This window comes from Lactobacillus sp. B4005 (assembly GCF_026536045.1).
GTDB classification, from domain to species: Bacteria; Bacillota; Bacilli; order Lactobacillales; family Lactobacillaceae; genus Lactobacillus; species Lactobacillus panisapium.
On record NZ_JAFNOZ010000003.1, the window covers coordinates 1 to 182055 of the forward strand.

Here is a 182055-nt window from a genome sequence, read left to right on the forward strand (position 1 = left end):
GAAGACGGCGAAGACCATGATTATTATTCAGGCCAATAAGACGCGGAAGGGCGAATTTGTGGTTTTGAAAGATCGTATTGATAAAATTATGTTGCAGTTATTGAAGAAACACGGTAAGTAGTGAAAATATAATTGGTTGTACCTTGTTTTTTAGTTAATTGCATGCTAAAATTTTGTTGTGCCGCCATAGGGAAAGAACTCATTTTCTCCGGTAGCGAAAATGTAAATTTCTATATGTGGTCAGTAATGGCGGCACAAACACTGTGTGAGCTTAGTTCCGATTGTTGGTGGGACTAGGCTTTTTGTATTTTCTTTGCATTTATGTACTTTAAAATAGTAGTATGTATTTAAATAGGAGTATATAAAGGAGATCAATATGACAAGAGCTGAATTAAAAGCTGAAGCTAAAAGTCAGCTGCATGGTAATTGGGTCTGGGCAGCTTGCGTTAGCCTAGTGCTTGTAATAATAAATGCTATTTTATTTGGGCCAAGTATTAATACTACACTTAAAACAGTGAATGATATGAATGAGGTAATGGGAAGTAGCCACCCAGAATCAGTGTTTAATCCGGGAATTTGGGCTGGAAGACTACTTGGCAATAGCGGAACTGGATTTCTTAGCGGTTTCTTTATGCTGAGTATGGTTATTACCTTTTTAGCTTTTACTGAAGGTCGCAAGTTTAATTTTTGGCGCTCTATTTTTTCGGTTTTTACTGATAATCGGTTTATTCCGGAACTAATTAATTATCTTTTAAGCAATATTTTTCAATTTTTGTGGTCATTACTGTTAGTCATTCCCGGCCTCATTAAGTCTTATTCTTATGCAATGACGCCTTATATTGTTAGTGATCTGGTTGATAGTGGTCATGAAGTTCATGCAACTACCGGTATTACAGAAAGTAGGCGGCTGATGAACGGACACAAGTGGGAATTATTTGTACTTGATCTCAGTTTCGTTGGGTGGATAATTCTTGCATGGCTTACTCTAGGAATCGGCTTTATTTGGCTTATTCCGTATGAACAGACGACCAAAGCAAACTTCTACCGTAATCTGGCCGGTGATCAATTTAGACAATAATTTAATAAATAAACAAAATAAAGGACAGGCTCATTAATCAGCCTGTCCTTTTTAGTTTGTTTAAATGTTTAGCTAAAATTTGTTTAAATCATCAATATTAAACAATTTTCCGGTATATTCGGAGCTTATGTCATCAGTATCTTTTAGCGCTTCTTTAATTTGGTTGGAATTTAAATGATCAATAAGATAAGCCTTTAAAGCAGTATTGGTTAGGTCATCTAAATCAGTTCTAGTTAGTTGGAGATACTTTTCTGCCAGTTTTTCTACTTTTTCATTCAGTTCGATTTTTTTCCTGCTCATTTTCCCACCTTCCGATAACCGCTTCTATTATAACATTTTCACGTATCAGGGCGGCCAGAAAGGAATAAATTTATATTTCAAATAAAAAAATTGCTGGTAGTGGATAATTGGAGTAGTATTTTATTCCAAATACTGTATAAAGTAAGGGCTTGAACAATGTTAAATATACTTACAAAGTCTGTTTTGCGAATTAGGCAATGGCCTTTTTTGCGTGCAGCGCAAAGAACCTTAGTGATGCTAATGCCAATTGCTGTTATTGGTGCTTTTTTCAATCTGCTAAATGATTTGGTCTTTTCTCCAGATGGCCTGATTTATAACATTTTTAGTCTTGATAAAATCATGTCTGATCATATTTGGTATGCGGGTTCATTTGTTTGTCGTGGCATGATTGAAATAACGTTTGGGGTATTTGGCGTTTATGCCAGCTATTTTATGGCGCGCTATACCGCTAGAATCTACCATAAAGATTCAACAATGTCAGGAATGACTTCCGTTTTAATTATGCTCTTTTGCTCATATGCCTCTAACAGCGGCCACAGCAATCAAGTATCATTCACAATCAGCCTGTTACAAATTAATGCTGTTTTTAGTGCATTAATTGTTGGTTTTTGTGTTGGACAGGTGTTTCATTTACTAGGAAAAAATTATGTGCCAGTAGAAAATGAAAGCACAAAGTGGATTCAGCATCGTGCTTGGGACGCAGTGTTGCCCTTTTTTGTTTCACTCGCTTTGGGAGTGGTGCTCGGGATTATTATTTATGAATTACAAATCAAACTACTCAATTCTGCTAGTTTTAATGAATTGGTCAGCCGGCTGCAAACCACGAACAACCTGTTAGAAGTCTTATTCTTATCATTAATAGTAACTTTTCTAAACTGGTTGGGGATCGGCTACCCCTTACATGCTTTTGCCGGCACGGTAAATAATGCTTACACCGCTGAAAATCTGACATATGCGTTTCAGCACGGTAGTTCGTGGAATGTGCCCTACAAGTACTTAGGTAGCTCGTTAATTAAGGCTTACGGTACGATGGGCGGCGCGAGTGTCATTTTAGCGGTGATTGTTTTACTGTTACTGCGGCACGGAAACAAGGAAATCGGCGCAATTGCACGGCTTAATTTAATCCCAGCAGCTTTTGGGTCAAGTTTAGGCTTTGCGGCTGGCCTACCAATTATTCTTAATCCTGTTTTTATTTTACCAAGTATTTTAATTCCATTAATTAACATGACTTTAGCCGCAGGTGCAATCACATTGCGCATTATTCCTGTTTGCGTATATCCTATTTTAAAGGGAACTCCGGGACTATTGATTTCATTTTTTGGCACTAACGGCAACTGGACGGCTCTTTTGTTTGTGATGGTGCTTTTCGCCCTGGATTTATGCTTAATGTGGCCGTTTATCAGGATAAATGAAAGAGTAGAATTAAAACTGAGGTTGAGTAAAGGGGGCAGCAGCAATGCGTTTGCACAAAAATCCTAATTTAAAATGGTTGATTTTGTTAATTACACTCATGGTTGTCCTCGCCATCCCCAGTTATTTTTGGATGAAAAGGGATAATAAAGCCCGAGCCGAACGCAGCCGCTCACTGCTTTCACCGGTAATCATGGTGCCGGGATCGAGTGCAACGACCGAGCGCTTTAATGATTTGATTGACCAACTGAATAAAACAACCATGAATCAGCATAGTGTGCTCAAAGTTACTGTTTCACGTGAAGCAAAACTGTCATACAGTGGTTCAATTGGGAAAAATGATTTAGAACCGATCATCATTATTGGTTTTGCTAATAATAAGGATGGTTATGCCAATATCAAGAAACAAGCCTATTGGTTAGATATTGCGTTTGACTCATTAATGCAAAATTATAAGTTTAATAATTTTAAGGCCTTCGGTCATTCAAACGGTGGGTTGATTTGGACATATTGGCTGGAGCATTATTATGCACAGTATGCAAGTGACACAAAAATGAAGCGGCTAATGACATTGGGGACGCCGTATAATTTTACTGAGAGCAATATCAAGAATCGCACACAAATGTTAGCTGATTTTATTAAAAAGCGTTCCGCTTTGCCTAAAAACCTTAAGGTGTATTCGTTATCTGGTGGCAAAAGCTACGAATCAGACGGCATTGTACCAGAAACAAGCGTTGCTGCGGGTAAGTTTATTTTTCAAAATCAGGTAAAGTCTTATACAGCGATGACCGTAACCGGCGAGAAAGCTGACCACTCGGATTTACCGCAAAATAAGCAGGTTATCCAGGCAATTCGGGAATACTTACTGAGAAAACCAGATCGACCAGTTAAGCCGGGAAAACAACTGAAACCAAGAAGAAAGGATCGTAATACATGAAATATCAAGAGCAGCCGACTAAAATCGAAGTTATTGGTGGCAGGGTCAACAATTTAAAAAATATCAATGTGGCCATTCCATTGCACCGATTTGTGGCAATATCAGGTTTAAGTGGTTCGGGTAAATCCAGTTTAGCAATGGGTATTCTGTATTCTGAAGGTGCCCGGCGCTACCTTGATTCGCTGGCGGCTTACACTAAAAGGCGAATAAGTCAGGTCGGGCGGGCACAAGTCGATGAGGTAAAGCACATCCCTTCGGCGCTAGCCTTGCGCCAACGGCCGAGTATTCCGGGCGTCCGGTCAACCGTTGGCACGGTAACAGAAGTTTTCAATGTTTTACGGCTAATTTTTTCCCGGTTAGGTTCGCCAGTTTGTCCCAATGGTCACCGGATGGCGCCAACAATCAAGATTGCTGAAGCGATGGATTTAACTGGTGAGGCAATGGGGCGCCTTACTTGCCCAACTTGTGGCGAACAATTCTATGCTTTTAGTGCAGAAGATTTTGCCTTTAATTCCGATGGCGCATGTAAAAAATGCCAAGGTTTAGGAACAGTAGAACAAATTGATGATAGTAAGATTATTGCTAACGAAGAATTAACTCTAGAAAATGGTGCCGTGGCGACCTGGCAGATTCCGGGGCGCAATTGGATGTGGCGAATTGCCCGTGAACTTGGTGTCCGGACAGACGTACCGTACAAAGACTTGACTAAAGCAGAAAAGGAAATTGTTTTACACGGCAAGGAACGTAAGGTGCCGGTGGATTTGCCTACTTCAACGGGCCGAGTTTATCATCTCGATGCCTTATATGAAAATGCCTATAATGCTGTGGCCAATTCACGCAAAACTACGAAATCAGAGCGTGGACTGGAACGGATTAATTCTTTTTACCGTTTTAAAACCTGTCCGCGCTGTCATGGGCACCGGATTGACCCAAGTCGCTGGAGTCAATTGGTAGCTGGAAAAAATATTGTTGAAGCAGAACAACTTACGCTCGGTGAACTTGATGATTATATGAAAGAAATCGCGGCCTGGCTACCAGATGATATGCAAGCTTTAGCGCAAAATCTGACGGGTGAATTGCTGCATCAGGTTAAGCCCCTACTAAAATTAGGGTTAGATTACTTGAGCTTAGCTCGTCAGGCTAATAGTCTTTCAACTGGTGAATTGCAGCGAATTCAATTGGGGCGCACCTTGCGGACAGAAACTACAGGAGTACTTTATGTGCTGGATGAACCATCTGTGGGACTGCACCCAGATAATGTTGCTGGGCTAATTGAGGTTTTTCACGAACTGGTCAATCAAGGTAATTCATTAGTCGTCGTTGATCATGAAACTTCAATTATAAGTGCTGCTGACTGGATTGTTGAAATTGGTCCGGGTTCAGGTTCGCAGGGTGGCCAGATAATTGCTGAAGGTTCGCCAAAAGAAATTGCGCAGAAGCCAGAATCCCTAATTGGTCCGTATTTAAAAGGAACAGCTCCGCTCTATGTGCGACCACAGGTGGATGTAAAGAAGCTTTTTAGTGAAGGCACAATTAAGTTTACTGTCAAAGGCCGCTTTAATTTACAAAATGTTCACACGCAAATTCCGGTTGGGCGGTTGACTGCAGTTACGGGTTTTTCTGGAGCAGGCAAAACAACGTTAATTCTTGATTCGCTCATTCCCGCATTAAAGGCGCAAGAAAAACAGGTAGATGGTCCAAGCTGGGTAAAAGATTTGACTAGCGGTGGAATCAAAAACGTTATTAGCGTTGATTCCTCGCCGGTTGGCAAAAATCAGCGTTCTACGGTTGCTACTTATACTGATATTATGGATAATTTGCGCAAATTATTTGCCCGCCAGCCGTTAGCTCAAAAGCTAAAGTATAAGGCAGCGCATTTTTCCTACAATAATAAAGAAGGTGCGTGTCCGGCATGTGGTGGTACCGGAGCAATTTCACTTGATATTCAGTATTTGCCCGATATGGTTGAGACTTGTTCGGTTTGTGGTGGCCACCGGTTTAACCAAGACGTCTTGCGTGTAAAATGGCATGGACTGAGTATTGCAGACGTGCTTGATTATTCGGTTGACGATGCTTTGAAAGAACAGTTATTTAGGGATGAGCCTAAGATTGAAAAAACAATTACTACTTTGCATGATATGGGGCTAGGATACCTGCATTTAGGTGAATCAACACCTGCGTTGTCAGGCGGAGAAGCACAGCGGCTAAAATTGACTAGTCATCTCCACCGGCGGCAAAAAGGCAGTCTTTTTGTCTTTGATGAGCCAACAGTTGGTCTTCATCCACACGATGTTGGGACCTTGCTAGCTGTTTTTCAAAAATTACTGAAGCAGAAGGCAACGATTATTACGATTACTCATGATCTGGATATTATGGCTAATAGTGATTATATGATTGACATGGGTCCACGTGGTGGATTGCAGGGAGGAAAAATTGTTGCATGTGGGCAGCCTGTGGATATATCGCACAAAAAGGATAGTTTAACCGCCAAATATTTGGCTGAACACATGAATTTATATCAAAAATAGCATAATTATTAAACCTTGATAACAACAATAAAGTTGATTTATCAAGGTTTTTTAGTTAAAAAGGGAAAAATTCACAAGTTAAGCAAAAAAATGTGGAAAAGTAAGCAAAAAGGGTTGCATTCTGTGGATAACCTGCTACAATATTATATGTAAGCAGTTAGCAGTCGACAATGCCGAGTGCTAATTACAAAATTTAAACCTATTAAAGGGGTGTATATGTATGGCATATTTTGATAACGAATTTGACAATCTATTTAACGAATTAAATAATTCTTTCTTTAACAATGATGATAATGGCTCGATCCCAGTTCACTATTCGAGCATGAATATTTCTCCACAAGGCATGAACCAGAACGGTCAAATGCCTGGTCAACCAAAAAAGGAAAAACCAATTGGTGTTGACTTAGTTGAGCAAGCTAAAAACAATAAATACGATCCTGTAATTGGTCGTGATGAACAAATCCAAGAAGTAATTGAAATTTTAAGCAGACGTAAAAAGAATAATCCGGTTTTAGTCGGACCTGCAGGTGTTGGTAAAACCGCGATTGTTGAGGGCTTAGCACAAAAAATTGCTTCAGGTGATGTTCCTGACAAGATGAAAGATAAGCATATTATTGCAATTAACATTAATGATATGGTTGCGGGTTCTAGCCTTCGTGGTAGTTTCGAAGAGCGCCTGAAGAAGGTAATTGACGAAGCTAAAAAGAATCCAAACATCATCTTATTCATTGATGAAATTCATAACATTGTTGGTGCAGGTTCAACTGATTCTGAAAATAATAGTGGCGATGCTGCTAACATTTTGAAACCAGCTCTGGCTAGTGGTGACTTGAACTTAATCGGTGCAACGACAACAGGAGAATACCGTAGAATTGAAAATGATGCTGCTTTGGCACGTCGTTTCCAACCAGTACAGGTTCCAGAGCCATCTGCTGATGTAACGGTTAAAATTTTAGAGGGTCTGAAGAAAAAGTATGAAGACTATCACCACGTTAAATACAGTGACAGTGCTTTACGCTTAGCCGTTGAATTATCACAACGCTACATTCAGGGCCGCTATTTGCCAGATAAGGCAATTGACTTAATGGACGAAGCTGGTGCTAAGAAGGGTCTTGACACTATTCCTAGTGATGAAGCATCAATTAAAAAGAGAATTGCTAGTCTTGAAAAGGAAAAAGAAGAGGCCGCTAAAAATGAGGACTACAACAAAGCTAGTGATTTGAAGAAGAAGATTGAGGAGTTACGTGAAAAAGCTGATCACGTTGATGATGCTGCAACTCCACGCGTAACCGACCAAGACATCTATGCTTTAATTGAAGCAAAAACTAAGATTCCAATGAGCGAACTTCATGCCAGTGAGGGACAAAAGAACCTTGATTTAGCTGCTAAATTAAAGAAGGCCGTTATTGACCAGGATAATGCAATTGACGTGATTACTGATGCAATTGCCCGTAAGCAAGTATTTAAGGATAACAATCGTCCAACTGGGTCATTCCTACTGACTGGTCCAACTGGTGTTGGTAAAACTGAGCTGGCTAAACAATTGGCAATTCAATTGTTCGGCGGTGAAAATCACCTAATTAGACTTGATATGTCCGAATACCAAGACCAAATGGCAGTTAATAAACTGATTGGCTCAGCACCTGGCTATGTTGGCTACGGTGAAGGTGGACAATTAACTGAAAAAGTACGGCATCAACCATATAGCTTGATTTTGTTTGACGAAATTGAAAAAGCTAATCCACAAGTCTTTAACGCATTATTACAAATTATGGATGATGGTCGCTTAACCGATGCCCAAGGTAGAACTGTTTCATTTAAAGATACAATATTGATCATGACTTCAAATGCTGGGTATTCTGATAACTTACTCAAGGATGGCAAGGTCGACCATGATAAAATGATCAAAGCCTTAGAAGCCTACTTTAGACCAGAGTTTTTGAACCGGCTTGATGCAATCGTACCGTTCAATTCACTGACCGAAGAAGATATGACTAAGATCATCGATATTTACTTAAAGAAGATGTCACATGTCTTAGCTAAGAGGGATGTGAAAGTAGAAATTTCCCCTGAAGCAAAAGCTTATTTGGCAGAAAAAGGCTACGATAAGAAGTTTGGTGCACGGCCACTACGTCGGGTAGTTGAGCAAGATCTGGAAACTCCAATTGCAAAATTGCTAATGAAGGAGCCTGACACCAAAGAAGTTAAGTTTACTGCAGATGACCAGCATGTTTACTTAAATGGTGATGCAGTTTTAACTATTACACCAAAAGCTGATAAGACCGATAAAACTAAATCTGAAACTAAAGAAAATAAGGACTAATTGAAAATTAGGCTAATTGCTAAACACTAATTGAAGACTAGTTTCCGCTACTTCGCGGGAGCTAGTCTTTTTTTGTCTAAATTTGAAGTAGTAAGTTTTTTCCTGCCCAATGGTTACTTGCCTTTTATCCTAGTATTGAACTACTGACTGAACTATTTGTTTCACGTGTGACACTCAAGCAGAGTTAACTATTTTTTGCCAAAAAGATATTTTGGTAATTTGTGCAATAAAGGATTGACATCATTAAATTTATGGTCTAAATTAGTTAACAATTAACTATTAATTAAAAAGCTAATAATTTATTATTAGTTTATGTAACATAAGGAGTAATAAAGGGTGGATTGTTATGAAACAACGAGTAGAAGATCTTGATTGGAAAAATTTAGGCTTCGTTTATCGCGATTTACCATATCGCTATGAAGCTAAATATAAAGACGGCGAATGGCAAGAAGGAAAGTTGGTTGAGGATTCAACCATTACCCTTTCCGAAGGGGCAGAAGTACTGCACTATGGCCAAGAGATTTTTGAAGGTTTGAAAGCCTACCGGCGTGAGGACGGTAAAATCAACTTGTTTCGCCCAGATCAAAACGCTCATCGTTTTACTTTGTCAGCTCAGCGCTTGGCAATGCCACCATTTCCTGAAGACTGGTTTGTAGAGGCAGTAAAGCAAGTGGTGCATGCGAATGAAGAATTTGTGCCACCATATGATAGTGGCGCAACTCTTTATTTACGTCCATTCATGGTTGGTACCTCAAATGTTTTGGGTGTTCAAGCTGCCGATGAATACATTTTTCGCATTTTTGCCGTTCCGGTAGGGGCTTATATCAAGGGCTTGAACCCAGCCGACTATATTGTCAGCGATTATGACCGTGCTGCCTATGCGGGAACTGGTCAAGCTAAAACCTCAGGTAACTATGCCAGCAGTTTATTGCCATCAGTTGAGGCGCATAAGAATGGCTATGCCGATTGTTTGTACCTTGATCCACGTGAACATAAATATGTTGATGAGTTTGGTGGCGCCAACTTTTATGGCATTACCCAAGAAGGCCAATTTGTTACTCCTAAGTCAAAATCGATTTTAATTTCAATTACCAAACGGTCCTTGTTAGAGCTTGCTAAGGAGCAGGGATTAAATCCGGTTGAGCGCCAAATCACCTTAGAAGAAGCTTTTAAGATGAAAGAAGCTGGTGCAATGGGTACCGCCGCTGTTATTTCGCCGGTGGGCTCCATTACCTATAATGGTAAAAAGCATGTTATTTACAGTGAAACAGAAACCGGTCCGGTGACAACTAAATTGTACAATGAATTAGTTGATATTCAATACGGTAAAAAGAAGGGCCCAGAGGGTTGGGTACAAACACTGGATTAATATTACTAGCAGGCTATGGTAAATCAACTACATCTCCTAATTATATTTACAATAGCCGCAAAAAAGCTGACAAAAATTTGCCAGCTTTTTAAGTGGAAGAATAACCAATTTTTACGGACCATCAACTAATAATCTGAGATTAAAGTTGCATTTGCGTAAAATTTGTTATATCTTCAAAGTAGTTATATTTGATAAAAGGGGCACTAGTTAGTCGCCTTTTTTATTTTGCTCTTTTTTCCGATTATAAAGAGCTTTACCCGCTTTAACATCTTCCCAAGTGCCAATCTTGGTATCTTCCGAATAATATCCGTCTAAGACGCCGATTTGCTGAAAAACGGTTTGCTTGTAAGCAACCTTGGCATTATATTCGGTAATATCAACATCAGCCAAAGATTTGTGCAGAGCAGTTAACGGATCCATATCCTTGCCGCCAGAAGTAAAGAGGGTACCGTGAGAATTAAGGATAAAACCGTTGCGTAACGCCTTTTTGCCTAGTTTTTTGATTTCACCGGCGACATATTGGGCTAATTCTTCCGTACACATGGGATGCCACGTAAGGGTTCTAATTTCTTGTAATTTTTGTGTTGCCTCAGTGACATTCGGCATATTTAAACCGCTTGTTCCCCAAAACATGCACTGATCAGCATGGGAGTGAAAAACACACTTAATCTCGGGATTGGTATCATAGATGGCTTCGTGCATATTTATTTCACGTGTAACATTACCGTTGCCAGAAATAACTTTGCGCGTGTGCGGTTCAATGACTAAAATCTGGTCGGCCGTTAGGTAACCCATGTATGCTTCTGACATCATAGTTGGCGTCATCACATAATAGTTTTTGCCGGTTTCGTCCTGCACTTTAATACTGATATTTCCACCAACAATATTGGTATCGCGCCGTTCCATTACCTCACGAACGACCTTGGCCAAATCCTCGCGTTCATATTCAAATGGTATTCTGCCTGCTGGATATTGCATCAAATTCTTCCTTTCTAATTATCTTTTGTTGTAGTGACTCTGTTTTTTTTTAGAAAAAAGAATACCACTTCCTTTCTTATCGATTAGCATCCCTAAACCAATTACGAAAATGTTTAACCAATATTGATGGGAAAGAATTGCCAAAAAGAATAAGCTAAAGGCTAAAAAGGATAAGCAGGTCCAAAAAAATTTGCTTTTTACCATTTTTACACCATTACTTTAATTTGCTATATTTCAATGCCGGAATCGGGTTCTTTTTAAATGACCGGTAAAGGAGCCAGAAAAGTGCCAGAAGGGCAATTAAACCAACAATCGCCCAGATGTTACCACGACCTACCCAAGCCATTAAAAATCTTAATTCCGGTGCTTCGATTGAGCTCCAAGAAACTTGGGCACCTGCTGGAACTTTAATTGAAGTACTTGATTTCGCTAACTTAGTAAAAATATCAGCAAAATAGGATGCGCCGTACAAAAAGATTGGTTCGTAAATAATGCCTAGAACCATCATTCGTAAGAGATTGCCACCAGTCAGTAGTAAGCCGCCAACGCCAATACAATAATTAATTACACCTGCAATTGGTAAAATCTTGTTACCTGGCAAAATAGCCGCATAAATAATTGAAATTGGGATCATTAGCACCATGGTTACCCATAATTCGGTACTCTGCCCTAAGATTGGCCAATCTAATCCAATAACGAATGTTCTTCCTTTAACGTGTTTTTTCATAAAATTACTCATAGTAGTTCCAAATGGTGTTAGAGCATCCATAAAGAACTTGGCCATTACTGGGAAAATCGCCATAACAGCTCCGACGGTGACTGCAAGATTAAGGGCATCGCCGATACTGTAGCGTCCAGCTAGTGCCAACACTAGGCCAATAATGGCTCCCATTGTTACTGGTTCACTAAAGACACCAATCTTACGTTTTAACGATGTTGCATCCCATTCACGGTTAAAAATGGGGATGTAGTCCATCAATTTGTTAATCGGGGACATAATAATTGCTGTAAATGCCTCAATGTGGGTTACGGTAACACCTTCATACCCAAGCATATTGGCAATTTCTTTACTCCACATATCGCCCAATTTTAAGCAGATAACAACTTGGATGGCCCCACAGATAAAGCCCCAGATTAAACTGCCAGAAATTTGGTAAACCATGTAAGCTGTCAGTGCGATACCCCAAACATTCCACATGTCGGCGTTCATTGTATTAGTCATTTTGGTAAAAATCATGACTAAATTAACCACGATTTCTACGACGAAAAACAAAAAAGCTAGGGTCCAACTCCAAGTAATTGCAGCTGCACCAGTCCAACCAAAGTCAACTGCCGGTAAATTGATGCCAGTATATTTAGCCAGAGCCTTTGCAGCAGGACTAACGGTTTCAGTCAACTGGTTGATCGCCATTGACATGCCAATAAATCCGGTTCCTAAATAGAGTCCGGAAAGGATAGCTTTAGAGGGTTTCATTCCAAAAATTAGCCCTAAGATCATAATTAAAATCGGAATTAAAACCTGGGCACCAACGCTCAATATCCCTTGGACTATTCCATTCCAATCCATTAAATTCACCTCCAATGATGAAATGCTATTCCGCCTGCTTGACGATATCAGCTACTTTTTGATTGGCATTGTCCTGATCCATGCCAGTTAGCCAGGGTAAACCGACCATGCCCACAACGTGATTAGCATCAAGAACTTCTTGCAGTTCACCATCTGCGGGGGCAATGCCCACATAGATAATGACATTATCATCATTCTCAATTGTGGTTTTTGCTTCACCGATTGGCTCAGGAGTGGCTTTTGCCAGGTGATCCAACCCTTGTTCTGCTAAGAAATCATTAATCTTATTAGCGACTTGCGGGCTGGTTGCTACTCCCGTACCACAACAAACTAAAATTGTTTTCATTTTGATAACCCCCTAAATTTCGCTTCAACGAGCTGAAGCATATTTTGTGAATCCTTTGTTTTTTGAAACTGTTCAACAAAGTTCTGATCTTGAAAAGCTGCAATAATTTTGGCCAGCAATTCAGGCTGTTTTTCGCCATTTTTAAGACCTAAAAACAAAAAGTTCTGGGCAGATATGTCAGAGCCGTCACCCATTTGCTTAAGTTTTAAGGAACTAATAGTGCGAGCAAGATAAATAAATGGTCGCTTAACGTATTGCGGGTCAACATGTGGCAGTGCTAAGGCAATATCAGTAAATTTTAAACCGGTAGGGTATGCTAACTCTCTTTTTTCTAAATTAGCAATATAGCCTAGATTGGCAAAATCTTGACTGATAACTCTAGTTCCGACTAAGTCAAATAGCTGTTCTTCAGTATCAACCGCAATATTTAAGTCAATTAAATCTTGGTAAAACAAAAATTTCTCCTCCTTTCACTTTTGAATACGTTTTCAATATAATACGCTAGTTGAACATTGTCAACCTAAATTTAACAAACTTTAACATAGATAAACTTTAAATGTTGAACAATGTTTGATATACTTCTGGTGTGATGGTAAAATTGAATAAAAGAAGTGATTTTTTTGAGTTTACAAGAAAAAAGATTAACAGCCATAAACAATCTTTTACGTAAAACCGGCTTTATGACAACGGTTGATATTGCGAAGAACTTACAAGTTTCTTCCATGACTATCAGACGTGATTTAAAGAGATTGGAAGAATCGGGGGATATTACCCGAATTTATGGCGGCGCAAAAAGCAACTACCAAGCAGAATCAACTACTAATGAAAAGTTGCAAAAAAATATTGATGAAAAAAAGGAAATTGCGAAGTTGCTAGCGAAGCAAATTGCTAACAATTCAACAATTTATTTGGGTGCAGGAACAACTCTGTTGCAGGCAGTACCATTATTGGTTACGAAAAATCTAACTTTTGTAACCAATAGTTTAGTAGCCTTTAATGAAATCAATAAAAGTGATTGCCGCTTATTTTTAACGGGTGGCGAGTTGCACCGTAATACTGAAGAATTTCTCGGTGAAAAAGCTGAGAATATTTTTGACGGCTTAAATTTTGATTACGCAATTTGTTCAACTAATGGTATTAATGGCAATAGCGTTACTACAAGTACAATTCCTGAAGGCAATATTCAAAATATTGCAATGGAACATGCCGAAAAGTCTTTGATTGTTGCCGATCATACTAAATTAAATCATTCAGATATCATCACATTTCAAAAGCTTGATCAATTCGATTTTCTAGTGACTGATAGCAAAATTAGTAAAGAAGAGATCAAGAAATATTCGCAATATACTAAAGTTATTTTCTAGTTACATCAGAATAGGAAGAGAAATGGATATCACAGTTACAATTAATCCGTCCGTTGATCGTCTGTACCAACTTGATCATTTAGAAATAGGTGAGTTAAATCGGGTGCAGTTGGTGAAGAAAATGGTTGGTGGCAAGGGCATTAATGCTGCTCGTGTGGCAGCATGCCTTGGCGCCGAAACTATCGCCACCGGTTTTTTGGCTGGTCCAAATGGCCAATATATTTTAGATCAGGCCAAGAATGACCGTTATACCTGCAAGTTCATCGCTACTAAAGGCAATACCCGTAATTGTTACACGATTATTCAAAATAATGGTGAAAAAACCGAAATTAATGAACAAGGCGATCGACTTGCACTAAGTAGCATGGATAATTTGCTTGCATCTTTATCCTCGCTAATTGTCAAGCACAACGTGACAGCTATTTCTCTGAATGGTAGTGTTCCACCAACTAATATGCAGCATATTTATTCTAAAATCATTACCAGTATTCGCAGGCTTGCACCACAAGTAAAAATCGTGCTGGATACGTCTGGCCAGGCATTGACTGAGGTGCTACAAAGTACCGCTTTGCCGGATTTTATTAAACCCAATGAGCAAGAAGCAGCTGAACTACTAGCAGCACCAGTAACGCGTGATTGTCAGAAATTGAAGCGAGAAATAAGGGCTAGCAGTCTTAATAAAATCGCTAATATCATCATTTCGCTGGGTGATCGGGGTGCTTTGGTTAAACATCATGATGACTTTTACCGAGTCAATTTTAAGCCTGTGGAAGTAGCTAATACCGAAGGATCAGGGGATTCCGTTGTTGGCGGATTATTATACGCGCTTGATCGGAAATATGACTTTAAGCAAGCGATTAGCTTAGCAATTGCGGCGGGTACAGCCAATGCAATGGAAACAAAAACTGGATTTGTTAAGCGCGAACAAGTTCTTGCGATAATGAACACAATTGCCATAACGAAATTGGATAATTAGAGAATAAAAATATTTTTAGGAAGCGCTTTCCAAATATTTAAAAATATGCTAGGATAAAAACATAATTAGTTAGGATCGTAACAGCTTAGAAACTGGCGAAACCGAAGAAGTATACAAATTTGTATGCTTTTTCGGTTTTTTTTATGCAAAAAGGAGTGTTCAAATGACGCAAAGACAATATTCAAAATCATTAGTCGATGAATTGCAGACTAATTCATTAAGCCAGGTAATTAATGGTGTGCAAGAAATCGTTAAAGTCGTGCCAGGGCAAAGGGTAAAGCCACGATTAGATATTCTTGATCCTCATGTCAAGCAGATTATCAAACAAAAAATGAGTGAAGGTGTTGGCAGCAAGCCATTTTCGTTAAATTTTGACCGTAATCGTCCAGAAAACATCACTTATGACATAACGACAAGTGAGGTGCTGGAAAAAGAAAGTCTAATTGAGATAAATAATGACCATTATATTGATACTTTTATTTATCAGCCAGTAAATATTATCGCTAAAAATCCTGTTTTGATTTACTTACATGGTGGAGCATATATGACAGGAAAAGTTGAAGAGTTTGGTAAGCAAATGAAATATATTGCTGAACAGGCCCAGACAACAGTGGTTTTCCCGCACTATAGATTAGCTCCAGAAAATCCTTATCCAGCAGCAATTGAAGATGTACTCGGCATTATTAACTGGGTAAAGGAAAATCACGCTGAGCTTGGTTCTACAAATCCGAAGATGGTGTTAGCGGGCGATAGTGCCGGAAGTGGACTGATTAATTCATGCATTGTCATACTGAAAAATAGCTCAATTATTTCCCGGGTAATAGAACGAATATTAGTAAAAAATAAAGCGGTTAAACTTTAACATTGGCAAAAGTTTGACCGCTTTTTGTGGTCCACTAATAGTTTGTATTTCAGTGAGAACATTATTTTTGCTTAATCAGTTTTAAATTAGCAATTAACAGTTCTTGAAAGCTGGTATCAGCCGAAATTGATTTGTCAGAAAACCAACCAGTTCCGACATTAATAATATCTCCAATTAACAGATCACGCCCGCATCGACTAGCTAGTAATTGTGATTGAGCATCATCAAATTCGGTGGCTAATAATTGATTTAATAGTTTTTTCAACTGCTGAAACGCGGCGGTTACTTCAGGATAAGCTGAAGTTCGTGGCATTTTTAGCACAAATTGCGTTAATAAAAAATGCTGTAAAGCAACCTGACGAAATTCCACAGCAAAGGAAATTATTCCGCTAATTCCATTTTGACCAAATATTTGCTCCTGTAAATGGGAGGTCATTTTTTTAATGGCCCAAGCCACTATGCTGTAGCCTAAGGCCCTCTGATTGGCAAAGTAACTATATAGTGCTTGAGACTTTGTTCCTAATTTGCGAGCAACCGCTGCAAAACTAGGTTCCTCTCCACTTTCAATTAAATTAACGCTGGCTTGAATAATATTTTGTTTAGATAAAATTTGTCGAGGCATTTAAATACTCCTAAATTTGCATTTTACTATCTGTAAGATATAATTACATATTGTAAATAAAAAGACATTAGTTAGCAACTTTAAAGAAGGTTAGAACATGAGACTTGGATTGTTAGGGGCAATAGGCTTAATCATTGGTACTTTTGTTATTCTATTTGGTGGCGGTGGAGCTGCAATTTATCTTGGAATTTTAACAGGGCTTTTTGGGTTAAAGGCAGCTGCAGCTTCTGCTACATCGTTAGTAACAGCTTTGCCCTCACTAATTATTGGTGCTTGGAGCTATTATCGTCAAGGGAAAATTAATACCAAGATTGGTAATCGAATGTTGGTAGCCGCAATTCCGGCAGTAGTAGTTGGTGCAGTTTTGTCAAAATATATTCCAGCAAACGTATATAAAGGATTAATCGGAGTTGTTTTAGCCGTATTAGGGTGTGGAATGCTCTTGCAAAAGAAAACGCAAAAGCTGGATTCAAAACCGACTGGTCAAATATATGCAAAATTGGAAGCAGCGCTATATGGTATTTTAGGAGGCTTAATGGTTGGAATTGCTGGAATGAGTGGCGGGGCAGTCATCATTGCTGGGCTATTTTTGCTGGGACTGCAGGACTTTCAAGCCACTGCAACTTCAACTTATGTGTTGGTTTTTATGACAGCAACCGGAGCATTGTTTCATATTGCTGGCGGTCAAGTTGACTGGACTGCAGGATTGCCTTTAATGATTGGTGCACTATTAGGTGCTATCATTGCGCCTCAATTGGCTAAAATCTTAGTGAATACCAAAATTACTAAATATATGAAACCGACAATTGGTGTTTTTTTAATATTACTTGGAATTAAATCTCTAATTTAATATGACCGACAGGCTTACTAAGTTGAAATTAGGAATTTGCCACTTCTGCTCTGAATCGAGATTAGTAAAAAGATTATGAATAATTGTTTTAGAATTCAGAAGAAAAATAAATAGTATAATGATTTTAATAAGAGGGTGAATAAATATGAAAAAATTAGTTAGAGATAAAATACCTGAATTTGCTAAAGATGCTAATTACCGTCATCTTACACAAAGTGAAATTGAACCAGCTCTAAAGAAAAAATTGATTGAAGAAACTGGAGAAGTTGTCAACGCAACAAGTGAGACTAATTTGATTGAAGAGCTAGGTGATGTTTATGAAGTTTTAAGGGCCTATTTGGAGTTTAAGGGTGTTAGCCAAGAGGAGTTTCTAAAAATAGTTGGTCAAAAACGAGCTGAAAAGGGTGGCTTTACTAAATTTATTGAAATGGAAACTAAAAACTAAGTGTGATAGTTTGCGTATTTACAATGCTAATTTGAAGTTGCTCGATAATTAAGTCACAATCTATCTCCCTATTTCCTAGGAAATAAATTTCTAATCCATACTTAACTTGTAATAACTAATAGTAATTGAAAAGCCTTAATAATAAGTATTTTTAATTTTTACTATTTTGATAAATAATAGCAGTATAAGATTAGTAACTTTAAGACTTAGGAAAGAAGCAGTAATGAATAATATTAGAGACCACTATTTTGAGGGTGAAAGAATTCTTTTTGGCTTGAGTAGCAGTGAAATAGAAAATGTTACTTTTGGTCATGGCGAATCGCCGCTTAAAGAAGCAAAAGGGATTAAACTAAAGAATTCCGTTTTTAAATGGAAATATCCTTTATGGTACGATGATGATATTAGGGTTGAAAACACGGTTTTTGAAACGATGGCTCGCAGTGGTATTTGGTATACCAAAAATATCTCAATTTATAATTCAGCTATGCAAGCCCCTAAATTGTTTCGGCGGTCTGAAAAAATTCTCCTTGACCGTGTGCACTTTGCCAATGCTGAAGAAACGATGTGGACGTGCCGAAAAATTAAAGTCACTAATAGTCAAATTAATGGGGACTATTTCGGCAAAGACAGCAGTGACATTTATTTAGATAATGTTAGTGTAGTAGGCAATTACGTTTTTGATGGTGCCAAAAACATTGAGGTTCACAATTCGACTTTTATTTCTAAGGATGCTTTTTGGAATTGTGAAAACGTAACGGTCTATGATTCAACTATTGATGGTGAATATCTAGCCTGGAATAGTAAAAACGTTAAATTTATTAACTGTAAAATTCAAAGCAGTCAGGGACTAAATTATATCGACAATTTAGTATTGACGAATGTAAGTCTGACTCATACTGATTTAGCCTTTGAATATGTTTCTAACCTTGATGCGGATATTGTGACTAAAATCGATAGTGTAAAAAACCCAATTTCTGGTAAAATAACTGCGCCATGCATAGGTAAATTGATTATGGATCCGGCCAAAATAAATCCTGCGAAGACTAAAATAAACTGTGCTAAGATTGATGTAAAAGTAGCTCGTTCAGATCAAAATCAGAAACCAAAGGAATGAATATGCAAACAAATTACGATTTTACTAATGCACCGGACAGAAGCAAGACAGATTCTATTAAGTGGGATGTTGAGCCAGGTGAACTACCAATGTCTTTGGCTGACATGGATTTTCAAACCGCTCCGGAAATTATTGCAGCGATGAAGGAAAAAATTAACTTAAAAGCATTTGGCTATGAATGGCCTGGTGCTGCTTATTTCAATGCCGTTGCAGATTGGTATGACAAAGAGCACAGCCATCGCCCTGATCCTGATTGGATGATTTTTACAACTGGCGTTGTGCCCGCTATTTCTTCAATTGTACGTCGTGTTAGCCACCTTGGCGATAATATCTTAGTACAAGAACCGGTTTATAATGTCTTTTACAATTCGATTGAAAACAATGGTCGTCACGTTCTAGCAAGTGATTTGCATTTTACTGGTGAAAATTATCAGATTGATTGGCAGGACCTTGAGCAAAAGCTGGCATTACCATTAACAACGCTAATGATTTTTTGTAATCCGCATAATCCAATTGGCAAGGTCTGGACAAAGCAAGAAGTTCAAAAAATAGCAGATTTATGTCTTAAGCATCACGTGGTTCTTTTGTCAGATGAAATCCATGGCGATCTAGTCAGAACTGGCAAAGATTATACACCAGCGTTTGCTGTTAATGGTGTTTCACGTGAAAACATTATTTCGTTAGTTTCTCCTAGTAAAACTTTTAACGTTGCGGCACTTCATGCAGCGACTGCGATTATCCCTAATGATAATTTACGTGAAATTGTTAATCGGGGTCTTAATAGCGATGAATTGGCTGAGCCAAATTTACTTGCAATTCCAGGTACTATTGCCGCCTATACTGAGGGGCAGAGCTGGCGCCAAGCTTTAATTGCTCAGCTTAACGATAATTTCACCTATGCCACTAATTTTATTGCCAAAAATCTACCTGTGCTTAAGGTAATTACGGGAGATGCCACGTATTTAATGTGGCTTGATGTTCAACAAGTTAGTCATAATTCAGCAGAATTAGCGCAGTTCTTACGCCAGGAAACTGGATTAATTGTTTCACCAGGGAATATTTATCGTGGTAATGGCGCTGACTTTTTGCGGATTAACTTGGCTTGTCCACTAGAAATGGTTCAAGACGGTTTGCAGCGCTTAAGTGATGGCATAAAGAAATATCAAAGTAATAAAAAATCCAGCAGATAATGTTAATCTACTAATTAAACTGCTCTAACGAAGTACTTATAATTAAGTTAAGCCCCATAATTAATTATGGGGCTTTTGCAGGACTAGAAAGTTTTTTGCAAAAAAATACATGACTCTGGTAAATTACCGGAATCATGTTTCACTTTTTAGCTTCTAATCTACTATTGAGCCGTTATAAGTGCCTTTGTTTGATTTTAAAAAAGTAGAGGTGCTTTTAAATTCTCAGTCGTAATGACCGATTTCCTTAATTTTTATTTTTTTGAAAATGTTGAGCTAATTGCAGTGCTGTTGCAACATAATCTAAAATGGTAGTGACGGTCACTAAGACTTTTTTACCGCTAAATGATCCTTTGAGAAGCAGCGGTACTTGCGCACCCATGGCAATGAATAACACGATTATCAACAAGCTTGCGGGTGAGAAGGGACTACCATTGTTAGTAAACTTATTTAGCAGATTTTGGATTGTTTTAACAGTTTGCGGCGGTAGTTTCATTTTGTCTGCTAAAATTTTTAAGAAATTTTGGTTTTTAAAAACGGGGATTAACTGGGCACTGGCTTCATGAGAGAGTTGCTTTAATTGCACTTGAACCTTTTTGCTGTGGCCCGCACAGTATTGTAATAAGTTCTGCACTTGTTCCAATCCAGCCTGAGTCCAAGAATAATTTTTGGTGTGCAATTCCTGCCATATTTTTGGCATATGACTGGTTGTTTGGCCAATTTGTTTTAATATTTGCTGTGTTGGTTTGGCGCGTAATAAAGTTTGTGACCAATTAACGAAGTATTTTTCAATGTGCATAAAATACACCTCCTGTTACCTCATTATAGCAAGGGCATAATAGAGATTGGTTTGATACGCTCAGAAAAATTGTGGCGGTACATTTAATTTTTTAACATCTTATTTATAATTAATTAGCTTTTTTAAGAGTGAATAAAAAAGTGTTAAAACAAAAAGTCACAGCAGTTATAAGAACTACTATGACTGAGATAAACGTTGTTACACAAGGGATACGTTTTAGTTATGTGTAATCGTTATTAAATTATTTTTTGCCAATCATCTTATTGTGTAAAGTATTTGCCTGTGAGTTTGTCTGTGCGATACCAACAAAATTCAAACCAAATCTTTTTGAAACACGGTTTAGTGTTCCATAAGTTGAATTAATAGCCAAAGTTTGGTTACTGTCAGCTCCTTGGACAATAACGTATAAATCACTGCCTTTAAGGTCATTATTGATGTTTAGGTGGTCAATAAAAGTTTTTAAATAGCCCGACATATTTGACCAATAAACAGGAGTTCCGATAACGATAACATCGGCACCTTTTAATTGGTTCCATACTTTAGGGAAGTCGCCATCTCCTTGGCCAATTTGGGGAATGTGGTAATCGACTAAATTAATTTGTTTGTATGAGCTGCTTCCAAATAGTTTTTTGGCAAGATTGGCCGTATTACCATCTTTATTTTGGCTAGCGTTAATAAATACCCGTCTGGCACCTTGATTAGTATGGCGCGGCTTAACAAATTTCTTTTTTGCTTTGGATTTGGCCGTAACAGAACTAGAATCAGAATTTAAGCGTGTTGTGATTACGGCTGTTCCTGCGACTAGGCCAATGATTGCTAAAAAAATTGCCAGTTTTTTCAGCAGATTAAACTTCTTATTCATTTTTTTACCTCCTAATAGTGTCAAATTGTTTTACGTGAAACATTCTATTCACGTTTTTAATTAATAAATTGTTTTTGAATATCAACAAAGTTCATGTTGGCAACAGAGGCAAAACGGGCGATAACATCAGTTACTGGCTTAATGGCATCTGTTGGATCAGTCCCTTGGATAAAAACAGAAATTTTTTTATCGGCTAAAGTATTAAAATCTTTGCTTTGACCGATTCTTTCAATGAATGTTTTTAGATAGCCGCTCATATAGTGCCAATAGGCTGGGGTACCGAGAATAATCCAATCAGCTTGTTGTAATTTTGCAAAAACCTCGTCAAATTGGTCGTCAGAATAGCTTTGATTAATTTGGTAGATTTTATAATCCACAAGATTGATTTGCTGGTATTTTCGGCCATTTAAATAATTTTGCCCCATGCGACTAGTAGTTCCTGAACGGTTTTGACTAGCGTTAATAAAGACGATGTTAATTTTAATTACTTCCCTTCCAAAATAAGAGTAATTAACTTATTGGTTAACGACTAATAAAGATTTAATTGCTTCACGTTGATCCATTGCTTCATAGGCTTCTTGGATTTGTGCCAATTTAAAACTCTTGGTAAAAACTCTACCGGGATGAATTTTACCGCTTAAAACCGCATCAAGCAGAATATCGCGGTCGTAAGTAGTAACGGGGGCAATACCACCACGCAAACCAATATTTTTCCAGAATAAAGCGGTTGTATCAATTGCTGGATTCTGAGGCACACCGACACGACCAACAATTGCGCCCGGACGACCAACTTGCAGTGCAGTTTGAATTGACTGTTTTGTACCAACGCATTCTAAAACCGAATCGGCGCCATTACCGTTAGTTAGCTCTAATACCCGCTTGACAGCCTCGTCACCACGCTCTGGCACAATATCAGTTGCACCAAATTCAACAGCTAATTTTTGCCGATCTTGGTGCCTACTCATAGCAATGATTCGTTTTGCACCACGTAGTTTAGCTGCGATTACACCGCATAAGCCAACTGCACCATCACCGAAAACGACTGATGTGTCGCCAGTTTTTACTTCTGCGCTAGCAGCTGCATGGTAGCCAGTGGCCATAACATCTGCTAATGCTAAAAAGTCATTTAGCTGCTCAGCAGTATAATCAGAAGGCTTGCCGGGGATTTTTACTAGGGCCCAATTAGCATTGTGAAACTTGAGGTATTCCCCTTGGTAACCACCGTTAATTTCGTTTCCCTGATTAAAACAATTACCATCAAACCCTGCTAAGCATGCGGCACAATGTCCACACCCGTGCGTAAAAGGGGCGATAACAAAATCGCCGGGTTTAACTTGAGTTACTTCAGCACCAACTTGCTCAACAATACCAATTGCTTCGTGTCCGGTAGTCGAATTTGCCTTGCGCTGCGATATGCCACGGAACCACCACAAGTCTGAGCCGCAGACACAAGAGCGGACGATTTTGATAATTGCATCATTTTCTGATTTTAATTCTGGCATGGGGTAGTCTTTTAATTCTACTTTGCCTGGTTTGATAAATGTTCCTGCTTTCACTTTGATTTTCTCCTTAATATACTGGCCGATCTTCACCTTGGGTTGCTGGGTCAGCAATGCCAATACTATCGTTAACGTAGAGATTTGGATCCCGAATTATTTTTAAAATAGCGTCTGCAATGCTTTGCCGAGAACCCGAAACACCTACATACGGTTCATCATGAGTAGTAATGGTATATTTGATTTCATTTCGATCATTGAGCCATGGCAAACGCAGGGTAGTATACTGCAGGCCGGACTCGGCAAGCAGCTTATCCGAATTAATTGCAGTTTGCAAACCGGGCAATGTGTATTCGTGATTCCACCGACCAAATTCGCCGCTAACTTCATTGTAAATGCCCAAAATATTAGTAAATATTACACGTGAAACATGGTTATTTTTCATGGCACTAATTACATTTTTAGTAATGACATTGCCCGCGGTATGATCAACTACTGCTACAAAAACCATATCTTGGCCGCTGACGGCATCATTTACTTCGTTAGCATTAGTTAAGTCAACTTCCATTACTTTTACCTTAGGTTTTAAATTTGCCAGTCTTTGGGCGTTGCGCAAGCTAACTGTCAAATTGATATCTTGGAATTCTGGCTCAGTTAAAAGCCGATTTTCAACTAAACGTGCTATTTGACCGTTTGCTGCTAAAATTAATAATTTCATTGAAAGCACCTCTTTTTCTAATTAATACAAAGTATATTGCCTTCGAGCAACTCTAAGTCAAATTTTTTTTGCTAGTTTATTAGTTGATAGAAAGTGTTAATATTAAAGACAAAGTAGTTATTTTTAGTAAGTTAATTATGATTGGTAAATAGTGGCAGGAGAACATGATGAAAAAATACCAAATTAAGGATGTAAGTGATTTGCTCGGAGTTAGTACTTACACTTTGCGCTATTATGAGAAAATTGGTTTACTCAACTTTGTAAAGCGAAATAAAAGTGGTGTTCGTGAATTTGAAGCCAGCGACTTAATTACTATCAATACCATTATTTGCCTGAAACAAACCGGTATGCCACTAAAAGAAATCAAAAAATACCTAAAGCTAGTTGGAGAGGGTATTGATACGGCTGAGCAGCGAAAAGCAATGTTTCTGCAGCAACGACAAAAGGTAACGGAAGAGATCGCTGCTTTAAAAAAGTCAATGAAAATAATCGATCGCAAAATTAATTTTTATGATGAAGCAATTAAAGAGCAGAGCTTAGATGTTTGCCGCGATGACCGCAAAAAATGGTTAGAAGGAATTTTGGCTGGAAAAGAAAAAGTGCAATAACTCATCGATAAGGTAAGTTTGCACTTGATAAAGACAATCTTTAATAAATAAAAACGACCCAAATTAACTGTGTCAATTACGTACATTTAATTTGAGTCGTTTTTTATTAATAATTATTTGGACGTGAAGGCCAGAGCATTAATATCACAAACCAGATCTGGCCGATAAACGGCAGGATATTAATTAAAATCCACCAACCCGAGCGGTTAGTATCATGTAAACGCCGAATGCTTAGTGATAAAGTGGCAAGCCAAACAATAAAACTAATAACTAGTGAACCTGTCTTAGCGCTCCAGTCACCCCAAGTATAAATATCTTCAATGGAATGACCTAAAATTGTTTGCACAATCCAGGTTAAAACAAATCCTAGAATTATGTTAATAATTACGGGAATCCAATATTCACCCAAACTTGCAACCCCAGAAAAGTTGAAAATATTTTTCCAAAATTTCTTATACGTATTAATCATAGGTATAGCCTCCTTGACTACAGTATTATCAACACCATCATAAAACGAAAAATTTAATACATCAAAGAATATGATTTGTTAAATATTGTAAGCATATATTTTGTTTTGCGTATGCAAACGCTGTAAATTGAAGGTGGATTTTTAAGAAGGGAGATCATAGTATGGATAATAATTTATCAAACCCGTTAACTCGTTACCGCAATGAAGAATTTTCAGAGCAATCACAAGACTACCCTGGACTTCAAAGCAAGATGGATCCTAAACCTGATGGTGATATGGCTGATTATGAAGGTCATGAATTACTAATTGGGCGCCACGCTCTAGTAACTGGCGGCGATTCTGGAATTGGTCGTGCGGTAGCAATTGGTTTTGCTAAAGAAGGCGCTGATGTTGCTATTTCATTCTTGCCAGATGAGGAAGAAGATGCCAAAGAAGTTGCCGAGTTGATCGAAAAGGCCGGTCGCAAGGCAGTTTTGCTTCCAGCAGATTTACGTAAACGCGGTGAAGCTGAACGTGTTGTTAATGATGCTGTAAAAGAATTTGGCAGCTTGGAATTATTGGTTATGAATGCTGCCATCCAGCAACACTCTGACAGTTTAGAAGAACTGTCACTTGATAGCGTCCATGATACTTTTGAAGTTAATATTATTTCGATGTTTGAAATGACAAAGGCTGCAGTTCCACATATGAAACCAGGTAGTGTCATTTTAACTTCTACTTCAGTTCAAGGATTCCGGCCAACGCCAATTTTATTGGATTATGCTTCAACTAAGGCAGCGATTGCTAACTTTTCAATTAACCTTGCACAAGAACTTGCTTCAAAGGGAATTCGGGTTAACAGTGTTGCTCCTGGTCCTATTTGGACACCATTACAAGTTTGTGGTGGTCAGCCAAAATCTGGTGTACCTAGCTTTGGTCATGAAGAGCCACTCGATAGAGCAGGTCAACCTGATGAATTAGCTCCTATTTATATCTTCTTAGCATCCAATTTGGCTAGTTATGTTACTGGTCAAGTATATGGTGCAACTGGTGGACAAGGAATTAATTTGTAAAAGATATTATTACTAAAAAACGCTTCTACTTGTAATGCAGGCAGAAGCGTTTTTGCATGTCTAATTTTTACAATTTTCCAGTTTAATGATAAAAACGATTAATTATTAAAATAAAGCAATCAAGATCTTATCTATATTTAAGCAAAATTCTATAGTATAATTAACTTATCTTAAACCTTATTTTATTACTATAATTGAAAGATTTTTTAAAATGAAAATAGTTTTTAGCCAAATTCAGCAATTATCGCAAAAAAATGCAGAAATAATTGCTACTAAATGGCATTATGATGGTGAATATTCCTTTTATGATATGGAAAATGACCAGGAAGATTACGATGAAATTATTACGCCTGCATTGCGAAAAGACCATTACTTTGAAGTTTTGGCAGATGATGGCCAGTTGACAGCCTTCTTTTGTTTAGATCCGATTGAAGATAAGAATGATCAGGTTGAAGTTGGACTAGGAATGGCGCCGGAGTTAACGGGACATGGCCTTGGTATAAAGTTAATGCAAATGATTGAAGACTATGTGAAGCAAATTGGCAAGTACCATAAAATTATTTTATCGGTTGCTGAATTCAATAAGCGGGCGCAAAAAGTTTACCAACGAGCAGGCTATCGCATTACTGGGTCAGAAGACGAGGCTTCTAATGGCGGTATTTATCGCTTTATTTTAATGGCAAAAGAAATAAAGAAATAAGAATATTTTGAAAGAATTACAATAATGGATCAGCAATGGCAAAAAATGTATGAAGCCGCTAGCCAAGTGCAGAGGTTTCATCAAATTGGCGAACATATGGAAGCTGGCGGGGTAGCTGCAGCTGTTTTAAGTGAGTCAGGAAAAATTTATACAGGAGTTTGCGTTGATACGGCATGTGGTCTTGGAGTATGTGCTGAACGAAATGCTCTTTTTAACATGATTACGCAGGGCGAAACGAGGGTGTCACGTGTCTTAGCCCTAATGTCAAATGGCAAAAATGGTGCGCCATGCGGAGCATGCCGTGAATTTATCGTCCAGTTGATGGAAAAAGATTACCAGAATGTTGAAGTAATGATGGATTATCGGCATGATAAGGTAGTAAAAATGAGCGAATTGACGCCAGAATGGTGGTTATAATGAAACAAGAAGTAAAAGAATTTTGGCGTGATTTTTGTCAAAAGCATAATTGGGATGAGAGTACCAAGTTTGATGCTTGGTCATTTGGTACAGACAAAAACGGTTTAGCTGATAAAGTCAACCGTGGCATCAAAACAGCGACTACCTCGGCTTATGAATTTTATGAAGATAAGCCATTGCCTCAAGTGGGGGAATTGAGTGTTATTCTTGATGAGGCTGGTAAACCAGTTTGCGTGGTTCGTGAAAAAGTTGTGGAGATTGTCCCCTACAATCAGATTTCCGCTGAACATGCTTATCATGAAGGCGATGGTACCTACAAAAATTGGCGACAAATTCACGATGATTTTTTCAAGAAAGAATATGAAAGTAAAAAACGCGCTTTTTATCCGCAAGCGCCAATGGTTTGTGAGGTTTTTGAAAAAGTTGAATAAGCTTTGGAATGAAATAAAATTAAAAGGTGGGTGAAAACTGTTGCTAACAGATTAGTGCCGTTGATACAGTATTTTGCTAATAACTCAGAACTTGAGGACTGAATTTTGCCTAAACCTTATTTTATTTAATACTGCTTTTTATCCACTGTTAATTAGATTGTAGGTAATCTAATTAGCAGTGTTTTTCTTTATTAAAAAGTAGGTGCTTAGTATGGAACGGAAAAATTAGCTAAACCAATTTTTAATAAGGACACTCAGGAGTTAAGACTTTAACTCTAACCTACTATCCGTTAACCAAATCCACGGTTAATATTTCCCAGGAAATATTAACTCAAGTTAAAATGACTAATTATTTTAATATTATTAGTGTTAATAAAGCTAAAACAATCAGAAAACTAAAGTTGACAAATAAAAAGCCAGTAACTGTTTTCCAGTCATGTACTTGTGCTTGTTTCAATGCCAGTAAATTAGCAAATGAGGCAATGGGCGTGCCCAGTCCTCCAACATTTACGCCAAAAAAGATAGCGGCAATGTTTGTTGAGAAGTTGGCGATCAATAAAGTTGCGGGCACATTACTGATTACTTGACTTAACATGATCCCGGTCCAGTAAGTAATTTGTGTTCCCTGGTGTAAAAAGTGGGTAATTAGTTTAATAATTATTACTTGACGACTAAGTATTCCAACAATTAGGAAAAAACCAATAAAAGTTAGTAAAGTTCCGTAATCAATTTGTCCGATAGTAGAGCGGTCCACAAGAAAAATAATGACAAAAATAGCAATTGTCGAGATTGTTAGTTGGATGAAGTGTAATACTCCAGCGAATGCAAGAGCAAGTAGAATAATTGCTGCTGTTAGCTGAATAGGTTGTAAAGCATGCTTAGTCTGGGCTAACTTAGGCAAGGATGTTTTGGGAATGGTCATTGTTGCTACAACTAATAACAATAGACTAATAAGGGCTAGTGGCAATGATAGTTTGAAAAAATTGCTGAGAGTCAAGTGATAGTGATTATATAGATACAGGTTTTGGGGATTGCCAAAAGGTGTTAATGCACTGCCTAGGTTAGCAGAAATTGTGATTAAGCTTAACGGTAAAATAAACGGACCACGTATTTGGCGATGAATAGCCAAAAAAAGTGGCACCAAACTGAGAATAGCAACATCATTAGTTAAAAACATCGCTAAAAAGCTGGCTAATAAAACTAACAATTGTGTAACTTGGCGATGAGTATTGGCTAAGTCAATGATTTTCTGGCTGAGATAATCTAAAACATTAATTTTGATTAGATATTGGGTAACCAGCATTAAACTAAAAAGCGAGAAAATAGTTTCCCAGTTAATATCTGCTGTTTTTGGAAGAGCATGACAAGCAATACTAGTACAAATTAATATTAGCATAGTTAGCCATAATATCTTTTGTTCCTTAAAAAATTTGGTCATTGTACTCACTTTTAACTTTCACCTCTGCTTTTTCAGTTGGCTTGGTCACTAAATTTATTGCTCATGCTGGCGCATAGTTTTAAGTTCTAGATTATTTCTTTCTTGCCTATCTGTAAAAAAAGAGTATAGCAGAAAAAGTATGTGAGGCAAACAGATTTTCCCTTCAAACTTAAATTTATTGCTATAATAAAAATAGAAAATTAGAGTTAAAAAAGTAGGAGAAGAAAATGACAAAACCGATTATTGGAATTGCTGGCTCGGAAATGATTGATACTGAGGGCCTTTTTCTCGGGTATCGCCGTAGCTATATTAATGAAGATTACGTTGATTCAGTAGTTCAAAATGGTGGTGTGCCATATGTTATTCCGTTTACTGGCAATGATGATGTAGTTAAAGCACAAATGGAACATGTTCAAGGGTTGATTTTATCTGGTGGGCACGATGTCGATCCGCATCTATACGGTGAAGAACTCAAGCCTAATATTGGTGAAATTTGGCCCGCTCGTGATCATTTTGATATGCTTCTTTTAAAGTTGGCCGAAGAAATGGGTAAGCCAGTGTTGGGAATCTGTCGGGGTGCGCAAATTATTAATGTTGCTCATGGTGGCAGCCTGTATCAAGATGTGGCTTACCGCAAAGAACAGACGCTTAAGCATGATCAACAACATACGCCAGATTTGCCAACGCATGGAATGAAAGTAAAAGAGGGAAGTGTACTTGCTCAAACATTAGGCAAGACAGAATTTATGGTAAACTCTTTCCATCATCAGCTAATTAATAAGGTCGCACCAGACTTGATTGAAGTTGCTCATGCAAGTGATGGTGTTATTGAGGGCTTGGAAAACAAGGCTGGCAATGTTTTGGCTGTTCAATGGCATCCAGAAATGCTTCACAAAAATCCAGATACTAAATTCCAAAATAATTTGTTTAAGTTCGTTATTGAGAATGCAAAGTAAAAGAAGATAATTATGAACACAAATGAGAAGGCAAATGACAAGTTAGGCTTTTGGTCGATTGTACTTTTAGCAATTAACTCAATTATTGGTTCCGGTATTTTTTTAACTCCCGGAAGTGTTGTTACTCAGGCAGGCAGCAAGTCTTTGATTGTTTACTTAATTGCAGCAATTTTTGCGGCGATTTTGGCCGTTTCATTTTCGGCTGCGGCCAAATATGTGACTAAGTCTGGTGCTTCGTATGCGTACACAAAGGCTGCTTTTGGTGAAAATGTCGGCTTTTATGTCGGTATTTTGCGCTATTTTTCTGCTAGTGTTGCTTGGGGAGTAATGGCAGTAGGTGTGATTAAGTCAACGATTTCCATCTTCGGTGGCAATCCAGACAGCGTATTAAATGTAACCATTGGCTTTTTGGTTTTAATGTTAATAATCTCAGTGATTAACTTATTTGGTCAAAAATTTGTCAAGATGGTAATGAACCTCGCGACAGCAGGAAAGCTATTTGCGTTAGTACTAATTATTGTTGCTGGCGTAGTACTTTTGATTACGACGGGGGCGTCACACAACTTAACAATGGTTGACCAAATCACGCAAAATGGCCACAGAATTGTTCCGACACTGACAACCACAGGTTTCGTGATGGCTGTTGTTTCTGCTTTTTACGCTTTTACCGGTTTTGAATCGGTGGCTTCTGGGTCTGATGATATGCAGGAGCCAGAAAAGAACCTGCCTAAGGCTATTCCGCTGGCAATTTTTATTATTGCTGCAATTTATATTGGGGTAGTGGCTGTTGCTTTGATGCTAAATCCGAAAGCATTGATGACGACTAAACAGGTAGTAGCAATCAGTGCAATTTTTAATAATGAAATCTTGCGCGATGTGATCTTGGTGGGAGCATTAGTATCAATGCTGGGCATCAATGTGGCCTCAAGCTTTAATGCACCCCGGATTTTAGAAGCGATGGCGCGTGAAAATCAGTTGCCTTCTTCACTCACGAAAAGAACCAAAAGAAACTTTCCTGTTAGAACCTTCTTTATTTCTGAGGCTTTAGCAATCTTAGTTCCACTCGCTTTTCAATATAACATGGTAAATTTGATTACACTGAGTGCAATGGTGCGGTTTCTAGGCTTTATGATTGTGCCCCTAGCGGTCATTTGTTTTTACTTTGGTAAGAACAAGGAACCAATTTTACCAGCGCCAAAGAACATTTGGACAGACATCATCGTACCGCTTTTATCGATTGCTTTAGTCATTTTTCTATTAGTGAAGTACAATTGGCAAGCACAGTTTGGCATTATTGAAAATGGCAAAGTCGTTGGTGTCAATTGGTATGCGATATTCATGATGGTGTTTGGCTTTATCATTTTGCCATTATTGATGTTTTGGTTTTCACGGTGGCAAAAAAATAAGCAGTAATTATTTGGGTAAAAAACAAACCGTCAATTAAAGTTAAATCTTTAACTCACGGTTTTTATGTTCATAATTATAGTAAATGTGTAACTAAAAATGACATTCTAACAAGAATGTCGTTTTTTGCTTTATTTATGCTGCTTTTTAATTTGGAAGTAGTGCACAATACTGTAGCAGAACAAAATTGCCATTCCAATTCCAGCCATTGTCATGTCTGAACGTGGAGTACCTGAACCCAAAGTGGCACCAAGCCAGTTAATGATAGTTGGTGAAACAGCACAGCCAATGTTTACTAATACTAGGGTAATTGTTGTAGCAAAGTTAACGGAATTTTTCGGGGCTGCTTCATCCAGCCAGTTAAAAATATAAGGAACTGATAGGCCAAAGCCAGCACCTAAGACAATAACGGCTACAAATAACATTGGCAAGTTGACAGCATATGCAATTGCAAGCAAGCCGGCAACTTGTAAAAACAAACCGATCGGTAGAATCAAATCATGCAGTTTCTTTTTCAAAAAGCCGTAGCACATGCCTACAGGAATGCCAATAAGTGTAACTACACTTGAAACGAAAGCGATTTGGCTAACATTTGCAATTTTCTGGCTTGTTGCCAATTGCGGTAGTTTGAAAGACATTGGCATAAAGAAAACATACATAAAGAACATAACGATGGCGATTTCAATCACGCTGGCATTAATTTTGTTTTCTTCCCGGTTAGCTGATTGGTCAGTACTATCAGTTTGTTGTTGATCAGGTAATTTAACCACAAAGCCGAACAACAGTAGAATAGGCAAAGCTGCTAGGTAAATAGCGAAGGTTGCGTGCCAGCCATTAACTGCTAATATGCCAACACAAAATGAAAAAATAGCTGCTCCTACACTACCCATTGAATTTTGGAAGCCCAGCATTGTTGATAGTTCATCGCCCGCATAGAATTTGGATAATAAGCTAACTGCAAGGGAATTAAATAGACCAATTCCTGCACCCAGTAAGAAACGTGATACCAAAATTAGGGTATAACCAGTGGCATACATCGGATAAGTTCCGGCTAGAAGTGCAATAATAAGACCCGTAATTACGGTTGTTTTGGTACCCAATAATTTGATTAAAAATGGGCTTAATACTAAGCCAACAACTATTCCAATATTTGGAATAGTACTTAAAGTTTCAACGGCTGCACGTGAGACATCTGGGAATGATGAGTACATTAATGGCAATACCGATGAAATTTGTGGCGCTATCATCAATAATAAAGAAATTGATAATAAGGCAACTTTGAACAATCCAGATTTTGGATTAATTTTTTTCATACTAGCTCCTCATTTCTTCAGCTATAAATCGTTTTCGTTAATATTATACTTGCTTTTTCTATTTGAAATAACGCTTTCAGTCGCCTGAATCTGGCGCTGAGGAACCTTTGCGAATTTGCATACTGGTCTGCCCATAATTAGCGACCATCGCCCGATTCAATGATCTGACGCCACTAAAGCCGTTATTCATGGCAACGGCTGTTAGCGTGTGAGAAGTACCGCATAATTCTTGATAGGCACGTTGAGCACGATAATTTCTAATATATTTACCCAAAGTAATGCCCATGTTTTGCCGAAAAATTCGTTGTAAATATTGTCGTGCTAAATGGCAACTATCTGCAATATCCTGCAATGAAAATGGTTCTTGATAATGATCCTGAATGAAATCTAATGCTCGCCTTAAGTGCCCAGTAATTAATAGATTGCTTGATAGCTGACTATTATTGTCGCGAGTCCGTAAAAAATACTTAAGTAAAATTTCTAACACCTGATAGCTCAGAATTATTAGTTCCAAGTTTTGGAATTCGCTGTCATTAGCTAACTCTGTCTCGGTAATGCGGCTAAGTAGAGCTTGTAAGTGGTGATATTGAGCGATTTGTTCCACTGATAGTTCGGCGAGTGGTTTAAGGTCAATCATATATTGATCCATTTCAGGAAATACTTGTAAAACCAGTGAATAAGGAAAAAGCATGGTAAGCATCAAGTCCGAGCAAGAGGATGTACTGCTTCGGACGCTGTGAACAACTTGGGAATTTATCACTAAGATCTCGCCTGGATGTGTATGATGATCGACACCGTTAATAATAAAGTGAGCAATTTGACCACGCATGGTAAAACTGAGTTCAATACTTTGGTGCCAATGCGGTGCCACGTCTGACTCATTGTTTTGCTGGTGAATTTCAATGTATAGCGGTAGTTTATCTAACTGGACCAGTTCGTGTTTATCGGGCACTAGAAACTCCTCCTTTAGTCAAAAAAATGATTGAACTACCTTGTTAGTTCAACCATTATTTTACAACGAGATGAAATTCTAATTTAAATACTTGCGGAAAAAGTTTAATTCATCTAAGTTACATTTTTTAGCTAGCTCGTCTCTTTGATTCACATGGAAAACATGCTCGCGGCGGTGCTCAGCATCACCGTAAAAGTGAATTTCATGGAAGATGCCCTTAGCATGTAAGTAACCCGAAAGCATATAGGCATTGTCGCGTAAAAAGTCATCCGTACAAGTCATTAGGTAAATTGGTGGCAAGTCTTTTGTTAAAAATTGTTCAACGTTTAGCTGCTCATGTTCAGTTAAGCGAATTTCTGGCCGAAAATATGCTTCTGGTGCTCCTGCGATTGAATTGATTTCCGTTAAGAAATAAGCACCACAATTAAGTGCAGCCGCTTTAATCGTTAGTTGTGGTAACGCATAACCAAAGTATTTGCGGTAATTGCCATTGGTATAAATTGCTAAAATTTGTTCTCCCATTTGACCGCCAGCACTATCGCCGACGATGAAGACGTTATCAAGGTCAAACTGGTATTTTTGGGCATTAGCAGTGTTTGCTACCCAATGAAAAACGCGATTAACATCATCAAGTTCACCTGGATAAACAACATCAGGAGCTAATCGATAATTCGCATTTACAACGGCAAAACCCTCTTTAGCCAGTGCCATACAGTAAAATTGATATGTTTCTTTGGTGCCATAAACCCAGCCGCCCCCGTGAATATTGACGATGACAGGTAATTTAGCCTCGGTGCGCTTACTTGGTAAATAAACATCTAATATCTGATATTTGGGATCCTTGCCATAAGGAATATTATCGAAACGCTCCACTTCGGGAATGTGGGTTGGCAAGCCTGCGTCACGCTTGTCATCACCCTCCTTAAATTCTTTACGCATATCATTGACTAATTTTTGATAATCTGGTTCTGCCATATCTAGCACTCCTTTTATATGTAATCGCTTTACTAAAAACATTGTACTTCATCAAAAAGAAAAAGAAAGTCCAGAAAAGCACCTCAAACTGGCAGATAAGGCCTTTTTAATATTAATGTTAGTAAAAAAAGCCTACCAAATCTGGCAGACTTTTGTTCATTGCTTTAAAAAGCTTTTATCCTTTTTTAGCTAACCATTCTTTTACTAAGGCACGATATTTAGTTAGTGTAATCGCGCTCTTGGCTTCTTTATTTGTAGCATTGTAGGCATCAACATAGCCATAGTCAGGGCTTTGCGTCATGTGGGCCATTCCCATTACCCGATGATTTTTGTTAACGACATTAGTATAATGTCTGGCGGTTTTGTAACCATTTGTTCCTAGAACTGCGTGTGTGTATTTCTTATTGTTCCAATTGGGTGCAAATTGATAGCGAGCAAGACTCGGCGTTTTCTTAACATCCCACTTCCAGTTTGCTTTTTCACCCAGCCACATAGTAACTGGATTACCACCAGCAGCAAGATTTTCTAGGTTACCAGCATAATGATAGTATTGAGGATGTGCGAGTCCGCCACGCTTTTGGTAGTCACTATCAATCATTGAGATTGCGGTTGAAATAAGAGAAATCTTTAGCCGCTTCTCACCAAGCTTAGCCCTTTTTTGGTTAAGACTAGTCAAGTTGGGAAGGGATGCAGCAATATTAGCCACACTAGTTGCATCATCAGGACTACCTAATTTGACAGTTGTAGTAAACCAAGAAGGAGCCGCTGTAGCGCCAAGCTTACCTGTTCTAAGCAACTTAGCTGCTTTTTTGGCCTCATTTTTCTGCGCAGATGTCAGTGATTTCTTTTTGGCAATAAAATTCATGAAATTAGCTGCGTTTTTACTCGGCGACATAGCAGAAATGTTGGCAGTTGTGCCCGCTGCTTGGACTTTAGGTGCGCTTGCCAGACTTCCACAACTAAGCAAAACATTATTATATAAATACAAAATTGCGAATTTAAGGGCAAGCTTGCTTAATATTTATTATTTGAAATAAAGGCTTGATATGCCGCATTTTCTGAGGTCTGCTCAACTTGAAAAAGACTGAAGTCCGGCAAGTCCTGGTGAAATAAACTTTCGTCAGCATTGATATTATGTGTGACTGTAGCGTTACCGATGAGCTCAATCCAATAATGATCTTCTTGCTGGTGCACTCTAGTTTGAACGAAGCCGCCTGGATTGGAAACGGTGAGTAAGTGATTAAAAACTTTTTCCTGCTGGTGCGTTAGTGCAAATACCAAACTGGCGGCCGACATTCCCGTGCCACAAGCATTAGTAAAACCAACCCCACGTTCAAAAGTACGGACAAAGAGGTGCCGTGAATCAATCACTTGGGCAAAGCTGACATTCACGCCATCGGGAAAATATGGATTCGGTTGATTGAGCTTGGTGCCGAGTTTTTCTAATAAGGAACTGGCTAAAACTTCCGCAGAAACAATGCTGATTAAATGCGGGTTGGGGACAGCCACAGCAGTAAACTTTAGGCCCGGGGCAAAAGCGGGCACTTCTTGATTAATGAGCTGACTGCAATTCAACTGGTCAAAAGATAGATCCTGCTTGGCAAAGCTGACGGGGCTGATTTCAACACTAATCGCTTTGACGTTCTCTGCCCAGTCGGGTTCAACACTCACCTTGAGATCCGCTTGTTGGGTCTCAACTTTAAACGAATTTTGGTGATATTTTTCGGCTAAATAGCGCCCAACGGTCCTAAGACCATTACCGCACATGGAAGCAATTGACCCATCTGCGTTAATAACCTGCATTTTTCCAAGAACATTTTGGTGGCTTGATGAACTGACTACCAAAAGACCATCTGCTCCACCCAATAGGCCCGTTTTGGAATTGGTCAATTGCTTTGCCAGACGAACTAATTCTGCTTGTGAAAGTGTCTGCTTTAACTGTGTTTGATCGAGTAAGAAAAAAGTGTTCTGCGAACCATGAACTTTTTGCATGTAAACCATTTGTTTGAACTCCCTTGAAAATTATTTGAAAAATTGGTGGTAAATCTGGGTAACGGCGGCAGCCGCATCCTCTTTTTTAGTTCCCAGCATTATTGAAATACGGGAAGCCCCCTGATTAATCATATGAATTGCAACGTGCCTTTGGGCCAGTGGGGTAGTGATGTTTTGCATGGCACCGATTTTGTTACGCATGCCTTCGCCGACAACCATGATGATGGCATAATCATCAATCCATTCTAATTGATCAGGCTGGAGAACTCGCTTAATTTCGGCGCACATTTGTTGGCGCAGTTTTTCAGTAAACTGGCGTTTGTCAAAAATAACGGTTAAATCGTCAATTCCAGATGGCATATGCTCATATGAGATATTAAACTGGTAAAATATTTTTAGTAGTTTTAACGTAAAACCAGTTTCTTTATTAAGTAAATATCGATGTAAGTATAAAGCGGCAAAGTGATTGGAGCTTGCGACACCGGTAATAATATTTTTGGGATGAAAATTCTTTTCGGGAACAATTAGCGTACCCGGAAGCTCAGGGTGGTTAGTATTTTTCACGTTGATATATACCTGACCTTGAATCGCTGGAATTAGTGCCTCATCATGAAAAACCGAAAACCCGGCATAAGATAATTCCCGTAATTCTCGGTAGGTCATGATTTTGATTGGGTGCGGTTTGGTCACAATTCTTGGATCAGCAGCATAAATGGCATTAACATCAGTAAAATTCTCGTACAAGTCGGCCGCAGTTCCGCGGGCCCAAATTGCGCCGGTGATATCTGAACCACCCCGTGAAAAGGTCGCAATGCTGCCAGTTGGGGTAACACCGTAAAATCCCGGAACAACAAGAATTTCAGGTATGTCGCGCCAGCGAGAGAGATTTTGGTAGGTTTCTTCCAGAACTTGAGCATCATTAGCGACATTGCTGACTAAAAAGCCGGCTTCTTGGGGATCGAGAAAGCGCGCCGGAAAATGTTTTTGTTGTAAAAGAAGGGCTAGCAGCTGAGCGTTGAGCTTTTCACCGTGGGCTTTAAATGCAGCCATGAGAAAATCATTGTCTGGATACGAAATTGTGGGTAAGTCGCACAATTCCTGGTGTAAAGGTGCAATTGTGTCCGGATTTAAATCAAAAAATTGTGCAATTTCGCTATATCTAGCCCAAATTTGTTGAACGATTGCGGCACAGTCTTGGTGCTTGATCGTTTTTTTAGCATAATCAATTAATAAGTCAGTCACCTTGGTATCCTGCTCAAATCTTTTTCCAGGTGCTGAAGTAACAATTACTTTTCTGGTTGGATCAGCATTTATAATATTAAGCACTTTTTGAAACTGTTCTCCGTTTGCCAGAGAACTACCACCAAATTTAACAACTTTCATTCTCGATCACCTGCTTGATTAAATTATTTTAAGTTTGATAGTAACGCATTTTAACATTTTAATTTTAATCTGCAACCGAAAAGGCGATTTAGTGCGTGTTTAAATTAGGCAAGTGAATTATTTATGAAAAAATGTTGACATCGGCTATGATTAATAATAAGATTTTTATTAATCGAAGAGGTCGCGACCAACAAGAGTAGCTGGTGGAGTTTCTGCAAAAACTAAGAAACCAGTGAAAGGGGCGGTTGCCGAAGCGTTAATTATTGCGGTAATTAATTGGCTGGGACGTAATTTAAGAGATTACGGACTGTCGCAAGTTAATAATTTGCGGAGCGCTCGTCAAAATTGAACCAGATAATAATTAATTTTAATTTTTTGAAGGACTCTTTTGTATGCTAAGCGCACACAAAAGAGTCCTTTTTTATTCAAGAAAACGGAGGGTTACCAGATGCCAGCAGATGATTATTACGAGACTAATGATCAAGGACACTTAACGATCGGTGGAGTTGATGCACTAGATTTAGCCCGTGAATACGGCACGCCGCTTGTAGTTTACGATGTTACTCAAATTCGGCAACAGTTTCGGGCTTTGCAGCAAGCCTTTACCAAACAGCACATCGATTATGCAATCAGTTACGCTAGCAAAGCTTTTGCTACCATTGCGATGTATCAGGTGGTCAATCAAGAACACGGCCATATCGATGTCGTTTCAGGCGGTGAATTGTTTACCGCCCTTAAAGCTGGCTTTCCAAGTAGCAAAATCAGTTTTCACGGGAATAACAAAACTAAGGCAGAACTTTTAATGGCGGTGCAAAATCATGTTGGCGTAATTATTCTGGATAACTTTCATGAAATTAAACTTCTTGAGGAAGTTCTTGCTGATACTAAAAGTCATATTCAGGTCATGTTAAGAATTACCCCCGGCGTTACGGCACATACTCATGAATATGATCAGACCGGTCAAGAAGACAGTAAGTTTGGCTTTGACGTCAAATCTGGGCAAGCCGAGCAGGCTTTTTTACAAGTACAGGCTAGTGAACAGATGACTTTAATTGGTCTTCATGCACATATTGGTTCACAGATTTTAGAAACGACCGGCTTTAAGCTTGAAGTTAAAAAACTAATGCAACTTGTCCGTGAATGGGCCAAAAAATATGATTATCAGCCCCAAATCTTAAATCTTGGAGGCGGCTTTGGTATTCGTTATACCGCCCAAGACCAAGTGTTGGATTTAGGAACTTTTGTTGAACAGATTGTGACAACTCTTCGCCAGTTAGCTGAAGAATATCAACTGAAAGTTCCAGCTGTTTGGGTTGAACCTGGTCGCTCAATCGTCGGTAGCGCGGGCTACAGTTTGTATACGATTGGCGCACGTAAAGATGTTCCCGGATTAATGCCCTATGTAGCAGTAGATGGCGGTATGGGTGACAATATTAGGCCGGCTCTTTACCAAGCTGATTATGAAGCACTTCTTGCCCGTGATCCCGCTGCTCAACCTAGCGAAACAGTCCACTTGGCTGGGCGCTATTGTGAATCAGGGGACTTGTTAATCAAAAAACTGCCGCTGCCAGCGACCAAAGCAGGTGATGTAATTGCAATGCTAGCAACTGGTGCTTATGGTTACAGCATGGCATCGAACTATAACCGGGTGCCTCGGCCAGCTGTTGTGTTTGCAGAAAATGGTCACGCACAAGAAGTTGTTACACGTGAAACCAATGAAGATTTAGTCAGTCATGATCGTTTTTATCAAGAATAGTGAGGAATTCAAATGAAGAATATGTCAGCGACAGAAATAATTGATTTTATTGCCAATGCACCCAAGAAAACGCCAGTTAAGGTTTATGTAAAAGGTGACCTGGCAAAATTAGACTGGCCAGTAGAAGTAAGACCCTTTGTAAATGATCATGTTGGGGTGGTTTTCGGTGACTGGGCGGATTTAGTGCCGTTTTTAAGAACCAATGCGGCTAAGATCAATGATTATCAAGTAGAAAATTGTAGCCGCAATTCGGCCGTTCCCTTATTGGATTTAAAAAATGTTTCGGCCCGGATCGAACCTGGTGCGTTGATTCGCCAACAAGTAAGTATTGGTGCTAATGCGGTAATTATGATGGGAGCAGTAATCAATATTGGAGCGGAAATCGGTGAAAATGCCATGATCGACATGAATGCTGTCCTTGGTGGGCGCGCAATTATTGGTGCCAATACTCATGTTGGTGCGGGAGCGGTTATTGCTGGCGTGGTTGAACCGGCTTCTGCTAAACCGGTTAGAATCGGCCAAAACGTTTTAGTTGGCGCCAATGCCGTTGTCCTAGAAGGAGTTCAAGTTGGTGATAACGCAGTTATTGCTGCTGGAGCAGTTGTTACTGCTGATGTGCCAGCAAATGCGGTGGTAGCCGGTGTCCCAGCTAAAATTATTAAGCAGCGGGATGAAAAAACCACAAGTAAGACCAAGATTGAACAAGATTTAAGAAAGCTGTAAGCCAATGCTAACAAATGAGCAATTAATCCAAATCCGCCGTGATTTACATCAAATACCGGAATTAGCCCTAGAAGAAAAACAAACGCAAAAGTACTTGTTACAGGTTATCCACCAATTTCGGCAAGACTATTTGGAATGCAAAACTGTGCCTGAACTGCCAACTGCTATTTTAGTCAGAGTCAAGGGAAGCAATCCCACTAAAACCATTGGCTATCGTGCTGACATTGACGGCTTACCGGTAACAGAAAAAACGGGGTTGCCTTTTTCTTCAAAACATGATGGTCAAATGCATGCCTGTGGTCATGACATCCATATGACCGTGGCCTTGGGTGTTCTTAACTATTTTAGTGAGCACCAGCCAAAAGATAATTTGCTGTTCTTTTTTCAACCAGCAGAAGAGAGCAAAAATGGGGGCAAACTTGCTTACGAGCAAGGGGTCTTCACTGGTGAGTGGCGTCCTGATGAATTTTTTGCACTTCATGTTACACCTGACTTGCCTACTGGAACAATTGGCTGCCGCAATGGCACTTTATTTGCCGGAGCAGCAGAAGTTAACATCGATTTATACGGGCAAGATGGGCATGCAGCTTATCCTCAGCGGGCAAATGACATGGTTGTGGCTGCGGCAGCTCTAATTGAGCAAGTGCAAACCGTTATTTCCCGCAGCATTGATCCAATTGCCGGTGGGGTAATCACGATTGGCAAGATCCAGGCGGGGACGATTAGAAACGCAATCGCTGGACATGCACGTTTAGAAGGAACAATTCGCGGATTAACGCAAACGATGATTGAACGCATTGAACAACGTTTACGCGAAGTAACTGCCGGTATAGGTCAAAGTTTTCAAGCAAAAGTTAAATTGGAGATTAATCAGGGTGGCTATTGGCCAGTTGAAAATGATCCGGAGATAACTGCTCAGTTGATTACCTATTTAAAAAACGATTCTGCTGTTAATTATCAAGAAACGGAGCCAGCAATGACGGGAGAAGATTTCGGCTATTTACTTGCTAAAATTCCAGGCAGCATGTTTTGGCTAGGCGTGCAGGATGATTCACAGCTTCATTCGGCAACTTTTAGTCCGCAAGAAGAAGCTATTAAAGTCGGAATTGATGCAATTGTCGGTTTCTTTAAGCAGCACATGTAACTCTATTGAAAGGAAGAACAAGATGACGGATTTTACGCAAGCAGACTTAATGACAGCAATCATTACACCATTTAATGAACAAGGTGAGGTTGATTATCCTGGCTTAGAAGAATTAACCGAGCATTTGCTTAAAACGGGCAGCCGGGGATTTGTCATTGGCGGCACAACTGGTGAGACAGCCACAATGACCCATGATGAAAAAATTCAGCTTTACACCAAATTTGCACAGATAGTTAATAACCGTGTGCCAGTCATCGCTGGCACGGGTAGCAATAACACGGCACAAACCGCGGAATTTACTGCAGAGGTCAGTCAAATTCCTGGAATTGATTTAGCTTTAGTGGTTGCACCTTATTACAACAAGCCTAATCAGCGTGGCATTAAGGCCCATTTTGAGGCTGTAGCCAAAAAAGCGCAAATTCCGCTAATGATTTATAACATTCCCGGCAGAACAGGAATTACGATTGCAAAAGAAACAATTGTGGAATTAGCACAAAATCCGCAAATTGCCGGTGTCAAGCAATGCACGGAACTGGAAGATTTAGAGTATATTATCGAGCACACTGCAGATGACTTTTTGGTTTATACGGGTGAGGATGTGCAGGCTTTAGCTGCCAAGACGCTTGGAGCACATGGCGTAATTTCAGTTGCCTCCCACATTTACGGCCAAGTTATGCGGCAAATGTATGATGAATTAGCTCGGGGCAATATTGCTCGCGCCGGTAAGCTGCAACGACAATTAGTGCCTAAAATGCAGGCTTTATTTATGTATCCGTCACCGTCACCGGTAAAAGCGGTCTTGAATGCACAAGGATTAGCTGCCGGGGGATGCCGGTTGCCAATCGTTACTTTAAATAAGGAAGAAAAACAGCAGTTAGCCCGTCATCTTGGCTTAAATGAAACGGCTTTGTTTAACCGCTTGCCTAAAGAATTAGGAGTGAATTAATCATGAAAAAAATTTTACTTGCTGGTGCAACAGGTTCAATGGGAAAAAAGGTTGCCCACTTAATTGCGCAACTACCTGACTGTGAATTAGTTGGCGTTTTGGCACCAGATGCAACGACTAGTGGTGAAGTGAGTGCTTCGGTAGCTCGCTTTACGCAACTAGCAGATATTAATCTTAGTGCGGATGTTTGGATTGACTTTACTACTCCAAGTGCCGTTTACGCTAATACGAAGTTTGCCTTAGAGCATCATATGCACCCAATCATTGGTACTAGCGGATTAAGTGATGAACAAATAAAACAATTACAAGAAATTGCGCGTAAACAAAAAATGGGTGGAATTATTGTTCCTAACTTTGGACTATCGGCCGTTTTATTAATGAAATTTGCTCAAGAAGCAGCCCAGTATTTTCCGGATGCAGAAGTTATTGAGATGCATCATGCCGATAAACTTGACGCACCATCCGGTACGGCAAGTGCCACTGCTAAATTAATTGCCCAAAGCCGCAAAAAACAGCCCCAAGCTGATAGCTGCGATGATAATCCAGCACGTGGTGCCAATTGTGCTGGCGTTCCCGTTCATGCGGTTCGCTTACCGGGCTATGTTGCTCATGAACAAGTTTTATTTGGTGGACCAGGCGAAGCCCTGACCATTAGGCAAGATTCTTTTGACCGCTCCTCGTTCATGCAAGGAGTAAAAGTAGCATTAGCTAAAATCATGGATCTGGATGAATTAATTGTTGGTTTAGACAAAATCTTATAAAGAAAAGGAGTAATTAAAATGCCTCATTTAGCTGCTGATTTAACTGCAATAACTGCCACGCCCTTGGCCGAAATACCACCTTCAGGGATTCGTGCGTTTGCCCAAAAAGTTGATGATATTCCGGGTTTAATTAAATTAACTTTAGGAGAACCAGATTTAAATACACCTGAACATGTTAAACAAGCAGCTGTTCAAAGCATTTTAGATAATGATTCCCATTATTCGGCCCAAAAGGGTACTCCAAAATTGCGTCGAGCAATAAGCGCCTATTTAAAACGCAAACAAAATTTGTCTTATGATCCCGAAACTGAAGTCATTGTTACGGTTGGTGCGACAGAAGCGATTGCTTGCGCGATGCTAGCGTTGTTTCAGCCAGGGGATGAAATTATTGTGCCGACCCCATCTTATGCCTTATATTTTCCGCTAATTCAATTTACTAAAGCAAAATTGGTGCCAATTAATACCGCTAAAACCAATTTTGTTCTGACACCGGAAGCCTTGAAAGACACATTACGGCAGTATCCTCATGCCAAGGCAATTTTGCTCAATTATCCGACCAATCCTACCGGTCGCGAATGTTCTAGCAGTGTTTTGGCTCAGCTGGCCCCGATTATTGCAGAAAATCACTTATATGTAATTTCTGATGAGATTTATGGTGAACTGACTTATGGCATTAAGCATACTTCCATTGCCCGTTATTTGCCCGACCGTACCCTCTTAATTAATGGCCTATCTAAGTCGCATGCGATGACAGGCTATCGCATCGGCTATATTGCGGGTCCGGCTAATTTGATCAGTCCAATTGCTAAAATGCATGCTTTTTTAGTGACAGCTCCGTCTAATCCGGCCCAGGCAGCGGCTGCAGAAGCGTTAGAACATGGCGATGATGACCCAGCACAGGCGCGACCAATTTATCAAAAAAGGCGTGACTACCTGGTTAAAGCACTTAATGATTTGGGCTTAAAGACGATGACCAGCGAGGGGGCATTTTATGTTTTTACCCAAATTCCAGCTGAATACGGGACAGACGATGAAAAATTTGCACTTGACTTAGCGCGGCAAGCTAAAGTCGGCGGTACCCCCGGCAGTGCATTTGGTCCCGGAGGAGAGGGACATGTTCGCTTTTCTTATGCTGCTAGTGATGCAGACTTACATGAAGCCGTAAACAGAATTAAGAATTTTTTAGTAACAAAGGATGATAACAAATGAGAGAATACGTCGTTGCAATACTAGGAGCAACCGGTGCGGTTGGTCAGCGTTTAATTAGTGAGCTTGAACAGGCGAATATTCCGGTTAAACAAGTTAAACTACTAGCTTCAAAGCGTTCCGCCGGAAAAAAATTGCAGTTCAAGGGACGTGAAATCACCGTTGAAGAGGCTACGCCTGAATCATTTACCGGGGTTGATTTGGTTTTATCTTCGGCCGGTGGCGCAGTTTCTCAAAAATTATTGCCAGAAGCGGTTAAGCGCGGTGCGGTTTGCGTCGATAATACAAGTGCATTCAGGATGGACGATGACGTACCACTAATTATTCCTGGAGTAAACGATGAGCAATTAGCCCATCATCATGGCATCATTGCCAATCCCAATTGTTCAACTATTCAAATGGTAGCTGCATTGTATCCTATTTTTCAGCGTTTTGGCTTAAGCCAGATAATTGTTTCAACTTATCAGGCGGTGTCCGGTGCTGGAAAAGCTGCTTGGGATGAAATGCTGCAGCAGGCTCAAGACTTATTGAATGGGCAACAGCCCCAAGCCCAAATTTTGCCAACCGGGGCTGATCGCAAGCACTATCCTTTGGCCTTTAATTTGCTACCCCAGATTGATGTCTTTGAAAATGACGGCTACACTCACGAAGAATGGAAAATGATTCATGAAACTAAGAAAATTTTGTTTAATGACCAGGACTCCAGTCAAATTAAAGTTACCGCAACTTGTGTCAGGGTTCCGGTTGAAATTGGTCATGGTGAAACTGTCTACTTTGTTGTGAAAGATCATGCTGCAAGCGTTAAGGCAATTCAGCAAATAATTGCGCAAACAGCGGGCTTAGTTTTACAAGATGACCCGTCAAAGCAGCTTTATCCGCAGCCACTACAAGCAGCAGGCAAGCGTGAAACCTTTGTGGGCCGAATCCGTGCCGATGAAGAAAACGCCGGAGCGTTCCACATGTGGGTAGTGGCCGATAACTTGTTACGTGGTGCTGCCAGCAACACGGTGGAAATTGCTGAGTGCTTGGTGCGCGATAATTTGGTTTAAATTAGTTCGCTTTGTAAGATTAGTTTTTAAGCAATGTTCGCTTTTTAAATAAAAATTATGATATTTTAACTATATAAAGCTAAAATATTTATATATATCAAACATTTATTTAAAATAATGCAGATTTTATTCGAATTTATCTTGACATATATTTAAAAAATAGCTAATCTAAAAACAAAGCGGAGGTAATATATGAATCGAAAGTCAGCGGTCTGGTTGATAATTCCAGCGTTTTTGGGAGTTTTAGTGTTTACATTTTTTCCACTTATTGAAATCGCGATTCCAACTTTTCAAAGTTCTAATGGTTTCTTTGCTCTATATACACAATTTCTTAAAAGCTCTTATAACTGGGAAGTTATTGGGCGTACTTTTTTAATTGCAATTATTACAGTTGTGGTTGTTTTAATTTTGGGATTACCAATTTCTCTCTGGATAGGCAGACAGAAGACGACCGCGAGACAGGTGTTAAGTCTGTTGATTTTATTCCCAATGTTAACGAATGCTGTGGTAAGAAATTTTGCGTGGATTATCATTTTGGGTCATGATGGCATTATTAATAAGTTTTTATTAGCGCTACACCTAATTAACGTGCCACTTGATATTCTTTACACTAATTCCGCTATTATTATCGGTTCTGTTTATTTGTTTTTACCAATCATGATTAATTCGTTAGTGGGTAGTATTTCGGAATTAAATGTAGAAATCGAGGAAGCAGCCGCAATCCTCGGCTCCAATCCTTGGCATACATTGTTTAAAGTTGTTATTCCTCAGCTAACCACGGGTATCCTAACCGGATGCATTCTTGTTTTTGCTGGTTCCATGACAGCTTATACTACACCGCAGATTCTTGGTGGAAATCGGCATCTTGTGATGTCTACTTTGATTTATCAGCAGGCTATGACCTTAGGAAATTGGCAAAACGCAAGCGTGATTGCTCTGATTCTGATTCTCATTTCTGCTCTTTCAATGTGGATTATGCGACGAATGAGCCACTACTTAGATCGGAGGCCTGATAATGCTTGATCGTAAAAATAAGACATTAACGACAATCTCGATTATTATTTTGGCATTAATCATGTTGCCTTTAATTTTAGTCGTGATTACTTCTTTTAATAATGAAAGATCAATTTCATTACCTATAAAAGGTTTTACATTTTCTTGGTACAGTAACATTTTTCAGGAACCAGATTTCATTACCGGTTTTGAAACAAGTCTGATTGTTGCCCTAATTGCCAGCTTTTTAGCACTTATCATCGGTATTCCTGCGGTTTACTCTTTAACTCATTACAATATTCACCATGCTGCTTGGTTTCAGTCATTTTTCCTGAGTCCTACTTTGATTCCAGAAATAGTAATTGGGTTTGCACTTTATCAAGCAGTTGTCATTACTCTAAGGGTACCAATCTTTATCAGTTTAATTATTGGTCATTTCTTGCTTTGTTTACCTTATGTTATCCGTTTAATCACTGCTAGCATGTTGCTAATGGACAACCATATTGAAGAAGCAGGATGGATATGCGGCTGTTCACCAAAAAAAGGATTCTTTCTAATTGTTTTGCCGAACATTAAAGCCAGCATTATTGCAGCTTTTATGATGTGTTTTATCAACTCGTTCAATAATATCCCTATTTCCTTGTTCATGAACGGACCATCTCTAACCATGTTGCCACCAGCAATTTTAAACTACTTGCAAAACAACTATGATCCAACCGTATCTGCAATCTCCGTATTATTAATGATTTTTACCGCACTTATGATGTTTTTAGTTGAAAAAGTAATTGGCATTAAGAATATTACTAAATAGAGGTTATTATAGTGGCAGATTTAGAAGTTAAAAATTTAGCAAAATCATATGACGGTAAGACTAAAGTCTTAAAAGACATTTCTTTTTCAATCAAAAATGGGGAACTTGTTTCAATACTTGGTCCTTCAGGATGCGGGAAAACCACTACGCTGAGAATCATAGCTGGCTTAATTCCAGAAACCTCGGGACAGGTTTTGGTCAACAGTAAGGATATTACTAAAGTGCCAGTATACAAGAGAAACTTCGGCATGGTTTTTCAAAGTTACGCATTATTTCCACACTTAAACGTTTTTGAAAATGTTGCCTTTGGGTTGAAAATGCGCAAGATGGCCCAAAGTAAGATTAAAGAAAAAGTTGTTGCCATGCTAGATATGACCGGCTTAAGTGATCTGGCAACTAAGTTTCCGGCACAGCTCTCCGGCGGTCAGCAACAGCGAGTTTCTTTAGCAAGAGCTTTAGTTATTAACCCAGAATTATTGTTGATGGATGAACCACTTAGCAACCTCGATGCAAAATTGAGATTGAAGATGCGGGAAGAAATTTCTCGTCTCCAAAAGAAAATGAAAATGACTGTGCTGTTTGTGACGCATGATCAGCAAGAATGCTTTGCCATTTCTGACAAAGTTCTAGTCATGAAACACGGCCGTATTGACCAATTTGATACGCCACAAACCATTTTCCACCATCCGCGTACAGAATATGTTGCTCGCTTTATCGGATATGATAATTTCATACCGGTCACTCCAGATAGTTGTCAAGATAAATATCATATTAAAGTTGGTGAGACGGTTTTAGCTACTAAAGAGCCTAATTCAAACGCTAAAGTTTTAACCATTCGCCCTGAAAATATTGCCTTAAATTCGGAAACTGCTGGCGAAAATACTTTTACCGGCAAGATTATTAACCGTGAATACCTGGGTCAAAGCTTTAAGTACACCGTTCACTCCAAACTTGGCGAATTTCAAGTTGAGGAGGCGCGTCAAAAGATGCGTAGTTCAGGAGATGAAGTTACCTTAACTCTTCCGGCTAAACATCTTCATCCGTTGTTAAAATAGTCAATTTATTTCAGAAAGGTCTAATTATGAAATTTAAAAAAGTGTGTTTACTGGCTGCTGGCCTGGTTGCTGCTGGAACAGCGATTGCTACTTCCGGTTGTTCTTCAAAATCAAGTGATGCCAAACTGGTTGTTTCTACCTTTGGTCTGTCAACCAAACAAATGCGTTCGGATGTTCTTAATCCTTTTGCTAAGCAAAATAACGTTAAAATTACCACCCAGTTCGGGGATAGCTCAACCAGACTGACACAAATTGAGCATAATCCTAATTCTGCAGTTGATGTTATTGATTTAGCTCAAAACAATGCGGTTACGGGTGCTAAAAAGAAACTGTTCAAGAAACTGGATTTTTCCAAAATTAAAAACTTTAAGTATTTATCAAGTGACCAGCAAAAATTAGCCAAGGATACTAATACCGTTCCTTATACGCTTAACAGTTTAGGTATTATTTACAATCCGAAAAAAGTGCACATCAAGGATTGGAATGACCTGTGGTCTAGTAATTTAAAAGGCAAGATTGCTATTCCTGACTTCACTACTACGTTTGGACCAGCGATGCTTTATATTGCGGGAGATCATGCCAAAGTTGCCGTGCCTAGTGATAATGGTAAAGCTGCTTTTAAAGCAATTAAAGATCTGAAACCAAATGTCGTAAAGACATATTCACAAAGTTCAGACCTGAGTAATATGTTTAAAACCGGTGAAATTAGTGCTGCCGTTGTTGGCGATTATGCAGTCGGCATGCTGCAAGCCACTGATGCAAGCTTGAAATACATTGTTCCAGTCTCGGGGACGTACGCTAATTATGATAACATGGGTATTTTGAAGAACAGTAAGAATGCAAATGCAGCGTACAAGTTTATCGATTTCCGTTTAGGCAAAGCGATTCAAAAGAAGGTTGCTAGTGCTTCTTCTCTGAACAATGCACCGGTTAATTCACAGGTTAAGCTAACGCCGGCTGAAGCAGCTAACAAAACGTATGGCGATATTGCTAAACGTGCAAAAACAATTGACTTTTATTATGTAAACAATCATATGTCCGCTTGGATCAGTCAATGGAACAAAATTATGAATCAGTAATTTAAAAAAAGATAATAAAAAGAGTTGAGGTGAACCCTAAAATTAGGACAGTTTAATAAATCCTTGCTGATGAGGACTAACGCCGGATATTCAATCGGGGTTAGTCCGTTCAGTGTGTTTTTGCTTCTTTTAGTATGTAGTAATTAATATATCTTCTGATTGCTTCTTCAAGTGCGCTTAAATTCTTGAAGATCTTTTCAAAGTCATAGAGCATTTTCCGCTTTAAGATGCTAAAGCAGCCTTCCATTAACCCACCATCCAGCGAGCCGCCCTTGCGCTGTTATAGCGTAAACGCCCTAAGTTCTTCGGTCCTCCGTTTAGAAATTTATTTTTTTAATAAGTGAGGGCTAGCGTCCGCAACACGAGCGTGGGTTATGACCGTACAAGTAGTTATTTTGTAATCTTGCAGGCGAAAGAATACGATTGGTTGCAGATTTTGACAGATACAAGCTATTTTTTGGGTATTACAACAGCGGTTTCGCTAAAGATGTGTCAGGCAGTGTTGGAAGTATGTCAGTATTGTTCAAAACATAATATTCAAGTTGTGAACGATTTTAACTATCACGGAAAAATGGGGTCACCAAAATAGGCAAAAAGCAACAATGGTAAAACTAATGCCGTATGTTGATATTTGTCTTGCACATGATGAAAATTTTGAAGCCGTTTTAGGAATTAAAGCATTTGATAATGACACGACCCGCGGCATTGAGCAAACGGATGCATTCATTAAAGGAATAAAAGAAATTTCGGCTAAATATCCTAAGTGCCAAACGGTTGCCAGCATTTTGCGCAACATTCATTCAGTAAAAGACTCAGAATGGATAGCCATCATGATTGATCATGGGTAGGTTTTTGAAGCTCCGGTTTATCAGATGCATGTCTGGGAAGGCGTAGCTGCAGGCTTGGCTCATGGTCTTTTGCACGAATTTTCGAAAAAAGAAATGCTTGATTATGCATTAGCTGCTAGTGTTCTTAAGCTGACGATTGGCGACGACTTTAACTTAGTCACTGATGCCGAAATTCGGGCAGTAATATGTAAGCAAAGCAGTAAGCTGGTAATACGATAGAAATTCATATAGTAAAAAGCGTCACAACAAGAGTTATTATGCCTTGTTGAGGCGCTTTTTGTTTGAAAATGATTATAGTGCTCTAGAGTTTAGCCCTAAATTTAAATATTTTATTACTCAACCATTGTTTAATTAAATTCTTGTACTGAGTTAGTGTAATTGCTCCATCTTCGCCTTGATTGTGGCATTAAATGCATCAACAATCCCGTAAGGAGTTTGCGTCATATGGGCCATAACCATTACTCGATGTTCTTTATTTACTAAAGTTAGTATAATGATGACCAGCAGTTCTATATCCGTTTGAGCCTAAAACAGCCTGTGTATATGCTGGATCTTGCCAGTTAGGTGAAAATTCATAAGGAACTAAACTAGGATTTTTCTTTACGTTCCATTGCCAGTCTTCCTGTTCAGTCATCCAGTTGCTAATTGCTTCTGAACCTGCAGAAAGGTTCTCGAGGTTTTGACGATAACCATAAAATTTTGGATGATTTAAAAAGCCTTGTTTTTGATAGTCCGCATCAATCATTGAGATCGCTGTTGAAATCGGTGATATCTTTAGACTTCTTACACCTGCAGTAGTTCGTTCTTTGTTAACACGTTCAAGACTTTGAAGTGAAGCTTGAATATTTGCACTGCTAGTAGCATCATTTTTACCACCTAGATTAATATAAGTATTAAACCATGAAGGGGCTACTTTTTGTACTTGGTCATCTATTATACCTGTTCTGAGTAAATTGGCTGCTTTTTGAGCTTCTTGTCTTTGGGCGGAAGTTAATGAAGGATTATTTGCAATAAAGTCCATTAAGCTAGCAGCATTTTTTGAAGGATCATTCTTATTTGATTTTTAATAATTATTTGGCTGAATTAGGAATGCATCATACAGATGAATATACTTGTTTTTACCAACACGATAGTATTTTTGGCCATTAATCTTTTTAATGGAAGTGTAAGACAAGCGCTTTCTCTTTTTGTAAACTTTTTTGGTTCTTTTACCGCTATGATTATAGATATATATAACCCGGTAAAATTATTTCATTTTTAGCTGCAAAAGCAATTTGCGTACCCGTAATTGATTCTACTCCCACTGACATTAAGGCTATGGTAAGCATCGAGATAAGAACTTTCTTTTTCATTTTTTCATTTTTTCCTTTAAAAATAAAAAGAGACTGGAGGAAAACTATTTTTATAGACCATTAAAAAACTTTGAGCAGACAAGTTCAACGTTTTTTGGCACTATATTAAATCCTATTGATAGATTATTTTGGTTTATTTATACTATTGACAGGACTTTTTTTATTTATAACATTATAAATTAATAAAATTTACTTTTCTAGCCACTCATTAACCAGATTCTTGTACTGAGCAACAGAAATTGCGCCATCTTCTCCTTGACTAGTAGCGTTGTATGAACCGTAATTGAATTCTATATCTATTATACGAGCTAACCCCATTACACGATATGTTTTATCCACCAAGTTAGTATAGTGACCAGCTGTCTTATAACCGTTTAAACCTAAAATTGCATCATCATAGTCCTTATCTCTCCAGTTAGGTGAAAATTCGAAAGGCGCTAAACTAGGATTTTTATTTACATTCCACAGCCAATCATTTTTCTCAGTCATCCACATTCCAACTGGTTCTCCGCTACCAAGTGACAGGTTTTCTCTATTAAAACGATAACCATAATGTAGTGGATGATCAAATTCAAACTTTTTTTGGTAATCAGCATCGATCATTGAAATAGCTGTTGAAGTTGGTGAAACCTTTAATTCATTAATACCTACAGCAGCCCGTTCCTTGTTAACACGTTCAAGACTAATGAGTGTTGCTTTGATATTTAAAGCGTTCGTAGAGTCTGATTTGTCACCTAAACTAACGCATTCATCAAACCAGGATGGTTTTCCCCATGACTTGTCTCCTGTTGGTGTGTGATCAACTATTTCTCCTGTTCTAAGTAAATTGGCAGCTTTCTGAGCCTCTTCTCTTGTGCAGAAGTTAGCGAAGTATCACTGGAAATAAAGTCCATTAGGCTGGCAGCATTTTTTGTTGTATCATATTTGCTAGCGTTTTGATTTGGCTTTTTATGTTCAGCCTGATTAATACGAAAAACACTGTTCGACTTAATGTACTTATTTTTGCCAATGCGATAAAATTCTTGTTTTTTAATGCTTTTGATAGAAGTATATGTTAGCTCTTGTTTTTTTCTAAAAACTTTTTTAGTTACTCTTCCTTTATGATCATATATATGTATGTTTCCAGGCAAAAAGATATTATTTTTGACGGCAGAAACCGTTTGCGTATTTGTAAATAAACCCATTCCTAGTAAAGATAAGGAATTGATAGATATTGAGATTAAAGCTTTCCATTTCATTTTTTTCTTTCCTAAACTTAATAACATTATTTTTAACTTAATTTTATCAAATAAGCATAGGAGGGTAAAAAAATATTTTTAATAAAGTTAATGAAGATCTTGAAGCAGTTTTAGGAATTAATGTTTTTGATAATGATTTAACCCGTGACATTTAGTAAATGAACATATTTTTTTAATAGAAAAATCAGCAGGCATAATGACAGATCATGGACGGATTTTTTAAGCTCCGGTTTACCAATGTATGTATATAAAGGAAAGGTTATGGGAAATGAACTTGTTGAAGATATATTTCACGAGCATCCATATGTATTTTTTAAAAAATGTTTGATTATGCTTTGGTTGCCAGAGCTCTAAAGTTAACAATTGGAGGAAACTTTAACTTAGCAATCGCTCTTGAGATAAGAGCCATAATGGTTGAATAAAGCGGTAATCAATTACAGCGATAGTAATTTTACTTAAAAATTAACATATGACTAAAGTGTTCTAAGGCTTTGTCCCTCACTATTATACGGCCTAAAATTAGTGACTGAATAATTGATTGTTGAAATATTACTGTATTCAAAAATTTTTTCGTTGCTCAAGACGGCACGATTGAAGATTTTCATCATTGGCGTTCCATTGGGTCATAGAAGAATTTTTACCTCCCTTTTATTTGCAGTTATTGGCATATAGTTCTTAATATAATGTGATATTTTTAGCCCCCTTGTTTTCAACATAATGCTGAATTGAACCTTCAATGTTGTCTTGCGATAAGTCTGGAAATAGAGCTAAAGGCATGATAGAGCGTTTCAATTGTTCGATTTTGTAGTTGACGATTCTGACCCTTTCAAAATACCAAACCTTGCTTTCAGGACTAATCTGAAAAATTTGTTGGTCAGTATGTGTTGCTCATCGTTTTTCAAATTTTAGCATTTTAGAATTTAGTCGTTTATATAGCGTTTTAGTTATAGAATTGAAAATGAGAGGGTTAACTATTGCTTTCTCATTAATAAAGATACCAGATCCTTGAACAGCGGAAACGATCCCCATGTCTACTAAGTCTGCAATTGCTTTTTGAATTGTAAATCTTGACACTTGGTATATCTTTGCAAGCTGTTGTTGGTAAGGCAACTTGTTAGAAATGTATTGCCCTTGGTATATTTTGCTCAATAAATCCTGTGTGATGAATTCCGTCTTTTTCGCTTTTTAAGCCTCGGAAAGTATGAGTTTTTCGAAATTATATGCGTTACAAAACAAATTTTGTCATTAGGTAATGTAAAAAGTGATTCTGAAAAATAATTAGAACACTTTATTATGTTAAGTTGATTTGAGGCGTAACGAATGTTCCATCTGGTATTCTGCTTTGGGACCACTCATGAGGACAGTATACGATCAGAAACTCTTTTGCCATTTCTTTATCAAAAGTTACCCCGATACCGCTGCGCTTGATTGGATAAAAGTATCCTTTTTTAACTTCAGGAATTCTGCCAAATAACTTTTTAGTGTTCTTTGGGACGGGCACATTTTCTTAAATAGCTGCATTATGACGGTGAATATTCAAATGAGTGTTGACTGCAATCCCAATAGGAGTATGTCTGGTGGGATATGCCAAGTCATATGAATACCAAAGATTTCACAAAAGTGTGCAAGCTTAAGGGCAGGAGTTATTCCTCCAATCTGAGAAACGTGTGCGCGCAGAAAATCAATCTGGCGATTTTGAACCAGCTCCTTCCATTCCATTGCGTTATTAAATAATTCACCTATCGCCAGTGGTGTGACCGATTGATTTCGGAGCTATCTCAGCAATTCATTTTGATTAGGGGATAATATGTTGTCTTCTAAGAAGTATGGATCATATTTTTCTGCTTTTTTAGCAAAACGTAGTGCTTGATTAGGAGCTAGTCTTTCGTGAACATCATGAATTAACTGAAATTTTGAGTCATACTTTTGCTTTACTGCTTTAAACATTTTCAACGTTACTGTCATGTACTTCTCAGGGTCAAAATAAGATTCTGGGATTGAATCTTTGGTGGTGCGTGGGCCTTTCAAAAGCATGAATACGGTCAATTGCCACAAACTTACACTTATTCTACGGCATTTCAGGGCTATCCATTTCATGAAACGTAGGATCATACCCGTGACCTGTTCAGCGCTGGGAAACCCGATCCTAATTCTTTTCATGCTTGTGGTAATGATGGACTGCCCCGGCATGGTTTGTACAGCTGGCACTTGTCGGATCCCATCGCTTTTTCCAACCGGTTAAAAGTAACTTTTCAGGATATTGGCAATGATGATATTGGCTTATATGAGCGCTCAGATGACATTTCGACGGTTGCCTATTGGTATCAAACTGAGCCCCACAGCCCATTTCGGTCATTTTTAGCAAGAGCAGACAGACTGCCAAGATAAAGCACTGGTATAATAGAGCCCCGATTCTATGAATACGGTTTGATAGTTGTGTCAAAGATTTAAGATCTTAATTTAGTCATAATAAAAGCCTCGAAGTTGTTCTAACTTCGGGGCTTTATTATTTTTTCAATGAATTGCTAGGCTAGTATCTGGTAACAATCTTTGGCAACTTAGTGTGAAATCAATTAAATATCACATTCAAAAATTAAAGAGCCAATAATCTGTAAGAGTATCTCCTACAAATTATTGGCTCTGCGTCTTCGCGTCTGGCTCTTTAATAACTGTAATAATTCCATGTTTTATATTAATTAGATTTTCGTGTCTACACTTGGGACAGAATAGTGGGAACCTTAATAGCTCTGTATCTTCACGTACCTTAATTCGGGTCTTGCTATTGCAAGTAGGACATAATACCCATGATTGTTTTTCCATTAATAACTTACCTTTTTCATTAATTTATCTCACAGGAATACAAAATTCGCATAAGTGTGCTGAAACTTTTGAAGAAGCATACCGCTCAATTATTGGTTTAGTGTTATCTACCGGTAAATCACTCGTTAAATTTTGAATATTTTCCCAAAAATGTGATACTCCCTCAACGGTATGAGCAACTTCAAAGATCGCGTAACGTCCGTCAGGAATCTTACGAGTAGGTAAATCAATCTTTTTTTCGCCATCGGTGATAATAATACCTACATCATATCTTTGCTTTTCTGGTGGCGTTTGGATTGGATCATCCATTGCTATCCCAAGTATGGTGCTATCGTCTGTGAGTAAGTTATGCTCTTTTAAGTGCGCTTTGAAATCGTCCATTAATTGATTATTTCCCGGGCCATAAGCACCCGTTCTACGCATATATGCGATTTCAATATCCTTAAATTCTTCAATACCGCTAAATTTTTCTTTCATCAATGCTTTGAACCTCCTACATCAAAATATCTTATCAAGCTTTGACAAAACCAATCGTAAGGGCAATTAAAATGATTTTCAAGAAAAATTTTAAAATATATTATTATTTGGTTATTGTTATGACAATCAAAGATCTGCTAGATCTTGGCTCAACCAGTTATCTTTTAAGATTTAATTATTAGCTAAAACAAAAAAATCCCAGTGCTGCTACCTAATCGCACTGAGATATTATTATTTTAACGGAAATAGTTATTTTATGCTATAACAAATTACTTATCTGGATAAATTAGCAACTATTTATCACCGTTCATAATGGTGTTTTTAACGATAACATAATCAACAAGCTTAATTGAACTGAGCGTTTTACCACCAGCATAAGAGATAGAAGATTGCAAGTCTTCCTGCATTTCGGTCAAGGTATCAGCAATTGGTCCCCGATATGGTACAAGCATTTGTTTACCTTCAACGTTGCGGTAGGCTCCCTTTTGAACTTCGGATGCGGAGCCCCAATATTGTTTGTAGGTTTTACCGTCAATTTTGATAACGTTACCTGGGGATTCTTTGTGACCGGCTAACATTGACCCAATCATAACCATTGTTGCACCAAAGCGAACAGATTTTGCTATATCGCCGTTATAACGGATACCGCCATCAGCGATTAGTGGCTTACTGGCAACTTTACTACACATTCTAAGAGCAGCTAGCTGCCAGCCACCAGTACCAAAACCGGTTTTAAGTTTGGTAATACATGCACGTCCAGGACCAACTCCAACTTTGGTAGCATCAGCACCAGCGTTTTCTAGTTCACGAACAGCTTCTGGCGTGGCAATGTTTCCCGCAGTTAAGAAAGTATCCGGTAATTTTTCTTTAATGTATTTAATCATGTCGATGACATAGGCAGAGTGGCCGTGTGCGACATCAATCGTAATATATTCAGGAACGATTTTTTCAGCTGCTAATTGATCAATGAAGCTATATTCGTCCTCTTTAATACCGACAGAAATTGAAGCAAAAAGGCCTTTTTCATGCATCATTTTGATGAAATCCAGTCGCTTTTCTGGGTGAAAGCGGTGCATTACATAGTAATAGTCGTTTTCCGCAAGCCAAATAGCCAACTCGTCATTAATCACGCTCTCCATGTTTGCTGGAACAACCGGAATTTTAAATGTTCGGCTTCCAAACTTAACACTGGTATCCGCATCATGACGGCTTTTGATAATTCCTTTGTTAGGAACAAGTTGAATATCATCGTAATCAAAGGCTTCTACACTAAAATAATTACTCATAAGTAAATCGGCTCCTATTTAAATGTCTTTTTCCAAACCAAGTTACTATAATCAAAAAGCATATTCTTGTCAATATAAAAATCGAACTATTTAAAATAGATTAGTCAGAATAATTCGCATTTAAATTTGACTATGATAGCTTAAATTGCTAGACTATTTACGTGATATTTGTAGATTTTTAATGAGGTGAAGGAAAATGACAGCAGTTACAGTTGTTGGTAGCCAATGGGGCGACGAAGGAAAAGGTAAAATAACCGATTTTTTGAGTAAGGAAGCAGCTTACTCCGTTCGTTCCAATGGTGGTAATAATGCTGGGCACACAATTGAAATCGATAATCAAACTTTTAAGATGCGCTTAATTCCATCCGGTATTTTCGCATCTGCTAAAGGAGCAGTTATCGGTAATGGTGTAGTAATTAACCCAGAGGTTTTATTAGGTGAACTTGAAAACCTTAAAAAAAATGGGATTGATACCAGCAAATTACGAATTTCCAACCGTGCTCATGTCATCATGCCTTATCATATTAAGCAAGACGAGTATCAAGAAGAAGCAAAAGGTGCAAATAAAATTGGCACAACCAAAAATGGTATTGGGCCTACTTACATGGATAAGGCTTCAAGAATTGGTATTAGAGTTTGTGATTTACTTGAAAAAGATACATTTGCAGAAAAATTACGCGCTAATTTAGCTGCTAAAAACGAATTATTTACTAAAATTTATGGCAAGCCTGAACTTGATTATGACGAAATCTTCAACAAGTACTATGAATACGGCCAAAAAATGAAAAAATACGTAACTGATACTTCTGTATTAGTTAATGATGCGCTAGATAACGATGAAAAAGTACTGTTTGAAGGTGCACAGGGAATTATGCTCGACTTAGATGAAGGAACATACCCATTTGTAACTTCATCAAATACAATTTCAGGTGGAATTGCTAGCGGAATTGGGATTGGCGCTAACCGACTAAACACTGTAATTGGTGTTTGCAAGGCTTACACTACTCGTGTTGGTGCTGGTCCATTCCCAACAGAACTTCTTGATGAGACTGGCGACCGCATCCGTGAAACTGCTCATGAATACGGCACAGTTACCGGTCGACCACGGCGGGTTGGCTGGTTTGACTCCGTTGCATTGCGTCATGCTAAACGAGTTGCTGGCATTAACGGCTTAAGCTTGAACTTGCTTGATATCTTCAGTGGTTTTGACACAATTAAGATTGCGACCGCATATGAACTAGATGGTCAAGAAATCGATTACTATCCAGCCAGTCTAAAAGAATTAGAGCGCTGCAAGCCGGTTTATGAAGAATTACCTGCATGGCAAGAAGATATTACTAATGCCAAAACCTGGGAAGATTTGCCTGAAAATGCGCAAAAATTTCTAAACCGTGTTGCTGAGCTAGTTGGCGTTCCGCTGGTGACCGTTTCGGTTGGACCAGAACGTAAACAAACAATTGTTTTACGTAATCCTTGGGAAATGTAATTGATGTTAGAACGATACACTCGCCCTGAAATGGGCAAAATATGGTCAGATGAAAATAAATATGCAGCTTGGCTAAAAGTTGAGATTGCTGCGACAAATGCTTGGAGCGAAATCGGCGAAGTGCCACGAGAAGATGCTGCCAAAATTGCGCAAAATGCTCGTTTTACACCCGAAAGAGTGGCTGAACTCGAACAAGTAATGCATCATGATGTTGTCGCATTTACTAGAACGGTTTCTGAAAGCCTTGGCCCGGAGAAAAAGTGGGTTCACTTTGGCCTGACTTCAACTGATGTTGTTGATACTGCCCAAGGTTATATTCTCAAACAAGCCGATGAAATCATTAGGCAAGACTTGCAGGAATTGAAAAAGACGATTGCAGCAAAAGCGCGTAAATACAAAAATACCGTTGAAATGGGTCGCACGCATGGTGTGCAAGCTGAACCTACTACTTTTGGTTTAAAACTGGCTCGCTGGTATGCAGAAATCAACCGCGATATTGATCGCTTTGAACATGCTGCTAAAGGCGTAGAATCCGGTAAAATTTCTGGTGCGGTTGGTACTTTTGCGAATGTGCCACCAGAAATTGAAACTAGTGTGCTTCAACAGCTTGGGCTGACTCAACAGCCGATTACAAGTCAAATTTTGCCCCGCGATTTGCACGCAGAATACATTGCTACACTAGCCTTAATTGCCACTAGCATTGAAAATTGGGCAACGGAGATCCGCAGCTTGCAACGGTCGGAAATTCATGAAGTTGAAGAGCATTTCCGTGCGGGACAAAAGGGTTCATCTGCGATGCCGCATAAACGCAATCCAATTGGCTCAGAAAATCTGTGTGGAATGGCGCGGGTTTTGCGTGGGCACATTGTAACGGCGTATGAGGATGTCACTCTTTGGCACGAACGCGATATTTCGCATTCAAGTGCCGAACGAATTATTTTGCCTGATACCACGATTGGCATTGATTATATGTTAAATCGGTTTAACCGAATTTTGACCAATCTTGATGTTTTCCCCGAAACCATGCTCAAGAATATGGATAAAACTTATGGCTTAATTTATTCACAAAGACTGCTGCTTAAACTAATCGATGAAGCAGGGCTTTCTCGTGAAGACGCATATGATATGGTGCAAAAGCTGACAACTAAATCTTGGAATGAAGGAATTTCATTTAGAAAATTAGTTGAGAACAGTAAAATTATGAATTATCTTTCAGAAGATGATGTTGCGGATGCCTTTGATTACCACTATCACTTGCGTCACGTTGACGATATTTTTAAAAAAGTCGGTTTAGAATAAACCAAAATATTTAATAGGGACTAATTTCCAAGTTTAATTTGGAAGTTAGTCTTTTTTTGTCCACATTTTTTCATTTATCGGTGGCAAAAATATGAACCATGTGTGTACTTTTTCCAAATGAAGTGGAAACAAGAAACTCTTTTTTCAATGAAAGCGGTAACGTATTATTTGAACTGAGGTGAGGGAGATGAAGGACCGACAACTGTTGTTAATTAATAAATTGCTTAGCCAAGGAAAGCTAGCAATTGGTGAATTGAGTCACATCCTAACCGTTTCTTCACGGACAATTAGAAATGATGTGACAGAAATTAATCAAACATTAGGCGATTTGGCGCTTGCACAAATTACTAATAATCGTGGTCAGCTAACTTTTCATCTTAGTCTAAAAGAAAAACAGACGTTGGCCCGCTATCTAGCAATAGGCGCGGATTCATTTCTTGATCCTAAGAAAAGACAACTTGATATTATCATCAGTTTCTTACAAGCACCCAAACAAGTGAAAATTTATGAGGAGCAAGAAAAGCTGCAGGTAAGTAAAAGTACGATGGCAAAAGATATCCGCCAGGTTAGGCGCTTTTTGGCCAAATACTCGTTGATTTTAAATACCCAGCAAGGAGCAGAAATTATCGGTGCGGAAAGAAATATTAGAACAATGATTCAGCAACTGATTGTTGAAAATGTTGATATTTCAAGACTAGTAGAAAAGAAAAACTTTAAGGGAAGTGATAGTTACCAAATTGTCATTGCTTATCTGAAAGCACAAGTTCTTCAGCAAACTAATAAAACTGCGCAAAAGTTAATTCATGGTGGGCGTTATGACGGTATCTCTGCTCGTCAGGCTCAGATTTCCGTTTTAATGGCAATCTGGATTAGACGAATAAGTGAAAAGCACTACTTAGATGATGGTCAAGTTTCTAACCGGGAAGTTGCTAATACCAAAATTCGTGCGGAGCTTAAAAAGCTGCTGCAAAAACTAAACTTAACCGCACCGGAAAACGAGCAAAGTTATATGACCTTTATTATCAAAACTTTCTTGGGTGAAAAAGAGGTGCGCTTAGACAAATGGAATCAGTCCGAACTACTAACTTTACGGTTAATTGATTATATGAGTGCTGTGGAAAAAATTAATTACCGCGACTCTGAGCAATTATATGAACAACTTAACTCGCATATTTCAGCATTTTTGCAAAGACAAGAAGACCACATCGAAATCTTTAACCCCTTAACCGCAGTATTAAAAACCAACTATGCGGCAATTTACCATGATGTTTCGGCGTTTTTTACTAAACAATACCACCAAAAAGTTTCAGAGGGTGAACGTGCCTATATAACGGTTTATTTCAGTACTTATTATGAAGAAAGTAGTAAGGAAAAAGGCTTTTACCGCGTTGCCGTTTTGTGCAATTACGGTGAGGCGACGGGGCAACTCTTAGCGGCTAACCTAGCACGTAATATGAATATTGAAGTGGTTGCCGTATTGGGCACGCAGGATATTAACTCACTAAAAAGGTTAAAAATTGATTTTGTCGTGAAGACAATTGCAAAATCTACTGCTCCAATCCCCAGTTTTAAAATGTCGCCGCTGCCAATGCAGGGAGATTATGCCAAATTACGCAGTTTTATCGCTGAAACTGATATTAAAAAACACCACGAGCCGCTTAATAAGCAAGATAGCGGCCGCAACTTATTAAAAGACATTGTTTCCTTAGTTGAAACTCAGACTGGGCACGCCGTTTCAGCCGGTGTAGTCGATCAAATAATTAGTATTCTTGCAGCTCATCAGATTGATATTAAAGAAAGGGAGGTGAAGCCATTGCTTCGAGACTTGTTAACTGACGATAAGATTCAAATCAAAATTGAGGCCAATAATTGGCGGGAAGCTATTGAAAAAGCTAGTCAGCCATTACTTGCTAACCGGTCAATCAATAGCCAATATGTAACCGCGATGGAGGATTCCGTTGCCAAGTTTGGGCCGTATATTGTCATTGGCCCGGGAATCGCTCTTGCTCATGCTCGCCCAGAAGATGGCGTTGCTAAATTGGACGTCAGTGTTGCATCCCTTGCTAAACCGATCAATTTTGGCAATAAAGCAAATGACCCAGTAAAAATTATCTTTGTTTTATCTGCAATCGATAGTTACTCACATTTAAATGTCTTAAAGGCAATTGTTAACTTAATTAACAAGCCTAATAAAATCAGTGAATTATTTGCTCAAGACAATCCAGACGACTTTAAAAAGATCTTGCTAGGAACAACTAAATAAACAGATTAGGAGGATAAATTATGACTAAAGTACCAAACGTTTTCTTCATTTGTGGCAATGGCCTAGGTTCAAGCTTGGCTTGTCAGATGGAGGCGGACGATGTTTTCCAAGAAGCAGGCATTGCCGTCAATTCAGGCCACGATTCTATTTCAGATGCACCTTCATTAAATGCGGATGTGATTGTTTCCGCCAGCAATTTCAGATCGCAATTTGCAAATACCCAAATTGATCCAAAAACTAAATTAGTTTATCTGGATAACATTGTTGATAAAAATGAAATTAAGGAGAAGGTCTTACCTGTGGTAAAGAAAATCGCCGAAAGCTGAGTGGAAAAGGAGTGAGAAAAAATGGTTGTTATTCAATGGATAATTAATAATATTTTGACTCAGGCTGCAATTTTAATTTCGCTAATTGCACTGCTGGGATTGATGTTGCAAGGGAAAAAACCAGGCGCAGTAATTAGCGGCACACTAAAAACTTTGCTTGGCTTCGAAGTTTTATCTGCTGGTTCTACTATTATTCAGCAAAGCTTAGCTTATTTTGCAGTTATTTTTCAACATGGTTTCCACACGCAAGGAATCGTGCCAAGTATTGAAGCAATCAATGGCCAAGCGATGAATAAGCTGGGCCTAGGAAATGATATTGCATTGACTTTACTGGGTATTTTTATCATCAATATTTTGATTGCCAGATTTAGTAAATGGAAATATGTTTTCTTAACGGGTCAAGCCTTGTTATGGATGGCTACAATGACGGTTATCGGTGGTCACTTTGCTGGCCTAAAAGGTTTTCCGCTAATTTTAATGGGGAGTATTGTTGGCGGCATTTTTGCCGTAGCAATGCCAGCTTTAGCGCAGCCTATTGTTCGTAAAATCACTGGCAATGATGCGATTGCGTTAGGACATTTTTGTACAATTGGCTATCTGGTGGAAGCTGGGGTTGCCTGGTTAGTGCGCGACCGCAAGGTTGATCAACATGTTACTAATATCAAGGAAAGAACGGACTCATGGGAACACGTTAAGTTGCCTAAGAGTATGTCTTTTCTACAGGATAACTCACTATCAATTATGGTCGTAATGATCCCGCTATACATTATTACAGCAGCCTTTGCAGGCCCTTACTGGTCGGCTAAAGCAGCAGGTGGTGCAGCCGGTAGCGTAAACTACATTATTTATGCCTTTTTGCAGGCAATTGAGTTCACAGTGGGCGTGTATGTCATGCTTTCGGGAGTGCGCTTAATGCTAGGAGAAATTGTTCCCGCATTCCGGGGCATCGCAATGAAAGTAGTACCGAACTCGATTCCGGCTTTAGACTGCCCGGTGCTGTTTCCTTATTCACCCAATGCGGTAATTATTGGCTTTATCACAACAACGATTGGGACCGTAATTGGGATGTTTTTATCACCACTCGTAGGATTGGCAGTTATCTTGCCGGGGATGACCACAAATTTCTTTGCCGGCGGAACAGCCGGGATTTTTGGCAACGCAGTCGGCGGTAAGCGTGGTGCGATTATCGGTGGTATTGTCCATGGTCTGTTCATTACTTTATTGCCCGCTTTATTAGTTGGAACATTGTCGGCAGTCGGCTTTGTGAACGCAACTGCAACAGATGTTGATACAATCACGGCCGCTTTACTCTATTTGTGGGTTATTGCACCAGCATTTCATGCTTTTGGCTAAATAATGGGGGTAATGCAAAATGTCTTTTTTTAGTCGAATTTTTAATACTAATAAGAAAAAAGAGTCGGTTACTGCTAGTAGCCTGCAAAAAAAGGTGCAGCTAACGGATACGGACAAAAAACAGTTAACAACTGACATTACTACTTTAAGTAAGCAGATAGAGCAATCTACAGATGCTAATACTGCTGCAGGTAAAAAAGAAAAAGCAGCAGTTTTAACAAAACTTGGTCAAGATTACCAAAAACTGGGCGCAAATGATAAAGCAATTGCTGCTTATGAGCAAAGCTTACATTGCAATGAAGACTTTGGCCCGGCATTTGACGGATTGCTGCAACTCTATGACGTTAAACGGCAAGAAGCAGCTTATGCCGGCAATAATGATGAGATCCAAAAATGGCTTAATAAAAGTGACGAATTGACGGCGTTATCGAAAAAAATAATGCGGTCAAAATAACGGAAATTAGTAAACAAGTTAAAGGAGAAAAAATGGCTTATCAAACTTTGAAAGAAGTATTAGCTGAAGCGGAAGAATTAGATTTTACGGTTGGTGCGTTTAATGCACATAATCTTGAAATGGTACCAGCAATGATTAAGGCGGCTCATGAAGAAGGTGCGCCAATTATTATTCAAACATCAGTTGGAACTGCCGAAACGGAAGGGATGAGAAATTTTGTGGCAGTCTGCAAGACAATGGCAGAACATGAGGCCGTTGACGTCGTTTTACACCTTGATCATGCGCGTAAATTAGAAGATATTGAAGCGGCGATTGCGGCTGGCTATAGTTCAGTAATGTTTGATGGTTCACTTTTACCATTTAAGGAAAATATTGAAAAAACTAGGCGGGTGGTTGAATATGCACACCAGCGTGGAGTGTCGGTTGAAGGCGAAATTGGAACAATTGGCGGAACCGAAGAAGGCTTTACCGTCAAAGAAGGCAATTATACCCGTCTTGAAGACGCTGTACAGTTTCTTCAAGAATGTGACGTAGATGCCTTAGCCGTTGGTGTTGGTACGCATCACGGTCAATTTCAGTCAAAGACTAAATTAAACTTCCCGTTAATCGAAGAGCTGCATGCTCACCTTAAAAAGCCGATGGTTATTCATGGCGGTACAGGTGTTGCAGAAAGTGACTATCATCGTTTGACCGAAAATGGTATTCGTAAGTTTAATGTCGGAACCGAATTGCTTGTGGCTTGGACTAAAAAGGCAAAGGAAAAGTTAAGCAAAACGGAAGTTAATGAGTCACTGCGAAATAATATGATTCCATGTAATGAGGAAGTTTATCAAATTATTAAGCACAAAATTGCGCTTTTTATGAACCAGAAATAGCAGGTGATGTTTCAGTGCAACACACAATGCTTTTACTAGCTGGCAGTCCTGGAACGGGCAAATCCTATTTGGCCAATTTGATCTGTCACGCTATTCCCAACTTTTTTCATGAGACTTCAATTGATGGTTTTAAAGAACAATTGTATGAAAAATACGGGTTTGATAATGAACAAGAGAAAAAGCAATTGGATGATCAAGCCTACGTACTTTTTTACCAAAAAATAGCGGACCTAATGGCTGAGGGAAAATCTATTATTGCCGATTACCCGTTTTCTTACCGGCAGCACGATAAATTACAACAAGTAGCCAGCCGGTATCAGTACCAAATAATTACCATTACGCTTACCTGTAATTTGAATATTTTATACAAACGGCAACAAAAGCGTGATCTTGATCCGGCCAGGCATCTGGGTTTTATCATGAATCACTATCATGCTGGTGACACTTTATCTGATCGGTCCAAAATGGATATTCACAAGACAAAAACCGAATTTGCCGAGTTTAATCGCAAGCGTGGGTACGCTAATTTCAGACTGGGTAAGACCATATTCCTGGACGTATCCGATTTTGCTAAGGTTGATTATGCTCATGTGATAGCCCAAGTAACAAACTGGCTACAATAACGGTTTTAATTAAGGTCAGTAAAGATTTTAATTTTCAATCTTTTGCACTCATCGTGTTAGCTCTTACTAGCAGTATGAGTGCTTTTTGCGTCCGGCAGTTTAATTCTTTTTGTTTGACCACTTAAGCAAAAAAAGTGACCACTTGAGAAAATAAACTGGCTTTTAAAAATTAATTAGCGTTTAATAAAAATATCAGATGAAAGGCAGGTGAGAATCTTGAAGGTGAAAATTGAGCTTGACCCAGAACAAGAAGAACCGTCAGTGACCATTCATGCACGGGAATTGTCCCCCGAAGTGGAACAAATTTATCGCCAATTGCAAGAATTGGATGGACGACCTGATCAGCTTGAGTGTCATAAAGATGAATTAACCTATTATGTAAATCTAGCGGACATTTTGTTTTTTGAAACTGAGGGGCGGCAGGTAATCGCGCATACGAAAACGGAAGCTTTTACTGTCAATTACAAACTTTATGAATTAGAAAATTTGTTGAGCAGCCAATTTATGAGGATTTCAAAATCAACAATTTTAAATTTAAAACAGATCTATGCGTTAACAAGGTCAATTTCAAATTGTCAGGTTCACTTTCGGGATTCATATAAAACCGTCTATGTATCGCGCCGCTATTATCACAGTTTAAGTGATCGATTAAACGAGAGAAGGTCATCATAATGAGAAAACAAAAAATTAAGGAAATACTTTGGGGCATTGGGTTAGTTGCTGCAGCAGTCTATATTGTTATGAACCAAATGCACCTTTTATCATTTCATTTAGGCTTAGGAACAATTTTTTGGACAGCCGTTTTTGGCATTTTACTGATTAATAGCATTGCTGGTAAAAGCATTTTTGGAATGGTTTTTTCAGTAACATTTTTACTAATTGTTTATGCTGGACCGCTTCATATTACTAAAATTGTCCCGTGGACCTTATTACTGGCTGCATGTTTGGTATATGTTGGCTTATGCCTGATTTTTGCTAAAGGTTGGCGTCGTGATACGCTATTTCGCATTAATCATCACCAGAATAAATATGACCAAATCTGGGAAGATGGTGAGTTTAAAACGACAGGTAATAACTTTTCTTCTAGAAGTAGGGATGAAAACGACCGCAATATTGTCATTAATCAGCGTTTATCTGAGGTCTCACGTTACGTTCATTCACAAAATTTAGAAAGTGTGACGATTAATTCTACTTTAGGTGAAACTAATGTTTATCTTGATTCTGCTAAGGTCGCTGGTGATACGGTGGTCATTAATCTGAATGCTTCAATGAGTGAAGTAGTAATTTATCTGCCATTATCTTGGCGAATAGAAGATCATTTAGCAGCTGTTTTTGGTGAAGTTGAAATCAATGGTACTTCTACCGGCGGTGGTCCTAAAGTGCTTTTGCAGGGATCAAGCAAATTTGGTGAAGTGACGATTAATTATGTTTAATGAGAGTTATCAAAATGAGCAAAGACCTACTTAAAAATGTAGCCGCTGATCGTATGATTAAAGAAATGATGGGTAAATTTTCCCAACATCAACAAAATTACTTTTTAGCGGGAAAAACGATTGGGACCAGCACCTATTGGATTAACGACTTTCATCCGACTGCACTTAATTTTGCTGCTTATCTTTCACCTCAAGTAGCCTTAGCTGAACAAGAACGGTTCTTTCAGCAAATGATCGAAGAACTAGAGCAAGTTGCTCGCAAAATGCAAAAGAAAGCCCTAATTACTTATGATTATGCTCCGCAACTAGTCTTTAATACTCTGGCCAAGGATAATGGCTTTCACTTAATTAGAACCACGGTTATGCCCAAGATGCCTTTATCTTCAGCTTTAGATCAGACCAAAGCTATTAAAATTGCAAGTGATTTTGAGCTGATAAGTCTGACCGCTTTGAAAAAATGTCCAGAACAATTAGCGGAATTAACGCGACAAAGTTATGCCGATTACCAAGAAAATCACCGGGCTAACCCAGTGGCTGATCTTTCTTTAGAAAAGTGGCAAGAAGTTATTTATGCCGATCAGTTGCTAGATGCGCCACTAGTTTTAAGAGTAAAAAATCAGCTTGCTGCCTACTGTTTTACCTTTGAAGATCATCCGCATGAATTAACGTGGGGCTGGATGGGAGCAGTAAAACCAGAACTACTAGATTTTTTACAACAACGGCAATTAAGCTGGGCGCAAGCAAAATATCAGACTTTAACTGGTGAATTTGACTCAACAGATAAGTTGGCAACAAGAACTTACCGTAATTATGCCTTTGAACTGTGTCCGGTCTATGAAACTTATTTAAAAAATGTGTAATAAGAATATTAGGGCTAAAGTAACATGAGATAGTAGTTAATTATTTAAAATTAAATCAATAAAAAACTCCGCTAATAAACGGAGTTTTTGTGTGCTTAAAATAGCGGGCAGCTTTAATGCTGCCAATTAGTGTTTAGCATTGCGGCCACAGTTTCTGCAATATTACTGCTTTGTGCAATCATTGAAATAACAGCGGCGCCGGCAGCTTTAGTGCCAGCAATTTGGGTTAAATCTTTTTCTGTAATACCCCCAATTGCAACAATTGGACGGTCCGTTTGTTGGACCAATTTTGTCAGTCCAGCAATTCCAATTTCTGGATCAGCATCATCTTTAGACTGAGTAGCAAAGATGGGACCACTACCGTAATAATCAATTCCGCTAATATGATCCGCAAGACTTATTTCAGCATTTGTTGAACAAGAATAACCGACAATCATTTTTCCTTGCACATCTTTTATTACCCGGGAAATATCTTCATCGTCTTGTCCAACATGAATTCCTTCGGCACCAGCCTTTTGGGCAAGTTTGACATCATCATCAACGAAGAAAGGAACATGGTATTTTTGGCAAAGTTCATGTAGCTCTTTTGCCATTGGTAAGCGGTCATCTTCGTTTAACGTTGACTTTGGTCCTTTATCACGAAACTGATAAGCAGTGATACCTGCTTTTAAAGCTTCTTCGACCAATTCAGGTAAAGTCTTTCCGGCTGGCAAGTCTTGTGTCCCGCAGACGAAATATGCGGTTAATTGTGTTGCGTTAAATTGAGCCATAATCTCCTCCTAATCTACCTTAACCCAATGATTAAGTGGTCCATGACCGTGACCAACCTGAATCGTTTGTTCAATCGCCTTGGTGACATACTGTTTGCCGATTTTAATTGCTTCACTGAGAGTATGGCCCAGAGCTAATTGAGCAGTAATGGCGGCTGCAAGAGTATCACCAGTGCCGTGAGTCCTGTTAGTGTGCGTCCGTGGACTGCTAACCCAAAAGTCGGTGCCATCTGCTAATAAAGCGTAATCGCGCACAATTTCGGCGTTAGAATGTCCGCCTTTAATAAGCACGTTTTTTACACCCATTTTTTGCAAGCTTCGTGCTAATTGGGGATATTCTTGTTCACTAGTAGCCTTAATTCCGGTAAGAGCTTCTGCTTCAGGCAAGTTAGGCGTAATGAGGTTAGCTAGCGGCAATAGCTCATTTTTAACGGTGGCAATAGCATCTTGGCTAAGAAGAGGCGCTCCGCCTTTAGCCACCATAACTGGGTCGATGGTTACCGGACCAAAGTCATATTTTTGCAGATTAAGAGCTACTTGATGGACGTGCGCTGCATCTCCCAACATCCCCGTTTTACAAGCCTTAATCTTAAAGTCTGAGGCTAATGACGCAAATTGGGCATCGACCATTTCAAGTGGTAATAAAAACGAGTCTTGGACTCCGAGCGTATTTTGGGCAGTCACAGCTACAACCACCGCTGTCCCAAAAACATGTTGCATCTGAAAAGTTTTTAGATCCGCCATAATTCCGGCTCCACCACCGGAATCAGTCCCAGCAATGGTCAAAACTTGGGGAAATGAATTTAGTTCTTCTGTCATTATTGCTAACCTCCTTAATCAAATTTAGCAATAGCTGTAATCTCGGTTTCTTTGACTTTAGCTAAATAATCCATCAAATACATGCTAAATGTGCCAGGACCTACTTCAGGATGATCATTAACGAGCAATTCTCCAGTAGCTGCAAAAACTAGGCAAGCTGTTTGCGCAGCTTCAAAAGAATTATCGCAGACGGCCGCAAAGGCGGCAACAATGCTTGAGAGCATGTCACCTGAACCAACGTGTGCCTGAAATAGCGGGGTACCATTGTAAACATGAGCGATATTTTGACCATCGCTAATCGTGTCTGTTACGCCACTGGCAATAATTGTACAATGCAATTTTTGCGCAGTTTTACGCGTAATTTCGTCAAGATCGCCACTGCCTGAACCCGCATCAATACCTTTGGCATTCCAGGCAAAACCACCTAAAGCGGCAATTTCACCAGCGTTGCCACGAATGATTGTAGCTGGGAAAGCTTCTAGCAATTTTTGTGCGGTTTGCAGGCGGTAATTGACTGCGCCAACGGCAACGGGATCAAGGACAACCGGTTTTTGAGCTTGCGCGGCAAGTAGCCCCATTTCTTTCATTTGCATAATTTGCAATTTAGTCAAAGTCCCGAGGTTAATGGCAATGCTTGATGCCATCTGAAACATTTCTTCGACCTCAGCAATTTCCTTACTCATGATGGGCGAGGCACCCAGCGCATTTAAGCCGTTAGCGACATCTTGAACGGTCACAAAATTGGCGGCATTAAGAACAATTGGATTAGTTTCACGTAATTTAGCTAACAGATCTAGTTTCATAATCTCTCCTTTAAAAATCTCCTGCGCCGATTTTAGGTCAATAAAAAAGCTTTGACATATTTGTGTCAAAGCATAAGTGGATTTTTGACACGTTCCTACGCAAGAATTAGCTTACAGGTTCAAAGGGTCTGGCTATCCGCCATCTCAGCCTTCAAAAAGGCACCCCTCGTGTTATCGGTTTCAATTATAGCGACTTTTGCTGGGCAAGACAATAACTAATTTAACCGAATTGCTGCAGTGACTCGACTAAGGTAAACTAACTACTAAGAAACACGCAACTATTAATTGGGCGAGGGAGATAATAATGACTGAATTTACAGCACAATTGCGTTATGCGGCAAAGGATCTGTGGAAAAAAAGCATGGAGCAGCCCTTTGTTAAAGAGCTGCAAAGTGGCCAATTGCCATTGGCTACTTTTCGGTTTTACTTATTGCAAGACAGGTACTATTTAGCTGAATTTAGCAAAATTCACCGGCTAATGGCAAAGAAAACTACTAGTCAAGAAGTGCAACGATTCTTGCTGGCAGGTGCCCAAGATTTGCAAGAATGTGAAATAACGATGCAACAGCATTTTTTAGCGGAATTAAAAGTCACATCCAATGAGATTAAAGAAACTGACGCAGCACCAACGGCGTATGCCTATGTCAATCATCTGTTTAAAACGCTTGAAAAAGATGGCCTTGCTCCTTGTGTCTGTGCCATTTTGCCTTGCTACTGGCTTTACCAGGAAATTGGTCAAGCATTGGCGCAAACGGGTTCACCGGTTGCACTTTACCAGAAATGGATCGAGACCTATGATAGCGACTGGTATGACGTCAATGTCAGTCGCATGTTAAAGTTGACCAATGACTTAGCTGCTCAAGCTTCAGAACGAGAGCGTGGGCAGATGCAGAAAGCCTTTGTGCGCAGCAGCTATTATGAATGCCGGTTTTGGCAAATGGCGTATGAGCAGGAGCAGTGGCAATAGCTTTTCTGACCTAAAGAATTGTTTTAATTAAAAAAGTAATTTTCAGATTTCGGAACTAATTATTTAGTAAAAAGTCTATATAAACAGTCAATACTTTTATAAAACAATTTTGCTTAACATATTATTTTTAAACTCTACAAATGCAAGCTTTGTTTTGATAAATAATGTGTCAAAGATCTTTTGCTTATTTTTTCTTTAAAATTAGTTGATTTCGACTTTTTGTTTTGACGGTTAGTTTCTCTTACCAGGTTGATATTAGTGCAAATGGCGAAACAAATAAAATTAAGCTAATAAAATTATTTAATGCCTCTAAACTCGTAGCATAATTTTTGTTCAATATTTGTAACTGTGATGAATACCCAAGTTTGCAGCCTAGAATAATGAGTAAATCATGTTTAACACCTATCTTAATATTTTTAACACTGCTATTTAGGGATTGCTAAATTAAACAATTAAACCGTGGTTTGTGCTTAAATCAACATTTTTTGCTTAAATTTTACCCTTTTTCCTAACGAGAAATATATCTCAAATATTAAAATTATATATTCTACTTTTTCTAAAAAATTACTTGCACTTTCATAAAATTCGATTGAAAAGCAATCTTTAATTGAATTTTATAATCAAAATTACTTGTTTAAATTTTTGTAAATTATATTAAAATGTAAGCGGTTATGTGATATAAGTAACATAGTAAAATAGCGAAGCTTAGTATTTTAGAATGAAGAGGTTATTACCATGAAAATCAAAGCAGCCGTTTTAAATAGATCAGATTCTGATTTGAACTTGGAAGAGGTTGTCCTAGATGACCCTAAAAGTAATGAGGTTTTAATAAAGACTGTTGCATCAGGCATATGTCATAGTGATATTGAATTTCAAAATGGTGGGTTTCCAATTCAAATGCCAGTTATTTTGGGCCATGAAGGAGCCGGAATTATTGAAAAGGTTGGAAGAAATGTAACTGATTTCAAAAAAGGCGATCACGTTGTAGTTGGCTTTGCATATGATGGAAATTGTCGATTCTGTAGAAATGGCCTGCCAGGATCATGTGTTAACTTTAACAAATTAAATACTAGTGGTGGACCAATGCTGGATGGTACCTATCGTCTGCATAAGCAGGACGGGCAAGATATAGGTGTATTTTTTGGTCAATCTTCTTTTGGGGACCATATTGTTGCCAATGTAAACAATTTGGTCAAGGTACCGAATGACTTGGATTTACGCTTAGCTGGTCCTTTAGGATGTGGCTATATGACAGGAGCCGGTACAGTTCTTAATGCTATAAAACCTGAAGTCAACTCTAACTTAGCCGTTTTAGGAACCGGTTCTGTAGGTTTAGCTGCAATTATGGGTGCTGCTGTTTCTAATTGTAAACATGTAATCGCAATAGACAAGAACAATATGAGACTAAAAATTTCTAGAGATTTTGGGGCTACTGAAACTATTAATAATACTCAGGAAAACATAATTGATAAAATTAATGAGATTGTAGGTAGCGAAGGTTTGAACTATGTTATTGACACTACTGGTGAACCTGAAGTAATGAAACAAGGTTTGACTGCGCTAACGATAAAGGGACAATTTGCAGTTGTTGCGATGGGAACAAAAACTATTAAAGAGCTTAGTCCGATGATAGACATTCTAGCGGCATCAAAGAGTATTTCTGGCATTATTGAAGGCGACTCGGTTCCACAAGAATTTATTCCTGAAATGATTGATTTGTACCATGCAGGTAGGTTTCCAATTGACAAAATTGTTAAATTTTACAAACCAGAGGAGATTAATCAAGCTATTAAAGCCTCTGTGGAAGGCAGTACGATTAAACCAATTATTGTATTTGATAATCAATATAAATAAAGCATTTGCTTAAGGAGAATTAGCGATGGTAAAAGATGGCTTATATCAAAAAACAGCACCAGGACATAATGGAGATATTAAGGTGTCCGTATCTTTAAGTAGCGGAAAAATTACTGACATAGAGGTAATTGAGCATCAGGAAACGGCACTTCTATCTGATAATGCACTTAATTTAATTCCACAAAAAATACTTGAAAACCAATCAACTGAAGTTGATGCAGTTACAGGAGCAACATTTACTTCTCAGGGAATAACTAGCGCCGTCAGAAAGGCACTAATTGAAGCAGGAGCAAAAAGTACCGAATTTGCAAATCATGAAAAAATTGTCCAAAAGGACCATCAGATTGCGACTGATGTAATCGTTTTTGGTACTGGTCTTGCAGGTTTAGATGCTGCAATTACAGCCAAAGAAAATGGTGCGGATGTTGTTTTAATTGAAAAAACTGGCCGCTTAGGTGGAAATTCAGTGGTTTCCGGTGGATTTATGTATGCAACTGGTAGCAAATTTAATAGGGATCAAGATAATGACCCTGAGAATTTAATTCATTTTTACGAAGACTTTGCCAAAAAAGATGGTGGAAAAGTTAATCATGATCTAATTAAAGTGATCGCTAAAAATTCAGGAGCGGCCGTTGATTATTATGCAGACAAATATGGCGTGAAATTTACTGCAATGCCGTTAGGTATATCTAAAAAGCCAAGAACGCATATTAATTTTGAGCTCGGTCCTGTAGCAATTATGGGACCGGTAATTAAACGAGTGAAGGAATTAAATATTCCAGTTCTTTATGAGCAAACTCATGAAGAAATTAAAACTTCTGGCAATGCAGTTACTGGTGTCACAACTAAGGGCAAATATGACAATTACGATATTAAATGTAAAGCAGTAGTGATTGCAGTTGGTGGTTTTGATGGTGCTCGCAAGGTTCGTGATGAATATGCACCGAGTGCTAAGGGCACAAGGTCACTTTCTACACCATACAACAATGCTGATTATATCGGTTTGACTAAGAATTTGCATGCCGCAACTGAATTTAAAGATGGTGTAATGGGCATTATGACCGCGAATTATCTTTCCGTAGGTGGTGGTGCAAATTCCCTAATCATTTTGGGTAAAGCTCTTGCTGTTAATAATTTAGGTAGAAGATTCACTAAAGAGGGCCAGCACTATTCCTTAATGTACAATGATGCATTAAAATCAAAAGGAAATAAGTTTTTCTGGATTTTTGATAAAAACAATCCTTCCTTTGAAGCAGCTAGTCAGGTTGTGGAAGCAAAAAAGTGTGTCTCTTTAGCTGAAGTAGCTGAGGTAATTGGATGCGATTATCAAACTCTTTTGAAAACAGCTGAACGGTATAACTCATTTGTGGGTAAAGAAGATGTGGAATTTGGTCGTGATGATATCGTTGCGGTAGCTAAGGATGGCCCGTATTACGTAGTTGAAGGTTATCCGACTACGGTTGCTGGTTTTGGCGGCTTAAAAATCAACACAAATGCACAAGTTCTGAATACTATGAATCACGAAATTCCGGGAATTTATGCAGCGGGTGAATCTGCTACTGGTCAAATCTTTGTTCATACTTATCCGTCAACTGGAACAATGCTTACTACTTGCACTGTTTTTGGCAGGATAGCTGGTAAAAACGCAGCCGACTTTGCGGCAAATTAAGTTTTATAGGAGGATAGTAGATAATGATTGTGAATAAAAACACTTATTATGATGCGAGTTATGATGTAATAGTTTTGGGCTTTGGCGGTGCCGGTGCAACGGCTGCACGTTTTGCGGCAGATTGTGGTGCTAAGGTTTTAATTGTTGATTCAGCTCCTGAAGGACATGAAGGTGGTAACACTAGATATGCAGCAGAACTGGTTGGTTACAGCAGTAGTGAAAGTGATTACCGTGATTACTATGAGCACTTAGCACAGCATTTCAATATTGACCCTGAAATTGAAAATACTGTCGTCCACGGCATAACACATATGAAAGAATACTTTAAGAAATACTTGGGTATAGATAAGCCGGTAAGCTACAAGACAATTCTTGGGTTAACCGATGATGCTGTAATTGCAGACCACCCAGACCTTCCAGGGGCCAAAAGTTATGACATGATTACGATAGAAAAAGGCATCTTTAATGCTTCCCTGTGGAACATCTTGCGACAAAATGTACTTGATCGTAGTGATATGATTGATGTTTGGTATTCTTCACCAGTTGTTCATCTTTTGCAAACCCCAGATAAGAAGGTTACCGGTGCGCAGATTGAACGTGACCACGTTTTACTAAATGTTTATGCTAAAAATGGCGTTGTTTTATCAACAGGCGGTATTGAAAATAATCCGCAGATGATTCAAGACTATATTGGTTCAAATAAACTAGTACCACTTGGTTCACTTTACAACAAGGGTAAAGGTATAGACTTGGCTCATGAGGCTGGTGCTGATATGTGGCATATGTCCATGTATGCAGCTGGTGGAATGCAGCAGAGTTTTGCTTTCTATGAGCCGAAAATGAAGCGCGCGCCGTTTTACATGGGGAACCCAATTTTCTTTACTGGTAGTATTTTTACTGTTGGTGATGATGGAACACGTTACTTTAAGGAAGACCAAATTGCTCGAGAAGGGTACATTGAAAATCACGGTTCATGGTACAAACCGCTTAACCCGATTCATCCGTACTTTGTCTTTGATCAAAAACAGTATGACAAAATTAATGCAATTGATTCTTTCCCAGACAACAAAGCACTTAATTCTGTTATTAAAGCTGAATCGATTGCCAGTCTTGCGGAAAAGATGGACGTTGAAGCTGGAAAACTACAAAACACAGTTGACGAATTCAACTTCTTTGCAGAAAAGCAACATGATTATGCCTTTCACCGTGCTCCTGAAACGATGAGTGCATTTTCAAAAAGCGGCCCATATTATGCTGTCCCACTTGTCCAAACTATTGGCTGGTCAGAAGCAGGTCCGAGAAGAAATGCCCGTGCAGAAATACTTGATCCAGATCACAAGCCAATTCCACACTTATATGGTGCTGGTGAGCTTGGCAGCAACATGTCAAACCTGTATCAAGGCGGTTCTGATTTAGGAGATTGTCTGATTTTTGGTAAGATTGCTGGTCAAAATGCAGCCCATCCCAAAGATGATATTGAAGATGCATGTGTAGGTCCAGTAAAAAACGAGAAGCCTAAGAAACATGCTATGCCACGCCAGATTACTTCTGACCTAAAAAAAGAAGAATTTTCGACTGGCCCTGACCAGTATATTGGCAAGTCAACTAAAGGTATGGGCGATGAAATTGTGGTCAGAGTAACGGCGGATAAGCAAAAAAATCTGAAGAATATTGAAGTTCTAAAGCAAGCTGAATCGGACGACTATGGCCAAAAGGCTATTAATGAATTGCCACATCGAATGGTAAAAGAAAATACGGTCGACGTTGACGCAATTTCGGGAGCTTCTAATACGACTCGTGGGTTAAAAGAAGCTGTTAGAGATGCTTTGAACAAGATTAAGTAAAAATACCAATATTTATGAGTCTGGGAAGGAACTAGCTCTTTAAGCAAAAAAAGCAGACAAAACACCGAAAATGATGTGACCCTAAAATTAGGACACTTTATTAGCTGCTAACTGAGGACTAACTTTCGATATTCAATCGGAGTTAGTCCTTTTAGTTTGATTTTGATTCTTTTTTGATTGTAATACTCAATGTAGTCTCTGATTGTGTCTTCCAGTTCATTGAGATTTTCAAACTGCTTTTCAAAACCATAAAACATTTCTCGTTTGAGTAAGCCGATGAAGCCTTCCATTAACCTATCGTTAAGGGAATTGCCCTTGCGTGACATTGATTGGATAAAGCCATGATTTTTAAGCCACGCCTGAAACTTGTAATGTTGATATTGTTAGCCTTGATCGGTATGGAAGATCAAGCCGTTCAGTGCCGGATCCGATGAAGCAGCTTTTAAGTGCAGCCATTTTTGCTTCTGCTTAGACCAGCCCGGGATTGCTTTCGGTTCACGTTCAATCAGCTGGTTAAGTCGGTCCATTTCTACTGCTCAACATTCCTCAAAAATGCTGTCCTAAGTAAGATCTAACTCAGAAGTCTATGGCTACGGCAAAGTAAATAAGTTTTTCTGTGGCGAAGTACCAATTTCAGGTATTACTGACGATCAGCAAGCAGCTCTGATTGGCCAACTGGCCTTAAAAAAGGGCATGGTTAAAAACACCTATGATACGGGCTCATTTATCGTAATGAATACAGATGAAGAACCAACTGAGTCTGGCAATAATTTGCTAACCACTATTGCTTATGGACTTGATGGCAAGTTTAACTACTCTTTAGAGGGTTCGATTTTTGTATCGGGAAGTGCGATCCAGTGGCTACGTGATTCAATGAAAATGATTAAAACATTAGATGATTCTAAAAAGGCTGCCTTTGTTTCGAAATCATAAAATGAAGTATTTGTTGTTCCTGCGTTTACCGTTTTAGGGGGCACGGGGGACCGCATTAGGACTCTGAGGCTAAAGGAGTTGTTTTTTACGTCACGCGCGGAACAAATTAAGGCAACCTTGCAGTTCTTAGCGTATCAAACGCAGGATGTTGCAGATACAATGCAGATTGGGACTCTGAAATTGAAATTCAGGACCTGTAAGTTGATGGTGGCGCTTCAAACTATGACTATTTCTTACAGTTTCAAGCTGATATTTTAGGCACGAAGATTGAGCAGCAAAAACACTCGAAACCACTTCAATGAAAGCTGCTTTCTTGGCGAGTTTAGTTGAGGGTTATTGGAAGAACGTTGATGAACTGAAAGATATTTTTGTCGTTGGCAAAACCTTTGAAAGCCAAATGAGAAAAGCTAAGCGTGAACACTTATATCAGGGCTGGAAGCATGCTGTTAAGGCCACGCAGGTGTTTGTGTTCCCGGTGAATGCAAATGATTAGAAGCTAAAGATAAGAAGGGGTAAAAAATGGCACATGATCGAATCATTAAAATAGACGGCCCATTGAACTTTCGGGATGTCGCCGGCTATCAAAATAAGAACGGTAAAAAGGTAAAGTGGAATAAAATTTATCGATTCGATTCGCTTAGTTCATTATCTGAAACTGATCGAGAAGAGTTATCACGTCTACGTGTTACGATAGATCGTGATTTACGCTTGCAGTGCCAAAAAATTTTTCACGAGACAAGGCATAGCAGCACTTTCATTACATTGACCTGTCGGTTTATGGTTTATGCGGAAAATCCTGAAGAATGTACTAAAGGACACAGGCTGTTTCGGTTTCTGCATCACATACCTGACCTAAACAACAACTTTATTGGCCTAATTTATTAACAGACGTTGCTAAATGTACATAGCCAAAAAATGTTTACCTGGATTTATCGCGAATTATTAACTTTGCCAAAAGAAGATGCGCTCGTTTACCACTGAAGTACGGGCAAAGATTGCACACGGATGGCATCTGTTTTGGTCTTAATGGCACTATGCGTTGATGATGATATAATTACCTGTGTTTACCTATTAACCAATGAGCTATATGACTTTGCAATTTCACGCCAGTTATCAAGCAATGATGAAATTGTCTAAATGATTGCCACGATGGATGTGACTAGGGGTGAGGACACTGCTATTCGCGGAATACTGAAACAATTCGTGACGGGACGGCCGGGGAAATTTTGCTAAGTTCTTTGAAAAAGAGTTAGATTTCGGCAGTGATTACTTGGCAAAATTAAGATTAGAATAGGGGCATAATAGCTGGTGAAATAAGTCGGCAGCAGTAAATTAGTTGAGCGTGACATTGAGACAGTTACTACTTTGCAATTATAGGGCTTAAAGACTACTTAAATGCAGAGGTATTAATTCGCATAATTCAGATGTGTATAAAAATGGCAAAAAATATGCCTTATTATGACATCAATTTATTGTATTTGATGACAAATAAGACATATTAAATTTGTTTAGAAATAGTTATTACATAATACTTTACAGCCAAACTAATTGATTTCACTATGTTTATAGTCAATAAGTTTATATAACTTAAATAACTTGTTTTAAGTTGTGAAAGTTGAATTGTCTACCAAAATACTGGTACGCAGACATCTAGCGGAGCGTTTTATGCAAGGTATATAAAAGGTTGTTTAATTATTTAAGTTGATCGTAAATAGCCAAAGCTTTTTGTTTTTGAGCATCCGTTAGCGGTGCTGAAGGCGATAGGCTAACGATTGCATTAGGAATTTCTCGTTGATCTAAAATATATTTAAAGAGTGTCATAAAAGGATTCGCAATATTAAGCAAAGCACCGGCTTGTTTGATTTTTTGCTGGTCGAAGACCACTTGTTTTTGGTCGTTGGCTTCAAAGCTCTTTAATAAGTCAACGCAGGTATGACTGTATAAATTAGATAAGCCCCCTACAACACCCTGTCCACCAGCTTCAACGACTTTGATGCAGTTACTGTCATAACCGGTGTAAACTTTAAACTTAGGATATCTGGCGTTGACGACTTTAATAGTAGTTAATGTATGGTTGACATCACCCACAGTATCTTTAATCCCAATGATGTTTGGAAAGTCTGGTAAGAGCTTAAGCAGTATCTCGGCATTGACATCATAACCTGTGCGATCAGGGTAATTATAAATAATAATGTTACCTTTAATAGCCTTAGCCATTTTTTGATAAAAAGTAATAATGCCAGTAGGATCACATGACATGTAGTAGGGACCGACCAATAGAATCCCATCGGCGCCGAGTTCTAAAGCTTTATTTGCAAATTTAATAGTTAATTGATCATCCATACGATTTGCACCGACTAAAACTTTTGTACGATGATCAATATATTGAATAGCGTCTTCTACTAAATCGTTGCAAACTTGAAATGTCTGCGCGTAAAATTCGCCGCAACTACCAAGTAATGCGATTTCAGCAATGCCATCATCAATTAGCCGATCATACAGTTTATGCATTGCCTCAAAGTCAACTGTATTTTCATCTTTTAATAGGGTTAAAATTGGACAAATATATTCTTTTTTCATTTTTATTCTCCATATTTTTAAAGTAATTGTGTGTTAGCCAAAGAAACAAAATGCAATTATTTCGTTAATAATTGAAACTATCCACATTGTTGGCACACCATATTTTAAGAAACTCTTTGTATCAACTTTCATGTAATCGAGGCCCCAGATATTCCATGATTGTGTAACATCAGTTGAAACGGCTAATAAGCTTGGAATTAGCAATAAAGGCAGTAAAAAATAATCACTAAAAAGATGAGTACCTGACAAAACAGCAGCAGTAGCAGCTCCAGCTCCCCAAACATGTAGTGGTCCGCGGAAAAGTGCGAGTGGTGCTAAAACACCAAAAATAATAGCTAATACTAGGTGTCCATGCGGTAAGATTGCATTGAATAATGGCTTAAAATGTGCTGCATCGATTTTAGCAGCTCCAGTGAACATAGTAAGTGCCATTAAGAACATGATTAGGCTAGCTATATCAGAGATCGCTTTCTTAACGGTGTCATTAATAAAGGCAACTAATGCCTGATAGTTGTTCATTTTTTCTGTCAAAAGCATGGCTAAAAGTGCTGCTAAAGTAAGTGAAGGCACTGCGTCCCATTTAAATAGCATGTTCATTGCTACCGGAACAATGGGAACGATATAAGCAATTTTAGCAACTTTAGAGCCTTTTTCACCATCGGTGTTAATTTTTGCACCAATAATTTTCAAATTATCGGCGGCTTTTGAGCTATCAATCTTTTTCCTATTTATAACTAACAAAATAATGACAGCTATTAATTGAATAATCGCTGCAACCCAAGCAAATGATAAATACTTGTTATCATAAGCTACAGCCGGAAAAAAAGGTTTTATTTGATTAAATAAAACAACATTAATGTACATAGGTGCCCCAATAGCCAAACAAAAAGCTGTTAATGCTAAATCACGGGGAATACCAACTGATAGCATAATTGGTAATAGAATAACTCCGATTGCTATTACTGATCCAACTCCATATGCACTAATAAAAATGAATGAAGTTACAAGTAAAACTAAGATTGCAGATAATAAAGGTTTGTTTTTTCCAATTTTATTTGTTTCGCTTGAAATTGCTGATGCAATTCCACTTTCAACTAATACGCGGCCAAACCATGAACCGAAAATAATATAAATAATTGTTGAACCATAATTTAATACAGGCTCAGTAAAGATCTTATTGATTGCCACATTAAATGGGACAAGTCCAATAATCGCCCATAAGACAGCCATAACAAATAAACCAATTGTTAAATTGCCACCTTTTAAAATGAAATAAATAAAAAGGAAAAAACTAATTAACAGCAAAATTGGAATAATGTATGAAATCATAGTTTCTTACCTAATCAAAATAAAACTATTTTTTATTTCGGCCGATAATCTGGATCGATAATTAAGACAGGCTTTATGGTCTTACCTGAAATTGAATCGGCGTTTGCCTGATTAATGTCTTCAAACTTGTAGAACTTTTCCGTCTTATCAAATGGAAACTTGCCTAGTTGATAAAATTCAAGCAGCCGAGGGACGTCTACTTGTGGAATAGCGTCACCCATGTTAACGCCGATTACTTTTTTATCATTTACGCACAAATCGTTCCAAGTTGAAACAGTAAGGTTTTGAGCAGTAACCGCGATTGCAGCGCAAGTTCCTCCTTGTGCCAAAGCATCAATAGCACTCTTGATGACGCCACTGATCCCCGTGGTGTCAACTGTCCAGTCCACACCGTAGCCACCGGTTAGCTCTTTAATTTTGGCAACTGGATCAGTGTCTTTGCTGTTGATTGCAGCAGTTGCACCTAGTTGCTTAGCTAATTCTAAGCGCTCTGGCACGACATCAACTGCAATAACTTTGGTGCAGCCGCTAATTGAACCCGCCATCATTGCAGCAAGACCAACGGCACCGGTACCAAAAACGGCAATGGTGTCGCCAGGTTTCGGCTGCAAGGTGTTAAAGACAGTTCCTGAGCCGGTGACGTAGCCACAGCCAAGAGGACCAGCCTTGCGCAGGTCAACGCTGTCATCAACTTTAACGGCATTGCGTTGATCAACTACGGTAGTAGTGGTAAAAGATGATTGGTTGAACATGTCGCAAATACGTTTACCATTTTTCTGAAAATGGTCCTCGCCATCGGCACGTACACCAGATAAATTGTAGTCACTATAATGGCGACATTGCGTAGGGATGCCCTTCAAACAATTATCACAAATCCCGTCTGCATAAAATGACATAACGACGTGGTCACCAACTTTGAAGTTTTTAACTTGGCCACCAACTTTTTCCACAATCCCAGCGCCTTCGTGGCCCAAAATTACTGGATAACCAACGCTAGAATCGCCTTTACGTAACGCTTCATCTGAATGACAGATTCCGCTAGCGACCATATGAATTTGCAAGTCAGTTGGTCCGACTTCATGCAGGTCAATATCGTCCTTTATTTCAAAAGAACTACCCATTTCCTGAACAACAGCTGCTTTAATTTTCATCAAAATTTCCTCCTTTTTCAATGTAAGCGTTTGCTAAAGACAATTGTGGTCTTTTTATAAAATAATTGCAATACTTAACGATAAAAAATATACAAAGATATGAAATTTGATAATTAGCACCTAGAAAAATAGTTGTTCTAATTAAGTGTTTGGGTTAATGCTGCTTTTATTTCAATATTGTGAATTAAAAATAGCATTAGGAAGCTAACAAGAGAATCAAATTAGTGTTGACAAATTGCTTAAATTTATCCATACTGAAACCGTATTCAATATACAGTATTTTGAATATTGATTAGAAAGGACTCTTTAATGTTGCAAGCTGAACAGTATAAAATGAGAGGATTAGCTCTTACATTTTTGGCCAAAAAATATTTTCTCCTTGAACCAAGCGATCGCGTTCCGACAGTTGAAGAATTTTGCAAAGAAGCAAATATGTCTCAGGGTACTATGCAGTCTGCAATTAACATCTTAAAGAAAGAAGGTGCAATAAGTACAAGGGCGAGAGGGCATTTGGGTACATTTGTCGAGAGTGTTAATCATCACAAGCTATTATCTTACATAGGAAATCGAACATTACTAGGATCGTTACCCTTGCCATATACAAAAAAGTATGAAGGCTTGGCAACAGGAATTTATAAGGCATTTTTGAATAGTGAGATTAGGATTAGTCTTTCTTATATGAATGGTAGTCAAAAAAGGCTTTCAGGATTGCTAGAAAATCGGAACAACTTTATTATTACTTCAGGATTAACAGCCGATTATTTAATTAAGAATTATGATGGCTTAGAAGAATTTTTGGTTTTACCTAAACAGACGTATGTTACCAAGCATATCCTGATTTATAGAAAAGGCTCTAGTTCTCAAATTAAAGATAATGCAAAAATAGGTGTAGATATGAATTCGATTGATTACACGTTGCTAACGAAATATGTTACCAAAAATCATAACGTTAAATTAATCAATATGCCTTATAACCAAGTAAGTAAAAGTATCGAAGAAGGATTAATTGATTTTGCCATTTGGAATAGGGATGAAGTAGTAGAACATAATTACCCCCTCGGTATTAAAGAGATTAGTTGTGAATCAATCGATCGTGCTTCTCAAGCTGTAATTGTTGGTAAGAAAAAAGACCCTTTTGTTAAAAGTATTTTGCAAAGGACTATTGACGTAGATAAGTTGTTAGATACGCAACAAAAAGTTCTTTCTGGAGAAATTCTTCCAGAATATTAAGGAAGTGATTTGAAATAATGCGGGAGCAAACACAAAAGAAGTTAACAATTTTGGTTCAAGCAAATAAAATCAATTTTGCTGATCTTGCTTTTTTAAATAAGCTAGATAAAGACTTAGCAAAATTTGACGGTGGCAGCAAAGAAGAAATGCTTTTAATTCATGTGGCAATGTCTTTATTTAGAAAAAGAAATAATCAGGAAATTGACAAAATACCAGATGAACTTTGGAAACAAATAATAAGCAAACCAGTTTATCAACAGGCTAAAGAGTATTGGCAGACTAATGAAAAAAACTCACCGATTTTGTTGGGTAAGAATGAAAGTCAATATATTATCATGCATTTGGTAAATGTTATGACAAAAGAGGTAAATGACCATGAAAAAAATCGTTGTAGGCGGCCAAATGGGAAAAGAGGAAATTGAAGGGGATCTTCATAAATTAATTCATGAAAATAGAGTTCAAATAGAAATACTTAGTGACCTGGATGCAGCTATGGCCGTTCAAAACCATCAAGCTGATTATTATGTTGGAGCTTGCGCTACTGGAGCAGGTGGAGCATTAGCAATGGTCACAGCCCTACTTGGATCAGAAAAGGCCATAACAGTTGCATCTCCAACAAAAGTTATGAGTCTTGAAGAAATTAAAAAGGAAGTAGATGACGGGAAAATAGCCTTTGGTTTTACCTTTAATGCAAAAAATACGGTGCTACCAGAAATAGTTGAGGCTTTAAAATTATAATCTTTTATTATTAATATTCAATAAACTGAATATTGAATATATAAGGAGGGGAATAAAATGTCAATAACTACCATATTAAACTATGTTTTAATTGCTCTTGTTGGAGGCGTTGGCTCAGTTTTAGCAAATAAAGGCATTGCCGTTTTTAATGATGGACTGCGGCCTATTTATCCAGAATATTTTGACCATAAAATTAATAGAAGAGAGCTTGCTTTGACTTCTTTTGGGGTTAGCTTTGGCCTAATTATTGGCTTTGGGATACCGGTATCAATTGGCTCAACCATATTATTAGCTCATAGTATCTTACTTGCATGTGATATTTTTGGAACATGGACACCAGAAACTAATTGGGGAACTTTTGCTGCTTTTGCTGCTGGTTCAATTTACGGTGCAGGACTGCTTTTAGGTTTGTCTTGGATTGTCAGACTGTTTAAGATGCTACCGTTTAATTTTTTTGGAGCTCTTTCACTTTTGGGAAGTCCAATTTTACTAGCGTTCTGTGCATTTCCTGCTATTGCAGTTGCAGAGCAGCATAATATTAAAAAAGGTATGATCACTTTTGTTTGGACATTTGTAACTTACATTATAACTAGCAAATTTGGAGTATTTAAGCTAGGAAAAGGTATCGCTATTACTTTAAATGCAACTGGTATGGCGTTACTTGTTGCCATGATTTGCATGATTTATTATGCAGCCAAAATTAAAGGCAATGGCAATTCAAACGAAAAACTAATTAATGTTTTCTCAGCTCGAATCAGTCGAATTAAGAAGAACTGGATTTGGTTATCTTTAATGGGTGGTCTGATTACTGCAGCGTCAAGTCAGTTAATCGTTGCAGTTGATGTTCTCCCTCAACAATTAATGGTAAAGGGACAAATTGAAGCAGCAGCGATGGCAACTTTTGCAAGAGCGATTGGCTTTATTCCACTAGTATTTTCTACTGCAATTGTGACTGGTGTTTATGGTATGGCAGGGACAACTTTAATCTTTGTAATCGGTTTATTGTTAAAAGATCAGCCTTTAGTTGCATTTATTGCTGGTGCAGTATGGATGTGGATTGAAGTACAAGCTCTAGGCATTACTGCTAAAGGAATGGATAAATTCCCTGGCCTACGTGACATGGGAGATCATATTCGGACATCTTTAATGGAAACCATTTCAATTTCTTTACTGATAGGTGCTGCTATTGCCTGCAATAATATGATTCCTAATCTTGGGTTCTTTTGGGTAATTGGTATTTGGCTGCTAAACAAAAAAATGAAAAAGCCTTTAGTTGATATGGCAGTTGGACCAATAGCTACTATTGCTTTAGGCCTATTATTAAATATTTTGAAAATAATACACCTATTCTAAGGAGATTTATATGACAGCGTTAAAGTCTGGGATTACTTATGCTCATGAACATATTCCAATTGATCGTTCAGAAGTGACTGAAAATGAAGATACTTTGCTAGATTCACAAGAATTAGTGATAGAAGAATTTAAAGACATTTATCGAAAGGGAGTACGAAATGTTATTGAGGCAACATGCCGTGGCATGGGAAGAAATGTTGCTTATGCTCAAAAAGTAGCACAAAAAACAGGAATTAACATTGTTCAAGCTACAGGGTGGTATCAATCAGCTTTTTTGCCTCTCGAAGTTTATCGCCTTTCAATTACCCAACTAGCTGAAATGATGATTAGCGATATAACAGTTGGGATAAAAAATACAGAAATAAAAGCTGGTGTGATAGGAGAAATTGCGACAACCAAAAATAATTGGACAGAGCAAGAAGAAAAGGTATTTAAGGCAGCAGTTATTGCTAGCAATGAGACTCATACGCCAATTATGACGCACACTTCAAATGGCACCTTAGGTCATGAACAAGTAAGTTTTTTTCAAAGGGAAAATGCCAATCTGCATAAAATTATTATTGGTCATGTTGACCTAACTGGTAATCCCGAATATGTATTAGAAATGTTGAAAACAGGCGTAAACGTTGAAGTTGATACGATTGGTAAAAATAGTTATATGCCAGATTCACAAAGGGTGGCAATAATCAAGGCAGTTCAAGAGGCAGGATATACAAATCAAGTTGTTTTATCGATGGATATTACCAGGAAATCACACTTGAAAGCCAATGGTGGCAATGGCTATGCATATTTGCTTGACACTTTTGTTCCTCAGCTCAGAAAGGAAGGCATATCCGAGGACTTTATTGAAAAAATGCTTATGGATAATCCACAAAGAGTTTTTGGAGGTGGCTGGGATGTCTAAACAGTTTGAGACTTATCCTTTGGAAAGCATATCTCCTTGTGAAGCATTGCATAAACAATGGGAATTAGTTGACGAAATCACCAAGATTTTCCGTGGCGACGAAATTATAACAAGAGGGGATTTAGGAGTCATTCCGGGGTTAAACGAACCGCGGTACACCAAAAAAGTAGAAAATGTTATTGCACATTTTTTTAGTGCCGAAGATGCAATCCTCGTCAGAGGTTCAGGTACTGGTGCAATTAGAAGCGCGCTTCATTCTGCAGTCAAGTCAGGTGATACCTTGCTAATCCATCAAGCTCCAATATATCCGACAACTCAGGTGTCAATAGAGATGATGGGTATAAAAACAAAAGAATATGATTTTAACCGTATTGTTTCTGCTGATTTGCCGAAAAATATTAATGGAATTTTGGTTCAATATACAAGGCAAAAACCAGATGATTCTTATGATATGAATCATGTGCTAAAAACCTTAAAAGAACACTACGGCGAGCAAATGCCAATTATAACAGATGATAATTATGCAGTTATGAAAGTTCATAAAATTGGTACTGAAATGGGAGCAGATTTGAGCTGCTTTTCAACATTTAAACTACTGGGACCAGAGGGCATAGGCTGTATAGTTGGTAAAAAGAGGTACATTGAAAAACTGAGAAAAGAGAACTATTCAGGTGGCTCTCAGGTTCAAGGACACGAATCCTTAGATGTTTTGAAAGGTTTAGTGTATGCACCCGTATCATTAGCAAATCAAGCACGTGTAGTTACTGAGTTAAGGGATAGACTTAATAATCATGAAATATCTGGAGTTAAAAGGGCATATATTGCTAATGCACAGTCAAAGGTATTACTAGTAGAGTTTGAAAAACCAATTGCTAAAGTAATTTTAAAAAATGCAGTTGAGTATGGTGGGGTACCAAACCCAATTGGAGCAGAATCTAAATATGAAATTGCACCAATGATTTATCGTGTTTCAGGCACTTTTAAGGCCTTTGACCCTTCACTTTTAGAAAACACTATTCGAATCAACCCCTATCGAGGTGGGCCAGATACTATCATAAACTTATTAAAGAAATGTATGAAGGAGATGGAATAATGTTTTTATCATCTCTTGAAAAATATAATCCTCAACTAATTGAGTATGCAGTAAAGCTTCATCAGACCGGTGAAATTTTACCAGATACGTACGTTATCGATTTGGAAGCAATTAAAAGCAATACTAAAAAAATAGTGACATTTGCTAAAAAATATCAAGTCGAACTTCTTTATATGACTAAGCAGTTCGGACGTAATCCAATTGTGGCTCAAGCCATTGAAAAAGCAGGCATAAAGTCAGCTGTAGTTGTGGACTATCGCGAAGCGGAAATGTTTATGCATTATGGCTTGCATATTGGTAATGTGGGTAATTTAGTACAGATGCCTAGACATTTAGTTAGAAGCATTCTAGCCTATGGAACTAAATATGTCACTGTCTATTCAATGAGCAATTTGAAATATATCAATCAAATTGCACGGCAACTTAAAATAAAGCAAAAAGTCATCTTCAAAGTTATTGGAGAGCAAGATGAGCTTTATCCCGGTCAAGTTGGTGGCTTAACGCTGACAGAATTTGCAGCTAATTTCGCTAAAATTATCAGCTTGTCCAACATTGAATTGGTTGGGCTTACCTGCTTTCCTGCGTTGCTATTTAATGACAGCAGTAAAAAAATTGAACCTACAGCTAATCTCAAAACTGTTGAAGCTGTAAAGACGATATTTAGTGAACATAACTATCCCTTAAAAGTTATCAGCTTACCATCAGCAACTTGTTCAGCCTCTATTCCTTTAATTAAAAAACTTGGTGGAAATGAAGGTGAGCCTGGTCATGGCTTATCAGGAACTACTCCTTTGCATGCAGAATCGAAACAGCCGGAGCAGCCCGCATACTGTTATGTTAGCGAAATTTCACACAACTTCAGAAAGCATGGGTATTTTTACGGTGGCGGATATTATAGGAGAGGCCATTTAAAAAATGCTTTAGTATTTACTCGTAAGCAGCAATATAAATGCAAAGTACTTCCGTTTGATGACAAAAGTATTGATTATTATTTAGAACTTGATAGAGCTTATCCAGAGGGCTCGACGGTTATCACTGATTTTAGAACGCAGATTTTTGTTACAAGAAGTGCTGTTGCTGTCGTAGATGGATTGCAATCAGGCAATCCTAGGCTATTAGGTTTGTATGATAGCCAGGGGAGACTTATGCCAGAGGGGGTAATATAATGAGCAAATTTGGAGTAATTGTTTTAGACGGATTTGGTGTTGGAGCAATGGCGGATGTCCCGAAAGTACGTCCTCATGATGTGGGTTCTAATACTGCTTTGAATATAATTAAGGCGGAACCTAATATTGATATTCCAAATTTAGAAAAGCTTGGCTTAATGAATGCAGTTGGTGTTGAATGGGGTCGACACGTTTTTTCGCCAGACGCGAATTGGGGAACGTCGTTACTAAAGCATCATGGCGCTGACTCATACTTAGGCCATCAGGAAATTATGGGTACTAATCCACCGATGCCTTTGTTGCAACCTTTTAACGAAGTTATTGATCAAGTGGAAGAACAAGTAAAAAAAGACGGCTTCTTTGTTAAACGATATGGTGAACCTGGCTTAGAGATATTAGTTGTTAACGATTGTGCAACGATAGCGGATAACTTAGAAGCAGATCCAGGACAAGTATATAATGTAACTGCAACTTTAGATAAAATATCCTTTGATGAGATAATTAAGATTGGCGAAGCGGTAAGAAAAGTGGTAAAAGTATCTCGAGTAATTGCCTTTGGCGGTAGTGACGTCACTATAGAAGATATTCTTAATGCCCGTCAAATAAAAAATGAAAAGTATGTTGGCATCTCTGCCCCCGAATCGGGAGTTTATAAGAGAAATTATCACGTAGTGCATCTTGGATACGGAATAGATCCTAATGTACAATTGGCAAGCATTTTAATTCGCCATGGCATAGATGTCGCCTTGATTGGCAAAGCATCAGATATTGTTCGTGGTGATACGAAAAAAAGGTTCCCCGGCGTTGATAGCAATTATCTATTTGACCAGTTTGTTAAGCAAGCCAAAGAAATTAGGACAGGGCTTATCTTTATGAATATTCAGGAAACTGATCTTGCTGGACACTCTGAAGATACTGATCATTATGTAGATATTCTTGAAACCGTGAATAGAAGATTGCCTGAAGCTGAACAGCAATTTACAGGTGATGACATTTTAATTGTAATGGCTGACCATGGTGATGATCCAACGATTGGCTATGCACAGCATACGAGAGAGAAGGTTCCACTACTTATTTACAAAGAAAACGTTTATCATAAATATGTAGGAGAAAGAGTTTCTCTTTCTGATATTGGAGCAACGGGTGCAGAATTTTTTGGCGTAGAAATGCCACAAAACGGAACTAGTTTTCTTAATCGAATTAATGGTGGTGTTGATATTTCTTAAAAAAGTTTTAAACCGAATAATATTAAATTTTTAATTCTTAACGCTATATCAAAAGTAGGGCGAAATAGAACTAAATCAAAAGCACCAACTTTAATCTGTGATATGAACCCCGAGGTTAGGACAGCTTCGAGGTTTTTATTATGAAATTATTCACACTCTACAAGTTCTTTTTTTATGCGCTCATCGTGCCATTCTAAAATCATCTTAACGATAGCATTTGCCACATTAAGATTTTTTAAGATTGGGCCATGAGAGTAGGTTCCGATAAAATTGCGGTAGCGCAGGCCTTCAACGTGATCTTGTGGGTTGTTGCCGTAGCCTTCAATCATTGTGCCCAAAGGATGCAATTTATCGGGATCGTCAAAATAAGTTTGTCCCGAGTGATTTTCAAAGGCTCTGACTTCACCCCATTCACTCATGTAGCGGGTATCGCCAATCATCCGTTTATCAGCTTTAAATACGGTATGGAAAGGCAAGATATCTAGTCCTTTGATGGTAACGCCTGAGTTGGTCTTATAATACGTTCCAACCAGTTGATAGCCACCACAAACGCCCAACATTGGTTTGCCGTCATTAATATACTTTGACAAAGTTTCTTTATGACGTGGAAGGTCTTTGGCAATCACGGTTTGTTCGAAGTCTTGTCCACCACCAAAAAAGACAAAGTCATAGTCAAAAGCATCGAACTTATCACCTAAGGAAATATTGTCTATTTGAGTAGAATAGCCCTGTTTTTTAAGTAAAAACCGAATGATTTTGACATCACCGGAATCACCATAGGTATTCATTAAATCTTCATATAAGTATGCAATTTTAATTGTCTTGCTTGCCATTGTGCATCAGCTCCTACTATCTTGTTAAAGTATATCTTAAAGGCGCAGTAGGGGCAAAAGATAATTATTTTTCTCGTTTTTAAAAAAACTTACATAAAATAAGCAAACACGTTAAAAGATTAATTGTTTAAGAAAAAATTGTTCCGCTAAAATTCTGACCGTGTGAATTGTCAAAATAAAGCAGAACAATTTTGTACTAATTAGTAATGTAATTGCCGAAATTATGTAATTATTTCGTATCTTCCTGTGCCGCAAAGTGATTAATCGGGCCATATTTAGAGCCAACTTCAATTGGGTGGGCAATTGCTTCATAGGTGAAGTCTTTGGCCGTTTGGACACTGGCAATAATTGACCTGCCTTTAGCCAGTTCGGCGGCAATAACTGCGGATAAAGTATCACCAGTTCCGTTTATTCTTTCTGTGTTGATAAATGGTTTAGTAAATTCGTAGAATTGACCGTCTTCAGCCAAGAGAATATCGGTTACTTCGCTTTGAGCAGCATTATCGTGTCGGCCCTTCATCAAGACGTTTTTAGCACCCATCTTCTGCAATTTTTCGGCGCCGCGGTGAATTTCTTCCTTAGTATCTAGTTGCATGCCCGTTAACTTTTGTTGTTCATAAAAGTTGGGCGTAATAATATCAGCAAGCGGCATTAAGTCGTCTAAAAAAGCTTGGTAAGCATCACCATCCAAGAGCGTATCCCCGTGCTTGGTCATAATCACGGGATCAAGAACAATTTTGCCCATATCGTATTTGCGCAAATTGGCAGCTACACAGGCGATGACTTTTTTATTAGCTAGCATTCCCGTCTTTAAAGCGGCAATTTTAAAGTCGTCATTTAGGACGTCAAATTGCTTTTGAATAAATGACACTGGCATTATTTCTTGTGCGTAAATACCGGTAGTGTTGCCAGCAACAGCAGCTGTTAAGAGCCCCATACCGTACACCTGTCTGGCATAAAACGAATGCAGGTCGGCTGTCATTCCAGCGCTGCCATCGCTATCATTGCCAGCGATAGTTAAAGTGATAATTTCTTTTTTCATTATTATGGATCCTCATTTTAATCGAAACTTTATGTTCACAGTATAACTTAAAATAAGGGTAATGCTATAATTATTTCTTGTAAAAATAGGGGCAAATAGTAAAATTATAGTGAACCGCTTTCTTAAGGAAGGATACATTATGTTAAAAAATTACATTATGGCAATTGATGAAGGCACTACATCAACACGCGCAATGATTTTTGATCACGAGGGGCATAAAGTTTCGTCCTCGCAAAAAGAATTTCCCCAATATTTTCCTCAGCCTGGCTGGGTTGAACACAAGGCTGAGGAAATTTGGCATGCTGTTCAAACCACAATTGCTAATGCAATTATTAATTCAGGTATTCGTCCGGAACAAATCAAGGGTATAGGCATTACTAATCAACGTGAAACTACGGTAATCTGGGATAAAAAAACCGGTAAGCCGATTTACAATGCAATTGTTTGGCAATCGCGACAAACCACTGAATTAGCTGAAAAACTTAAAGCTGACGGTTATAGTTCAATGATCCATAAGAAAACGGGCTTAATTATTGACCCTTATTTTAGTGCAACTAAAATTCGCTGGATTTTAGATCATGTTGAAGGTGCGCAAGAAAAAGCCGAAAAGGGTGATTTGCTCTTTGGCACCATTGATACTTGGCTTTTGTGGAAATTAACTGATGGCGAAGTTCATGTTACCGATTATACTAATGCTTCAAGGACCATGCTTTATAATATCCATGACCTAAAATGGGATGATGACATCCTTGAGTTACTTAATATTCCGAAAAAGATGTTGCCTGAAATAAGATCGAATTCAGAAATTTACGGCTACACTAAGTCTTATACCTTTTTCGGTGGTAAAGTCCCCATTTGTGGGATTGCTGGTGACCAGCAGGCTGCTCTTGTTGGTCAATTGGCCCTGAAAAAAGGGATGGTTAAAAATACTTATGGCACGGGTTCATTTATTGTTATGAATACAGGAGAAGAACCCACAGAGTCTGATAACAACCTGTTAACAACGATTGCTTATGGAATTGATGGCAAAATTAACTATGCTTTAGAAGGCTCAATCTTTGTTTCTGGCAGTGCAATCCAGTGGTTGCGTGACTCAATGAAGATGATCAAAACGGCGGCAGAATCCGAAAAGGCGGCACGTGCGTCCAAATCAGAAAATGAGGTTTACGTTGTACCTGCCTTCACGGGACTAGGCGCGCCTTACTGGGATTCCGAAGCTAGGGGTGCAGTTTTTGGCGTTACACGTGGAACAAGTAACAATGACTTAATCAAGGCAACTTTGCAGTCACTTGCTTACCAGACTCGTGATGTAGTTGACACTATGCAAATTGATTCTGGAATACAGATTCCAACATTACGTGTAGACGGTGGGGCATCAAATAATGATTACTTACTGCAATTCCAAGCTGATATATTGGGTACTAAAATTGAACGATCAAAGACGCTTGAAACGACTTCAATGGGAGCTGCGTTTTTAGCAGGCTTGGCAGTAGGCTATTGGAAAGATGTTGACGAACTGAAAGATATTTTTGTTGTAGGCAAGACTTTCGAAAGCAAAATGGGACAAAAAGAACGTGAGCATTTATATCAAGGCTGGAAACTTGCGGTCAAGGCAACCCAAGTATTTGCTCACGGCGAATAAAAGTGCGGATACAGTAGTGAGAGGTGAGAAAATTGGCACATGATCGAATTGTTAAATTAGATGGTCCGTTAAATTTTAGGGATATTGGTGGCTACCAAAATCAGAATGGCCAAAAGATAAAATGGAATAAAATTTATCGCTCTGATTCACTTAGTACCCTAACGGAATCTGATCAAGAAAAACTGACGGAACTGCATATCACAATTGATTGTGATTTACGTTCACAATACGAAAAACATTCTTCACCGGACAAAGCGTGGCTAAATGTTCATTATCTAGATTTACCGGTTTATTCTGAAAATCCTGAGGATCGACCTAATGGTCACAAAATTTATCGTTTTCTTCATCATATTCCGGATTTAAGCAATAATTTTATTGGTCAAATTTACCAACAGACTTTGCTTAGCGAGCATAGCCGTAAGATGTTTGCCCGTATTTTTAGTGAATTACTAGAAATGCCTGCTAACGAAGCTCTTGTTTATCATTGCAGTGCCGGTAAGGATAGAACGGGAATGGTTTCTGCTTTGATTTTAATGGCACTAGGTGTTGATGATGATACAATTGCCCGTGACTATTTATTAACTAACAAATTATATGACTTCGCCGTTTCACGTCAAATGCCAAGCAACGACGAAATTTCACAGATGGTTGCCAAAATGAATGTAACCAAAGGTGAAGGGATTGCTATTCGCGGCATTACCGCGACTGTTCGCGGCGGCTGGGGCGACTTTAATACCTTTTTTAAAAAAGAATTGGGCTTTAATGATACCGACTTGGCAAGATTAAGGCAAATGTATTTAGAATAGGGGCATAAATCAGTGGTAACTTTGCTTGATGTTGCTAAAAAGGCCAACGTTTCAAAGATGACGGTTTCGCGAGTCATTAATCATCCCGAACAAGTGACAGATGAACTACGTGAATTAGTTGAACGGGCCATGCAGGAATTGAATTACCAACCGAATTATGTCGCACAAGCCCTAGTAAATAACCGGACTAATGTCGTTAAGTTCGTTACACTTGAAGATATTGATACAACTGAGCCCTATTACATGAACCTGCTTTTTGGTATTGCTAAAGGTTTATCTAAAAAGCAATACGCTATTCAGCTAGTCACTGATCGCAAGCAAATGAAAGAAGGCAATTTTGATGGTTACTTAATTACTGGTGCGCGGTCATCTGATTATAGTTTGTTTGACGAACTAGCTAAGCCGTTTGTTCTTTTTGGTGAAAATCACCGCGGTTTTGATTTTGTTGATAACAACAATCAGCTCGGTGGCGAAATTTCCACTAAATATGCCTTATCGCGTCTATATCGCAATGTAATCTTTATTGGTATCGATGTCCGGGAGCCGTTTGAAGTTTCACGTGAAACAGGCTATGTTAACACATTACAGCAAAATAAATTGATTCCGCAAATATACAGGATACCTAATCATAGTCATGCGGCCCAGAAAATAATTAAGGAAAATTTAGGTAAGTTCCAACACGATACTTGCTTTGTTTGTGCCAGCGATCGGATTGCAATTGGTGTTGTACGCCAGCTGTTGAACGAAGGGGCCAAGGTACCCGAAGATTTTGGCGTGATCGGCTATGATGGGGTCTTTTTAGATCAGGTTTCAAATTTAAAATTAACAACGGTCAAGCAACCAATTTTTGCGATGGGTGAATTATTGGCTAAGATGCTGTTACAAAAAATTGAGCAGGACGGCTCACCCCAAGGCGAGGCAATGCTTAAACCTAAGTTGATTCGCAGGCAGTCAACGAGGTAATAGAAATTGTTAAATTAAAGGACACGAAGTTAGGTATAAATTTCGTGTCCTTTTGTATAATCTCAGGAAAATTATAAAATAAGTTAATTATAATTAAGTTTACAAAAAATAATTATAAATTAGTTAGTACTAAAAAATAAAGTTAAGCTAATCTAATTTGCTAAGCCAATGATGCCATTCTTGGAGATAGGAATCGGCAAGTCCTGCCTTCATTTTAGGAATATAGACCTGATTAAAATCTGCTGCTTTAGTATGTTTCATTGCATTCATAGCAGTTCCTAAAGCACTCAGTTCCGAAATTGTAGCAACCTTAACTTTTTTTTGCGTAATGTCACTAAGATATTGCATCAAATATTTATTATGGATCATTCCTCCATCAACATGGATAACATGGTTTACGTTTGGATAAAGTGTTTTAAATTCTTTTAGCACATCAGTAATTTGGTAAACAAGAGAATTAAGCGTTGCTCTGACTAATTCATTTTTACTGGTTGTAATTTTCATTCCTACAAAAGCTGCTGATATATCATTTTTCCAATACGGTGCGCCTAAGCCAGCAAACGCTGGTATTAAAATTGTGTGGTCTTCGGAATCGGCGTTGAGTGCCAGATTACTAGTTTCTGCCGGAGTTTTAATTAGGTCTAATTTGTCTTTTAGCCATGAAATGCTCGCTCCAGCATAGTTAATATTGCCTTCAAGGACATAAGTCGTCTTACCATTTAGTGACCATGCAATTGAAGTGTTTAATTTGTTTTGGATGTTTTGGGGTAAATGATTGCCGATGTTGAGCATAATTGAGGAGCCTGTTCCAAATGTAATTTTATAATCTCCTGGAAGAAAACATCCATGAGCAAATAAAGCGGCTTGAGAATCACCCAAGACACTTAATATTGGAATTTGAAATGGTAAGAGACCAAATAGATCAGTTTCGCCAAACGAACCATTAGAGCTAATAATTTCTGGCAAATAGCTCAAGTCAATTTTAAAAATTTGGGCTAATTTTTTATCCCAACTGCCAGTATGAATGTTCATTAATTGTGTTCTGCAAGCATTTGACGGCTCAGTCTTAAAGCTCTGACCATTTGTTAATTGATAGATTAACCAGCTGTCCATTGTTCCTAAGCACAGATCATTATTTTTTGCTGCTTGTGCAACTTTTGGTTCATTTATTAGCATCCAGTTCCATTTTGCTCCAGTAAAATACGGAGAAAGTGCTAGGCCGGTCAATGCTTTAACTTCACGTTGTAGTTCAGGATTAGCTATACTTTTGACTACACTCGATGCTCGATTGTCCTGCCAAACAATTGTCTGACAGAGGGGGTTACCTGTTTTTCGAGACCATGCTGCAGCAGATTCACGCTGATTGGTAATAGCTAATCCTAGTAGCTGCTCAGGCTTAATTTGCTGCAAAGCTTTTTTAAAAAGCAAGAATAAATTTGCTTTGATTTCAGCTAAATCGTGGCTAATCCAGTCAGGATGATTAGAAATCTGTTTATGAGTTAAAATAGTTTTCCAAAAAACCTGATTACGTTGATCTATTAAAAGAGCTTTAGTACCTTGTGTACTTTGATCAATTGCTAATAGATATTTTTCTGTCATATCATTCTCCAATGCTATTTACCAAGAATTTGACGTACACTTTTGATAATCCCAGCTGTGTCAATGCCGTAATACTGAAAAACTTCATCTTGTGTACCTTGAATAATCGGCTGGTCAGGAAAACCAAGAAGCTTTAACTTAGCATGGCCATATTTAGCGGCTTCTACGGCCACAGCCGCGCCAATTCCATTAATAATGCTATGCTCTTCAATAGTAATAATATGATCAAATTTTTTGACCAATTTATCCACTGTCTGCGTATCTAACGGCTTAATTGAGCCAAGATCGACAACAGCTGCACTGATGTTATAGCTAGCTAGTTTTTTAGCGGCTTTTAAGGCAAAACTTAATGTTTCTCCAGTCGAAATTAAACAAATATCGCTGCCTTGCCAAATTATTTTTGATTTACCGGGAATAAAAGCAAAGTCTTGGTCGTAAACATCATCCAGCTTTCGCTTTCCAATTCGAACATATGCAGGCTTGGAAGACCTGAGTAAATAGTTAAACAGGGCTCTAGTTTGGTATTTATCACAGGGCTGATAAACCTCAAGATTTGGAATTGCTCGCGTAATTGCTACATCATTAAGGGAATGATGAGTGCTACCAAGCCAAGAATATGAATTACCACCAGAGATGCCAATTAACTTAACATTAGTCTGGTTAAGAGCTACATCAACTTTGACTTGCTCAATTGCTCGCATTGCCAAAAACGCGGCTGGGGAAAAAACAAAAGGATGCTTGCCCTCATGAGCTAATCCTGCGGCAACAGTTACAGCATTTTGTTCAGCAATACCCATTTCAACTGTTTGGTTTGGGTATGTAGCAGTAAAAGAATTTAGTCCTGCAGATCCACGTGAATCACAAGTTATTACTAATAAGTTAGGATCTTTCTTACTTGCGGCTACTAAAGTGGTAGCGATAACTTCATTAGCAGTTAATTTTTGTTCTATTTCAGTCATTGTTGAGTACCTCCATTTGTTGATCTAATTCATGTAGACCTTCTTGATATTCCTTTTCATTTGGTATTTTATGGTGCCAAACTGCCTGATTCTCTGCAAAACTAATCCCTTTTCCTTTAATGGTATTAGCGATAATTATTCTTGGTTGCTTGGTAGTATTTGGTTTATTTAATATATCAACTAAGGCGGATATGTCATTACCGTTAACTTCTTGTATATCCCAACCAAAGGAACCATATTTGGCTCCTAAAGGATTTGAACGCATTACCATGTCAGTTTTACCGGTAATTTGTAAATTATTATGATCAATAATTGCGGTAAGGTTATCCAAATGATAATTACTTGCTGCCATTGCAGCTTCCCATATAGAGCCTTCAGCTTGTTCACCGTCTCCCATTAATACATATACATGCTTTTTATCATGGTCGATTTTTGCGGCAAGTGAAACACCAACTCCTAAACCAAGGCCATGTCCAAGTGAGCCTGTATGGAATTCTATTCCTTTTACATCAGTAGTTGGATGGCCAATATACGGACTATTAAAAGTAGAGTACCTATTTTCCAAATCTGCTCGATCAATGTAGCCCTTATCTGCTAAGATTTCATACCAGATCTCAATAGCATGTCCTTTGCTTTGGATATAAACATCGGTATTTTTTTTACCAAAATTATCAACGGTTTGATTCATTACCTGATAGTAAAGTGTGACTAAAATATCAGCACATGATAAATCAGAACCAGTGTGACCGTTTTTATGAGAGTGGATTAACTGCCAAGTTCTTTTTCTTAACTCGATTGCTTTTTTTCTAAGTTCTAGTATATTCATAGGAAACCTCATTTGTAAAAATCACTAAAAATTGCTTACAATATGAGGGTATCATGTTTATAAACAATTAAGTTATACTATTTATTTAGTTTAGCTTAATTAAGTCATTTTTTAAGTCGAAGAGGAATTTATGAAACTAAAGATGAGCGATATTGCCAGGATGGCAGGTGTTTCTAAAGCTGCAGTTTCCTTTGCATTAAATGGGAAACCAGGAGTTAGTGAAGAAACTAGAAAAAAGATTTTTAAAGTTATTAAAGAACAGGGCTATGAACCCTTACGCAGTCATAAAAAGGGGGGTGTCCGTAAATTAGCTAGTATCAGTCTAATAATTATTCATGACAAAGACGGTATGATGAGCCGTAATTATGCTAGTCTCCCCTTTTTTGATACTTTGGTATCTAACCTTACACAAAATATAGGTGGCTTTGGTGGCCAGTTGCAGATATATCGGCTTGATATAAATCATCTGCAAGATGATTTAAAAAGAGAAAATTCTTTACTTCAATCAAAAGCCTCAATTGTTTTGGCAACAGATTTAAATAAAGAACAGGTTAAATTAATTAATCAAAAACTTAAAAATGTTATTTTCATTGATAATTATTTTCAAGATGTTAATGCTGACTTTGTTTCAATTGATAATTTTCAAGGAGCATATCAGGCTGGAAAATATATCATTAGCAAGGGTTATCGTAAGATCGGCTATGTAGCTTCTAATCATATAGTTTCTAATTTTAAACAAAGAAGAGATGGGTTTAAGCAAGCATTGGATGAGCAAGGGATTGAGTTACCTCCTGAATTTGTTTTTGGCTTAAATCCTACTGAATTAAGAGGTACTCTGCCTCAATTTATTCATTTGAACAAGGTTTATCCTGAAGTGTTTTTTTGCGAGAATGATTATATGGCATTACGATTGTTGAAAGAATTGAATAGGCAAAAAGTTAAAATTCCTGAAGAAGTTGCGATTATGGGATTTGACGATATTTTTGAAGATACTATGGTAACACCCGAACTGACAACAATGCATGTTCCGATTGTACAGATTGTTACTCAGGCAATTAATCAGATACAAAATAAGGTTGCTGATAAAAAATGGTTGCCGCAAAAATGCTTTATTTCAACAAAGTTAGTAAAAAGGGAATCTCTCTAATTTATTAATTTAGTTTAGCCTAATTAATATAAAAATTGATTGATTAGTCTTCTAGTTTAGTCTATATTCTGTTTGTAAGCGAATGCAAAAATTATGAGTTGAACTAGGAGATTATGTTAATGGTTGAGAAAAAGGATTTAAAAAAAATAAAAATAGGTTTTGCGCCAACAAGAAGAAATATTTTTTCGGCAACCGCTGCAATTGAATTCGCAGATAAAACAAGACAAAAATTGACTGACTTGGGTGTGAACTATGTTGATATCAAAGATATTAACGATGATGGTTTACTTTATGATGATGATGGTCTTAAAAAAATTACTAAGAAATTTCAAAAAGCAGAAATTGATGGTCTTTTCATAGCTAATGAAAACTTTGGAACTGAATATGAGGTAGCAAGACTAGCTGCTAAACTTAACGTTCCTGTTTTATTATGGGGCCCTAAGGATGAAGCGCCTGCTCCAGACGGTTCAAGAAAACGCGATACCCAATGCGGTTTATTTGCAATTGGCAAAGTATTACGACATTTTAATGTGCCATTTACCTATTTGAAAAATAGTAATATTGAGGACCCAGCTTTTAGTCGTGGCATAATTGATTTTATTAAAGTATGTAATGTTGTGAAAACATTCAGGAATACGCGTATCCTTCAAATTGGCCCGCGACCGTTTGATTTCTGGTCAGTGATTGTTAATGAAGGTGAATTATTAGAAAAGTTTGGGATCCAATTGTCTCCCATCCCATTAGGTGAACTGACAACTCGGATGAATAATCTAATTGATAAGAATGATCCCCGAATTTCAGAGACCAAAAAAACTTATTTAAAGTGGGCGGAAGTCAAAGTTAGTGAAGAAGACTTTACTAAAATTGCGGCTTTGAAACTGGCAATGCAAGATAAGATGATTGAATATGGTTGTAATAGTGGCACTATTCAGTGCTGGACTGAATTACAGCGCGAAATTGGTATTTTACCATATGCATCGGAAGCATTATTACAAACAGAAGGAATGCCGGTAACTTGCGAAACTGATATTAATGGCGCAATTTCAGAAGTACTTGCCGAAGCAGCTTCTTTAGGTGAGGAAAAAGCATTATTTGCGGATGTTAATTGCCGTCACCCAGATAATGAAAATGGTGAGTTACTTCAGCATCTGGGTACATTTGCTTTTCAGACTGCTAAGAATCGTCCCGTACTGCCTCCATCTCATTTTGTCTTTAATTATCCTGGGTCAGCTGCTTTTGAAGTTAAGGACGGAACATATACACTTGTTAGATTTGATGGAGATCATGGTAAATATTCATTATTAATGGGTAATGCGGAAACTTGTGAGGGGCCATATGAACAAGGCACATATGCTTGGTTCCAATTTGCAGACTTGAATAGATTTGAAGCTAAATATGTTTATGGTCCATATATTCATCATATGGCAGGGGTACGAGCAGACGTTGTACCAATTCTTACTGAAGCATGTAAATACATCAATGTAAAACCAGATTATTTTGATCCAATTGCAGATAAGGTAAAAGCCTATTGGTATGGTAATCATGAAACCATCTTAAATAAGAAATAAAAATAAATATTCAAATATTTAAAAAGGGCAAGAAGAAATCAGACTTCTTGCTCTTTTTGTACTTAACTAAGGCTAAACTAAAAAAATATTTTAAGCTATTATTGAAAGCGATTGCATTAACTGGGATAATACAAGTTGAACATAGCTAAGTAAACTTATTACTTAACTTGTGCAATGTTTAATACTTGTTATGAACGAGGGGGGAGAAAATGAGTATTAATATTTCAGTTTTAGGTAGCATCAATCTAGATACTAGCTATCATCTTGTTCGAATTCCATTGCCTGGTGAGACACTCCAAATTAAAGAGAAAACATATGCTGGCGGAGGAAAAGGGGCCAATCAGGCTGTTGCGGCACGACGTAGTGGAGCAAATGTTCATTTTATTGGTGCTGTCGGTAATGATAGTGCAGGTAAATATATGCTAAACCTACTAAAAAAAGAAAAGATAGATTTAACTAATGTAGAAATAAAAAATAATGAAAAAACTGGTGCAGCAACAATACTGCTAGATGAAAAAGGACAAAACAGTATCTTAGTTTATGCAGGTGCAAATAACTCAATAAGCCATGAGCAAATTATCAAAGCTGAAAAAACGATTGCAAAGTCTGATTACATTATTGCGCAATTTGAATCACCAGTTGAAGCAACTCTCGATGCATTCAAAATCGCAAAAAAGCACGGTGTTACTACGATTTTAAATCCAGCTCCTGCTTTGAAAATTAGTGATGAATTGTTAAGTGTAACCGATATTATTACTCCAAATGAGACAGAAAGTGCAATCATTACGGGAATAAAAGTTGATAATCAAAATGCGATGCATGAGACCGATATGTATTTCAAAGAAAAAGGTGTAAAAGTAACCCTGATAACTTTGGGGTCACGCGGAGTTCATTGTTCAATTGGGTCGATAAGTCAACTAGTTCCTGCCCACAAAGTAAATGTTGTTGATACCACGGGAGCTGGTGATACTTTTGTTGGAGCAATGGCATCAATATTAAAGCCAGATTTTTCCAATATTTTTGAAGCAATTGATTATGGACAAAAGGCATCATCAATAACTATTGAAGTTATGGGAGCACAACCATCTATTCCAACTAGAGAAATGGTAGAAAAAGCTTACGGAAAGGAACTTTAAAATGAAGAAAACAGGTATTTTAAATTCTGATATCTCCCGTGTAGTAGCGAATATGGGTCATATGGATTGGCTAGGAATTGGTGATGCCGGAACTCCCGTCCCACCAGAAACAGAAAAAATTGATTTAGCGGTTAAGGCTGGTTTACCCTCCTTTTCTGTTGTGTTAGAAGAAATATTAAAAGAATTATCTGTACAAAAAATTTATGTTGCAGAAGAAATAAAAAGTCAAAATCCTGAACAATTGAAAAATATAATAAAGATTTTACCCAATGTTGAGATAGAGTTTATACCTCATAGTCAGTTAAAGAAAAACTTAACTAGAGCTAAGGCCTTTATTAGAACAGGTGAAGAAACGCCATATTCTAATGTAATTCTTGAAAGTGGCGTGATTTTTTAAAGGAGACCCTTATATGAAAATTGAAATGAAAGGCATTGAAAAAGCTTTTGGGGGAAATAAAGTTCTACAGGGTGTGAATTTTACCGTTAATTCTGGCGAAGTTCATGCACTAATGGGTGAAAATGGCGCTGGCAAGTCGACATTAATGAATATATTAACTGGCTTACTGAAAAAGGACAACGGCTCAATTAAAATCGATGGCAAAGTGACAACTTACACCAGTGCTTTAGATGCTGAACACCATGGAATTAGTTTTATTCACCAAGAAATGAATAATATTCCTGAAATGAGCGTTGTTGACAATATGTTTTTAAATAAGGAAATAAAAACTAAGTTTGGCTTAATGAATCAAAAAATAATGCGAGCGGAAGCAAAAAAATATTTAAGCCAATTGGGTTCAGACATCAATGTTGATAGTAAAATTGGCAACTTAACTGTTGGACAACAGCAAATGGTTGAAATTGCTAAATCCTTAATGACTAATGCAAAAATAATAATTATGGACGAGCCTACAGCTGCTCTAACTGAAAATGAAACAGATATTTTGTTCAAAACAATTCGTGAATTAAAGTCTAAGAATGTTGGCTTTATTTATATTTCGCACAGAATGGAAGAATTATGGGAAATTTGTGATCGTGTTACGGTTATGCGTGATGGGATTTCTGTTAATACTTATTCCACAAGAGACGTTAAAGATGATCAAATAGTTCATGATATGGTCGGCCGTAATATCGGTGATTATTATCCGAAGAGAAATCCTAAATTAGGTACAGTAGCTCTTAAAGCAGAACATTTATCAGGTAAAAAGTTTCAAAATATTAGTTTTGAAGTTCATGAGGGAGAAATCCTTGGTTTTTCCGGTTTGATGGGAGCTGGGAGAACAGAGACAATGAGAGCCTTATTTGGAATTGATAAATTAGATTCAGGAAAAATTTATTTAGCCGGAAAAGAAACAAAACTTACTAGTCCATATGATTCTATTAAGCATGGGATAGGCTTTTTGACAGAAGATAGAAAAAATGAAGGCTTGGTTACCGAACAATCTATTGAAGACAATGTAGCTCTACCAAGTATTGATGGTTTCCGTAAATACGGAATTATTGATAAAAAGGCAGAAGATAAGTTCGTTAATTTACTTATTAAACGCCTTACTGTAAAGGCGGAAAATGCCCAAGTTCCTGCTGGTAGCTTGTCGGGAGGAAATCAGCAAAAAGTTGTAATGGCTAAATGGGTAGGAAGTGGATCAAAAATTCTGATTCTTGATGAACCTACTCGTGGAGTTGATGTTGGTGCTAAGAAGGAAATCTATGAACTAATGAACCAATTGACTGATCGAGGAGTGGCAATAATTATGGTCTCAAGTGATTTGCCCGAGGTTTTGAGTATGAGTGATCGGATTGAAGTTCTCTATGAAGGAAAACAAATGGGAATAGTAGATGCTAAGAATGCAACGCAAGAGCAGGTAATGAAACTGGCAACGGGAGGAAAGTAGAATGGAAAAATCCAAAACAATAAAGGCTAGAAAAAAGTTTGATTTTACTAAGTATATGGCTTTAGTGGCCTTAATTATATTAGTAATTATTATTACAGCATTAAATCCGCAATTTATCGCACCTAACAATCTCTTAAACCTTCTGCGTCAAGCATCAGTCAATGCTTTAATTGCATTTGGGATGACTTTTGTCATTCTAACTTCTGGTATTGATTTGTCGGTGGGATCAATATTGGCTTTTACAGGAGCAATTATGGCTAGCTTGGTCGTTGGAGGTACTCCAGCCTGGCTAGCAGGTCTAATCGGGCTTGGAATCGGTGCATTACTAGGTGCGTTAAATGGCGTGTTCATTACATGGGGAAAAGTTACACCTTTTATTGCCACATTAGCAACAATGACCATATGGCGGGGAGCAACTTATGTGTTTACAGGCGGTAACCCAATTACAGGTGGAAAAATGAATACGAGTTTCTTTTTTCAGTTTATTGGTCAGGGATATCTTTTCGGAATTCCATTTCCTGTTATTATCACTTTAATTGCATTCATCATCTGCTTTATTTTGCTTCATAAAACAGCTTTTGGTCGAAAAACCTTTGCGTTAGGTGGAAATGAAAAAGCTGCCTTTATTGCCGGTGTAAAGACTAAAAAAATGCTAATTATTATTTATACCCTTTCTGGATTATTTGCTGCTCTTGCTGGTTTTATCTTAACTTCTAGGCTTGGCTCAGCACAGCCTGATGCTGGTATGTCATACGAAATGGATGCGATTGCTTCTACAGTTATTGGTGGAGCCAGCTTAATGGGTGGTAAAGGCCGAATGGCAGGTACTTTGGTTGGTGCATTGCTGATTGCCTCTCTAAGTAACGGGATGAACTTATTAGGAATTAATAGTTTTTATCAACAAATTGTCAAAGGAGTTGTAATTTTAATTGCGGTTATGATAGATTCGCAAACTCAGAAGAACCGTGAATAAATTGTTTGAAAGTTTAGAATTTAAGGAGAAATAAAATGAATTTTAAAAAGACTTCTAAGCGTTTAATGAAAGTGGTAGCGATTGCTTCTATCGCAGTAATGGCCGGCAGTATTTTAGGTGGTTGTGGTTCTACTGGATTAAGCAATGGATCAGATTCCTCATCTAAGGTAGAAAAAAAGGCACCGAAGGATTTAAAAATAGGAGTATCTGTTTCAACGTTAACTAATCCTGCTTTTGTTAACCTGAAAAATGTTATAAGTGACAGTGCTAAAAAGCAGGGGTCAAAAGTTATCGTAGATGACGCAAATAATGACACTTCAAAACAAAACAATGATGTTGAAGATCTCATCACGCAAAAAGTTGATGCACTAATTATAAATCCATGTGATTCGTCTGCAATTTCAGCGGTAGTCAAGAAAGCAAACGAAGCTAATATTCCAGTTGTTTGCGTTGACCGCAGTGCTGATTCTGGGAAAGTAGTTTCAACTGTAGCTTCTGATAACGTAGCTGGTGGGAAAATGGCTGCCAACTGGTTGATAGAACAATTAGGTAAAAAGGCAAAAATTGCTGAAATTCAAGGAATTCCAGGAGCATCTGCTACACGTGAGCGGGGTAAAGGATTTGATAGTATTGGTGATCAAAAATTAAATATAGTTACTAAACAAACTGCTCAATTTGATAGAGCCAAAGCTTTAACGGTTACTGAAAACATTTTACAGGCCCATGGTGATATTAAAGGAATTTTTGCGCAAAACGATGAAGAAGCAGTTGGTGCCGCTCGTGCCGTAAAATCTGCTAATAAAAAAATTACAATTATAGGTTTTGATGGTGCACTTGCATGTTTAAACTTAATTCAAAAAGGGCAAGTAACCGCAACTGTTGGCCAACAGTGGAATAAAATCGGACAGGAATCAGTTCAAATGGTTTACGACTTTTACCAAGGCAAAAAGGTTCCTAAAAATGACAAAGTAGCTGTTAAGATTGTGACGAAAAAGAATGTCACTAGTTTCAAAAAGCAGGTTTATAACAAGTAAAACCAAATATTGTTAACTTAAAAAACTAATATTTATTAAATTAGGTGTAACTTTTCTTAATTATTGGATTGTGACATTTAGTTGGCAAGACCATAATAAAGTAAATAACTTTGTTATGTGTCTTGCTTTTTTTATTGATGGGGGAACTAAGATGCTGAAAATTAAAGGTAAATACTTATTCAAAGATAATAAAAGATTTTTTTATTTGGCGGATACTTGCTGGAGCGCATTCACTAATATTCAACTATCAGACTGGCGATATTATCTAGATGCACGTCAAGCAGAGGGCGTTAATGTAATTCAAATAAATGTCCTTCGACAATGGGATTCGAGTCAACCCATACGTGAGCCCTTTGCTGTAAGAAACTCCGCTAATGGAATGTATCAATATGATTTTCGTAAAGTTAATGAGTCATATTTTGCAAACGCAGAAAAGATGCTAGAAGAAATGAGTTATCGTGGGATGATTCCAGTCTTAGTCCTTTTATGGGGTAATTATGTACCGGATACATGGATGAGTAAGTATATTAAAAATAATACTATACCATTTGATTTAATAGAATCCTATGTAACTTATGTAGTAAATAGATTTAAGAGATTTAACCCGATTTGGTGTATAAGTGGGGATGTTGGTTTTACTGACAACGGCAAGCAAAAGCCGAATGCAGCTGTGAAATATTATCGTGAAGTACTAAACGCAGCTAAAAAGGCTGATCCAGCAGGATTATTTACATTTCATATTAATGGCGAAAGCCATGATTTACCAAAGGAATTTGTTGATCAAATAGACTTTTATTGCTATCAGTCAGGGCACGGTTATTATGGTCAGACTTCCGCATATGAAATTCCATTAATCTTACGAAATAAAGAAAGATATGAGGGACCGATAATTGATGCTGAACTATGCTATGAGGGCTTAACGAAAATGAAAGCCCCTGAGCCAGAAAGATATTGTGCCCGTGATGTTAGGTGTGCTGCATGGAGAGCAGTCTTATCGGGTGCAGATGCCGGAATAGGTTATGGTGCCTTCGGTATTTGGCCTTGGAATGATACTGCAAAGCCAGAGCAAAAATTAGAAAGTAATTTTAACGTTCAATTAACACCATATGATTGGCGAGATTGTCTAAAATTTAGTGGCGCAAAAGATATGGGCTTTTTAAAGACAATTGTCATGCAATTGGCAGAGTCGGGACTATCGCCAATTGAAGTACCAGTTAAGAATAATCCAACTATTAGAGCTGCTCAGAATGATCAATATTTATTAATATATTTACCTAGTCCTACAAAGTTAGACTTTACAAGTTTTGGTCTTACAGTAAGTACCTGTCAGGTTATTGATTTGCAAAAACGGTATTTTTTAACGGGAAAAGTATTGAATAACGTTTTGCAGCTATTGCCCGTGGCTGAGGATGAAGTGGTAGTTGTAAAAAAATAAAGCGTGGTTATTTTGCTTAAATAAGAGCTAAACTAATATTTATTTTTTATAAATTGTTGTAATCGCTTTCTGTTATGCTATACTAAGCTTGAAATAAGAAATCGGATTGTTACATTTAGTTGGCAAGACCTAAATAAACTTACTTTAAATTAAGTTTATTGGTCTTGCTTTTTTGTTAGGGGAGTAATTTTCATGATTGTTATCAAGAGAGTGTTAAATAATAACGCAGTTGTTGCAACGGATGAACAAGATCAGACGTTAGTTGCTCTTGGGAGTGGAATCGCTTTTCATCAAAAGGCTGGCCAAGCTATTCTTGAAAACAAAATTGAAAAATCTTTTTATCCCAAAAATGAGGATGCAGCAAATTCAATAAGTGAGACACTAGCACAAGTTGATCCCAAATATATTGAGCTATCTGATCGAATTATTTCTGAGGCAGTTATTAGTTCAGGAAAAAAATTAAGCGATGATATCTATGTTTCTCTGCCAGATCATCTGCAGTTTGCAGTTGAACGGCTAAAAAAGGGAATGCTAATTCAAAATAAATTGACGGTTGAAACAATGCAAACTTATCCGGATGAGTTTCAATTGGGTAAACATACTTTAAGTTATTTAGCGCAAGAAACAGGTTTAACATTTCCTGATGATGAAGCTACCAATATTGCAATGCACCTAATAACAGCAGAAGAAGGAGACATTTTAGAAAATACAGAAGAGACGATAACTTTAATTAACCAATTTCTGAAAGTAATTAGTGCAATGCTTAAGAAAGAGTTTAATTTAAATTCCGTTTCCTATTACCGATTAGTAACACATTTAAAGTTTTTTGTACAAAGAATAAAAAAAAGACAACACCAGGAATTTCCTCCTGATAAAACACTTTATGACCTAATTATTCGTGATTATCATGCAGAATACCTTATTGCACAGAGAATTGCGGGAATTGTGATGAAAAAGTTTAATTATCGTGTTTCTGATGACGAAATTCTGTTTTTAACGATTCATATTCATCGAGTCAATGCTGTGCAATAGGTGAAAATTATGAATGATTATGCTAAAGCGATTAACGAGCTTCTGATTGCAATTGGAGGAAAAGACAACATCGATGAAGCTTTTCATTGTGTTGCAAGAATTAGGTTTTATTTGAAAGATGAACAAAAAGTAGATTATACAAAACTAGGTAAGATTAATGAAGTTTATGAGTTCAAATTTTGTGATGGACAGTTGCAAGTTTTATTAGGTAGTGATGTTGAGCAATATTATTCTTTCTTAATGAAGGTACTCAATGATAACAAAACTTGTATAAATACTAGGAAAGGGGAAAGTCAAATGTCCAAGTCGACAGAAAAAGATCGAAAACTAGCTGAACAAATTATAAAGCTAGTAGGAGATAAAGATAATGTTGTTAGTTTAATTCACTGTGTTACCCGCTTGCGTTTCAAGTTAAAAGATGAACAGAAAGCTAACGATGATGCTATTAAGAATTTAAACGGGGTTATGGGCATTGCTCATGCTGGAGGACAGTATCAAATAATTATTGGTAATAATGTTTCGGATATTTATAAAGAAGCAATGCAATTATTAAATTTGAGTACACCTAGTCAAGACGGTGAAAACGAACCTAAGGATAAGAATCTAATTAATCGCTTTATCAAGTTACTGACTAAAATATTTACGCCATTTTTGGGAGCACTGGCAGCAGCGGGCGTTTTAAAAGGCTTTTTGGTTTTATTAACTGTGGTAAATGTTCTCAGTGCTAAAAGCGGAACATACATGATTTTAAATGCTGCAGGAGATGCTTTATTCTATTTTTTACCCATCATGGTAGGTTTTTCTACAGCTAGGGCATTTAAAATTAATGAATATGTTGGTGCAATTATTGGTGCAGCTCTTTGCTATCCAACTTTAGTACAAGCGTATCAGGCTAAGCAAAGCATTAATTTTCTTGGTATTCCTGTAGTATTAATGAGTTATACGCAAACATTGATTCCAGCTATTGTGGCGGTTTGGTTGGCATCTATACTGTATAAGTTGTTAAATAAAAAATTACCCGCATCCTTAAAACTTATTTTTACGCCGCTTATCACTGTTGCTGTTGCAGTTCCGCTAACTTATATAGTGGTCGGTCCTGCTACTTCTTGGCTTAGTCAAGGCTTAGCAAATATTGTTCTTTGGGTTTATGCACGTGCGAATATCTTAGCTGGGTTTGTCTTAGCGGGTATCTGGCAGGCTGTAGTACTTCTTGGACTACACTGGGCATTTATTCCAATCTTTTTAAACAATATCGCAACTAAAGGATTTGATCCTATCAATGCCATGCTATACTGCACAGTTTTTGGTCAAACAGGAGCAGCTCTAGCAATGGTACTCAAAGCAAAAGATTTGAAATTTAAAGAAGTAGGATGGTCAGCAGTTATTTCGGGCTTTTTAGGTATTACCGAACCAATTATTTATGGTGTAACTCTTCCACATAAAAAGTCCTTTATCTTTGGTTCAATTGGGTCTGCCTTTGGCGGAGCCGTAGCTGCATTTTCAAGTGCAAAGATGTTTGGTGGATTTGCATCAGGAGGAATTTTTGGTATACCAATGTTCATTGATCCAAAAGCAGGAATAAATTTCAGCTTTATTGGGTTTTGCTTGTCTTTAGCAGTTGCTTTTGTAATAGCATTTATCATTACTTTTTTATGGGGTGATAAAGTTGATGCTAAAAACAATAAAAATCATGTTTCAGACATTAGCGTGAAGGATCAGGCAATTGCTTCTCCTCTACAAGGAACTGTAATTGAGCTTAAAAATGTTAATGATCCTGTTTTTTCAAAGGGTACGATTGGCAAAGGGATTGCCATAAAGCCAACAAATAATGAAGTACGTGCTCCGTTTAATGGTAACGTCATTTCAGTTTTCCCTACAAAACATGCAATTGGATTAAAATCTGAAAATGGTGTCGAACTACTAATTCATCTTGGCTTGGATACAGTAAATCTTAAAGGAAAATATTTTAAATTGAGGGTCAAAGAAGGTCAAAGAGTCAGAAAGGGAGACCTGCTTGAAACGTTTAATATTAGGGAAATTCAAGAAGCAGGTTATGATACTGTCGCCTCGGTTATTGTTACTAATGAAAAAGATTTTGATGATATTGTTTCTGAAAAGAAAGAAAAAGACTTTGTTAAATTAGGCGAGCCACTATTATTGGCTACGGTAGATCAATTGATGCCTGAACTGACTAATGCTAACTAAAAGTACTAATAATTATATTTATTGCTCTGAATAACCAAGTTCGAGTAGTTTTCTAAATTTTGGTCAAGGACTATTCTTTAAGAAATAGTCCTTTTTTATTTAGTATAAAATTATTGAAAAATTACAGAATTATTATAAATGGTGGCAATGCGTTTGTATATACGCTAATATATATCTTATAAAGCAATTCGTTAAATATGAACTAACAGTGAGGTATATTGATGAGAGATGAAACTTATGGAAAGAAGTTCAGACGCATCAGAAAGCTTAAACGCTTAAGCTTGGTTAAAGCTTCTACTGGAGTAATTTCAAAATCAAGCCTAGCCCGCTGGGAATTAGGCTACGATAATCTATCTTGGGGAAATGTTCTAAAACTACTTGATCAAAATAACATATATCCGGTTGAATTTATAGAAAATAGTAAGGCTTCTTATTTAGGAGTAAATATTAAAGCGATTCAGAGTGCTTTTGTTCGTGGTCAAACTTCCCTTTTGGAGAAATATGCGCTTGATGCTTTGAAATCTTGTAAATTAGATCCGTTAAATGAAAAAGCTTTCTTTGAGGCGGCAGTTGCATGTGACCTCTATAAAAAACACACAAATAAAAGCATTTGTCCAAAGCGTGTACAAGTAAGACTCAGATTGTATTTTTCTAATATCATTGCTGAAAATGATTATTGGAACTATAAAAATATTTTCTTCTTTAAAAATATCGTAATGCTTTTAAAGGGAAAAGAAGCTTATATGTTTGCTTATGATTTACTTGACTATGCAAAACAAGAAAATCTTGAACAGAGCAGTTTTCGCCATATAGTATTACAAGCACTGCTTGAAACGACAAATGCATTAATAAGAAAAAATATTATCTATGCCAAAAAAATCTTATTTGAGGTAAAATCACTGATTTTTTCTGATTATGACTCACTAGAAAAAATTGAAATTAGTTTTTTAGATTCTGCAATCAAATTTATTGAGGAAGATGAGACAGCAGAATTAAAAGCCCTTTACAATGTGTTAGATTATCTGGAAATGAAAGACCTCAAATATCATTTAGAAAACAATATAATGATATTAACAAAACTCTATAAAAATATAGAATTTGATTCTCAAATTTGGGAAAAGTAGGAAAAAATCAATTTTTCCTGTTGTAAACTAAGATTATCAAGTGGCATGGATTAAAAATATTTTTGGGGTAGTAACCGCTGCTACAGGAATAGATAATGATACAGAAGCAACTACTAACATTGACAATGTGAAAGTATATGGCGGTTGCACTTGGAGCATAGATACTAAGTCCGATTTTAAAAAACAAATGATAATTATGCTCCATTTAATGGTGAAGCTGCACCTAAACTCCACTTTAGTGCTGATACAAAGTAATTACGTAATATTATCTTAGAGATAACTGAATCTAGAAAGGGGGTTATCCCCCCCTTTTTTAATTTTATTGGAATATATTGCTTTAATGAATACTAAATTAAAACCATATATAGTAAAAGGTATAATAATGTTAAAACGAACCAAAATCTTTTCTGCTGTTATTATGATATTTTATTTATCACTGATTACTTGGGGAGCTTTTGCTGGTATTAGAGACTACCAAGGAATTCTTCCATCAGGTAACAGAGTATCTGATGTTTCTATAAATCTCTTCTTTGCATTACAACCCAAAGGAGTTGATGAAAATATTATTGCAGCTGTTATTATGATGGCATTAGCCCCAACTTTAGGCTCGGGTCTTTTCATTTACTTAAAAAATAATAATATGTTTAGTGCTGTTCAACAAAGAATTGGTTATAAATCCTTTTTGAAAAAAGGTGTTGTTACCACTTTTTTCGGCGCTATGAGCGTTTCTCTAATAACTAATCTATATCAAATAGGATTAATTAATTGGTTTTACTATCCTTTCGTCTTTAAAACTATCCCTAGAAAATTAGCTCAGGGATATAGACCAGGGTATTTTTCGCCTAATGAATTATTTGATTTAATTTTATACATTATTTTAGCGGCTATTGGTTGGGGAGTCTTTGCAGTGCTAGTTTTTAGTGTGGGACTTTTTGTTCGTAAGAATGCGCTTTATCTGATTCTTGGACCAGTTTTGGGACTAGCTTTGGTACTATTAGCCGTTTTAGGAAATATGAATAGCCTAATCTGGCGCACCTTCGCATTTTCCTGGTTTTTTTATACCTTAACTGCGCCGGGACAATATACTTTTGCTGGGCAACTACCACCAATAAATTCTCTTGTAGCTTTTTTCATTGCGGCCATTATCTATTTAGTAATTGCTGCGAGCTTAATCAAAATATGGTATAAAAGAAAGCAGGGTTAATTTTGCAATATAAACGAATACACCGCCGTATCATATTAATTGGGCTCATAATGATTCTACTCGGACTAGCAGGAAGTTTTGAACTGTTACTAAGAAATGATCCCAATACTATGGAATTGCCTAATGCTTTTCTTAACGCACACTTAATTTCTTTATATTTGCAACCAGCTATTTTGGCGCTGTTCTATAGTCAAGTGCTCACTTTTCGCCGAATTAATTTACTTGTTGGTGTGCGGCAAAAGACTAATCTTATGATTATTCGCTTGTTAAGTTTGGCTACCATTTATTGCGTGCTATTTTTAGTAGCCTTGTTTGTACCGTATTTCTTTTCAGATCATCCTTTATTTAAGTATGGCAATCCGTTATTGGGTATAGCACTGATAGTACTCCATATAGCTGTCCTATTATTTTTGTTTTGGCTATTGGTGGGGGCTTATAATTCACGCTACCCATATTTATTCTTGGCTCTAGTGATTATCCTAGATTTGGTATATCATTACTATATTGAGAAGAAACTTTTAATAAATTATAGTCCAATGTATGATGAGCTTTATCGTGCTATACACCATATATACGGCGGCTTTTAAGGAAGGATCAAAATGTTAAAAAATATAGGAATTAAATACACAAAATGTAAAGGTGATTGATAATGCTAAAGAAAACAAAAAGAATAATTATTATAAGTATCTTGCTTTATTTGCTTTTAATTACTTGGCAAGTATTCGCAGGTATCAATGATAATTTAGGCGTCCTTCCTAAAAATGGTAAAGTATCTGATGCTTCAGTACAGCTTTTCTTTTCGCTGCAACCCAATGGTTGGGATGAAAATGTTATTGTCGAAATAGTTATGATGGCATTGTTGCCAACTCTAGGAGCAGGCCTTTACATTTATTTGAAAAATAATGGTATGTTCGCTGATGTGCAGCAACGAATTGATTATTCTGCTTTTTTGAAAAAGGGGCTTACCAATAGTTTTTTAGTCGCAACATTAATTTCAGTCTTTACTAATATTTACCGTTTAGGATTAATTAATTGGTTCTATTATCCATTAGTCTTTCAAATGCAGCCTGCACAGATTTATCGGGATGCGCGACCTGGATATTTTTCTTCTAATGAACTAATTGATGTCATTTTCTATATTATTTTTGCTGCTATCGGCTGGGGTATTTTCGCAGTACTAATTTTTAGCGTTGGGCTTTTTGTAAAAAAGAATGCACTTTTTTATATAATGGGGCCTATTATAGCAATTGCTTTGATCTTGTTTGCATTATTGGGTAATCTCCAAAACCCTGTTTGGTATACAATTGCCAATATTTCCTTTCCTTTTACAATACTGGCTCCTGGCCAGTTTGCCTTGGGTAGCCGGATACCTATCTTAAATAGCTACTTAATTTTCTTCGTTACTGTGATTTTGTATTTATTAGTGACAATTACGTTAGTTACTACTTGGTATAAAAGAAAAAGAAAGTTAGGCTAACCGATGAAACAATTAAAACGAGTAAATAGTCGATTAATGCTAATTGGCCTTGTAATCATGTTAATTGGCTTAGCTGGCGCGATAAATCTTTTATTAAGAAATCCCGCTAAGACGATGGAACTTCCAAACGAATACCTTAATTTAAGTTTTGTTTCGTTATATCTACAACCAGTAATTTTAATTTTATTTTATAACCATGTGTTAACCTTTCACCGGATTAGATTACTCGTCGGCGTCAGACAAAAGACAAATTTAATGATATTAAAGCTGCTGGGATTAGGTACAATATATTGCACACTATTTTTAGTAGCCTTGTTTGTACCGTATTTCTTTTCAGATCATCCTTTATTTAAGTATGGCAATCCGTTATTGGGTACAGCACTGATAGTTTTGCATATAGCTGTCCTATTATTTTTGTTCTGGCTATTGGTGGGAGCTTATAATTCACGCTATCCATATTTATTCTTGATTTTAGTGATTATCCTAGATTTGGTATATCACTACTATATTGAGAAGAAACTTTTAATAAATTATAGTCCTATGTATGATGAGGTTTATCGCATTATACACCATATACAAGGCGGCTTTTAAGGAAGGATCAAAATGTTAAAAATTACAGGAATTAAAAAATCATTTGGTCGTAAATCGGTTTTAAAAAACGTATCTATGATTGCTAAACCGGGCCAACTAATTCATATCTCGGGAATTAATGGTTCAGGTAAATCGACGATTTTTAAAATTGTTACTGGCTTGTTAGAAGCGGATAGTGGAAAAGTAGAGCTAGATCATGGTGATGTCATAGGGGCACTAATTGAAAATCCTAGTTTTTTGGAATATGAATCTGCTATGACAAACTTGCATTTTCTAGCTAACCTCAATCATCGTTTTAATGAAAAGCGGGTAAGAAATTTATTACAACAATTTGAGCTTGATCCAGATGATTCCCAGGCTATCGCGAAATATTCGGTAGGTATGCGTCAAAAGGTAGGTATTATTCAAGCGGTAATGGAGGAGCAAAACATAATATTACTTGATGAGCCCACACGCGGTATTGACCAAGAAAGTATTGGGCAATTTTTGACCCTCCTAATTCGACTGAAACAGGAAAATAAAACAGTAATCATTGCTAGTCATGATCAAATTGACGAGATTAACTATGATCAGGACTTAACACTACAAAATGGAATTTTGCTTAATGAATAAAAAATATTCTTTCACTATTTATGCCGTTATTTCTGCGTTAATCATTTTGCTGGCTAGGCAAAATTGGAATACGGTATATTTAAAGTTACCTCAATTGGTGCAGGCAAGTTTTGGTTGGATTAGAAGTCCAATGAAACTGGCGTTAATAAGTGCTAATAATTTTGTTTTTGATTATGTCACGATTATCCTACCTCGAATGGAAAGAAATTCAATCGAGTCTTTTATTATTGTGCGTAAACCCAAGCTGCAGGCTTTAATAAGGGGCTTAGCTCCTAAAGAATATTCGTATTTACTTTTATTTGTCATAGTCCACTTAACTGCTTTTGATATCAGTAATCTTATTAGTTCAGTATTAATATTGTTGGTAATGATAATAGCCTGGTTAGTATTAGTGTTTGTCATGACATATCGCTTGTCAGTAGTTAAACAGAATGTATTAGTCTTCTTGCTCTTATTGGGATTACGTACGTTAATATTTAGTTTGAATTTATAGTTTGAAAAATCAATCTGATCCGCACCTTGTTTGGTTTATGCATGAATTTCGATTTGAGGAAAAAGCGATTTTTCAGACTAAACCAAAAAACGTTGAGAGTTTTTCTCAACGTTTTTTAGTATTGTCATATGACAGATTAGCTATTCTAGTTGGTAATCTGGATCGATAATTAATACAGGCTTAATCGTCTTACCAGAAATTGAATCGGCATTTGCTTGATTAATGTCTTCAAACTTGTAGAACTTTTCGGTTTCGTCAAATGGGAATTTACCTAATTGATAAAATTCAAGCAGCCGTGGAATGTCAACTTGTGGAATTGCGTCCCCCATGTTGACGCCGACAACTTTTTTATCATCGACACATAGATCATTCCAGGTAGAAACAGTAAGATTTTGAGCAGTAACTGCAATTGCCGCGCAGGTGCCGCCTTGTGCTAAGGCATCAACTGCATTCTTGATTACACCGCTATTTCCTGTAGTATCAACGGTCCAGTCAACACCATAGCCATTAGTAAGCTCTTTTATTTTAGCAACTGGGTCATCTGTCTTGCTGTTAATTGCTGCTGTTGCCCCTAATTTTTTAGCTAATTCTAACCGTTCAGGAACAACATCAACTGCAATTACCTTAGTGCAGCCACTAATTGAGCCGGCCATCATGGCAGCAAGACCAACAGCGCCCGTACCAAAGACAGCAATTGTATCGCCAGGTTTAGGTTGCAAAGTATTAAAGACGGTTCCAGAACCTGTAACATAACCACAGCCAAGAGGACCGGCTTTACGTAAGTCAACGCTGTTATCAACTTTAACTGCATTGCGCTGATCAACTACGGTAGTAGTGGTAAAGGACGATTGGTTAAACATGTCACAGATTCGTTTACCATTTTTTTGAAAATGATCTTCACCATCAGCCCGGACGCCTGATAAGTTATAGTCACTGTAGTGGCGACATTGAGTAGGAATACCTTTGAGACAATTATCACAAATTCCGTCCGCATAAAACGACAGAATTACGTGGTCGCCAACTTTGAAGTTTTTAACTTGATTGCCAACCTTTTCAACAATTCCAGCGCCTTCATGGCCTAAAATTACGGGATAGCCAACACTGGAATCACCCTTGCGCAAGGCTTCATCTGAGTGACAAATACCGGTAGCAACCATATGAATTTGCAAATCGGTTGGTCCAACTTCGTGTAAATCGATATCATCTTCAATTTCGAATTGGCTACCCATTTTTTGAACGACAGCTGCTTTAATTTGCATCAAAATTTCCTCCTCTTATAATTTTTTAATAGTTTCAAAGTTATTGTGAGCTTTTTAACATTCAAATGCAATACTTTGCCCAAAAAATATACGCAGATATTTAATTGTCCACCCAAAAACCATTTTTTGATACCGGTAACATTCACTACTGTCTTGTAACTAACCGCCGTTCTTCGCTAAACTACAGCTGGAGGATTAAGCAAATGACGCATTGGTATGATAACGCAATAATTTATCAAATTTATCCCAAATCTTTTCAAGATAGTAATGGTGATGGGATTGGCGATCTGAATGGGATTAGACAGCGTATTCCTTATTTGAAAAAGCTGGGGATTAACGCGGTGTGGCTCAATCCAATCTTTGTTTCACCCCAAGTTGATAATGGCTATGACGTGGCAGATTACTTTGCGATTGATCCTGCAATGGGAACAATGGCAGATTTTGAGCAGTTAATTAAGCAGCTGCATCAAGAAAAAATTAAAATTATCCTCGATTTGGTACTTAATCACACTTCCGATCAACATCCTTGGTTTCAAAAGGCGATTAATAATCCAAAAAGCAAGTACCGCAATTATTATCTTTTCGCGGGCAGTAACAACAAGCGGCCAAATAATTGGGGCAGCTTCTTTGGTGGTAGTGTCTGGGAGAGTGACCCGAAAAATAGCGGTCAGTCATATTTTCACTTGTTTGATAAACACATGCCCGATTTAAACTGGGCAAATCCGGCACTCAGACAGGAAATGATCCAAGTTGCTGAATATTGGCTGGCTAAAGGAATTGACGGTCTTCGGTTAGATGCATTTATTCATATTGCCAAGGCTGACTTGCGTCAAAATTTTCCGGCACCAAATGATGCTGAACCAGTTATTGCTGAACCGTTTTTTGCTAACTTGCCCCAAGTGCAAGAGTGGCTGCAACCATTTTGTCAGCAAATAAAGCGTGACTTTCCTGACGCCTTGCTTTTGGGCGAAGCAGCAAGTGCAAACGTGAACTTAGCAGCCGATTATACAAGTAAGAAAAATAGTTTGCTAGATAGTGTGATTACTTTTCGCTATTTCACGGATGATGAGAGCAAAATTAATCCGCGTTTACCAGCGCAATATCAGCCAAAAGAGCTTAACTGGCAAATCTTCAAGCAAACGCAAGCTATTTGGCAGCAAACTCTGGCAGAGATTTCGTTACCGACCCTTTACTGGAATAACCATGATATGCCAAGAATGGCAACTCGTTTGGCGCATACCAGAATTCAGATCCAAAGCCTAGCAATGCTGATGTATTTGCAGCGCGGTATTCCGATTATTTATTATGGCGAAGAACTGGGTTTACCAAATTTGCTTTTTACTTCAGACAAGGAGTTTGCCGACGAAACGGTTACCCAATTTATTGCCCAAGCAAAGAACATGGGAATAAGTGAGCAAGAAGCATTAAAAATGGTCAGTGCAACGCATAAATTGCCTGCTCGGGGAGTAATGCCATGGACTGATGAACCGCACGATGGCTTTTCATCCACAAAGCCGTGGCTTGATGGCCAAAAAATGGTTAAGGTTGATGCTTGTTCTGAAGTAGCAGACCCGGACAGTATCTTCAATTTTTACCGTCAATTGATTGCGTTGAAGAAAAGAAAATTATTTCAGGCTGGCCGCTTTTATTTACGGGAAACGGGTCAAGACAGTTATGTCTATCAGCGTGATCTGGGTAATAATAGTGCGCTTGTTGCTGTTTCATTAAGTAGTCAAAAAACAAGAATAAGAATTCCGCGTGCTTATCACCATGAAGAATTAACTGCAGGAAAATATTATTTGGCTGATGGCGAGTTAGTGCTGATGCCATATTCTGGTGTTGTTTTAAGTAAATAAAGGAGAATAAAAGATGCAATTAGCAGCCTTAAAGCACCGAACAGAAAGTGAAGATTGCTTTGTTATAAGTCCGCACCACGTTCGGATTCGGTTTCATAGCGCAAAAAATGATGTTGACAAGGTAGTTGTTCATTATACCGATAATTATCTGGATACTAAGACAGATAAAAAAGCGGACTTAAAATTACTGGGTCACGGACAAGTGAGTGATCACTGGGGTATAACTTTAAAGGCCCCTTACCGGCGCCTTAAGTATACGTTTGAAGTGATTGGTAAAGACGACAGCCATGTTATCGTCGGCGATCGCGGGATTAGCAGCTTTAATTCGCAAAGTCTGAACGCTGACAGCAGCTATTTTAAATTGCCCTATTTGCACACAATTGACATGACAACGGTACCTCAATGGGTAAAGCAGACGGTTTGGTACCAAATTTTCCCGGAACGTTTTGCTAACGGGGATACTAATAACGACCCGCAGGGAACGAAAAAATGGCAGCCTAGTGATCATCCCGGAAGAGAAGATTATTATGGCGGCGATTTGCAGGGAATCATCGACCATTTAGATTATTTGCAAGAATTGGGCGTTACAGGACTATATCTTTGTCCCATTTTTAAGGCAAGCTCCAATCATAAATACGACACAATTGACTATTTAGAAATTGATCCTGCTTTTGGTGACAAACAGCTTTTTGCCGATCTAGTTGAGCAGGCACATAAGCGGGGGATGCGCGTGATGCTTGATGCCGTTTTTAATCACCTAGGGAGTCAATCATTGCAGTGGCAAGATGTAGTTAGAAACGGAGCGAAATCAAAATTTGCTGACTGGTTTCACATTAATCAATTTCCGGTTAACCCAAATCAAACTGGTCAAAAAGCAATGCCCAATTATGATACTTTTGCCTTTGAACCAAGCATGCCTAAACTTAATACCGCCAACCCGGCAGTGCAGGATTTTCTCTTAGAAATTGCCACTTACTGGGTAAAATATTTCGACATTGATGCTTGGCGGCTTGACGTGGCAAATGAAGTTGATCATCATTTTTGGCGCAGATTTCATGCTGCTCTGACCGCTATTAAGCCGGATTTTTACATTGTTGGTGAAATCTGGCACAGCGCTAGACCATGGCTAAATGGCGACGAGTTCACTGCTGTAATGAATTATCCGTATACTTTGCAGATTGAGGAGCACTTTTTTAAGAAAACAAAAACGGCGCAAGCATTGGTTGCGGCGCTAACTGATCAGTTAATGCTATATCGCGATAGCACTAACCAAGCCATGATGAATATGCTAGATTCTCACGATACCGCCCGAATTTTAACGCTGGCACAGGGTGATCAAGAATTGGCCTTGCAGGCGTTAACTTTTATGTTTATGCAGACTGGTAGTCCATGTATTTATTACGGCACCGAAATGGGCATGACTGGTGGAAATGATCCAGATTGCCGTAAGCCGATGGATTGGAGTAAGAAAAATAGTGCAGTTTGGCAGCAGGTACAGCAATTAATTGCCTTTCGGAAAAAATACGCAGATACCTTGGGCCAAGGTGAAATATCTTTAACTGTTACTGCAACCGGTTTAATTAAAGTTGTTCGGACAAAAGACGTCAAAATTACGGCATATTTCAACACAACTACCAAAAATATCGCACTTAAGGGGCAAGCAATCTTACAGCAAAACTTTGCCAATGGATTGTTAAAGCCCAAGGGAATTGCAATTGAAGTTGAATAATATCTAAGCAGCAGGCAAAGAAAGCTTGCTGCTTTTTTCATAATTATTTTGATACCGTTAACAGAGGATTTTGGATTGCAAAGATGCTCCATTTTGGCGAATAATGAAAGCGTAAACAAAACCGCACAAGAGGAGATAAGCAGATGAAACGGATTTTTGAGATTAATCCTTGGCAAGTTACTACGCATGAGTTTAATCCGGCAGATAAACGTCTGCAGGAAAGCATTACGTCAATTGGTAATGATTACATGGGGATGCGCGGTAATTTTGAAGAGGGTTATTCAGGCGATAGCTTGCAAGGAACCTACTTGGCTGGAGTTTGGTTTCCGGATAAGACACGAGTGGGCTGGTGGAAAAATGGTTATCCCAAGTACTTTGGCAAGTCCATCAATGCCCCCAGTTTTATTGGCATCGGCATTAATATTAACGGCGAAAAGCTGGATCTAGCAGCCAGCAAGATCAAAGATTTTTCTTTTTCGCTGGATATGCATCAAGGCCTCTTAACGCGGAGCTTTACTTATTTGGGAACAACGACCACGGTTAGGTTTGAATTTCAACGTTTTTTACATATTAAACAAAAAGAAGCGGCACTGATTAACGTTGTAGCGACGGTCTTAACGGGAAAAGCCAAAATTACCTTTACAGCAACGCTGGATGGCACGGTTACTAATGAAGATAGCAACTACAATGAGCATTTCTGGCAAAGCTGCGGTGAAGATAGCGATCAGCGCACGATTCAGGTTAAAACAATCCCCAATCCATATGGAGTTCCGCAATTTACAGTTCTCTTAAAGCAGGGATTGCGGCATAACAATCATTTTGTCAAAGGAATGGTCACAACAACTAAAGCTGGACTCAGTGAAAAGTTAACGGTTGACCTCAATTCCGGTGATCGCTATAACCTTGAAAAAGATGTAATTGTTGTTACTAGTCGCGATGTTGAGCCGGAAATGCAAGCTCAAAAAGCCGCCGAATTGATGACACGCTTGCAGGCCAAGAGCTTTACCGAAAATCTAGCTGAGCATACTGCTATCTGGCAAAGACGGTGGGAAAAAAGTGACGTGGTAATCACCGGTAATGATTTGGCCCAGCAGGGAATCCGGTTCAATATTTTACAGTTGTTTATGACTTACTATGGCGAAGATAAACGACTCAATGTTGGTCCCAAGGGTTTTACCGGCGAAAAGTATGGTGGTGCGACTTACTGGGATACTGAAGCCTTTATCTTCCCGATGTATTTATGCGTGGCTAAGCCGAACGTGACGAGGGCGCTACTTCAATATCGGCACGATCAACTGGCAGGAGCCTATCAGAATGCTAAAGATCTTGGGTTAAAGGGTGCGCTTTTCCCAATGGTGACCTTTAACGGTCTTGAATGCCACAATGAATGGGAAATTACCTTTGAAGAAATTCACCGTAACGCTGATATTGCATTTGCAATTAAGCGTTATACCAGTTATACCGGGGATGAGTCGTATGTTAAAAACGAGGGAATGGATGTTTTAGTTGAAACAGCACGTTTTTGGGCAGACCGGGTTCACTATTCAAAATGGCGGCAAAAGTATGTCATGCACGGTGTAACCGGGCCGAATGAGTATGAAAATAATGTCAACAATAACTGGTTCACTAACCTGATGGCGCAATGGGTTTTGCAATACACCTTAGAACGTCTGCCCCTAGCTGATCCCGCCGCCCAAAAGAGGGTCCACGTTAGTGAACAGGAAAAAGCTAACTGGCAGGACATTATCGCTAATATGTATTTGCCGGAAGATCATGAACGCGGCATCTTTTTACAGCAAGATGACTTTTTAGACAAAGATTTGCAGCCAGCAAAGGAAATTCCGGCAACTGAACGTCCAATTAACCAGCATTGGTCTTGGGATAAAATCCTTCGTTCACCGTTTATCAAGCAAGCAGATGTCTTGCAGGGAATCTACTATTTGGATGATCACTTTACTAAAGAAGAAAAGGAGCGCAACTTTGATTTTTATGAACCACTCACCGTTCATGAGAGTTCTCTTTCGCCCTGTGTTCACTCAATTTTAGCGGCTGAATTAGGTAAAAAGAAACAATCGGTTGCTCTTTATGAACGAACAGCCAGGTTAGACCTTGATAACTACAATAATGATACTGCCGATGGACTACATATAACTTCAATGAGCGGTTCATGGCTTGCAATTGTTCAAGGCTTTGCGGGAATGCGTTATGACAAAGAGCAGCTAAAGTTCAATCCGTTCGTTCCCGATAACTGGCAGAATTATAGTTTCAAACTTAACTACCGTAATCGTTTAATTAAAGTAGTCGTTAGCCATGATGAAGTTAAGCTTGATTTGATTAGTGGTAAGCAGCTCACAGTCATGGTTAAAGACCAACAGGTTGAATTGAAAGAAGGTGAAGTGGCATGCTTAAAGGTTTGATTTTTGATTTAGACGGCGTTTTGACAGATTCAGCGAAGTTTCATTTAGCCGCTTGGAATGATTTAGCTAAAGAATTAGGAATTAAACTGACAAACGAGCAACTGAACTCGTTACGAGGAATTTCTCGCATGGATTCCCTAGATTTAATCTTGCAATATGGTCATCAAACTAATGAGTATACTGAGCAGCAGAAGAAGCAGTTTGCGGCAGCTAAGAACGAGAAATTCTTACAGCAAGTAGATACGATGACGCCGAAAGACATTTTACCTGGCATTTCGCAACTACTCGCGGATGCACAAGAGGCCAATTTAAAAATGTGCATTGCTTCGGCTTCGAAAAACGCGCCTAAAATATTGCACAAATTGAAGATTGCCAGTAAGTTTGCTGGTATTGTCGATGCGGCAACAGTTAACAAGGGCAAGCCAGATCCGGAAATCTATCAAAAGGCGCAACAACTTTTGCACTTAAAGGCGAGTGAAGTGATCAGTTTTGAAGATGCCGCAGCTGGGGTCGCTGCAATTAAAGCGGCCGGGCAATTTGCCGTCGGTATTGGCGACCGCACCGCGTTGAAAGCAGCCGACTATCTTGTCGCTTCAACCAAAGACTTGCAGTTAGATAAGATCGTGGCTGCTTATATAAACAGCTAGTTAAGAAGGTAGGTAAAAAGAATGGTTGAAGTTGATTTAAACCATCTATGCAAAAAATATGAGGGTAATGACCAGTATTCTGTGAAGGACTTTGATTTACATATCAAAGATAAGGAATTTATCGTCTTTGTTGGGCCTTCTGGTTGTGGTAAATCGACTACTTTGAGGATGATTGCCGGATTGGAAGATATCAGCAAGGGCACACTCGAGATTGATCATCAGGTAATGAACGATGTAGCGCCAAAGGACCGCCATATTGCCATGGTATTTCAAAACTACGCGCTTTATCCGCACATGACAATTTACGACAATATGGCCTTTGGGCTAAAGCTGCGTCATTACAAGAAAAGTGAAATTGATCAGCGGGTGCAACATGCAGCTGAAATTTTGAACCTGAAAGAATACTTGGATAAAAAACCAGCTGAGCTATCTGGCGGTCAAAGACAGCGGGTAGCTTTAGGTAGAGCAATCGTGCGGGATGCACCCATCTTTTTAATGGATGAGCCTTTATCCAACCTAGATGCAAAATTGCGGGTATCAATGCGGGCCGAAATTGCCAAGCTGCATCAGGATTTAGGTACAACAACGATTTACGTCACGCACGATCAAACAGAGGCGATGACTTTAGCTGACCGTGTAGTTGTAATGTCGGTTGGTAAAGTTGAGCAAATTGGTTCCCCGCAAGAAGTATATAACCATCCCGTTAATCAATTCGTAGCAGGCTTTATCGGTTCGCCCCAGATGAATTTCTTTAATGTCCATTATCATAATGGGCGTGTGACTGATAATCGCGGCATTGACATGGGAATACCTGAGGGGAAAGCAAAATTGCTCGAAAAGAAAGGCTATAACGACCGTGATTTGATTTTGGGCATTAGACCTGAAGATATTCACGCTGAAGAAGCGTTTCTCGAAACTTGGCCGAACGCGGTGGTTAATTCGACGGTCGTTGTGTCCGAATTACTAGGGGCAACAATTCAGCTTTACCAAAAAGTTGCTGATACGGAATTCGTTGCCAATATTAATGCGCGGGATCTTTACCAACCCGGTGATCAAGTCAAGATGGGATTTGACCTCAACAAGGCCCACTTTTTTGATCAAGACACCACGCTGGCAATCGTTAATTAGGGAATAAATTCAGTTGCCAAATGGGAACTGAAAATAAAAAAGCATGTTGTTTTAAATTAGGAGGTAAATAACATGAAAATTTGGAAGAAAGTAGCATTAGGTAGTACAGCAATTTTAGCGGCAATGTCTCTTGCAGCTTGCTCAAATAATGATTCAAAATCATCAAGCGGAAATAGCAGCCAAAATACGAAATTGACGCTCTGGGTTGATACTAATCAAGTGTCATATTATAAGAAAATTGCTAGTGATTTTACTAAATCGCATAAAAATATCACTGTTCGCGTTACGCAAAATCCAACTGGTTCAGCTAATGCCAAAACTGATGTCGGCAAGGACCCATCAAAAGCTGCCGATGTTTTTGAAGCACCTAACGACCAATTAGGACAAATGGCAGACTCAGGTTACATTAACCCGCTCTCACCAAAAGATACCAGCAATATTAAGGCTAATTACATTGCCGTTGCTGCTAAGGGAGTAACTTGGAAAGGAAAAATTTATGCCTATCCATACGCACAACAGGCACAGACAATTTATTACGATAAGTCTAAGTTATCTGCTAATGATGTCAAAAATTGGAAAACCTTAACTTCTAAAGGTGTTGTTGCAACGGACTTTACTAACGCTTATGTTATGTGGCCAGTCTTCTTCTCAGCTGGTACAAAGTTGTATGGTGACAGCGGTGAAGATTTAAAGGGCTCAACGTTTAATTCACAAAAGGGTGTTAATGCACTGAAATGGTACGCTGAACAAAGAAATAACAAGGGCGTAATGCAGACTTCAAACGCATTAAACCAATTGAAGAAGGGTAATGCGCAAGCTATTTTAGATGGTCCTTGGAATGCTGCCAATATCAAGAAAATTCTAGGCAAGAACTTTGCGGTTGCGAAGTATCCAATGATTGAAGTTGGCGGTAAGTCAGTTCAAATGCAGGCATTCCTTGGAATCGAAGGTTTTGCAGTTAATGCTCACACCAAGAATCCAAAAGCTGCGTCAGAATTGGCTGCTTACATCACAAATAAGAAAGCACAATTAATCGCTCATAAGGAAGCTGGACAAATTCCAGTTCTTAAAGAAGCAATTAACGATCCAGCTGTGAAGAAGGATTCAGTGGCTGATGCGGTAATTGAAATGTCTAAACCAGGCAACTCAGTCTTGATGCCAAAATTACCACAAATGTCAGTCTTCTGGAATGATGTTCCTCCTCTAGTTAACGGTGCTTATGACGGCAAAGTTAAACCAGCACAATACAAGGCTCAACTTGCTAAATTGGCCAAGGCTTCTGAAAAGAAATAGTTAATCTTAAGCACTAAAGGTTGGGCAGGCAGCGTCCAACCTTTTTGCTCAGGAAGAGGAGAAATTATGTTTAGAAAGAAAAAGCATGCTGCTGTTAAGGCAACTTTTCGTGAGGTTTGGTCTAAAGGCAGTATTGCAACCAAATTGTCCTTCTTTATTATGGGTAGCAATGCCCTTGAGAATAAGCAGTGGGTTAAGGGCTTAACACTGTTATTAGCAGAAGTTGCATTTATTATCTGGTTTATTTTTAGCGGAATATCGGCAATTAGTATGCTGACTACTCTGGGAGAAAATAAGACCAAAAAAGTGGTTTATGATAGTACCCAAGGCGTTTATATCACTAAGCAGCCGTCAAATTCGGTGTTAATTCTGTTATTTGGGCTCCTTGCTGTCATTATCTGTATTGCAATGATTTATCTTTATATCGTTAACTTGCGGTCGACCAGAAAGAATTACGTCTTGAGTCGTGATGGCAAACACATTTTAACTAATAAAGAAGAGCTAGCAAGTTTGTTTGATTCTCGGTTGCACGATACGTTAATGGCTTTTCCTATTTTAGGAATTCTGTGTTTTACCATTTTGCCAACAATCTTTATGATCTCAATGGCTTTTACGAACTATGACCGGCAGCATCCCATTGCTTTTTCTTGGACTGGTTTCCAGGCTTTTGGAAGTGTGATTAGCGGGGACTTATCCGGTACCTTTTTCCCAGTTTTAGGTTGGACAATTGTTTGGGCAATAGCCGCTACAGCGACGACTTTCTTCTTTGGCGTTTTGTTGGCATTGTTAATTGAATCAAAGGGCATTAAGCATAAAGGCTTTTGGCGGACAATTTTTGTAATTGTTTGGGCTGTGCCACAATTTGTTTCTTTACTGATGATGGCACAATTTCTTGATTATCAGGGTGCGCTCAATAATATCTTGATGAATATTGGCATGATAGCTCACCCAATTCATTTCATTGATAGTCAGGCTTCGCCCTTAGTAGCGCGGATTACGGTTATTATCGTTAACATGTGGATTGGTATTCCAGTTTCAATGTTAGTATCCACTGCTATTATTCAAAACCTGCCGACAGATCAAATTGAGGCTGCTAAAATGGACGGTGCTAACGCAATGCAGATTTTTAAATCAATTACTTTTCCGCAGATTCTCTTCGTGATGGCCCCTTCCTTAATTCAGCAATTTATCGGCAATATTAATAACTTTAATGTCATTTACCTGCTAACTGGTGGTGCGCCAATGAATAATCGCTATAACGGGGCAGGTTCAACGGACTTGCTGGTAACTTGGCTGTACAATCTGACATTTGGTCAAGAGCAGCGCTATAATGCCTCGGCAGTTTTAGGTATTTTAATCTTTATCATTAGTGCCGTCTTTTCACTGCTGGCTTATCGTCATACCAATGCTTTTAAGGAGGGCTAAAGATGAAATCTTATCAAAATCAAAAACGCCTTTCGCTATTTTTCCGTTATCTTTTATTAATTATCTTGGCGATTGTCTGGATTTTACCAATCATTTGGATTATTTTAGCGAGTTTCTCATACAATGATACTGGCTTTGTTTCGACTTTTTGGCCAGATAAGTTCACGTTTGATAATTATATTGGTATTTTTACCAATTCCCAGTATCCATTAGTTAATTGGATTATTAATACGTTGATCATCTCAATTTTATCAATGATTATTTCAACCTTTTTAACTATTTCAGTGGCATATGTCTTATCGCGGTTGCGCTTTTCGTTTCGTAAACCGTTTATGCAAATTGCCCTTATTTTGGGAATGTTTCCCGGGTTCATGTCAATGATTGCTCTTTACTATATTTTAAAGGGACTCAACATGCTCAATCTGGGCGGATTATTGCTAGTTTATGTCGGTGGTGCCGGACTAGGATTCTATGTTGCTAAGGGCTTTTTCGATACGGTGCCGTTCTCAATTGATGAAGCAGCTGAAATTGATGGGGCAACTAAGTGGCAGATTTTTACTAACGTTGATTTACCTTTAGCAAAACCAATGATCGTCTACACTGCTTTGACGGCATTTATTGCTCCGTGGACTGACTTCATTTTCTCCGGCATTATTTTATCGACTTCGGGGAACCCCAAAACATATACAATTGCCTATGGTTTGTACAACATGGTACATAATACAAAGGGCAATGCGACCCAGTTCTTTGCGGAATTTGTCGCTGGCTGTGTTATTATTGCTATTCCAATTACAATTTTGTTTATCTTCATGCAAAAATTTTATGTTAATGGCATTACTGCCGGTGCCGAAAAAGGTTAATTTACGGCAAAAAGTTCAAAGTGCGACCATAAGCAGTCGCACTTTTTTGTTTACGTCCAAGATTTTTAATTGCGGTAAAATATAACTAAAAAAGAAGGTGAGCTAATGATTAAAATTATTCAGGGAGATATTACCAAATTAGCCGTAGATGCAATTGTTAATGCCGCCAATAATTCGCTTCTTGGCGGTCTTGGTGTTGACGGCGCAATTCATCAAGCAGCTGGCCCCGACTTACTTCAGGAATGTCGCGGACTTCACGGTTGTGAGACCGGTCAAGCAAAAATTACCCGGGGCTATCGCCTGCCTGCTAAGCATGTGATTCATACAGTTGGCCCGGTTTATTCAGGTTCATCTACCGATAGCCAGCTTTTACGCGCTTGTTACCTTAATTCGCTATCTTTAGCCAAGCAGAATAACTTACACAGTATTGCCTTTCCGGCTATTTCAACTGGTGCTTACGGTTTTCCTGCAAAAAGGGCGGCTGAAATTGCATTTGCAGCAGTAAAAGACTGGTTAAAGCAAAATCCTTCAGCTAAGATGGAAGTTACGATGTGTGCTTTTGACAACGCAACATTTCAGCTTTATCAAAAAGAACTAGCCAAATAAAAAAACTCGTGAATGATCATCCATCTGCTAACTAGTAGACGGTTTTTATCAAGTTCACGAGTTTTTATTTAACTTAGTTAACAATTGCAGCAAAGGCTTCATATGGTTTTAAGGTAAGTGCCCGTAAAGTTTGCGGAGCGCAATAGTTACTGAGTAAAACCTGTTTAAGCTGATCTGGTGCAGTAAATTGCGCTTTATTTTCACTAAGATTAGCGACAATTAGCCAGCGCTGATCGCCTAATTCGCGGTAATATGCCAAAACATCAGCAGAAGCTGTTAGCGGCTTAAATGAGCCTGTAACAACAATTTCATTTTCATGGCGCAAACGAATTAGTTTTTGGTAAGTGTAAAAAATAGAATTAGGATCAGCTAAAGCGGCTTGAACATTAATTTGCCGGTAATTGGGATTAACTTTAAGCCAAGGCTCACCACTGGTAAAACCGGCTTGCAGCCGATCCGACCATTGCATTGGCCGCCGAGCGTTGTCGCGACCTTTGGCATTAATTGCCTTAAGGAGCTCTTGTTTAGAATAGCCCTTTTGAAGTCGGTCATGATACATATTGATGCTTTCAAGGTCTGCAACTTCAGCGATATCTTTAACCGGATAATTGGTCATCCCAATTTCTTCACCATTATAAATATACGGCGTGCCGCGCATTAAATGGAGAACAATCGCGAACATTTTAGCTGATTGCACGCGATTAGTAGTGTCGCTGCCCCAGCGCGAGATGACACGGGGAAGATCATGATTTTCCCAAAAAAGACTATTCCAAGCATGGCGGTAGTCTAGTTGCGTTTGCCATTTAAGCAAAATCTTTTTAAGAGCAGCTGGTCGATAGGGGGCAAGATCCCACTTTTCTTTGCCTGGCTGCTGGTCAACTTGCTGATTCTCAAACTGAAAGACCATTGAAAGCTCATGCCGTGCTGGATCTGAATACTTAGTAACTGTTTCTAAATCGGCGCTCCATGTTTCGCCAACGGTCATGATATCATGATTGGCCAATACTTTCTGGTTCATTTCTTGCAAGTAGGGATGCAATTTTGGTCCGTTTGCGCCAATCTTGCGATCAGGCTCTTTACCAATTAGCTCAATTACATCCATGCGAAAACCGCCAATGCCCTTATCAAGCCAAAAAGTCATCATCTCATAAATTTTTTGTCGTAATTCAGGATTTTGCCAATTTAAGTCAGGCTGCTCAGGGGCAAAAAAGTGGAGGTAGTATTGGCCAGTTGTCTGATCATATTGCCACGCAGAACCAGAGAAATTAGAAGTTAAGTCATTAGGCTCGTGCCCATTGATAGGATCACGCCAAATGTAAAAATCACGCTTAGGATTATTTTTACTTTTCCGTGCTTCGATAAACCACTGGTGCTGATCAGAGGTATGGTTAACGACGAGATCCATAATAATGCGGATATTTCTTTTTTTGGCTTCTGCAATCAGCCTGTCTAAATCCGCCATGGTCCCATATTGCGGGTCAATGGCCTGATAATCAGAAATATCATAACCGTTATCGATGCCAGGTGACTGATAAATGGGTGAGAGCCAGATGGCATCAATTCCCAATTTTTGTAAATAATTTAGGCGGTTAATAATCCCGTTTAGGTCTCCAATACCGTCACCATTGCTGTCTTGGAATGATTTAGGGTAAATTTGATAGATAACTGCGTTTTTCCACCAAGGTGTCATATTTTTCCTCCCACTTGTAAGCGTTAACTTGAGATGCTAGTCAAATTATAACATGGTGCAGCTTCAGTAGATTTTGTTATCGGTATCTAAATAAATGATCTATTTTCTAACAATACTGAAATAAGCATATTTATAATGTAGCTGGAATAAAATTTAGAGATAGCTATGTGGTTTTTCTTTTAATTAATGAAATTGGAATAGTAAATTTATGCTCTAAAATATTTTCATGTCTAAGAAGTCTTAAAAGATTAGAGCAAGAAACTTTAGCAATTTCTGAAGTGCTTTGATGAATTGTAGATAACTGTAATTTTTTAGCAATCGGTGCATCATCAAAACCCACTATACTAAGCTTATTAGGAACATCTAAACCCTCTTCAATTGCTACTTGATAGATATAGCTTGCGACATTGTCATTAATTGCGAAAACACCTAATTTGCTATGTTTACTCCAAAGTCTTGTTAGTTGAGCCCAAATTGTCTTTTTTGCTAAATAAATTTCATCTGAATTAGTATTAGTACTAATAACAATTGGCTTTGATATACCGCGGTTTTGTGCAGTTTCAGTAAAGCCTTTAATACGACTTTCATTGCTTGAAAACTCGTTATCTTTATTAGTTAACATAATTGGAAAGCAATTCTTGTCAATTAAATGATTAGTTGCTAAAACAGCGCCTGTGTAGTTATCCGAAGAAACTGTGATCATGTTGTTGTTAAGTTTGGGAGAACGATCAATAAAAACTGTTGGTAGATCAACTTGCTCCTTTCTAATTACATTTTGCGTAGAAATGACAACTAAGCCATCAACCATATGATTACTTAATTTCGAAATATATTTTTCTTCAAGGCTAGCGTTTCTTTCTGTATTACAAACAATGGTTAAATAGTCTTTTTTGAAAAAATACTGCTCACACTTTTTAACTATTGAGGCATAGTATGAGTTGGTAATATCTGGGACTAAAATGCCAATTATTGCTAATCTGCCCTTTCGCATTCCTTTAGCAATGACATTTTGTGAATAATTATTCTCTTTGGCAATTTTAATAATTTTTTCTCTAGTAGTTTCGGAAAACCGTCCTGTATTATTTAAAACTCTTGAAACTGTTGAAACTGAATAGCCGCTTAACCGGGCAATGTCTTTTATTGAAGTTACTGACATAGTATGTGACCTTATTAATTTATATTTTATATTTTACACTTTACATCTCGTTAACAACATTATACAATAAAAATGTAATCAGCGAAAACGATTGCACTAAATAGCACTTCAAGTCCTAAACAAAGGACTTATATTTTTGCAATTTGCGCAAACGTTACCGCAAACGATAAATATATTTTTATGTTAGGAGGAGAAATTATGAAAATTAGTGATTTGAACGTTAAAGTATATGCTGATGGGGCAGTCATTGATGATATGGTAAAGGCAAAAGAAAGTGGAGTTGTGAAGGGATTTACGACTAATCCATCCTTAATGAAAAAAGCCGGAGTAAAAGATTACGTTGATTTTGCCAAGGAGGCCTTAGCTAAAGTTACTGGAATGCCAATTTCTTTTGAGGTGTTTGCTGATGACTTTGACACGATGGAAAAAGAAGCCAAAAAAATCTCATCACTTGGCGATAACGTTTTCGTAAAAATACCAATTACTAATACTAAAGGAGTTTCTTCGGTTCCATTGATAAAAAAGCTTTCTGCTGAGGGCATTAAAGTTAATGTAACTGCGATGTTTACACTTCAGCAAGTTAAAGACGTTCTGGCAGTTTTGAAACCTGGCTCAAATAATATTATCTCAATTTTTGCTGGTCGATTAGCAGATATTGGAATAGATCCAACACCTTTAATGAAAAAAGCAGCAGAACTTTGTCATGAAAATGGAAATGGCTGGCTTCTGTGGGCAAGTTGTCGAGAAGTAATCAATGTTTTTGAAGCTGATAATTGTGGGTGTGACATTATTACGTGTACTTCTCCGGTAATTGACAAGTTTCCATTAATCGGCACAACTCCAGAAGAACGTTCACTCCAAACAGTTCAAGACTTTAACAGAGATGTTAGGGCACTAGGGTTCTCAATTTTATAACTTTAAAAATTAAGAAAGTAGAGGCTTAAGAAATGTTTTTATCAGCGTTGTTAGTGGCCACTCTGGCTACTATTTCTCAATGGTGGTTTTTTGCGCCGGTAACAAGATGCCTAACTTATCCTTTAACAACTGGGCTATTGGTTGGGTTATTTATGGGCAATCCTATGTTAGGAATGCTTTCTGGTGCTACGATCCAACTGGTTTATCTGGGTTGGATTAATACTGGTGGTGTTATGCCAAGCAATACAATGGTTGCTGGTATTTTTGGAACTGCTTTAACAATTTTATCAGGCGCTAGCCCAAAATTAGCTGTGACTTTTGCAGTTCCATTTTCTCTTATTGGGCTTTTAATGGTGGAAATTTATCAGAGTGTTAACTCTTTTTGGGTTCACCGTGCAGATGCGGAGCTGGCAAGAGGTAATGTTAAAGCGATTAGATTTTTGAATTATGTTCCTTCTCTAATTGTCGCAATAATTGTGTATGGTATTCCAGCGTTCTGTTTGGTATTCTTTGGCCGAGGCTGGGCACAGGGAATGCTTAATATGATTCCTAAAAGTTTGACTACGGCTTTAGAAGTCGTAGGAGCTTTAATGCCGGCTTTGGGTATTGCAATGTTACTCAATTATTTGGGTAAAAAATCATTGATTCCGTATTTCTTTATTGGTTTTTTCTTAACTGCATATCTGAAACTGCAAATAATGGCAATTGCTATATTTGCAGGACTACTTGCTTACCTGCTTTATATCAATCAAAAGGCTAATGCAACGAAGAAAGATGCTGAACCTACAGATAAGAAAGTACGCCGACTAACTCTTCAAAATAGAACTGGCAAACAAGAAAATGCTAGTGCAGCGCTAGAACCAGGGACAAATATAGCTCAAAATATTTCTCCTTTGAATTATCAAATTAAATTAACTCATAGTGATTTAGTAAAAACTTGGCTCTGGGAACAGTCAGATGAAGCCGCATATAATTATGAACGGCTACAAGCATTAGGCTTAACTAACATGATGATTTATCCTATTAAAAAACTATACCCGAAAGAAAGACAAGCTGATGAATTAAAGAAATACATGGTATTTTTCAATACGGAACCACACATGGTTGGTCCAGTTATTCATGGTATAGCTCTTTCAATGGAGGAAGCTCGTGCAAATGGTGCCGAAGTTAGTGCTGAGGACATTAATGGTGTTAGAACTGGGTTAATGGGCCCAGCTGCTGGTATTGGTGATACGGTTCAACAAGGCATTATCTTCCCAATACTTGCAAGTATTGGTGCGACCATGGCATTGGATCACAATTACTTTGGTCCGATTATGTTTACAGTAGTTTTTGAATTAATTATTTACGCTATTGGATACTGGATGTTTATGTATGGCTATAAGAAAGGCAAAGAGTCAGTTGTTTCTATTTTAAAAAGTGGATTGCTTGATAAAGTAACTAACGCGTTCTCAATTGTTGGCTTAATGGTTGTTGGTACAATGGCTGCTACGAGAGTGACTATTAAAACGCCATTAATTTGGCATGTTGGGCAAAGCGTGATTAAATTGCAAGCTTTATTTAATCAGCTGGCACCAAGTCTAATTCCATTATTAGCTACCTTATTAGTATGGTGGCTTTTAAGAAAAAAAGTTAATGCAAGTATCATTGTGGTTGGAATATTCATAGTCGGAATTTTATGTTCTTATCTTGGAATTTTAGCGGTCATTTAAAGGAGAGTTTAACTTGATACAAATTATTTTAGCTAGTCATGGAGATTTTTGTTTAGGTATTAAACAAACAGTAGAAATGATTGCTGGATCAGTTGATAACCTTAAAACGATATCGTTTAGGCCTGGTCAAAGTCCTGAAGATTATGCGGAAAAGTTTAGTCAAATTTTAGAAGATACGAGTAAACAGCCAGCATTGGTTTTAGTCGATTTAAAGGGCGGCACACCATTTAATACTGCAATGCTTTTAAAGCAAAATCATAATTTAGAAATTGTTACTGGCGTAAATGTTCCGATGTTATTGAGTATTGTCACTTTAAGAACTAAAAATAGTTCAATTGAAGAATTGATTAATGTAGCGCTTGCTAAAGAAAACTGGGGTATTGAAAATACTAAATTAGGAGGTTTACATCATGCAAAACTTAGTCTTAACAAGAATTGATGATCGCTTGATTCATGGCCAAGTAATGACAAAATGGATTAAGGAAACTGGGGCAGAAAATGTTGTTATTATTGATGATGCAACATCTAAAAATGAGTTTATGATTAATGTTTTTGAGCAAGCAGTACCCGAAGACATTGGTATAGGAGTGTTTAACAAAGAAGATGGTGTCAAGTTCTTTTCTCAGTCATTAGAAGCGCCAACAATGATTTTAGTTAAAGTTCCGGAAACAATTGAGTACATGGTTAATCATGGAATTGATATTAAGGACTTGGATTTAGGCGGAATGGGTGCAAAGGATGGCCGTAATACGTTATATCAGTATATCTCTACTAGTTATGAAGAAGATCAGTGTTTCTACCGCTTGCTAAATAAAGGAATGAATGTTTACGTTCAAATAGTTCCTCAAAATGAAAAGCAGCCCATAAAACCTTTCTTAGATAAAAAGGAAAAATAATAAATTTATCAATAAATGTCTGGAAAAAACAAAAATTCCTATTAAATCATGGCTTATTTAATGCCAAAGTTTAATAGGATTTTTGTTTTGGCTAGAAGTATCAAATATACTTTTTCCAGACTATTTATTATAATTACAGGTTTTAAAGTAATTATTAATGCTCTTAAATCCCTAATTCATTGCGTAAAGCTAGTGCATCTTGATCGTTACCTAATTGAGCAAGTGCATCTTTTAAGCCTAATAGCGGTTTACCATCACGGTCTGGCGTGGTTTTGCCATGAGCTAGTGAACTTAGGATAGCTTCATTAACAATATCGACAGTAATTCTGAAGTAGCGGTCAATCTTATCATCAGTAATTGCTTGAATCGAGCTCAATTCATGTTCAGGGAAATGACTAACCCGGTTTGCAGTTGAAAAGGCTAGTGTAATTTCGCCACTGCCATTGCTACTAAATGAACCGCTGCGAGTAATGCCGATACTAGAACGTTTAGCGATTCTTTTTAATTGACGCGAATTAAATGGAATATCCGTTGCAATAATCGTGATAATACTACCTTTTTCTTTACTATCTTTATTATCAACAATCTTTTTGCCAATTGCCCGGCCGTAAATATTTAAGTCGGTGCTGAGGCCAAAATTAGACATGACTAAAGCGCCCATTGTGAAAGTTTGGTCATCAATTTTAATTTTGCGTGAGGCAGAACCGATGCCGCCTTTAAGCTCATAGCAGCGCATTCCAGTACCAGCGCCTACGCCACCTTCAGCAAATTCAGACGAAGCAGCCGCAAAGGCCTCGTTAACGTCTTCTTCAGTAACGCCTAAATCGCGAATATGATTAATACTACTGTCATTGCATTCCATTACTATCGGGTTAACACTACCCGTTGTCAGGCCGATTTCTGGATTTTCAGCAAGCATTCTTTTCACTAAAGCAGTAGTGGCGGTTCCGACACTTAGAGTATTAGTTAAGACTAGCGGTGTTTCAATCGTACCCAGTTCTTCTATCTGAACTAAACCAGTGCTTTTACCAAAGCCGTTGATAACATGCGCAGCTGCCGGCATTTTTTCACGAAAAATATTATCCTGGCAAGGCTTGATGACGGTTACACCTGTTTGCAAACGATCAGTAACAATTGTTTTATGGCCAACGGTCACGCCAGCCACATCGGTAATTAGATTTCGTTGTCCGGTCGGTGCATCACTAAGCGCAAATAAAAGTGGTTTGTTAAGTCCCATGGTATCTCCTTTAATACTATAAATTGTAATTAATATCTTATTTTAAGCTTAAGGTTAAATTAATGAAAGACTTTAAAATTTATATGGGAAAAGAAAAAAGCCAAATTCGTCATAGAAATTGGCTTTCTTAGTTTAATATTTAGTTTTTCTTGCGACACTAAGCCAAATGCCTGCTAAACTGCCAAACAGTAAAACTGCTCCGGTTGTAGTAACAGCAACTTTTACTTTTTTATCAGTACCTGTTTGTAATAGATGACCAGGGTCAGAACTGTTAGCCGTGCTAGCTTGGATAGCTTTAACAAAAAAGTAACGGCGTTTTTAAAACTTTTCACAAAGAACAATCAAAGTTGTTAAGTTATTATACACAAAAGCAGTTTGCTCTATCAGAATAATAAGAATGGAATTTTTCATTATTATATTGTAGAAAGCCATAGAATAAAATGAGAATAGTTTTTATTGAATAATTAAAACCATGGCTATTTGTTAAAAACCTCCTTAAAAAACACACTAAAAACTTTCCAATTAGTATTTGATATGAACCGAAAAATTTGCCCTCATATCATCACTATCAAAAGTAGTGTTTTTAATTATTAAAAGCTAAATATTATTTTTTCCCTTCCGACAGAACGCTCTGAAACCTATCAAGCCTCCAAATATTGATAGGAAACCTAACCCAGTTAATATTCTTTGAATCCTTTTATCTGGACTTGTCTGTGGTAATTTATTGCCTATTTCATTAACGATATGTAGATCTATATGACTTCTAAGATTGTCTTGAGCATGAGCCACAGTTTTGGCTTTATCGCTACGAATAGCTTTTTTGGCTTTCTTGAAAATCTTGGCATCGGCCTCCCCAAAAGCAACACCGCTGGAACTTTGATTAACTACTTTATCATTTGTTTTATAAACATAAGTAATATTTTGCAGTTTATCACTAAAAACTCCAGATGTGTTGTCAGACTTGAAGATTAACATATAGCCGGGAATTTTCTTAGCAACGGTATGGTAATTACTACCTACTCTACCTTTTAAAACTTGATTAGGTGCAAGAATTTTACCCTTTTTATCAATGTAATGCACAATAACATTGTTTGACCTAGATGATACGTTCGGTGAAGAATTGTCTTGACTAGCACCTAGTACAAAAGTTTTTGAACCAGTTTTTGCTGTTTTTCGCGACTTTGACTGTATATCATTTTTTTCAGAGTTAATTTTGCTTTTATGTGCCCATGTCCTAACATCACTTAGAGGCTCAGATTCTGCTCTAATTCTGTTTGCCTCAACTGAAAAGATTCCTAAAGCAATCACAACAAAAGTGGCAAATAGTAATTTTTCCATTTTTCTATGCTTGTTTATTTTGTTATTCATTTTATATTTTAAAAAATCTCTATTTCTTTTATTCTAGCAAGGCTACTAATCATATAAATTAACTTTATTATATTTTTATTTTATCATCTTTTAGAATGAATGTATAGTGTAAACAAAATAAAAATTATAATAATTTATTTTAGGTCTGCTACTTATGTTATTAAAAAATTTAATATTAGTAAAATAGTAATTTATTAGTTAAGCCAAAATATAACTAAGTGTTTTTTTATTAAAAATGTTAAACATAAATATTTTTTATTTTTTTCATTTCTTTTACAAGCGATTTTCTTAATATTTGTTATAATTGATTAACTGCTGAATAGCGAGAAAAATAGTACTTTTAGATTTTTGAATCTTTTTTAGAATTTTTTAAGTATAACTAATATTATTAATTGTTATTTTTACATAAAAATATGATTTAGAAATTTAGAATTTTTAGGGTAACATTATAACTATCCTTTTTACTAGTTTTATAAATTGTAGATGGGTCAATTGACAACTTAAACTTTGAAATATCATTGTATTAGTAGCCATTTTGATAATGTTCTAAATAACGAATTCAATTTGTATTAAGACCAGAGCAGCTTAAAGATTATTTAAAGCCTATTATGTAATAGCTGCTACATAGCAATGATTAGACCTAAAACATATAAAAACAGTATTTATAAACTGCTTATATACGAATATTAAGCTACCATGATTAACTATTTATTCAGCACTTAACTACCAAATTATTAACAAAAAATAAGTCTAATTTGCAATAATGTTCTCGGACGATATCGCAAACAGCAAGTAATTATTTTTCTAACAATATTAAAAACCAAGTTACTAATTGTTGAAGTTAGGAATTTTAATCTTGTTAATAAAAAAAAGACTATATAGTAAAAAAAGGCCGTAACTGGCAAAATAGTGCCAATTACGACTTAATAATGAGCGAATTAAATTGGTGTTACGCTCTAGTTATGAGCGCCAAATTCTAACTAGACGCCAGACAATAATTAGAAAGAAGATAACGTTAAAAATAATAATGGCAGCTTTAATAAGAGTCATGTTTTGAAAAAACTTAGGCTGAGCTTTCGCGCGAATTTGTTGGCTCTTTTTAATAGTATGCCGTCCCTTTTTGGTTGGTAAAGCGACCTTTTTCTGGCCTCTTTTTGCAGAAAAATTAGCAGTTAATTCAGTCGCAGATAAATTCTTGTTGGTTGCCTTAATTTTGCTGATTAAATCACCCTGCACAACTGTGCGGTGCTGCCCATACCCGTATTTCGAAGTGTTAAAGTCTGAGCATGTAATTAAGGTAATCATGCTTCTATCCTTTATGTTGTTTTCGACTTCAACTTGTGTTGGTTTAATTGCAAAAGAAATTCTTTTAACTTCGTAAGCATAAATGTGATGAAGATCGGTCACATAGATTAAGTCGCCCCGTTTTACCAAATGTAAATTGTCTAATACAGCAGGGCCATATGCTCCCATATAATGTCCTGCTAGCACATAGTTGTTGGCTCCACCCATTACACGGTCCGGGAGGCAAGTAACAACGCCGTATTCCAAGTTTTGGTTTTCACTGCCATATCCGGCAAACAGCGGATTGTGAATGTTAACGGCTGGAATCGAAATTCGCCCAATAGCATAAGCCTTAATTTTCTTTGACCGCAGGATCCGCGTTGTACTAATTGACTTGGTCTTACTAGCGTCATAAGTTGTTTTCCGGTGCTTATTTTGATCCGCTTTTTTAGATGTTAATCCTGAAGAAGCTTGCTCTGCGTTTTGCTGGACAAGGTAGGAGTCACCAAAACCGGAACCGAAGAAAATAAGTGTTACCCCCAAGTAAAAAAGTATACCTATAAATAGAACCTGGATTGTAGACCAGACTTTTTGTTTGGTGGTTAAATTTTGTTTTTTAGTTGTCATTGCTATTTGTCCTCTGATTTTGCGAAAGTTATTCAAATTACCTCTTATTTTAATGATAAATCGGTAAAATGCCTAATTATTTGAGAAATAACTAGAAACACTGATAAAAAATCTTCAAATAACTATTGAAATCGCTTTAACACTGTTTTATAATCTTAAGAGTAAATAAGTGTGTTACTGATTCGATCAGGCATTAACCTATGAACAACAAGGCTTTAGTGTTGCTCATAGGTTTTTTTATTGAAAAGAGGAGTTTGCTGAGTGAAATTTATTAAAAATTTTAACAACAATGCTGCTTTAGTGTCGGATGAATCTGGTGTTGATTGGGTAGTAATTGGAAACGGAATTGGTTTTGGGAAAAAGCCCAATGATCCAATTGATGAAACAAAAATTACTCGTCGTTTTGTTGCTGTCGAAAAGAATATCAAGATGATTGACAGTGTTAGGGATATTGATAAACGTACTTTGTCTCTAACAACTGATGTAATCAATCTTGTTTCAAAGAGACTAAACGTTAATTTTACTGATTATCAGTACTTGGTTTTAGCTGATCACATTGATTTTATGCTTAAAAGAACTGATGAGGGCTTTGAATTAGGCCAAGGTACTGTGGGGTGGGAATTAAAGAAGCTATTTCCTAAAGAATATTCAACTGCGAAAGATGCGCTGAAGCTGCTTCAGGAAAAAACTAAGCTAACTTTTCCCAACGCAGAAGTTGTTTATCTGACCTATCACTTTATCAATGCTAGTTCTGATCAAACTAAGCTTCAAGATACAATCAAAATCACCAAGTTAATTCATGGTGTGATTGAAATCATTGAATATCAGTATGGGATGCAGCTTGATCCGGAATCATTTAATTTCAATCGGTTTATGACGCATTTACGTTCATTCATGGTACGGCATCTTTATGAAGTTGGTGATGAGAATAGTGGCAGCGAACTTGATAATTCATTGCTTGAATTAATGAGGGTTAAGTACAAGAAAGCATACGAGACGGTTTTAAAAATCGGCACTTATTTATCTAAGCAAGCTGGCTGGAAATTGCAACCTGATGATGAGGTCTATCTGACGCTCCATGTCTGGCGGGTAACGCACAGACAAAAAGATGGTACTGATTCGGAAGCAAAGCAAATTCCAGCCGATGAAAAATAATTTGTTTAAACGGTGTGTTACTGTTTTACAGGCATTAACCCGAGAACATAAAGAAAACTTCATTGTTTCATTCTTAATTGAATGTTTGCAAGAGGTCTTCTTTAAGTCCCCGGGTTTTGTTATTTTTGGAGGAAAAAATGGCTTACGAAGAATTAAGTCGTGAAATTATCGCCAATGTTGGTGGTAAAGATAATGTAGCCAGCGTGGTGCATTGTACAACACGGTTGCGCTTTAAGTTAAAGGATGCTTCAAAGGCAAACGATGAAAAAATGAAGGCAACTGACGGTGTCTTATCATTAGTTAAGTCTGGTGGTCAATACCAAGTTGTTATTGGTAATAACGTTGCTGATGTTTACGATACCCTAATTAAAATTGGTGGTTTTGGTGATGGCGGTTCAGTTCCTGATGATTATGTTGATACAAGCAACATGAGCTTGACAGATAAATTTATTGACTTGATTTCCGGTATTTTCAACCCACTTTTAGGTGCATTGTGTGCTGCTGGAATGATCAAAGGTTTTAACGCCATGTTTTTGGCATTTGGTTGGGTAACTGCTAATAACGGAACCTACATTATTCTGAATGCAATTGGTGACAGTTTGTTCTACTTCATGCCAATCATTTTGGGAATTTCATCGGCTAAAAAGTTTGGTATTAACCTCTACTTAGGAGCAACCATTGGTGCTGCACTCTGCTACCCATCGATTGTAGCGATGGCCGGTAGCAAGACTACTTTATTCACGGTGTTTAAGGGGACTTTTTTACAGGCACCGGTTCATATGACCTTCTTGGGTATTCCAGTTATTTCAATGAACTATACAACTTCAGTTATCCCAATCATTATTGCAGTTTGGTTTGCTTCGAAGGTACAAAAAGTGGCGAGAAAAGTCATTCCTGATGTGGTTAAGACCTTTTTAGTTCCTTTTGTTGTCTTATTGATTACTGTTCCGGTTACCTTCTTAGTTATTGGACCAATTGCTACTTGGGTAGGTAACGCAATTGCTCAAGTTGTCAGTGCCATTTACAACTTTAGTCCGATTTTAGCTGGTATCCTGATGGGTGCTTTCTGGCAAGTATTTGTTATCTTTGGTGTTCATTGGGGCTTTGTTGCCGTTATGATGACCAACATTGCTGCTATGGGTTATGACCCAATCGTTGGCTTATCACTTGCTGCATCATTTGCCCAAACAGGTGTTGTTTTGGCAATTATTTTCCAAACTAAAAATGAAAAAACCCGTGGTATTGCGATTCCTGCATTTGTTTCTGGAATCTTTGGTGTTACTGAACCAGCAATCTATGGCGTGACATTACCACGTAAAAAACCATTTATCATTAGTTGTATTGCTTCAGCAATCGGAGGTGGTTTAATCGGTTTTTTCAAGACCAAGCTTTACATCATGGCCGGAATGGGAATCTTCTCAATTCCTGGTGCTATTGGTAAAAATGGCGTTGATAGCACTGTTTATGGCTTAATTATTGCCATGATTGTCGCAACAATTTTAGGTTTTGCTTTGCAAATGATTTTTGGCCGTAATTCAGTTGACGAAACACTTGATGAGCAAGTTGCTTTGGCTAATGCGAATGCAGCAGAAAGTGCAGATTCCGCCACCGCTCCTGCAGAAACTACAATTGCTGCCAAACCAGTGGCTAAAGTTTCTTACAATGAACCTGAAAAATTAGTTGCACCATTAAACGGAACAATCGTTGCGTTAAAAGATGTTAAAGATGAAGTTTTCTCTAGCGGCTCAATGGGTCAAGGTGTTGCAATTGAACCAAAAGAAGGCAAAGTATGTGCACCATTTGATTGTGAAGTTGCCATGACTTTCCCAACTGGACATGCAATTGGTTTAAGATCAGCTAAGGGCGCGGAAGTAATGATCCATATTGGTATGGATACGGTTGAATTAGATGGTAAAGGCTTTAAAATATTAGTTGAGAAGGGTCAATCTGTTAAAGCGGGCGATCCACTCATTGAATTTGACTTGGCAGCTATTAAGAAGGCTGGTTATGAAGTCACAACTCCGGTAATTGTGACCAATACTAACAATTACCACGAAGTTAATGTTGTTGCTAGTGGCAAAGTATCAATCGGTGATCAGCTGCTAGACTTAGAATAATCGGGCGAGAAAGAGGAGTATACACATGAATACAAACAATTTCCCTAAAGGTTTTTTATGGGGTGGAGCCACAGCGGCTAACCAACTCGAAGGTGCGTATCAAGAAGGAGGCAAAGGATTATCTCTTCCTGATGTTTTACCTGGTGGTAAAGAGCGGATGAAGATTATTGCTTCACCAGATTTTGATTTCAAAATCGATCTTAAATACGTTTATCCTAATCACGTTGGAATTGATCACTATCACCACTATAAGGAAGATATTGAACTATTTGCGGAAATGGGCTTCAAATGCTACCGTTTCTCAATCGCTTGGTCACGTATTTTCCCTAACGGTGACGAAGAGCAGCCAAATGAAGAAGGACTTAAGTTCTACGATGGGGTAATTGATGAGTGCTTAAAGCACAATATTGAACCTATAATTACGATTTCACACTATGAACTTCCTTTGCACTTGATTACTGAATATGGTAGCTGGAAGAACAAGAAGTTGATCGACTTCTATGAACGTTTTGCTAGAACTGTATTAACTCGTTACAAGGATAAAGTTAAGTACTGGATGACTTTTAACGAAATTAACAGTGCTGCTCACTTCCCAATCATGAGCCAAGGCTTGACTGTAAGTAACGGTGCTCTTGACAAGAAGAATGTTTACCAATCATGGCACAACCAATTCGTTGCCAGTGCTAAAGCTGTTAAAATCGGTCATGAATTAAATCCTGATATGAAGATTGGCTGCATGATTCTTTATGCAACAACTTATAGCTATGATTCAGATCCAAAGAATCAAATTGCTACGCTGCAAGAAAACCAAGCAAACAATTTCTTCTGCGCTGACGTACAAGTTCGGGGCCATTACCCAGCATACACGAAGAGCTTATTAGCTCGTCAAGGCGTTAAGTTAAGCGACATTGACTACAGCGATGAAGAACTTGACTTGCTAGCTAAATACCCGGTTGATTACATTGGCTTTAGCTACTACATGTCATCTGTTGTTGATGTTACTCACGAAAACCAAGAAACAACTAACGGTAACTTGATGGGTGGAGTTAAGAATCCATTCTTGAAATCAAGTGACTGGGGTTGGCAAATTGACCCAACCGGCTTAAGAATTGCACTTAACGAATTATCTGATCGTTATGAAAAGCCATTGTTTATCGTTGAAAATGGTTTGGGTGCCATTGATCAGCCTGATGAAAATCACTATGTTGCTGACGATTACCGGATTGACTACTTGCGTGAACACATTGAAGCCATTTCAGAAGCGATTGATGATGGTGCAGACGTAATGGGTTACACGCCATGGGGCTGTATTGACTTAGTCAGTGCTTCTACAGGAGAAATGTCAAAGCGCTATGGTTTTATCTACGTTGATGAAGACGATGAAGGTAAGGGTACCTTCAACCGTTACAAGAAGAAGTCATTCGACTGGTACAAGAAAGTTATTGAAACTAATGGTGGCGATTTAGCCTAAGTTTAGGGAATAATTTGGAGTAAGTAAGAAAATGGAACAGCGAGTGACAAAATTCTTGTTAGCATTAGCAAGTCTTATCGGAGCATTCACAATTGGCACTAATCAAACCGAGGCAAAAAGTAATAATAAACCGGTGACGATTTATTTGCCCCGTCATGGCGAAACTACTGCTAACGTGATGCACCTTGCTCAAGGCTGGAAGGATTATACCCTAACTGATAATGATGTAAAGGGTGCCGGGTATCTTGGTAAAGGTCTGAAGGGAATTAAGTTTAAAGCAGCTTATTCCGGTGACTTAACAAGATAGGAAAAGACTGCACAAGGAGCCTTAAAATACTCTGGCAATCAAAAAGTTAAACTAAAAATTGATTGGCGTTTGCGTGAATGTAACTACGGTGCTATGAAGGCCGCCCTGATGTTGCGCAGAATGTACCAGAAATTGCCCAATGCTTTGGCTATGATAGTATTGCTGATTTTCAAGCTAAGACAGGCAAACTATTTCAAAATAAATTATGTTTTAGACTAGGAAAATAAGTTAAATACCAGCTTACCAACACAATATTGTGCGGAAAGTACTGAAGCTATTCAAAAGCGAATGACGGTAAAATTGCAAAAAGTCAGCACAAAGGCGAAAACGTTTTAGTTGTGAGCTCTGGGATGGCAATTAATCTCTTTTTGTCAACGCAAAATTACCCTACTTTTCAAGGAATCGGCCTTGCGAATGACTCGGTCACTAAATTAGTTTACAAAAGGGTAAATTTAACTTGGTCGGCGAAATTGGCAGTTTGAAGTATTATAATGCTGGCCAAAAATAGAGTTTAGCTAATATTAGAAAAAGCGTGATTTTAAATCACGCTTTTTCTTAAACCTAAAATTAGCGATTAGTTGGTATTTTCATCGATCAATTTTTGACATTGCTGACTGAATTTTTCCATTCCAATTAAGGAAAGCTGTTTAACCTGCATTTCACAATTATCAAGATAAACTTGTAATGGCTCATAGTGATAATTAATTAAATTTTCTAGTAAGAAGAGCACCATTTTACTGAAACATGTACTGGGTTTAGTAGGCACTTTCTTTGACATTGTGATCATTTGTGCGGCATTTTCATAAGATTGATGCTTAATGCTAATACCAACCATGTTAATTAAAATACCAAGGACTAAAAATTGGATTTTTTCATCATTACTTCTACCAAATTTTTTGAGAAATTTTTTGGTAATCATTAAATTACTGGTAAAGTCAAAAAAATACATGTAATTACAGAAATTTTTTAGTGACTCTTGGTCCAAATTATCTTCATTATAAAATTTGGCTTTTAACTGTTGCTTTTCTTTTAAACTGAGTTTTTCAGGTGAACTGTTGGCAGTGTAAATTAAGGTATTGAGCTTAAGAATCAGGTCTTCTTTGTTATACACAGCACTTTTAGCGATGGCATTTTTAATTGCTGAGAGCTGATCGATATCAAACTCATAATAGGCATCTATTGATTTGGAAATTACGTTTTTCTTGAGTTCATCTTCAGATTTTGACCGGTAATCTAATTTGCTAAAAAAACTAGCAAGATCAATATGGTTGTAGCGCAGTATTTCAATCAAATCCTGAGCAGAAATCCTAGTAGTATTCTTCTCAATTTTAGAATAAAACGAGGGGCTAACAATATCACCGATCCATGCCCGCTGCGTCTTACCTGCCTCTTGCCGATATTGCCGTAATAAATTTCCAATAGTCATCAAAATTTCTCCGAAAATTAGTTTCATATATGACACTTTCATTATTTAAAATTTTAACACAAATATAATTAAGTTATTAGTAAATAAATAGAGGGTGTAAATTAATTCATGGATATATTTTTCAAAAATAAATATTATCGACGATTTTCAATCGCTAGTATCCTGTCAAGTGCTGGTGATATTCTTTTTTACTTAGCCTTGATGACTTATGCTAGCAAGCTAAAAAATTACTCATTAGCTCTTTCACTGATTGCCATTTCCGAGTCGGTACCTAGACTGCTTTCAAGTGTCGGGGGCTATCTTGCCGATCGGACGCATAACAAATACGAAAAGATTGTTTGGCTTGCAATGATTAGGGGGGCACTCTATTTATTAGTTGGTTTTCTTTTTAGTCAAAATATTGCCGGCTGGAATCTGGTAATGATGGTTATCGTCATTAACTTCATTTCTGATACAGCCGGAACGTATTCAAGTGGCCTGTCAACACCTTTAGTAGTTGATTTAGTAGAAAAAGACCAAGTTGCTAAGGCAACAGGTTTCACAAGTGGCGTTTCCCAAGTGATTACGACCATTGCGCAGTTTGTTGGTTCAGGATTGTTATTGTTCATGTCTTATTCGACTTTAGCGGTTATTAATGGCTTAACCTTTATTGTTGCTGGACTAATTTATTTGTCGATTGCCCGTAAAAATAAAGAAACAGCAATTAATCAAGATGTTGATGAACAAAGCTTTTTGGGTACGCTTGCCTTGTCTTTTCGCCAGGTTAAAAAGGCGAGAGGCCTGTTAACTACCGTGATGGTTATTGCTTTAATGAATGGTATTTTGAGTACAATTGAGCCAATATTATCGATTGTTGTTGCTGGCAATAAAAGCGTAATGGTCATTGGGACCTATACTTTCACAATTGCAATTATTGGCGCAGCAGCAGCGGTTGGCTCTGCTCTAGGCAGTATTGTGGGAACAATGATTTTTAAAAAGGTTTCGGTCTATGTGATCGTTTTACTGGCTTTATTATCCGCAGCCTGCGTTCTCGTGTCCACGATGAGTAAACAAATAATTTTTTGTTTAGTTACTTATGCCTTATTAGGCTTTTTTGTAGGAACAGCTAGTCCGAAGTTAACGCAATGGCTGGTTGCAACGGTTGACCGCAAGATTTTGTCATCATCAGTTGGCCTGTTAAATACAATTTTGTTAGTGATTACACCATTAATGACAATCCTGTTTACCAGTATTTCAGCGGCATCAAATGCTAACGTTGCTCTGTTAGGGATGCTGATTACCAGTATTTTAGTTTTCAGTATTACGGTTGTCGTCATGATTAAAACCAAGGAAAATTAAGTCCGGTTTTTACTGAATTTAAGAACAAGCTAAAAGGACCAGTTCTAAGCTAATAGCTCGAACTAGTCCTTTAGTTTTTATTTTATTTTTTAAAAGAGCTAGTGCTTACTGACGTTTGGGCTGGTGAAAACTAAAAAAGATAATCAGAATAAAGTTTATCAATAAAGTTAAGCCAGTAGTCCAAAAGACAGTCGCATAATTAAATACTCCGGATATGGTTGACCCCATTAATGAACCAAAGACTGATCCGACTGCCTGAAAGGACTGGTTGTAACTGAAAATGCGACCAAAGCTTTCTGGTGGCGTGTTAAGAGTTAAAACCGTTTGAGCCGCTGGCAGCATTGCGGCACTGGCAATTCCCAGCAAAAAGCGCAATCCAGCTAATACCCACGGTGAATGTGTGAGTGCCATTGGAATAAAGAGGATGGCGCCAACAATTAGTCCAACGCGAAGAATCTTTAGCGGGCCAATTTCGTCCATTTTGTGGCCGATTTTAGAAGCGGCAATCAACGTACCAAGTCCCGGTGTTGCAGCAACGACACCAGCAACAAAGGCAATATTTTTACTGTTGGGCATCATTGATTTTACGTAAAGTGAAACAATCGGGTCAATTGACATGTTGGCGGCTTGAACTAACAGCGTTGTTGCGAACATCGCAATAATTAACTTAACATTAGGCAAAGTATGCATAATTTCTTTCATTGGCTTCATTTCTTCACGCGAAACCGGGGTAAATTTTTCGTGAACTAAGAAAGTTGAACCTAAGAAGACTAAAACCATTAAAAACCCAGTGATGAAGAAGGGAATTCGGTATCCCCAGGCTCCACCTAGCCAGTTACCAAAGAAATTAGATAGAATTCCGCCAAGTAAAGGTCCAACTAAGTTTCCAGCAGTTCCGGCGGTCATCATTTGGCTCATAACCCAACCGCTTTTTTGATGAGGAGTTTCACCAGCAATCAATGCGGTAGCATTATTAATGTAGCCAGAAAAAGCTCCCTGAATAAACCGCATGACAATGATGTAAATTGCATTGGGAGCAAATCCGGTAGCTGTGATAGTCAGAGCCATTACGCCTGAAGCACGCATACACATCAATTTGCGGCCCTTACGGTCAGCTAAATTGCCCCAATAAGGTGAAACTATTGCCTGGGCAATAAATGTCATTGCAAAAGCCAAGCCTGAGTAAAGACTGATTTGTAATTGACTATAATGACCAAGGTCGGCAATAAAAAGTGAAATAAAGGGCATTGTCATCGAGTAACCCATTCCTGTAATGAAACAACCTAGCCACAGGGTATAAAAGGCTTTGTGCCATCCAGCTGGCAACTTATCTGAACTTTTCAAAGTATCCTCATCTTTCCGTTTGAATTTTTAACAAAAACATTATCTTTTTTATTCTAGCACAATAAAATTGCTAAGAATTTGCAAAAAAGGGTAAACTTAGCCCCAAAACGTGATAAGATATTGTCTCTGAAAGGAAGGGTGCTGTATGAGTCAGGATTCACATATGACTAGACGTGAATATCGCAAAAAGTATGCGAATGAGAATGCTGAAACGGTTAATTCTGCTGCTACCAAAAGGCCCGCTAAAGAGAATCCGGCTGAATCACCACGAGCTGATTACCGTCACCTTAAACTAAACTTTTGGGAAATCTTTTCTGATCGGCCTTATGTCGCAGTGGCGATTGTTGTATTGGCCATCTTTTTTGTGATGGCTAAATTATGGTGGTTATTATTGCTATTAGCAATAATAGTGGCTGTCGGCATTTTCATCATCGGTCATAGCCATCACCCAGATCGTGTTCTCAGCCTGGAATTTAAAATGAAGGCTTCCAGAAAGCTTAATATGCTGCGCGCTCTGCAATTTGGTGGCTCTATTCTCATGTTTTTAGCAACTTACATGAAGAAAGTTGTCACTGTTAATTTTCCGGAAGCAGGCTCAACCGACGGCTTACAAGTTATCCAAGGCATTTTATCGAATCGTGGCGGGATTTATGGGCAACAAGGCTCATATATTCTTAGCTTGCTCAATACTTTTACTGGGGGACAACTTTGGGGCAAGTACCGCTATGCGACTAATAGTGCGCAAATGATGAATAGCAGCGCCGGCAGGCTGATTATTATTTGGGTTCTTGTGTTGATGATAGCACCAGCATTCTGCGTCATGGCACAGTTTTTCCGTGAGCCTTATTCACGAAATACGGCACTAGTCGCGTCAGTCATTGCTACCATAACTTTTATTTTGACTCCACGGCTATTGCGTAAATGGATTGTGGAATACGCGGTGGAAAACCGAATGGCTAGTCAGCAAGCACAAGCTGCAATTAGTGTTGGTCCTATGGCATACGTTGCCATACTCTGTGCAATCTTAGTTTTGGTCATTTCCATTTATCGTGTAATTAAGAAAGACCGGTTTGAATGACCAGGATTTAGTCATTTTTAACTTTAAAAATCATTTTAAAAGCACTGTAGGTGAGTAACTACAGTGCTTTTTTAGTACAACTAGATCTTGGGATAATTCTTTTTGAAATATATTTCAGCGCGCGAAACGCTTATTTCAAGTTATGAAATACTTATTCGCTTTTTCAGAAAGCGGATACAAAATGAGCAAAATCTGATATAAATATAAATAAGCTAGCTTATGAAGACAGCTCAAATTGGGCAATTTGATTAAAAAAGGAGAAAACAATGTCTGCAACTGATAAACGTTATTCTGTCGTAATTGCCGGTGGGGGTAGCACTTTTACACCCGGCTTTGTCTTAAGCTTAATTGCTAATGAGGATCGTTTTCCACTCAGAAAGCTGAAATTTTATGATAACGATGAAGAAAGACAAAAGAAAATTGGTGATGCCTGCGCAATTATCATAAAAGAACGTGCACCCCAAATAGAATTTTCGTATACCACTGATCCTAAAGAAGCATTTACTGATGTTGATTTCGTAATGGGATCAATTCGGGTCGGCAAATATAAAATGCGCAGTTATGATGAAAAAATTCCTTTAAGATATGGGGTTAATGGGCAAGAAACTACCGGACCCGGCGGGATGGCTTATGGCCTGCGCTCAATTCCAGCCATTATCGAAATTATCGACTGGATGGAGAAATATTCACCAAATGCTTGGATGATTAATTATTCTAATACTATTGCCATTGTTGCAGAAGCATGCCGACGCTTGCGGCCGCATGCAAAAGTAATCAATATTTGTGACATGCCGGTTGAAATCATGACTAGAATGGCTCAGATTTGTGGCTTAAATGATTACCATGACCTGGATGTTAATTATTATGGCCTTAACCACTTTGGCTGGTGGAAGGAAGTTCGTGACAAAAAAACTGGTAAGGATTTAATGCCACAACTTAAAGATTATATTGCTCAAAATGGTTACTGGATTGGAGGCAAATTTGATCAGGAAACCGAAAAAAGCTGGGCGGAAACATTTAAGAAAGCTAAGGATTGTTATGTACTAGATCCAGAGACTTTGCCTAATACTTACTTGCAATATTATTATTATCCGCAATATGAAGTCGCAAATGCTGACCCACAACACACTAGAACCGATGAGATCCGGGAATATCGACAAAAGATTGTCTTTGATGAATGTGCGCGCATTGTGGACGCAGGAACCGCAAAAGGTAATATCTGGGAAGCAAACGTGGAACATTCAAATTATATTGTCGATATTTGTCATGCAATTGCCTATAATACGCACGAAAAATTCTTTGCTAACATTCCTAATAATGGGGCAATTGCTAATATTGATCCTGATTCGGTGGTTGAAGTACCGTGCTGGTTTGGTGCTGACGGTGTTCAGCCAATGGCAACTGGCAGATCCGGCGAATTTGAACGTGCGATGATAATAGAACAACAAACTTGTGAGAAACTTGTGGTTGATGCATATGAACACCATTCTTATACCAAAATGTGGCAGGCGTTTGCACTTAATAAAACTGTTCCAGATGCTCTGGTTGCCAAAAAGATTCTTGACGATATGATTCTAGTAAATAAGCCATACTGGCCAGAACTTAACTAGTTAGGAGCTGATTGCTTATGATGCAGAAATTCCAAAAGTTTGGAGCGGCAATGTTCGTACCTGTACTTTTGTTCTCGTTTGCGGGAATTGTAGTAGCAATTGGTAGTCTGTTTACTAATCAAGCTGTTTTTGGTTCGCTTGCCAATCAAGGTACGACTTGGAACTCTATCTGGGATACAGTTACAGCCGGTGGCTGGACGGTTTTTAAACAGGAAGCATTGCTTTTTGTGGTCGGTTTACCAATTGGCCTAGCTAATAAGGCCAAGGGAAGGGCCGCAATGGAGTCATTAATTACTTATATGACATATAATTATTTTATTGGTGCAATTTTAACACATTGGGGTGCAAGCTTCGGTATACCTAACTTTACTAAAATTCAACTAATAGAAAACTCAACCAACCATGGCTTGACGGAAATAGCTGGTATTAAGACACTTGATACCAGTATGATTGGCGCATTGGTAGTTGCAGGAATAGTAATTTGGTTACATAACCATTATTTTGACAAAAAGCTGCCTGAATGGCTAGGAACCTTTCAGGGTTCAACATATGTTTATATTCTTGGCTTTTTTGTCATGATTCCTCTTGCCTTCATCACTTGCTGGGGCTGGCCAAAAGTTCAGCTGGGAATTAGTGGAATGCAACATTTTATCCTTAATAGTGGCGTAATTGGCGTTTGGATTTATAATTTTTTGAATCGAGTCTTAATTCCTACGGGTTTGCATCACTTGGTTTATATTCCATTTCAATATGGTCCAGCAGTAGTAGCTGGAGGTTTGCAGCCTTGGTGGTTAAAGCATCTAACCCAGTTTGCCTTAAGTACAAAGCCTTTAAAGCAATTAGCCCCGGCAATGGGCTTTCAATTATGGGGCAACGAAAAAATTTTCTTGGCTCCAGTAATTTGTCTAGCCTTTTATGTTACTGCTAAAAAGGACAAGAAAAAACAGACTTCAGCCTTATTGATTCCGGCTGCGTTAACTTCCTTTTTTGCTGGCATTACAGAGCCAATCGACTTTACTTACTTATTTGCAGCTCCTGTTTTATGGATCATTTATTCTGTTTTAGCTGCTACTATGAATACTGTAATGTTTTGTTTTGGTGTAGTTGGTAACTTTATTTTTGGAAGTATCGATATGGCAGCTGAAAACTGGATTCCTTTGTGGGCAAACCACTGGCAGACCTATTTAGTTCAATTTGCAATTGGCTTGATTTTTGCGGCAATTACCTTCTTTATCTTTAAGTTTATGATCGAAAAATTTGATTATGCGACTCCCGGCCGAGAAGCAGACAGCGAAGATGTTCATTTGTTAAATAAGAAAGAATATCAAGCCAAAAAGGCCAAGCAGCAGGCTCAAACTTCAGGTAGCTCGGCGGAAAGTGATCCCTACATTACTAGGGCTACGGCCTTTCTCGACTTGCTAGGTGGTTCCACAAACATTACTGAATTAAGTTCATGTGCGACCCGCTTGCGAGTATCTGTCAAGGATCCCGCTAAAATGGGCTCGGATGCCCAGTTTAAAGAAGCTAAAGCAATTAACGTTGTGCATCATGGCAAAGCCATCCAGGTTATTGTGGGGCTAGATGTTGCTCAAGTTCTTGAAGCTATGCAAGAATTAATAAAAAACGATCTTAATTAGAACAAAGCTCAATGACTTTAAAGCGCTTTTATAATTAAAAGTTATAATTAAAAGTTAAGTATAATGAATTAGTAACTATTTTATATGGAGCGTATTAATGTCAAAATTAAAATCCCTAATTTATCAAAATAGTAGCAAGTTGAATGATTCTGAAATACGGATCATTCAATTTGTTCTAGACAATGCTAAATTGTGTAAGAAATTGAGTCTTTCCGAATTAGCAGAAAAATTGTATGTTTCGAGATCGGCAATTTTTCGTTTGTGTAAGCATCTTGGTTTAAGTGGCTATACCGAATTAAAATTTTATTTAAATGAGGTTTGCTTAGAAAATGAGCAGAATAACAATAAAATGAACTTTGCCAATAACTTTGGAGCAGATCTGGAAAAAGAAACTGAGAATTTACGTAAATATTTTGACTCGCTTGACTTGGCCAGATTTTATACTGAGCTAAGCAATGCTAGTAACGTTTATATTTATTCAACAGGCTGGATTCAGCAAATGTTATCCAATTATTTATCGCATGAATTGTTACTTTTTGGTATTTCTTCGATTGTACTGCCTGCCGCGATTAGCGAATTGGAAATGGTGGGTAAAATTGCGCAAAAAGGGGATATGCTGTTTATTATTTCATACACAGGCGATAATAAAGAAATTAATGACGAACTAACGAAGTTTGAATTAGTTAATAATAAGTTACGTTACGTTTCTTTCACGGACTTGAAGCAGAACGAACTTGCTTCGCTTTCTGATTATAATTTTTACTATCCTACAATTAAATTTACTACTACCAAAAACGCCTCATTTATTATGGCTTATTCATTAGTTGATTTTTTGGTAAATAAGTTTGATATTTGGCGGAAAGAAAAAAGTGAACAAAATGATAAGTAAAACGAACAATTTTGTTATTAGACTTTTAGATAGAGCCCATTTAGATACCGGGAAAATTTTAAACACTTATATTGCTGCTTTAATTATCATACCGCTATTTTTTGCCGGCTTTGTTGCTTACGAAGCCAGTTTAACTGCACAAAGTTTAGCCGTGATCTTAACGGCAACTCCGATAATTGCAGTTGACATGATTATGATGATTATCAACTTTATCTTTGGCTATTATTTGTGGCTAAATAAGGAAAAAATTTTAACCGATTTACCTACTTACCGCTTTTTTATGCTGTGCCAGGCAATTGGTCAAGTCATGGCGGGTAATTTTATTTGCGTATTATTGGCTATGGGTGGACTTGTTCGCACAAATGGTATAAACCAGAAAGAGCAGAGTAATAATAAACTGATTCGGGGAGCTTCAGTAATTTTTCTGCTTATATTTGGCTTGTGTTTAATTTTGACCATTTGGTTAAGTAGTAAGAAGTAAAAGGTGATAACAAATGTTTAATTTATTTAAAAAGAAAGATTTTACGGTAAGTGCGGCGGCAGACGGCGAATTGTTGCCACTCACAGAAGTCAAAGATGAAGTGTTTTCGACTAAAATGTTAGGAGACGGTTTTGCGATTAAGCCAACAGATGGGAAAATTTATGCTCCAATTGCAGGTAAAATTACTACCGTTTTTCCCACCAAGCATGCTATCGGAATCACGGCAAAAAATAATTTGGAAATATTGGTTCATTTGGGGATTGATACGGTTGAATTAAAGGGAGAACCTTTTAATGTCTTTGTCCAAGAGGGTGATTCAGTTAAACAAGGTGCCCCGCTGGCTGAGATGGACACAGCGGCAATTACTGGAGCAAATTATGATGATACGGTGATTATTGTTTATACTAATATGGATATTATTGATTCTGTTTCACCAATTTCACCTGGTGAAGTTGAACACGGACAAGAAATTCAAACGATTAAGTTCAAGAGTTGATTTTTTAATGAATCATCAGCTTAAAATCATGATAGAATTTTAGTTATATATTAAAGCTAAAACTGCTATGATTAGGGCGAACTAGTCCTAAAATACTATGTTATTAGGTATCGAAAAGATGGTAGTAAAAATGGATTTACTGAAGTTATTAGAAAAGCAGAACTTACCCAAGAAAAATGAACAAGCTTTAATTACTGCCGCAATTTCGCAATTAAAGCAACATGAAAATGAGTATCAGGTACGAAGCAGGCTATTAATCAAATTAAGTGAGCTTGCTCGAAGCATGACGCTATCTAAGGAGGGCATTGACTTGCTTACTAAGTTAAATCAGCCAGATAAAAATGAAGATATTGCTTTATCTTCGACTACCTGGTTTTAAGCTTACTAAGTTTTTAGAGACAAAAAAGAAGAGTTTGGCAAGAAACTAGCTCTTTAAACTAAAATAAAGCGGAAAAAACATTTTTTAGTGTTTTTTCTGCTTTTTCTTGATTACAGCTTTTAATTCTTCTACCTTGATCCATGTGAGTTTTTTTGTAATAAATATGTTGAATGACTAAGTATCTCATAAGTAGAAATTAGTTCTCTAGAACTGCTAAATTAAAAAAGTGGCGCTTCTTAATATCATTGATTAAAACTATATAATGGCTTTTGTACGACTTTTGGCGTACAATGACAATGAGGTGGTAAATATGGATAGAATTGAAGCTAGAATTGATTCAGCAACTAAAAATAAGGCAAAAGCAGTACTTGCTAATCATGGTTTGACTATTTCTGAATTTGTTCGAATGACAGTTACTACTGTAGCTAACAATGGGTTACCTAAATACTATTCTTTTCCTAACCAAGAGTTAAGCAACTCTTTACAAGAAGTGACCGATGATTTAACTGGAAAAAAGAAGCTGCCAGAGGCTCATAGTTTTGAAGAATTAGAAGAAATGCTCAACTCAGATGAATAGCTGGAGCTTGAGAAATAAATGATGAAAGCAATCAAATATACTAAGGTATTTAAAAAACAGCTAAAGAAACGAAGACAGGACTCAAAATGGCATTCAGTATTTAATGGGACACTTCCTTATGAACTTGATAAACAAGAACGGAGTCCGTGGGAATTCATTATTCGTTGTTTAATTGAAGATCATAAAATACCCGATTATTTTCACCCACATGCTTTAGAAGGCTTAAATAACATAAAAAAGAAAATCAAAAAGCAGCTAAATGATGCCCAAGCAACAATAATTGTTCTGGAGCTTCATTTTGATGGCCATAGTGGTGATCATTTATTAGTTTACGTGCCTACACAAAAAACAGTTTTTCTAGCTGGAATAGGTACGCATAGTGAATTGTTTAAATAAATTATCTATAAGTAAAAACAGGCAAAACACTTTTTTCAGTGTTTTGCCTGTTTCTTTATTCAAAGAGCTAGTTTCTACTCAGACTCTTCTTTTTGTTTTACCGCTATTTAGTTATCGTTTAGCTCTGAAAAAAATGATTTCACGCGCAGCAACTAAAGGTCCTGAGCTTTGATAAATGGTGAGGCGAACGGCCTTTGCCCGCACATCGCGTAAGCCAACTACTTTATTTTTACTGTCGGCTCGCCATTTTAGGTGCTCGGCATACAAGTTGTAATTTTCACCATCCGTTGAAACAGCAACACTGATATCTGTTGGGTCGCCTTCGTGATCAATGTTACGGGGAACAAAAGTCATCCGACTTAACTTTTCAATATCATTAAAGGTAAAAGTTAATTCCAGAGGCTTATCCGGCGCAATACTCTGCTCAGTTTGCCATTCACTGGCCATCTTGAGGTCGGTCAAGTATGCGAGCGGATGGTGCGGCTTGCTATCGCAGTTGCTGGAAACGGTAATCTCCTGAATTGCATAGTCCTCGGCTGCGTGCTTAGTAATTACGCCGAAAAGATCAGACCATTCTGATACGCGATTGCCCACAACATAGCGCATTCGGATGATATAGCGGGTATTAGGCGTCAGTTCATGGAACGTAAAACTATTACCCTTAATTCCTTCGTACAGGATATTGTTAATTTCAACTTGAACTTCGTCAGCTTGTGACCAAGCGAGTTCAAATGAATGAGCTGTGATTTTGCTGGAATCAACTGAAGGAAGTTTCGGTGAGGGAATAATCCCACTGGTAATTGAATGAACCATGACTTTGCTGCTGTAAGTAAAGTTACGCACCGTCACTTCAATTTTGGTAGTCGCAATTTCACGGCTAGCAAGCTTAATTTGGAGGGCCTTTTGCTTTTGGTCATGATATTGATCAAATTCAGCTAAGGAATAGTTAGTATTATAAAAAATCCCTTCGTGCGCTAGGTTAAAGGCATCAAGCGAGCCGTAGACCTGGAGCGGAACAATTTGGTCATTTATTTTAACAATAACATTATCAGGATAAGAATCGCATAATAAAGTTAAATTGGTTCTTTGCTCTGCTTCCAGATCAGGGTATTCGCCTTTAACCGGATTAATAGTAACTGTCAGCTTTTCCTCATCAAGCTTGCTGGTAATCTGAGTCTTGCAATAGTTATGTTCAAAATCGGTTAAGCCATCATCGTCGTAAATTTCTGCCTGGCTGTTTCCTTGCGGATAAATGACATAGTCACGCTTGCCAAAATCAAAGATACTGCCACCACGGACAAAGACTGGCAAATGCCAAGTTGGGTAGGTTAAGTTATTGTAAACACGACCACCAGCATATTTTTCGCCGGTAAAAAGATCAATCCACATCGTGTGCTTACCCGGCAGGTATAAATTGTCCTTGCGGGAATTGCCTTCTTCATCTTCGCGGCCATTAGTAATAGGTGCAATTAGCAAATTGTTACCTAGCATGAACTCGGTACCGAATTGTTCGGTGTAATTAGTCCGCTCATCTGGAAAAGCAATAAATAGTGGCTGCAAGATAAGATTGCCTTCGCGTGCATGTGCATTAAGAGTGTATAAATAATTTTTCAGGCGGCTGTGCAACTGCAAATAGGCGCGGTTAATTTCCGTAATTTTCCGATTGTAAGCAAACGGTGTTTTGCTAAAGTCTCCTTGGTCATCAATGTTGAAAAGAAGGGGTGTGAATGCTTTCCATTCGAAGTCGCGAACATTAATTTGCGCATTGCCACCGCCTAAAAGGCCGTCAACTGCCGCTCCAGCAAGTGGTTGTCCTGACAAATTAGAGCCTACTAAACCGGCAACTTGAGTGGCGATACTCTCCCAATTACCCCCAACATCACCATAGATTATGGCGGCGTCTTTTTGTATACCGGCAAAGCCGGAGTTACTTAAGACCAGTGGCCGCTTGCGTTGTAGTTCTGTTTTCAGTTTCTCAGTATCCGAAGCAGTTAAGTTGGGGTTATTACTGTAAGTAAAGGCGGTTTTTGCTGGTAAAGTTGCGTCTTCTTCATGCCATAAGCCGGGATGAACGCCTTGATTTAACGCATAGTCGTTAAAAAAGGCGAGAGCTTGCTCATTAGTTGCTTGAACGCCGTAATTGGGTACAAACCAGCTTAATGGGATGTGCATGGCTTTATAACGGTCAATCATTGCCCTTGCTGAAAAGTGATAATTTTCTTCACCGTTAAGTGATGCTTTTCCCGAGGCAGAATTTTCATCGCTCGTCCGCAGATAAAAATTATTGTTAATTTTTGTTGCGTTGCGAACTGATGCTGCACTAGGCTGCCAAAGAGTGGTACAAAAATTGCCTAGATGTCCTAAGCCAAGCATATATTTAGGCAATAGGATAGGTTTTCCGGTTAGCTGATAAAATTTAGCAAGAAGTTCCTGCGGGGTGTTGCCTACCAGGTAAAAATTGTCAAAAAGTTGATCTTGGTGTGTCAACGTAGTGACGCTGTGATTTTTCTGCCCAAAATCATATGTACCGCTTTGAACAGTATTACGTAATTCACCATAGCCTGCGTTGGACCAGAAGAATGGGACTTGCGTGACAACCCCGCCGTCGCCTGTGATCTGGTCATGCTTAATTTGAATTTTCCGACCTTTATGACTAAAATAACCGTTTTGCAAACCGCCACCAAAGTAAAATTCGTTTTTATTTTGGACTAAAAATTCGCTAGTTTGTTCAGCACCAAATTCTAATGGGCTAGATTGCGACATTCTCGTTCGGTGCAAAGTTTCATCGAAGATACTCATAATAGCCGGCTTTTGCCAAAAAATAACTTGGTAATTACCCGAGTGAATAATTAATGAGTCGTTAGTTGCCCGTACCTGTGAACGCTCAAAAGCATTGTTATCAAATTTAGCTAGCTGAATAAATGAAGCTGGCTGTTCAGTGAAATTTTGTTCGGGATCAAGGATTAGACGAAAAATTCCATCGGCCAAAATGTAGAAGTGCGCCACTTCACCAGTTGCAAAGTGCAACTCATAATAGTTATCGCACTTACTTGCACCGGTCAATGCCCCTAATTGATGTCTATTTATTTGCGTGTCTTGTATCATGATTTTGCTTCCTATATAGTCTACCTATACCTATTATAACTAAAAAAACAAAACTTTCCGTACTATTTGTAATTCAACTGGTAATGACCAGTGCATTAAGCTAAAATGGACTTATAAAGACAAAGTTCGAGTTTTTAAGTGAAAGGCAAAAATTATGACGTATTATATTCATGCTGACAAGTTTTTTCTTGAAAATGTAACTGAAGATGGCGGTTACCTTGAAGTTCAAGATGATGGCAAGTTTGGTTTTTACTACCCTGAAAACGAAACCCCAACAGGTAAGATTGTTGATTATCCTGGTAAATGGATTGCACCCGGATTGGTTGATACGCATGTTCACGGTTCTTTAAAAGAAGATGTAATGGTAAGCGAATGGGATGGCATTAACCGTTTGTCTGAAGGCTTCTTGCGCTCAGGCGTTACTAGCTGGTTGCCTACTACTTATACTGCGGACGAAAATACTTTAACTAGAATTTGTCAAATGTTCGGTGCCCGTAAGGGTGAAGAAACTGGTGCTAAGATTCAGGGGCTGCACTTTGAAGGCCCATACTTTACCGCAGAACATGCTGGTGCTGAGAACCCGAAGTACTTGCTAGATCCAAGCATTAAGCAATTTAATGACTGGCGTGATCAATCAGAAGGCTTACTTAACAAAATTTCCCTTGCACCTGAAAGAAAGGGTGCGAAGGAATTCATTCGTACTGTTGTTAAAGAGGGCGTTGTCGTTTCCTTGGGCCATTCAAGTGCAACTTACGCACAAGCTAAAGCTGGTGTTGAAGCTGGTGCAACCATGTTTACGCACACTTTCAATGGCATGCCTGATCCGTCACACCATGACTCATCAATTTCAAATGCGGCAATGGACTTGCATAATGTTACTGATGAATTGATTTGTGATGGGCACCACGTGAAAAAAGAATTGGTTCGGTCATTAATTAAGATTAAGGGTGCAGAACATATTTGTTTAATCACTGACTGTATGGAAGCGGGAATGATGCCAGATGGTGACTATATGCTTGGTGAATTGCCAGTTTACGTCAAAGATGGCATGGCCCGTCTTAAGGACGGCGATAACCTTGCTGGTAGTATCTTGCAGTTAAATGTCGCTATTAAGAATGTGGTTGACTGGAATGCCGCCACCCCAGAAGAAGCAATTATGATGGCGTCATATGTACCAGCTAAAAGCGCAAATATCTTAGATAAATGTGGTTCAATTGCTCCTGATAAACCTGCTGACTTTATCGTCTTGAACCCTGATATGACATTGAGCGAAACTTACTTGAATGGTAAGTCACGCTATCAGGCAAAAAAGTAATTTAATTCATTTAAATAATTAATGGGACTAAATTCCGTTTCTTAAAGTAGATAACTCATGATTAGTTACTAATTGTGAAATTACCTAATTAAGTTTGGAATTAGTCCTTTTTTACTAAAAATTTACTACAGGCAAAATTGCATACATGATACCAAAATAATATATTGCTTCATAATGATGAAAGTTTTAATATTATAAAAACAATTGGTTTATAGACAACGAACTAAATAAATTAAAATACATGTAATATTTTTATTTATGTATTAACGATTTAGCTGAGAACACTATTAGCTAATAAAAAATAAAACGATAAGATAATTTTATTGATAAATTGAGATAAAAGAAAGTAGCTAGTATTGATGACTTAAAAAGGATGTTTTCAAGATTACTACATGTTGGGGGACTGTACATCATTTAAAAAATGCCAAATCACTAATTGATAAAGACTCACGAGAAAATGACAATGAAGGTATATTTTAAAAAACATTTTGGTGCAGTTTTATTAACATGTTTTCTTTTATTATGTAATTCAGTATTACAGGTGTATGCTGCTACTAAAATGTCGCAACTTGCTAACTATTTAATTGGAAAGCAACTATTATATTTCGGCAAAACACTCCTTATTATTTTCGCCTTGTGGGTTACAAGCTTTATTATCTCTTTACTTGAAAGTTATGTTCAAGAAACCGTAACCCAAAATATGTTAACTGATATTCGAGCAGAAGTTACCAATAATATTGTTGAATTAACACAGTCTGAATTTAAGAGCAAACCTGTTGATTATTATGAATCTTATTTACAGAACGATACCAACATGATACAAAAAGAAGGTATTGATACCTTTTTTCTGATTATCCGTTTTTCTGGGAATGCAATTTTCTCCCTAATTGCTTTATATACTTATAATATTTGGCTTTTTATTGCTGCTATTGTTTTGGTGATTATTATGATTATAGTCCCCAAGATTTGTAAAAATTATTTATCAAATGGAATTAAGGGTGTTTCAGAAGCGAATGAACAATTTTTAAAAATTACAAGTAGTGGATTACACGGATATGAAACTTTATATGCATTTAATGTCTTAGGAGAATTAAAAAAATTAGTTAGCAGAGGTTCAAACTTACTAAAACAAGCAAATGTTAAAAATACTGTTAGGCGTTCAATAATAGGTATAGTTACTGGAGTAATAAATATTGGAAGTCAATTAATAATTATTGGTATTACGGGCTATCTCCATTTCAAGGGTTTGTTAACAGCAGGGGCCATATTGGCTACTGCAGAATTAGCAACAAAGGTTTTTGATTCTACTAATATTGTTGATCAATACTTTTCTCAGTTATTATCAACAACTAGTTTGTTTGAAAAATTTGCCAAATTAGTTCCTTCTAGGAAGCTGATGCGTAATACTCAAAGTTTTGCTACTATGAACTTCCCCAAGGAGTTTGTATCCCTGTCATTTGAAAATGTTTCCTTTTCTTACCCTGGCTCAAAAAACCAGATACTAACCGATTTTTCTTTTACTTTTAATAAAAATAACTTTTATAAGCTAAATGGAAAATCAGGTCGTGGAAAAAGTACACTTTTAAAACTTGCAACTAATCAATTACAGCCTCAAAAAGGTAAGGTGCTTTTAAACGGAATTGATATTAAAACGATACCTCAAACTGTAATTAATAATATTATTGTTTATGTACCACAGAATGTTACGATATTTCCGCAATCAATAGATTATAATATTAAATTAGGACGTAATATTAGTGGTAAATTGCTAGAAAAGGTCAAGAACAACTACAAAATTGACAATAACTGGAACCCAGATTCATTATCTGGTGGAGAACAACAAAGAGTTGCCTTAGCACGTATACTTGATCCTAAAGGCAAACTAATCTTATTAGATGAAAGTTTTTCAAATATTGATCTTAAATCAGCTAAAGATATTTTGAATAATTTACTTAGCCATGTCGAAACTGTCATAGTAGTATCACATAGAAATGAAGAAATAGATTCTCAAATTTTTAAAGCAGTTGATATAAAATAACTGTTAATTGTTTTGTGAATAATATGGTAGGGCTCACTATGTTGATTATTTACTTAAAGATACTTGTTTACGATTGTAGAGTTTTTAATTAAGATTGATAACCAGCTCAGATAAGAGAAATGCTGAATCTATGGTCAAGTTAATCGGTATAACAAGACATTACATTAGAACACATACTTTTAAATGATATAATTGTCGTAACTAGTAGGGTCCAGGCTATAAGAGAGGAGTAAAAATAATGGTTAGTCCAAAGCAATTAGAAGAAGACATTAAAAATGTGGACTATGATCAGATTAACAAAATGATTGACAACTCGACTAATCAAGTTGATACCAACTTTTGGCTAGCAATCCGTGACCGCGCTACAATTAAGACAGAAACAGAAAATTAATCGTAAAGATTTTATCAGATGAGCATAGACCTTTATATGTTCGCAGGAGTTAATGGAGCTGGGAAATCAACTTTGTATAGCTCAATAGTTGCGAGTGAACGACCAAAAATTGGCGTGCTAATGCTGATAAAATTGCCCGTGAAAACCACTGAGATTGGCGCGACCCTGTAAGCAACTTGAAAGCAATGAGAATTGAAGTTAAAAACATTCATTCTTTTATTGCTAATAAACAAAGTTTTAATATGGAAACTACTTTAGCTTCTTCTAAAAAACCTATGTAAACATTTTAAGATTAGCTGAGGTATAGGTCGATACCAAGCTTGGTGACAGTATTCTCACTCCTATACGCGTGGGCGACATGGTTATGCCGTTTAAAGCGGCAATATTGATGGCTTCTTAGGGAAAATCATGTTTCCACATACGGCCTTTTAAATGGTATGATTAAAAAATGAATGATGAGAAATTTTCGAAATTAAGAGAGTTAATGGATTTTTTTAAAAAGCAAGCTCCGACAGTTACTGTTAAAGAAAATATAACTAGTATAGACAATTGCAAGGCGGAGTCTGTTGAAGATTATAATAGAGCAAGAGCTTATCTTGGGGAAAATAATAATTCTTTCAAATCTTTAACCGTTTGTGTAAACTCAGGAAAAGATTTTTTGAATTTACTAAATCTTTTGGGAGCTATACATGCGAATTTTAACATTTCTTCAAAACCGTTTATAGCAGAATCAGACATAGACGAAGATGATGATAGTGAAACAATCAAAAGGTCGAAAACCTATAAAGACTTTGAAGACTATGACAATAATTGGATGTACTCTTTTGAGAACTATGTATTTAAAATAGTTAATTTTGATGAAACTGCTTTAGAGCATGATCAATACTATATCTAATTTTATTAATCAGACAAAGGGCAGTGACTTCGCTGCCTTTTGTTATTGTACATTATGATCAATAGGGTACAATCAAATTAGAATGAGACATCGGAAAGTTTGAAAAATATTTTTTTAAGTCTGTCTTGGCTTTCCACTAAAGAAGTATTAGTCTGACCAGCTTTTTCATTACGTTAAAATCGTTGTCTATTTTATCAATATTATTTTTTTTCATTTTAATCAACCCAAAAACTACATATAATAAAAATGTACTATTAAAGTTGAGTAAAAAGAGGCAACTAATTATGAAGCAAAAAGTTAAATATTTGATAGTTGCAGCACTGTGCGCCATTTCTTTTGGTCCAAGCAGCCAACTAAATTCAGTTCATGCTGCAAGTCATTCTATTTCCAAGACAATTATGCATGATGCTCAGGCCTATTCTAAGGAAGGCAAAAAAGTTAAAGGGAAATACCATGCTTATTCCAAAGTTATTCTTGATGATCAGCCGATAATTATTGGAACTGAGCCGCATGCTCCTTACTATAAAGTAAAAAATAAAAAGCAATACCTAAAAGCTAATAATATTGACGGTGTAAAGCGTAAAGTAAACCATAATTCGTATGTTTATGCTTCTAGCACGCGTAAAGCTGAACCAAAAGTCATCAAAGCTGGCAGTACGGTAACTACCTATGGCGGTGCCTATCAATTTAAAAATGGTCTATTATATTACCGCATCGGTGGTCCAAAAAAGCAATATATCAAAGCGCAAAATTTAGGAGCGATAACTGGCTCAAGTACTGAAGAAACCACAGTAACGGTCACCTTTACTCTAGGTACGCCAATTTATGAAGATAACGGTATGATTAGAGTTATAAAGCACGCTAAAAAGGGAACAAAATTCAAAGTCGATCGTTGTGAAGAAGGTAGCCGTGCTGATGCAATCAGCACGGCTGTGCCAAATGGGACAATTTATCGTATTAAAGGCACCCATGATTGGCTTTGGGGAGTAGATGTTAAGGCGGCCAAGAAATTACCTGTTCATGACTATGATAATGAGACTTTTTCGTACATCAAGTTTACTAAAGACGTAGATGTTTATAATGCAGACGGCACTATGCAAGACCATCACGGTCAAAGAATCAGAAAACAGGGTGGATTCATTAAAGTAGATAAGCTGCTATATCTTTGGGTGCCTGCTGAAAATAAGGCAGAATTATTCTATCACCTTAAAGGTCATCAATTCTATGCTACTCAGCCAGATGTTAACGAAAAAATTGATGTTGGCGACGCTTATGTTAAAAGTAGCGAAGTAAAGTTCGTTTACGGGATTAAGTTAAAGCCAAGCAACACTGCCCAAGATGCAGAAAAGCAAGCCCACCAAGATAAAACAAATTAGTCAATAAAAAAATAATAAAGTCTAAATAGTCTAGAGAAAAAGCTAGACTATTTTTATTTAAAAATTTATCTAATATAGCATGATTGTATATTGCTTATATAATAATATATTATATTAAGATACACTTTGTAAGAAAAAAAATATTTTACAGTATTGTTTGACTTTTATATAAAAGTAAATTATATTGATAAAAAATTAAAATATAATGAAAGAAAATTTTATATATATTGCTGGAGGAAATCAATAATGGGAATTAAAAAAATGATCGCAATTATTCCCAAAAGCTTGCTTATCATCCTATTTATTACCTTATTAGTAAGTTCTTTTGAAGGTGTAGTGAATTCAGCTGTTATTGGTTACTTACCGAATTTCACTCAAAATAGTTCAGTTGAGAAATTTATTCAGTTCATTTGTATTTCAGTTCTAGCTTATTCTGTGGTTTACGTTGCCATTTGGTTACACACTCGAATTCAGAACCGAATCATTTATTTGCTCAATACACAACTGAAATCTGACTATATCAAAAAGGCCACTTTTGAACGAATTGATACTAATACGGAACTTTCAACTTTAATTAACGACTTTAAGTTAATTGAAACAAATTATTTTAATTTATTAGTTGAGGTGGTTGCTGATCTATGTATGTCACTTTTTTCAACAATTTTTATTTTGCGGCTTAATGTGACTTTAGGTATTGTCTTTATTGTTTTTGCACTGCCCCAATTATTTGTACCAAGGCTTTTTCAACCACTGCTATCAGTGCGCTCAGCCGTTTGGTCGAAAAATAATGGTAAATTTGTTGAAAAGATGCGTGATTTATTGGGCGGTAGGGAGACAATCTTGCGTTATGGCGCCTTTGAGCCAATTGATCAAAAAATCAACGACCAGTTGGCTACAACTGAACGTTCCTACCAATCTTTGAATAATGGCAGAATGAACGTGCAAATAATTTCCTGGCTTTGCTCTCTAATTGCTTTGTTTTTACCAGTTGGCTTTGGCTTTTATTTAATGATCGACCAGCAAAGTGTGACTTCTTCAATTATTTTATCTATTTACTTGGCTAGTGGGCAGGTCATGCAGCCATTAAGAGAAGCAATTAACGATTTTGCAACGATCAAAACAACAATTGCGCTCAGAAAATCAATTAATAATGTTCTTTCTAAACGAGTTGTTGAGGAAAAGCCACAAATTACAAGTGATAAGGCGACGATAAATAAAATAGCAGGAGAAGGAATAACGTTTTCTTTTGGAAAGAAAACGATTCTTGATCATGCCCAGTTTATAATCAATCAGGGTGATAAGATTTTGTTAACTGGCGCTTCGGGAGCTGGCAAAAGCACTATTTTTAACTTAATTATGGGAACTTTGCACCCAGCTGAAGGGAAGCTGGCTTATCGCGTCGATGGTCAAGCTCAACCTGAGATTAATCCCGCGTACTTTGCTTTAATTCAGCAAAGCCCCTATATTTTTAATGAAACAATACGCTTCAATTTAAGTTTAGGTTTAATGTTCCCTGATGAACTGTTAATAACCTGCTTAAGGGAAGTGGGCCTTGATCAAGAGCTTGGTGGTCAGCCTTTAGAGTATGTTTGCCAAGGCAATGGTTGCAACTTATCTGGCGGACAGTGCGAGCGACTGGAAATTGCTCGTGCATTAGTGTTTAACCGACAAATAATTTTAGCCGATGAAATAGACGCTAACCTTGACCCGGCAAATGCTTTACAGGTGGAAAAAATGCTTGCAAGCATTAATAAAACGGTCATTATGATTTCACATCACATTAATTACCAGCGGGCAAAAGACTTGGGCTTTCGGCATTGGGTACTAGAAAATAATAAGTTAACCGAGATAAAGTAGTGCTTTAAAGTCATAATAGTTATGCGAATAAGATGGATACAGCATACGCAAAGGCAAATTTGTTTAGAACAAACTTTAAAAATAATATAAATGGAAAATCACAAAATAATTTTTAATACTAAAAATACGTTGTGGTTAAACAAAGGGTGGAGAATATTGGCATTCATAACTGCAGCAATTACAATTTTGATCGATTTCATGTTGCTGACAGTTCATGCTATTACCATTAGAAATCTACCTAATTTAGCATATTCTCTATTATTAATGATACTACCATTGGTTGATACAGCTATAAAATTTTCGGTTTGAATTTTTTAGTAAATTTACTATAATAATTTTCGAAAGCGATTTCTTTATAATAAAAGGTATAGTTTGGTTTGATAAATTGATTAGAAAGAGATGAGTCTTATGAAAATGAAAATAAAAATAAATATATTATCATCTTTTTGTATAGCAATAATAGGACTAGGAATTATTAGTAGTAGTGTTGTTGAAATATCTCAAGTTAATGCAGCAACCATTTATACTACCCCTGCTAATCCTTGGCGATATAAATATTCCAATGCATATTATTATGATTTATCAACATCAAGTTATTATAAAGATGTTTGGAATGCAGCTACTAACGCATGGAGCAATAATGGATTTTATTGGAAAAAAGCTGCAAATAATTCTAAAACTACTGTAAGTAGCTATGATGGATCAAATGAATTGGGAATAACAGGTGTTACTCATACTTCATATAATACTAGTACTGGTCAAATTGTTAGTAATGAGGTTCTATTAAATAGAGCTGCTCTTTCATATTATAATTATTCAAAGAGTGAACGAGTTAATGTAGCGGAACATGAACTAGGACACGCATTGGGGTTGGATCACAATGCCTCTGATAGTATATCAGTGATAAATCCATCAAATCGATTTTATAGTATTCAATCTTGCGATATTAGAGGTATGAATGCGATATATTCTACACCAGCCTTATTCAGCGCGGAAGAAATTAACGATACAAACGACATTATAACAGTTACTACCTATGTTAAAGCTGTTCCCAAATTAAGAAATATTCATGCACTTTATGATAATAATAAAAATCAAGTAAAGTTAACTGGTGAAGCTAACGGACTAAAGAAAGTAAAAATATTTTATAATAAGCAAAATGTTAAAACAGCTAAAGTTAATAAATCAGGCAATTTTGCCGCTAACCTTAAATTTAAAGGTTACAAGAATTTCACTCTGTATGGTATAAATAAAGCTAACAAGAAAGCAACTACCAAGGTAAAACTCACCAGTAAAGATTATGCTGCACCTGTGCCGTGCGCTGTTAAAGGCAATCGAACAAAAGAAAGTGTTACTTATGAAATAGCAACAAACAAGGGCTGTACACTGAATTTTTACTACAATAACCACAAAATGTATGCTGTTACGGCTGATTCAGAAAAAACGCAAGTAGTTTTTCCTGCTGGCCTGCTCAAAGGCAAAACAGGGCATTTTACTATTCGTCAAGACCAAACTGGTAAAAAAATCAGCCAGTCTGCTAAAGTAGCAATTCCTAAAGTAGGCTATGCGTTTGAAGTAAACAGTAATAAAAGATAAAACCACTAAAACATAGTATTGAAAACAACTGGTTATTTAATATAAAGAATTAAAAATCTGCTCAAAAATTGATGTTGGCGATGCTTATGTTAAAAGTAGCGAAGTAAAGTTCGTTTACGGGATTAAGTTAAAGCCAAGCAACACTGCCCAAGATGCAGAAAAACAAGCCCACCAAGATAAAACAAATTAGTTGATAAAAAAATAATAAAGTCTAAAGAGTCTAGAGTTAACTTCAACCATTGCACTTTTTAGATTTAAATTTAAAAGGAGATTAATCAAAGTACAGTAAAGGTCTGACAAAGGTTTAAATAGCCTTTGCCAGACTTTATTTGTGTTTAGCTTTAAAAAACTACCAATTCTTAGATAGGTTAATAGCAATAGTTTCTACTACTTAAGCCAATCATCAATTTTATTTGTACTACATTTATTTATTCTTCGGGTGACTAATATATTTTCAATTGTTTTATTATCAATCTTTTTCCCATTTTCAGTAATTTCCTCAAGGTCAATTGAGTTAGTAATATTTATGATAAATTGATAACCACTGTCTATATTATCTCTGTTGACATATATATTATTATTCACTTTTTTGTATATCGTAAAGTATACTTTAAAATCAAAATTTTTTGGCTTTCTAACTAGTCTATAGTCATTACCAATTTTTATTTTATAAAAATGATAGTTATTTGTTAGCTTTATTAGATACATTTTACCTTTAAAAGCCAAACTGTTTCTATCCCAGGAAAAAATCAAATTATTTTTATCTTCATTGCACTCTTCACATGTCAAAGCCCAATTTTTGTAGTAGTTATTGCCGCCTTCATTCTTAGGAACAATGTGATCTATTTGAAAATCATCTTTACGTAATTTTTTATTACAATATACACATCTATGCTTATATAAATTATATATGCTTTTTCTATCGGAATCTTTTAAAACAAGATTGGTAGGTATTTTGAATCCGAATCTACAATGATATTGTGCTGATTTAATAATTTTACAGCCATTATTTTCCATGCTGTTGAGAGCAGTGAACTTAGACATAAAATTAGGATTTCTCAGATCATATATAACATAACATCTTCTTTAATATAAATAAGAACTTTCGAATTTGCTATTTGATACGTTTGTTCTATGTCTTTAAAAATTTTTTCTACATGGCTCAGATTTTTATCTCCCATTACTGACATCTTATGTAGTAGCTTGCCATCATAAGTGGAGTAAACATAAGAAAATTTATTACCCATGTATCCAATGGCATTAAACTGATCTAGATTGAGATCATTAATTTCTTGAAACTCACAAGTCGATAAACTTAGTTTAGATTGAGTTTGTAATTTGTCTATTATTTTTTGTCTATAATCAATCATAATAACTTTCGAAATAATAATTATAAAAACTGAAAAATATAATACTCAGTTTATAATATCATAGTTAAATTAGATAGGGGTTTAAATAATCTTGTGTAAAATGACTATAGCCTTTATTAAATTATGTTAAATAAATGTTATGACTATATTGCTTAGATTTTGTAAAGATATAAATGCAATTTTTTTAGAAATTGTGTATACTTGTACTAACGTTAATTAGGGAGTTAATATTAATGGAAAAGAAATTAGGTAACTTTGTTGTTAGAAAAGTTGGTAATTCTACTGCTCTCACGGTTCCTAGTAAGGCAGGTGTTAAACTTGGTCAACGATTTGAATTGACTCAAGAAAATAATGGCACTTTAATCTATAAGGCTATTGACTCTAATCCGTGGTTTAATGGTGAATATGACGATATTGACTTTAAAAAAGAAATTAAAAAAGTAGGCAATCCTGATACGATGCAGATTGGTAAGGAGAACATGCCGTGGTAGCGCCCAAACAAGGAGATATTATTTGGATAGATGCTGAACCTCATGCAGGACGAGAAGAAGGTGGGCATAGTTTTCAATCTGGCAATATTCAGAGACCAGCAATAGTTATATCAAATAATGCATATAATCAAAAAACGGGATTAGTTATCTGTATGCCTCTTACGCATGGCCTTAATAAAGATAAGGGTGAGCTATACTATCATTTTGCTGACATTAATAGTGGAGTATCTGATAGTGTAATTACTTTTTTCATGCCTAATTATGATTTTTTCGGTCGACATGGTAGAATTGTTGGCCATGTTAGTGACAAAGATTTGGATAACTTACTATCTAGAGCATATCAAATTTTAGATAAGCGTTAATTTTGTCAAAATATTGCTTAGCCTAAACTAAAACCCTGAAATTTAATTGCAACTAAAAAATAGACACTTTATTATTAAGCAAGAACTAACGCACGACTTCGATATTTAATTGGAGCCGTGTATTTTAGTTTGTTAGATCCTTCAATTTTTCAAAATATCTAGTTTTAATATTATCGTTCGCTACTTTTCCTCCATAAAGCGAAAATTTGCACATTGTCTTTACAAGAAGCATTTACAGTTTCTTAATTGACTATAAATTTATAATGTAAGCCCCCTAGATTGAAAACAAAAAGAAATTTAGAGGGTTTTACTATTGTTAAAAATATTATAGATAAAGCATAGAAAGCAAGTACAGGAAGATTTGGATAAAGATTTAACTGATGTAGAATATAGTTATAATCAATATTATTATGGCATTATGAGGAAATAATCGTGGATTTCTTTAAGCGGATTGAAAAATTTATTGTAGCTGCTATTGTATTTTATTTTATCCTAAATATGGGTATCAACTTATATCATTTTTCTTTAGAAACAATAGCCTATAACGCTTTTAAAAGTGAAAGCAGTCTTAGGTATTATTCATATGATCAGAAAACATATGATGTATTGAAACAAAGTAAAGACAGGCATTTTAAGATAACTAGTGAGAATCAAAGTACTGGTAATATACTTGAATATGACGGAATAATTAATCATAAGCATTGTGTTGTAAATTATGATATAAAGCCAATTTTTAAAATTAGAGTACGCGACGTTAGCCTTTTGGGAAATTAATTTATAAGAAATGGGTTGTAAGTTAACCACAAAATATTTGAGGGACATGTATTTCACGACATTACTGTTTGTTAAATTATATTTTTGTAGTAAGTCTCAAGAGTTAAAAAGCTTTTGAGACTTTTTGATACCTATATGTATATTTCTAAGTCTGTTATCAATAATGAAGAAATTAGGATTTTATTTTTTCTAAATTTGCTATGCAGAAAATATGGCCGCCTATCCGCGTAATGCACATTAAGTAAAGCTAGATTAGTAGATATTTAAATAAACATAAAAAATAAAATTTATGTTATAATTGCTTTAAAGATAATATGTAATTTATAATTACCTTTTTATAAACGAGGCGTAAAAATGTAATTTAAAAAAATTTTGGAAGTAGGTTCTTCTGCAATTATGTTAGCAACAGTGCCAGCATCCATGATGCTGACCACTAGCACTGTATCAGCGAAGTCGACAGCACTGTCTTCGATTTCTAAGAATGATATGGCTCCGGTTGCTAATAAAGCTGATCAATCACTAAGACAAATTGCTAAAAACAATAATCTTGAGTTATCAGTAGTTGAGCAACTTAATAATAATCTTGATCCTGATACACCGATCCTTAGTGGAACACCAATTTACTTACCACAAAATGTTGAAAATGCTGATGATTATAGTGAAGGCACGGTTAACGGCAATACCATTTTAAATTTTGACAATGATCTTTTAAGAGCTTATGGTTATAATTCTACTGGTAACCCGTATGCTAATATTCCAGCAAGTATAAAACGTAAGTATTATGATAATTTAAGCAGTGTAAATAGATCGGCAAAAGTATGGATTGCTTATATTGCTTATAATGAATCCACCTATAGGTATACGGCAACTAATGGTCAGTACTATGGGCATTTTCAATTAACTAAGTCTTACCTTAATGGAGATTACAGTAAAGTAAATCTAGAAAAAACTGCAGATAGATATGTCAAAAATCGGTATGGTTCATGGGTAAAAGCTAAACCATTTTGGCAAGCACATCATTGGTACTAGTGAGGAAAGCATATGAAAAAAATAGTTAAAGTTTTAATTGTTTTAACGATAGTATCGGCGGGACAACTGTTGGCTACCACAAGTAATACTACAGTCCAAGCCGCACAAATTGAAAAACCTAAGCTTGTAACTAATAAAGCTTGGACTAAGAAGTTAGCTAAAGCTGGGTATGTTTTTGTATTACCTAATGCTGCTAAAGGTGTGTTATATAAGAATACAGCAGCCAAGGGTGGTAAATCATATAGCCGAAAGGTATTAAAGAAGCTTGTTAAAAACCATACACTATTTAAGGTCAGAAAGCTGACAACCATTAAAAACAGCATTTCCGTTGATTTGATTTCTAAGGATGGTAAATATAAAGGTTATACGAACTACGTGAATGGTATTTATAACAAAAATCTATTTAATAAGGGCTTACAACCACTAATTAATGCTGAACTAAAAGTAATGGATGCTAAAGATAATAATGAACCTACTTCGGCTTTATTAGAGCAAGCGCAAACGTTAGCTAGCGAATTAACTGGTAAGAATAAACAAATAGCTGATACTTCAATTAAACAATTAAAACGTTATTTAAAGCATAAAGATATATCAGAAACACCGGTACTTCTAATTGGTAAGTATCCAGGTGACCTATTAGCAAATTAAAAGAAGAGTGAGTAGATATTTGATATGAACCCCGAAGTTAAGACAACTTCGAGGTTTTTATTATGGCTAAATTATTGATAGAAGAATAATTATTGGCATTGATAAAACTGTAATTTAACTTAATTAACTAGTGCTTGAAGGTTGAAAAAATTTTGGCAAGTAAGTTACACAAAAAAGCAGTGACTATTAATAAATACTAGTCACTGCTTGCGATTTGTTACATGTCGCTAATTAGTAAAAACATGTATATTAAAGCTACAAAAGACTACATGCTAACGAGGTTATAAATGTCGATTAAACAAACCTTCAAGCGTACTAGTCTTAATTATGTTTTAATCCAATAATAAATAAAAAGCTTCATTCCGATTAAATATCGAAATGAAGCTTTAAACTGTATTAGCTTTGATTATTGCTATTCTATTTTATATAAAGATAGGGATTAGTGTTTATCAAAATATTATCTATTTGGTCTTGTTCAGGAGTACTATTAATTACTGCTTTTTGAGCTATAGATAATAATGAAGTGGCTTTTTTAACTTCTGCTATAGTTGCAGTATTTGAGTCATTTATGCTCTTAGCAAATTTTAAGGCATAGCTATAATATACGTCACAAAATCTGATAACATTATTCTTCTTATAGGCAACTATCGTATTTTCTTGACTAATTAAGTTTTGAAGCTCTTTTTTATCAGCTTCCTTGGCCACGTTAGCATCTGCTTTTGCCTGCTCAGGAGAATTATCTGGTTTCAGATAAGGTCCAGAACAGTAATTTACATCAGATGCTTTAACGTAGATAAGTCCTTGATAACTCTCATTCACAAAGTTACCCGGTATACTATTTTTGATACCATTTTTAGTCCAGGAATATTGTAGTAAGTAAAATAGTTCAGCCTTATTTTCTTCAGGAATCCAAATGTATGTTAAATCCTCAACCGGATATTTATCATTTTTATTAAAAGTAGAATGGGTACCTTCAATATGTAGGGCCTTTCCATGTGCGTCATATGTACTTGTAGATTTATTAAAACTTACATATGTGGCATACGTATATATTTCTAATCTTTGACGAGGCCTAGTTTTGACAAGGTTAGAACTAATAAAGGCATCGGTAGTACCGCTGATACGATATTCTGTAAGACTAGATGGATCAGCGGTTACACCTGTAATCCTGTCAACGTTGTAGGTCTTACCATTCTGTATTTCTGTTTTGTCTTTGCCAGTACCAATCGTAAATGGCTGCTTAATATTTGAGTTTTCAATTGTAACAGAAGTTTCAGTAGTGTATAGGGGCTTATTGTCAATTTTATCTACATTCAAAGCATTGATATAGCCTCCGGCACCAATATTGTAGTAATATTTATTACCGATTTTTTCATATGGTAGCCAAGATTGATTGTAACCATCGTCATTTAAAAGATAAAAATGTTTACTATTTCGATCAACAGGCTCAATAGAAGTGGCATATTTTAAAGGAGTGCCTTTTTTGATATGGGTATTAGATTTACTCCCACGGTATGTAGATAAGCGCTTGCCGTTTTTGTCGTAGACAAATGAATTATAATTTAACTGCAAATTGCCTTTTTGGACTTGATCATCAATCATCCCTACATTGCTGGCTTTAATATAAGCATTGTTAGTAATGGAATAATAATTCTTACCATTAATAGTTGAAATCTTTCCATTTGAATTTACAACCGTACCTGTTTTTAAGGTCTTTTTACCATTGAAATTAGTACGTTTACCATTAGAGCTGTAAATGTAGGAATTATGATTTAAAGTAATAGTTGCTGATTTAGCAGATACAGTTGATAGATTTGAATTTTGAATTATCGGTACTACTGAGCCCAGCGCTAAAATACTTGCGACTGAACCGAACACTATTTTTTTATTTAGATTCATAAAATCACCTCAATATAAATTATTTTTCTAGAATATGGTAAGTGAAATTAGACTAAGCCGCTTAACATACTTAGAATTATTTTTAAAAACATTTGATTAATAGCCAATCATTTAGTTACCACGCTAGAATAAAAATATCAGCCTAAATTTTTTAATTGAAGTGAATTAACGGTTACTAATATGATTAGGCTACGACTATATTACATCTATAAATGTAAAAAAACACATTAATTTTGTGGAATCTTGGATTTGCTAAAGTTTCGACTTTAATAAGCTCCCAGTTGCTGTTTAAGATTACTTAATATTAATATCACCGCTTTTACTAGTGACTTTAAGAAGTGGTCGATGTGATAAAGTTTTAGAAAAATTATGATGATGAGACTTATTATGAACTTTAACTATGCCTGAATGTTTGGTAGCAAGCTTATAACTAAGTTTTGGCGCATTGGACATTTGGAAGTTGCCCTCAGCTAATTTAAAAGAGCTGTTACCAAGCAATTTTGAACTTTTGACTTTGGCATAGCCCATTTCGCCCATTGTTACATTGGCTTTAAACTTACTTTTGCTGATAGAAAAATCACCTTCGTCTAAGGCGAATGAAGCCTTGTTAAAGTTCGAACTAGTAACTTTAAGGTCACCGCTTTTTAGCTTAAGACGAATATTTTTTGCTTTAAGATGGTTAATTTTAACGTCACCAACGTGGAATGACATGTTAACTTGAGGAACATTTAGTTGGTTCAAGCTGAAATCGCCGGAATCACAGAAACCAGTTAGTTTTTTAATTGTTGTTGTATTAGGAACAGTAACATTTATATAGTAGTTTCCATCCCGATATGATTTTTCGGGTTGATCTGAGATTACTAATTGCTTGTTTTTAACTTCAGCCTTGATTTTATTGATATCTGCTCCTTGGCTCCCACTTACAGTAACTTGAAAATTATTTCCTGAAGAAATTTTTATGTCAGGTCGATAAGCTACGAACTTAATACTGTTGAACTGATCAACTTTTATTACTCGACTCGTATCACCTGATTGAGTGGCTGAGGGATTAGCTGCTGTAACATTTTGCTGGTTGGATATTGCTTTGCCACCGCAAAAAACAGCTAGACCTAGAATTATTATAATTGAACATAATTTAATTTTTTTATTCATCGTATTTTACCTTCTAGCTATTAAACAATAAAGTGTAAAAAATAAACGCTTTTGTTTGAAATACATGCTTGTTATTTTCTAATCTTTGATACTGATATAACCTTTCCTATCCTTAACAGTAAGCATTGGCTTATTATTGATGGTTCGCTCAAAATGAGTTGAGTGCGACTTACCAAAGAATTTAATTTTATTTTTTTTGCTGCATGATAGGTTATAACCAATCTTTGGTGAATCATACATGATGAAGTCTCCTTCATGTAGACTAAACGAACTATTGCCTAGTATCTGGGAATCATCTTCAACTTCAACATCACATACACCAGAATACTTTGCATTCATTTGGAATTTACAACTACTAATTACCGTATCACCGGTATCTGTAGTTAAGTTTGCCTTGTTTATAGTTGAATTGCTTGCTGTAAAATCTCCGTAAACTTGACGTAGTTTTAGCTCATTAGTTTTAATCTTGTCTAATGTAACATCACCATAGATTGCGGCTAGTTGAATGTCAGTAAGGTTCAATTTGTGGAGACTAACGTTACTACCATAGCTATAACCAGTAATGCTTTGCAAGGCATCGCTATTAGGTACCGTTACACTGACTTTGTATCTGCCTTTACGGATTGAGTGTGAGCTAGAAATAGTGAGACTTTTATTGTTAACGGTAGCTTTTATTTTTTTGGCATCTGGCCCGGTAGCCTTGACCTGAAAACTCTTTCCAGTTGAAACTTTTAGGTTGATAAATCTTTTATCTAGACGAGCTTTATTAATATTAACGTTAATTTTTTCAAAGGCAGGAACATTAAAGACTTTAATAGTCCTACCCTTCTTTTTTACGTAGGTAATTTTAGTTTGATCTGCCTTAGCATTTTGCTTATTATTACTTACTTTTATACCAATAAATAGTAAAGCAATTATGACGAATAGCGAAATACACAATTTGCTGATTTTTTTCATCTTTATCTCCTTACTTTCAGCATTCCTCTTATTATGAATAATATATAAAATCTTAATTACAAAAATGAAAATTTCTGTATACCGAACAAATTTCGGATTATTTTTACAGCAAAAGCACAATTTCATCTTGCCAAAATATTTGGTTTGGCTATATATAATATAAGAGAGTAGATAAATTGATTATGAACTTATTGAAACAGTCGTTACGTGTAGATTAGTAAAGCATTTTGCGGAATTGTTAAGGCAATATCTTTTTGTTGCAGATAAAATCACCGTTAAGTAAATAAGTATTATTTAATTTATGCTTTAAATTAGGAGATTTTATGAATATTAAGTTTGGCGAAAAATTTAAACAAATAAGAAAACAAAAAGGGATGAGTTTAGATATAGCTTCTCGTGACATTACTTCTAAGTCTTCTTTATATTATTGGGAAAAAGGACAGGCTAATATGTCTTTTGAAAAAGTGATTGCAATGCTTGAACGCATGCGTATTAAGCCATCTGAATTTGTTACCGATAGTTTAAACGATAACATTGACTATCAAAGGATTGTTTCTGCTTATTTAACTGATAACGACAAAAAACTTCAGAGCTTAGCTTCAATATATTTAAAGGCAAGTCAAAAGAAGCCTTATAATCGAACTTTGCTATTGAGAGCTGCAGTTGCCTGTAGCTTTTTAAAGTCTGATACGGGACAAAATTTATTTATGCCACGAGATACTAAACGTTTAGAAGAGCTATTATCAGAAATTAAAAACTGGCGCTATGAAGACTTATTTAATTTTGGTAATACACTTTTTCTTTTACCTGGAAAACGAATCATTGGTTTGGCACAGATGCTCATACAAAAATATCAAAAAAATACAGATGATATTGTTCATAATATTAGTTGGAGGCATGAAACTGTAACAACGTTAAACAATGCAGCACTAGTATTGCTATTTAAGAATTTGGTATATGCAAAAAAATTAATTACTGAACTTAATAATATAAAAATAGATGATGATTTGGCTTATGAAAAAATTCGTCTAGAATTTGGTAACGAATGTATTTTGTATACACAAACCAAAGATGATCAAAACATTAATAAAATATTCTTTCCCACATTAAGCTATTTAGGGTTAAATAAATTACGTTCATCTTTGGAAAAATCATTTCTACAGTTAAAGGCTATATACAATTGATGTACTATATCTAGAAGAATATCTTACTTATTCCATTAGCCATTCTTAGTTCCAAATAAAGGATTGTAAGCTTATCTGGTACAGATAGGTTAGTATTAATATAACAAAAATAAAAGTCTGATTTTGTTCACTATACAGAATAAAGTCAGGCTTTTTTTCTATAAATGATACTCTACTAAAAGTGATAGATTTTTTGATTTTAGCTTAGGAGTTGTAATCTGGAAAGCTTGGGTTACTGTTATTAAATTTCATCTCTAATGTTCCTATCTTTTAAAAAATTGTTGCATATTATATTTTATATAATATAATTAATCATGTATGCTATATATCATATAATAAAGAAAAGTTGAAAGAGATATGAAGAATATGGTTAAAAAAGATCAAACTCCTTCACGTGCTAAACGTGTTGGCAAGTTTATGCTCACGACAATTATTTATTGCGCTATTTTAATAGCATTAATCTATTTGTATCAATATAGCGGCCTAACCTCGGTTCACTTTATTTACAATGAATTTTAAGGTGGTACAACAATGATTAAAAATATTATCAAGAAAATTGATCAGATTGCGCTGGCTGAGCCAGACCGGATTGCCTATGACTTTCTGGGCCAAACTAACACTTACGGCGACTTGAAAAAGCGTTCCGATGCTTGGGCTAGCTACATTATGGGCCTTAATCTCAGTCCGGGCAGCCCGATTATGATTTGGGGCGGGCAGACTTTTGACATGATTGCCAGCTTTCTCGGCTGTGTTAAAGCCGGTCACGCTTATATCCCGATTGCCAGCTATTCGAATGCCGAAAGAATTGTGCTGATTCAAGAAGTAGCTGCAGCCGAAGCAATCATTGCGATTGAAGAGCTGCCAGCAATTGCTTTACCTGACTTGCAGGTTATCCGCCCTGAAGAGGTGGGTAATGCGACCAGCGCGGTTGATCCGGCCAATTTTGTACAGGGCGATGATAATTTCTACATTATCTTTACTTCGGGCACCAGCGGCAAGCCCAAGGGCGTGCAGATCAGTCACAACAACCTCTTGAGTTTTGTCAACTGGGAGA

General features: G+C 37.3%; 180 protein-coding genes, 2 pseudogenes and 2 riboswitches. Of the genes and pseudogenes, 122 read left to right on the forward strand and 60 right to left on the reverse strand.

What is annotated here, in order from left to right:
• The first annotated feature begins 376 nt into the window (after window positions 1-376).
• Window positions 377-1078: a DUF975 family protein gene (locus tag J3U73_RS07210; RefSeq protein WP_267410012.1), complete on the forward strand. Its 702-nt coding sequence runs from the start codon at window positions 377-379 to the stop codon at window positions 1076-1078.
• Window positions 1079-1150: 72 nt separating this feature from the next.
• On the opposite strand, the gene J3U73_RS07215 is transcribed toward J3U73_RS07210, so the two are convergent.
• Entirely contained in the window at window positions 1151-1378 is a 228-nt protein-coding gene (locus tag J3U73_RS07215; protein ID WP_103752593.1) for a hypothetical protein, read from the reverse strand.
• A 156-nt stretch (window positions 1379-1534) separates the two neighbouring features.
• Here J3U73_RS07215 and J3U73_RS07220 point away from each other — a divergent pair, with 156 nt between their 5' ends.
• From J3U73_RS07220 to J3U73_RS07240, 5 genes are all read left to right on the forward strand, one after another.
• Window positions 1535-2857, forward strand: a complete 1323-nt coding sequence (locus tag J3U73_RS07220) for a PTS sugar transporter subunit IIC (protein ID WP_267410013.1) — start codon at window positions 1535-1537, stop codon at window positions 2855-2857.
• Window positions 2835-3725 carry an alpha/beta hydrolase gene (locus J3U73_RS07225; RefSeq protein WP_103752591.1) on the forward strand — a complete coding sequence of 297 codons (891 nt, stop codon included), beginning with the start codon at window positions 2835-2837 and terminating at the stop codon, window positions 3723-3725. Before J3U73_RS07220 ends, J3U73_RS07225 begins: the two co-directional genes overlap by 23 nt.
• Window positions 3722-6253 (forward strand): ATP-binding cassette domain-containing protein, encoded by a 2532-nt coding sequence (locus tag J3U73_RS07230; protein WP_267410014.1) that lies wholly within the window; start codon window positions 3722-3724, stop codon window positions 6251-6253. Before J3U73_RS07225 ends, J3U73_RS07230 begins: the two co-directional genes overlap by 4 nt.
• A 220-nt stretch (window positions 6254-6473) precedes the next feature.
• The gene (locus tag J3U73_RS07235; RefSeq protein WP_220220385.1) at window positions 6474-8576 is read left to right on the forward strand and encodes an ATP-dependent Clp protease ATP-binding subunit; all 2103 of its coding nucleotides are present in this window, start codon (window positions 6474-6476) and stop codon (window positions 8574-8576) included.
• Between the two features lie 346 nt (window positions 8577-8922).
• A complete protein-coding gene (locus J3U73_RS07240) occupies window positions 8923-9945 on the forward strand; it encodes a branched-chain amino acid aminotransferase (RefSeq protein ID WP_267410015.1) in 1023 nt (340 codons plus the stop codon).
• Between the two features lie 207 nt (window positions 9946-10152).
• On the opposite strand, the gene J3U73_RS07245 is transcribed toward J3U73_RS07240, so the two are convergent.
• From J3U73_RS07245 to J3U73_RS07260, 4 genes are all read right to left on the reverse strand, one after another.
• Window positions 10153-10923: a class II aldolase/adducin family protein gene (locus tag J3U73_RS07245; protein ID WP_267393387.1), complete on the reverse strand. Its 771-nt coding sequence runs from the start codon at window positions 10921-10923 to the stop codon at window positions 10153-10155.
• Window positions 10924-11137: 214 nt separating this feature from the next.
• Window positions 11138-12490 carry a PTS galactitol transporter subunit IIC gene (locus tag J3U73_RS07250; protein WP_220232513.1) on the reverse strand — a complete coding sequence of 451 codons (1353 nt, stop codon included), beginning with the start codon at window positions 12488-12490 and terminating at the stop codon, window positions 11138-11140.
• Window positions 12491-12515: 25 nt separating this feature from the next.
• A complete protein-coding gene (locus tag J3U73_RS07255) occupies window positions 12516-12836 on the reverse strand; it encodes a PTS galactitol transporter subunit IIB (protein ID WP_220268760.1) in 321 nt (106 codons plus the stop codon).
• Window positions 12833-13291, reverse strand: coding sequence for a PTS sugar transporter subunit IIA (locus J3U73_RS07260; protein WP_220268759.1), 459 nt, complete (start codon window positions 13289-13291; stop codon window positions 12833-12835). The genes J3U73_RS07255 and J3U73_RS07260 overlap by 4 nt, the downstream gene beginning before the upstream one ends.
• Window positions 13292-13456: 165 nt before the next feature.
• Here J3U73_RS07260 and J3U73_RS07265 point away from each other — a divergent pair, with 165 nt between their 5' ends.
• From J3U73_RS07265 to J3U73_RS07275, 3 genes are all read left to right on the forward strand, one after another.
• On the forward strand, window positions 13457-14200 hold the full coding sequence (locus J3U73_RS07265) for a DeoR/GlpR family DNA-binding transcription regulator (protein ID WP_323848345.1): 744 nt from the start codon (window positions 13457-13459) through the stop codon (window positions 14198-14200).
• A 22-nt stretch (window positions 14201-14222) separates the two neighbouring features.
• Window positions 14223-15176, forward strand: coding sequence for a 1-phosphofructokinase family hexose kinase (locus tag J3U73_RS07270; RefSeq protein ID WP_267393395.1), 954 nt, complete (start codon window positions 14223-14225; stop codon window positions 15174-15176).
• Between the two features lie 163 nt (window positions 15177-15339).
• On the forward strand, window positions 15340-16038 hold the full coding sequence (locus J3U73_RS07275; protein ID WP_267410016.1) for an alpha/beta hydrolase: 699 nt from the start codon (window positions 15340-15342) through the stop codon (window positions 16036-16038).
• A 61-nt stretch (window positions 16039-16099) separates the two neighbouring features.
• Here the strand turns inward: J3U73_RS07275 and J3U73_RS07280 are convergent, their stop codons facing one another.
• Window positions 16100-16660, reverse strand: coding sequence for a TetR/AcrR family transcriptional regulator (locus J3U73_RS07280; protein ID WP_267410017.1), 561 nt, complete (start codon window positions 16658-16660; stop codon window positions 16100-16102).
• A 97-nt stretch (window positions 16661-16757) separates the two neighbouring features.
• Between J3U73_RS07280 and J3U73_RS07285 the strand changes: the two genes are divergently transcribed.
• The 4 genes from J3U73_RS07285 to J3U73_RS07300 all read left to right on the forward strand — a co-directional run bounded on the left by J3U73_RS07285 (window position 16758) and on the right by J3U73_RS07300 (window position 20259).
• Window positions 16758-17510 (forward strand): sulfite exporter TauE/SafE family protein, encoded by a 753-nt coding sequence (locus J3U73_RS07285; RefSeq protein ID WP_220268755.1) that lies wholly within the window; start codon window positions 16758-16760, stop codon window positions 17508-17510.
• 145 nt (window positions 17511-17655) lie between these two features.
• Complete coding sequence (locus J3U73_RS07290; protein ID WP_220268754.1) at window positions 17656-17955, forward strand: nucleoside triphosphate pyrophosphohydrolase; 300 nt, start codon at window positions 17656-17658, stop codon at window positions 17953-17955.
• Between the two features lie 223 nt (window positions 17956-18178).
• Window positions 18179-19069: a DUF3737 family protein gene (locus tag J3U73_RS07295; RefSeq protein WP_267410019.1), complete on the forward strand. Its 891-nt coding sequence runs from the start codon at window positions 18179-18181 to the stop codon at window positions 19067-19069.
• A 2-nt stretch (window positions 19070-19071) separates the two neighbouring features.
• Window positions 19072-20259, forward strand: a complete 1188-nt coding sequence (locus J3U73_RS07300) for a MalY/PatB family protein (protein ID WP_267393638.1) — start codon at window positions 19072-19074, stop codon at window positions 20257-20259.
• 244 nt (window positions 20260-20503) lie between these two features.
• On the opposite strand, the gene J3U73_RS07305 is transcribed toward J3U73_RS07300, so the two are convergent.
• The 5 genes from J3U73_RS07305 to J3U73_RS07325 all read right to left on the reverse strand — a co-directional run bounded on the left by J3U73_RS07305 (window position 20504) and on the right by J3U73_RS07325 (window position 24131).
• Entirely contained in the window at window positions 20504-21055 is a 552-nt protein-coding gene (locus tag J3U73_RS07305) for a hypothetical protein (RefSeq protein ID WP_267393410.1), read from the reverse strand.
• A 241-nt stretch (window positions 21056-21296) separates the two neighbouring features.
• Window positions 21297-21917 (reverse strand): flavodoxin family protein, encoded by a 621-nt coding sequence (locus tag J3U73_RS07310; RefSeq protein ID WP_267393412.1) that lies wholly within the window; start codon window positions 21915-21917, stop codon window positions 21297-21299.
• Window positions 21918-21973: 56 nt separating this feature from the next.
• Window positions 21974-22402, reverse strand: a complete 429-nt coding sequence (locus J3U73_RS07315) for a flavodoxin family protein (protein ID WP_323848375.1) — start codon at window positions 22400-22402, stop codon at window positions 21974-21976.
• A 30-nt stretch (window positions 22403-22432) separates the two neighbouring features.
• The gene (locus J3U73_RS07320; RefSeq protein WP_267410020.1) at window positions 22433-23473 is read right to left on the reverse strand and encodes a zinc-dependent alcohol dehydrogenase family protein; all 1041 of its coding nucleotides are present in this window, start codon (window positions 23471-23473) and stop codon (window positions 22433-22435) included.
• A gap of 13 nt (window positions 23474-23486) precedes the next feature.
• Window positions 23487-24131 (reverse strand): NAD(P)H-binding protein, encoded by a 645-nt coding sequence (locus J3U73_RS07325; protein WP_267410021.1) that lies wholly within the window; start codon window positions 24129-24131, stop codon window positions 23487-23489.
• Window positions 24132-24298: 167 nt separating this feature from the next.
• Between J3U73_RS07325 and J3U73_RS07330 the strand changes: the two genes are divergently transcribed.
• Window positions 24299-24739: a MerR family transcriptional regulator gene (locus tag J3U73_RS07330; protein WP_164715390.1), complete on the forward strand. Its 441-nt coding sequence runs from the start codon at window positions 24299-24301 to the stop codon at window positions 24737-24739.
• 106 nt (window positions 24740-24845) lie between these two features.
• On the opposite strand, the gene J3U73_RS07335 is transcribed toward J3U73_RS07330, so the two are convergent.
• Window positions 24846-25208 (reverse strand): DUF805 domain-containing protein, encoded by a 363-nt coding sequence (locus J3U73_RS07335; protein WP_267393419.1) that lies wholly within the window; start codon window positions 25206-25208, stop codon window positions 24846-24848.
• 161 nt (window positions 25209-25369) lie between these two features.
• Here J3U73_RS07335 and J3U73_RS07340 point away from each other — a divergent pair, with 161 nt between their 5' ends.
• The 4 genes from J3U73_RS07340 (at window position 25370) to J3U73_RS07355 (ending at window position 27808) form a co-directional block, all read left to right on the forward strand.
• Window positions 25370-26260 (forward strand): SDR family oxidoreductase, encoded by an 891-nt coding sequence (locus J3U73_RS07340; RefSeq protein ID WP_103752574.1) that lies wholly within the window; start codon window positions 25370-25372, stop codon window positions 26258-26260.
• A 211-nt stretch (window positions 26261-26471) separates the two neighbouring features.
• Window positions 26472-26960, forward strand: a complete 489-nt coding sequence (locus J3U73_RS07345; RefSeq protein ID WP_267393422.1) for a GNAT family N-acetyltransferase — start codon at window positions 26472-26474, stop codon at window positions 26958-26960.
• Between the two features lie 24 nt (window positions 26961-26984).
• Window positions 26985-27377 carry a cytidine deaminase family protein gene (locus J3U73_RS07350; RefSeq protein ID WP_103752573.1) on the forward strand — a complete coding sequence of 131 codons (393 nt, stop codon included), beginning with the start codon at window positions 26985-26987 and terminating at the stop codon, window positions 27375-27377.
• Window positions 27377-27808: an ASCH domain-containing protein gene (locus J3U73_RS07355; protein ID WP_220232493.1), complete on the forward strand. Its 432-nt coding sequence runs from the start codon at window positions 27377-27379 to the stop codon at window positions 27806-27808. The genes J3U73_RS07350 and J3U73_RS07355 overlap by 1 nt, the downstream gene beginning before the upstream one ends.
• Window positions 27809-28157: 349 nt before the next feature.
• Here the strand turns inward: J3U73_RS07355 and J3U73_RS07360 are convergent, their stop codons facing one another.
• Window positions 28158-29246, reverse strand: a complete 1089-nt coding sequence (locus J3U73_RS07360) for an SLC13 family permease (RefSeq protein ID WP_267410022.1) — start codon at window positions 29244-29246, stop codon at window positions 28158-28160.
• A 227-nt stretch (window positions 29247-29473) separates the two neighbouring features.
• Between J3U73_RS07360 and J3U73_RS07365 the strand changes: the two genes are divergently transcribed.
• Both J3U73_RS07365 and J3U73_RS07370 read left to right on the forward strand, forming a co-directional pair.
• A complete protein-coding gene (locus tag J3U73_RS07365) occupies window positions 29474-30202 on the forward strand; it encodes a gamma-glutamyl-gamma-aminobutyrate hydrolase family protein (protein WP_220220359.1) in 729 nt (242 codons plus the stop codon).
• 12 nt (window positions 30203-30214) lie between these two features.
• Window positions 30215-31615, forward strand: coding sequence for an APC family permease (locus J3U73_RS07370; protein WP_267410023.1), 1401 nt, complete (start codon window positions 30215-30217; stop codon window positions 31613-31615).
• A 122-nt stretch (window positions 31616-31737) separates the two neighbouring features.
• Here the strand turns inward: J3U73_RS07370 and J3U73_RS07375 are convergent, their stop codons facing one another.
• The 6 genes from J3U73_RS07375 to J3U73_RS07400 all read right to left on the reverse strand — a co-directional run bounded on the left by J3U73_RS07375 (window position 31738) and on the right by J3U73_RS07400 (window position 38221).
• Complete coding sequence (locus J3U73_RS07375; protein WP_267410024.1) at window positions 31738-32919, reverse strand: MFS transporter; 1182 nt, start codon at window positions 32917-32919, stop codon at window positions 31738-31740.
• Window positions 32920-32995: 76 nt separating this feature from the next.
• Window positions 32996-33871: an AraC family transcriptional regulator gene (locus J3U73_RS07380; protein WP_267410025.1), complete on the reverse strand. Its 876-nt coding sequence runs from the start codon at window positions 33869-33871 to the stop codon at window positions 32996-32998.
• A gap of 78 nt (window positions 33872-33949) precedes the next feature.
• Window positions 33950-34846, reverse strand: a complete 897-nt coding sequence (locus tag J3U73_RS07385) for an alpha/beta hydrolase (RefSeq protein WP_220268741.1) — start codon at window positions 34844-34846, stop codon at window positions 33950-33952.
• A 175-nt stretch (window positions 34847-35021) separates the two neighbouring features.
• Window positions 35022-35834 (reverse strand): hypothetical protein, encoded by an 813-nt coding sequence (locus J3U73_RS07390; protein WP_267410026.1) that lies wholly within the window; start codon window positions 35832-35834, stop codon window positions 35022-35024.
• A gap of 26 nt (window positions 35835-35860) precedes the next feature.
• The gene (gene dapF, locus J3U73_RS07395; protein WP_267410027.1) at window positions 35861-36847 is read right to left on the reverse strand and encodes a diaminopimelate epimerase; all 987 of its coding nucleotides are present in this window, start codon (window positions 36845-36847) and stop codon (window positions 35861-35863) included.
• Window positions 36848-36868: 21 nt separating this feature from the next.
• Window positions 36869-38221 (reverse strand): aspartate kinase, encoded by a 1353-nt coding sequence (locus tag J3U73_RS07400; protein WP_220268737.1) that lies wholly within the window; start codon window positions 38219-38221, stop codon window positions 36869-36871.
• Between the two features lie 167 nt (window positions 38222-38388).
• A riboswitch (Lysine riboswitch) is annotated at window positions 38389-38566 on the forward strand.
• A 103-nt stretch (window positions 38567-38669) separates the two neighbouring features.
• Here J3U73_RS07400 and lysA point away from each other — a divergent pair.
• The 11 genes from lysA to J3U73_RS07455 all read left to right on the forward strand — a co-directional run bounded on the left by lysA (window position 38670) and on the right by J3U73_RS07455 (window position 49744).
• Window positions 38670-39977 (forward strand): diaminopimelate decarboxylase, encoded by a 1308-nt coding sequence (gene lysA, locus J3U73_RS07405; RefSeq protein WP_267410028.1) that lies wholly within the window; start codon window positions 38670-38672, stop codon window positions 39975-39977.
• A gap of 12 nt (window positions 39978-39989) precedes the next feature.
• Window positions 39990-40700, forward strand: a complete 711-nt coding sequence (gene dapD / locus J3U73_RS07410) for a 2,3,4,5-tetrahydropyridine-2,6-dicarboxylate N-acetyltransferase (protein ID WP_103752563.1) — start codon at window positions 39990-39992, stop codon at window positions 40698-40700.
• 4 nt (window positions 40701-40704) lie between these two features.
• A complete protein-coding gene (locus tag J3U73_RS07415) occupies window positions 40705-41844 on the forward strand; it encodes an N-acetyldiaminopimelate deacetylase (protein ID WP_267410029.1) in 1140 nt (379 codons plus the stop codon).
• 22 nt (window positions 41845-41866) lie between these two features.
• Window positions 41867-42790, forward strand: a complete 924-nt coding sequence (gene dapA / locus J3U73_RS07420) for a 4-hydroxy-tetrahydrodipicolinate synthase (RefSeq protein ID WP_267410030.1) — start codon at window positions 41867-41869, stop codon at window positions 42788-42790.
• Window positions 42790-43551 (forward strand): 4-hydroxy-tetrahydrodipicolinate reductase, encoded by a 762-nt coding sequence (gene dapB / locus J3U73_RS07425; protein ID WP_267410112.1) that lies wholly within the window; start codon window positions 42790-42792, stop codon window positions 43549-43551. Before dapA ends, dapB begins: the two co-directional genes overlap by 1 nt.
• An 18-nt stretch (window positions 43552-43569) precedes the next feature.
• On the forward strand, window positions 43570-44760 hold the full coding sequence (locus J3U73_RS07430) for an aminotransferase class I/II-fold pyridoxal phosphate-dependent enzyme (protein WP_267410031.1): 1191 nt from the start codon (window positions 43570-43572) through the stop codon (window positions 44758-44760).
• Window positions 44757-45806 carry an aspartate-semialdehyde dehydrogenase gene (locus J3U73_RS07435; protein WP_267410033.1) on the forward strand — a complete coding sequence of 350 codons (1050 nt, stop codon included), beginning with the start codon at window positions 44757-44759 and terminating at the stop codon, window positions 45804-45806. Before J3U73_RS07430 ends, J3U73_RS07435 begins: the two co-directional genes overlap by 4 nt.
• Before the next feature lie 192 nt (window positions 45807-45998).
• Window positions 45999-46829 carry an ABC transporter permease gene (locus J3U73_RS07440; protein WP_267393455.1) on the forward strand — a complete coding sequence of 277 codons (831 nt, stop codon included), beginning with the start codon at window positions 45999-46001 and terminating at the stop codon, window positions 46827-46829.
• Window positions 46822-47610 carry an ABC transporter permease gene (locus tag J3U73_RS07445; protein WP_220268730.1) on the forward strand — a complete coding sequence of 263 codons (789 nt, stop codon included), beginning with the start codon at window positions 46822-46824 and terminating at the stop codon, window positions 47608-47610. Before J3U73_RS07440 ends, J3U73_RS07445 begins: the two co-directional genes overlap by 8 nt.
• Before the next feature lie 11 nt (window positions 47611-47621).
• Window positions 47622-48665: an ABC transporter ATP-binding protein gene (locus J3U73_RS07450; RefSeq protein WP_267410034.1), complete on the forward strand. Its 1044-nt coding sequence runs from the start codon at window positions 47622-47624 to the stop codon at window positions 48663-48665.
• 26 nt (window positions 48666-48691) lie between these two features.
• The gene (locus J3U73_RS07455) at window positions 48692-49744 is read left to right on the forward strand and encodes an extracellular solute-binding protein (RefSeq protein WP_267410035.1); all 1053 of its coding nucleotides are present in this window, start codon (window positions 48692-48694) and stop codon (window positions 49742-49744) included.
• A 109-nt stretch (window positions 49745-49853) separates the two neighbouring features.
• Here the strand turns inward: J3U73_RS07455 and J3U73_RS07460 are convergent, their stop codons facing one another.
• Window positions 49854-49991 (reverse strand): IS3 family transposase, encoded by a 138-nt coding sequence (locus tag J3U73_RS07460; protein ID WP_323848346.1) that lies wholly within the window; start codon window positions 49989-49991, stop codon window positions 49854-49856.
• Between the two features lie 355 nt (window positions 49992-50346).
• Between J3U73_RS07460 and J3U73_RS07465 the strand changes: the two genes are divergently transcribed.
• On the forward strand, window positions 50347-50592 hold the full coding sequence (locus tag J3U73_RS07465; RefSeq protein ID WP_267410037.1) for a hypothetical protein: 246 nt from the start codon (window positions 50347-50349) through the stop codon (window positions 50590-50592).
• 24 nt (window positions 50593-50616) lie between these two features.
• A complete protein-coding gene (locus tag J3U73_RS07470) occupies window positions 50617-50811 on the forward strand; it encodes a hypothetical protein (RefSeq protein ID WP_267410038.1) in 195 nt (64 codons plus the stop codon).
• A 253-nt stretch (window positions 50812-51064) separates the two neighbouring features.
• Here J3U73_RS07470 and J3U73_RS07475 read toward each other — a convergent pair whose 3' ends face one another.
• The 10 genes from J3U73_RS07475 to J3U73_RS07515 all read right to left on the reverse strand — a co-directional run bounded on the left by J3U73_RS07475 (window position 51065) and on the right by J3U73_RS07515 (window position 55147).
• Window positions 51065-51613 carry a hypothetical protein gene (locus tag J3U73_RS07475; protein ID WP_267410039.1) on the reverse strand — a complete coding sequence of 183 codons (549 nt, stop codon included), beginning with the start codon at window positions 51611-51613 and terminating at the stop codon, window positions 51065-51067.
• Window positions 51614-51655: 42 nt separating this feature from the next.
• Complete coding sequence (locus tag J3U73_RS10915; RefSeq protein ID WP_416381489.1) at window positions 51656-51766, reverse strand: SLAP domain-containing protein; 111 nt, start codon at window positions 51764-51766, stop codon at window positions 51656-51658.
• A gap of 46 nt (window positions 51767-51812) precedes the next feature.
• Window positions 51813-51944 (reverse strand): hypothetical protein, encoded by a 132-nt coding sequence (locus J3U73_RS07480; RefSeq protein ID WP_267395727.1) that lies wholly within the window; start codon window positions 51942-51944, stop codon window positions 51813-51815.
• A gap of 189 nt (window positions 51945-52133) precedes the next feature.
• Entirely contained in the window at window positions 52134-52751 is a 618-nt protein-coding gene (locus J3U73_RS07485) for a CAP domain-containing protein (protein ID WP_323848376.1), read from the reverse strand.
• A complete protein-coding gene (locus J3U73_RS07490) occupies window positions 52748-53182 on the reverse strand; it encodes an SLAP domain-containing protein (protein ID WP_267410040.1) in 435 nt (144 codons plus the stop codon). The genes J3U73_RS07485 and J3U73_RS07490 overlap by 4 nt, the downstream gene beginning before the upstream one ends.
• 675 nt (window positions 53183-53857) lie before the next feature.
• Window positions 53858-54049 (reverse strand): UTRA domain-containing protein, encoded by a 192-nt coding sequence (locus J3U73_RS07495; RefSeq protein WP_323848377.1) that lies wholly within the window; start codon window positions 54047-54049, stop codon window positions 53858-53860.
• Between the two features lie 21 nt (window positions 54050-54070).
• Window positions 54071-54331 (reverse strand): GntR family transcriptional regulator, encoded by a 261-nt coding sequence (locus tag J3U73_RS07500; protein WP_267410042.1) that lies wholly within the window; start codon window positions 54329-54331, stop codon window positions 54071-54073.
• A gap of 142 nt (window positions 54332-54473) precedes the next feature.
• Window positions 54474-54683, reverse strand: coding sequence for a hypothetical protein (locus J3U73_RS07505; protein ID WP_267410044.1), 210 nt, complete (start codon window positions 54681-54683; stop codon window positions 54474-54476).
• Between the two features lie 35 nt (window positions 54684-54718).
• On the reverse strand, window positions 54719-54901 hold the full coding sequence (locus J3U73_RS07510; protein ID WP_258562398.1) for an enolase C-terminal domain-like protein: 183 nt from the start codon (window positions 54899-54901) through the stop codon (window positions 54719-54721).
• A 54-nt stretch (window positions 54902-54955) separates the two neighbouring features.
• Complete coding sequence (locus J3U73_RS07515) at window positions 54956-55147, reverse strand: enolase C-terminal domain-like protein (RefSeq protein WP_267410045.1); 192 nt, start codon at window positions 55145-55147, stop codon at window positions 54956-54958.
• A gap of 213 nt (window positions 55148-55360) precedes the next feature.
• Here J3U73_RS07515 and J3U73_RS07520 point away from each other — a divergent pair, with 213 nt between their 5' ends.
• Entirely contained in the window at window positions 55361-55570 is a 210-nt protein-coding gene (locus tag J3U73_RS07520) for a DUF2961 domain-containing protein (RefSeq protein ID WP_258562454.1), read from the forward strand.
• Between the two features lie 243 nt (window positions 55571-55813).
• Here J3U73_RS07520 and J3U73_RS07525 read toward each other — a convergent pair whose 3' ends face one another.
• From J3U73_RS07525 to J3U73_RS07535, 3 genes are all read right to left on the reverse strand, one after another.
• Window positions 55814-56002, reverse strand: coding sequence for a cysteine-rich KTR domain-containing protein (locus J3U73_RS07525; RefSeq protein WP_220268724.1), 189 nt, complete (start codon window positions 56000-56002; stop codon window positions 55814-55816).
• Window positions 56003-56026: 24 nt separating this feature from the next.
• A complete protein-coding gene (locus J3U73_RS07530; protein ID WP_267410046.1) occupies window positions 56027-56479 on the reverse strand; it encodes an AraC family transcriptional regulator in 453 nt (150 codons plus the stop codon).
• A gap of 293 nt (window positions 56480-56772) precedes the next feature.
• A complete protein-coding gene (locus J3U73_RS07535) occupies window positions 56773-57765 on the reverse strand; it encodes a GMP reductase (RefSeq protein ID WP_267410047.1) in 993 nt (330 codons plus the stop codon).
• Window positions 57766-57961: 196 nt separating this feature from the next.
• Here J3U73_RS07535 and J3U73_RS07540 point away from each other — a divergent pair, with 196 nt between their 5' ends.
• From J3U73_RS07540 to J3U73_RS07590, 11 genes are all read left to right on the forward strand, one after another.
• Window positions 57962-59251, forward strand: coding sequence for an adenylosuccinate synthase (locus J3U73_RS07540; protein WP_220268722.1), 1290 nt, complete (start codon window positions 57962-57964; stop codon window positions 59249-59251).
• A gap of 3 nt (window positions 59252-59254) precedes the next feature.
• Complete coding sequence (purB, locus tag J3U73_RS07545; protein WP_267410048.1) at window positions 59255-60550, forward strand: adenylosuccinate lyase; 1296 nt, start codon at window positions 59255-59257, stop codon at window positions 60548-60550.
• Between the two features lie 187 nt (window positions 60551-60737).
• Entirely contained in the window at window positions 60738-62813 is a 2076-nt protein-coding gene (locus tag J3U73_RS07550) for a BglG family transcription antiterminator (RefSeq protein WP_267410049.1), read from the forward strand.
• Between the two features lie 20 nt (window positions 62814-62833).
• Window positions 62834-63139 (forward strand): PTS sugar transporter subunit IIB, encoded by a 306-nt coding sequence (locus tag J3U73_RS07555; RefSeq protein WP_267410050.1) that lies wholly within the window; start codon window positions 62834-62836, stop codon window positions 63137-63139.
• Between the two features lie 21 nt (window positions 63140-63160).
• Window positions 63161-64492, forward strand: a complete 1332-nt coding sequence (locus J3U73_RS07560; RefSeq protein ID WP_267410051.1) for a PTS sugar transporter subunit IIC — start codon at window positions 63161-63163, stop codon at window positions 64490-64492.
• A 19-nt stretch (window positions 64493-64511) separates the two neighbouring features.
• Entirely contained in the window at window positions 64512-64946 is a 435-nt protein-coding gene (locus J3U73_RS07565; RefSeq protein ID WP_267410052.1) for a hypothetical protein, read from the forward strand.
• Between the two features lie 32 nt (window positions 64947-64978).
• A complete protein-coding gene (locus J3U73_RS07570; protein WP_220232471.1) occupies window positions 64979-65821 on the forward strand; it encodes a class II fructose-bisphosphate aldolase in 843 nt (280 codons plus the stop codon).
• A gap of 14 nt (window positions 65822-65835) precedes the next feature.
• Complete coding sequence (locus J3U73_RS07575; RefSeq protein ID WP_267410054.1) at window positions 65836-66444, forward strand: AAA family ATPase; 609 nt, start codon at window positions 65836-65838, stop codon at window positions 66442-66444.
• Between the two features lie 216 nt (window positions 66445-66660).
• On the forward strand, window positions 66661-67116 hold the full coding sequence (locus J3U73_RS07580) for a LytTR family DNA-binding domain-containing protein (RefSeq protein WP_103752553.1): 456 nt from the start codon (window positions 66661-66663) through the stop codon (window positions 67114-67116).
• Window positions 67116-67877, forward strand: a complete 762-nt coding sequence (locus J3U73_RS07585; RefSeq protein WP_103752552.1) for a LiaF transmembrane domain-containing protein — start codon at window positions 67116-67118, stop codon at window positions 67875-67877. Before J3U73_RS07580 ends, J3U73_RS07585 begins: the two co-directional genes overlap by 1 nt.
• 14 nt (window positions 67878-67891) lie before the next feature.
• Window positions 67892-68737, forward strand: a complete 846-nt coding sequence (locus tag J3U73_RS07590) for a hypothetical protein (protein ID WP_267410055.1) — start codon at window positions 67892-67894, stop codon at window positions 68735-68737.
• Between the two features lie 113 nt (window positions 68738-68850).
• On the opposite strand, the gene thiE is transcribed toward J3U73_RS07590, so the two are convergent.
• Genes thiE through thiM form a run of 3 tightly spaced genes read right to left on the reverse strand, consistent with a single transcriptional unit; the run spans window position 68851 to window position 71129 of the window.
• A complete protein-coding gene (thiE, locus tag J3U73_RS07595) occupies window positions 68851-69507 on the reverse strand; it encodes a thiamine phosphate synthase (RefSeq protein ID WP_267410056.1) in 657 nt (218 codons plus the stop codon).
• A 9-nt stretch (window positions 69508-69516) separates the two neighbouring features.
• Window positions 69517-70326, reverse strand: coding sequence for a bifunctional hydroxymethylpyrimidine kinase/phosphomethylpyrimidine kinase (thiD, locus tag J3U73_RS07600; protein ID WP_267410057.1), 810 nt, complete (start codon window positions 70324-70326; stop codon window positions 69517-69519).
• 14 nt (window positions 70327-70340) lie between these two features.
• Window positions 70341-71129, reverse strand: a complete 789-nt coding sequence (gene thiM, locus J3U73_RS07605) for a hydroxyethylthiazole kinase (protein ID WP_267410058.1) — start codon at window positions 71127-71129, stop codon at window positions 70341-70343.
• 75 nt (window positions 71130-71204) lie between these two features.
• A riboswitch (TPP riboswitch) is annotated at window positions 71205-71306 on the reverse strand.
• 127 nt (window positions 71307-71433) lie between these two features.
• Between thiM and tenA the strand changes: the two genes are divergently transcribed.
• The 4 genes from tenA to J3U73_RS07625 all read left to right on the forward strand — a co-directional run bounded on the left by tenA (window position 71434) and on the right by J3U73_RS07625 (window position 77463).
• Window positions 71434-72096 (forward strand): thiaminase II, encoded by a 663-nt coding sequence (gene tenA / locus J3U73_RS07610; protein WP_267410059.1) that lies wholly within the window; start codon window positions 71434-71436, stop codon window positions 72094-72096.
• 735 nt (window positions 72097-72831) lie between these two features.
• Window positions 72832-73950 (forward strand): NAD(P)-dependent alcohol dehydrogenase, encoded by a 1119-nt coding sequence (locus J3U73_RS07615; protein ID WP_220268706.1) that lies wholly within the window; start codon window positions 72832-72834, stop codon window positions 73948-73950.
• 25 nt (window positions 73951-73975) lie between these two features.
• Entirely contained in the window at window positions 73976-75619 is a 1644-nt protein-coding gene (locus J3U73_RS07620; protein WP_267410060.1) for an FAD-binding protein, read from the forward strand.
• A gap of 23 nt (window positions 75620-75642) precedes the next feature.
• A complete protein-coding gene (locus tag J3U73_RS07625) occupies window positions 75643-77463 on the forward strand; it encodes an FAD-binding protein (RefSeq protein ID WP_267410061.1) in 1821 nt (606 codons plus the stop codon).
• Between the two features lie 107 nt (window positions 77464-77570).
• On the opposite strand, the pseudogene J3U73_RS07630 reads toward J3U73_RS07625, so the two are convergent.
• Window positions 77571-77873 (reverse strand): annotated as a pseudogene (locus tag J3U73_RS07630) (IS3 family transposase); the annotation flags it as partial.
• Complete coding sequence (locus J3U73_RS07635; RefSeq protein WP_267393650.1) at window positions 77847-77990, reverse strand: hypothetical protein; 144 nt, start codon at window positions 77988-77990, stop codon at window positions 77847-77849. The pseudogene J3U73_RS07630 and the gene J3U73_RS07635, both read right to left, overlap by 27 nt.
• 5 nt (window positions 77991-77995) lie before the next feature.
• Here J3U73_RS07635 and J3U73_RS07640 point away from each other — a divergent pair.
• The 3 genes and pseudogenes from J3U73_RS07640 to J3U73_RS07650 all read left to right on the forward strand — a co-directional run.
• Window positions 77996-78889: pseudogene (locus J3U73_RS07640) on the forward strand (FGGY-family carbohydrate kinase); the annotation flags it as partial.
• Window positions 78890-78915: 26 nt separating this feature from the next.
• Window positions 78916-79281: a tyrosine-protein phosphatase gene (locus tag J3U73_RS07645; protein ID WP_267410062.1), complete on the forward strand. Its 366-nt coding sequence runs from the start codon at window positions 78916-78918 to the stop codon at window positions 79279-79281.
• A 120-nt stretch (window positions 79282-79401) separates the two neighbouring features.
• Window positions 79402-79533: a hypothetical protein gene (locus J3U73_RS07650; RefSeq protein WP_267410063.1), complete on the forward strand. Its 132-nt coding sequence runs from the start codon at window positions 79402-79404 to the stop codon at window positions 79531-79533.
• 555 nt (window positions 79534-80088) lie between these two features.
• Here J3U73_RS07650 and J3U73_RS07655 read toward each other — a convergent pair.
• Genes J3U73_RS07655 through J3U73_RS07665 form a run of 3 tightly spaced genes read right to left on the reverse strand, consistent with a single transcriptional unit; the run spans window position 80089 to window position 83456 of the window.
• Window positions 80089-80976: a dihydrodipicolinate synthase family protein gene (locus J3U73_RS07655; RefSeq protein WP_220268703.1), complete on the reverse strand. Its 888-nt coding sequence runs from the start codon at window positions 80974-80976 to the stop codon at window positions 80089-80091.
• Window positions 80977-81009: 33 nt separating this feature from the next.
• Window positions 81010-82305 carry a gluconate:proton symporter gene (locus J3U73_RS07660; protein ID WP_267393509.1) on the reverse strand — a complete coding sequence of 432 codons (1296 nt, stop codon included), beginning with the start codon at window positions 82303-82305 and terminating at the stop codon, window positions 81010-81012.
• 32 nt (window positions 82306-82337) lie between these two features.
• The gene (locus J3U73_RS07665) at window positions 82338-83456 is read right to left on the reverse strand and encodes an NAD(P)-dependent alcohol dehydrogenase (protein WP_220268701.1); all 1119 of its coding nucleotides are present in this window, start codon (window positions 83454-83456) and stop codon (window positions 82338-82340) included.
• 309 nt (window positions 83457-83765) lie between these two features.
• Between J3U73_RS07665 and yhfZ the strand changes: the two genes are divergently transcribed.
• The 8 genes from yhfZ to J3U73_RS07705 are packed head-to-tail and all read left to right on the forward strand — an operon-like array spanning window position 83766 to window position 91166.
• Window positions 83766-84686: a GntR family transcriptional regulator YhfZ gene (yhfZ, locus tag J3U73_RS07670; protein ID WP_267410064.1), complete on the forward strand. Its 921-nt coding sequence runs from the start codon at window positions 83766-83768 to the stop codon at window positions 84684-84686.
• Window positions 84687-84736: 50 nt separating this feature from the next.
• Window positions 84737-85108: a PRD domain-containing protein gene (locus J3U73_RS07675; RefSeq protein ID WP_220268699.1), complete on the forward strand. Its 372-nt coding sequence runs from the start codon at window positions 84737-84739 to the stop codon at window positions 85106-85108.
• Window positions 85062-85424 carry a DUF2620 family protein gene (locus tag J3U73_RS07680; protein ID WP_220268698.1) on the forward strand — a complete coding sequence of 121 codons (363 nt, stop codon included), beginning with the start codon at window positions 85062-85064 and terminating at the stop codon, window positions 85422-85424. The genes J3U73_RS07675 and J3U73_RS07680 overlap by 47 nt, the downstream gene beginning before the upstream one ends.
• A gap of 57 nt (window positions 85425-85481) precedes the next feature.
• Window positions 85482-86777: a YhfT family protein gene (locus tag J3U73_RS07685; RefSeq protein WP_220268697.1), complete on the forward strand. Its 1296-nt coding sequence runs from the start codon at window positions 85482-85484 to the stop codon at window positions 86775-86777.
• 10 nt (window positions 86778-86787) lie between these two features.
• Window positions 86788-87681 (forward strand): phosphotriesterase family protein, encoded by an 894-nt coding sequence (locus J3U73_RS07690; RefSeq protein ID WP_267410066.1) that lies wholly within the window; start codon window positions 86788-86790, stop codon window positions 87679-87681.
• Window positions 87674-88774 (forward strand): aminotransferase class V-fold PLP-dependent enzyme, encoded by a 1101-nt coding sequence (locus J3U73_RS07695; protein WP_267410067.1) that lies wholly within the window; start codon window positions 87674-87676, stop codon window positions 88772-88774. The genes J3U73_RS07690 and J3U73_RS07695 overlap by 8 nt, the downstream gene beginning before the upstream one ends.
• A complete protein-coding gene (locus J3U73_RS07700; RefSeq protein WP_220268694.1) occupies window positions 88774-89940 on the forward strand; it encodes an alanine racemase in 1167 nt (388 codons plus the stop codon). Before J3U73_RS07695 ends, J3U73_RS07700 begins: the two co-directional genes overlap by 1 nt.
• The gene (locus J3U73_RS07705; RefSeq protein WP_267410068.1) at window positions 89940-91166 is read left to right on the forward strand and encodes a phosphopentomutase; all 1227 of its coding nucleotides are present in this window, start codon (window positions 89940-89942) and stop codon (window positions 91164-91166) included. Before J3U73_RS07700 ends, J3U73_RS07705 begins: the two co-directional genes overlap by 1 nt.
• A gap of 146 nt (window positions 91167-91312) precedes the next feature.
• Here J3U73_RS07705 and J3U73_RS07710 read toward each other — a convergent pair whose 3' ends face one another.
• Both J3U73_RS07710 and thiD (J3U73_RS07715) read right to left on the reverse strand, forming a co-directional pair.
• On the reverse strand, window positions 91313-91999 hold the full coding sequence (locus J3U73_RS07710; RefSeq protein WP_267410069.1) for a type 1 glutamine amidotransferase: 687 nt from the start codon (window positions 91997-91999) through the stop codon (window positions 91313-91315).
• 229 nt (window positions 92000-92228) lie between these two features.
• Window positions 92229-93041 carry a bifunctional hydroxymethylpyrimidine kinase/phosphomethylpyrimidine kinase gene (thiD, locus tag J3U73_RS07715; protein ID WP_416381490.1) on the reverse strand — a complete coding sequence of 271 codons (813 nt, stop codon included), beginning with the start codon at window positions 93039-93041 and terminating at the stop codon, window positions 92229-92231.
• Window positions 93042-93180: 139 nt separating this feature from the next.
• Between thiD (J3U73_RS07715) and glpK the strand changes: the two genes are divergently transcribed.
• Genes glpK through J3U73_RS07730 form a run of 3 tightly spaced genes read left to right on the forward strand, consistent with a single transcriptional unit; the run spans window position 93181 to window position 96452 of the window.
• Window positions 93181-94683, forward strand: coding sequence for a glycerol kinase GlpK (gene glpK / locus J3U73_RS07720; RefSeq protein WP_267410071.1), 1503 nt, complete (start codon window positions 93181-93183; stop codon window positions 94681-94683).
• Between the two features lie 32 nt (window positions 94684-94715).
• Complete coding sequence (locus J3U73_RS07725) at window positions 94716-95489, forward strand: tyrosine-protein phosphatase (protein WP_220268690.1); 774 nt, start codon at window positions 94716-94718, stop codon at window positions 95487-95489.
• A gap of 12 nt (window positions 95490-95501) precedes the next feature.
• Window positions 95502-96452 carry a LacI family DNA-binding transcriptional regulator gene (locus J3U73_RS07730; RefSeq protein ID WP_220268689.1) on the forward strand — a complete coding sequence of 317 codons (951 nt, stop codon included), beginning with the start codon at window positions 95502-95504 and terminating at the stop codon, window positions 96450-96452.
• Window positions 96453-96599: 147 nt separating this feature from the next.
• Here J3U73_RS07730 and J3U73_RS07735 read toward each other — a convergent pair whose 3' ends face one another.
• Genes J3U73_RS07735 through J3U73_RS07745 form a run of 3 tightly spaced genes read right to left on the reverse strand, consistent with a single transcriptional unit; the run spans window position 96600 to window position 99836 of the window.
• Window positions 96600-98051, reverse strand: a complete 1452-nt coding sequence (locus J3U73_RS07735; protein WP_267393530.1) for an FGGY-family carbohydrate kinase — start codon at window positions 98049-98051, stop codon at window positions 96600-96602.
• Between the two features lie 14 nt (window positions 98052-98065).
• Entirely contained in the window at window positions 98066-99010 is a 945-nt protein-coding gene (locus tag J3U73_RS07740) for a transketolase family protein (protein WP_220268687.1), read from the reverse strand.
• The gene (locus J3U73_RS07745; RefSeq protein ID WP_267410074.1) at window positions 99003-99836 is read right to left on the reverse strand and encodes a transketolase; all 834 of its coding nucleotides are present in this window, start codon (window positions 99834-99836) and stop codon (window positions 99003-99005) included. Before J3U73_RS07745 ends, J3U73_RS07740 begins: the two co-directional genes overlap by 8 nt.
• A 130-nt stretch (window positions 99837-99966) precedes the next feature.
• Between J3U73_RS07745 and J3U73_RS07750 the strand changes: the two genes are divergently transcribed.
• The 17 genes from J3U73_RS07750 to J3U73_RS07830 all read left to right on the forward strand — a co-directional run bounded on the left by J3U73_RS07750 (window position 99967) and on the right by J3U73_RS07830 (window position 117756).
• Entirely contained in the window at window positions 99967-100983 is a 1017-nt protein-coding gene (locus J3U73_RS07750) for a LacI family DNA-binding transcriptional regulator (RefSeq protein ID WP_267393536.1), read from the forward strand.
• Window positions 100984-101102: 119 nt separating this feature from the next.
• Window positions 101103-102551 carry an L-fucose/L-arabinose isomerase family protein gene (locus J3U73_RS07755; protein ID WP_267393538.1) on the forward strand — a complete coding sequence of 483 codons (1449 nt, stop codon included), beginning with the start codon at window positions 101103-101105 and terminating at the stop codon, window positions 102549-102551.
• A gap of 209 nt (window positions 102552-102760) precedes the next feature.
• Window positions 102761-103687 (forward strand): ribokinase, encoded by a 927-nt coding sequence (gene rbsK / locus J3U73_RS07760; protein ID WP_267393540.1) that lies wholly within the window; start codon window positions 102761-102763, stop codon window positions 103685-103687.
• A gap of 1 nt (window position 103688) precedes the next feature.
• Window positions 103689-104084 (forward strand): D-ribose pyranase, encoded by a 396-nt coding sequence (gene rbsD, locus J3U73_RS07765; protein ID WP_220268682.1) that lies wholly within the window; start codon window positions 103689-103691, stop codon window positions 104082-104084.
• Between the two features lie 13 nt (window positions 104085-104097).
• Window positions 104098-105576, forward strand: coding sequence for a sugar ABC transporter ATP-binding protein (locus tag J3U73_RS07770; RefSeq protein ID WP_267410076.1), 1479 nt, complete (start codon window positions 104098-104100; stop codon window positions 105574-105576).
• A 1-nt stretch (window position 105577) separates the two neighbouring features.
• On the forward strand, window positions 105578-106549 hold the full coding sequence (locus J3U73_RS07775) for an ABC transporter permease (protein WP_220268680.1): 972 nt from the start codon (window positions 105578-105580) through the stop codon (window positions 106547-106549).
• 35 nt (window positions 106550-106584) lie between these two features.
• Window positions 106585-107583, forward strand: coding sequence for a substrate-binding domain-containing protein (locus J3U73_RS07780; protein ID WP_220268679.1), 999 nt, complete (start codon window positions 106585-106587; stop codon window positions 107581-107583).
• A gap of 151 nt (window positions 107584-107734) precedes the next feature.
• A complete protein-coding gene (locus J3U73_RS07785; protein ID WP_267410077.1) occupies window positions 107735-109018 on the forward strand; it encodes a DUF4038 domain-containing protein in 1284 nt (427 codons plus the stop codon).
• A 192-nt stretch (window positions 109019-109210) separates the two neighbouring features.
• On the forward strand, window positions 109211-110050 hold the full coding sequence (locus J3U73_RS07790) for a PRD domain-containing protein (RefSeq protein WP_267410078.1): 840 nt from the start codon (window positions 109211-109213) through the stop codon (window positions 110048-110050).
• Between the two features lie 9 nt (window positions 110051-110059).
• Entirely contained in the window at window positions 110060-112255 is a 2196-nt protein-coding gene (locus tag J3U73_RS07795; RefSeq protein WP_267410080.1) for a beta-glucoside-specific PTS transporter subunit IIABC, read from the forward strand.
• Window positions 112256-112476: 221 nt separating this feature from the next.
• The gene (locus tag J3U73_RS07800) at window positions 112477-113379 is read left to right on the forward strand and encodes a helix-turn-helix domain-containing protein (protein ID WP_267393549.1); all 903 of its coding nucleotides are present in this window, start codon (window positions 112477-112479) and stop codon (window positions 113377-113379) included.
• Window positions 113380-113719: 340 nt separating this feature from the next.
• Window positions 113720-114583 (forward strand): hypothetical protein, encoded by an 864-nt coding sequence (locus J3U73_RS07805; RefSeq protein ID WP_267410082.1) that lies wholly within the window; start codon window positions 113720-113722, stop codon window positions 114581-114583.
• A 50-nt stretch (window positions 114584-114633) separates the two neighbouring features.
• Entirely contained in the window at window positions 114634-115170 is a 537-nt protein-coding gene (locus J3U73_RS07810; RefSeq protein WP_267410083.1) for a hypothetical protein, read from the forward strand.
• Between the two features lie 62 nt (window positions 115171-115232).
• On the forward strand, window positions 115233-116060 hold the full coding sequence (locus J3U73_RS07815) for a hypothetical protein (protein ID WP_267393555.1): 828 nt from the start codon (window positions 115233-115235) through the stop codon (window positions 116058-116060).
• Between the two features lie 3 nt (window positions 116061-116063).
• Complete coding sequence (locus J3U73_RS07820; RefSeq protein WP_267393557.1) at window positions 116064-116651, forward strand: hypothetical protein; 588 nt, start codon at window positions 116064-116066, stop codon at window positions 116649-116651.
• A gap of 12 nt (window positions 116652-116663) precedes the next feature.
• Entirely contained in the window at window positions 116664-117263 is a 600-nt protein-coding gene (locus J3U73_RS07825) for an ATP-binding cassette domain-containing protein (protein WP_267410084.1), read from the forward strand.
• On the forward strand, window positions 117256-117756 hold the full coding sequence (locus tag J3U73_RS07830) for a hypothetical protein (RefSeq protein WP_220220319.1): 501 nt from the start codon (window positions 117256-117258) through the stop codon (window positions 117754-117756). Before J3U73_RS07825 ends, J3U73_RS07830 begins: the two co-directional genes overlap by 8 nt.
• Window positions 117757-117896: 140 nt before the next feature.
• Here J3U73_RS07830 and J3U73_RS07835 read toward each other — a convergent pair whose 3' ends face one another.
• Window positions 117897-119015, reverse strand: a complete 1119-nt coding sequence (locus tag J3U73_RS07835) for an NAD(P)-dependent alcohol dehydrogenase (protein ID WP_267410086.1) — start codon at window positions 119013-119015, stop codon at window positions 117897-117899.
• Window positions 119016-119218: 203 nt separating this feature from the next.
• On the opposite strand from J3U73_RS07835, the gene J3U73_RS07840 reads away from it, so the two are divergent.
• The 9 genes from J3U73_RS07840 (at window position 119219) to J3U73_RS07880 (ending at window position 130976) form a co-directional block, all read left to right on the forward strand.
• On the forward strand, window positions 119219-120871 hold the full coding sequence (locus J3U73_RS07840; protein ID WP_267410087.1) for an alpha-glucosidase: 1653 nt from the start codon (window positions 119219-119221) through the stop codon (window positions 120869-120871).
• 13 nt (window positions 120872-120884) lie between these two features.
• On the forward strand, window positions 120885-122600 hold the full coding sequence (locus tag J3U73_RS07845) for a glycoside hydrolase family 13 protein (RefSeq protein WP_267410088.1): 1716 nt from the start codon (window positions 120885-120887) through the stop codon (window positions 122598-122600).
• A 143-nt stretch (window positions 122601-122743) separates the two neighbouring features.
• Complete coding sequence (locus J3U73_RS07850) at window positions 122744-125017, forward strand: glycoside hydrolase family 65 protein (protein ID WP_267410089.1); 2274 nt, start codon at window positions 122744-122746, stop codon at window positions 125015-125017.
• On the forward strand, window positions 125002-125664 hold the full coding sequence (gene pgmB, locus J3U73_RS07855) for a beta-phosphoglucomutase (RefSeq protein ID WP_267410090.1): 663 nt from the start codon (window positions 125002-125004) through the stop codon (window positions 125662-125664). Before J3U73_RS07850 ends, pgmB begins: the two co-directional genes overlap by 16 nt.
• 21 nt (window positions 125665-125685) lie before the next feature.
• The gene (locus J3U73_RS07860; RefSeq protein ID WP_220232451.1) at window positions 125686-126792 is read left to right on the forward strand and encodes an ABC transporter ATP-binding protein; all 1107 of its coding nucleotides are present in this window, start codon (window positions 125686-125688) and stop codon (window positions 126790-126792) included.
• Between the two features lie 72 nt (window positions 126793-126864).
• Window positions 126865-128085 (forward strand): extracellular solute-binding protein, encoded by a 1221-nt coding sequence (locus J3U73_RS07865; RefSeq protein WP_220232450.1) that lies wholly within the window; start codon window positions 126865-126867, stop codon window positions 128083-128085.
• 66 nt (window positions 128086-128151) lie between these two features.
• Window positions 128152-129510, forward strand: coding sequence for a carbohydrate ABC transporter permease (locus J3U73_RS07870; protein WP_267410091.1), 1359 nt, complete (start codon window positions 128152-128154; stop codon window positions 129508-129510).
• A gap of 2 nt (window positions 129511-129512) precedes the next feature.
• Window positions 129513-130370: a sugar ABC transporter permease gene (locus J3U73_RS07875; RefSeq protein ID WP_220220310.1), complete on the forward strand. Its 858-nt coding sequence runs from the start codon at window positions 129513-129515 to the stop codon at window positions 130368-130370.
• Between the two features lie 105 nt (window positions 130371-130475).
• Window positions 130476-130976 carry an O-acetyl-ADP-ribose deacetylase gene (locus J3U73_RS07880; RefSeq protein ID WP_267393575.1) on the forward strand — a complete coding sequence of 167 codons (501 nt, stop codon included), beginning with the start codon at window positions 130476-130478 and terminating at the stop codon, window positions 130974-130976.
• Between the two features lie 73 nt (window positions 130977-131049).
• On the opposite strand, the gene J3U73_RS07885 is transcribed toward J3U73_RS07880, so the two are convergent.
• Together J3U73_RS07885 and J3U73_RS07890 are read right to left on the reverse strand one after the other, a co-directional pair.
• Entirely contained in the window at window positions 131050-132666 is a 1617-nt protein-coding gene (locus J3U73_RS07885; protein ID WP_267410092.1) for a glycoside hydrolase family 13 protein, read from the reverse strand.
• Between the two features lie 163 nt (window positions 132667-132829).
• Window positions 132830-133822, reverse strand: a complete 993-nt coding sequence (locus J3U73_RS07890; protein WP_267410093.1) for a LacI family DNA-binding transcriptional regulator — start codon at window positions 133820-133822, stop codon at window positions 132830-132832.
• A 198-nt stretch (window positions 133823-134020) separates the two neighbouring features.
• Here J3U73_RS07890 and J3U73_RS07895 point away from each other — a divergent pair, with 198 nt between their 5' ends.
• The 4 genes from J3U73_RS07895 to J3U73_RS07910 are packed head-to-tail and all read left to right on the forward strand — an operon-like array spanning window position 134021 to window position 137345.
• The gene (locus J3U73_RS07895) at window positions 134021-134737 is read left to right on the forward strand and encodes a transaldolase (protein ID WP_267393581.1); all 717 of its coding nucleotides are present in this window, start codon (window positions 134021-134023) and stop codon (window positions 134735-134737) included.
• Between the two features lie 32 nt (window positions 134738-134769).
• Window positions 134770-136449, forward strand: a complete 1680-nt coding sequence (locus tag J3U73_RS07900) for a PTS system mannose/fructose/sorbose family transporter subunit IID (RefSeq protein ID WP_220268662.1) — start codon at window positions 134770-134772, stop codon at window positions 136447-136449.
• Between the two features lie 13 nt (window positions 136450-136462).
• Window positions 136463-136888 carry a PTS sugar transporter subunit IIA gene (locus tag J3U73_RS07905; protein WP_220268661.1) on the forward strand — a complete coding sequence of 142 codons (426 nt, stop codon included), beginning with the start codon at window positions 136463-136465 and terminating at the stop codon, window positions 136886-136888.
• The gene (locus J3U73_RS07910) at window positions 136860-137345 is read left to right on the forward strand and encodes a PTS system mannose/fructose/N-acetylgalactosamine-transporter subunit IIB (protein ID WP_220268660.1); all 486 of its coding nucleotides are present in this window, start codon (window positions 136860-136862) and stop codon (window positions 137343-137345) included. Before J3U73_RS07905 ends, J3U73_RS07910 begins: the two co-directional genes overlap by 29 nt.
• Before the next feature lie 163 nt (window positions 137346-137508).
• Here the strand turns inward: J3U73_RS07910 and J3U73_RS07915 are convergent, their stop codons facing one another.
• The 3 genes from J3U73_RS07915 to J3U73_RS07925 form a co-directional block, all read right to left on the reverse strand.
• A complete protein-coding gene (locus tag J3U73_RS07915; protein WP_220268659.1) occupies window positions 137509-138582 on the reverse strand; it encodes a P1 family peptidase in 1074 nt (357 codons plus the stop codon).
• A 597-nt stretch (window positions 138583-139179) separates the two neighbouring features.
• Window positions 139180-139920 carry a MucBP domain-containing protein gene (locus tag J3U73_RS07920; RefSeq protein ID WP_220268658.1) on the reverse strand — a complete coding sequence of 247 codons (741 nt, stop codon included), beginning with the start codon at window positions 139918-139920 and terminating at the stop codon, window positions 139180-139182.
• 990 nt (window positions 139921-140910) lie between these two features.
• Window positions 140911-141861 (reverse strand): class A sortase, encoded by a 951-nt coding sequence (locus J3U73_RS07925; RefSeq protein WP_220268657.1) that lies wholly within the window; start codon window positions 141859-141861, stop codon window positions 140911-140913.
• Between the two features lie 261 nt (window positions 141862-142122).
• On the opposite strand from J3U73_RS07925, the gene J3U73_RS07930 reads away from it, so the two are divergent.
• The 4 genes from J3U73_RS07930 to J3U73_RS07945 all read left to right on the forward strand — a co-directional run bounded on the left by J3U73_RS07930 (window position 142123) and on the right by J3U73_RS07945 (window position 146911).
• Complete coding sequence (locus J3U73_RS07930) at window positions 142123-143016, forward strand: PRD domain-containing protein (protein WP_220268656.1); 894 nt, start codon at window positions 142123-142125, stop codon at window positions 143014-143016.
• 137 nt (window positions 143017-143153) lie between these two features.
• Window positions 143154-145133, forward strand: coding sequence for a beta-glucoside-specific PTS transporter subunit IIABC (locus J3U73_RS07935; protein WP_267393605.1), 1980 nt, complete (start codon window positions 143154-143156; stop codon window positions 145131-145133).
• Between the two features lie 25 nt (window positions 145134-145158).
• Window positions 145159-146604, forward strand: a complete 1446-nt coding sequence (locus J3U73_RS07940) for a glycoside hydrolase family 1 protein (RefSeq protein WP_267410094.1) — start codon at window positions 145159-145161, stop codon at window positions 146602-146604.
• 31 nt (window positions 146605-146635) lie between these two features.
• Window positions 146636-146911: a histidine phosphatase family protein gene (locus tag J3U73_RS07945; RefSeq protein ID WP_267410095.1), complete on the forward strand. Its 276-nt coding sequence runs from the start codon at window positions 146636-146638 to the stop codon at window positions 146909-146911.
• Window positions 146912-147485: 574 nt separating this feature from the next.
• Here the strand turns inward: J3U73_RS07945 and J3U73_RS07950 are convergent.
• On the reverse strand, window positions 147486-148337 hold the full coding sequence (locus J3U73_RS07950; protein WP_267410096.1) for a helix-turn-helix domain-containing protein: 852 nt from the start codon (window positions 148335-148337) through the stop codon (window positions 147486-147488).
• Between the two features lie 108 nt (window positions 148338-148445).
• Between J3U73_RS07950 and J3U73_RS07955 the strand changes: the two genes are divergently transcribed.
• Window positions 148446-149675 (forward strand): MFS transporter, encoded by a 1230-nt coding sequence (locus J3U73_RS07955; protein ID WP_267410097.1) that lies wholly within the window; start codon window positions 148446-148448, stop codon window positions 149673-149675.
• A gap of 105 nt (window positions 149676-149780) precedes the next feature.
• Here the strand turns inward: J3U73_RS07955 and J3U73_RS07960 are convergent, their stop codons facing one another.
• Window positions 149781-151019, reverse strand: a complete 1239-nt coding sequence (locus J3U73_RS07960; RefSeq protein WP_220268650.1) for an MFS transporter — start codon at window positions 151017-151019, stop codon at window positions 149781-149783.
• Window positions 151020-151164: 145 nt separating this feature from the next.
• Here J3U73_RS07960 and J3U73_RS07965 point away from each other — a divergent pair, with 145 nt between their 5' ends.
• The 9 genes from J3U73_RS07965 to J3U73_RS08005 all read left to right on the forward strand — a co-directional run bounded on the left by J3U73_RS07965 (window position 151165) and on the right by J3U73_RS08005 (window position 158562).
• Window positions 151165-152097 carry a cytochrome C5 gene (locus J3U73_RS07965; protein ID WP_220268649.1) on the forward strand — a complete coding sequence of 311 codons (933 nt, stop codon included), beginning with the start codon at window positions 151165-151167 and terminating at the stop codon, window positions 152095-152097.
• A 266-nt stretch (window positions 152098-152363) separates the two neighbouring features.
• Entirely contained in the window at window positions 152364-153707 is a 1344-nt protein-coding gene (locus tag J3U73_RS07970) for a 6-phospho-alpha-glucosidase (protein ID WP_220268648.1), read from the forward strand.
• Window positions 153708-153724: 17 nt separating this feature from the next.
• On the forward strand, window positions 153725-155344 hold the full coding sequence (locus J3U73_RS07975) for an alpha-glucoside-specific PTS transporter subunit IIBC (RefSeq protein WP_220268647.1): 1620 nt from the start codon (window positions 153725-153727) through the stop codon (window positions 155342-155344).
• Between the two features lie 97 nt (window positions 155345-155441).
• Entirely contained in the window at window positions 155442-156233 is a 792-nt protein-coding gene (locus J3U73_RS07980; RefSeq protein WP_220268646.1) for a MurR/RpiR family transcriptional regulator, read from the forward strand.
• The gene (locus J3U73_RS07985) at window positions 156223-156714 is read left to right on the forward strand and encodes a hypothetical protein (RefSeq protein WP_267393610.1); all 492 of its coding nucleotides are present in this window, start codon (window positions 156223-156225) and stop codon (window positions 156712-156714) included. Before J3U73_RS07980 ends, J3U73_RS07985 begins: the two co-directional genes overlap by 11 nt.
• A 13-nt stretch (window positions 156715-156727) precedes the next feature.
• The gene (locus J3U73_RS07990; RefSeq protein ID WP_220232437.1) at window positions 156728-157210 is read left to right on the forward strand and encodes a PTS sugar transporter subunit IIA; all 483 of its coding nucleotides are present in this window, start codon (window positions 156728-156730) and stop codon (window positions 157208-157210) included.
• Window positions 157211-157340: 130 nt separating this feature from the next.
• Window positions 157341-157589, forward strand: coding sequence for a hypothetical protein (locus J3U73_RS07995; RefSeq protein ID WP_220234902.1), 249 nt, complete (start codon window positions 157341-157343; stop codon window positions 157587-157589).
• A 310-nt stretch (window positions 157590-157899) separates the two neighbouring features.
• On the forward strand, window positions 157900-158166 hold the full coding sequence (locus tag J3U73_RS08000) for a type II toxin-antitoxin system RelB/DinJ family antitoxin (RefSeq protein ID WP_220232435.1): 267 nt from the start codon (window positions 157900-157902) through the stop codon (window positions 158164-158166).
• Between the two features lie 18 nt (window positions 158167-158184).
• Window positions 158185-158562 carry a type II toxin-antitoxin system YafQ family toxin gene (locus J3U73_RS08005; RefSeq protein ID WP_267410098.1) on the forward strand — a complete coding sequence of 126 codons (378 nt, stop codon included), beginning with the start codon at window positions 158185-158187 and terminating at the stop codon, window positions 158560-158562.
• A 111-nt stretch (window positions 158563-158673) separates the two neighbouring features.
• Here the strand turns inward: J3U73_RS08005 and J3U73_RS08010 are convergent, their stop codons facing one another.
• Window positions 158674-161667, reverse strand: coding sequence for a TIM-barrel domain-containing protein (locus tag J3U73_RS08010; RefSeq protein ID WP_267410099.1), 2994 nt, complete (start codon window positions 161665-161667; stop codon window positions 158674-158676).
• 154 nt (window positions 161668-161821) lie between these two features.
• Here J3U73_RS08010 and nagA point away from each other — a divergent pair, with 154 nt between their 5' ends.
• From nagA to J3U73_RS08045, 7 genes are all read left to right on the forward strand, one after another.
• Window positions 161822-162982: an N-acetylglucosamine-6-phosphate deacetylase gene (gene nagA, locus J3U73_RS08015; protein WP_103752507.1), complete on the forward strand. Its 1161-nt coding sequence runs from the start codon at window positions 161822-161824 to the stop codon at window positions 162980-162982.
• 463 nt (window positions 162983-163445) lie between these two features.
• Entirely contained in the window at window positions 163446-165020 is a 1575-nt protein-coding gene (locus tag J3U73_RS08020; protein ID WP_267410100.1) for an ATP-binding cassette domain-containing protein, read from the forward strand.
• A 238-nt stretch (window positions 165021-165258) separates the two neighbouring features.
• On the forward strand, window positions 165259-165411 hold the full coding sequence (locus tag J3U73_RS08025; RefSeq protein WP_220268640.1) for a hypothetical protein: 153 nt from the start codon (window positions 165259-165261) through the stop codon (window positions 165409-165411).
• A gap of 448 nt (window positions 165412-165859) precedes the next feature.
• The gene (locus tag J3U73_RS08030; RefSeq protein WP_127326210.1) at window positions 165860-166306 is read left to right on the forward strand and encodes a hypothetical protein; all 447 of its coding nucleotides are present in this window, start codon (window positions 165860-165862) and stop codon (window positions 166304-166306) included.
• Window positions 166307-166590: 284 nt separating this feature from the next.
• Window positions 166591-167682 carry an SLAP domain-containing protein gene (locus tag J3U73_RS08035; RefSeq protein WP_267384902.1) on the forward strand — a complete coding sequence of 364 codons (1092 nt, stop codon included), beginning with the start codon at window positions 166591-166593 and terminating at the stop codon, window positions 167680-167682.
• Window positions 167683-167928: 246 nt separating this feature from the next.
• Window positions 167929-169539 (forward strand): ATP-binding cassette domain-containing protein, encoded by a 1611-nt coding sequence (locus J3U73_RS08040; protein ID WP_103753165.1) that lies wholly within the window; start codon window positions 167929-167931, stop codon window positions 169537-169539.
• Window positions 169540-169947: 408 nt separating this feature from the next.
• Entirely contained in the window at window positions 169948-171135 is a 1188-nt protein-coding gene (locus tag J3U73_RS08045) for a matrixin family metalloprotease (RefSeq protein WP_267410101.1), read from the forward strand.
• Window positions 171136-171522: 387 nt separating this feature from the next.
• Here the strand turns inward: J3U73_RS08045 and J3U73_RS08050 are convergent, their stop codons facing one another.
• Window positions 171523-172179 carry an HNH endonuclease gene (locus J3U73_RS08050; protein WP_103753159.1) on the reverse strand — a complete coding sequence of 219 codons (657 nt, stop codon included), beginning with the start codon at window positions 172177-172179 and terminating at the stop codon, window positions 171523-171525.
• A 14-nt stretch (window positions 172180-172193) separates the two neighbouring features.
• Window positions 172194-172505, reverse strand: a complete 312-nt coding sequence (locus tag J3U73_RS08055; RefSeq protein ID WP_267384899.1) for a hypothetical protein — start codon at window positions 172503-172505, stop codon at window positions 172194-172196.
• Window positions 172506-172738: 233 nt separating this feature from the next.
• Between J3U73_RS08055 and J3U73_RS08060 the strand changes: the two genes are divergently transcribed.
• The 5 genes from J3U73_RS08060 (at window position 172739) to J3U73_RS08080 (ending at window position 175809) form a co-directional block, all read left to right on the forward strand.
• On the forward strand, window positions 172739-172996 hold the full coding sequence (locus tag J3U73_RS08060; protein ID WP_103753161.1) for a hypothetical protein: 258 nt from the start codon (window positions 172739-172741) through the stop codon (window positions 172994-172996).
• Complete coding sequence (locus J3U73_RS08065; protein WP_103753162.1) at window positions 172990-173358, forward strand: type II toxin-antitoxin system PemK/MazF family toxin; 369 nt, start codon at window positions 172990-172992, stop codon at window positions 173356-173358. Before J3U73_RS08060 ends, J3U73_RS08065 begins: the two co-directional genes overlap by 7 nt.
• A gap of 432 nt (window positions 173359-173790) precedes the next feature.
• Window positions 173791-174132, forward strand: a complete 342-nt coding sequence (locus tag J3U73_RS08070) for a hypothetical protein (protein WP_103753163.1) — start codon at window positions 173791-173793, stop codon at window positions 174130-174132.
• Window positions 174133-174528: 396 nt separating this feature from the next.
• On the forward strand, window positions 174529-175161 hold the full coding sequence (locus J3U73_RS08075; RefSeq protein ID WP_267410103.1) for a peptidoglycan-binding protein: 633 nt from the start codon (window positions 174529-174531) through the stop codon (window positions 175159-175161).
• A gap of 12 nt (window positions 175162-175173) precedes the next feature.
• Window positions 175174-175809, forward strand: coding sequence for a hypothetical protein (locus tag J3U73_RS08080; RefSeq protein ID WP_267393628.1), 636 nt, complete (start codon window positions 175174-175176; stop codon window positions 175807-175809).
• Window positions 175810-176226: 417 nt separating this feature from the next.
• Here the strand turns inward: J3U73_RS08080 and J3U73_RS08085 are convergent, their stop codons facing one another.
• The 3 genes from J3U73_RS08085 to J3U73_RS08095 form a co-directional block, all read right to left on the reverse strand.
• Complete coding sequence (locus tag J3U73_RS08085) at window positions 176227-177708, reverse strand: SLAP domain-containing protein (RefSeq protein ID WP_267410105.1); 1482 nt, start codon at window positions 177706-177708, stop codon at window positions 176227-176229.
• A gap of 294 nt (window positions 177709-178002) precedes the next feature.
• Window positions 178003-178860 carry a DUF4097 family beta strand repeat-containing protein gene (locus tag J3U73_RS08090; RefSeq protein ID WP_267410107.1) on the reverse strand — a complete coding sequence of 286 codons (858 nt, stop codon included), beginning with the start codon at window positions 178858-178860 and terminating at the stop codon, window positions 178003-178005.
• A 78-nt stretch (window positions 178861-178938) separates the two neighbouring features.
• A complete protein-coding gene (locus J3U73_RS08095) occupies window positions 178939-179817 on the reverse strand; it encodes a DUF4097 family beta strand repeat-containing protein (protein ID WP_267393634.1) in 879 nt (292 codons plus the stop codon).
• A 323-nt stretch (window positions 179818-180140) separates the two neighbouring features.
• Here J3U73_RS08095 and J3U73_RS08100 point away from each other — a divergent pair, with 323 nt between their 5' ends.
• The 3 genes from J3U73_RS08100 to J3U73_RS08110 form a co-directional block, all read left to right on the forward strand.
• Complete coding sequence (locus tag J3U73_RS08100) at window positions 180141-181001, forward strand: Rgg/GadR/MutR family transcriptional regulator (RefSeq protein ID WP_267410109.1); 861 nt, start codon at window positions 180141-180143, stop codon at window positions 180999-181001.
• A 366-nt stretch (window positions 181002-181367) separates the two neighbouring features.
• Window positions 181368-181520, forward strand: a complete 153-nt coding sequence (locus J3U73_RS08105; protein ID WP_103752600.1) for a teichoic acid D-Ala incorporation-associated protein DltX — start codon at window positions 181368-181370, stop codon at window positions 181518-181520.
• Between the two features lie 12 nt (window positions 181521-181532).
• A partial coding sequence (locus J3U73_RS08110) for an AMP-binding protein (RefSeq protein WP_267410110.1) occupies window positions 181533-182055 on the forward strand: 523 nt, incomplete at its 3' end.

Bases quoted from the DNA above. Each gene is read 5' to 3' on its own strand.
- J3U73_RS07210 (WP_267410012.1), top strand. From the start codon at position 377: ATGACAAGAGCTGAATTAAAAGCTGAAGCTAAAAGTCAGCTGCATGGT.
- J3U73_RS07215 (WP_103752593.1), bottom strand. From the start codon at position 1,378: ATGAGCAGGAAAAAAATCGAACTGAATGAAAAAGTAGAAAAACTGGCA.
- J3U73_RS07220 (WP_267410013.1), top strand. From the start codon at position 1,535: ATGTTAAATATACTTACAAAGTCTGTTTTGCGAATTAGGCAATGGCCT.
- J3U73_RS07225 (WP_103752591.1), top strand. From the start codon at position 2,835: ATGCGTTTGCACAAAAATCCTAATTTAAAATGGTTGATTTTGTTAATT.
- J3U73_RS07230 (WP_267410014.1), top strand. From the start codon at position 3,722: ATGAAATATCAAGAGCAGCCGACTAAAATCGAAGTTATTGGTGGCAGG.
- J3U73_RS07235 (WP_220220385.1), top strand. From the start codon at position 6,474: ATGGCATATTTTGATAACGAATTTGACAATCTATTTAACGAATTAAAT.
- J3U73_RS07240 (WP_267410015.1), top strand. From the start codon at position 8,923: ATGAAACAACGAGTAGAAGATCTTGATTGGAAAAATTTAGGCTTCGTT.
- J3U73_RS07245 (WP_267393387.1), bottom strand. From the start codon at position 10,923: ATGCAATATCCAGCAGGCAGAATACCATTTGAATATGAACGCGAGGAT.
- J3U73_RS07250 (WP_220232513.1), bottom strand. From the start codon at position 12,490: ATGGATTGGAATGGAATAGTCCAAGGGATATTGAGCGTTGGTGCCCAG.
- J3U73_RS07255 (WP_220268760.1), bottom strand. From the start codon at position 12,836: ATGAAAACAATTTTAGTTTGTTGTGGTACGGGAGTAGCAACCAGCCCG.
- J3U73_RS07270 (WP_267393395.1), top strand. From the start codon at position 14,223: ATGGATATCACAGTTACAATTAATCCGTCCGTTGATCGTCTGTACCAA.
- J3U73_RS07275 (WP_267410016.1), top strand. From the start codon at position 15,340: ATGACGCAAAGACAATATTCAAAATCATTAGTCGATGAATTGCAGACT.
- J3U73_RS07280 (WP_267410017.1), bottom strand. From the start codon at position 16,660: ATGCCTCGACAAATTTTATCTAAACAAAATATTATTCAAGCCAGCGTT.
- J3U73_RS07285 (WP_220268755.1), top strand. From the start codon at position 16,758: ATGAGACTTGGATTGTTAGGGGCAATAGGCTTAATCATTGGTACTTTT.
- J3U73_RS07290 (WP_220268754.1), top strand. From the start codon at position 17,656: ATGAAAAAATTAGTTAGAGATAAAATACCTGAATTTGCTAAAGATGCT.
- J3U73_RS07295 (WP_267410019.1), top strand. From the start codon at position 18,179: ATGAATAATATTAGAGACCACTATTTTGAGGGTGAAAGAATTCTTTTT.
- J3U73_RS07300 (WP_267393638.1), top strand. From the start codon at position 19,072: ATGCAAACAAATTACGATTTTACTAATGCACCGGACAGAAGCAAGACA.
- J3U73_RS07305 (WP_267393410.1), bottom strand. From the start codon at position 21,055: ATGCACATTGAAAAATACTTCGTTAATTGGTCACAAACTTTATTACGC.
- J3U73_RS07310 (WP_267393412.1), bottom strand. From the start codon at position 21,917: ATGAATAAGAAGTTTAATCTGCTGAAAAAACTGGCAATTTTTTTAGCA.
- J3U73_RS07325 (WP_267410021.1), bottom strand. From the start codon at position 24,131: ATGAAATTATTAATTTTAGCAGCAAACGGTCAAATAGCACGTTTAGTT.
- J3U73_RS07330 (WP_164715390.1), top strand. From the start codon at position 24,299: ATGAAAAAATACCAAATTAAGGATGTAAGTGATTTGCTCGGAGTTAGT.
- J3U73_RS07335 (WP_267393419.1), bottom strand. From the start codon at position 25,208: ATGATTAATACGTATAAGAAATTTTGGAAAAATATTTTCAACTTTTCT.
- J3U73_RS07340 (WP_103752574.1), top strand. From the start codon at position 25,370: ATGGATAATAATTTATCAAACCCGTTAACTCGTTACCGCAATGAAGAA.
- J3U73_RS07345 (WP_267393422.1), top strand. From the start codon at position 26,472: ATGAAAATAGTTTTTAGCCAAATTCAGCAATTATCGCAAAAAAATGCA.
- J3U73_RS07350 (WP_103752573.1), top strand. From the start codon at position 26,985: ATGGATCAGCAATGGCAAAAAATGTATGAAGCCGCTAGCCAAGTGCAG.
- J3U73_RS07355 (WP_220232493.1), top strand. From the start codon at position 27,377: ATGAAACAAGAAGTAAAAGAATTTTGGCGTGATTTTTGTCAAAAGCAT.
- J3U73_RS07360 (WP_267410022.1), bottom strand. From the start codon at position 29,246: ATGACCAAATTTTTTAAGGAACAAAAGATATTATGGCTAACTATGCTA.
- J3U73_RS07365 (WP_220220359.1), top strand. From the start codon at position 29,474: ATGACAAAACCGATTATTGGAATTGCTGGCTCGGAAATGATTGATACT.
- J3U73_RS07370 (WP_267410023.1), top strand. From the start codon at position 30,215: ATGAACACAAATGAGAAGGCAAATGACAAGTTAGGCTTTTGGTCGATT.
- J3U73_RS07375 (WP_267410024.1), bottom strand. From the start codon at position 32,919: ATGAAAAAAATTAATCCAAAATCTGGATTGTTCAAAGTTGCCTTATTA.
- J3U73_RS07385 (WP_220268741.1), bottom strand. From the start codon at position 34,846: ATGGCAGAACCAGATTATCAAAAATTAGTCAATGATATGCGTAAAGAA.
- dapF (WP_267410027.1), bottom strand. From the start codon at position 36,847: ATGGTTTACATGCAAAAAGTTCATGGTTCGCAGAACACTTTTTTCTTA.
- J3U73_RS07400 (WP_220268737.1), bottom strand. From the start codon at position 38,221: ATGAAAGTTGTTAAATTTGGTGGTAGTTCTCTGGCAAACGGAGAACAG.
- lysA (WP_267410028.1), top strand. From the start codon at position 38,670: ATGCCAGCAGATGATTATTACGAGACTAATGATCAAGGACACTTAACG.
- dapD (WP_103752563.1), top strand. From the start codon at position 39,990: ATGAAGAATATGTCAGCGACAGAAATAATTGATTTTATTGCCAATGCA.
- J3U73_RS07415 (WP_267410029.1), top strand. From the start codon at position 40,705: ATGCTAACAAATGAGCAATTAATCCAAATCCGCCGTGATTTACATCAA.
- dapA (WP_267410030.1), top strand. From the start codon at position 41,867: ATGACGGATTTTACGCAAGCAGACTTAATGACAGCAATCATTACACCA.
- J3U73_RS07430 (WP_267410031.1), top strand. From the start codon at position 43,570: ATGCCTCATTTAGCTGCTGATTTAACTGCAATAACTGCCACGCCCTTG.
- J3U73_RS07435 (WP_267410033.1), top strand. From the start codon at position 44,757: ATGAGAGAATACGTCGTTGCAATACTAGGAGCAACCGGTGCGGTTGGT.
- J3U73_RS07440 (WP_267393455.1), top strand. From the start codon at position 45,999: ATGAATCGAAAGTCAGCGGTCTGGTTGATAATTCCAGCGTTTTTGGGA.
- J3U73_RS07445 (WP_220268730.1), top strand. From the start codon at position 46,822: ATGCTTGATCGTAAAAATAAGACATTAACGACAATCTCGATTATTATT.
- J3U73_RS07455 (WP_267410035.1), top strand. From the start codon at position 48,692: ATGAAATTTAAAAAAGTGTGTTTACTGGCTGCTGGCCTGGTTGCTGCT.
- J3U73_RS07460 (WP_323848346.1), bottom strand. From the start codon at position 49,991: ATGGAAGGCTGCTTTAGCATCTTAAAGCGGAAAATGCTCTATGACTTT.
- J3U73_RS07465 (WP_267410037.1), top strand. From the start codon at position 50,347: ATGGTAAAACTAATGCCGTATGTTGATATTTGTCTTGCACATGATGAA.
- J3U73_RS07470 (WP_267410038.1), top strand. From the start codon at position 50,617: ATGCATGTCTGGGAAGGCGTAGCTGCAGGCTTGGCTCATGGTCTTTTG.
- J3U73_RS07475 (WP_267410039.1), bottom strand. From the start codon at position 51,613: ATGGACTTTATTGCAAATAATCCTTCATTAACTTCCGCCCAAAGACAA.
- J3U73_RS07480 (WP_267395727.1), bottom strand. From the start codon at position 51,944: ATGAAAAAGAAAGTTCTTATCTCGATGCTTACCATAGCCTTAATGTCA.
- J3U73_RS07490 (WP_267410040.1), bottom strand. From the start codon at position 53,182: ATGAAATGGAAAGCTTTAATCTCAATATCTATCAATTCCTTATCTTTA.
- J3U73_RS07510 (WP_258562398.1), bottom strand. From the start codon at position 54,901: ATGGAATGGAAGGAGCTGGTTCAAAATCGCCAGATTGATTTTCTGCGC.
- J3U73_RS07515 (WP_267410045.1), bottom strand. From the start codon at position 55,147: ATGACAGTAACGTTGAAAATGTTTAAAGCAGTAAAGCAAAAGTATGAC.
- J3U73_RS07525 (WP_220268724.1), bottom strand. From the start codon at position 56,002: ATGGAAAAACAATCATGGGTATTATGTCCTACTTGCAATAGCAAGACC.
- J3U73_RS07530 (WP_267410046.1), bottom strand. From the start codon at position 56,479: ATGAAAGAAAAATTTAGCGGTATTGAAGAATTTAAGGATATTGAAATC.
- J3U73_RS07535 (WP_267410047.1), bottom strand. From the start codon at position 57,765: ATGAGTAATTATTTTAGTGTAGAAGCCTTTGATTACGATGATATTCAA.
- J3U73_RS07540 (WP_220268722.1), top strand. From the start codon at position 57,962: ATGACAGCAGTTACAGTTGTTGGTAGCCAATGGGGCGACGAAGGAAAA.
- purB (WP_267410048.1), top strand. From the start codon at position 59,255: ATGTTAGAACGATACACTCGCCCTGAAATGGGCAAAATATGGTCAGAT.
- J3U73_RS07550 (WP_267410049.1), top strand. From the start codon at position 60,738: ATGAAGGACCGACAACTGTTGTTAATTAATAAATTGCTTAGCCAAGGA.
- J3U73_RS07555 (WP_267410050.1), top strand. From the start codon at position 62,834: ATGACTAAAGTACCAAACGTTTTCTTCATTTGTGGCAATGGCCTAGGT.
- J3U73_RS07560 (WP_267410051.1), top strand. From the start codon at position 63,161: ATGGTTGTTATTCAATGGATAATTAATAATATTTTGACTCAGGCTGCA.
- J3U73_RS07565 (WP_267410052.1), top strand. From the start codon at position 64,512: ATGTCTTTTTTTAGTCGAATTTTTAATACTAATAAGAAAAAAGAGTCG.
- J3U73_RS07570 (WP_220232471.1), top strand. From the start codon at position 64,979: ATGGCTTATCAAACTTTGAAAGAAGTATTAGCTGAAGCGGAAGAATTA.
- J3U73_RS07585 (WP_103752552.1), top strand. From the start codon at position 67,116: ATGAGAAAACAAAAAATTAAGGAAATACTTTGGGGCATTGGGTTAGTT.
- J3U73_RS07590 (WP_267410055.1), top strand. From the start codon at position 67,892: ATGAGCAAAGACCTACTTAAAAATGTAGCCGCTGATCGTATGATTAAA.
- thiE (WP_267410056.1), bottom strand. From the start codon at position 69,507: ATGGCTCAATTTAACGCAACACAATTAACCGCATATTTCGTCTGCGGG.
- thiD (WP_267410057.1), bottom strand. From the start codon at position 70,326: ATGACAGAAGAACTAAATTCATTTCCCCAAGTTTTGACCATTGCTGGG.
- thiM (WP_267410058.1), bottom strand. From the start codon at position 71,129: ATGAAACTAGATCTGTTAGCTAAATTACGTGAAACTAATCCAATTGTT.
- tenA (WP_267410059.1), top strand. From the start codon at position 71,434: ATGACTGAATTTACAGCACAATTGCGTTATGCGGCAAAGGATCTGTGG.
- J3U73_RS07615 (WP_220268706.1), top strand. From the start codon at position 72,832: ATGAAAATCAAAGCAGCCGTTTTAAATAGATCAGATTCTGATTTGAAC.
- J3U73_RS07620 (WP_267410060.1), top strand. From the start codon at position 73,976: ATGGTAAAAGATGGCTTATATCAAAAAACAGCACCAGGACATAATGGA.
- J3U73_RS07625 (WP_267410061.1), top strand. From the start codon at position 75,643: ATGATTGTGAATAAAAACACTTATTATGATGCGAGTTATGATGTAATA.
- J3U73_RS07635 (WP_267393650.1), bottom strand. From the start codon at position 77,990: ATGGACCGACTTAACCAGCTGATTGAACGTGAACCGAAAGCAATCCCG.
- J3U73_RS07645 (WP_267410062.1), top strand. From the start codon at position 78,916: ATGGCACATGATCGAATCATTAAAATAGACGGCCCATTGAACTTTCGG.
- J3U73_RS07650 (WP_267410063.1), top strand. From the start codon at position 79,402: ATGGCATCTGTTTTGGTCTTAATGGCACTATGCGTTGATGATGATATA.
- J3U73_RS07655 (WP_220268703.1), bottom strand. From the start codon at position 80,976: ATGAAAAAAGAATATATTTGTCCAATTTTAACCCTATTAAAAGATGAA.
- J3U73_RS07660 (WP_267393509.1), bottom strand. From the start codon at position 82,305: ATGATTTCATACATTATTCCAATTTTGCTGTTAATTAGTTTTTTCCTT.
- J3U73_RS07665 (WP_220268701.1), bottom strand. From the start codon at position 83,456: ATGAAAATTAAAGCAGCTGTTGTTCAGGAAATGGGTAGTTCTTTTGAA.
- yhfZ (WP_267410064.1), top strand. From the start codon at position 83,766: ATGTTGCAAGCTGAACAGTATAAAATGAGAGGATTAGCTCTTACATTT.
- J3U73_RS07680 (WP_220268698.1), top strand. From the start codon at position 85,062: ATGAAAAAAATCGTTGTAGGCGGCCAAATGGGAAAAGAGGAAATTGAA.
- J3U73_RS07685 (WP_220268697.1), top strand. From the start codon at position 85,482: ATGTCAATAACTACCATATTAAACTATGTTTTAATTGCTCTTGTTGGA.
- J3U73_RS07690 (WP_267410066.1), top strand. From the start codon at position 86,788: ATGACAGCGTTAAAGTCTGGGATTACTTATGCTCATGAACATATTCCA.
- J3U73_RS07695 (WP_267410067.1), top strand. From the start codon at position 87,674: ATGTCTAAACAGTTTGAGACTTATCCTTTGGAAAGCATATCTCCTTGT.
- J3U73_RS07700 (WP_220268694.1), top strand. From the start codon at position 88,774: ATGTTTTTATCATCTCTTGAAAAATATAATCCTCAACTAATTGAGTAT.
- J3U73_RS07705 (WP_267410068.1), top strand. From the start codon at position 89,940: ATGAGCAAATTTGGAGTAATTGTTTTAGACGGATTTGGTGTTGGAGCA.
- J3U73_RS07710 (WP_267410069.1), bottom strand. From the start codon at position 91,999: ATGGCAAGCAAGACAATTAAAATTGCATACTTATATGAAGATTTAATG.
- thiD (WP_416381490.1), bottom strand. From the start codon at position 93,041: ATGAAAAAAGAAATTATCACTTTAACTATCGCTGGCAATGATAGCGAT.
- glpK (WP_267410071.1), top strand. From the start codon at position 93,181: ATGTTAAAAAATTACATTATGGCAATTGATGAAGGCACTACATCAACA.
- J3U73_RS07735 (WP_267393530.1), bottom strand. From the start codon at position 98,051: ATGACAGAAAAATATCTATTAGCAATTGATCAAAGTACACAAGGTACT.
- J3U73_RS07740 (WP_220268687.1), bottom strand. From the start codon at position 99,010: ATGACTGAAATAGAACAAAAATTAACTGCTAATGAAGTTATCGCTACC.
- J3U73_RS07745 (WP_267410074.1), bottom strand. From the start codon at position 99,836: ATGAATATACTAGAACTTAGAAAAAAAGCAATCGAGTTAAGAAAAAGA.
- J3U73_RS07750 (WP_267393536.1), top strand. From the start codon at position 99,967: ATGAAACTAAAGATGAGCGATATTGCCAGGATGGCAGGTGTTTCTAAA.
- J3U73_RS07755 (WP_267393538.1), top strand. From the start codon at position 101,103: ATGGTTGAGAAAAAGGATTTAAAAAAAATAAAAATAGGTTTTGCGCCA.
- rbsK (WP_267393540.1), top strand. From the start codon at position 102,761: ATGAGTATTAATATTTCAGTTTTAGGTAGCATCAATCTAGATACTAGC.
- rbsD (WP_220268682.1), top strand. From the start codon at position 103,689: ATGAAGAAAACAGGTATTTTAAATTCTGATATCTCCCGTGTAGTAGCG.
- J3U73_RS07770 (WP_267410076.1), top strand. From the start codon at position 104,098: ATGAAAATTGAAATGAAAGGCATTGAAAAAGCTTTTGGGGGAAATAAA.
- J3U73_RS07775 (WP_220268680.1), top strand. From the start codon at position 105,578: ATGGAAAAATCCAAAACAATAAAGGCTAGAAAAAAGTTTGATTTTACT.
- J3U73_RS07780 (WP_220268679.1), top strand. From the start codon at position 106,585: ATGAATTTTAAAAAGACTTCTAAGCGTTTAATGAAAGTGGTAGCGATT.
- J3U73_RS07785 (WP_267410077.1), top strand. From the start codon at position 107,735: ATGCTGAAAATTAAAGGTAAATACTTATTCAAAGATAATAAAAGATTT.
- J3U73_RS07790 (WP_267410078.1), top strand. From the start codon at position 109,211: ATGATTGTTATCAAGAGAGTGTTAAATAATAACGCAGTTGTTGCAACG.
- J3U73_RS07795 (WP_267410080.1), top strand. From the start codon at position 110,060: ATGAATGATTATGCTAAAGCGATTAACGAGCTTCTGATTGCAATTGGA.
- J3U73_RS07800 (WP_267393549.1), top strand. From the start codon at position 112,477: ATGAGAGATGAAACTTATGGAAAGAAGTTCAGACGCATCAGAAAGCTT.
- J3U73_RS07805 (WP_267410082.1), top strand. From the start codon at position 113,720: ATGAATACTAAATTAAAACCATATATAGTAAAAGGTATAATAATGTTA.
- J3U73_RS07810 (WP_267410083.1), top strand. From the start codon at position 114,634: ATGATTCTACTCGGACTAGCAGGAAGTTTTGAACTGTTACTAAGAAAT.
- J3U73_RS07815 (WP_267393555.1), top strand. From the start codon at position 115,233: ATGCTAAAGAAAACAAAAAGAATAATTATTATAAGTATCTTGCTTTAT.
- J3U73_RS07820 (WP_267393557.1), top strand. From the start codon at position 116,064: ATGAAACAATTAAAACGAGTAAATAGTCGATTAATGCTAATTGGCCTT.
- J3U73_RS07825 (WP_267410084.1), top strand. From the start codon at position 116,664: ATGTTAAAAATTACAGGAATTAAAAAATCATTTGGTCGTAAATCGGTT.
- J3U73_RS07830 (WP_220220319.1), top strand. From the start codon at position 117,256: ATGAATAAAAAATATTCTTTCACTATTTATGCCGTTATTTCTGCGTTA.
- J3U73_RS07835 (WP_267410086.1), bottom strand. From the start codon at position 119,015: ATGCAAATTAAAGCAGCTGTCGTTCAAAAAATGGGTAGCCAATTCGAA.
- J3U73_RS07840 (WP_267410087.1), top strand. From the start codon at position 119,219: ATGACGCATTGGTATGATAACGCAATAATTTATCAAATTTATCCCAAA.
- J3U73_RS07845 (WP_267410088.1), top strand. From the start codon at position 120,885: ATGCAATTAGCAGCCTTAAAGCACCGAACAGAAAGTGAAGATTGCTTT.
- J3U73_RS07850 (WP_267410089.1), top strand. From the start codon at position 122,744: ATGAAACGGATTTTTGAGATTAATCCTTGGCAAGTTACTACGCATGAG.
- pgmB (WP_267410090.1), top strand. From the start codon at position 125,002: ATGCTTAAAGGTTTGATTTTTGATTTAGACGGCGTTTTGACAGATTCA.
- J3U73_RS07860 (WP_220232451.1), top strand. From the start codon at position 125,686: ATGGTTGAAGTTGATTTAAACCATCTATGCAAAAAATATGAGGGTAAT.
- J3U73_RS07865 (WP_220232450.1), top strand. From the start codon at position 126,865: ATGAAAATTTGGAAGAAAGTAGCATTAGGTAGTACAGCAATTTTAGCG.
- J3U73_RS07870 (WP_267410091.1), top strand. From the start codon at position 128,152: ATGTTTAGAAAGAAAAAGCATGCTGCTGTTAAGGCAACTTTTCGTGAG.
- J3U73_RS07875 (WP_220220310.1), top strand. From the start codon at position 129,513: ATGAAATCTTATCAAAATCAAAAACGCCTTTCGCTATTTTTCCGTTAT.
- J3U73_RS07880 (WP_267393575.1), top strand. From the start codon at position 130,476: ATGATTAAAATTATTCAGGGAGATATTACCAAATTAGCCGTAGATGCA.
- J3U73_RS07885 (WP_267410092.1), bottom strand. From the start codon at position 132,666: ATGACACCTTGGTGGAAAAACGCAGTTATCTATCAAATTTACCCTAAA.
- J3U73_RS07890 (WP_267410093.1), bottom strand. From the start codon at position 133,822: ATGTCAGTAACTTCAATAAAAGACATTGCCCGGTTAAGCGGCTATTCA.
- J3U73_RS07895 (WP_267393581.1), top strand. From the start codon at position 134,021: ATGAAAATTAGTGATTTGAACGTTAAAGTATATGCTGATGGGGCAGTC.
- J3U73_RS07900 (WP_220268662.1), top strand. From the start codon at position 134,770: ATGTTTTTATCAGCGTTGTTAGTGGCCACTCTGGCTACTATTTCTCAA.
- J3U73_RS07910 (WP_220268660.1), top strand. From the start codon at position 136,860: ATGCAAAACTTAGTCTTAACAAGAATTGATGATCGCTTGATTCATGGC.
- J3U73_RS07915 (WP_220268659.1), bottom strand. From the start codon at position 138,582: ATGGGACTTAACAAACCACTTTTATTTGCGCTTAGTGATGCACCGACC.
- J3U73_RS07920 (WP_220268658.1), bottom strand. From the start codon at position 139,920: ATGGAAAAATTACTATTTGCCACTTTTGTTGTGATTGCTTTAGGAATC.
- J3U73_RS07925 (WP_220268657.1), bottom strand. From the start codon at position 141,861: ATGACAACTAAAAAACAAAATTTAACCACCAAACAAAAAGTCTGGTCT.
- J3U73_RS07935 (WP_267393605.1), top strand. From the start codon at position 143,154: ATGGCTTACGAAGAATTAAGTCGTGAAATTATCGCCAATGTTGGTGGT.
- J3U73_RS07940 (WP_267410094.1), top strand. From the start codon at position 145,159: ATGAATACAAACAATTTCCCTAAAGGTTTTTTATGGGGTGGAGCCACA.
- J3U73_RS07945 (WP_267410095.1), top strand. From the start codon at position 146,636: ATGGAACAGCGAGTGACAAAATTCTTGTTAGCATTAGCAAGTCTTATC.
- J3U73_RS07950 (WP_267410096.1), bottom strand. From the start codon at position 148,337: ATGACTATTGGAAATTTATTACGGCAATATCGGCAAGAGGCAGGTAAG.
- J3U73_RS07955 (WP_267410097.1), top strand. From the start codon at position 148,446: ATGGATATATTTTTCAAAAATAAATATTATCGACGATTTTCAATCGCT.
- J3U73_RS07965 (WP_220268649.1), top strand. From the start codon at position 151,165: ATGAGTCAGGATTCACATATGACTAGACGTGAATATCGCAAAAAGTAT.
- J3U73_RS07970 (WP_220268648.1), top strand. From the start codon at position 152,364: ATGTCTGCAACTGATAAACGTTATTCTGTCGTAATTGCCGGTGGGGGT.
- J3U73_RS07975 (WP_220268647.1), top strand. From the start codon at position 153,725: ATGATGCAGAAATTCCAAAAGTTTGGAGCGGCAATGTTCGTACCTGTA.
- J3U73_RS07980 (WP_220268646.1), top strand. From the start codon at position 155,442: ATGTCAAAATTAAAATCCCTAATTTATCAAAATAGTAGCAAGTTGAAT.
- J3U73_RS07985 (WP_267393610.1), top strand. From the start codon at position 156,223: ATGATAAGTAAAACGAACAATTTTGTTATTAGACTTTTAGATAGAGCC.
- J3U73_RS07990 (WP_220232437.1), top strand. From the start codon at position 156,728: ATGTTTAATTTATTTAAAAAGAAAGATTTTACGGTAAGTGCGGCGGCA.
- J3U73_RS07995 (WP_220234902.1), top strand. From the start codon at position 157,341: ATGGATTTACTGAAGTTATTAGAAAAGCAGAACTTACCCAAGAAAAAT.
- J3U73_RS08000 (WP_220232435.1), top strand. From the start codon at position 157,900: ATGGATAGAATTGAAGCTAGAATTGATTCAGCAACTAAAAATAAGGCA.
- J3U73_RS08005 (WP_267410098.1), top strand. From the start codon at position 158,185: ATGATGAAAGCAATCAAATATACTAAGGTATTTAAAAAACAGCTAAAG.
- J3U73_RS08010 (WP_267410099.1), bottom strand. From the start codon at position 161,667: ATGATACAAGACACGCAAATAAATAGACATCAATTAGGGGCATTGACC.
- nagA (WP_103752507.1), top strand. From the start codon at position 161,822: ATGACGTATTATATTCATGCTGACAAGTTTTTTCTTGAAAATGTAACT.
- J3U73_RS08020 (WP_267410100.1), top strand. From the start codon at position 163,446: ATGAAGGTATATTTTAAAAAACATTTTGGTGCAGTTTTATTAACATGT.
- J3U73_RS08025 (WP_220268640.1), top strand. From the start codon at position 165,259: ATGGTTAGTCCAAAGCAATTAGAAGAAGACATTAAAAATGTGGACTAT.
- J3U73_RS08030 (WP_127326210.1), top strand. From the start codon at position 165,860: ATGAATGATGAGAAATTTTCGAAATTAAGAGAGTTAATGGATTTTTTT.
- J3U73_RS08035 (WP_267384902.1), top strand. From the start codon at position 166,591: ATGAAGCAAAAAGTTAAATATTTGATAGTTGCAGCACTGTGCGCCATT.
- J3U73_RS08040 (WP_103753165.1), top strand. From the start codon at position 167,929: ATGGGAATTAAAAAAATGATCGCAATTATTCCCAAAAGCTTGCTTATC.
- J3U73_RS08045 (WP_267410101.1), top strand. From the start codon at position 169,948: ATGAAAATGAAAATAAAAATAAATATATTATCATCTTTTTGTATAGCA.
- J3U73_RS08050 (WP_103753159.1), bottom strand. From the start codon at position 172,179: ATGTCTAAGTTCACTGCTCTCAACAGCATGGAAAATAATGGCTGTAAA.
- J3U73_RS08055 (WP_267384899.1), bottom strand. From the start codon at position 172,505: ATGATTGATTATAGACAAAAAATAATAGACAAATTACAAACTCAATCT.
- J3U73_RS08060 (WP_103753161.1), top strand. From the start codon at position 172,739: ATGGAAAAGAAATTAGGTAACTTTGTTGTTAGAAAAGTTGGTAATTCT.
- J3U73_RS08075 (WP_267410103.1), top strand. From the start codon at position 174,529: ATGTTAGCAACAGTGCCAGCATCCATGATGCTGACCACTAGCACTGTA.
- J3U73_RS08080 (WP_267393628.1), top strand. From the start codon at position 175,174: ATGAAAAAAATAGTTAAAGTTTTAATTGTTTTAACGATAGTATCGGCG.
- J3U73_RS08085 (WP_267410105.1), bottom strand. From the start codon at position 177,708: ATGAATCTAAATAAAAAAATAGTGTTCGGTTCAGTCGCAAGTATTTTA.
- J3U73_RS08090 (WP_267410107.1), bottom strand. From the start codon at position 178,860: ATGAATAAAAAAATTAAATTATGTTCAATTATAATAATTCTAGGTCTA.
- J3U73_RS08095 (WP_267393634.1), bottom strand. From the start codon at position 179,817: ATGAAAAAAATCAGCAAATTGTGTATTTCGCTATTCGTCATAATTGCT.
- J3U73_RS08100 (WP_267410109.1), top strand. From the start codon at position 180,141: ATGAATATTAAGTTTGGCGAAAAATTTAAACAAATAAGAAAACAAAAA.
- J3U73_RS08105 (WP_103752600.1), top strand. From the start codon at position 181,368: ATGGTTAAAAAAGATCAAACTCCTTCACGTGCTAAACGTGTTGGCAAG.